This is a genomic window from Glutamicibacter sp. NPDC127525, assembly GCF_042672105.1.
In the GTDB taxonomy this organism is placed as follows: Bacteria; Actinomycetota; Actinomycetes; order Actinomycetales; family Micrococcaceae; genus Glutamicibacter.
The window spans coordinates 1-230,686 of record NZ_JBHXVN010000001.1 but is presented as its reverse complement, the minus strand read 5'-3'; the positions used below and the strand labels follow the sequence as shown (position 1 = coordinate 230,686).

The 230,686-nt window shown below is 58.8% G+C and carries 193 protein-coding genes, 6 tRNA genes, 1 other RNA gene and 3 pseudogenes (1 of these 203 cut by a window edge); 71 read left to right on the top strand and 132 right to left on the bottom strand.

Features of this window, described 5'->3' with window-relative positions:
* The 3 genes from ACFVHU_RS01015 to ACFVHU_RS01005 all read right to left on the bottom strand — a co-directional run.
* A protein-coding gene (locus ACFVHU_RS01015; protein WP_332731074.1) for a dipeptide/oligopeptide/nickel ABC transporter permease/ATP-binding protein crosses the window boundary here: on the bottom strand, nucleotides 1–615 show its beginning. Its footprint begins 1,398 nt before the window's first position; 615 of the gene's 2,013 nt are visible here — the first part of the coding sequence; it begins with the start codon at nucleotides 613–615; its stop codon lies beyond the left edge, outside the window.
* 11 nt (nucleotides 616–626) lie between these two features.
* Nucleotides 627–1,583, bottom strand: coding sequence for an ABC transporter permease (locus ACFVHU_RS01010; RefSeq protein ID WP_332488901.1), 957 nt, complete (start codon nucleotides 1,581–1,583; stop codon nucleotides 627–629).
* Nucleotides 1,584–1,691: 108 nt separating this feature from the next.
* Nucleotides 1,692–3,302 carry an ABC transporter substrate-binding protein gene (locus tag ACFVHU_RS01005; RefSeq protein ID WP_388021982.1) on the bottom strand — a complete coding sequence of 537 codons (1,611 nt, stop codon included), beginning with the start codon at nucleotides 3,300–3,302 and terminating at the stop codon, nucleotides 1,692–1,694.
* Between the two features lie 103 nt (nucleotides 3,303–3,405).
* Between ACFVHU_RS01005 and ACFVHU_RS01000 the strand changes: the two genes are divergently transcribed.
* Nucleotides 3,406–4,164, top strand: coding sequence for a FadR/GntR family transcriptional regulator (locus ACFVHU_RS01000; RefSeq protein ID WP_286172099.1), 759 nt, complete (start codon nucleotides 3,406–3,408; stop codon nucleotides 4,162–4,164).
* Nucleotides 4,165–4,208: 44 nt separating this feature from the next.
* On the top strand, nucleotides 4,209–6,854 hold the full coding sequence (gene pepN, locus ACFVHU_RS00995; RefSeq protein WP_388021980.1) for an aminopeptidase N: 2,646 nt from the start codon (nucleotides 4,209–4,211) through the stop codon (nucleotides 6,852–6,854).
* Between the two features lie 213 nt (nucleotides 6,855–7,067).
* On the opposite strand, the gene ACFVHU_RS00990 is transcribed toward pepN, so the two are convergent.
* Nucleotides 7,068–8,123 carry a biotin/lipoate A/B protein ligase family protein gene (locus tag ACFVHU_RS00990; protein ID WP_388021978.1) on the bottom strand — a complete coding sequence of 352 codons (1,056 nt, stop codon included), beginning with the start codon at nucleotides 8,121–8,123 and terminating at the stop codon, nucleotides 7,068–7,070.
* A 171-nt stretch (nucleotides 8,124–8,294) separates the two neighbouring features.
* On the opposite strand from ACFVHU_RS00990, the gene ACFVHU_RS00985 reads away from it, so the two are divergent.
* A complete protein-coding gene (locus ACFVHU_RS00985) occupies nucleotides 8,295–9,893 on the top strand; it encodes an HNH endonuclease signature motif containing protein (protein WP_105661244.1) in 1,599 nt (532 codons plus the stop codon).
* Nucleotides 9,894–10,644: 751 nt separating this feature from the next.
* Here the strand turns inward: ACFVHU_RS00985 and ACFVHU_RS00980 are convergent.
* From ACFVHU_RS00980 to ACFVHU_RS00965, 4 genes are all read right to left on the bottom strand, one after another.
* A complete protein-coding gene (locus ACFVHU_RS00980; RefSeq protein WP_013348950.1) occupies nucleotides 10,645–10,902 on the bottom strand; it encodes a type B 50S ribosomal protein L31 in 258 nt (85 codons plus the stop codon).
* A gap of 146 nt (nucleotides 10,903–11,048) precedes the next feature.
* Nucleotides 11,049–11,882, bottom strand: a complete 834-nt coding sequence (locus ACFVHU_RS00975) for a TrmH family RNA methyltransferase (protein ID WP_388021975.1) — start codon at nucleotides 11,880–11,882, stop codon at nucleotides 11,049–11,051.
* Between the two features lie 3 nt (nucleotides 11,883–11,885).
* Entirely contained in the window at nucleotides 11,886–12,683 is a 798-nt protein-coding gene (locus ACFVHU_RS00970; protein WP_133833401.1) for a sulfite exporter TauE/SafE family protein, read from the bottom strand.
* Nucleotides 12,684–12,711: 28 nt separating this feature from the next.
* Nucleotides 12,712–13,497 carry an ABC transporter ATP-binding protein gene (locus tag ACFVHU_RS00965; protein WP_105657799.1) on the bottom strand — a complete coding sequence of 262 codons (786 nt, stop codon included), beginning with the start codon at nucleotides 13,495–13,497 and terminating at the stop codon, nucleotides 12,712–12,714.
* A gap of 187 nt (nucleotides 13,498–13,684) precedes the next feature.
* On the opposite strand from ACFVHU_RS00965, the gene serB reads away from it, so the two are divergent.
* On the top strand, nucleotides 13,685–14,605 hold the full coding sequence (serB, locus tag ACFVHU_RS00960; protein WP_332728408.1) for a phosphoserine phosphatase SerB: 921 nt from the start codon (nucleotides 13,685–13,687) through the stop codon (nucleotides 14,603–14,605).
* 161 nt (nucleotides 14,606–14,766) lie between these two features.
* Nucleotides 14,767–16,515: a VanW family protein gene (locus tag ACFVHU_RS00955; protein WP_388021972.1), complete on the top strand. Its 1,749-nt coding sequence runs from the start codon at nucleotides 14,767–14,769 to the stop codon at nucleotides 16,513–16,515.
* A gap of 148 nt (nucleotides 16,516–16,663) precedes the next feature.
* On the opposite strand, the gene ACFVHU_RS00950 is transcribed toward ACFVHU_RS00955, so the two are convergent.
* Nucleotides 16,664–17,413 carry an SDR family oxidoreductase gene (locus ACFVHU_RS00950; RefSeq protein ID WP_105661240.1) on the bottom strand — a complete coding sequence of 250 codons (750 nt, stop codon included), beginning with the start codon at nucleotides 17,411–17,413 and terminating at the stop codon, nucleotides 16,664–16,666.
* Between the two features lie 34 nt (nucleotides 17,414–17,447).
* A complete protein-coding gene (locus ACFVHU_RS00945; RefSeq protein WP_181148862.1) occupies nucleotides 17,448–18,206 on the bottom strand; it encodes a beta-ketoacyl-ACP reductase in 759 nt (252 codons plus the stop codon).
* A 181-nt stretch (nucleotides 18,207–18,387) separates the two neighbouring features.
* Between ACFVHU_RS00945 and ACFVHU_RS00940 the strand changes: the two genes are divergently transcribed.
* Genes ACFVHU_RS00940 through ACFVHU_RS00930 form a run of 3 tightly spaced genes read left to right on the top strand, consistent with a single transcriptional unit; the run spans nucleotide 18,388 to nucleotide 19,964 of the window.
* A complete protein-coding gene (locus ACFVHU_RS00940) occupies nucleotides 18,388–18,810 on the top strand; it encodes a DUF3099 domain-containing protein (RefSeq protein ID WP_388021969.1) in 423 nt (140 codons plus the stop codon).
* Nucleotides 18,810–19,055 (top strand): acetone carboxylase, encoded by a 246-nt coding sequence (locus tag ACFVHU_RS00935; protein WP_105657794.1) that lies wholly within the window; start codon nucleotides 18,810–18,812, stop codon nucleotides 19,053–19,055. Before ACFVHU_RS00940 ends, ACFVHU_RS00935 begins: the two co-directional genes overlap by 1 nt.
* Nucleotides 19,056–19,964: an SURF1 family protein gene (locus tag ACFVHU_RS00930; RefSeq protein ID WP_388021967.1), complete on the top strand. Its 909-nt coding sequence runs from the start codon at nucleotides 19,056–19,058 to the stop codon at nucleotides 19,962–19,964.
* Between the two features lie 78 nt (nucleotides 19,965–20,042).
* On the opposite strand, the gene ACFVHU_RS00925 is transcribed toward ACFVHU_RS00930, so the two are convergent.
* From ACFVHU_RS00925 to mptB (ACFVHU_RS00895), 7 genes are all read right to left on the bottom strand, one after another.
* Nucleotides 20,043–20,489 carry a hypothetical protein gene (locus ACFVHU_RS00925; protein ID WP_388021965.1) on the bottom strand — a complete coding sequence of 149 codons (447 nt, stop codon included), beginning with the start codon at nucleotides 20,487–20,489 and terminating at the stop codon, nucleotides 20,043–20,045.
* Between the two features lie 68 nt (nucleotides 20,490–20,557).
* Complete coding sequence (locus tag ACFVHU_RS00920; RefSeq protein WP_105657791.1) at nucleotides 20,558–22,159, bottom strand: ABC-F family ATP-binding cassette domain-containing protein; 1,602 nt, start codon at nucleotides 22,157–22,159, stop codon at nucleotides 20,558–20,560.
* Nucleotides 22,160–22,345: 186 nt separating this feature from the next.
* Nucleotides 22,346–23,449, bottom strand: a complete 1,104-nt coding sequence (locus tag ACFVHU_RS00915) for a GTP pyrophosphokinase family protein (RefSeq protein WP_105657790.1) — start codon at nucleotides 23,447–23,449, stop codon at nucleotides 22,346–22,348.
* An 84-nt stretch (nucleotides 23,450–23,533) separates the two neighbouring features.
* Complete coding sequence (locus ACFVHU_RS00910) at nucleotides 23,534–24,304, bottom strand: DUF2637 domain-containing protein (protein WP_133833406.1); 771 nt, start codon at nucleotides 24,302–24,304, stop codon at nucleotides 23,534–23,536.
* Nucleotides 24,305–24,434: 130 nt separating this feature from the next.
* Nucleotides 24,435–25,529, bottom strand: coding sequence for a VanZ family protein (locus ACFVHU_RS00905; RefSeq protein WP_388021962.1), 1,095 nt, complete (start codon nucleotides 25,527–25,529; stop codon nucleotides 24,435–24,437).
* A 66-nt stretch (nucleotides 25,530–25,595) separates the two neighbouring features.
* Complete coding sequence (gene mptB / locus ACFVHU_RS00900) at nucleotides 25,596–27,071, bottom strand: polyprenol phosphomannose-dependent alpha 1,6 mannosyltransferase MptB (RefSeq protein WP_332595152.1); 1,476 nt, start codon at nucleotides 27,069–27,071, stop codon at nucleotides 25,596–25,598.
* Nucleotides 27,072–27,076: 5 nt separating this feature from the next.
* Nucleotides 27,077–28,576, bottom strand: a complete 1,500-nt coding sequence (gene mptB, locus ACFVHU_RS00895) for a polyprenol phosphomannose-dependent alpha 1,6 mannosyltransferase MptB (RefSeq protein ID WP_286134545.1) — start codon at nucleotides 28,574–28,576, stop codon at nucleotides 27,077–27,079.
* Nucleotides 28,577–28,811: 235 nt separating this feature from the next.
* Here mptB (ACFVHU_RS00895) and orn point away from each other — a divergent pair, with 235 nt between their 5' ends.
* The gene (gene orn, locus ACFVHU_RS00890; protein ID WP_388021959.1) at nucleotides 28,812–29,423 is read left to right on the top strand and encodes an oligoribonuclease; all 612 of its coding nucleotides are present in this window, start codon (nucleotides 28,812–28,814) and stop codon (nucleotides 29,421–29,423) included.
* A gap of 158 nt (nucleotides 29,424–29,581) precedes the next feature.
* A tRNA-His gene (locus ACFVHU_RS00885) sits at nucleotides 29,582–29,657 on the top strand.
* A gap of 97 nt (nucleotides 29,658–29,754) precedes the next feature.
* Here the strand turns inward: ACFVHU_RS00885 and ACFVHU_RS00880 are convergent.
* Nucleotides 29,755–30,318: a DapH/DapD/GlmU-related protein gene (locus tag ACFVHU_RS00880; RefSeq protein ID WP_105657784.1), complete on the bottom strand. Its 564-nt coding sequence runs from the start codon at nucleotides 30,316–30,318 to the stop codon at nucleotides 29,755–29,757.
* Nucleotides 30,308–30,649: a hypothetical protein gene (locus ACFVHU_RS00875; RefSeq protein ID WP_388021957.1), complete on the bottom strand. Its 342-nt coding sequence runs from the start codon at nucleotides 30,647–30,649 to the stop codon at nucleotides 30,308–30,310. Before ACFVHU_RS00875 ends, ACFVHU_RS00880 begins: the two co-directional genes overlap by 11 nt.
* Before the next feature lies 1 nt (nucleotide 30,650).
* Between ACFVHU_RS00875 and ACFVHU_RS00870 the strand changes: the two genes are divergently transcribed.
* The 3 genes from ACFVHU_RS00870 to def all read left to right on the top strand — a co-directional run bounded on the left by ACFVHU_RS00870 (nucleotide 30,651) and on the right by def (nucleotide 33,305).
* Nucleotides 30,651–30,726: transfer RNA gene (locus ACFVHU_RS00870), tRNA-His, on the top strand.
* Between the two features lie 833 nt (nucleotides 30,727–31,559).
* Nucleotides 31,560–32,708, top strand: a complete 1,149-nt coding sequence (locus ACFVHU_RS00865) for an acyl-CoA dehydrogenase family protein (RefSeq protein WP_332489259.1) — start codon at nucleotides 31,560–31,562, stop codon at nucleotides 32,706–32,708.
* Between the two features lie 24 nt (nucleotides 32,709–32,732).
* On the top strand, nucleotides 32,733–33,305 hold the full coding sequence (gene def / locus ACFVHU_RS00860; RefSeq protein WP_105657783.1) for a peptide deformylase: 573 nt from the start codon (nucleotides 32,733–32,735) through the stop codon (nucleotides 33,303–33,305).
* 12 nt (nucleotides 33,306–33,317) lie between these two features.
* Here def and ACFVHU_RS00855 read toward each other — a convergent pair whose 3' ends face one another.
* From ACFVHU_RS00855 to ACFVHU_RS00840, 4 genes are all read right to left on the bottom strand, one after another.
* The gene (locus tag ACFVHU_RS00855) at nucleotides 33,318–34,364 is read right to left on the bottom strand and encodes a winged helix DNA-binding domain-containing protein (RefSeq protein ID WP_388021954.1); all 1,047 of its coding nucleotides are present in this window, start codon (nucleotides 34,362–34,364) and stop codon (nucleotides 33,318–33,320) included.
* Nucleotides 34,365–34,686: 322 nt separating this feature from the next.
* Entirely contained in the window at nucleotides 34,687–36,144 is a 1,458-nt protein-coding gene (locus tag ACFVHU_RS00850; protein ID WP_105657779.1) for a glyceraldehyde-3-phosphate dehydrogenase, read from the bottom strand.
* 219 nt (nucleotides 36,145–36,363) lie between these two features.
* Nucleotides 36,364–36,719: RNase P RNA component class A (gene rnpB / locus ACFVHU_RS00845), an RNA gene on the bottom strand.
* 72 nt (nucleotides 36,720–36,791) lie between these two features.
* Nucleotides 36,792–38,234 (bottom strand): dihydrolipoyl dehydrogenase family protein, encoded by a 1,443-nt coding sequence (locus tag ACFVHU_RS00840; protein ID WP_388021952.1) that lies wholly within the window; start codon nucleotides 38,232–38,234, stop codon nucleotides 36,792–36,794.
* Between the two features lie 117 nt (nucleotides 38,235–38,351).
* On the opposite strand from ACFVHU_RS00840, the gene ACFVHU_RS00835 reads away from it, so the two are divergent.
* On the top strand, nucleotides 38,352–39,131 hold the full coding sequence (locus ACFVHU_RS00835) for a YaaA family protein (RefSeq protein ID WP_388021950.1): 780 nt from the start codon (nucleotides 38,352–38,354) through the stop codon (nucleotides 39,129–39,131).
* Nucleotides 39,132–39,341: 210 nt separating this feature from the next.
* Nucleotides 39,342–41,621 carry an exo-alpha-sialidase gene (locus tag ACFVHU_RS00830; protein WP_388021948.1) on the top strand — a complete coding sequence of 760 codons (2,280 nt, stop codon included), beginning with the start codon at nucleotides 39,342–39,344 and terminating at the stop codon, nucleotides 41,619–41,621.
* Nucleotides 41,622–41,741: 120 nt separating this feature from the next.
* Here the strand turns inward: ACFVHU_RS00830 and ACFVHU_RS00825 are convergent, their stop codons facing one another.
* Nucleotides 41,742–42,140 carry a VOC family protein gene (locus tag ACFVHU_RS00825; protein ID WP_105657776.1) on the bottom strand — a complete coding sequence of 133 codons (399 nt, stop codon included), beginning with the start codon at nucleotides 42,138–42,140 and terminating at the stop codon, nucleotides 41,742–41,744.
* Nucleotides 42,141–42,152: 12 nt separating this feature from the next.
* Nucleotides 42,153–43,106, bottom strand: coding sequence for a Nif3-like dinuclear metal center hexameric protein (locus tag ACFVHU_RS00820; RefSeq protein WP_105657775.1), 954 nt, complete (start codon nucleotides 43,104–43,106; stop codon nucleotides 42,153–42,155).
* Nucleotides 43,107–43,238: 132 nt separating this feature from the next.
* Between ACFVHU_RS00820 and msrA the strand changes: the two genes are divergently transcribed.
* From msrA to epsC, 3 genes are all read left to right on the top strand, one after another.
* On the top strand, nucleotides 43,239–43,766 hold the full coding sequence (gene msrA, locus ACFVHU_RS00815) for a peptide-methionine (S)-S-oxide reductase MsrA (protein WP_332489255.1): 528 nt from the start codon (nucleotides 43,239–43,241) through the stop codon (nucleotides 43,764–43,766).
* 127 nt (nucleotides 43,767–43,893) lie between these two features.
* Nucleotides 43,894–44,829 carry a cysteine synthase A gene (cysK, locus tag ACFVHU_RS00810; protein WP_388021945.1) on the top strand — a complete coding sequence of 312 codons (936 nt, stop codon included), beginning with the start codon at nucleotides 43,894–43,896 and terminating at the stop codon, nucleotides 44,827–44,829.
* 142 nt (nucleotides 44,830–44,971) lie between these two features.
* Nucleotides 44,972–45,556 (top strand): serine O-acetyltransferase EpsC, encoded by a 585-nt coding sequence (epsC, locus tag ACFVHU_RS00805; protein WP_105657773.1) that lies wholly within the window; start codon nucleotides 44,972–44,974, stop codon nucleotides 45,554–45,556.
* A 182-nt stretch (nucleotides 45,557–45,738) separates the two neighbouring features.
* Here the strand turns inward: epsC and ACFVHU_RS00800 are convergent, their stop codons facing one another.
* Nucleotides 45,739–47,019 carry a dicarboxylate/amino acid:cation symporter gene (locus ACFVHU_RS00800; protein WP_133833413.1) on the bottom strand — a complete coding sequence of 427 codons (1,281 nt, stop codon included), beginning with the start codon at nucleotides 47,017–47,019 and terminating at the stop codon, nucleotides 45,739–45,741.
* Between the two features lie 298 nt (nucleotides 47,020–47,317).
* Nucleotides 47,318–47,830, bottom strand: a complete 513-nt coding sequence (locus ACFVHU_RS00795) for a hypothetical protein (RefSeq protein WP_388021943.1) — start codon at nucleotides 47,828–47,830, stop codon at nucleotides 47,318–47,320.
* 130 nt (nucleotides 47,831–47,960) lie between these two features.
* On the opposite strand from ACFVHU_RS00795, the gene ACFVHU_RS00790 reads away from it, so the two are divergent.
* Entirely contained in the window at nucleotides 47,961–50,222 is a 2,262-nt protein-coding gene (locus ACFVHU_RS00790; protein WP_388021941.1) for an ATP-binding cassette domain-containing protein, read from the top strand.
* 2 nt (nucleotides 50,223–50,224) lie between these two features.
* Entirely contained in the window at nucleotides 50,225–50,725 is a 501-nt protein-coding gene (locus tag ACFVHU_RS00785) for a GNAT family N-acetyltransferase (RefSeq protein WP_388021939.1), read from the top strand.
* Here ACFVHU_RS00785 and ACFVHU_RS00780 read toward each other — a convergent pair whose 3' ends face one another.
* From ACFVHU_RS00780 to ACFVHU_RS00770, 3 genes are read right to left on the bottom strand one after another with little or no spacing between them, the layout of a single operon-like run.
* On the bottom strand, nucleotides 50,726–51,259 hold the full coding sequence (locus ACFVHU_RS00780; protein WP_388021937.1) for a hypothetical protein: 534 nt from the start codon (nucleotides 51,257–51,259) through the stop codon (nucleotides 50,726–50,728).
* Nucleotides 51,260–51,318: 59 nt separating this feature from the next.
* Entirely contained in the window at nucleotides 51,319–52,329 is a 1,011-nt protein-coding gene (locus tag ACFVHU_RS00775; protein ID WP_388021935.1) for an NADP-dependent oxidoreductase, read from the bottom strand.
* Nucleotides 52,330–52,380: 51 nt separating this feature from the next.
* Nucleotides 52,381–52,773 carry a DUF1304 domain-containing protein gene (locus ACFVHU_RS00770; RefSeq protein WP_388021933.1) on the bottom strand — a complete coding sequence of 131 codons (393 nt, stop codon included), beginning with the start codon at nucleotides 52,771–52,773 and terminating at the stop codon, nucleotides 52,381–52,383.
* A gap of 92 nt (nucleotides 52,774–52,865) precedes the next feature.
* On the opposite strand from ACFVHU_RS00770, the gene ACFVHU_RS00765 reads away from it, so the two are divergent.
* From ACFVHU_RS00765 to ACFVHU_RS00755, 3 genes are all read left to right on the top strand, one after another.
* On the top strand, nucleotides 52,866–53,444 hold the full coding sequence (locus ACFVHU_RS00765) for a TetR/AcrR family transcriptional regulator (protein ID WP_388021931.1): 579 nt from the start codon (nucleotides 52,866–52,868) through the stop codon (nucleotides 53,442–53,444).
* Nucleotides 53,445–53,694: 250 nt separating this feature from the next.
* Nucleotides 53,695–55,275: a hypothetical protein gene (locus tag ACFVHU_RS00760; RefSeq protein ID WP_388021929.1), complete on the top strand. Its 1,581-nt coding sequence runs from the start codon at nucleotides 53,695–53,697 to the stop codon at nucleotides 55,273–55,275.
* The gene (locus ACFVHU_RS00755) at nucleotides 55,272–55,793 is read left to right on the top strand and encodes an NUDIX hydrolase (RefSeq protein WP_388021927.1); all 522 of its coding nucleotides are present in this window, start codon (nucleotides 55,272–55,274) and stop codon (nucleotides 55,791–55,793) included. Before ACFVHU_RS00760 ends, ACFVHU_RS00755 begins: the two co-directional genes overlap by 4 nt.
* A 94-nt stretch (nucleotides 55,794–55,887) precedes the next feature.
* Here the strand turns inward: ACFVHU_RS00755 and gndA are convergent, their stop codons facing one another.
* Complete coding sequence (gene gndA, locus ACFVHU_RS00750; protein ID WP_105657765.1) at nucleotides 55,888–57,327, bottom strand: NADP-dependent phosphogluconate dehydrogenase; 1,440 nt, start codon at nucleotides 57,325–57,327, stop codon at nucleotides 55,888–55,890.
* Nucleotides 57,328–57,535: 208 nt separating this feature from the next.
* Between gndA and ACFVHU_RS00745 the strand changes: the two genes are divergently transcribed.
* Nucleotides 57,536–58,270: a FadR/GntR family transcriptional regulator gene (locus ACFVHU_RS00745; RefSeq protein WP_133833421.1), complete on the top strand. Its 735-nt coding sequence runs from the start codon at nucleotides 57,536–57,538 to the stop codon at nucleotides 58,268–58,270.
* A 90-nt stretch (nucleotides 58,271–58,360) separates the two neighbouring features.
* Here ACFVHU_RS00745 and ACFVHU_RS00740 read toward each other — a convergent pair whose 3' ends face one another.
* Nucleotides 58,361–59,776, bottom strand: a complete 1,416-nt coding sequence (locus ACFVHU_RS00740; protein WP_332504551.1) for a GntP family permease — start codon at nucleotides 59,774–59,776, stop codon at nucleotides 58,361–58,363.
* A gap of 67 nt (nucleotides 59,777–59,843) precedes the next feature.
* The gene (locus tag ACFVHU_RS00735) at nucleotides 59,844–60,350 is read right to left on the bottom strand and encodes a gluconokinase (protein ID WP_105661221.1); all 507 of its coding nucleotides are present in this window, start codon (nucleotides 60,348–60,350) and stop codon (nucleotides 59,844–59,846) included.
* 322 nt (nucleotides 60,351–60,672) lie between these two features.
* Between ACFVHU_RS00735 and ACFVHU_RS00730 the strand changes: the two genes are divergently transcribed.
* A complete protein-coding gene (locus ACFVHU_RS00730) occupies nucleotides 60,673–60,933 on the top strand; it encodes a GlsB/YeaQ/YmgE family stress response membrane protein (protein WP_105657761.1) in 261 nt (86 codons plus the stop codon).
* A gap of 93 nt (nucleotides 60,934–61,026) precedes the next feature.
* Here ACFVHU_RS00730 and ACFVHU_RS00725 read toward each other — a convergent pair whose 3' ends face one another.
* A complete protein-coding gene (locus tag ACFVHU_RS00725; RefSeq protein ID WP_388021923.1) occupies nucleotides 61,027–61,959 on the bottom strand; it encodes a zeta toxin family protein in 933 nt (310 codons plus the stop codon).
* Nucleotides 61,960–62,070: 111 nt separating this feature from the next.
* Between ACFVHU_RS00725 and ACFVHU_RS00720 the strand changes: the two genes are divergently transcribed.
* Nucleotides 62,071–62,760, top strand: coding sequence for a hemolysin III family protein (locus ACFVHU_RS00720; RefSeq protein ID WP_181148856.1), 690 nt, complete (start codon nucleotides 62,071–62,073; stop codon nucleotides 62,758–62,760).
* 81 nt (nucleotides 62,761–62,841) lie between these two features.
* On the opposite strand, the gene ACFVHU_RS00715 is transcribed toward ACFVHU_RS00720, so the two are convergent.
* From ACFVHU_RS00715 to ACFVHU_RS00705, 3 genes are all read right to left on the bottom strand, one after another.
* Complete coding sequence (locus ACFVHU_RS00715) at nucleotides 62,842–64,116, bottom strand: MFS transporter (protein ID WP_388021921.1); 1,275 nt, start codon at nucleotides 64,114–64,116, stop codon at nucleotides 62,842–62,844.
* The gene (gene argE / locus ACFVHU_RS00710) at nucleotides 64,113–65,282 is read right to left on the bottom strand and encodes an acetylornithine deacetylase (protein ID WP_388021919.1); all 1,170 of its coding nucleotides are present in this window, start codon (nucleotides 65,280–65,282) and stop codon (nucleotides 64,113–64,115) included. The genes ACFVHU_RS00715 and argE overlap by 4 nt, the downstream gene beginning before the upstream one ends.
* 91 nt (nucleotides 65,283–65,373) lie before the next feature.
* Nucleotides 65,374–66,015 (bottom strand): TetR/AcrR family transcriptional regulator, encoded by a 642-nt coding sequence (locus tag ACFVHU_RS00705; protein ID WP_388021917.1) that lies wholly within the window; start codon nucleotides 66,013–66,015, stop codon nucleotides 65,374–65,376.
* A gap of 94 nt (nucleotides 66,016–66,109) precedes the next feature.
* Here ACFVHU_RS00705 and ACFVHU_RS00700 point away from each other — a divergent pair, with 94 nt between their 5' ends.
* The gene (locus ACFVHU_RS00700; protein ID WP_388021915.1) at nucleotides 66,110–67,342 is read left to right on the top strand and encodes a glycosyltransferase; all 1,233 of its coding nucleotides are present in this window, start codon (nucleotides 66,110–66,112) and stop codon (nucleotides 67,340–67,342) included.
* Between the two features lie 66 nt (nucleotides 67,343–67,408).
* Entirely contained in the window at nucleotides 67,409–68,635 is a 1,227-nt protein-coding gene (locus ACFVHU_RS00695) for a methyltransferase (protein ID WP_388021913.1), read from the top strand.
* A gap of 86 nt (nucleotides 68,636–68,721) precedes the next feature.
* On the opposite strand, the gene ACFVHU_RS00690 is transcribed toward ACFVHU_RS00695, so the two are convergent.
* From ACFVHU_RS00690 to ACFVHU_RS00655, 8 genes are all read right to left on the bottom strand, one after another.
* The gene (locus tag ACFVHU_RS00690; RefSeq protein ID WP_105657755.1) at nucleotides 68,722–68,916 is read right to left on the bottom strand and encodes a CsbD family protein; all 195 of its coding nucleotides are present in this window, start codon (nucleotides 68,914–68,916) and stop codon (nucleotides 68,722–68,724) included.
* Nucleotides 68,917–69,077: 161 nt separating this feature from the next.
* Nucleotides 69,078–69,371: a transcriptional regulator gene (locus tag ACFVHU_RS00685; RefSeq protein WP_388021910.1), complete on the bottom strand. Its 294-nt coding sequence runs from the start codon at nucleotides 69,369–69,371 to the stop codon at nucleotides 69,078–69,080.
* Complete coding sequence (locus ACFVHU_RS00680; protein WP_388021908.1) at nucleotides 69,358–69,858, bottom strand: hypothetical protein; 501 nt, start codon at nucleotides 69,856–69,858, stop codon at nucleotides 69,358–69,360. The genes ACFVHU_RS00685 and ACFVHU_RS00680 overlap by 14 nt, the downstream gene beginning before the upstream one ends.
* A gap of 108 nt (nucleotides 69,859–69,966) precedes the next feature.
* Nucleotides 69,967–70,575 (bottom strand): class I SAM-dependent methyltransferase, encoded by a 609-nt coding sequence (locus tag ACFVHU_RS00675; protein ID WP_388021906.1) that lies wholly within the window; start codon nucleotides 70,573–70,575, stop codon nucleotides 69,967–69,969.
* A 112-nt stretch (nucleotides 70,576–70,687) separates the two neighbouring features.
* Nucleotides 70,688–70,763: transfer RNA gene (locus ACFVHU_RS00670), tRNA-Val, on the bottom strand.
* 662 nt (nucleotides 70,764–71,425) lie between these two features.
* Nucleotides 71,426–71,501 (bottom strand) — tRNA-Val (locus ACFVHU_RS00665).
* A gap of 115 nt (nucleotides 71,502–71,616) precedes the next feature.
* Nucleotides 71,617–72,069: a redoxin domain-containing protein gene (locus ACFVHU_RS00660; RefSeq protein ID WP_388021904.1), complete on the bottom strand. Its 453-nt coding sequence runs from the start codon at nucleotides 72,067–72,069 to the stop codon at nucleotides 71,617–71,619.
* Nucleotides 72,069–72,485: a DUF3052 domain-containing protein gene (locus tag ACFVHU_RS00655; RefSeq protein ID WP_105657750.1), complete on the bottom strand. Its 417-nt coding sequence runs from the start codon at nucleotides 72,483–72,485 to the stop codon at nucleotides 72,069–72,071. The genes ACFVHU_RS00660 and ACFVHU_RS00655 overlap by 1 nt, the downstream gene beginning before the upstream one ends.
* A gap of 362 nt (nucleotides 72,486–72,847) precedes the next feature.
* Between ACFVHU_RS00655 and aceE the strand changes: the two genes are divergently transcribed.
* The 6 genes from aceE (at nucleotide 72,848) to ACFVHU_RS00625 (ending at nucleotide 80,662) form a co-directional block, all read left to right on the top strand.
* On the top strand, nucleotides 72,848–75,592 hold the full coding sequence (gene aceE / locus ACFVHU_RS00650) for a pyruvate dehydrogenase (acetyl-transferring), homodimeric type (protein ID WP_388021902.1): 2,745 nt from the start codon (nucleotides 72,848–72,850) through the stop codon (nucleotides 75,590–75,592).
* A gap of 156 nt (nucleotides 75,593–75,748) precedes the next feature.
* Nucleotides 75,749–76,960, top strand: coding sequence for a PucR family transcriptional regulator (locus ACFVHU_RS00645; RefSeq protein ID WP_388021900.1), 1,212 nt, complete (start codon nucleotides 75,749–75,751; stop codon nucleotides 76,958–76,960).
* Between the two features lie 176 nt (nucleotides 76,961–77,136).
* Nucleotides 77,137–78,060 carry an ACP S-malonyltransferase gene (locus tag ACFVHU_RS00640; protein WP_388021898.1) on the top strand — a complete coding sequence of 308 codons (924 nt, stop codon included), beginning with the start codon at nucleotides 77,137–77,139 and terminating at the stop codon, nucleotides 78,058–78,060.
* A gap of 219 nt (nucleotides 78,061–78,279) precedes the next feature.
* Complete coding sequence (locus ACFVHU_RS00635) at nucleotides 78,280–78,525, top strand: acyl carrier protein (RefSeq protein WP_105657746.1); 246 nt, start codon at nucleotides 78,280–78,282, stop codon at nucleotides 78,523–78,525.
* Between the two features lie 120 nt (nucleotides 78,526–78,645).
* Entirely contained in the window at nucleotides 78,646–79,893 is a 1,248-nt protein-coding gene (gene fabF, locus ACFVHU_RS00630) for a beta-ketoacyl-ACP synthase II (RefSeq protein WP_388021895.1), read from the top strand.
* A 193-nt stretch (nucleotides 79,894–80,086) separates the two neighbouring features.
* A complete protein-coding gene (locus ACFVHU_RS00625) occupies nucleotides 80,087–80,662 on the top strand; it encodes a dihydrofolate reductase family protein (RefSeq protein WP_105657744.1) in 576 nt (191 codons plus the stop codon).
* A gap of 6 nt (nucleotides 80,663–80,668) precedes the next feature.
* Here the strand turns inward: ACFVHU_RS00625 and ACFVHU_RS00620 are convergent, their stop codons facing one another.
* The 17 genes from ACFVHU_RS00620 to rpsP all read right to left on the bottom strand — a co-directional run bounded on the left by ACFVHU_RS00620 (nucleotide 80,669) and on the right by rpsP (nucleotide 95,131).
* A complete protein-coding gene (locus tag ACFVHU_RS00620; protein WP_388021893.1) occupies nucleotides 80,669–81,055 on the bottom strand; it encodes a VOC family protein in 387 nt (128 codons plus the stop codon).
* Nucleotides 81,056–81,353: 298 nt separating this feature from the next.
* Complete coding sequence (locus tag ACFVHU_RS00615; protein WP_105657742.1) at nucleotides 81,354–81,857, bottom strand: DUF3145 domain-containing protein; 504 nt, start codon at nucleotides 81,855–81,857, stop codon at nucleotides 81,354–81,356.
* Nucleotides 81,858–81,998: 141 nt separating this feature from the next.
* Nucleotides 81,999–82,994 (bottom strand): tyrosine recombinase XerC, encoded by a 996-nt coding sequence (locus ACFVHU_RS00610; RefSeq protein ID WP_133833433.1) that lies wholly within the window; start codon nucleotides 82,992–82,994, stop codon nucleotides 81,999–82,001.
* Nucleotides 82,995–83,027: 33 nt separating this feature from the next.
* Nucleotides 83,028–84,272 carry a DNA-processing protein DprA gene (dprA, locus tag ACFVHU_RS00605; protein WP_286172105.1) on the bottom strand — a complete coding sequence of 415 codons (1,245 nt, stop codon included), beginning with the start codon at nucleotides 84,270–84,272 and terminating at the stop codon, nucleotides 83,028–83,030.
* An 8-nt stretch (nucleotides 84,273–84,280) separates the two neighbouring features.
* Nucleotides 84,281–85,840, bottom strand: coding sequence for a YifB family Mg chelatase-like AAA ATPase (locus ACFVHU_RS00600; protein ID WP_133833434.1), 1,560 nt, complete (start codon nucleotides 85,838–85,840; stop codon nucleotides 84,281–84,283).
* Complete coding sequence (locus tag ACFVHU_RS00595) at nucleotides 85,837–86,199, bottom strand: YraN family protein (RefSeq protein WP_332504277.1); 363 nt, start codon at nucleotides 86,197–86,199, stop codon at nucleotides 85,837–85,839. Before ACFVHU_RS00595 ends, ACFVHU_RS00600 begins: the two co-directional genes overlap by 4 nt.
* 161 nt (nucleotides 86,200–86,360) lie before the next feature.
* On the bottom strand, nucleotides 86,361–86,681 hold the full coding sequence (locus ACFVHU_RS00590; protein WP_105657739.1) for a DUF2469 domain-containing protein: 321 nt from the start codon (nucleotides 86,679–86,681) through the stop codon (nucleotides 86,361–86,363).
* The gene (locus ACFVHU_RS00585; protein ID WP_133833436.1) at nucleotides 86,681–87,406 is read right to left on the bottom strand and encodes a ribonuclease HII; all 726 of its coding nucleotides are present in this window, start codon (nucleotides 87,404–87,406) and stop codon (nucleotides 86,681–86,683) included. The genes ACFVHU_RS00590 and ACFVHU_RS00585 overlap by 1 nt, the downstream gene beginning before the upstream one ends.
* Nucleotides 87,407–87,417: 11 nt before the next feature.
* Entirely contained in the window at nucleotides 87,418–88,122 is a 705-nt protein-coding gene (gene lepB / locus ACFVHU_RS00580; protein WP_286134539.1) for a signal peptidase I, read from the bottom strand.
* 164 nt (nucleotides 88,123–88,286) lie between these two features.
* Nucleotides 88,287–88,874: a hypothetical protein gene (locus ACFVHU_RS00575; protein ID WP_133833437.1), complete on the bottom strand. Its 588-nt coding sequence runs from the start codon at nucleotides 88,872–88,874 to the stop codon at nucleotides 88,287–88,289.
* A gap of 173 nt (nucleotides 88,875–89,047) precedes the next feature.
* Nucleotides 89,048–91,255, bottom strand: coding sequence for a S1 family peptidase (locus ACFVHU_RS00570; protein ID WP_388021888.1), 2,208 nt, complete (start codon nucleotides 91,253–91,255; stop codon nucleotides 89,048–89,050).
* Nucleotides 91,256–91,679: 424 nt separating this feature from the next.
* Nucleotides 91,680–92,327 (bottom strand): signal peptidase I, encoded by a 648-nt coding sequence (gene lepB / locus ACFVHU_RS00565; RefSeq protein WP_332727385.1) that lies wholly within the window; start codon nucleotides 92,325–92,327, stop codon nucleotides 91,680–91,682.
* 13 nt (nucleotides 92,328–92,340) lie between these two features.
* Nucleotides 92,341–92,700, bottom strand: a complete 360-nt coding sequence (gene rplS, locus ACFVHU_RS00560) for a 50S ribosomal protein L19 (RefSeq protein ID WP_105657733.1) — start codon at nucleotides 92,698–92,700, stop codon at nucleotides 92,341–92,343.
* 250 nt (nucleotides 92,701–92,950) lie between these two features.
* Complete coding sequence (trmD, locus tag ACFVHU_RS00555) at nucleotides 92,951–93,775, bottom strand: tRNA (guanosine(37)-N1)-methyltransferase TrmD (RefSeq protein WP_105661210.1); 825 nt, start codon at nucleotides 93,773–93,775, stop codon at nucleotides 92,951–92,953.
* A gap of 3 nt (nucleotides 93,776–93,778) precedes the next feature.
* A complete protein-coding gene (gene rimM, locus ACFVHU_RS00550) occupies nucleotides 93,779–94,321 on the bottom strand; it encodes a ribosome maturation factor RimM (RefSeq protein ID WP_133833441.1) in 543 nt (180 codons plus the stop codon).
* 154 nt (nucleotides 94,322–94,475) lie between these two features.
* Entirely contained in the window at nucleotides 94,476–94,718 is a 243-nt protein-coding gene (locus tag ACFVHU_RS00545; RefSeq protein ID WP_038991490.1) for an RNA-binding protein, read from the bottom strand.
* A 2-nt stretch (nucleotides 94,719–94,720) separates the two neighbouring features.
* A complete protein-coding gene (gene rpsP, locus ACFVHU_RS00540; RefSeq protein WP_105657730.1) occupies nucleotides 94,721–95,131 on the bottom strand; it encodes a 30S ribosomal protein S16 in 411 nt (136 codons plus the stop codon).
* Between the two features lie 250 nt (nucleotides 95,132–95,381).
* Here rpsP and ACFVHU_RS00535 point away from each other — a divergent pair, with 250 nt between their 5' ends.
* Complete coding sequence (locus ACFVHU_RS00535) at nucleotides 95,382–96,011, top strand: LysE family translocator (RefSeq protein WP_388021884.1); 630 nt, start codon at nucleotides 95,382–95,384, stop codon at nucleotides 96,009–96,011.
* 46 nt (nucleotides 96,012–96,057) lie between these two features.
* Here ACFVHU_RS00535 and ACFVHU_RS00530 read toward each other — a convergent pair whose 3' ends face one another.
* From ACFVHU_RS00530 to ACFVHU_RS00520, 3 genes are all read right to left on the bottom strand, one after another.
* Nucleotides 96,058–97,794 (bottom strand): hypothetical protein, encoded by a 1,737-nt coding sequence (locus ACFVHU_RS00530; protein ID WP_388021882.1) that lies wholly within the window; start codon nucleotides 97,792–97,794, stop codon nucleotides 96,058–96,060.
* 63 nt (nucleotides 97,795–97,857) lie between these two features.
* A complete protein-coding gene (locus ACFVHU_RS00525) occupies nucleotides 97,858–98,913 on the bottom strand; it encodes a FecCD family ABC transporter permease (RefSeq protein ID WP_388021880.1) in 1,056 nt (351 codons plus the stop codon).
* A complete protein-coding gene (locus tag ACFVHU_RS00520; RefSeq protein WP_286134219.1) occupies nucleotides 98,910–99,857 on the bottom strand; it encodes an iron ABC transporter permease in 948 nt (315 codons plus the stop codon). Before ACFVHU_RS00520 ends, ACFVHU_RS00525 begins: the two co-directional genes overlap by 4 nt.
* 253 nt (nucleotides 99,858–100,110) lie before the next feature.
* On the opposite strand from ACFVHU_RS00520, the gene ACFVHU_RS00515 reads away from it, so the two are divergent.
* The gene (locus ACFVHU_RS00515) at nucleotides 100,111–101,118 is read left to right on the top strand and encodes an ABC transporter substrate-binding protein (RefSeq protein ID WP_388021878.1); all 1,008 of its coding nucleotides are present in this window, start codon (nucleotides 100,111–100,113) and stop codon (nucleotides 101,116–101,118) included.
* A gap of 118 nt (nucleotides 101,119–101,236) precedes the next feature.
* On the opposite strand, the gene ACFVHU_RS00510 is transcribed toward ACFVHU_RS00515, so the two are convergent.
* On the bottom strand, nucleotides 101,237–101,365 hold the full coding sequence (locus ACFVHU_RS00510) for a hypothetical protein (protein ID WP_286134218.1): 129 nt from the start codon (nucleotides 101,363–101,365) through the stop codon (nucleotides 101,237–101,239).
* Nucleotides 101,366–101,723: 358 nt separating this feature from the next.
* Between ACFVHU_RS00510 and ACFVHU_RS00505 the strand changes: the two genes are divergently transcribed.
* The 4 genes and pseudogenes from ACFVHU_RS00505 (at nucleotide 101,724) to ACFVHU_RS00490 (ending at nucleotide 104,402) form a co-directional block, all read left to right on the top strand.
* The gene (locus ACFVHU_RS00505; protein ID WP_388021875.1) at nucleotides 101,724–103,532 is read left to right on the top strand and encodes a glycosyltransferase; all 1,809 of its coding nucleotides are present in this window, start codon (nucleotides 101,724–101,726) and stop codon (nucleotides 103,530–103,532) included.
* A 78-nt stretch (nucleotides 103,533–103,610) separates the two neighbouring features.
* Entirely contained in the window at nucleotides 103,611–103,967 is a 357-nt protein-coding gene (locus tag ACFVHU_RS00500) for a hypothetical protein (protein WP_388021873.1), read from the top strand.
* Between the two features lie 51 nt (nucleotides 103,968–104,018).
* Nucleotides 104,019–104,169: pseudogene (locus ACFVHU_RS00495) on the top strand (DapH/DapD/GlmU-related protein); the annotation flags it as partial.
* On the top strand, nucleotides 104,148–104,402 hold the full coding sequence (locus ACFVHU_RS00490) for a hypothetical protein (protein ID WP_388021871.1): 255 nt from the start codon (nucleotides 104,148–104,150) through the stop codon (nucleotides 104,400–104,402). The pseudogene ACFVHU_RS00495 and the gene ACFVHU_RS00490, both read left to right, overlap by 22 nt.
* 78 nt (nucleotides 104,403–104,480) lie before the next feature.
* On the opposite strand, the gene ACFVHU_RS00485 is transcribed toward ACFVHU_RS00490, so the two are convergent.
* Complete coding sequence (locus ACFVHU_RS00485; RefSeq protein ID WP_388021869.1) at nucleotides 104,481–105,350, bottom strand: VOC family protein; 870 nt, start codon at nucleotides 105,348–105,350, stop codon at nucleotides 104,481–104,483.
* A 694-nt stretch (nucleotides 105,351–106,044) separates the two neighbouring features.
* Between ACFVHU_RS00485 and ACFVHU_RS00480 the strand changes: the two genes are divergently transcribed.
* The 5 genes from ACFVHU_RS00480 to ACFVHU_RS00460 all read left to right on the top strand — a co-directional run bounded on the left by ACFVHU_RS00480 (nucleotide 106,045) and on the right by ACFVHU_RS00460 (nucleotide 112,909).
* The gene (locus ACFVHU_RS00480) at nucleotides 106,045–107,091 is read left to right on the top strand and encodes a thermonuclease family protein (RefSeq protein WP_388021867.1); all 1,047 of its coding nucleotides are present in this window, start codon (nucleotides 106,045–106,047) and stop codon (nucleotides 107,089–107,091) included.
* A 204-nt stretch (nucleotides 107,092–107,295) separates the two neighbouring features.
* Nucleotides 107,296–109,002 carry an AMP-binding protein gene (locus tag ACFVHU_RS00475; protein WP_388021865.1) on the top strand — a complete coding sequence of 569 codons (1,707 nt, stop codon included), beginning with the start codon at nucleotides 107,296–107,298 and terminating at the stop codon, nucleotides 109,000–109,002.
* Between the two features lie 259 nt (nucleotides 109,003–109,261).
* Complete coding sequence (locus tag ACFVHU_RS00470) at nucleotides 109,262–110,683, top strand: GntP family permease (protein ID WP_388021863.1); 1,422 nt, start codon at nucleotides 109,262–109,264, stop codon at nucleotides 110,681–110,683.
* Between the two features lie 25 nt (nucleotides 110,684–110,708).
* Nucleotides 110,709–111,950 (top strand): CaiB/BaiF CoA transferase family protein, encoded by a 1,242-nt coding sequence (locus tag ACFVHU_RS00465; RefSeq protein WP_388021861.1) that lies wholly within the window; start codon nucleotides 110,709–110,711, stop codon nucleotides 111,948–111,950.
* Nucleotides 111,947–112,909 (top strand): hydroxymethylglutaryl-CoA lyase, encoded by a 963-nt coding sequence (locus ACFVHU_RS00460; RefSeq protein ID WP_388021859.1) that lies wholly within the window; start codon nucleotides 111,947–111,949, stop codon nucleotides 112,907–112,909. Before ACFVHU_RS00465 ends, ACFVHU_RS00460 begins: the two co-directional genes overlap by 4 nt.
* A gap of 49 nt (nucleotides 112,910–112,958) precedes the next feature.
* On the opposite strand, the gene ACFVHU_RS00455 is transcribed toward ACFVHU_RS00460, so the two are convergent.
* Nucleotides 112,959–113,762 (bottom strand): IclR family transcriptional regulator, encoded by an 804-nt coding sequence (locus ACFVHU_RS00455; RefSeq protein WP_332595301.1) that lies wholly within the window; start codon nucleotides 113,760–113,762, stop codon nucleotides 112,959–112,961.
* A 295-nt stretch (nucleotides 113,763–114,057) separates the two neighbouring features.
* Between ACFVHU_RS00455 and ACFVHU_RS00450 the strand changes: the two genes are divergently transcribed.
* Nucleotides 114,058–115,770, top strand: coding sequence for an AMP-binding protein (locus tag ACFVHU_RS00450; protein ID WP_388021857.1), 1,713 nt, complete (start codon nucleotides 114,058–114,060; stop codon nucleotides 115,768–115,770).
* A 79-nt stretch (nucleotides 115,771–115,849) separates the two neighbouring features.
* Here ACFVHU_RS00450 and ACFVHU_RS00445 read toward each other — a convergent pair whose 3' ends face one another.
* From ACFVHU_RS00445 to ACFVHU_RS00430, 4 genes are all read right to left on the bottom strand, one after another.
* Entirely contained in the window at nucleotides 115,850–117,043 is a 1,194-nt protein-coding gene (locus tag ACFVHU_RS00445; RefSeq protein WP_388021855.1) for a hypothetical protein, read from the bottom strand.
* A 99-nt stretch (nucleotides 117,044–117,142) separates the two neighbouring features.
* Nucleotides 117,143–118,369: a hypothetical protein gene (locus ACFVHU_RS00440; RefSeq protein ID WP_388021853.1), complete on the bottom strand. Its 1,227-nt coding sequence runs from the start codon at nucleotides 118,367–118,369 to the stop codon at nucleotides 117,143–117,145.
* Complete coding sequence (ffh, locus tag ACFVHU_RS00435; protein ID WP_388021851.1) at nucleotides 118,356–119,921, bottom strand: signal recognition particle protein; 1,566 nt, start codon at nucleotides 119,919–119,921, stop codon at nucleotides 118,356–118,358. Before ffh ends, ACFVHU_RS00440 begins: the two co-directional genes overlap by 14 nt.
* A gap of 194 nt (nucleotides 119,922–120,115) precedes the next feature.
* A complete protein-coding gene (locus ACFVHU_RS00430; protein ID WP_388022949.1) occupies nucleotides 120,116–121,741 on the bottom strand; it encodes a peptidoglycan DD-metalloendopeptidase family protein in 1,626 nt (541 codons plus the stop codon).
* A gap of 841 nt (nucleotides 121,742–122,582) precedes the next feature.
* On the opposite strand from ACFVHU_RS00430, the gene ACFVHU_RS00425 reads away from it, so the two are divergent.
* The 7 genes from ACFVHU_RS00425 (at nucleotide 122,583) to ACFVHU_RS00395 (ending at nucleotide 127,694) form a co-directional block, all read left to right on the top strand.
* Nucleotides 122,583–123,308 carry an alpha/beta hydrolase gene (locus tag ACFVHU_RS00425; protein ID WP_388021849.1) on the top strand — a complete coding sequence of 242 codons (726 nt, stop codon included), beginning with the start codon at nucleotides 122,583–122,585 and terminating at the stop codon, nucleotides 123,306–123,308.
* Nucleotides 123,309–123,449: 141 nt separating this feature from the next.
* Complete coding sequence (locus ACFVHU_RS00420) at nucleotides 123,450–123,653, top strand: DUF6480 family protein (RefSeq protein WP_332488975.1); 204 nt, start codon at nucleotides 123,450–123,452, stop codon at nucleotides 123,651–123,653.
* Nucleotides 123,643–124,278 (top strand): cyclodeaminase/cyclohydrolase family protein, encoded by a 636-nt coding sequence (locus ACFVHU_RS00415; protein ID WP_388021847.1) that lies wholly within the window; start codon nucleotides 123,643–123,645, stop codon nucleotides 124,276–124,278. Before ACFVHU_RS00420 ends, ACFVHU_RS00415 begins: the two co-directional genes overlap by 11 nt.
* Nucleotides 124,279–124,321: 43 nt before the next feature.
* Nucleotides 124,322–124,936 carry a flavodoxin family protein gene (locus ACFVHU_RS00410; protein WP_388021845.1) on the top strand — a complete coding sequence of 205 codons (615 nt, stop codon included), beginning with the start codon at nucleotides 124,322–124,324 and terminating at the stop codon, nucleotides 124,934–124,936.
* A gap of 120 nt (nucleotides 124,937–125,056) precedes the next feature.
* Nucleotides 125,057–125,587, top strand: coding sequence for a hypothetical protein (locus tag ACFVHU_RS00405; protein WP_388021843.1), 531 nt, complete (start codon nucleotides 125,057–125,059; stop codon nucleotides 125,585–125,587).
* Nucleotides 125,584–127,008 carry a phytoene desaturase family protein gene (locus tag ACFVHU_RS00400; protein WP_388021841.1) on the top strand — a complete coding sequence of 475 codons (1,425 nt, stop codon included), beginning with the start codon at nucleotides 125,584–125,586 and terminating at the stop codon, nucleotides 127,006–127,008. The genes ACFVHU_RS00405 and ACFVHU_RS00400 overlap by 4 nt, the downstream gene beginning before the upstream one ends.
* A gap of 359 nt (nucleotides 127,009–127,367) precedes the next feature.
* Nucleotides 127,368–127,694, top strand: coding sequence for a hypothetical protein (locus tag ACFVHU_RS00395; RefSeq protein WP_286134535.1), 327 nt, complete (start codon nucleotides 127,368–127,370; stop codon nucleotides 127,692–127,694).
* 105 nt (nucleotides 127,695–127,799) lie between these two features.
* Here ACFVHU_RS00395 and ACFVHU_RS00390 read toward each other — a convergent pair whose 3' ends face one another.
* Genes ACFVHU_RS00390 through ACFVHU_RS00380 form a run of 3 tightly spaced genes read right to left on the bottom strand, consistent with a single transcriptional unit; the run spans nucleotide 127,800 to nucleotide 130,952 of the window.
* Nucleotides 127,800–128,534, bottom strand: a complete 735-nt coding sequence (locus ACFVHU_RS00390) for a glycosyltransferase (RefSeq protein WP_388021839.1) — start codon at nucleotides 128,532–128,534, stop codon at nucleotides 127,800–127,802.
* Entirely contained in the window at nucleotides 128,527–129,897 is a 1,371-nt protein-coding gene (locus ACFVHU_RS00385; protein WP_388021837.1) for a PIG-L family deacetylase, read from the bottom strand. Before ACFVHU_RS00385 ends, ACFVHU_RS00390 begins: the two co-directional genes overlap by 8 nt.
* Nucleotides 129,891–130,952 (bottom strand): acyl-CoA dehydrogenase family protein, encoded by a 1,062-nt coding sequence (locus ACFVHU_RS00380; protein WP_133833467.1) that lies wholly within the window; start codon nucleotides 130,950–130,952, stop codon nucleotides 129,891–129,893. The genes ACFVHU_RS00385 and ACFVHU_RS00380 overlap by 7 nt, the downstream gene beginning before the upstream one ends.
* 260 nt (nucleotides 130,953–131,212) lie before the next feature.
* Between ACFVHU_RS00380 and ACFVHU_RS00375 the strand changes: the two genes are divergently transcribed.
* Nucleotides 131,213–131,404 carry a CsbD family protein gene (locus tag ACFVHU_RS00375; RefSeq protein WP_105657701.1) on the top strand — a complete coding sequence of 64 codons (192 nt, stop codon included), beginning with the start codon at nucleotides 131,213–131,215 and terminating at the stop codon, nucleotides 131,402–131,404.
* Nucleotides 131,405–131,532: 128 nt separating this feature from the next.
* Here ACFVHU_RS00375 and ACFVHU_RS00370 read toward each other — a convergent pair whose 3' ends face one another.
* From ACFVHU_RS00370 to ACFVHU_RS00350, 5 genes are all read right to left on the bottom strand, one after another.
* A complete protein-coding gene (locus ACFVHU_RS00370; RefSeq protein ID WP_133833468.1) occupies nucleotides 131,533–132,009 on the bottom strand; it encodes a pyridoxamine 5'-phosphate oxidase family protein in 477 nt (158 codons plus the stop codon).
* A 101-nt stretch (nucleotides 132,010–132,110) separates the two neighbouring features.
* Complete coding sequence (locus tag ACFVHU_RS00365) at nucleotides 132,111–133,241, bottom strand: YihY/virulence factor BrkB family protein (RefSeq protein WP_388021834.1); 1,131 nt, start codon at nucleotides 133,239–133,241, stop codon at nucleotides 132,111–132,113.
* 132 nt (nucleotides 133,242–133,373) lie between these two features.
* Nucleotides 133,374–135,476 carry a catalase gene (locus ACFVHU_RS00360; protein ID WP_388021832.1) on the bottom strand — a complete coding sequence of 701 codons (2,103 nt, stop codon included), beginning with the start codon at nucleotides 135,474–135,476 and terminating at the stop codon, nucleotides 133,374–133,376.
* Between the two features lie 234 nt (nucleotides 135,477–135,710).
* Nucleotides 135,711–136,931 (bottom strand): ammonium transporter, encoded by a 1,221-nt coding sequence (locus tag ACFVHU_RS00355; protein WP_332728541.1) that lies wholly within the window; start codon nucleotides 136,929–136,931, stop codon nucleotides 135,711–135,713.
* 260 nt (nucleotides 136,932–137,191) lie between these two features.
* Complete coding sequence (locus tag ACFVHU_RS00350) at nucleotides 137,192–137,851, bottom strand: hypothetical protein (protein WP_388021829.1); 660 nt, start codon at nucleotides 137,849–137,851, stop codon at nucleotides 137,192–137,194.
* A 109-nt stretch (nucleotides 137,852–137,960) separates the two neighbouring features.
* On the opposite strand from ACFVHU_RS00350, the gene ACFVHU_RS00345 reads away from it, so the two are divergent.
* Nucleotides 137,961–138,635: a DNA-3-methyladenine glycosylase gene (locus ACFVHU_RS00345; RefSeq protein ID WP_388021827.1), complete on the top strand. Its 675-nt coding sequence runs from the start codon at nucleotides 137,961–137,963 to the stop codon at nucleotides 138,633–138,635.
* 64 nt (nucleotides 138,636–138,699) lie between these two features.
* Here the strand turns inward: ACFVHU_RS00345 and ACFVHU_RS00340 are convergent, their stop codons facing one another.
* Nucleotides 138,700–140,832 carry an acyltransferase family protein gene (locus tag ACFVHU_RS00340; RefSeq protein ID WP_388021825.1) on the bottom strand — a complete coding sequence of 711 codons (2,133 nt, stop codon included), beginning with the start codon at nucleotides 140,830–140,832 and terminating at the stop codon, nucleotides 138,700–138,702.
* 440 nt (nucleotides 140,833–141,272) lie between these two features.
* Nucleotides 141,273–142,454, bottom strand: a complete 1,182-nt coding sequence (gene ftsY, locus ACFVHU_RS00335) for a signal recognition particle-docking protein FtsY (RefSeq protein ID WP_105657694.1) — start codon at nucleotides 142,452–142,454, stop codon at nucleotides 141,273–141,275.
* Between the two features lie 176 nt (nucleotides 142,455–142,630).
* Here ftsY and ACFVHU_RS00330 point away from each other — a divergent pair, with 176 nt between their 5' ends.
* Together ACFVHU_RS00330 and ACFVHU_RS00325 are read left to right on the top strand one after the other, a co-directional pair.
* Nucleotides 142,631–143,866 (top strand): MFS transporter, encoded by a 1,236-nt coding sequence (locus tag ACFVHU_RS00330; RefSeq protein WP_388021822.1) that lies wholly within the window; start codon nucleotides 142,631–142,633, stop codon nucleotides 143,864–143,866.
* 285 nt (nucleotides 143,867–144,151) lie between these two features.
* Entirely contained in the window at nucleotides 144,152–146,221 is a 2,070-nt protein-coding gene (locus ACFVHU_RS00325; RefSeq protein WP_388021820.1) for a cell wall-binding repeat-containing protein, read from the top strand.
* A gap of 136 nt (nucleotides 146,222–146,357) precedes the next feature.
* Here the strand turns inward: ACFVHU_RS00325 and ACFVHU_RS00320 are convergent, their stop codons facing one another.
* Nucleotides 146,358–147,803 carry a glycosyltransferase family 2 protein gene (locus ACFVHU_RS00320; RefSeq protein WP_388021818.1) on the bottom strand — a complete coding sequence of 482 codons (1,446 nt, stop codon included), beginning with the start codon at nucleotides 147,801–147,803 and terminating at the stop codon, nucleotides 146,358–146,360.
* Between the two features lie 74 nt (nucleotides 147,804–147,877).
* The gene (gene smc / locus ACFVHU_RS00315; protein WP_388021816.1) at nucleotides 147,878–151,450 is read right to left on the bottom strand and encodes a chromosome segregation protein SMC; all 3,573 of its coding nucleotides are present in this window, start codon (nucleotides 151,448–151,450) and stop codon (nucleotides 147,878–147,880) included.
* Nucleotides 151,451–151,554: 104 nt separating this feature from the next.
* Between smc and ACFVHU_RS00310 the strand changes: the two genes are divergently transcribed.
* The 4 genes from ACFVHU_RS00310 (at nucleotide 151,555) to ACFVHU_RS00295 (ending at nucleotide 155,452) form a co-directional block, all read left to right on the top strand.
* Nucleotides 151,555–152,412: a serine hydrolase domain-containing protein gene (locus ACFVHU_RS00310; RefSeq protein WP_388021814.1), complete on the top strand. Its 858-nt coding sequence runs from the start codon at nucleotides 151,555–151,557 to the stop codon at nucleotides 152,410–152,412.
* 229 nt (nucleotides 152,413–152,641) lie between these two features.
* On the top strand, nucleotides 152,642–153,358 hold the full coding sequence (locus tag ACFVHU_RS00305; RefSeq protein WP_388021812.1) for a DUF6270 domain-containing protein: 717 nt from the start codon (nucleotides 152,642–152,644) through the stop codon (nucleotides 153,356–153,358).
* Between the two features lie 8 nt (nucleotides 153,359–153,366).
* Nucleotides 153,367–154,491, top strand: coding sequence for an ATP-grasp fold amidoligase family protein (locus tag ACFVHU_RS00300; RefSeq protein ID WP_388021810.1), 1,125 nt, complete (start codon nucleotides 153,367–153,369; stop codon nucleotides 154,489–154,491).
* 31 nt (nucleotides 154,492–154,522) lie between these two features.
* Nucleotides 154,523–155,452: a hypothetical protein gene (locus tag ACFVHU_RS00295; RefSeq protein ID WP_388021808.1), complete on the top strand. Its 930-nt coding sequence runs from the start codon at nucleotides 154,523–154,525 to the stop codon at nucleotides 155,450–155,452.
* A gap of 98 nt (nucleotides 155,453–155,550) precedes the next feature.
* On the opposite strand, the gene ACFVHU_RS00290 is transcribed toward ACFVHU_RS00295, so the two are convergent.
* A complete protein-coding gene (locus tag ACFVHU_RS00290; protein WP_388021806.1) occupies nucleotides 155,551–157,398 on the bottom strand; it encodes a hypothetical protein in 1,848 nt (615 codons plus the stop codon).
* 2,434 nt (nucleotides 157,399–159,832) lie between these two features.
* Here ACFVHU_RS00290 and ACFVHU_RS00285 point away from each other — a divergent pair.
* Both ACFVHU_RS00285 and ACFVHU_RS00280 read left to right on the top strand, forming a co-directional pair.
* Entirely contained in the window at nucleotides 159,833–161,884 is a 2,052-nt protein-coding gene (locus ACFVHU_RS00285; protein WP_388021804.1) for a heparinase II/III family protein, read from the top strand.
* A 284-nt stretch (nucleotides 161,885–162,168) separates the two neighbouring features.
* Nucleotides 162,169–163,581, top strand: a complete 1,413-nt coding sequence (locus tag ACFVHU_RS00280) for a hypothetical protein (protein ID WP_388021802.1) — start codon at nucleotides 162,169–162,171, stop codon at nucleotides 163,579–163,581.
* Between the two features lie 116 nt (nucleotides 163,582–163,697).
* Here ACFVHU_RS00280 and mutM read toward each other — a convergent pair whose 3' ends face one another.
* The 4 genes from mutM to ACFVHU_RS00260 are packed head-to-tail and all read right to left on the bottom strand — an operon-like array spanning nucleotide 163,698 to nucleotide 166,067.
* Nucleotides 163,698–164,627, bottom strand: a complete 930-nt coding sequence (gene mutM, locus ACFVHU_RS00275) for a bifunctional DNA-formamidopyrimidine glycosylase/DNA-(apurinic or apyrimidinic site) lyase (protein ID WP_388021800.1) — start codon at nucleotides 164,625–164,627, stop codon at nucleotides 163,698–163,700.
* A gap of 10 nt (nucleotides 164,628–164,637) precedes the next feature.
* Entirely contained in the window at nucleotides 164,638–165,336 is a 699-nt protein-coding gene (gene rnc, locus ACFVHU_RS00270) for a ribonuclease III (protein ID WP_388021798.1), read from the bottom strand.
* Nucleotides 165,337–165,339: 3 nt separating this feature from the next.
* Entirely contained in the window at nucleotides 165,340–165,543 is a 204-nt protein-coding gene (rpmF, locus tag ACFVHU_RS00265; RefSeq protein ID WP_013348816.1) for a 50S ribosomal protein L32, read from the bottom strand.
* Nucleotides 165,544–165,545: 2 nt separating this feature from the next.
* On the bottom strand, nucleotides 165,546–166,067 hold the full coding sequence (locus ACFVHU_RS00260) for a DUF177 domain-containing protein (RefSeq protein ID WP_181148963.1): 522 nt from the start codon (nucleotides 166,065–166,067) through the stop codon (nucleotides 165,546–165,548).
* 427 nt (nucleotides 166,068–166,494) lie between these two features.
* Here ACFVHU_RS00260 and ACFVHU_RS00255 point away from each other — a divergent pair, with 427 nt between their 5' ends.
* Nucleotides 166,495–167,703: a CDP-glycerol glycerophosphotransferase family protein gene (locus tag ACFVHU_RS00255; RefSeq protein ID WP_388021795.1), complete on the top strand. Its 1,209-nt coding sequence runs from the start codon at nucleotides 166,495–166,497 to the stop codon at nucleotides 167,701–167,703.
* A gap of 76 nt (nucleotides 167,704–167,779) precedes the next feature.
* Here ACFVHU_RS00255 and ACFVHU_RS00250 read toward each other — a convergent pair whose 3' ends face one another.
* From ACFVHU_RS00250 to coaD, 11 genes are all read right to left on the bottom strand, one after another.
* Nucleotides 167,780–171,292: a CDP-glycerol glycerophosphotransferase family protein gene (locus tag ACFVHU_RS00250; RefSeq protein ID WP_388021793.1), complete on the bottom strand. Its 3,513-nt coding sequence runs from the start codon at nucleotides 171,290–171,292 to the stop codon at nucleotides 167,780–167,782.
* A gap of 302 nt (nucleotides 171,293–171,594) precedes the next feature.
* The gene (locus tag ACFVHU_RS00245; protein ID WP_388021791.1) at nucleotides 171,595–172,872 is read right to left on the bottom strand and encodes a CDP-glycerol glycerophosphotransferase family protein; all 1,278 of its coding nucleotides are present in this window, start codon (nucleotides 172,870–172,872) and stop codon (nucleotides 171,595–171,597) included.
* Nucleotides 172,873–172,920: 48 nt separating this feature from the next.
* Entirely contained in the window at nucleotides 172,921–173,382 is a 462-nt protein-coding gene (locus ACFVHU_RS00240) for an adenylyltransferase/cytidyltransferase family protein (RefSeq protein WP_134780344.1), read from the bottom strand.
* A 66-nt stretch (nucleotides 173,383–173,448) separates the two neighbouring features.
* A complete protein-coding gene (locus ACFVHU_RS00235) occupies nucleotides 173,449–174,339 on the bottom strand; it encodes a glycosyltransferase family 2 protein (protein WP_388021788.1) in 891 nt (296 codons plus the stop codon).
* 40 nt (nucleotides 174,340–174,379) lie between these two features.
* On the bottom strand, nucleotides 174,380–175,198 hold the full coding sequence (locus ACFVHU_RS00230; RefSeq protein ID WP_388021786.1) for a CDP-alcohol phosphatidyltransferase family protein: 819 nt from the start codon (nucleotides 175,196–175,198) through the stop codon (nucleotides 174,380–174,382).
* A 2-nt stretch (nucleotides 175,199–175,200) separates the two neighbouring features.
* Nucleotides 175,201–176,238, bottom strand: coding sequence for a glycosyltransferase family 2 protein (locus ACFVHU_RS00225; protein ID WP_388021784.1), 1,038 nt, complete (start codon nucleotides 176,236–176,238; stop codon nucleotides 175,201–175,203).
* Nucleotides 176,239–176,245: 7 nt separating this feature from the next.
* The gene (locus tag ACFVHU_RS00220; RefSeq protein WP_388022946.1) at nucleotides 176,246–177,037 is read right to left on the bottom strand and encodes an ABC transporter ATP-binding protein; all 792 of its coding nucleotides are present in this window, start codon (nucleotides 177,035–177,037) and stop codon (nucleotides 176,246–176,248) included.
* A gap of 85 nt (nucleotides 177,038–177,122) precedes the next feature.
* A complete protein-coding gene (locus ACFVHU_RS00215; protein WP_133833488.1) occupies nucleotides 177,123–177,971 on the bottom strand; it encodes an ABC transporter permease in 849 nt (282 codons plus the stop codon).
* 136 nt (nucleotides 177,972–178,107) lie between these two features.
* A complete protein-coding gene (locus ACFVHU_RS00210; protein WP_388021781.1) occupies nucleotides 178,108–179,082 on the bottom strand; it encodes an LCP family protein in 975 nt (324 codons plus the stop codon).
* 210 nt (nucleotides 179,083–179,292) lie between these two features.
* The gene (galU, locus tag ACFVHU_RS00205) at nucleotides 179,293–180,195 is read right to left on the bottom strand and encodes a UTP--glucose-1-phosphate uridylyltransferase GalU (protein ID WP_133833489.1); all 903 of its coding nucleotides are present in this window, start codon (nucleotides 180,193–180,195) and stop codon (nucleotides 179,293–179,295) included.
* 55 nt (nucleotides 180,196–180,250) lie between these two features.
* Nucleotides 180,251–180,721 carry a pantetheine-phosphate adenylyltransferase gene (gene coaD, locus ACFVHU_RS00200; protein ID WP_105661166.1) on the bottom strand — a complete coding sequence of 157 codons (471 nt, stop codon included), beginning with the start codon at nucleotides 180,719–180,721 and terminating at the stop codon, nucleotides 180,251–180,253.
* 110 nt (nucleotides 180,722–180,831) lie between these two features.
* Here coaD and ACFVHU_RS00195 point away from each other — a divergent pair, with 110 nt between their 5' ends.
* Together ACFVHU_RS00195 and ACFVHU_RS00190 are read left to right on the top strand one after the other, a co-directional pair.
* Nucleotides 180,832–182,043 (top strand): aminotransferase class I/II-fold pyridoxal phosphate-dependent enzyme, encoded by a 1,212-nt coding sequence (locus ACFVHU_RS00195; RefSeq protein ID WP_388021778.1) that lies wholly within the window; start codon nucleotides 180,832–180,834, stop codon nucleotides 182,041–182,043.
* Complete coding sequence (locus ACFVHU_RS00190; RefSeq protein WP_388021776.1) at nucleotides 182,040–182,822, top strand: spermidine synthase; 783 nt, start codon at nucleotides 182,040–182,042, stop codon at nucleotides 182,820–182,822. Before ACFVHU_RS00195 ends, ACFVHU_RS00190 begins: the two co-directional genes overlap by 4 nt.
* On the opposite strand, the gene rsmD is transcribed toward ACFVHU_RS00190, so the two are convergent.
* From rsmD to ACFVHU_RS00170, 4 genes are read right to left on the bottom strand one after another with little or no spacing between them, the layout of a single operon-like run.
* Complete coding sequence (rsmD, locus tag ACFVHU_RS00185; RefSeq protein WP_105661164.1) at nucleotides 182,799–183,383, bottom strand: 16S rRNA (guanine(966)-N(2))-methyltransferase RsmD; 585 nt, start codon at nucleotides 183,381–183,383, stop codon at nucleotides 182,799–182,801. The two genes, ACFVHU_RS00190 and rsmD, sit on opposite strands and share 24 nt — an antisense overlap.
* 19 nt (nucleotides 183,384–183,402) lie before the next feature.
* Nucleotides 183,403–185,589 carry an ATP-dependent DNA helicase RecG gene (locus ACFVHU_RS00180; protein ID WP_388021774.1) on the bottom strand — a complete coding sequence of 729 codons (2,187 nt, stop codon included), beginning with the start codon at nucleotides 185,587–185,589 and terminating at the stop codon, nucleotides 183,403–183,405.
* Nucleotides 185,582–186,550, bottom strand: a complete 969-nt coding sequence (locus tag ACFVHU_RS00175; RefSeq protein ID WP_105659158.1) for a DAK2 domain-containing protein — start codon at nucleotides 186,548–186,550, stop codon at nucleotides 185,582–185,584. The genes ACFVHU_RS00180 and ACFVHU_RS00175 overlap by 8 nt, the downstream gene beginning before the upstream one ends.
* A gap of 23 nt (nucleotides 186,551–186,573) precedes the next feature.
* Nucleotides 186,574–187,620 carry an LCP family protein gene (locus tag ACFVHU_RS00170; RefSeq protein ID WP_388021772.1) on the bottom strand — a complete coding sequence of 349 codons (1,047 nt, stop codon included), beginning with the start codon at nucleotides 187,618–187,620 and terminating at the stop codon, nucleotides 186,574–186,576.
* A 141-nt stretch (nucleotides 187,621–187,761) separates the two neighbouring features.
* Between ACFVHU_RS00170 and ACFVHU_RS00165 the strand changes: the two genes are divergently transcribed.
* Complete coding sequence (locus tag ACFVHU_RS00165) at nucleotides 187,762–188,211, top strand: DUF3515 domain-containing protein (RefSeq protein WP_105659156.1); 450 nt, start codon at nucleotides 187,762–187,764, stop codon at nucleotides 188,209–188,211.
* A gap of 77 nt (nucleotides 188,212–188,288) precedes the next feature.
* Here ACFVHU_RS00165 and ACFVHU_RS00160 read toward each other — a convergent pair whose 3' ends face one another.
* Nucleotides 188,289–189,401 (bottom strand): D-alanine--D-alanine ligase family protein, encoded by a 1,113-nt coding sequence (locus tag ACFVHU_RS00160; protein ID WP_388021770.1) that lies wholly within the window; start codon nucleotides 189,399–189,401, stop codon nucleotides 188,289–188,291.
* Nucleotides 189,401–190,435 carry an NAD(P)H-dependent glycerol-3-phosphate dehydrogenase gene (locus ACFVHU_RS00155; protein WP_388021768.1) on the bottom strand — a complete coding sequence of 345 codons (1,035 nt, stop codon included), beginning with the start codon at nucleotides 190,433–190,435 and terminating at the stop codon, nucleotides 189,401–189,403. The genes ACFVHU_RS00160 and ACFVHU_RS00155 overlap by 1 nt, the downstream gene beginning before the upstream one ends.
* 78 nt (nucleotides 190,436–190,513) lie before the next feature.
* On the opposite strand from ACFVHU_RS00155, the gene ACFVHU_RS00150 reads away from it, so the two are divergent.
* A complete protein-coding gene (locus ACFVHU_RS00150; RefSeq protein ID WP_388022943.1) occupies nucleotides 190,514–190,675 on the top strand; it encodes an NADH pyrophosphatase zinc ribbon domain-containing protein in 162 nt (53 codons plus the stop codon).
* 84 nt (nucleotides 190,676–190,759) lie between these two features.
* On the opposite strand, the pseudogene ACFVHU_RS00145 reads toward ACFVHU_RS00150, so the two are convergent.
* The 4 genes and pseudogenes from ACFVHU_RS00145 to leuC form a co-directional block, all read right to left on the bottom strand.
* Nucleotides 190,760–191,140 (bottom strand): annotated as a pseudogene (locus ACFVHU_RS00145) (lysophospholipid acyltransferase family protein); the annotation flags it as partial.
* Between the two features lie 107 nt (nucleotides 191,141–191,247).
* Nucleotides 191,248–192,567: a UDP-N-acetylglucosamine 1-carboxyvinyltransferase gene (gene murA / locus ACFVHU_RS00140; RefSeq protein ID WP_332503888.1), complete on the bottom strand. Its 1,320-nt coding sequence runs from the start codon at nucleotides 192,565–192,567 to the stop codon at nucleotides 191,248–191,250.
* Nucleotides 192,568–192,824: 257 nt separating this feature from the next.
* Entirely contained in the window at nucleotides 192,825–193,430 is a 606-nt protein-coding gene (gene leuD, locus ACFVHU_RS00135; protein WP_332503887.1) for a 3-isopropylmalate dehydratase small subunit, read from the bottom strand.
* A gap of 14 nt (nucleotides 193,431–193,444) precedes the next feature.
* A complete protein-coding gene (gene leuC, locus ACFVHU_RS00130; protein ID WP_388022940.1) occupies nucleotides 193,445–194,884 on the bottom strand; it encodes a 3-isopropylmalate dehydratase large subunit in 1,440 nt (479 codons plus the stop codon).
* Between the two features lie 122 nt (nucleotides 194,885–195,006).
* Between leuC and ACFVHU_RS00125 the strand changes: the two genes are divergently transcribed.
* Entirely contained in the window at nucleotides 195,007–195,732 is a 726-nt protein-coding gene (locus ACFVHU_RS00125; protein ID WP_105659150.1) for an IclR family transcriptional regulator, read from the top strand.
* Nucleotides 195,733–195,759: 27 nt separating this feature from the next.
* Here ACFVHU_RS00125 and thiL read toward each other — a convergent pair whose 3' ends face one another.
* The 10 genes from thiL to ACFVHU_RS00075 form a co-directional block, all read right to left on the bottom strand.
* Entirely contained in the window at nucleotides 195,760–196,776 is a 1,017-nt protein-coding gene (gene thiL, locus ACFVHU_RS00120) for a thiamine-phosphate kinase (RefSeq protein WP_388021764.1), read from the bottom strand.
* Nucleotides 196,777–196,782: 6 nt separating this feature from the next.
* Nucleotides 196,783–198,426, bottom strand: coding sequence for a GTPase (locus ACFVHU_RS00115; protein WP_388021762.1), 1,644 nt, complete (start codon nucleotides 198,424–198,426; stop codon nucleotides 196,783–196,785).
* Complete coding sequence (locus ACFVHU_RS00110; RefSeq protein WP_388021760.1) at nucleotides 198,426–200,192, bottom strand: dynamin family protein; 1,767 nt, start codon at nucleotides 200,190–200,192, stop codon at nucleotides 198,426–198,428. Before ACFVHU_RS00110 ends, ACFVHU_RS00115 begins: the two co-directional genes overlap by 1 nt.
* 99 nt (nucleotides 200,193–200,291) lie before the next feature.
* A tRNA-Glu gene (locus ACFVHU_RS00105) sits at nucleotides 200,292–200,367 on the bottom strand.
* Between the two features lie 48 nt (nucleotides 200,368–200,415).
* Nucleotides 200,416–200,487: transfer RNA gene (locus ACFVHU_RS00100), tRNA-Gln, on the bottom strand.
* Nucleotides 200,488–201,173: 686 nt separating this feature from the next.
* Entirely contained in the window at nucleotides 201,174–202,679 is a 1,506-nt protein-coding gene (gene gltX, locus ACFVHU_RS00095) for a glutamate--tRNA ligase (protein WP_388021758.1), read from the bottom strand.
* A gap of 101 nt (nucleotides 202,680–202,780) precedes the next feature.
* Nucleotides 202,781–203,545: a fumarylacetoacetate hydrolase family protein gene (locus ACFVHU_RS00090; protein ID WP_105661153.1), complete on the bottom strand. Its 765-nt coding sequence runs from the start codon at nucleotides 203,543–203,545 to the stop codon at nucleotides 202,781–202,783.
* Nucleotides 203,546–203,674: 129 nt separating this feature from the next.
* Nucleotides 203,675–205,846, bottom strand: a complete 2,172-nt coding sequence (locus tag ACFVHU_RS00085; RefSeq protein WP_388021756.1) for a hypothetical protein — start codon at nucleotides 205,844–205,846, stop codon at nucleotides 203,675–203,677.
* 155 nt (nucleotides 205,847–206,001) lie between these two features.
* Nucleotides 206,002–207,096 carry a branched-chain amino acid aminotransferase gene (locus tag ACFVHU_RS00080; RefSeq protein ID WP_388021754.1) on the bottom strand — a complete coding sequence of 365 codons (1,095 nt, stop codon included), beginning with the start codon at nucleotides 207,094–207,096 and terminating at the stop codon, nucleotides 206,002–206,004.
* Nucleotides 207,097–207,211: 115 nt separating this feature from the next.
* Nucleotides 207,212–208,270 (bottom strand): 3-isopropylmalate dehydrogenase, encoded by a 1,059-nt coding sequence (locus tag ACFVHU_RS00075; protein WP_105659143.1) that lies wholly within the window; start codon nucleotides 208,268–208,270, stop codon nucleotides 207,212–207,214.
* Between the two features lie 183 nt (nucleotides 208,271–208,453).
* On the opposite strand from ACFVHU_RS00075, the gene ACFVHU_RS00070 reads away from it, so the two are divergent.
* The gene (locus ACFVHU_RS00070) at nucleotides 208,454–209,686 is read left to right on the top strand and encodes a sensor histidine kinase (protein WP_105659142.1); all 1,233 of its coding nucleotides are present in this window, start codon (nucleotides 208,454–208,456) and stop codon (nucleotides 209,684–209,686) included.
* Between the two features lie 7 nt (nucleotides 209,687–209,693).
* Nucleotides 209,694–210,386 (top strand): response regulator transcription factor, encoded by a 693-nt coding sequence (locus ACFVHU_RS00065; protein WP_105659141.1) that lies wholly within the window; start codon nucleotides 209,694–209,696, stop codon nucleotides 210,384–210,386.
* A 77-nt stretch (nucleotides 210,387–210,463) separates the two neighbouring features.
* On the opposite strand, the gene metG is transcribed toward ACFVHU_RS00065, so the two are convergent.
* The 12 genes and pseudogenes from metG to ACFVHU_RS00005 form a co-directional block, all read right to left on the bottom strand.
* Nucleotides 210,464–212,014, bottom strand: coding sequence for a methionine--tRNA ligase (gene metG / locus ACFVHU_RS00060; protein ID WP_388021751.1), 1,551 nt, complete (start codon nucleotides 212,012–212,014; stop codon nucleotides 210,464–210,466).
* Nucleotides 212,015–212,071: 57 nt separating this feature from the next.
* Complete coding sequence (locus ACFVHU_RS00055) at nucleotides 212,072–213,079, bottom strand: NYN domain-containing protein (RefSeq protein WP_105659140.1); 1,008 nt, start codon at nucleotides 213,077–213,079, stop codon at nucleotides 212,072–212,074.
* Nucleotides 213,080–213,201: 122 nt separating this feature from the next.
* On the bottom strand, nucleotides 213,202–214,386 hold the full coding sequence (gene wecB / locus ACFVHU_RS00050; RefSeq protein WP_388021748.1) for a non-hydrolyzing UDP-N-acetylglucosamine 2-epimerase: 1,185 nt from the start codon (nucleotides 214,384–214,386) through the stop codon (nucleotides 213,202–213,204).
* Between the two features lie 27 nt (nucleotides 214,387–214,413).
* Nucleotides 214,414–215,646: a UDP-N-acetyl-D-mannosamine dehydrogenase gene (gene wecC / locus ACFVHU_RS00045; RefSeq protein WP_133834664.1), complete on the bottom strand. Its 1,233-nt coding sequence runs from the start codon at nucleotides 215,644–215,646 to the stop codon at nucleotides 214,414–214,416.
* 132 nt (nucleotides 215,647–215,778) lie between these two features.
* A complete protein-coding gene (locus ACFVHU_RS00040) occupies nucleotides 215,779–217,554 on the bottom strand; it encodes a glycosyltransferase family 4 protein (protein WP_388021746.1) in 1,776 nt (591 codons plus the stop codon).
* A complete protein-coding gene (locus ACFVHU_RS00035; protein WP_388022936.1) occupies nucleotides 217,535–218,710 on the bottom strand; it encodes a glycosyltransferase family 4 protein in 1,176 nt (391 codons plus the stop codon). Before ACFVHU_RS00035 ends, ACFVHU_RS00040 begins: the two co-directional genes overlap by 20 nt.
* 50 nt (nucleotides 218,711–218,760) lie before the next feature.
* Complete coding sequence (locus ACFVHU_RS00030; protein ID WP_388021744.1) at nucleotides 218,761–220,674, bottom strand: glycosyltransferase; 1,914 nt, start codon at nucleotides 220,672–220,674, stop codon at nucleotides 218,761–218,763.
* 109 nt (nucleotides 220,675–220,783) lie between these two features.
* On the bottom strand, nucleotides 220,784–225,217 hold the full coding sequence (locus tag ACFVHU_RS00025) for a glycosyltransferase (protein WP_388021742.1): 4,434 nt from the start codon (nucleotides 225,215–225,217) through the stop codon (nucleotides 220,784–220,786).
* Between the two features lie 575 nt (nucleotides 225,218–225,792).
* Nucleotides 225,793–226,962, bottom strand: a complete 1,170-nt coding sequence (locus ACFVHU_RS00020) for a glycosyltransferase (RefSeq protein WP_388021740.1) — start codon at nucleotides 226,960–226,962, stop codon at nucleotides 225,793–225,795.
* A gap of 1 nt (nucleotide 226,963) precedes the next feature.
* Entirely contained in the window at nucleotides 226,964–228,676 is a 1,713-nt protein-coding gene (locus ACFVHU_RS00015) for a glycosyltransferase family 4 protein (RefSeq protein WP_388021738.1), read from the bottom strand.
* The gene (locus tag ACFVHU_RS00010; protein WP_388021736.1) at nucleotides 228,663–230,120 is read right to left on the bottom strand and encodes a phosphomannomutase/phosphoglucomutase; all 1,458 of its coding nucleotides are present in this window, start codon (nucleotides 230,118–230,120) and stop codon (nucleotides 228,663–228,665) included. The genes ACFVHU_RS00015 and ACFVHU_RS00010 overlap by 14 nt, the downstream gene beginning before the upstream one ends.
* Before the next feature lie 176 nt (nucleotides 230,121–230,296).
* Nucleotides 230,297–230,686 (bottom strand): annotated as a pseudogene (locus tag ACFVHU_RS00005) (mannose-1-phosphate guanylyltransferase); the annotation flags it as partial.

The following is a 230,686-nucleotide window of genomic DNA, read 5'->3' as shown; positions in this document are numbered from 1 at the left end:
CATCACCGGGGCCGCGCAGTTGCGCAGCACGTGGGTGCCCAGGATGTAGAAGCGCCCGGCGCCGATCACGCGTTCGGCGCGCACATAGTCCTCGCCCCATTGGGCCAGCACGTTGGCACGGACCACCCGGGCGATCTGCGGGGTGTAGATGATCGCGATGGACAAGATGATCACCGGCAAGGTGTTGCCCAGCGAAGCCAGCAGCGCGGCGGCCAGGGCGATGCCCGGGAAGGCCATCACCATGTCCATGATGCGCATGATCGTCTCATTGGCCCATTTGGCGCTGGTGGCGGCCAACGCACCGAGCAGCCCGCCCATGACCAGTGCCAGCGCCACCGACCCCAGGCCGACCAGCAGCGAGGCTTGGGCGCCGAAGAGCAGGCGCGAGTAGATGTCGCGGCCCAGCCGGTCGGTGCCGAAGAAGTGCTCGGCGCTCGGCTTCTGCGCCGGGATTCCGGTGGCCAGCGGGTCGTGCGGGGCGATCAGCGGGGCGAAGAGGGCCACCGCGGCAATGGCCAGCAGGAAGGCCAAGGCGATTTTGGAGCCTGCCGGCAGCGCCTTGAAGCGGGCGCCGGAATCGGAAAGGCGGTTCACGAGGTTGTTACGTGGGGCCATGATGCTCATCCCTACACCGTCCTAATTCGCGGGTTGATCAGCAGGTAGAGCAAGTCGACGATGATGTTCACGAGCACGAAGGTGATCGCGATGGTCAGCGTGACGCCCTGGACCAGGTTGGTGTCCTTGTTGGTAATGCCGTTCATGATCAGCTGTCCCATGCCGGGCAGGGAGAAGATCATCTCGATGACCACCGCACCGCCCAGCAGGTAGCCGATGCGCAGCCCGAGCACGGTCACCGGGGTGACCAGGGCGTTGCGCAGCACGTTCTTGGAGATCACTTCGCCGCGCGGCACGCCGTTGCCGATGGCGGTGCGCACGTAGTCGCGGTCCAGTTCCTCGACCATCGAGGTGCGCACCACGCGGGTGAGCGAGGCGGAGACCGGGATGGCCAGGGCCAGGGCCGGCAGCGCCATATGCAGCAGCCAGGTGCCCGGGCCCGATCCTTCGGGGGCCGCTCCCCCGGAGGGGAACAGCGGGCTGGAACCCAGGGCGAACCACTGGATGAGCAGGATGCCCAGCCAGAAGGACGGGGTGGCGATCGCCGCGATGGAGAAGATGCGGACCAGCTGGTCCGGCCAGCCATCGCGGTACAGCGCACCGAGCAGGCCGAAGGCCAGCGAGATGACCACGGCGATGACCACGCCCAGGAAGGTCAGCTGCAAGGTCAGCGGGAACGCGCCGGCGATCATCTGGGAGACCGATTGGGCCGGCGGGGTGGTCAGGCCGAAGTCCAGGCGGATGAGCCGGCCGATGAAGCTGATGTACTGGACCACCAGCGCGTCGTTCAGGCCGCGTTCCTCGCGGTAGGCCTCTTTGGCGGCCTCGGAGGCGCCCTCGCCCAGCGCGGAGGTGGCTTCATCGCCCGGGGCCAGCTTCATGATGATGAAGACCATGGCGGAGATGCCAAGGACCATCACCGGCAGCGCGGCCAGGCGGCGTAAGAGCAGGTTGAGGAAATTCCCCATGGAGTAGCTCCGTCGAGTATCGAAGTGTGCAGGTCATTGCGCTGTGCGGGCCGGGCGGCACGGCGTGGGTGCCGTGTCTCCCGGCCTGCTGCGCGGGGCCGGGGCCAGCTAGGCCTTGCGGTTCACGCCGACAAAGGAGATGCCGGTGGTTGGCAGCGGTTCGAAGCCTTCCAGCGCGTTTTCGTCCCAGGCCGATGGCAGCTGGCGGTGCAGCACCGGGTAGAGCGGGGCCTGGTCGGCGACGATGTTGATCGCCTTGCCCCACGCCGCCATGGCCTTGTTCGAATCATCGGTCTGGATGGCCGCGTCCAGCTGCTTCTGCAGCTCCTTGTATTCGGGTGCATCGTTCCAGCGGAAGCGGTTCTTCGGCCAGACATCGCCTCGGTAGAACCAACTCATCAGCAGGTCCAGGTCGTTGCCGAAGACCGATGGGTCGCCCGGGGCGGCCACCACCGAGAAGGTGCCGCTGTCCACGTTGTCGGTGTACAGCGCGCCGGACTGCAGGTTCTTCATGGTGACCTTCACGCCCGGGATCTTGTTCCAGGATTCGAGGATCAGCGGGGCGATGTCCTTGACCCACGAGGTGTCGGTGGTCAGCAGCTCGAATTCCAGCTTGTCCACGCCGGCTTCGGCCAGCAGCGCCGCGGCCTTCGCCGCGTCGTAGCCGTAGACCGTATCCGCCTTGATGTACTGCGGGTGGCTTTCTTGCACATAGGAGCTGGCAGCCTTGGCGTTGCCCAGCAGCGCGGTGCTGATGATCGACTCGGTGTCCAGGCCGTAGTGCAGTGCCTGGCGGACCAGCGCGTTGTCGAATGGCTTCTTGGCGCAGTTGAACATCAGGAACAGCAGGCCGAAGGAATCGGCGCTCTTCACCGTGGCCTTCGAAGCCAGGCGGTCCATATCCAGGTACGGAACGTCCTCGATGGCCTGCACGCGGCCCGATTCCATGGCGGTCACGCGGGCCGCCGCATCGGAGAGCAGGAACCAGGTCATGCCGCTGGCGGTCGCCGGGTACTTGCCGTTGTAGTCCTCGAACTTCTCGAAGACGATCTTGTCGTCCTTGGTGGCCGAGACCAGCTTGTACGGGCCGGTGCCGATCGGTGCGGCGTCGAAGGCGGCCTGGTCCTTGGAAGCCACGGCCTTCGGCACGATCTTGACCACCGAGATGCGGGTCGGGAACAGCGGGAAGGCATAGTTCAGCGTGAACGCCACGGTCTTCTCGTCCTTGGCCTTCACCGATTTGATGAAGGGGATGAACTGGGCGAACAACGAGGCGTTGCCGGTGTCCAGCACCCGCTCGAAGGAGTAGACGACGTCCTGGATGGTGACCGCTTCCCCGTTGTGGAAGGTGGCCCCGTCGCGCAGGGTGATTTCCCAGCTGGTGTCGTCAATCTGCTTCGGCTCCGCCGCTGCCAGCGCCAGGTAGGGTTCACGGGTGGCCGGGTGCAGGTCCACCAGGCCCTCGAAGATGTGCATGTTGGCGGCGAACGGCGTCGCGCCGGAGGAGGTCATCGGGTCGAAGCCGGTGGACAGGGCGTAGGAAATGCCTGCCTCGATGGTGCCCGTGCCGGCAGCTGCGGTGCTGCCCGCGCCGCCGCTGGCTCCTGGGGAGCAGGCGGCCAGGCTGGCCGAGAATGCCGCAGCAGCGCCAACCATGCCGGTGATCTTCAGGAAATCTCGTCGTGCAAAGGGCTTGTTGGCTACTTCGTTCAAAGCCATTCTTGCCACCTCCAGGAAAATGAGTGAGTGTTGTAGGACGTAGGATGTCCGATCTATGGTCTAGACTGTAGTGGACGTCACGCCGCAAGGTCAACTGCGTCACATGAACTTCTCCGCCCGCCGAGGAAAGCAGGATCCGTTGAGCACGATGCCAGCCCGCCGATCAGATGCCCGTGCCCGCCTGCGCGCGCTGACCAATGACATCACCGCGCTGATCCTGGAACGCGGACTGCTGCCCGGGGACCCGCTGCCCACCGAGCAGGAACTCATGGCCGAGCTGGGCGTGGGGCGCAACTCCCTGCGCGAGGCGATCAAGGTGCTCCAGGCCCTGGGCATCATCGACACCCGCCACGGTTTCGGCATGTTCGTGGCCCAGGAAAACCTCAACGCCCTGCATGATTCCCTCGCCTTCCGCGGGCAGATGTCGCTGCGCCACCATGGCCATGAGGCCAGCGAGCTGGTCGATGTCCGCCAGGCACTGGAAACCGGCCTGATCGGCCTGGCCATCCGCGCGGTCACCGACGAGCACCTGGAGGCCTTGGAGCAGTGCGTAAGCCAGATGGAGCAGCACGCGGCGCGCGAGGAGACCTTCGTCGAGCAGGACAAGGCCTTCCACCGCATCCTCTTCGAGCCGCTGGGCAACCAGCTGCTGACCAACCTGCTCGGAGTGTTCTGGGATGTCTACCGCACCATCTACGATGCGATCGACTCCGATCTGGAAATCACCCAGCCGGCCAAGACCGCCCAGGACCACCGCGATATCCTCGACGCGGTACGCGCCAAGGACGTGGAAACCGCCCGGCAGCTGATCTCCGAGCACTTCCACGGCATTCGCGCCCTGCTGGCGAGCCGGGAAGTTTAGCAAAAAGAACCCTAAAGCATTCCTTTCACAGCTAAGCTGGGGTGGTGGACACACTTCAACGCTATGCACCCAATGAAAACCTCAGGCGCGACGAAGCGGCCTGGCGCGCACGGAATATCGAATGGCACTTCGCCGAGGTCCAGCTCGATCTTTCCAATGCCACCGATCGCACAGCCACCAGCTTCAGCTCGATCACCACGCTGAACTTCAGCTCCAAGGATCCGGCAGCCTTCATCGACTTCATCCACGAATCCGTGGACGAGGTACTGGTCAACGGCACCGCGATCGACCTGGAATCCGCAGTGCTCGATGCACGCATCTACCTCGGTCAGCTGCGCACCGACGTGCCGAACACCGTGAAGATCACCGGACGGGCGATCTACTCGCGCTCCGGCGAGGGCCTGCACCGCTTCGTGGATCCGCAGGATGGCCAAACCTACCTCTACACCCAGTTCGAGCCTTCCGAGGCGCGCCGGGTCTTCGCCTGCTTCGAGCAGCCCGACCTGAAGACCAGCTACCGCTTCACCCTCACCGGCCCGGCAGCCTGGCATCTGGCCAGCAACCAGCCGATCGTCGATGAGGTACTGCACGATGACGGCACCAAGACCGTGGCCTGCGCCCCGACTCCCCCGATCTCCAGCTACATCACCGCGGTGCTGGCCGGACCGTACCACGTGGTGCGCGGCGAGCATCTCCAGCGGCTGGATGACGGCGAAGAGCTGAGCATCGAGATGGCCGCCACCTGCCGCGCCTCGCTGGCCGGGCACTTCGACGGCGACGAGATCATCAAGCTGACCAGCCAGGGCCTGGACTACTACCACCAGCTGTTCGACTACCCCTACCCGTGGGGCAAGTACGACTCGGCGTTCGTGCCGGAGTACAACCTCGGCGCCATGGAAAACCCGGGCCTGGTCACCTTCACCGAACGCTACGTCTTCACCTCGCACGCCACCGAAGGCCAGTACGAGCAGCGCGGCAACACCCTGATGCACGAAATGGCGCACATGTGGTTCGGCGACCTGGTCACCATGAAGTGGTGGGATGACCTGTGGCTCAAGGAATCCTTCGCCGACTACATCGGCACCCTGGCCAACGACGAAGCCACCGATTTCACCACCGCGTGGACCACCTTCGCGGCGCGCCGCAAGGCCTGGGCCTACGTGGCCGACCAGATGCCCACCACCCACCCCATCGTGGCCGACATCCCGGACCTGCTGGCCGCGGACCAGAATTTCGATGGCATCACCTATGCCAAGGGCGCCAGCGTGCTCAAGCAGCTGGCCGCCTTTGTCGGCGCCGAGGCCTTCCGCGACGCCGCCCGCGCCTACTTCCGCAAGCACGCCTACGGCAATACCTCGCTGGATGACTTCCTCGAAGCGCTCGAAGCGGCCAGCGGCCGCGATATGGGCCAGTGGGCGGATGCCTGGCTGAAGACCAGCGGCGTGCCGAAGCTGCACGTCGAGTACACCACCGACGCCGGCGGCACCATCACCGCGGCATCGCTGATCCAGTCGGGCACCGATCCGGTCACCGGGCAGAAAATCGCCCGCCCGCATGTGCTTTCGGTCGGCGCCTACCAGCTGGACGGGAGCCAGCTGGTGCGCACCGACTCGGTGGACGTGGAGCTCTCCGGCGAATCGGCGGCCCTGGACTTCCTGGTTGGACGCCGGATCCCGGATCTGCTGCTGCCCAACGACGGCGATGAGACCTATGCGCTGATCGAATTCGACCCGGTTTCGCGTGCCACCTTGCTCGGCCACCTCTCGGGCCTGGGCGACTCGCTGCCCCGCGCCACCTGCTGGGCGTCGCTGTGGGATGCGGTGCGTTCGGCCACCTTGGATGCGCAAAGCTACGTGCAGGCGATCCTCGATCACGCGCACGCCGTCACCGACGCGGGCGTCTTCGGGGTGCTTACCGACCAGTTGGCCACCTCGATTTCCAAGTACGTTGCCCCCGAGCTGCGCGCGGAGCTGCGCCAGAAGGCCGCCGCAACCCTCACCGGGTGGCTCACCCGGTTCGAGGCCGGCGGAGACCAGCAGACCACCACCGCGCGCACCCTGGTTCGCCTGGCCCGTGCCGGCGTGGCTCCGGAGGTGCTCGACGCCTTCCTGGGCGAGCAGCCCAATGCCTACCAGGTCACCGTCGATGAGCAGCTGCTGTGGGGTTCCTACATCGCGCTGGCCGCTTCCGGCCGGCTCGACGAGGCCGCCGAGGCATCCATGCACGAAGCGGCCAAGGCCAACCCCACCAGCGTGGCGCAGAATTCGGTTCGCACCGCGCTGGCGGCGCGCCCGGATCCGCAGGCCAAGGACACCGCTTTCGACACCGTGCTGATGGCGCGCGATGAACACGGGGAGCTGTCCAACGATGCCCTCTCGGCCACCGCGCTGGGCTTCACCATGGGTTCCTCCGCCCTGCTGGCACCGTTCGAGGAACGCTACTGGGCCGCGATCCTGCCGGTCTTCGAGACCATGGGCATGGAATTCGCCACGCGCGTGATCGAGGGGCTGTATCCAGGGCACCAGGATCTCCAGGGCGCCATCGAGCAGAACCATGCACTGGCTACCGCTACCGCATGGCTGGAACGCCATGAGAGCGCACCGGCCGCCCTCAAGCGCATCCTGCTTGAGGAACGCGCAGAACTGGAACGCTCGCTGAAGGCCCAGGCCTACAGCCGCACCAGCCGCTAGCCCTCCGAAGCCGGCCCGCTGCTTATCCACGCAGCGGGCCGGCCAAGAGCCGCAGGCCGTTGCCGGTGGCGCAACTGGTTCCAGTGCGGGTCTGCCCTGCGTCCGAACCCGGCCGGCGCAGCGGAGATGGCAGGGCCACAGCACCATGGCCTCAAGCAAAACAAGGGCCTGGCCTCGAACTTGATCGAGAACAGGCCCTTGGATCTTGGCTCGCTACGGAACCCGCGCGGTCCACTGCGCGGTAGCGAATTTGGCCTCGGCCAATTCCTTCGCCGCCAGACGGGATTCGGCATCCAGCTGCGCCGGCTTGGCCCCGGTGCGCTTGGCGAAGGTGTCCATCATGACGTTGATGATCTCCATGCGATCCAGCTTTGTCTGCGACTTCAGCGGATCCACACGCTTGACCGCTGAGGTGATGCCCTTGTCGGAGATCTTCTCCCGGCCAATGCGCAGCACCTGGGTCATCTTCTCCGCGTCGATGTCGTAGCTCATCGTGACGTGGTGCAGCATCGCACCGTTGGCCAGGCGCTTTTGCGCTGCGCCGCCGATCTTGCCGGCAGGGGTCGCGATGTCGTTCAGCGGCTTGTAGTACGCTTCCAGGCCGATGCTTTCCAGCGCTTCCATCACCCAGGCGTCCAGGTACGGGTAGGAATCGGCAAAGCTCATGCCGTCCACCAGGGATTCAGGAGCGTAGAGCGAGTAGGTAATGCAGTTGCCAGCTTCCATGAACATCGCGCCGCCTCCGGAAATGCGGCGAACCACCTGGATGCCGTGCTTTTCGGCTTGCTCCATGTCCACTTCGTTCTTCAGCGACTGGAAGGATCCGATCACGACGGCACTTTCGCTCCAGTCCCAGAAACGGATGGTCGGCTTGCGGGTCCCCTTGGCGATTTGCCGGGTCAGCACCTCATCCAGCGCCACTTGCTCGGTGATTGGAATGATCTCCGGGCTCAGGACTTCCCACTCGTGGTCTTCCCACTTGGTGGCGTGTCCCAGCGCGCGGCGGACGACGCGCGCGATGGCGTCTTCGTCAAAACCGAACATCACTGCGCCTTCACGCAGATTGTCGGTTACCGCATTGCGTATGGTGCTGTGGCTGGCGTCCGCTGGCAAACCGCGTAGCGCATCATTCAAGTCATCGAGTGCATCATCTGGTTCCAGGAAGAAGTCGCCATTCAATGACACTTCGGTGATCACGCCATCGGAAGTATCCAGATCTACAACGACTAATTTGCCACCGACTACCTTGTATTCACCATGATGCTTCATGGTTTCATTCTATCCCCGGCTGCCCACTAGTCGAATCCACGCGCCCCCGGATTCGGTGGTTCGCAGTGGCAACATTCGACGCCGGATAACAATCGAATAAATATTCGATAATACTTCCACATTCCGCGGATTTCCGGGCCAAACTGTCTGTTGCCGGCAGGATAATTAACTATGGCTATACCCGATTTCATCCATGACGACGATGATGAACATCGTCTACCGTTGCCCCCAGCTGGCACTCGCACAGAATCCCACAAGGATTCGTTATTCAGCGACCATCTCGAACATCACCTGTTCCATGGTCCGCTGAAGCAATTGGCAGATGAGCTCTACGACGCGGGCCCGCTCAATGGCCCCGACGACGCCCTCGAACGGCTGAAGAAGATCCAACGCATTCAGAGCACCCTCGATGCAATGACATCTGTGCTGCTGGCCGATTCAGTAGAACAAGTCAGTGAATCATTTGCCGATATGATCGCCACCGCGGGGACCACTACCGAGGAGGAGGAACGCGAGGCTCGGAAAAGTGCTCAATACTATGGCGTTGACCGCGGCAGTGACCAGGTCATCAACTCCAACTTCATCGCAGAAGCGGCTGTCGCGCTGCGTGAGACCCCTCGCATGGTAGGCAAGCGGATGTTCTATGCCAAGGGTCTTCGCTACGCCTGCAAGGAAACCCTCACGGCTCTGGCTGCAGGAGAGATCACGTCCAAGGCAGCGCATGGCATCGTGAAGTATTCGCAGGACTTGCTCCCCGAACAAATCATGCAGATGCAACGCGTGCTGTTGCCCATGGCGAAGACTGCGTCTGATGACGCGATATACCAACGCGCACGCCGGTTCCATGACAGGATGTGCCCGGAGGCCGCCGAACAAAGGCACAAGAAGTCTGAAAAGAATCGCAAGCTCACGCTATGGGATAACGAAAATGGCATGTCCACCCTCAAGTACTACAACAGTGCCGCAGTGATTCATTCCATCAAGAACTCCGTGAAGTGGCTAGCTGATCAGCATAACGATCCGCAGGATCCCCGCACCCGGGAGCAAATAGAAGCGGACGCCTTTGCAGACATCATCCTCAACGGCTGGCCGGACCGGGAAGGCACGCCCCTCAAGCCACGGGTATCCATCACGATTCCCGCGGTGGAAATGCTGGCGGATCCTACAAGGACCGTGGCTGACCTGGAAGGCTACGGCCCCATCCCACTGGGGGTCGCATTGGTGTTGGCAAAGGATGCGCCTTCGTTCCAGCGCGTGCTGACCGACCCATGGACTGGCGCCGCGATAGATGTCGAGCGAAGGCGCTACCGGCCCTCGCAGAGCCTCAAGGATCTGTTACGGCACCGCGATGAGCATTGCTGCTTCCCCGGCTGTCGCCGTCCAGCTGACCGCTCCGAGATTGACCATATAAATGGCTGGGCTCACGGAGGGCATACGACCAGGGACAATACGCATCTGCTGTGCAAGCAGCATCAAATGTTCAAGCATGCATTGGGTTGGAAAGTCGTTCCGCGTCCTGACGGATCCAAGATGTGGGTGACTCCACACGGGCTGAGCGCACTCGTTATTCCGGAAAGCGTCAAGCGTGTGGACCAATTCGATCATGTAAATGATCATTGCCCAGAGCGCCCTAAGGTCATTCCTTTGCCGCATATTCGACTCACGGCAGAAGTACGCAGGGTACTTGGGCTCAAGCCTCGCGTCGACATTCCAGACGAGGATCCCGGTCCTGAATCGCCGCCAGATGACGGCCAGAAGGAAACAGGCTGAGGACGCTATCCCGATTGACCGGTTTTTGGGTGACAGAATTTTTCAGTCACCAGCACCTCCACACCACCAATAACACCATTCACGCAACGGCGATGGAGCCAGTTGCTCGGAGCAGTGCGGCCAAGACGTCTGCTTCGACGAGTCAGCGAATCCTTATTCAGCCGCCACTGGAAACCCCGACGGCTATAGCACCGAAAAGCTCTGGGCAAACGCTCCTGACAATATTTTTCAGTCAATGGCGCCTCCAGGCAACTGCCAAAATGCCCGATGCGCACCGCTGTGCCAAAAACGGGACCTCTACGACAGTTCCGTGAAAATATTTTTCAGTCATCCCCGGCTGCCCCGACGGCTATTGCGCCGAACGACTCTGGGGCGAACGCTGCTGACAATATTTTTCAGTCACTGGCGCATCGAGACGACTACCAAAATGCCACTAGCGCATCACGGCGCGAAAAAGGAATCCTCCTAGTCAGTTAAGTGAGAGCATTTTTCAGTCATCTCCTGCCGCCCCGACGGCTATTGAGCCGGAAGACGCTGGGGCGGACGCTGCTGACAATATTTTTCAGTCACTGGCGCATCCAGGAAACTGCCAAGATGCCGCGATGCGTATCGTGGCGCGAAAAACGAATCCTCTTAGACGGTTCCGTGAAAACATTTTTCAGTCACTGATGGACAGGTGTGCTGTTAAAGCAGCAGCGGCGTGTTTCCAAATACTGGAAACACGCCGCGAAAGCTTGCTAGGGGCGAAGTATTACTTCTTGCCGCCGAAGCCCTTGAAGCGGGCGTTGAAACGCTCGACACGACCAGCGGTGTCCATGATGCGCTGCTTGCCGGTGTAGAACGGGTGCGAAGCTGCCGAGATTTCGACGTCGATTACTGGGTAGGTGTTGCCATCTTCCCATTCGATGGTCTTGTCCGACTTAGCGGTCGAACGGGTCAGGATCTTCTCGCCGGATGCCAGGTCGTTGAAGACAACTGGGCCGTACTGTGGATGGATATCAGCCTTCATAGCTATACACCTTTTTGTTTATGGCCACTGGATTTTGCCAGTAGCTACTTACTCGGAAATTGTGTCCCGCATTCAGGGCTCCATGAAGAGACCTCAATGCACAGACAGTCCATCCTATCGCAAAAGCGGCGGCGGCAGAAACCTTCTTAGCGTGGCGCGGAGCACAAATGCCAGAATGCAATTGCGCTAGCGGCACCAACATTCAGGGAATCCACTTCGCGGTACATAGGGATGATCACGGTCCGGTCAACGGCGGCCAGAGCTTCATCGGTAACTCCCCTGCCTTCGTTGCCCAAGATCATGGCGACCTTCTGGCCAGACTTGATCTCTACTTCGTTTAGCGGGATCGCGTCCTCGGTCAGTTCCATGGCGAGCATCTCGTAGCCATGCTTCTTCAAGGTCTGGATGTCCTCTGGCCACGACAGCATGCGTACCCAAGGAAGGTCGAAGACCGTCCCCATTGAGACGCGGGCGCTGCGACGGTACCAGGGGTCCACGCATTTGGGGGTGAGCAGCACGGCGTCAACGCCGAGCCCTGAAGCCGAACGGATAATTGCGCCGAGGTTAGTATGGTCGGCGATGTCTTCCAAGATGGCGACGCGCGAACTGGCTTCAAGCACTTCGTCCAGATCCAGCGGTTCGGGACGATTCATCGCCGCCATGGCGCCGCGGTGCAAGTGGAAGCCGACCAGATCCTGGAGCTGCCGATCATCCCCAATGAAAATCGGCGCGTCTGGGAAACGGTTGAACTCCTCGGTTAGCTGGTCCAGATGCTTTTCGGCGAGCAAGAAGCTGCGCGGCACGTGGCCCGCGTTGATCGCACGCTGCACCACTTTGGTGCTCTCGGCAATGTAGAGCCCGTTTTCCACGTCAGTGCGCATACGCAGGTTCGCTTCGGAGAGCCGGAGGTACTCGTCGAGGCGGGAATCAGCCAGATCCGCGACCGGCAGGATCCGTTCAGGGTTGAGAATTTCAACCACGAGCTACACCAACTTGTAGAGCATGTTGCCCAGGGCAACCAGGCCCAGGATGACGATGACCAGGCGCAGCAGCCCAGGCGAGAGCTTGCGGCCAATCTTGGCGCCGGCAAATCCGCCGATCAGCGAGCCGACAGCGATAAGCAGGACGACGAGCCAATTGATGCGTTCCGGCGCAATGATCAGGTACATCGCGGCCGCCACGAGATTCACGATCAGGGAGAGGATGACCTTGATTGCATTGGACTGCTGCAGGGATGCTTGCAAGAACACGCCGAATACCGCCATCAGCAGGACTCCCTGCGCGGCGGTGAAGTAGCCGCCGTAGACACCGATGATGAACACCAGGATGTAGAGGACCATTGGAATCTGGGCGCGATCTGCATCATCCGGGTCGGTGCCGCCGGAAGCGGCCTGCCGGGTCTTCGCCCACTTCGCAAGACGGGGCTGGAAGATCACCAGCACCAGCGCGCAAACCAGCAGCACCGGCGCAACGATGCCGAAGACGGACTCCGGCAGGTTCAGGAGGAGCAAGGAACCGATCAACCCGCCGACCAGTGAAACCGGCACGAGTTTGAGCAGCGTCTTCTTGACGCTGGCAGCTTCTCGACGGTACCCCCAGGCACCGGAGAAGCCACCAGCAACCAGACCCATGGCGTTGGAGACGACGGCATTCACCGGAGCCATGCCCAACGCCACGAGAATGGGGAAAGTGACCAACGTGCCCGAACCGACGACGGTGTTGATAGTTCCGGCCCACAGTCCGCCAATGAAGACCAGGGCTTCGCGCCAAAATTCGATCACGTGGAAGTTTCCCCTTTAGTTATTGCTGTTAGCTGCGTGCAAAAGCAGAGTAGCGTCCACCTTCACGGCGCAGGCTCAGCGGCATGCCGTAGGTTGCTTCCAGGTTCGCTTCGTTCAGCGTGGATTCGATCTCGCCGGCAGCGACAACTTCGCCGTCGCGCATCATCAAGATGTGGGTGAATCCCGCTGGCACCTCTTCAAGGTGGTGGGTTACCAGAACCAGCGCCGGGGCATCCTCGTCGGCTGCCAGTTCCGCCAGCTTGCCAACCAGGTCTTCGCGCCCGGCAAGGTCCAAGCCTGCTGCAGGCTCATCGAGGATCAGCAGTTCGGGATCGGTCATCAAGGCACGGGCGATCAGCACGCGCTTGCGCTCGCCTTCGGAAAGCTTGCCGAAAGGCTGGTTCATGAAGGTGGACATGCCCCAGTTGTGCAGCAGATGGAAAGCACGGCGCTCATCGAGCTTCTCGTACTTCTCGCGCCAGCGACCGGTCATGCCGTAAGCCGCGGTGAGTACTACGTTAAGCGCGGTTTCGTTGGCTGGAATGGAGTTGGCAACCAGGGCTGAGCTCAGGCCGATCAACGGACGCAGATCGAAGACCGACACCTTGCCCAAACGTTCGCCAAGGATATCCGCGGTACCGCGGGTTGGGTGCAGCCGGGTGGCCGCAATGTTCATCAAGGTCGACTTGCCGGCGCCATTGGGGCCGATCACAATCCACCGCTGTCCTTCTTTGACTTCCCAGGACACGTCCTTGAGCAGGTCTTTTCGCCCGCGTACAACGCTGACATCTTTGAAAGTTAGCACTTCGCTCATGGTATTCAAGATTAGACTTTTCGCCCCTGTTTCACTAATTGGAAATGCCGGACGGGGCCTGAGATCGCCGGATTGACCTGTATTGCGTCCAACGGCAATACTAGTTCGCTCCCCTGGGCCTGGTCAGCAGCTTTGCGCCAACACGTCATGTTTGGTCGTAAACACCGAAGCAATGAAAAATGGTTGCATGGCTTCATCATTGGTTTTCGCATCCCGCCCCGCTTTCTCCCGCACAGACTTCAACGCTGTATTGCAGCAAGCGGCCGCCGCCGGGCTCATTCCCGCCGCGGACGAGAGCCAGATCAAAGCCAGCGAAGAGCGGCTGGTCGCCAAGTTCCGCCTTGAACAGGCCGATCAGGCGAAGCTGCAGCAGGCCGCTGCGGCATTCGTCGATGCGCAGGTCGCCGACGGCGCACTGGAATACGCGGACATGTGCGTAGCGGTGGTACCGGCCGAACTCGTCGATGCTCCGCAGCTGCTCTTGCTGATGGATGTCGATTCCACCTTGATCAAGCAGGAAGTCATCGAACTGCTCGCCGCTCACGCTGGACGGGAAGAAGAAGTGGCTGCGGTGACCGAAGCCGCGATGCGCGGTGAACTGGATTTCGCCCAGTCCTTGATCCAGCGCGTAGCTACCTTGAAGGATCTGCCAGATACTGTCCTTGCCGAGGTAGGCCAGCGCATTGTCCTCTCGGACGGCGCCGAAGCCCTGGTCAAGCGGTTCCACGCTGCTGGGCACAAGGTCGGGGTAGTTTCCGGCGGGTTCCAGCAGATCCTGGATCCGTTGGCTGCCCATCTGGGCCTGGACCATGCGCTGGCTAACACCTTGGGCATTTCCGAGGGAATTCTTGACGGAACCGTTCACGGCCAGATCGTCGATCGCGGCATAAAGGAAACGATGCTGCGCGCCTGGGCCGAGGAACATCACATCCCGATGACGGCAACCGTCGCCGCCGGTGATGGCGCCAATGATCTGGCCATGGTTGCTGCCGCGGGTTTGGGCGTGGCTTTCAATGCGAAGCCTGCCCTGCGCGATGAGGCGGACGTGCGCCTGGACTTCTCGCGCCTGGACGTCATCGCCGACCTAGTACTCAATGATTTGGCTTAGCGGAATCCAACAACTGCATAACAATTCTGCCGATAGCGGCTTTCGGTAACTTGATCGGTTGTTCCAGCGGTTAGTATTTCTATTGACGCGTTTAACGGCTGGCGGAATAAGTCCTAGCCGCGCGCGTAGCCCCTATCGCTTTCGAAAGAGCTACCAGACCAGTGCAGACCCCCTCCCCGGACAGTTCCTCAACTACGCCTACGCACTCCGCACAAGACAAGAAGAAGCCGAAGAGCAAGGCCAAGCCTTGGATCATTACCGGTTCTTGTGTTGCAGCCGTAGCCGCAGCATATTTCGGCGGAGCCGCCTATGTCAGTTCCCAGGTTCCAGCCAACGCGTCAATTGCGGGCGTGAACATCGGATCCATGAACAAGGACCAGGCTCGCGCCGAATTGGAACGCGAGGTACTCCCCTTGGCTGAAAAGCCAATGGATGTCACCGTCAACGGTGAAAAGTACACCCTGGATCCGGCCAAGGCCGGCCTGGAACTGAACGTTGATGACACCATCAACGAACTGACTTCCTACGAAATCAACCCGGCCAAGCTCTACGAGCGGCTCACCGGCGAATTCCACGTCACCCCAGCGGTCGACGTAGATCAGGAAAAACTGGGCGCGCAGCTTGAAGCGCTGGCCAAGAAGGCCAATGCCGAGGTCGCCGAAGGAACTATCGACTTCAAGGATGGCACCTCGAAGCTGACCAAGCCCGTTGACGGCGTAGCGCTGAAGACCGAAGAAGCCGCCACACTGATCAGCGAGGAATGGGAAATTGCCGGCGCGGCGATCGACCTTCCTGCCGAAGTCAGCAAGCCGGCGATCTCTGCCGACGCCCTGCAGGCGTTCTACGACAAGGACGTCAAGGCGCTGCTGAAGGACGAGGTCATCCTGGCATCGGATGACAAGAAGGCGTCCATCTCGGCCGCGTCTATTGCCGCGGCGGCAAAGTACGCGCCCAAGGATGGCGCCCCAGCGATCGCATTGGATGACGAGAAGCTCTACAAGGCTGCGACGAAGAATTCAGATCTTTCCAGCACTGCCAAGGATGCGCAGATCGTCTTGAAGGACGGCAAGCCGTCCATCATCAAGTCCTCCAAGGGCATCTCGCTGGAGACCAAGGGCCTGGGCGCCAAGGTCCTGGCCGCCACCGCTGCCAAGAACCGCACTGCCGAAGTTGAGATGACCGAGAAGGAAGCCGACTTCACCACCGCAGATGCGAAGAAGCTCGGCATCAAGGAACCGATCGTCACCTTCTCCACTCCCTACCCGGCTTCCGATACCGTACGCACCAAGAACCTGCATGCCGGTTCGGCGCGCGTCAATGGCGATATCATCAAGCCCGGCGAACGCTTCTCGCTGCTGCAGGCCTTGGGCCCGATCACCGTGGCCAACGGCTATTACAGCTCCGGGGTCGTGGAAAGCGGCTTCAGCACCGAAGCCGTAGGCGGCGGACTCTCGCAGATCTCCACCCAGATGTACAACGTCGGCTTCCTGGCCGGATACGACGACATCACCCACAAGCCGCATTCGCGCTGGTTCGAGCGCTACCCCGCGGGACGCGAAGCCACCTTGTGGGAAGGCCAGATCGACATGATCTGGGAGAACAACACCCCCTACGGCGTGATGATCCAGGCCTGGGTTTCGGGCGACAAGGTCAATACCCGCCTGTGGTCCACCAAGTACTGGGATGTCTCGCAGAAGAGCTCGGGCAAGTACAACCAGACCAACCCCGAAACCAAGTACAACCCGGCCGAAAAGTGCGTCTCGGAATCTGGTGGCAAGAAGGGCTTCAGCATCGATATCACCCGCTACCGGGAAGCCTTCGATGGATCCAAGAAGCTGCCAGCTGAAACCAAGAGCTGGACCTACAGCCCATGGCACAAGATCGTCTGCGGCGACAAGCCCAAGGACTGATCCAAGCGAAATCGCCGGGCGCCTCCCTTTCGGAGGTGCCCGGCGATTTCGCTTAACCCTGCGCATTTTGCCCCAGGCACGGAAAAGCTGGCGGTCGGAACCCCTGCACGGGGTAACTGCCGCCAGCTGATGCGCGCTGCTGCGGGGCTTACTTGCCCGACTGCTCCAGGAAGTCGCCTGCGCCGCCAACCAGCTCGGTGTGGCCGGTCTCGACGTCGGCGAAGACCATCTTGGCTACCTCGGCGCCGAACTCCTCGACGGAGTACAGCTTGCCGGCAGCTTCGCGGCGGGCGTCGATAGCACCTGGCTCCATGCGGTTGAGCAGGGTTGCGGTGATGGTGCCTTCGATCATGTCACCGGAGACCACCACGAAGGTGATGTTCTTCTCGGCCAGCTTCGGGATCATTTCACGCAGTGCATCTTCGCCGGCGCGCTTGGACTTGGCCACAGCGTCGTAGGCATCCATGGTGGTTACTTCGTTGATGAAGTGCGCCTGGTGGCTGGTAACGAAGACCACGCGGCCGCCCTCGCTCAGCTGGGGCAGCGCGGCTTCCAGCATGGCCACCTGCGCGTCGCGGTTCAGGCGCAGCGCATAGTTTTCGCCCATGGAGGTTTCCATGCCGCCCGAAGCGTTGAGCACGACGACATCCAGCGAGCCGAAGTTCTCAACAGCCGCGTCAACCAGAGCCTGCGGACCCTCAACGGTGGTCAGGTCGGCGCCCACGGCAACGGCCTTGCCGCCCTTTTCTTCAATAGCGGCAACAATCTTGTTGGCGCGCGGGGCCTTGGCGCGGTAGTTGACCACTACGCCAACGCCCTGCTCGGCCAGCAGCTGCGCGGTCACCGCACCGATGCCGCGCGAGGAACCGGTTACAACGGCACCTTTGAATTCACTCATGGTGGTACTCCTTTGGATTTCTTGCTTAAATCTTCTAGTGGCCCATGCCCAGGCCGCCATCAACCGGGATCACGGCACCGGAGATGTAGCCTGCTTCGTCGCTGGCGATCCAGCGGACCACGTTGGCAACCTCTTCAGGCTCAGCAAAGCGGTTGGCCGGGATGCTGGAGAGGTATTCCTTCTGGGTGTCCTCTGGCAGAACAGCGGTCATCTCGGTGTTGATGAAGCCCGGAGCCACAACGTTGGCGGTGATGCCGCGTGAGCCCAGTTCACGGGTCAGCGAGCGGGCGATGCCCACCAGGCCGGCCTTGGACGCCGCGTAGTTGATCTGCCCTGGCGAGCCGTAAAGGCCGACGACCGAGGAAATCAGCACGACACGGCCGCGCTTGAGCCGGATCATGCCCTTGGACGCGCGCTTGATCACGCGGAAGGCGCCGGTGAGGTTGGTGTCGATCACCGAGGTGAAGTCGTCTTCGCTCATGCGCAGCAGCAGGGTGTCCTTGGTGACCCCCGCATTGGCGACGAGGACTTCTACCGGACCGTGGGCCGCTTCAACTTCCTTGAAGGCCGCGTCGATCGATTCGCCGTCGGTGACATCGGCCTTGACGCCGAGCAGTCCGGCGGGAACCTCGCCGCTGCGGTAGGTAATGGCCACTTTGTCGCCGTTGGCTTCGAATGCGCGCGCAATAGCAAGTCCGATGCCGCGGTTGCCGCCGGTCACGAGGACACTGCGGCCAGTGGTTGGTTCCGTAGTCAATGTATTTCTCCGTTCATGCGCTCGCTGTCCTGGCATGGTAAATCTCTCCAAGGGCCAGCCGAAAAGCGCACTTTGCCTAGTTAAGTAGCTACTCCGTGAACAATCCTATTAGTTACTACCCAGTTTTACCGCTTCGACAGCGCGTAGAAATTACACTCTTCGTGCCGCAGGTGAGACAATGGGAGCAGATCCCGTACTGCGAAGCGAAGTCTTTTACATGTCCCCACAGCCCACGAATCACGGTTCCAGCCAACCGGAAGTTCACCGCATTACCGAAGCGCGCGAGTCCCATACCACCGAGCGCGATTCACGTGTGCGCAAATACACGATTTCCATGACCGTGCGCCTGATCTGCTTCGTTCTCGCTTTCTTCTTCGATGGCTGGCTGCGCTGGGTCTTGCTCGCGGGCGCAATTATCCTTCCCTATATCGCAGTGGTGATCGCCAACGGCGGTGCGGATCTGACCAAACGCGAACCGCCCGCCGAGTTCTACAAGGCTCCCGGCGCCCAGGCTATCGCCGCACCGGACGAAACCGCGCCGGCCGCGCAGCAGGCACCGGAACCAGAAGTGATCGACGGAAGCTTCGCCGAAGAAGCTGCTCCGGTGCAACAGCCAACAACTGCTCCCAAGGAGGACTAGTGGATCTGCTAGGTTCGCTCGGCGGCTCCCCTGCCGCCGCCGAAATCCAGTGCTCGCGAAAGGGCTGCCGCAACGCCGCCAGCCACCAGCTGCTGTGGAATAATCCGAAGATCCACACCCCGGACCGGCGCAAAATCTGGCTGGCCTGCGAAGAGCACCGCGACTGGCTCGAAACGTATCTGAAGGAACGCCTGCTCTACAAGGAAACGCTGCCGATGCCGGGCAATGAAGGAGAAAGCAAGTAGATGTATCGTTTTCTGGCCAGTACCCGGTGGGTCGGCTGGCTCATTCTGGTGGCGATCTTCGCCGCCGCCTGCATTGGCTTGGGCAATTGGCAAGCCGACCGCCGTGCCGAAGTCCTCGAGGGCATCGAACGGGTCAACCGCAACTACTTCGCAGAGCCGGTCACCGGCACGCAGGCCCTGGAGAATTTCCAGGACCTGGACGAGGACAAGACCTGGATGACCGCGCAGCTCACCGGCCGATATCTGCCCGCGGATACCATGATCGTGCGCAACCGCATCAAGGCCGGCAGCCCCGGCTACGAGGTGCTGGTGCCGTTCAGGACCAACGAGGGCGGAACTGTCGTCGTGAACCGCGGCTACCTGCCGATCGGCAACCAGGAAGACGGCCACCCGGATGCTGTTCCAGCGCCACCTGCCGGAGAAGTCACTGTGGATGTGCGTTTGAAACCATCGGAAATCCGCTTGGACCGCGGCGCCCCGGAGGGCCAATTGGCTTCGATCCAGCTCGAAGACTACGCCAAGCTCCTGGACTACGAGATCGCCCAGGGTGCCTACGGCCTGATGTATGAAGAGGATCCGGCCCCGGCCACTGCGCCACTGCAGCTGGACGCTCCGGATATGGATGAAGGTCCGCATCTTTCCTACGAGATCCAGTGGTACATCTTTGGCGTGCTGGCCTTCATCGGCTTCTGGTATGCCGCTCGCCAGCAGAAGAAGCTGAACGCCGAGGATGCCGCCGAGCAAGCCGAAGCCGAGGCGCTGGGCCTGGACGAGCCGCTGCACAAGGTGCGCAAGATTCGCGCCAAGCCGGATAAGAAGTTCCGCCGTGACGGCACGCCGACCGATGAAGCCATCGAGGATGCGCTGCTCGACCAGGCCGACCACACGCCAGGGGGCCTCCCGAAGTAGCTGCGGGAAACAAGGGAACCGCGCGGTAGCTGGAATATTCCAGTTGCCGCGCGGTTCTCTGCTTAATGCAGTTTTCATTCAGCTGCCGTTGGCCGGCGGAGTCCAGCGGATCCCGCTGTCGCTGCACCCAGGAGTCTTGTGCCCCTCGCCTTCGAGGCAGGATGCATCGATGAGGGTGCGGTCCCCCACCGGCTCCTGCAGTTCCAGCGTGTAGGGCGCGGTCTCGTTGCCCTGGCAGGCATGCGCTTCGCCTTCCAGCGGTTCAACCACGATCCCGATGGCGATCTGGTCTTTGGACAGCTCCACCTGGGTGGCGGTCACCTCGCCGGTCACCCCGGAGGAACAGGCAAGCCGCATGACCCCGAGGTCGAGGCTGGTGCTCGACGCGTTCACCCCGGCAGGGTCCAGCAGCGTCCACTGGGCGTTGACCTCATCGGAAACCTGTGCGGCGCAGCCGGCCAGCGCGCTGGCAAGCAGCAGCCCAGCGCCTGCGATCCGCGGTAATTTGCGTCCAAAAACACTCATGGCTTGGCAGCTCCCTTTGAAGATGGTGATCTGCCAAGCCTACGAGAGCTATTACGGGTTGTCAGGAGTTAAGTCAGCGAAACCAATTCCAGGTAATCCTCGTTGAAGAGGTCCTCATCGCCATCAGGCAGGATGACCACGCGCTCAGGCTGCAACGACATCACTGCGCCCTCATCGTGGGACACCATGACCACGGCACCCGGGAAGGTGGACAGCGCGCCCAGCACCTCGGCGCGCGAGGCAGGGTCGAGGTTGTTGGTCGGCTCATCAAGCAGCAGCACATTGGCGCTGGAAGCCACGATGGTGGCCAGGGCCAGACGGGTCTTCTCGCCGCCGGAGAGCACGCCGGCCGGCTTGGTCACGTCGTCGCCGACGAACAGGAACGAGCCGAGGATCGAGCGGACGTCGGCATCGTTCAGGTGGTCAGGCGCGTTGCGGCGCATGTTCTCCAGCACGCTGGCTTCCGGATCCAAGGTGTCATGCTCCTGGGCGAAGTAGCCGATCTTCAGGCCGTGGCCCGGAATGATCTTTCCGGTATCGGGTTCGGAGACACCGGCGAGCATGCGCAGCAAGGTGGTCTTGCCGGCACCGTTCAGGCCCAGGATGACAACCTTCGAGCCGCGGTCGATGGCCAGCGAGACATCGTTGAAGATCTCCAGCGAGCCATAGGCCTTGGACAGGCCTTCGGCCATGAGCGGGGTCTTGCCGCAGGGAGCCGGATCCGGGAAGCGCAGGGCTGCGACCTTGTCGGAGGCACGCTCTTCCTGCAGCCCGGAAAGCATGCGATCCACGCGCTTGAGCATGGACTGCGCCGCCGAGGCGCCGGAGGCGCGGGCCTTCATCTTGTTCGCCTGGGTCAGCAGGACCGAAGCCTTCTTCTCGATGTTGGCGCGCTCGCGCTTGCGGGCACGCTCATCGGTTTCGCGCTGGATCTTGTAGCGCTTCCAGTTCATGTTGTAGACATCCACCACGCCGCGGTTCGCGTCGAGATTCAGCACCTTGTTCACGGTGGATTCCATCAGGCCGGTATCGTGGCTGATCATCAGCACGCCGCCGGGGTAGTTCTTGATGAAGTCGCGCAGCCACATGATCGAATCGACGTCCAGGTGGTTGGTCGGCTCATCGAGCAGCAGGGTCTCGGCGTCCGAGTAGAGGATGCGGGCCAGCTCGACGCGGCGGCGCTGTCCACCGGACAGGGTGCGCAGCGGCTGGTCCAGGATGCGGTCCGGCAGATCCAGGTTGGCGCAGATGGCGGCCGCTTCGGATTCGGCAGCGTAGCCACCGGCAGCGATGAATTCTGCTTCCAACCGGTCATACTGGCGCATGGCCTTGGCGGAGACGGCAGCGTCCTCGCTGGCCATGTCCTCGCGGTTCTGGGCCAGCTTGGTGACCACCACGTCCAGGCCGCGGGCGCCAAGGATGCGATTGCGCGCCAGCTGCTCCATGTCAGGGGTCTTGGGGTCCTGCGGCAGGTAGCCGATGGAGCCCTTGAAGGTGACCTCACCCGAGGCTGGCTGGGTCTCGCCGGCGAGGACCTTGGTCATCGTCGTCTTGCCGGCACCGTTGCGTCCCACCAGTCCGATCTTGTCGCCCTTGTCGATGCGGAAGTTCACTTCGTCCATCAGCAAGCGGGCGCCGACGCGTAGCTCAAGGTTGGCTACGGAAATCATATGGTGTGGCCCTTTCATGCGGGTACAAGAATTGTGCGGCCCACAAATTGGGCAACTTGACTATTCTACCGGCCAACCACGCCGTGGCCTGCGGAACGTGCACAAACTAACAGTTTGGGGTTGAGCTGGCTAAAGAATCGAAGCCCGCACTTCCACCGCAGTGGAAATCCGGGCTTCGAATCGAAATTATTCCTTGTCGCTGGGTTGCGATCGGTAATCCATCATCTGGATCAGGCGGCGGCGCAAGGAGGCTTCGCGGCGCAGGTCCCCGCCGCTGGTCTTGTCGATGTGGTCCTTGCCGAAGCGCCAGAGCAGCACGTCGTCAAGCAAGCGGTCCGGGCCCGGCGAGTACCGGTGGTCCAGCGCCGCACGCACATCGGTGACCACATTCGCATCCAGCAGCTGCGCCAGCTGCCAGGTCTGGTCGATGCCGTGGGAGCCGAGCAGCTCGGCGGCCCAGGACCAATCGTCATCGCGCTTGCGGTCCACGTGCGGCAACAGCGTCTGCCATATTTCGCCGATCTTCTCGCCGGTCAACGGCTCGGATCCGGCGCCCTGCTGGTCGTGGTAGCCGTTCAGGCGGTGGTACAGCTCGTCGATGTCCGTGAAGTAGTCCTCCACGGTTTCCAGCATCGCCGCGGTGGCGGTGAAGTGGCGGTCGATCTGCGGATTCCAGGCGGCCTCGCCGGGATGCTTGAAGCGGATGTCGTGCTCCATTTCGGACCAGGCATGCTGCAGCACGGTGCGGATCTGCACTTCGAAGACGAAGTTGCCGCTGGCTACCACCGGCTTGCCCAAGGCCTCCTGGAATTTGCGCACGATCGGCTCGCTGCGGGTCTTGAGCAGCAGGTGGCGCGAGGAGTAGCCGTAGGTGCCGGACTCCACCGAGCCGATGTCCTTCTCCCGGTCGCTGCGGCAGTCGAAGGAGTCGCGGTGCGACTTGATCAGGCTGGCCACCTGCTGGATTTCATGGGGCAGCATCACGATGATGCGGATGCCCACCATGTCGTGGATTTCGCGCAGCGGGTTGGGGAATTCCAGCACCGGGGCGGTCTCGGAACTTTCCTGCAGCCGGCGCGAGGCCTTGGCCGCGAAGGACTGCGGCGATTTCACCCGGCCGGTAATGAACAGCGGTTGCACCTCGGAATTCGCGAACAACCGGCGGATCTTCGCCTTCATGGCCGACATGACGGTATTGAGTTCGCCGGTCACAGACTTGTACTGCTCAACGGCGGCCGCAATCTGTTCGGAGAACTCGTCGTTCGCCTGGCCCTGCGCCGGATCCATCATTGATGCCTCCTGGATGCTAAAGCGTTCCTGAAAATGCTGTCCTCATGCTCATGCCCTGGCGCCAGCCGGGTGCGGCGACGGCCCTTATGGGCGGGAAAGGCGCTTAGCCATGTCGTCGAACAATGGCGCCTTGTCCTCGGTCTTCTTCTGCGCTGCAGGCTTGGTTTCCTTGGCTGGCTGCGCGTTCTGCTTGATCGGGGTGACCTTCGAGTCCGATCGGCCGGCCGCGATGCCTTCGGCGCGGGCTCGGGCCAGCGCGTCCTGGTGATCCTGTTCCAGGACCGAAAGGCGTTCTTCCTCGGCGGTCTTGGTGTCGGTCAGCGCAGCGTTGTAGCCATCATCATAAGCGACGCCGTACTTCTCGGCGTTTTCCCGCTCTTCGTTGTATTCCAGCTCAGCGCGCAGCTTCGCGGCTTCGGACTTCTTCTGGTACATGTGCACGGTCAGGTGGGTGATGGCCAGCAAGACGATTGGCGGCATGGCGGCAACCAGCGCGGAAACCAGCGGCGGCACTCCGTTTTCGATCGAGTCCACGGTCAAGATTGCGTGGGTGGAGTTCGCCGCAGTGGAAACGATCGCACCGAAGAACAGCAGCGACCACGGGTAGATCATGGCCTTGCGATGGAAGCCGTTCAGGGCCACGATGGCCACGGTGGCGGCCACGATCATGCCGTCGATGATGATTGGCCAGATCCAGGCCAGGCGCGGGCTGATGCCCGAGCGCTCGGCCAGGTCGGTCAATGCAGCGAACGAGAGCACGAATGCGCCGATGGCAATGAGGACCGTCGCGCCTACGGCCGTGCCTAGGACGGCGCGGTGCGGTTCGGCCGGGACCTCTGGTTTGTTATCTTCCATGCTGCTGAGCAGACCTAACTTTTGGGAATTATCGGTATGTCTTCAAACGCGAGTTTGCTGGACCGCACCCCAGGCGCAGACCACCGCGTTCCATTTTAGCGTGCGCCTTGCGGTGCTGGGGTGCCTTGGATCAAAGGGCGCGACGGTCGATGAAACCGGTACCGCTGATTTTTCCGGCCAGCCCCCGGTGATTCGCCTCGAAGATGAAGTAGAAGGCGCTGATCGCGATATAGATCACAACGAGCATGTTCAGCAGCGGGTAGGGCGTGAAGTCGACCATGCTGGTGGAAATCTGGAAGAGGAAGTTAATCCCGCCAAATCCGAGCAGGCTGCGCAACAAGGCCCGGCCCGCCGGAGCCGGTTGCCCCTGCCCGTCGGTGAGCATCAGCCAGGCGCAGCGCTGGCCGAGGGTGGCCCGCCCCGGCGCCAGGCTCGGCAGCCAGAAGACGCAGAAGACCACGAGCAGCGGAAGCCAGAAGTTCATCCACTGTTGGCCGAACTCCGGGGCGCCCAAGCGCTCCAGCAGTTCCAGTGCAGCGCCGATGACGAAGAGCACGGCCGAGGTGAAGCCTGCATCGAAGATGTTGGCCAGTGCGCGGCGGGCGCGGGTGACCGGCCGCGCCGGCGCGTTGGCCGCGTCCGCTTCCACCGGACCGGACAGGAAGCGGAACATCGGAAGGTAGGCGATCATCGCACCCAGCAGCGCGCCGGCAGTGTTAGTGATCAGGTCATCGACGTCGGCCACACGGTAGGCGCAGGTGTACAACCCCCAAATAGCGGTGTACTGGGTCAGCTCGATGGCCAACGAGGCCGCGAAGCCCAGCAAGACGCCGGTGAAAATGTTGCCGCGCAGCCAGCGCACGGCCAAGATGCCCAGGGGCATGAACAAGATGATGTTGAACAGCACCTGCCACAGCGTGAAGCTGGTGGCGAAGCCGCTCAGCCCGCGCTCCACGATGGCCACCCTGAAGTCGTCGACGAAACGGCCGGGCACCAGTTGCGGGATGGCCACTCCGGGACGGCAGAATTCGTCGCGCGTGGCCGGCAGCGGAAGCATGGTGTAGCTGAAGAGGCCGAATCCGTAGACCGCTGCGGTTGCGGTGGTAATGGTGCGGCGCCAGGACAACCGTCCATGCCGGCGGTATTGCACGGCCAGCAGGAAAACGCCGGCGGACGCCAAGAAGAGGGCGCCGCCGAGAATGGCGATTGCCGCTGGCCAGAACATTGTTTGCATATTTCTATCTAAGCGGAATTTTCCGGGAGAAAGCTGGGCTGCAGAATGTGACCTTGGCTATGCTTTCGGCCCGCGCAGCACTTGCCTGGTTCTGGCATCGGCAGTGAAGAGGCCGATGAACAAGCCCGCTACGAGCACGCCAGCCAGGGTCTTCATCAGCCAGGCCGAGTGCCACTGCTCGATGGAGAGCTGGTCGACGAAAACCGCCACCAGGATCAGGCTGGATACATAGATCATCAGCTTTTCCGATCCCCAGGACACCTTGTGCGAAATGGCGAACAGCGCCATCAGCCACAGGATGTACCACGGCTGGATAATCGGAGCCAGCAGCACCACCGCCGAGAGCGCCCACGCCGCTAGGCGCACCGGGCTGGAGGTGTCCTTGGCCAGCGCCAGGCGCGCCACAATGGCCAGCGCGATGACCTGGAAGACGCCCACCACGATGGCATTCACCAAGGAGATATCGGCGCCGAATATGCCAGCGAGATTGCTCAGGGACCAGCCGATCAGTCCCACGGGAGCGTACGGGAACGCCGCATCTCCCGCGGTGAACATGGCAAGCAGCCAGCCGAACCAGAGGTTGGTGACCGCACCGATCAAAAGCAGCCAGGTCAGGGAGAGTGCTGAGACCTTGGCCCAGATTTTCCACCTCTCGCGCATCGACGGGCTCCTGCCCAGCAGGACCAAGCCGATAAAAGGCAGCGCCAGCAGCACGATCGGCTTGACCGACACGGCTATGGCCAGCGCCATCGTGGCGGCCATGGGACGGCGGTCGTAGGCATAGGCGAAGGCGCTGAAGACACCGGCGATCATCAGCGCGTCGTTGTGGACGCCGCCGATCATGGTCAGCAGGAACAGCGGATTGCCCACGATGGCCCAGTTGGCCCAGTTGGCGCTCTGCCCCATTTTCTGCGCCAGCTTCGCAGTGAAGTGATAGCAGCCCCAGACACCGAGCACGGCAATGATGCGCAGCAGGCCCACGCCGATTTCGGGAATGCCGTTGGAGGCGAAGTAGATGATGCGGGCGAGCACGAGGAAGAACGGGCCATAGGGCGAGGGCGATTGCGCCCACAGGCTGTCGGATCCGCCATCGAACCAGCCCGGAAGCGCGGACACGCCTTCGGCATACGGGGATTTGCCGGCGTGCAGCATGCGGCCCTGGGCCAGGTAGGAGTAGACGTCGCGGCTGAGGATCGGGAAGCTGAGCATCAGCGGAGCAGACCACATGGCCAGCACGCGGGCCAGTTCCCGCCCGGTAATCTCACCGGCAGCCTGGACCCATGGCCGGGCCAGGATCCAGGTTCGGGTCAACCAGACAATTCCCACGGCCATCAGCACGATGCAGCTGATGACACCTGGCACTTCGGTTCGGAATTCTATGAAGAAGCCGCTGCGTGCCAGCGGGGACAGCTGGTTGCGCGGGAACCAGCCGATCCCCCAGGAGGCGACGGTAATCATGGCCGAGGCGGTGAACCCTTGCCATGATAGTGACCGCAGGCTTGCGCGCTGCGGTGCCAGCTTCGGCTGCTCCACTGCCACTAGGCTTTCTTGCTCTTCTTCAGCCAGTTGGTCGAGCTGAGCAGATCAGCGCAGATGTTCTTGGTCTTCGGATCGAAGAAGACAAGGTACAGGGCGCAGGCGATGGAGATGCCCCAGGAAATCAATTGGACGCGTGGAACCAGGGAATCCTGCAGGAACTGCCAAACGAAGATCTGGTCAGCGGCCTGGTAGGCCAGGAAGAAGATGGTGGTCAGGTGCAGCCAGAGCATCTGCCAGTCATCGCGCAGGCCGGTCGCGGCGAAGAACGGCAGCAGCCACAGGAGGTACCACGGCTGGATCACCGGGGAGAGCACGACAATCGCCGCGAAGGCGATGGCCATGCGCTGCACCAGGTGCGAGTGCTTTCCGCGGAAGATCAAGACAAAGGCGATGGCTACGCCGACCAGGCGGCCGAAGAGCTTGGCCGCGGGCAGGATCCACTCGGTGGACAGCCCGATGGCGGAGACCAGCCCGCTCAGCGCGATGACCGCAATGCCTACCGGGGAGAAGATGGAGTATCCGGTACCGGTGAAGAGCATGACCTTCAGCCAACCGAACCAGTAGCCATTGAGCCACCCAACCACGGTCATCAGGGCCAGGAAGATCATGCCGGTGTAGAACCAGTAGAGGATGCGGCGCGGCCAGGCCGCGTTAGGCCCTGCCCAGAGCAGGCCGATAAACGGCAGCAGTACCAGGGTAATCGGTTTGACCCCCACCGAGGCCGCCAGCACCACGATGGCCCAGAAGCCGTAGCGCTTGCATGCCAGGTAGACAGCCCAGACCGACAGGCCGGTCATCAGGGCATCGTTGTGCGCACTGGCCACGAAGTTCACCAGGAACAGCGGGTTCGCCACGGTCATCCAGGCGGCTTTGGCCCCGGAGACACCGTGCAGTTCGGCAAGCTTGGGCACGTAGCGCAGGCAGAGCAGCACGCCGATGAATGCAATGGCGCGGAAGGCCAGGACCGCCGCGTCGGTCGAAGGGCCAGTCAGCTTGACCACGAGGAATTCGATGCTCAGGTAGAGCGGGCCGTAAGGGGTGCCGTCCTGCGCCCACATGGTGTCGGCACCGAGCTGGAACCAGTTATTCAGCGAGGATATTCCGTCAACATAAGGATCCTGCCCGGCATCCACCAGCCGGCCTTGGCCGATGTAGGCGAACACGTCCCTGCTCATGATCGGCAACGTGACGAACATCGGGATGCTCCACAGCCAGACCGCACGGCGGACCACCTTCAGCGAACCCTCGCCCCAGCCCTTGAGCTTCTGGCCCAGGCGCCACCAGGAACGGAAGAGGACCCAGCAACCCAGGGCCAGCAGGATCACGCAGGTGATCACGCCGGCGGGTTCGGTGCGCAGCATGATGAAGAACGGGTCGCGGTTCAGCGGGGATACGCTGGCCAGCCACCCGGTACCGAAGGATCCGAAAAGGATCAGGGAGGAACCGATGACGCCGCTGAGAAGGGTCCTATTCACTCCAGCGTAGGGCGGGGAGCTCACTGCTGCTGGCTTGCTGGCTGACACACTGACACCTCGGGCTGTAACGGACATGAGTTCGAGAGTAATTAAGCCAGCGTCGCATGTGCCGCACCCTTGCAAGCAGGCAATTCAACAGCCGGAAATCTCAGATGATTTTAGCATCGAGCACGCGTCCAGGCCGGTTGAAACACTGTCCTTCCGCCGTGCGACGAGGGTGCGCTCCCCCACAGCGCTGCTTGAAGTGTAGATTGGTTACGTGGCTAGTAACTCAGAAAAAATTGTATGGATCGATTGCGAAATGACCGGCTTGGATCTGGTTAACGACGCATTGATCGAAGTAGCAGTGCTCATTACCGACTCCGATCTGGAGATCGTCGACGAGGGCATCCAGGTAGTCATCAAGCCCGAGCCGGCAGCTCTGGCGCAGATGGATGTTTTCGTTCGCAATATGCATGTGGTTAGCGGCCTGCTGCCCGAGCTGGAGAACGGCATTTCCATGGAGGAAGCCCAGCGCCTGGTGGTCGACTACATCAAGAAGCACGTTCCGGAGCCGAACAAGGCGTTGCTGGGCGGCAACTCGGTGGGCACCGACAAGAACTTCTTGGCACGCGATATGCCCGAGGTCATTGAGCACCTGCACTACCGCATTATCGACGTGTCGACCTTGAAGGAGCTGAGCCGCCGCTGGTTCCCCAAGGCGCACTACGGCGCTCCAGCCAAGACCGGCAACCATCGCGCACTGGGCGACATCCAGGATTCGATCAACGAGCTTCGCTACTACCGCGACGCCATCATGGTGCCGGCGCCGGGACCAACCTCCGTTGAGGCCAGGAAGATCGCCGCCGGGATCACCGAAAGCGCCGGCTAACCGCTAAACGAAGGCCCCGGCGCATTGGTGATGCACTGCACAGTGCCCCAGGGGCCTTCCGATTGGCATCAAGCGCGGAATTGTGTGTATAGTATTTCTCGTTGCCAGATACGGAATTGGTTCGCAAAAGCGTTCTGACTAGTAACGAAGCAAACATGGTGGGTATAGCTCAGTCGGTAGAGCGTCTGGTTGTGGTCCAGAAGGTCGCGGGTTCAAACCCCGTTACTCACCCCAGAGACAAAGACTCGATCCAGAACGAAAGTTCCGGATCGAGTCTTTTGCTTTACCCGCACGCCTGGCAACGCCGCCGCTCAGCTGACGAGCCGCAGAATTAGACCGTGCGCACCACCCTGGCTGGCGAGCCAACCACAACAGCGCCGGCAGGTACGTCTTTCGTTACGACCGCGGCGGCAGCGACAACTGCGTTCTCGCCGATCGTGACACCGGAAAGTATGGTCGCGTTCGCGCCAATCCAGACGTTGCGCCCAATGATCACTGGAGCCGGAATCATATCCGCCCGCCGAGCAGGTTCAAGATCGTGATTAAGTGTTGCCACAACGACGTTGTGCCCAATCAAGCACTCATCCCCGATACTGATGCCGCCTTGGTCCTGGAATTTGCAGCCAGCATTGATGAAGACGTTTTTCCCCAGTTCGATATTGCGGCCAAACTCCGAGTTGAACGGCGGGAATAGCACCACCGAGTCGTCAACGTTCGTTCCGGTCAGCTGCCGCAGCAAATCCCGCACTTGCCCTGGGCTGCGGTAGCCGTCGTTCAGCTCCGCGCAAATGCGCAGCGCGTCCTGGCTTGTGCTATGCATGAGCGCATGCAGCGGCGAACCGGCGGTAATTCTCTGGCCAGCATTCAAGGCTTCCAGAAGATCGTCAATGCCCAAGAATTCCCCCCATCATCAATTCTTCACGGTGGCTCAAACTATATCGGCTTCCACCGTCGATGCCTAGCATCGTCGGGCCCTGCACCTGCAGCAAAGCATTTCCCGCAAGTACTGCTGGCAAAGGCGTGATCACGGCACGGGGATCCATCTCATGAGGCAGTTCAGCGGCGAGCAACAGCCCCACGGCCATGAATAATGAGCATCCCGTCACAATCCCGGAAATGGCTCCATGCGAATTGGTATTTCCGGCCTGGATACGTGTATAGTATTTCTCGTTGCCCGGTACGAGATCATGAGCACTACAGCTTCTGACTAGTAACGAAGTAGACATGGTGGGTATAGCTCAGTCGGTAGAGCGTCTGGTTGTGGTCCAGAAGGTCGCGGGTTCAAACCCCGTTACTCACCCCAGATCGAAAGACCTGGTTCGGAATGGAAATTCCGAACCAGGTCTTTTCTCGTTTCCGACGCCTTGAAGCGCAATCAGCAAGGCACCGGGCCTCGTTGATTCCAGACCGAACATCTGGAATCCAGAGGCACTCGCCACCAGTCCCCGCCAGCGAATCCGACACGGCGTTCAGCATCGCGCCGCTAGCCGCCAACCCGCCTTCACACCGCCGGCAATGGCCACCGCATGGAACCACCAGATGCCCAGGCACCCTGCCGACGCCGAAAAGATCGCTTCCATGGCACAGGTCGGGCGCCTCGACGCGATCGCACGCAACCCTGCCAGCAGTCTCGAAACAAACAGATTCCATCAAGCGGCAACCGGGTCGATTTCGCGTGGAGTGATCCGCAACCCGCGGGACAGTCCAGAGTTGCATCATTGGCACTGCGCGCCCCTGCATAACGAGCCACTTGCCTCCCCTAGGCCCCTATTCGAAGTATCACTGTCTCCGGTGAAGCCAACGCCATCACGCACGGATGCCGGTTGCAGATTCGTCGCCGACAGGACCGATTGAACAGGCAGTTCGAACCTGCCGGCGAGCGCAGTGCTGCCCGGATGCGGTGTTAAGTCATATTTCGGTGGCTAGGAACACGGATTCGAAACTATGTTCGAATGCGTTGTGTTTTGGGGTCTACCCCCGTGTTTTTCGAGACTTTTTGCGTTATCTAGTGACTTGAATCGTTGTTTGCCCTGGCGAATAGGCACGCATTGGCCTGAGCGACCATAATGGATGATGTACTTCGGCAAGCCAGTGAGCTTTATGCCTTCGTTCCATCCACCGAAAGGTACTCCCCCTGTGAAACGCGCGCTCTTTGAAGAGGACCACGAGCAGTTCCGTGAACTGGCTACGGAATTCAACGCCCGGGAGATTTCCGGTAAATACGCTCAGTGGGAAAAGGATCATCAGATCCCCCGCGAGGTGTGGCAGTCTGCCGGTGAAAACGGCCTGCTGGGTCTTGCAGTGCCTGAGCAGTTCGGTGGCATGGGCATCGATGATTACCGCTTCCGTGTAGTGCTTGATGAGCAGCTCGTGCGTTCGGGGCATCTGTCCGTAGCCTTGGCCTTCCACCTGCACGACGACCTGGTGCTGCCGTACCTGCTCTCCTACGGCTCTGCCGAGCTCAAGGCCAAGTGGCTTCCACGCATGGTCGATGGCTCCACCATTACCTCCTGCGCGTTTACCGAGCCTGGCGCTGGGTCTGACCTGCGCGCGGTGCGCACCAAGGCAGTCCGCGATGGCGATGACTGGCTGATTAGCGGCCAGAAGACTTTCATCGGCAATGCTGCGTTTGGCGATGCCGCTCTGGTGCTTGCGCGCACCGATGGCGAAAGCGGACGGGCGGGCGAGCAGTCATTCTCGCTGTTCATGGTCGAGCGTTCCGAGGGGTACACCAACGGCAGCCCCTTCGACAAGATTGGGCTGCGGGCTTCTGATACCGCTGAGCTGTTCTTCGACGATGTCCGCGTCTCAGCTGCAGATCTTGTTGGCGAGGCTGGACAGGGCCTGGCCCATGTCAAGGCGCAGCTTCCCCAGGCCCGTCTGGCTATTGCCGTGGCTGCCTCGGCGATCTGCACCGCGTCCTTCGAGCAGGCGCTGGAGCATGCGAAGAACCGCTCGACCTTTGGCCAGGCGCTGACCGAGTACCAGAACACCCGTTTCGAACTGGCTAACCTGAAGACTGAGGCGCATGTCACCCAGAGCTTCGTGGACCGGGCCGTCCTGGCATTCAACGACGGCGAGCTGGATCCTTCCGAGGCTGCCGAGGTCAAGCTTTGGGCTAGTGAGAGCGCTAAAAAGCTTTCCGATCAGGCATTGCAGCTGCATGGCGGCTATGGCTACATCATGGAGTACCCGATTGCCCAGTCCTTCACTGCCTCCCGCTTGCTGACCATCTTTGGTGGCACAAGCGAGATCATGCGTGAAACTATTGGACGAGCACTCTAAGCACTTTTGAAAGGAACCGATCACGTGCCTATTCGGCAGATCACTGTTTACGGAGAACCTGTACTTCACAAGCGTGCGGTGGAGGTCACCGAGTTTGATGGCGCCTTGCGCGAGCTCGTTGCCGATATGCACCTCACCATGGATGAAGCGCATGGCGTGGGCCTGGCGGCTCCGCAGATCGGTTTGGGCCTGCGCATGTTCACCTACGTCTTCGCGGACCAGGACGATGCTCCCGAGCGGGGCGTAGTGATCAACCCCAAGCTGACGCTTTCAAAGGTGTCGCAGGCTCCCGCAGATGCTGATGACGACTCCGAGGGCTGCTTGTCCGTGCCCGGGTTGAACTACCCGCTGCAGCGTGCCGACTATGCGAAGGTGGAGGGTTTCGACGAGTTCGGCAATCCGATCTCTTTCGAAGCGCACGGCTGGTTCGCGCGCATCATGCAGCACGAGTACGACCACCTTGATGGCTACCTCTACGTGGACAAGTTGCAGCCACGCTGGGAGAAGAAGTGGAAGAAGGCCAAGAAGGCTCTGGGTTGGGGCGTGCCTGGCAACACCTGGTTGCCGGGTACCGATGAGGATCCATTCGGCCACTAGGCCTCCCGCCGCCTACCGGGCAGTCTTGAAGTCCAGATACCGCTGATGCAGCGCCGCACCGATTTTGCCGGTGGGCGCTGTTTCTGCGTTCCAGAGCTTCGAAGCCCTGCCTTGTTCTAGCCAGAAGGGCAGGAACATGCCGTTCTTGCCGGGCAGGATCTGCGCAGCCATCTGCTCGTCGGCTACCAGCGTGCGATTCGCGTAGCCCAGGTAGTACTCGTCAAAGGGACCGAGCAGGCGCAGTGGCAGCCCGGTGGGCTCCATCGCTTCAAGCTCCCGGTGGGCGCGGCTGCCGGCGATGACCCAGTAGCCCTCCCCGCGCTCATCGCTTCCTGCGCTGGACAGCAAGCCGCCGAGTGCTTCTGCGGCGGTTCTCATGGTGGTCAGCGTCTGTCCCGTGTACCAGGCTGCGTCGCGAAGGGTAGCTGGCCCATGCGAGTGCAGGTACCGGCGCAAGAGTTGCGCCAACGGATCTCCTGGTTCCCGGTGACTTGCAATCCATTCATCCACGAGCACGAAGTCCTGCGCGATGAGTTTCGCGTCTTGTGGAATGGGCCCCTGGCAGATCAACCCGTCCAGGACGAGGACCTGCAGGATAACCAGTCCTCGCTGCTGGCCGGTCTCCATTCCATTCTGGTTCAGTGCCTTGAAGAGCGCGGAGCGGCTGGCTTGCCCGTGCTCCTGCAGATGCGCGCTGATGATGCCAGCTGCCTGGTCAATGTCCTGGGTGCCGATCTGCAGTCCCCGCATCCGTGTGGCCGAGGAGCGCAAGGTGCGTTCACGTGTTGCGCGAGTCATCCAGCGCGCATCTTCGGCCAAGCAGATATGCAGCGTGCCCCGCATGGTCCATGACCGCACGAGCCGGCCTTCGCTGAAGAGCGCATCGACTTGCTGGCGGGATTCTTGCGCTGCGGAGCGCTGAGCCAGCGCGTAGCGTCCTGCAGCGAAGTCCTGGGACTGGAACGCGAGCATGTGTTCTGCGGCCTGCAGTACGGATTCTGCCGGCTCCAGTAGCAGCTGGCTCGCCATGCGCGCCGCCAGCGTCCGGGTACTGTCCATTAACCAACCTCGATCCAATGCTTGATGGCCTAAAGCCTAGCAGTGCGGGGGTCCAGAGATGCCCGCGAAGCGGCGCACCTGCAGCCGCCGTTGACGCAGGGACGGCGCAGGCTCAAGCGGACCTCCACGCCCGGATGCGCGCAAAGGTCGAGACCTGCCTGGACTTTGCTGGAGAGGTGCTGGCCAGGTACTGGTTCTCGTTGGCCCCCTGGACCCGGAAGGTCCTTTGGAGGGCTTCGTGCCACCCGGATGGAATAGCAAAAGGGACCATCCCAGCGCGCAATGCGTTGGGATGGTCCCTTCAGCTGCAAGCAGCGAGGTCCTAGGCGGTGACGGCTTCAGCCTTCACTGCAGGCACTGCAGCCGGGTGGGTGCCGGCCATCGATTCGATGACGCGCACAACCTGGCAGGAGTAGCCGAACTCGTTGTCGTACCAAACGTAGACGACAGCGTTCTTGCCGGACACGATAGTGGCCAGGCCGTCAACGATGCCGGCGCGGCGCGAGCCGACGAAGTCGGTGGAGACAACCTCAGGCGAATCGATGTAGTCGATCTGCTTGTGCAGGCTGGAGGTCAGCGAGGTTTCACGCAGGTAGGCGTTGAGCTCTTCCTTGGTGGTCCCGTTCTCCAGATTCAGGTTCAAGATCGCCATGGAGACATCCGGGGTCGGTACGCGGATGGCGTTGCCGGTCAGCTTGCCTTCGAACTCCGGCAGGGCCTTGGCCACTGCCTTGGCGGCACCGGTTTCGGTGATCACCATGTTCAGCGCTGCCGAACGGCCGCGGCGCTCGCCCTTGTGGAAGTTGTCGATCAGGTTCTGGTCGTTGGTGAACGAGTGAACGGTCTCGACGTGCCCGTGGGTGACACCGAACTTGTCGTTCAGGGCCTTGAGCACTGGGGTGATGGCGTTGGTGGTGCACGAGGCAGCGGTGACGATCTTGTCTTCTGCGGTGATCCACGAATCGTTGATGCCGTGGACGATGTTCTTCAGATCGCCCTTGCCCGGTGCGGTCAGCAGGACGCGGGAAACGCCCTTGGCGGCCAGGTGCTGGGACAGGCCGGCCTCATCGCGCCAGCGGCCGGTGTTGTCCACCACGATGGCGTTGTCGATGCCGTGCTCGGTGTAGTCGACGGTGGTCGGGTCATTCGAGTAGATGACCTTGATCAGGGTGCCGTTGGCGAGGATGGTGCTGTTTTCCTCGTCGACCGTGATCGAGCCTTCGAAGCGGCCGTGCACCGAGTCGCGGCGCAGCAGCGAAGCGCGCTTGACGATGTCGTCATCCGAGCCCTTGCGGACCACGATGGCGCGCAGGCGCAGGCCGTAGCCGCCACGCTCGATCAGGATGCGGGCCAGCAGGCGTCCGATGCGGCCGAAGCCGTAGAGGACAACGTCCTGGGGTTCAGCGTCGGTTGCGCCGGCCTGGCCAACCTTCTCGCCCAATTCATCGGCCAGGAAGGCGTTCAGATCAGCGGAACCGGATTCCTTGAACTTCTTGTTCACGCGGCCGAGGTCAACTGCTACCGAACCGACGTTCAGGGCCTCGATGGCATCCAGGATGGCCTTGGTGTCGTTCAGGTCGAGCTCTTCGCCATCGATGCGGCGCACTACGCGGTGGGCCTTGATGATGTCGATGGCGGACTGGTTGATCAGCTTGCGGCCGTAGACGGAGGTCACCACATTATTCTTGCGGTACAGACGTCCGATCAGTGGGATCATGGCCTCGGCGAGCTCTTCGCGCCCGCTCCATTCTTGCTGGGCAACGACAGACTGCTGGGTCACAGAAAATCCTTCCAATTCAGCCGACTCGCAGATCCATAAAGTCGGTTGGCACCGTGGGAAGCACCATTGCTTTTGCGGTGGCACGAGGTAACAGGATCATCCTCGTAAGTACATGATCCATTCTAGACCGTGCGCAGAAAAACTGAGGATCGGGGACTGTGAATCATCTCACCAGCGCACTAAGGGCTGATGCCGGCGCAATCGCAGGAAGGAAGAGTGTGAATGGGATGGCCGATACGCCGGGTTTTGTCGCGCCGAAGCGGGACGGTCATCTATCTACGACTGCCGTTGCCGGCAGCCTCTAGCGGTCCACCCGACTGCATGGGGCGAACAGCCCTCATAACGCAGTCTGTCTGACCTTGCTCCGAGTGGGGTTTACCTAGCCACCCCAATCACTTGGGGTGCTGGTGGTCTCTTACACCACCGTTTCACCCTTACCAGGAAAACCTGGCGGTCTATTTTCTGTGGCACTAGCCTGCGGGTTACCCCGAGTGGGCGTTACCCACCACCCTGTTCTGCGGAGCCCGGACGTTCCTCGGGGCAATTGCTTGCCACGCAACCGTCTGGCCATCCCATTCACTACCAGTCTAATGCGTTGGGCGCGGCCTGCGGACCACTTCCGAACGCTGATTCGATCACAGCCGGCTTCACCCGAACCGCTGCGCCTCAAGCAACCGCAACCAGATTTCGCTGATCGTCGGATAGGCGGGGACCGCATGCCACAGCCGGTCCAGGCTGACCTCGCCGACAATCGCAATGGTGGCCGCATGCAGCAGTTCCGCGGCATCCTGGCCGGCGAAAGTGGCGCCGACGATCACCGAACGCGCCTGGTCTATCACCAGCTTGGCCCGCCCGGAATACCCGTCGGCGTGCAGGCTCGCCCCGGCCACCGCACCCAGATCGTGCTCGAGAACCGAGATCTGCAAACCCGCGTCGCGGGCCTGGCGTTCGGTGAGTCCGACCGCGGCGATCTGCGGATCGCTGAAGACCACGCGCGGCACCGCATGGTGGTCCGCCGTGGCCGCATGCCTGCCCCAAGGCGCATCGAGAACCCCGGTTCCATTGATCCTCGCGGCAATGGCCTCGCCCGCGGCCCTGGCCTGGTACTTGCCCTGGTGGGTCAGCGGGCTGCGCCCGCTGGCATCCCCCACGGCGTAGAGCCAGTCGGTGCCCGCCACGAGCATCGTGTCATCGACCTGCAGCCGCCGGGACGGATCCACCCCGAGTGCTTCGAGTCCCAGGTTCCCGATCTCCGGCCGCCGCCCGGTGGAGACCAGCACTTCCTCGGCTTCCAGGAGGGATCCTCCGGGCAGCTGGAGGCCGGCTATCCCGCGCTCATCGCGGTGGACCTGCAACGGCGTGGTGTCCTGGTGCACCACTACCCCGGCCTCGGCCAGCGACTGGGCCACCAGCTCGCCGGCGAACGGCTCTTCGCGGCCCAGCAGCTGACCGCGGGCAAGGATGGTGACCTTGGATCCGAGGGAGGCGAAGGCGAATGCCAGCTCCACCCCGGCAACTCCGCCACCGATGATGGCCAGCCTCGGCGGGATCGCCTTGGCCGCAGTGGCTTCCCGGGTGCCCCACGGCCTGGCTTCAGCCAAACCCTCGATCCCAGGCAGAACCGGAGTGGAGCCGGTGGCCAGGACTACGGCCCGGGCGCAGTACTCCCGGCCCTCCACCTGCACCAGGCCGCGCCCGGAAAGCCGCGCCCGCCCGCGGATCAACTCGATGCCGGCCGAGCGCAGCCACTGTTCCTGCCCGGCGTCATCCCAGTTGCTGGTGAAGGCATCACGCCGCGCGAGCACCGCCTCGGGATCCAGCGCACCAGTCACCGCTTCGCGGGCACCGGGAACCCGGCGTGCCGCGCGCAGCGCATCGCCGCTGCGCAACAGGGCCTTGGAAGGCATGCATGCCCAGTACGAGCATTCCCCGCCCACCAGCTCGGATTCGACGATGGCCGCCTTCAGGCCCTGCCGGGTGGCATAGTCGGCAGCGTTCTCCCCGGCCGGCCCGGCGCCGATCACGATCACGTCGAAATCGCAGTGCTGCCCGGAGGCAGTTTGGCTAGCTCTTGAGATCTGCTGGGGCATGTTTTGTCCTTGCTCTGCGTGAAGCGCTGCTGGGTCGTGGGTTCAGCCTAGCCAGATCTGCGCTGCGGGTACATGCCCTGGGCAGAAGATCAGGTGAACTCCGATAAGCTGGAAAGCGTGCTTATTTTGTTGCCGCCTTCCGAAGGCAAGACCGCCCACGCCGAAGGTTCTCCATTCGAAATCGAGGATCTGTCTTTTCCGGAGCTTTCCGGGGAACGCCGCCTGGTGCTTGACGCCCTTGCTGAAGTCTCAGCACGCGAAGATGCCATGGACCTGCTGGGAGTCGGAGCGTCGCTGGCCAAGGAAGTAGCGCGGAATATCAATCTGCACACCGAGCCCGCAGCCAAGGCGCACGATATCTACTCGGGCGTGCTCTTCGAGGCCCTGGACTACGCGAGCCTGGGCGAAGCGGCGCAGCGGCGCGCCGATGAATCCATCATCGTGATCTCCGCCCTGTGGGGTGCCGTGCGTTTTGGCGATCGCATTCCGCCCTACCGCCTATCCATGTCGGTCAAGCTCGAGCCGCTGGGCAAGCTGGCCACCTGGTGGAAGAAGCGCCTGGCTCCGGTGCTGGATGCGGTGGCCGGCGACCAGCTGATCGTTGACGCGCGGTCGAGCACCTATGCGGCCGCCTACAAGCCGGCCAATGGCAACACCGTTGCGGTCAACGTCTTCCAGATGCGCAATGGGACCCCGAAGGTGGTCTCGCACTTTGCCAAGCACACCCGTGGCGAGGTCGCCGGTTTCCTGGTCCAGCAACCGGTCGCACCGGAAAACCCTGGAGAATTGCTCGAACTGGTCCAGACCAAGTGGGAAGCGTCCCTCATCGAAGACAAGAAGGGCTTGGCGCTGAACATCCTGCTGCCGGAAGACCACCAGTTCACCACCGCCAAATAGCCCAATCAGGATTTGCAGTCCACTACCCCTCCGGCGTTGCCACGCGAAGAATCCTGACTGCAACCGCCGGCCTCGCAGCACCCCGGGCTTCGTTATTCCATGCAGACCCCTTCCAAATGTGATGCAGTTCACTTAGGCTTCACGTATGACATCCTACGTCATACGTCCTTCCTGATTACAGGATCCCACTCACCTGCGAGGAACTGGCCCATGCGAATTCGCTCTAGGCTTCATCATGGAAAAACCCTGGCGGCTGCCATCGCCATCTCCCTAGCCATCCCCGTCATCAGCGCCCACGGGGCGCTGGCGGCAAGCACGTTGGACGAAGCTGATCCCGGTGCACCTCCCGGAAACTTCTCCGAGATCAATCTGGGTTCCGACCGCACTGCCCAGAACTTCTTCTACCGCATTCCGGCGATGGCCCATCTGGGCAATGGCGTTATCATCGCTGCCTGGGATGCCCGCCCCGGCAGCGCCGCCGACGCTCCGAATCCAAACAGCATCGTGCAACGCAAGAGCACCGACAACGGTGCCACATGGGGCGCGATGACCACCATCGCCGCCGGCTTCCCCGGCTCCGCTGACGAAGGAAAATACGGCTATTCCGACCCAAGCTACGTGGTGGATGAAGAGGTGGGGAAGGTATTCGCCTTCTTCGTCTATTCAAAGGATCAAGGTTTCCATGGCAGCACCTGGGGTCACGATGACGGGAACCGCCAGGTCATCAGCGCCGCGGTGGTCGAGTCCACTGATGACGGTGCTACCTGGAGCAAGCCACGGTTGATCACCGATGTGGTCAAGCCCGGCGACCACGCAGTACCCGGAGCGGTCCGCTCCACCTTTGCCACCTCTGGCCAAGGAATCCAGCTCACTCGCGGTGAATACGCCGGCCGCTTGGTACAGCAATATGCCGGTGATGTCATGCAAGCCGATGGATCGCGGGCTATCCAAGCCTATTCGGTGTACTCGGATGACCACGGGGCTACCTGGCAGCGTGGCGAATTCACCGGGAAAGCCATGGACGAGAACAAGGTCGTTGAGCTTTCCGATGGACGCTTGCTGCTCAACTCCCGCGATAACAGCGGCGGCGGCTACCGCAAGGTCGCAATTTCGTCCGATGGCGGCCACAGCTATTCATCGGTCACTCAGGACAGGAACCTGCCTGACCCCACCAATAATGCCCACATCACGCAGATGTTCCCCGATGCCGAAATCAACAGCAGCCAGGCCAAGAAGCTGCTATACACCGGAGCCAACTCGCAAGCCTCCCGCTCCAACGTCTCGGCGAGGATCTCCTGCGATGACGGCAAGACCTGGCCGGGGCTTCGCACGATCCGCCGAGGGTTGTCTGCCTATTCGGTGGCAGGTGCGCTCGATGGGGGCAAGTTCGGTGTGTTCTACGAGGCCGGCTATACCGACAGCATGCAATTCGCATCCTTTGATGAAGAGTGGCTGAATTACGTTTGCGCCCCAATGCAAGCCAGCACATTCAAAGCCGATGCTGGAACGACCGTGGACGTGCCGGTCACCATCACCAACCAGGAAGCCCAAACCATTTCGGGAACCATAGACATCGGTGCATCGAACCTGTTCAATGCGGCAGCTACCCAGGTCACCGATCTTGCATCGGGCCAGAGCACCACCGTTAACGTGCCCATAACCATTGCGGCGACAGCTCTCGGCGTCCAATCATTGCAGCTGCAGTTCACGAGTGCGTCCGGAAGCACTTCGCAGGCCACCATCGCAGCTCAGGTGGCCGGCCAAGAAGTCACCGGCATCGAGGTAGTCGGCCAGCGCGGCGATGCGAGCCGCGACCTGGCAGCAGATCCCTACGCGGTGGGTGAAAAGGTGCCATACAGTTTCCGCGTGAGCAACATCGGCAATATCAATCAATGGGTAGTTCCCGCAGAAGGCAATTTCTCACCGTTTGCTGCCAAGCCGGTAGGCGAATCCAGTCCAGCAGGGAATTGCCGCTACTCAAACCTCGGTGCTGACAAGTCCTACACCTGCGCAACTCCGCGCCACGAGGTGACGGATCAGGAAATAGCGGACGGTTATTTCGTTCCTCAGACCCGCTGGACTTCAGGCCGCATCGGCGAATACACCAGCGTTGTGGATGAATACACCGTTACCGGCGAGGAAGTAGATCTGCTGGATCGCCAACCGGCCTTCAGCGTTGAAGTATCCCAGCCGGCAGTAGCGGACCGTCCGGGGAACTCCTCTTCGAGGGCCGGCGCTTGGGTCAACTTCGAGGTGACTGTCACCAATACAGGCAACGTGCGATTGACCGATCTAGAAGGACCGGGGTTCAGCGTCGTCGAATTGGCGGCCGGGCAGTCAAGGACTGCAACCATCAGCAGATTGCTAACCAGCCTGGAAATCTCAGAAGGAAAACTGACCAAGGGTTCGTTGCTTGCAACTGCCAGCAACGGGCACAGAGAAGTTGAAGCCGAGTATTCGCTGGCCGAGGTGAAGCTGGCGGAGCGCTAGGGCCTCGTAAAAGTGCGCGAGGAGGCCGCGGCAGATCTATCCGGCTGCTGCCAGCACCCTGAAGAAAGCAACCGGTGCGATCCGGGATTGGGTATTTCCTGGATCGCACCGGTTGCTGGTTCACACTTCAGCTTGTGTCAGGGCCGCTACTAGCTCAATCTCGAAACCGGCAGCATCTTCCAAATACGCCGCGTAGTGCTTTGGTCCCCCGGCGTACGGGTGCAGCTCCGGGAACATCAGGGTGAACCCGTGATCCAGCGCCTGGGCAGCCAACGTTTCCACCGCCTGCCTGGTTCCAGCATGGAAAGCCAAATGGTTCAGCCCGGGAGCCAGGCGGTCATGCCGTTGCCTTTTGGCATCCGGTCCGGATTCCAGGACTATATAGAATCCATCGCGGGCATAGCTGATGCCATCAGCCCATTGGGAATCCACTACATAGCCAAGGCGAGTGAGCAGCCAGCCCAGGGAAGCTGTACTGGCTGCCAAATCCTCAACCCATATTTCCAGATGATGCAGCATGGAACTCACTGACTACGGAGTCAGCACGAAGTCCCATGGATCGGAATTCACTTGGGAAACCTCGATCTCCACGGTGTGGCCAAGATCGTTGAGCACATTGCCCAGGGCGCGGGCACCAGCCGACAGCCAGACCCATTCCGAAGCGAAGTGGGAGACATCGATCAGGTAAGGGAACCCGCCGTTGGCAGCTTCGCGTGCTTCGCTTGCCGGGTGGTGACGCAGATCAGCAGTCACGTAGACATCGGCCTGGTGCGAGCGCACCGCGTCAAACAGGGAATCGCCGGCACCGCCGCAAAGGGCGACCTTCCGGATGATGCCTGTACGGTCTCCGGCGACACGAACACCGCCAGCCACCGCTGGGAGCACGGTGTAAACGCGTTCAGCGAAATCCTCGAGCTTCATCGGCTTCTCCAAGAAGCCCACCCGCCCCAAGCCTTCTTCTGGCAGTCCATCCTTGGACTCGATCAACGGCACGCAGTCCTTCAGCCCGAAGGCATCGGCGAGGGCGTCGTTGACTCCCCCGATGGCGCTGTCGGCATTGGTGTGCGCCGTAAGCAATGCGGTTCCGGATTCGATCAGGCGGTGAATGGCTTCGCCCTTGAAATTGGTGGCGGCAACCTGGGTGACTCCGCGCAGGAGCAATGGGTGGTGAGTGATCAGCAGATCGGCCCCACGCTCGATTGCATCCTCGATCACCTCCAGCGTTGGATCAACAGCCATCACGATCTTGGAAATCTGCTGGCTGGTACGTCCGGTCACCAAGCCAACGGCATCCCAATCTTCGGCCAATGATTTTGGCCAAAGTTCCTCAGCTGCTTCAAGGACGTTACCCAAGGTGGTCTGCGGAACCGAGGTGTCTTCCACCGGTTGCTCAGGCGTTTCTCCGGTAACGGGCTTGAGCGTCGAGGCATCCAGGGAATCGCTGCTCTTCCCCAGGTCTTGCGAGTTATCTGCCTTGCTCTGCATACCCACCACCCTACGCGGTGGGTATGGGGATGGAACAGAATGCAACGCCGCAACGTTGTGAACTGTGTGAGTATTCCCAGCCTTCAGTCCCCTCATCAATTCAGCCCGTTCCTGGAAGTCCAGGACACCAAGTTGAGCACCTTCGTACTAGCCGGCGGTTGCTTCTGGTGCTTGGATGCCGTGTACCAGCGAACGCGTGGCGTCCACGCCGTGATTTCCGGATACATCGGTGGCCACACCAAGGATCCGGCCTACCGCGAAGTCTGCAGCGGCACCACCGGCCATGCCGAAGGTGTCGCCGTGATCTTTGATCCGCAAGTGGTTCCGGCCGAAGTCATCTTGGACATGTTCTTTACCGTGCACGACCCGACCACGCTGAACCGCCAGGGCTACGATGTGGGCACGCAGTACCGCTCGGCGATGTTCCCGCTCGATGACCAGCAGCGTGGCCTCTTCCAGGACGCCATCGAGAAGTTCTCGCGCGTATACCCCAATCCGATCGTCACTACGCTCGAAGAGTCCAAAGATTTCTATCCTGCCGAGCAAATCCACCAGGATTATTACTCCGAAAACCAGGAAGTCGGCTATTGCCGCGTGATTATCGATCCAAAGATCGCAAAAGTCAGGAAATATTACGCTCAATGGCTAAACGAAGCCTAGTCGCGCTTTTGGCCTACTAGGGTTAGTTGTGAACCTCATAGGTGTCCGGCGGTTACGCCAGATTCCGGCAATTATTTCGCCGCAACCAACTGCGGCCGCATAGACTCACGTAAGGATTGCATACAAGATGGGCAAGATCTACAACAACGTCACCGAAGTCGTCGGCAACACCCCGCTGGTGAAGCTGAACCGCGTCGGCGAGGGCCTGCCAGGGAACATCGCTGTGAAGCTGGAATTCTACAACCCGGCGAACTCCGTCAAGGACCGCATCGGCGTGGCCATCGTTGATGCAGCCGAGGCCTCTGGTGCGTTGAAGCCAGGCGGCACCATCGTTGAGGGCACTTCGGGCAACACCGGCATCGCACTGGCGATGGTCGGTGCGGCCCGCGGCTACAAGGTCATCTTGACCATGCCTGAAACCATGTCCACCGAGCGCCGTGTGATGCTGCGCGCTTTCGGCGCCGAGATCGTGCTGACCCCGGGCGCCGACGGCATGCGCGGGGCTGTGGAGAAGGCCAAGGAAATTGTTGCGACTTCCGAGAACGCTATCTGGGCGCAGCAGTTCGCCAACACCGCGAACCCGCAGGTCCACGCGGAGACCACCGGTCCGGAGATCTGGTCTGATACCGAGGGCACGATCGATGTCCTGGTTGCCGGCATCGGTACCGGTGGCACTATCACCGGTGCAGGCCGCTACCTGAAGGAAAAGAACCCAAACCTGAAGATCGTGGCCGTTGAGCCCAAGGATTCCCCGATCCTCAATGGCGGAAAGCCCGGCCCGCACAAGATCCAGGGATTGGGAGCGAACTTCATCCCCGAGGTGCTCGACACCGAGCTGTACGACGAAGTCCTGGATGCCAGCATCGAGGATTCGGTATCGACCGCTCGCGCGCTGGGCGTCAAGGAAGGCATCCTCGGCGGCATCTCCGCTGGCGCAGCCGTTTGGGGTGCGGTACAGATCGCCGCGCGTGAAGAGAACGCCGGCAAGCAGATCGTTGCGATCATCCCGGACTTCGGTGAGCGCTACATCTCCACCCTGCTCTTCGACGACATCCGCGGCTAAGTCAATTTGCAGAAGCAGAATAAATCGGCGCGAGCCACTGTTGGGTCTATAGAGAGACCTGTATCGGTGCAGCTCGCGCCGATTTGCTGTGTGACATCTGCGGATTGTCCCCGAGCGAACCGCAACCCCTAAGGTAGTATTCATGAGTTTTTTCTCCCGCCTGCGTGAGGATTTGGCCAACGCACGCCAGCACGATCCGGCAGCGCGAAGCGATCCGGAAAACTTCTTCGTGTATTCCGGACTGCACGCGATCTGGCTGCACCGGTTGGCTCACAAGATGTGGCAGAACCCCTCGCTGAAGTGGCCAGCGCGTTTGCTATCCCAGGCGAACCGCGCCCTGACCGGGATCGAGATCCATCCCGGCGCCACCATTGGCCGCCGCTTCTTCATCGACCACGGCATGGGCATCGTCATTGGCGAGACTGCCGAAATCGGCGATGACGTCATGCTGTACCACGGGGTGACCCTTGGCGGCCGTTCACTGGCCAAGGTCAAGCGCCACCCGACCATCGGTGACCGCGTGGTCATCGGTGCCGGAGCCAAGGTGCTCGGCCCGATCGTCATCGGCGCCGATTCCGCCATCGGTGCGAACGCCGTGGTCGTCAAGGATGCCCCCGAAGGCTCGATTGTCACCGGAATCCCCGCACAGAACCGTCCGCGCAGGCCTGAAGAACGCAAGCCTGCTGTAGACCCGGCCGAGTACATCGACCCGGCCATGTGGATCTAGTTCTATTCCTCCTGCCACTGCGGCAGAGCAAACCCGCCCAGCGCACGGACCGGCCACGGTCCGCCTGCTGGGCGGGTTTTCGCTTTCGCCCCGATCCTTGCGGGCAAAGCAAAACATCGATGCCCGGTGCCACTGCGAGTCTGGTACCGGGCATCGATGCCTCTGCGAGTGATGGAAGCCGCTTAGGCCAGCTTGTGCTCACCTGATTCGCTGCCATCGGCCAACTCAACGATCTCAGCCTCGGGATCCTGGGGCTGGGCGCCGAGCTTGCCACGGGTCAGCTTGTGCATGATCATGGCCAGCGCGCCGTCACCGGTCACGTTGGTTGCGGTGCCGAAGCTATCCAGGGCAATGTAGGCTGCGAACATCAGGCCGACTTCGACCTCGCCGAAGCCCAGCATCTGTGCGAGCAGTCCGGCAGCGGCGGCGATAGCGCCACCTGGCACGCCTGGTGCTGCAATCATCATGACGCCGAGCATCAGGATGAATGGGAAGTAGGTGCCGAAGGAAACGTCGCCACCGGTCAGCAGGAGCACTGCGATGGAGAAGCAGGTGATCTTGACCATCGAGCCTGAAAGGTGGATGGTGGCGCACAGCGGGACGACGAAGCCGGCTACCGTGTCGGAAACACCATTTTTCTTGGCTGATTCCAGCGTCACCGGAATGGTTGCAGCCGAGGATGAGGTACCCAAGGCGGTGAAGTAGGCATTGCGCATGCCCCACAGTGCGGCCAGCGGGTTGCGCTTGTTCATCGCCCCAGCGATGGAGTACTGCACCAGCAGGACAACCAGGGTCAGTGCGAAGGAGACCACGGCGACGAAGAGGAACTTCTGCACTACGGTGACGGCGTCCCCGGCAGCGGACAGATCCAGGAAGATTCCGAAGATGAACAGCGGCAACGCGGGAACAATCACACGGCGGATCACCATCTCGATAATGCTGCGGAACTCCACTGTCCCACGGAAGATCACGGTGGATCGGAAGGCCGTCAGGCCCAGGCCCAGCATGAATGCCAGAACCAGTGCAGTCATGACGCCCATCAGCGGAGTCAGCACGATTTCGGTTGCCGCTTCGCCCGCACTGCCGACCAGGGAAATATACGGTTCGAAACCTGATCCTTCGCCTGCGCCAACTTCCTCGACGCCGCCGCCGGAAAGCGACTTGGTGAATAGCCAACGGCTCACGAAGTACGCGAGCAGTCCCGCGCACAGGGTGGAGGTGTAGGCGATAACCGCGGTGATGCCCAACCACTTTCCTGCGCCCTTGCCGAGTTCAGCGATAGCCGGTGCCACCAAGCCGAAGATGATCAACGGCACGATGAACCCAAGGAATCCGGAGAAGATCGAGTTGTAGGTCAGGAATACGCTTCCTAGCCACACCGGCATAACCGGGCCAAGCAGAATACCCAGCAGGATGGCAACGAGCACCCAGCCAAGCAGTGGGATAGATTTCAGCAGCTTCATGAATGTCCTTTAAACGGTTAGGGATCGGAGCGCACTGTTGGACGGGCCACAAGTGTGTCGTGGCGCACGCCTCAATCATGATAGACGTAATTTTTGTTACACCGAAATCCTGTGAATGGATTGAGTGTTACGAGAATACGCCCTTCTGCCGAATATTCTCTACCGTAAATCGCAACACGCTCAATCAGGTTCGATCCCTGGTGCAGCAGGGGTTCGTGAGTTGAATATTCGGCGATTTTAACGGCAGCAAGGCGGGTCTGCCCCATTAAGCAGTCTCGCCCTGGCTTGGATTCATTGACTATTCGAAGTTCGCTTCGACCACGCCTTGTTCTTGGCCCTGGCCCACCACCTGGCTTTGCACGCGCAGGTTGAGCACGGATCCGTCATCGGCATTTTCATAACTCACGAAGACCGAACCGGCTCCGGCATCGCTGCCCGTTTGCGACCAGTTCGGTCCGCCCGCCGCCGAATGCCCGGTGAGCAAGGCGACCACCTGATCGGTGGCCAGCTGTTGCATCTGCGCTTCATTTCCATTGCCCCAAGCGACGACCAGGGCATCTGCATACTCGGTAGCGCTCGATGGGAGCTTGCCCAGCTCTTGGCCTCCGACAGTTCCAGATTGCTCCGACTCCCCGGCATCCCCGGGAGAGGATGCCGTTGGCGATGCGGACTGCGTTGGGCTGGCTTCAGGAGTTGACGGCTCCTGGCTTGCGGTGCCACCTGCAGTGCTGCCGCAACCGGCGAGCGCGAGGCAGCCGGCCAGTGCCGCCACCGAGCTGAGCTTGAGTAGTTTCCTAGTTCTATCCGGCATGGATTTCTCCGCTCTCGCAGGGGGTCGCTGATTCCTTGTGGGTTCGATACTCCACCGGAATCGGCAGCGTTTGCAAGTCCGCCGCCCTCCAGCAGGTGTCGGTTGGGGCATTTCTCAGTAGGCTTGGGGCATGAGCCAGCACCCTGCCGATAGCCATGACACCATTCGAGTACGCCAAGCCCGGGAAAACAACTTGCGAGGTGTTGACGTCGATATTCCAAAACGGCGCATTACCGCGTTTACCGGTGTTTCCGGTTCCGGCAAGTCCTCCCTGGTGTTCGGCACGATTGCTGCAGAGTCCCAGCGCCTGATCAATGAAACGTATACGACCTTCATCCAGAGCTTCATGCCCTCGATGCCCCGGCCTGATGTAGAAGTGCTGGAAAACCTCTCCACGGCCATCGTGGTCGACCAGGAACGCATGGGCGCGAATTCGCGTTCTACCGTGGGCACGGCGACCGACGCCTACTCGCTCTTGCGCGTTCTGTATTCGCGTTATTCCACTCCGAGCGCCGGCGGCGCTGGCGCGTACTCGTTTAATCTCGGCCAGGGCGCGTGCCCGGTCTGCGAGGGTTTCGGCACCGAGGCGAGCATCGACCTTGATGAGCTGCTGGATTGGGACAAGTCGCTGAACGAGGGAGCCATCAAGGCGCCGAACTTTGCCCCGGATTCCTGGCTGTGGCAGACGCTGACTGCCGGCACGCAGGCAGATCTGGACATGAAGCTCAGGGACATGCCCAGTGCCATGCTTGACCGCTTGCTCCACGAGGAAGCAGGCAAGGTCAAGCTCAATGGTGCCAACATGAGCTACTCCGGGTTGGTCACGCGCATCAAGTCCAACTACATCCATTCGGGCAGGGAGATCAAGCAAGCCCATATTCGTGCCTGGATCGAACGCATCTCCACCACCGCACCGTGCTCTGCCTGCGCCGGATCACGGCTCGGCCAGGCCGCTCGCGCTTCGAAGATCAATTCCTTGGGAATCGCGGACATGACGGCACTGCAGGTTTCCGAGCTGCTCGAAACCCTGGAGAAGATCCAGATTCCGGATGCAGCGCCGTTGACCACCAATTTGAAGGCCGTGCTCAAATCCATGGTGGATTTGGGGTTGGGCTACCTGTCCCTTGACCGTCCGGCGGGGACCCTTTCGGGCGGCGAAGCCCAGCGCGTGAAGATGATCCGGCATCTTGGATCAGCGCTCAGTGATGTCACGTTTGTCTTCGACGAGCCCACCGTTGGATTGCATCCACATGACATCCAGCGGATGAACGGGTTGCTGGCTAGCCTTCGGGACAAGGGCAATACCGTGCTGGTGGTGGAGCACAAGCCAGAGGTCATTGGCATCGCGGACCACGTGATCGACTTGGGCCCGGGCGCTGGTACCCATGGCGGCACCATTTGCTACAGCGGTCCAGTGGACGGCCTGCTGTCCAGCGATACGCTGACCGGAAAGCACTTCACCACGCGTGCTGCGCTCAATGCGAACCCGCGCGAGGCACAGGGGTCCATGCAAGTGCGCAGTGCCTCCTTGCACAACCTGAAGAATGTTTCCGTGGATATCCCTACCGGCATGATGTGCGCAATCACCGGTGTCGCCGGTTCCGGGAAATCCACGCTGATCCATTCGACAATCGCCAAACGTGATGACGTGGCGGTGGTGGACCAAACCGCCATCCGAGGCTCCCGGCGTTCGAACCCGGCCACCTATACCGGGATCATGGATCCGATCCGTGCGGCATTTGCTAAAGCCAACGGCGTGAAGCCTGCCCTGTTCAGCGCCAATTCGGCCGGAGCGTGCCCGGGGTGCAGCGGTGTCGGATACACCTATACGGATTTGGCTTCCATGGCTGGAGTGGCCTTGCCTTGCGAGCAGTGCGGCGGCAAGCGATTCACCGCTGATGTGCTGGAATACACCCTGGATGGGTTGAACATTGCCGAAGTCCTGGACTTGAGCATGGAAGAAGCATTGGAGCAGCTCAAAGTGCCCAAGGCGAAGGCCGTGCTCGAACGCCTGAACCAGGTGGGGCTGGGATACCTGAAACTGGGACAGCGGCTGAACACGCTTTCTGGCGGCGAACGGCAGCGAATCAAGCTGGCTATCCATTTAGGCCAGGGCGCCGGTACCTACATCCTGGACGAGCCAACCACAGGATTGCACATGGCTGACGTGCAGAACCTGCTGCGCCTGCTGGACGAGATGGTTGATGAAGGCAATACCGTCGTGGTCATCGAGCATCATCTGGCGGTGGTTGCCCACTGCGATTGGGTCATTGACTTGGGTCCCGGGGCAGGGCACGAGGGAGGAAGCATTGTCTTCGAAGGGACCCCGGCTGACCTTGCCGCCTCCGGCACGCTGACCGGAGTTCATCTGTCCGACTACATCAAGGGATAGGAATGGCCCAGAAGCTCAGGAAACCGCTGCCTGCCGACGCGCAGGAGCTTGCCAAGCTGCATGTCGAATGCTGGAAAGAAACCTACACGCAGCTGCTGCCGGATGGATTCTTCGACCCTGCCCACAGTCAGCAGCGGCTGCGCATGTGGGACAGGGTTCTGGAGGACCCGAATCCGCTCTTCAGGATTTCGGTGGCGGAAAGTGAGGACGGGAAGCTTGTCGGATTCGCGTTCTCTGCATCACCCATGGGGAATATCGACGGGATACCGGAGAACGTCTCTCGCCAGCTGTACAACCTGTATGTGCTGGAAGACTCCCATGGCGACGGAACAGGGCAGGCGCTGCTGGATGCAGTCCTTGGCGATGAGCCGGCCGTGCTGTGGGTGGCGGCCCAGAATCCGCGTGCCATCCGATTCTACGAACGCAACGGATTCGCCTTCGACGGCGTGAGCGAGGTCGACCCGGCTGCTCCGAAAATTACCGACGCAAGAATGATCCGGTAGCTAGCAAGCGGAGAGAATCCCGACGATCTCCGGGTCGCTCCCACGACCCAGTTTCGCGTCGATTTCCAGCACCAGCTGAGCCTGGCGAATCAGTGTGCCGTATTCAGGGCCAGGATCGGGGGTCGCGCGGATTCCAGTGGCGCTGAGTTGGCGCGATTTGTCCATGGCCAGCTCCTTGAGCACATCACGGATCAAGGCCAAATCCTCTGGCTGCACCGCCCAGCTATCCCTATGGCCACGAAGCCAGGATTTGCGCCGCGCCCCCTCCAAGCCTTCGGGCAGCTCGCCGACGCCTTGCAGGTGGTCGAGCATCGAGGTACCGACATTCTGCTCGGTGATGTCTTGGGACAGGCACCGGTCGATGGCGTACTGGACACGCAGCAACCATTGCCCGGCGGTATCCAGTTTCGAGCGCAGCCGCAGTGTCCGCAAGGCGAGAACAACGCCTGCGGTCGCGATGAGTACTGTCAAAAGCGGGACGAGCGAGAGCAGGATCCCCAGCCCCGCGCCCCAGCTACCACCATAACCGTTCATGCTCCGATCCTAGCCCTTGAATCGGGGGGCGGACCGGAGCAATCCTCGGGTTGGCAGAACTAGATGCGTACCAGCATCTTGCCGGTGTTCGCACCGCGCATCATGCCAAGGAAGGCGTCCACGGTATTCTCAATGCCGTCAACGATCGTCTCGTCGTAGGCGATCTTGCCTTCGGAGAACCACTTGCCCATGCGCTCGCCGAACTCCGGGGCGAGGTCAAGGTAGCTGGAGAGGGTGAATCCCTGCAGTTTCAGGCCGCGGGTGATCAAGTTGGCCATGTTCTGCGGGCCCGGAGTCGACTCAGTGGTGTTGTAGCTGGCGATAGCGCCGCACAGGGCAGCACGACCGCCATCGTTGAACGCTGCCAGGGCGGCTTCGAGGTGGTCCCCGCCCACGTTGTCGAAGAAGACATCGATGCCTTCCGGGGCTGCGGCGGCCAGCTGCCCGCGGACATCGCCATCCTTGTAGTTGAAGGCGGCATCGTAGCCGTACTTGCTGGTCAGCAGTTCAACCTTCTCCGCACTGCCAGCCGAGCCGATGACGCGCTTGGCACCCATGAGCTTGGCGATCTGCCCGGCAGCCGTACCCACGGCACCTGCAGCGCCGGAGACGAAGACGGTCTCGCCCTCGGCAAGATTGGCGACTGCGCTCAGGCCTACATAGGCGGTCAAGCCGGTCATTCCCAAGATGTGCAGGCGCAGCGACGAGGAAACGCCGGGCAGATCAGGTGCGGACTTGAAATTGGCAGAGTCGGCTTGCACGGTGTCAGACCAGCCCAGCTGATGCTGGACCAGGGTACCTGCCGGGAACGCTTCGTCCGCGGTCTCGATGACACGGCCAATGGCGCCGCCGAGGATCTGCTCGCCAATCTTGAATGGCGGGATGTAGGAACGGGTGTCATTCATGCGTCCGCGCATGTACGGGTCCACGGAAATGAACTCGTTGCGCACCCGGGTTTCACCGGTCTTCAGCTCCGGCAGCTCAACGGTCTGGACGGTGAAGTTCTCCTGCGTTGGCCAACCGGACGGACGGGAGGCGAGCAGGATCTGCGTGCTGGTTGCTTCAGTCATGGTTACCAGTTCTTTCAATTCTCGGTGATATTGGAAACTCTCGGTGTCGTTCTAGTTGCCCAGCGCCAGGCCGAGGACCAGCAGCGCAACTGACAGCAGCGGGAAAATCCCCTGCTTGACGGCCAGCTTGGATTTGCCCGGGCTCCCCAGTGCCAGCACCAACGCAGCGGCCAGCATGGAGCCGGCTCCGGTGAAGACCAAGGTGGCACCCACAGCCAAGTGGCCCATGCCCAAGGCAATCACCCCGGCAAGTGCGGCAACCGCCAGGAAGAGGTTGTAGAACCCCTGATTGAAGGCCATTTCGCGCGTTGCTTCTGCTTCAGCCTCGCTGGTCTTGAACAAAGCGCGGGTTTTTCCAGTGGTCCAGGTGATGGACTCCATCCAGAAGATGTAGACGTGGAGCAGGGCAGCGGCGGTTGCGAAGATCTGCGCGGCGATGATCATGGCTTGTCCTTGGTGTTGGGAAGGCAACTATTCTGTAACGACCATTTCAATATATACTGGAATGGTCGTTACGAAAAGAGGAGGTGGGTGTGATGGCGCGTACATCTGCATTCGACAAGGAAACGGCTATCCAGAACGCCCGCTCGGTGTTCTGGTCCAAGGGCTTCGAGGCCACGTCCATTCCCGAACTTGAAAATGCCACCGGCCTGAGCCGTTCAAGCATCTACAACTCCTTTGGTTCCAAGCGCGGCCTGTTCGACGCAGTGGTAGACAGCTACTTGAACGAAATTGTGCGCCCACGACTGAAACCTCTGCTTACTGAAGATGTCTCCTCAAGCGCATTAGAAAATTACCTGAGCTCTTTGGCGGAGGTTTTTTCCAAGCCAGAATCCCTGCCGGCAACCCACGGGTGCTTGCTCATCAACACCGCCAGCGCTCCCCTAGCAGCGGAATCGGAAGTCGCTTCCGTGATCAGCAGCTACCGCAACGAACTTCATAATGGGCTCAGTGCAGGCCTTGGCGCAGCCCACCCGGAATTGAGCCCCAGCCGACACCTGCTTTTGGCCGATACCATCACCGGATTAGTCATTGCCGCCTTCACTCTTGTGCGCATCGCACCTGCCGAAGCTATTCGCCTTCTGGTCTGCGCTGAGAAACTGATCGCCGAATAACTAGGCTTACCCGCGAGACAATATAAGTTTTCTTGCCACCGCCTAAAATATGATCCGTTAGGGCAATTTCGCGCTATCCGACAACTGTGTCCTCGATAGCAGAATTCACGAAAGACCATCCGCCAGACCTCGCAAATTACAGCACTAACCCTTCTTCGCCTCGATATTATTCTCTCAAATAGTGATTTTCCGTGCGACAGCGATAATCTTTCTTAGGTCAGCTTCTATGACTTAAGAATGAGGTTCCCAGATGGCATCTTTGAATGATCAGAATCAAAAGATCAGCATTTTCAATTTTGATCCTGTCGAACAGAATAAGTTGTGGCTCCAGCTTGGTCCTGCACGCGCTCGAAAACTATTGGTCGGAGTTCTCCGAACTGCACTATTGCTTGGTAAATCCGTTGAGCTTGATCGCAATCAGGTTTTCGAAGGTGTCTTTTTTACCAGCATGACCCCCGATAAACTTCGCTGGCACCTTGGCCTAGAACCTGATTCCGCCATCCCCCTCAGCATTCGACTACTACCCACGAAAGTTATTGCGCCTCTTACACCTGGTCCGTGGCAGCTTTCTAAAGACGGTATGGCTTGGGGCGTAGACCTCGAAGTCGAAAAATGTATTCGCGCCAACCTGTTAGCTGTACAAAACACTGACAGGGCTTCGTCGCCCCTAATTGCCCTGACCGACGGTAAATACGATGGCAGTTCAATACACGAGTCCGCCTCTGAGCACTCATCATCAGGAGCTACCAGCACCGATAAATACAAACTGTCTGACGTAACGGTCATGCCCCAGCACATTTGGAAACAGTATGACCTTGAAGTCGCCCGCGATCTACGTGACAAGGCGCGCGAATCCTGGATGCTTGAAATGTTAAGCGGTCGCATCGCTGTACGCACGCCGGAAGAATTTGAAGAAGATATACGAGGCATTGGCCCTGCCCTAGAGTTGAACCCCAAGCCCAACACTGACAATCGAACTGTCAAGCAACTGGTTGAATTGCTGATGAAACTTGAGTATACCGATGAGGCTAAACGCAAGGCATCGATACAATGCACCACAACTCACAGCGGCTTAGACTGCAAGCTGCATCATGTAACGACGAGATCTCTAATTACGAGATGGCTCGACGGTGAGACTATCAAAGAGTTCTCGATCGAACACCTCCCAGTAAATCTACGAGGAGCCGAATTTGTCGCCCATCGAAGTGCGGCCCTCGCTTGGTGGACCAAGGCGTACTATTCATGGATTACTAGCAGAGACAAGACAACATTACTGACCTTGTCAGGGGTTTTGCAGTCGCCAACTGGATTCCCCGAAGGTCAGGCACAAGAAGAGGAACGTGCATGGCAATTAATCCCTACCAAGGTCGGCTTCTGGAAACGAATCGGCAAGGTAATGTCTTCACGCTACAAGTCCTCTGCTTCGAAGAACTTGACCCTCGGTGGTCAAGTCGTTGACGAGCTTGCAAGCTTTACACCTGAGCAATATTCTCGCGTGCGCGCCGCCTTCGAAAGCAGAACTGAAAGACAACGAACGACTAAGTGGAATAACTCGCTCAACGAACTATCGCTAGCCGTAATTGAGCACGGACATGACGAAACTCCAAGAAAGACAAAAATCAATCGTGCTATTTTCAGAACACTGTTGCTGACATCACTGGCTGCGCTAATTTTCCTTATTGAAGAGGGAATTATTAGGCTTCCTGGATCAGGATGGTTCGTCGTCGCCCTAGTTTTATCGGGTCTCACCGCCATACCTTGGGGCGAGTTCGCCGCTCTTACCCGCATGTACGATTCATCTAAGCTCCTACAAATTGAGAAGGCACAGTGACCAATCAAGACGCATGGAGAACCGTCTGGACTTCGCCAAACGAACGACTCATCGTGCAGGCACGCGATGAAAAACAATGGGTCCGGCATCGCTTCGTTTCTAATGGCGAAGGCAACGGTGCGGTGGTAGTGGCAATCAATGACGGAAAGATACTTTTCGTGCAAGCCCCGCGTCCAGTTATTAGCAAAACGCTATGGGAACTTCCCCGTGGCCAAGCAGATAACATCGATAAATCGCCTGAAGAAACTGCTCGTCGAGAATTTGAGGAAGAAACGGGTTTGCTCGTCAGCGCCCTGAATGCGTTAGGCCTGGTTTATCCGGATAGTGGCCTATGCGGCGATGCGGTCAACGTAGTGATGGCCAGCGTCGATTCACCCGACGATGCCGTCGAAAGTGAATACGAAACGCTTGCTTGGTTATCGCCAGCAGAAATCCATCAAGAAATATCAGCGGGCCACATCCGCGACGGCATCTCTCTTTCCGCATTGATGTTGGCGCAGTCGAAAAAGCTAATCTGAAAGTTCTGGCCACCGAAATAACTGAAGCCTGCAAGCACTCTTGTACTTGCAGGCTTCAGCTTTAACTGGAGCTAACCACTTCTAACCCAAATTCTTAGTGGGTGTCCTCGGCAGCGATTTCGGTACGGTCACCGCTCCACTGCGTGTGGAAGGTGCCTTCCTTGTCGGTGCGGCGGTAGGTGTGCGCACCGAAGTAGTCGCGCAGGCCCTGGGTCAGGGCTGCTGGCAGACGGTCGCGGCGCAGGCCATCGTAGTAGGCCAGCGACGAGGAGAACACTGGTGCAGGGATGCCCAGCTGGACAGCAACGGAAACCACGCGGCGCCATGCTGGAACTGCCTTGTTGATGGCTTCAGCGAAAGCCGGAGCGAACAGCAGGTTCGAAGGCTTCTCGCCTGCCGAGTAGGCAGCGGTGATGTCCTTGAGCAGGGCTGCACGGATGATGCAGCCTTCACGCCACAGGCCAGCGATCTCGTCGAGCTTCAGGTCCCAGTTGTATTCGCCGGCAGCCGAAGTGAGCATGTCGAGGCCCTGCGCGTAGGAGACGAGCTTCGAAGCGAACAGCGCCTGGCGCACGTCCTCGACGAAGTTCTCCGGCAAGGTGACCTCGGCGGTTTCGCCGGTCAGCACCTTCTGGCCCACGGCGCGGATATCGCGCTGCGAGGAAAGGGAGCGGGCGAAGACCGACTCGGCGATGGCCGAAACAGGCGAGCCCATATCCAGGCCGGACTGCACGGTCCAACGGCCGGTGCCCTTCTGGCCTGCGGAGTCCTGGATGACGTCGACCAGCGGCTTGCCGGTGGAAGCATCGACGTGGCCGAGCACTTCAGCGGTGATCTCGATCAGGAAGCTGGACAGTTCGCCCTGGTTCCATTCGTTGAAGATCTCCGACTGCTTGGCTGGCTCGATGCCGGCGGCGCTGCGCATCAGATCGTAGGCTTCGCCGATGACCTGCATGTCGGCATATTCGATGCCGTTGTGGACCATCTTCACGAAGTGGCCGGCACCGTCGGTGGAGATCCAAGCGCAGCACGGTGCGCCGTCGTCGGCCTTGGCCGAGATCTTCTCCAGCATCGGGCCCAGCGACTTGTAGGATTCAGCGGAACCGCCGGGCATGATCGATGGGCCGAGCAGTGCGCCCTCTTCGCCACCGGAAACGCCGATGCCCACGAAGTGCAGGCCCTTTTCAGCCAGGGCAGCTTCGCGGCGGCGGGTGTCGGTGTAGTGCGAGTTGCCGGCGTCGATGACCACGTCGCCCTCTTCGAGCAGCGGCACCAGCTGGTCGATGACCGAGTCCACTGGACCACCGGCCTTGACCATGATCAGCACGCGGCGCGGGGTTTCGAGGTTTGCTACCAGCTCTTCCAGGCTTTCGGTGCGAATGAAATCGCCCTCATCGCCATGTGCTTCAAGCAGCGCATCGGTCTTGCCGACCGAGCGGTTGTGCAGGGCGACGGTGTATCCGTTGCGAGCGAAGTTACGGGCAAGGTTTGCGCCCATGACGGCCAGACCTGTGACACCAATCTGTGCAGGCATAAAAATAAGTCTCCATCGATTACGGGGAGTTGAACCGCCAAGCAGAGACCGGATGAGTCACGATCCCTGTTCACGGCCACGTGACCTTTCCATCCTACAAGGGCGACGCCCGTGTTTTACAGAGGATCGCGTAAATTAAAGCATATTTATTTCGCGGATCGACTCGCCATAGTCTGATTTGGCGCAAGTCATTGGCTAAACTGACCCCATGGCAACTAGTCTGCACGCTCATGTGGTTGAGCACCTCGGCTCTCGCATTATCAGCGGGCAAATTCCGCGCGGCTCCATTATCCTCGCCGCCGACCTCGAGCAGAAGCTCCAGGTCTCGCGTTCGGTGATCCGTGAAGCGATCCGCGTTCTGGCCCAATGCGGCTTAGTCACCAGCACCAAGCGCGTGGGCATCCGCGTGCTGGGAGCGGAGCGCTGGAACCCCTACGACGATCATGTCATCCGCTGGCGGCTGGCCAGCGACCAGAAGGGCGCACAGCTGCGCTCGCTGACCGAGCTGCGCATTTCCGTAGAGCCGATGGCCGCGGAACTGGCGGCCGAGTTCGCCCCCGAAGCGATGCGCAAGGAGCTGATGATGCTCTCGGCGCAGATGAACCATTACGGGCGCCAAGGCGATTTGCGACGTTTCCTGGAACTGGATGTCCGATTCCACGCTGTGGTGCTGGCCGCCTCCGGCAATGAGATGTTTGCGAACCTCTCCACCCCGATCGGTGCGATTTTGCGCGGTCGTACCGAATTGGGCCTGATGCCTGAACGCCCGCACGAGGAAGCGTTGCTCTGGCACCAGTCGGTCGCCGATGCCATCTCCAATTCGGACTCCGCCAGCGCGCGGAAGAACATGGAAAGCATCATGCGCCGGACGCACAACGAGATCTGCAGCCTCTGGGACGGCGCGCCGCGCTTGTTCGTGGACCCGGCCAAGAGCTCCCAGTAACCCGGCGTTCCCTTCTTAAATGCGAATCCGCCGGGGCAGCGATCTGCATCGCTGCCCCGGCGGATTTTTTGTCCTTCTAGCTGCCCTTGGTTAGGCCAGCGCGGTCGCCAGGCCGTAGAGCACCATGACGCAGGCGAAGCCGACCACCGATACCAGCGCCTGGCCAACGGTCCAGACCTTCAAGGTGGTTGGCACATCGATGTCCAGGAAGCGCGAGATCAGCCAGAAGCCGGAGTCGTTGACGTGGCCGGCGAAGACCGAGCCTGCTGCCAGCGCCAGCACCATGGCGGCGACCTGGAATGCGGTCAGCGAGGCATCCGCCAGCACAGCCGGCTGGACGATGGCGGCCGCGGTGGTCAGCGCTACTGTTGCCGAGCCCTGGGCCAGTCGGACGATGGCCGCGATCAGGAAGCCGGCGACAATCAGCGGCATGCCCACCGATTCAAGCGAGGTGGCAATGGCGTTGCCGATGCCGCTGGCACGCAGCACTCCGCCGAACATGCCACCAGCACCGGTGATCAGGATGATCGAGCAGACCGGGCCCAGCGCGGAGTCCACGATGGTCTCGGTCAGGGTCTTGTCCTTGCCCTTGCGGAAGCCCAGAAGGAACATTCCCAGCAGCACGGTGATCAGCAGGGCCACCGGAGTTTCACCCAGCAGGCGCAGCCAGCGCACCCAGGAGGTCTCCGGGTCCACGACGCCGGCGGAGCCGAGCATGTTCAGACCCGTGTTCATGAAGATCAGCAGCAGCGGGAGCAGCAGCAGGCTGAACACCGTGCCCACGGAAGGAGAGGACTTGAACTCGTCCTTCGATGCGCCGTTGCCCAGTGCGGCATCCAGGATATTCGGTACCGGGATGTTGAACTTCTTGCCGACAAACTTTCCAAAGAGATGGCCCGCAACGAACCACGTTGGAATCGCGACGACCAGGCCGAGCACCAGCACGAGCCCGACATTGGCTTCCAGCAGGCCGGAGGCGGCCACTGGGCCCGGGTGCGGCGGAACGAAGACGTGCATCACCGAGAATGCGGTGGCCGATGGGATGGCGTAGAGCAGCAGCGAGCCGCCCAAGCGGCGGGCCACGGTGAAGATGATCGGCAGCATGACTACCAGCCCGGCATCGAAGAAGATCGGGAAGCCGAAGAGCAGCGACGCAACCGACAACGCCAGCGGTGCGCGCTTCTCGCCGAACTTGGAGATCAGCCAGCTGGTCATCACATCGGCGCCGCCACTGGTTTCCAGCATGCGTCCGAGCATTGCGCCAAGGCCGACCAGCAAGGCCACACTGGCCAAGGTGGATCCGAAGCCGCTGGTCAGCGTGGTAATGACCGATTCAGCAGGGATGCCGGAGGCGACCGCGGTCAGCAAGCTGGTGAGCACCAGTGCGAGGAACGCGTGGACGCGGAAGCGGATAATCAGCACCAGCAGCAGCGCTACCGCACCGACCGCCAGCATCAGGAGCCCGGGCGTACTTAACGTCCAGTTCAGTTCAAGCTCAGTTGTCATTGTCTTCCTTGATCAATGGGGGGCTTCATGCCATGGGTGGTCTGTGGATTGCTGCCAGCGCACTGCGCTAGGACAGTTTAGCGATCAGCTGTCGAACGATGTCCTCGGGGCTATCGGCAATATCGGCGCTGAGCACTGGCTCGTCCGCATCTGGGGCCTCCAGCGTGGCCAGCTGGCTGTCGAGCAGGCTGGTGGGCATGTACTCGTGCGAGCGCGCGTTCATCCGATCGCGAATCAGGGTCGGAACACCGGTGAGGTGGATGAAGATCGTTGCTGGCTCCAAGCTGAGGATGAGATCCCGGTAGCTGCGCTTGAGTGCGGAACAGGCGATAACCAGCGGCGCTTGGTGCCGATTGCTTTCGGCCAGTTTGGCGCCGATCAGCTGCAGCCACGGCTCGCGGTCAGCGTCATCCAGAGACTGTCCGCCGGCCATTTTTTCCTTGTTGGCCTTGGGGTGCAGGTTGTCGCCATCAATGAATTCATGATGCAGCTGATCAGCCAGCATCTTTCCGATGGTGGTCTTGCCGCTGCCCGAGACACCCATTACAACAAGGGGCGGGACCTGTTCACTCATCCATTTACTCCGTCGTACGTGAACCTAATATATGACTTATCTTGTAGCCAAAGTCATAAAGTATGATTTAACTAGAGTAGGAGCGGCAGCGGACGCTGTCAACAGGTTGCACCTGGTTCACCAGGAGGATTCTGCAAAACATGTGGCCAGATGGGGAATTCCCGGATCAATTGGCCCGAGGTTCAAGCATGGCTTGAACCTAGCCTTTGAAAATGCTGAATTTCTTCGAGGTCGTTGTAGAACCCCAGCTCAATGCCATGTACTCTCGGTTTTTAAGTGGATCGAACCCGACCACTGCACAGTCTGACCATTGGAGCGAATCATGGGATTCATTGGATGGATAGTTTTGGGCTTGATTGCCGGAGCGATCGCAAAGGCCATTCTGCCCGGCAAGCAAGGTGGCGGCTGGATCGCTACCCTGATTCTCGGCGTCGTAGGCGCCCTTCTCGGAGGCTGGATCGGAAGTGCTATCTTCGGTGAGGGCGTGGATGAGTTCTTCTCGATCTCAAGTTGGCTTCTTGCCATCGGTGGCGCCCTGATCGTCTTGGTCATTTGGGGCTTCATCACCAAACGACGGGCATAACGCACCTCCCGAGGGACCATTGTCCTGCGGATCTTGAATTCCCGCCGAGCAACAGTACCAACTGCTGCTCGGCGGGTTCTTCTCTTGCCTTGGCTACTTCACCCGCAGCAGCTCAGAGCCCACGGATTCCCTGCGCAATTCGAAAAGCAGAAGGCTCCCCTCAGTGTCCGCGGCTTCCCCAAGCGCGGTATGGAACACCTTGAAGCTGAGTACCGCGGGGCAGTTGCGTGCGAACATCTGGGCCACGGCGGCTGGCCGGGACCGCTGGCCCGGGGCGTCGAAGACCATATCGGTAAATCCTTCGGGAACCCAGCGTGCACCAAGGTTGTCGTCGCCATCCAGGGAAGCTTCCTGCTGCTTTTCCCAGCGTTCAACGATCCGTTCTTCCGAGACATCCTGCGGCGCATACGCCTCCACGATCTGAATCTCGTATCCGGCCTCCTGCAGTTGAGCTGCCAGCTTCTGCGCTGAATCCTCGGACGCAAGGACCTTGTCGATGACGACATTCAGTCCTTGCTCGAAGCATGCGGCACGCAGGTTCTCGCTGAGCATGGAAGATTCCTCATGCACCAGGCTCGCCATGTCCATCGGGAAGAACTGCTCACCGCGCTTCTCGCGCTCTTTGACTTCCCGAGGCTTGAAGAATCCTTCGTAGGTTCCGTCTTCTTGCGCTTCGCGCATCAGGTTCGCCTTGAATTCATCGGCATCGATCACCACATAGTGATCCTCATGACCGCCAAGCAGTTCGCGCAGCAGGCTGCTCTTGCCGGCTCCCGGAGCTCCGGCAAGCACAACAGCTTGGCGCTGCGCTTTGGCGCTGCCCGATGCCCGCAGTTCCTGGTCGATCAGCCGCCGATGCAACTGATCACGTTCCCCGATCGCCTTCCACGAACCCGGGCCCACTTCTTCGAACCAGTCAGGGTTGCGCACGGAGATGAACGGTGAATCATTGGCCAGCACTTCTCCGGGCTCATTGAGTTGAGCAATAGTCTTCAGGTGGTCGGTGATTTCTTGGTCATCTGCCATATTCGAATCCTAATCGGGAATTATCGCGATGCCCCCCACAGCGCGCTGACAGCCGGTTATCGTATAGTTCGATGTTGGGCCCAGCGCCCGCGCACGACATTAAGGAGACCCATGGCTACCGCACCGCTACCATCTGCAGGCAAAGGCCGAGCGGGGCGAACCTTTGCGCACATCGGCACCGAGCGCACTCGCTGGCGCGGGCTGATCCACGCCTGGTCCACCCCGGGCATCATCATCATGAGCCTGGTGCTGGTCGTGCTGGCTAACGGACGCTTGGCGGAATGGACCACCGCGGTCTTCGCGCTCTGCTCGATCCTGCTCTTTGGCACCTCGGCGCTTTACCATCGTGGCAACTGGACCGACAAGGTGATGGGCCTCTTCCGCAGGGCCGACCATGCGAACATCTTCCTGCTCATTGCCGGCACCTACACTCCGGTAGCGGCATTGACCTTGCCCGGTCCGCAGGCGATCATCGTGCTGTCCGTCATCTGGGCCGGTGCACTGGCCGGAATTGCCATCAAGTCATTCTGGCCCGCGGCACCCCGCTGGGTTGGAGTCAGCCTCTACATCCTGCTCGGGTGGGGCGCTTTGATGCAGTTGCCAGCGTTCTGGGCCGCGAACCCCGCGGTGATGATCCTGATTCTCGCTGGTGGCCTGGCCTATACGATCGGCGCGGTTTTCTACGCCACCAAACGGCCAAATCCGTTGCCGAGCATTTTCGGATTCCACGAGCTCTTCCATGCCTGCACCGTCATGGCCTTCCTGTGCCACTGGACGGCTGTGCTTCTGGTGGCTCTGTAAGCGCGCACCCGCTGGAAAAAGCGATCGCCGCAAGCTCCACGAGGAAGCTTGCGGCGATCTTTGGCTGAATCCCAGGCTGGACTAGCGCTGGCCGTAGCGCTTTCGCACGACCACGAGGCCGATCAGCGAAATCACGGCAATTGCCATGTAGTACAGGCTCGGTGCATCCAGCGACCCGGTCAGGTCCAGCAGCCAAGTCAGTACCAGCGGGGCAATTCCGCCCAAAAGGGTCACGCCCACGTTGTAGGCCACCGACAGGCCCGAACCCCGGATGGCAGCCGGGAAGAGGTTGGAGAGCAACGCCGGCAGCGGACCGAAGTAGAAGGACATGATCACGCCGAGAACCGCGATCACGATCACCATCACGATCACGCTCGGGTTCGAGGTCATCAGCTTGAACAGCGGATAGGCCAGCACGAACGCCGCGACCGCGGCGTAGGTCATCACCCGGGCCGGGCCAATGCGGTCAGCCAGATGGCCCACCAGCGGGACGCCGCACAATGTGATGATGCCCGCCGAGATGCCGCCCAGGAAAGCCGCTTCGGCAGGGATCTTCAGGTTCGTGACGGCGAAGGTCGGCATGTACAGGATCATGTACACCGAAATCGTGGCCACGCCAATGGTAGCCGCCGCGGCCAGCAGGCGGCCGTAGTGCTGGGTGAACAGCGTGCCCAGTGGCGATTTCTCCTTGGCGGCGGAAACGAACTCGTCGGTCTCATCCAGCTTGGCGCGGATATACAGGCCCACCGGCCCGATCAGCAGGCCAACGAAGAACGGCACGCGCCAGCCCCAGCTCTCCAGGGCTTCCTGGCTCAGGCCGGTGGTCAGGAAGTAGCCGAAGGCAGAAGCCAGCAGCATGGATGCACCCTGGCTGGCGACCTGCCACGAAGAGTAGAACGCCTTCTTGTGCGGTGCGGTTTCAATCAGGAATGCGGTGGCCGTGCCGAACTCGCCACCGGCAGAGAAGCCCTGGATCATGCGCGAGAGCAGGATGATCAAGGCACCGGCTACGCCCGCGACCTCGTAGGGCGGCGCCACGGCCATGATCAGCGTACCGAGCATCATCAGGCCCAGCGTGAGCGTCAGCGCGTTCTTGCGTCCCTTGCGGTCGGCGTAGCTGCCCAGCACCATGCCGCCCAGGGGGCGGATCAGGTAGGAAATCGCGAAGGTGGCGAAGGTGAGAATCAGCGCGAACGTGCCGTCCGATTCCGGATAGAACACCTTGGCAATGGTGGTCGCGAAGGTGGCATAGACAATGATGTCGAACCATTCCAGCGCCGCGCCAATGGAACTGGAAATGACCGCCTTGCGGGCTTTGACGATCTGCTCGGGTGTCGCCTTCACCTCTGCGCTCACGAGCTGACCTGCGCAATCAGCGAATCGATGAAGTTCTCGCACGCCACGATCTGCTCCAGCTCGATGTATTCGTCCGGAGCGTGGGCCTGGGCGATATCGCCAGGACCGCACACCACGGTGGGGATGCCGGCCGCGGCGAACAGCCCGGCCTCCGTGCCATAGGTGACCTTTTCATCGGTGGCAATGGCGCCGCAGGCGGCCGCGAAGGACACGATCTCTTCCTCCGCAGCGGTATCCAGTCCCGGAGCGCCCGCCTGCTGGGAGAACTCCACGGAGCAGCTCGGGTTCTGCTCGCGCATCTGGGCTTCCAGCTTGGCCGCTTCATCGCGCAAGCGCGCGGTCAGCGCCTCGCGGTCCACCACCGCGAGCGAGCGGTACTCGAAGAACACCACCGCCTGCGAGGGAATGGTGTTCACCGCGATGCCGCCGTCGAACTTGTTCACGTTCATGGTGGTGGTCGGTTCGATGAATGCTTCATCGCGCGGGCCATGGTTGCGCAGCTCGGCCGAAACCTCCTCGACGAAATTCGCGAAGCGCAGCGCATAGGAAATGGCGTTGACTCCCTCGGATGGCAGCGAGGAGTGCGCTGCGACGCCGTTGAATTCGGCGCGGAAAACGTTCATCGACTTGTGGCCGCGGATCGCCCGCATGCTCGATGGCTCCCCCACGAAGCATCCGCGAGGCGCCAGCTTCTCGTCAACAATTCTCTGCACCAGCGACACCGCGCCGACGCAGCCGACTTCTTCGTCGTAGGACAGCGCCAGGTGGATTGGTTCGGCAAGTTCTGCGGCGGTGAACTGGTCCAGCTTGGCCAGGATCACTCCGAGGAAGCCCTTCATGTCGCAGGTGCCGCGGCCATAGAGCTTGTCTGCGCGCACCTGGGCGTCGAATGGATCGCTGCTCCATTTCTGCCCGTCCACTGGCACCACGTCGGTGTGCCCGGAAAGCACAATGCCGCCGGTGCGGGTTCCATCGGCGGCGGGGATGGTGGCCAGCAGGTTGGCCTTGGTGCCCTCTTCGTTGTGGATCAGCTGGGAGCTGATGCCATAGGCGTCCAGCTTCTTCACGACATTCCCGATCAGCGCAAGGTTGCTGTCGCGGCTGGTGGTGTCCACGGCGATGAGCTCGTGGATTTCTTTCATGCTTGCTTCGCTGGGCGCGGGCATTTCAGCTCCTGGATCTAGGCGATGATGCTATGGATTCATGCTTCCACATTGCTCCCGCACCACCTAGAAGATGTCAAAGAATGGCCTCTGGCTAGTTGGGAATAACGCCGGCACCACGCAGATAGTGCATGATCGCGTTCACGAAGGCCTCTTGCTGGTCCACGGGCCTTGCCGCTTGGCCCAGCGCGGCCGACAGGTGGGGGTAGCGGCCTGTTTCCAGCTGGGCGAACAGCGCCGCCGGGTCATCGGGCCGCTGCTGGCTTTGCTCATTGAGCGCAAATGCTGCGGTGATGGCGTTGAGCATCGCCAGGCAATGCAGCTTGGCCCCTGCCTCCAGCCCGCTGCCTTCCAGGGCCGCTAATCCGCGTTCCAGGTAGGCCAAGGCGTTCGGCCCCATGGACGACTTGCCCATGGCCAGCGAGGGCACCCAGGGATGCCTGCGCATGATCTGTAGGCCCTGGGCGGCCAGGCCGAGAAGCTGCTGGGCAGCCGAACCTGCCAGCGATTCCAGTTCATATTCCGCGCTGATCTGCTCAACCATAAGGCCGGTGAGCTCCTCATGGGACTCAACGTAACGGTACAGGGAGGCGGCTCCTGCTCCGATCTTTGCAGCTACGGCTCTGATGGATACCGCTCCCATGCCTTCTTCATCGGCCAGCGCGATCGCCGCCTGGGCAATCTTGTCCCGGGAGTGCCGGGGCCTGGGCCCGGTGCGAGGCTGGTTGCCGGTCATCGCTCGTCCTTTCCCGCAGGGCGCATCGCGCGCCGTGCTCTGGCTGTATAGTTAACCGCGAACACTGTTCGCATTTAACTCTACAGGAGGAACCATGCGCTTGCTGATGATCGCACCGGGAACACGAGGCGATGTCGCGCCGATGGCCGGCCTCGGCCAGAAGCTGGCGCTCCATGGTTTCGATGTATCCATTGCGGCAAACCCGGCATACAAGGACCTTGCGGTTTCCGCAGGCTGCCGATTCCGGGAGCTCCCCGGCGACATGGGCGCCTTGGTCAAGCCGGCAGCTCCGGGCGCTAAGGCCAGCCCCAAGGATCTGCGCCGGTACCTCCGGGAGCTCCGGGACTATTTCGAACTGGCAGCTACCGGAACGATGGCCGCAGCCGAGCGAGGTGCCGATATCATCATGACCAATGCGGTAGCACCCTATGCCTACGACGTGGCCGAGGCCATGGGCATCCCCGCGATCGGCGCGCACCTGCAACCCATTGAACCCAGTGCAGCGTACTCGCCCATGGCTTTGGGTGCATCGCGCAGCTTCGGGCCACTGGGCAACAAGCTGCTCGGCCAGCTCTTCGCCGCTTCCAAGGCGCCCTACGACCTCCCAGCAAAGCGGGTACGCGAATCCCTGGGATTGCCCGCACGCAGCCGTGCCGCCTCCGAACGCCTTCGCCGCCAGCACCGGAGCCCCATTCTCCACGGCTTCAGTTCAGTTATCGTTCCACGGTCCGCTGATTGGCATGAGGGGATCGTCAATTGCGGGTACTGGGGGCCGCCAGCCGATCCGGCATGGACACCGTCGCAGAGGCTGCTCGACTTCATCGACGAGGGGCCGGCGCCAGTCTTCATTGGCTTCGGCAGCACGCAGGCGCTGGAACCGGACTTCATCACGGATGTTGCCCGGCGCACCGGAAGACGGACTATCGTGCAAGGGGAACCGGAAATCGACGAACCTGGCATCCTGGGCATCGGCGCGGTACCGCACCACTGGCTGTTTCCGCAGATGGCAGCCGTCGTGCACCATGCCGGGGCCGGCATCACGGCCGCTGGCCTGCGGGCAGGCGTCCCCGCAGTTCCGGTTCCAGTCTTCACCGACCAGCCGTTCTGGGCCCAGCGCATCCACCGGCTCGGCGCGGCTGCCGAGCCCATTGCCTACAAGCACTTGACTGCGCAGCGGCTCGCGTCCTCGATTACCGGAGTCCTGGCCAATGAGGACCTGGCCGATGGCGCCCGGCGAATTGCCCGGCAGCTGGCAGCCGAAACGGACAGCTCGATTCCAGTGATAAGGATCCTCGAACAGCTGGGCGCCAGGCACCGGCCCAGCTAGCCTGGCCGGGACCGGTAGAATTGGAACTCCAGCCCCTCGCAACAGAACAGCTCATGCGCGGTTGCCATGCGCTTGAGCAACGCTGATCGACAGGGCCATCCCATCGCTTCCCATTCCGCCACCGCCCCTGTGACCGTTTCCTGGGACCACGAAGGAACCAGCACCACAGCCATCTGGCTGTCCGCCAATTCCCGCCGGGCACCAGCACACATCGTGGTGGCCGATGACCGCTTGAGCGCGGATGCGGCCATGCGCCACGCGGCCCGCGGCACGGCCATGCTGTGGACCGGCGACTTCCACAACGCCAAGCAGCTGCTTGCCGCCATGGACCGGCGCATGGCGGCCGCCAACGCGGCCAAGGCCAGCAGCGCGAAGGCCAAGAAAAAGGTCCTGGATGATGCGCAGAAGTTCTACGCCATCCGGCAGGCCCGGGCCCAGCGTTCACGAATGCTGTCGCTGATCCTGGTTCCCTTGGATTTCCACGCCGAGGACGGCCTGGCCGTCCTGGACTTGCCCCGGGCGCCGATCGTCGGTCCGGCGGTGGCATTCGGCTACGAGCAGGCCGCGGACCTGGCAGGTCACCGGGCTGTGGCCAGCCTGCAGGAACTAGCTGGCATGCTCAGTGCCCACCAGTGGTTCCTGAAGGGTGTGGACGTTCCGGTACTGGGAGCGAAAATCCACCCGGCCTACGGGACGTTCATGCCCACCCGTCAGGAATATGTGGATCTGGTGGCGGTGGCTCCGCTGGAGGACCTCTCGCTGGCTTTCGACATCGGCACCGGAACCGGAGTGCTCTCGGCAGTGCTGGCCCGCCGCGGAGTCAAGCAGGTCATCGGCACCGACATCCACCAGCGCGCGGTGGACTGCGCCAACGACAACTTCGCGCGCTTGGGTATTTCCGGCGCCGCCCGTGCGCAACTGACCAGCATGTTCCCCGAAGGCCGGGCCCCGCTGGTCGTGTGCAATCCCCCGTGGCTTCCGGGCAGCGCGCCGAGCACCCTGGATGCGGCTATTTACGATCCCGAGAGCAAGATGCTGATGCAGTTCCTGCGCGGATTGCCCGGTCACCTGACCGAGAACGGCGAAGGATGGCTGATCATCTCGGATCTCGCCGAGCTGCTGGGCTTGCGTACCCGCGCGCTGCTGCTGGAGGCCATCGAGGCGGCAGGCCTTGAAGTCATCGACAAGATCGACACCGCGCCAAGGCACCACCGCGCACAGGATGCCCAGGACGTGCTGCATGCGGCCCGTTCGAAGGAAGTCACTTCATTGTGGAGGCTCAAGGCCAAGTAGCCCCGAGTGCGTTCCATGCAGAAACGGCAAAGGTGCCCGCGGTATTCGCGGGCACCTTTGCCGTTTAAGCTCCTGCGTGCCTGTTGCTACTTGTCCAGGCCGTCGCGTACGTCCTTGGCCGCATCCTTGACTGACTCGCCGGCCTGTTTGGCTTTCGCAGCGGCTTGGTCCTTTACGCCTTCAGCCTGCAGGCGTTCATTGCCGGTCGCATCGCCTACGGATTTCTTGGCCTTGCCCGAAACTTCTTGCGCCTTATTCTGGATCTTATCGCCTAGGCCCATTGGAAAATCTCCTTCTGCAGTTGATTCGTCAGCGTACCTTCTCCAGCCTAATGGGCCGCCCAGATGATTCACCTGTCCCGGGCCTCTGCATTAGCTGGCAGATTTTCCCGGTTCCTCCCCGGCTGCGCAATTGCGTGTATCCTTGCACGTTCGTCCGGCGATCACACCGCATCCAGCAGTGCGCGAAGCTGTTCCCTGTACTCTTCGAAGGCGGTTCGCCCAGCGCGGGTCAAGGCAATGTAGGTCACTGGGCTGCGCCCCTCCAGGATCTTGTCCACCTTCACGTAGTCACCGTCTTCCAGCGTGCGCAAATGCGTTGCCAGATTACCCGAGGTCATCGACAGCAGGCCCTGCAGCTTGGGAAACGAGATGCTGTCCCCGGCCCGCAAGGTGTCCAGGACCGTGACGGTCCTCAGCCGTGCCTGGGCGTGGATCAGCGGGTCAAGCTCCTGCATGCCCACCCCGGATCAACGCTCCTGAGACCAGTTCCGGCTTGCTGCCGTGCAGCAGGCCCAGCACGATGAATCCCAGCCCGCCAACGGCACCGGCCAAGAGGTTCAGCGGTGCCGTCGAGGCCAGTGAGAGCAGGGCAATAGCCAGGATCCAAGCCCCGAAGAACAGCTGGACCCGATCGTTGAAGAGCACCGAGCCGGCGACCACGAGCACACCGATGACCAGGCACAGGCCGGTGATGGCTAAAGCCGCCATGCCTATTGAGCTCAGCCCCTGGGCATGCAGCCGCCATCCGAGCAGGGCGGTGATGATCAGGCCCAGGCAGAAGGTGTTGCCGTAAATCGCCCCTTGCGCCATCGAGGGACCGTTGGTCCCCGACCTGCGCTTGGCCGAATGCTCGGCGGAAATCACGATCGCGATGAGGAATGAGGCAACTGCGGTGCCGATGCCAACCGCTGCCGGCAGCAACCGCGCAGACTCGTGCCCCACCGTTTCCTGACCACGGCAGAAGCCGCAGGCCAGGGCCCTTCAAGAGCGATTGCACGTCGCATGGAAGCGAAGTGGATTTTTCCTGCAGCGCTCGGTTTGCGCATGGCGCTATTTGCGCCCGAGCACGGCCACCAGGAAATCGGCGGCAGGCAAATGGAAGTTCCAGGTCGAATAGCGTTGCTGCAGTGCCAGGCCCGCCTCCAAAGCGTCGGCCTCGAAGTCATCGAACCCGTAGCCGCGTCCCGAGCCGAAGCCGATGATCATGCGCCCGTCTGCCGCCAGATGCCCGCGCAGTTGCTGCAGCGCCGGGCGGCGTTCGGACTCGGAGAGGAAGGTGACGACATTGCCGGCAGAAACTATCAGGTCGAATTCCTGGTTCTCCCCCGCTGCGTCAGCGATGGTGAAGTCAGCCAGATTGCCGACCCGCCATTGGGCTTTGGGGTAATCTGCCCGGGCAACATCGATTAAATGCGGGTCGAGGTCCACGCCAACCACTTGGTGCCCTTGCTCGGAAAGCCAGCCGCCGATCCGCCCGGTCCCGCATCCGGCATCCAGAATTCTGCTGCCCCGGGCAACCATCGCGTCAACGGCGCGAGCTTCCCCGAAAATATCCTGGCCTTCGGCGGCAAGCGTGCGCCAGCGCTGGGCAAAATTCTGCGAGTGGTCCGGGTTCTTGCGAACGGTGGCGAGCCAAAGGTTTTCTTCTGGTGCAGTCATGCATCCAGTTTCGCACTTTCGCTGGCATTCGGCGATTGGCTGGCGCCGGCCGGGAATACGAAGAAGACCGCTTCAATCACTCTTTCCAGAGTGATTGAAGCGGTCTTCGTTTTGGTGGGCCCTACCGGGATCGAACCGATGACATTCACGGTGTAAACGTGACGCTCTACCAGCTGAGCTAAAGGCCCTCCTGCAGTGTGTGAAATCGGGAAGTTTCTTTCCTTCAGTCCTTCGCTGCAACAAGTAATAATCTAATGCATCCCGAACTGACTTGGCAAATTGAAATGGAGGTTTTCATAAAAGAGTGCCGAGCGTCACCACATCGCCTGATCTTGGAACCTACTCTCCAGTGGCGTTGCCGGCAAGTTCGAGGCTGTTCGCATGCACGGGTAATCCGCAATCGCCAGCATCGCCCCCACACCTGCTTATTCCACGCTGCACCACTGGGACCAGCGCCACCGAGGCGCGAGCTCAGTCCAGCGCGGAAGAACACGAGGCGCCTGGATCTGCGGACTTGCCCCGCAGGTGGAAGCGAAGCAGCTCGATGAGCGATAGCACGTACCAGGAAGCGGTGATCGAAGACGACGCCGCCACCCTCCACGGGGCATTGGAAAACAGCGATGCCAGATCGCTGTACCGGGTTCGCAGATTCGAAGCACCCTCCGGTGCCGCGCAAGGGCCACCGGCTCAGCCACGCTGGCTTCGGACGACAATGCCAGGAGTCCAGCGTCATCGAGGATCAAATATTCCATGAAGCCGGCACTATGGGCACCGCAGGACTTGCCCGAGTGGAAAAATCGCCTCAAGGAGACAAAAAATCCCCGATCCGAATGGATCGAGGATTCTTATTTGGTGGGCCCTACCGGGATCGAACCGATGACATTCACGGTGTAAACGTGACGCTCTACCAGCTGAGCTAAAGGCCCTTACCATGTTCGCTTTTGCAAGCCAACGAGGAATAACTCTACACAGGTTTCTGCGTCCGGGCAAATCGGTGAGCCGACTTTTTTCGTGAACTGGAGCACAGCCCATATCGGCACGCTAAACGGCGCGTTCCACTGCCGCCTTGTAATCATCAATGCTTCTTGGCTGCGTCATCTCGCTGCGGAAAATATCGCGCACTTCACCGTCAACCAGGTACAGCGTCAATCTGGCCGCGACCCCACGCTCAGGGTCAAAGGCGTCGGCCTGTTGCGCCACCGCCCCATGAGGCCAAAAATCGGCCAGCAGCTCGAAGTCCAAGCCAAGCGACTGCGCATAGTTGCGCAGGGTGAATTTATGGTCCACCGAAATGGCCACGATGCGCACCCGGTGCTGCGTGAAGAATTCGTAGTGCTCTTGGAGTGTTGCCAGTTCCGACCCGCATACCCGCGAAAATGCCCAGGGATAAAAGACAACCAGCACCCGGCCGCCAGACAGCCCGGTACTGGTTATCGTTTCGCCGTACTGATTTTCCAGCGAGAAGTCGAACAGGCGTGAACCTGTTTGAATCATTAGTTCTTCTTACGCGGGGCGAGGCGGATTGCGGACCAATCCTCCGAAACGCCTTCACTAGTAGTTACATGCAGGCCAGCGGTTGGCGCCTCCTGCTGGATAAGTGCTGGGGATACATGTCCCTCGCGGCCCTGCTTAGGAGTAAGCAACCAAACGATGCCACTCTCGTCCAGGCAGTTCAGCGCGTCCATCAATGCGTCAACTAGATCTCCATCGCCGTCGCGCCACCAGAAAATGACTGCGTCGACAACGTCATGGTCCTCTTCGGTGAGCAGCTCTGAACCAATCAGGTCCTCGATCGATTCGCGCAGATCGTAATCCACGTCATCGTCGTAACCCAGTTCCTGAATAAGGTCTTCATTAGCGAAGCCCAATTTTTTGGCGGGCTCCAAGTTTGCCGATACGGCGTCGCTCACTTCATTCCTCCTGCTGGTGCAAAGCGTTACTACCAACGAAACACGGTTTTGCCGCTCCGTTCAAGCGCTACAGCGATAACACGCCGAACAAATATAACCCACATTTCAGTGACCCGCATCATATTGACATGGCCATGAGGAAGTTAGCTCCCGTACCTAGTTGCGCAAGTCACTTCAAATGTCTGATTTAAACCGGTTTTTGCTGGAAAACGCGCCACAAAACTGGATCGTTTAACACTAGAGTTGCATATGAACCGGCAGTGCACATCATTCCAGTGCTACTGCACCCGTTGTCCCAATACCGATGCACCGCAGCGCAAAACTGCACAGCGTCGGAGCCGCAATTCAATCAAGGAGCTTCCGTGGCTGTAGAGGAACACATCTCCCAGATCCGTAGCGGGTTGACTTACCAGCTGTCCGATCGGGATCCTGAGGAAACTCAGGAATGGATGGACTCGTTTGACTCCCTCGTAGAGACCCAGGGCACCGAGCGTGCCCAGTTCATTATCCGCTCGCTGCTGCAGCGTGCAGGTGCCAAGTCCGTGGGCGTGCCTCACGTGACCACCACCGACTACGTGAACACCATTCCTGTGGACCAGGAACCAGAATTCCCGGGCGACGAGGCCATCGAGCGCCGCTACCGCGCTTTCATGCGCTGGAATGCCGCCATCATGGTGCACCGCGCCCAGAACCCTCATATCGGCGTTGGCGGGCACATCTCCACCTACGCCGGTGCAGCGACCCTGTATGAAGTAGGTTTCAACCACTTCTTCCGCGGCAAGAACCACCCAGGCGGCGGCGACCAGGTCTTCTTCCAGGGCCACGCCTCGCCAGGCATGTACGCCCGCGCGTTCCTCGAAGGCCGCCTGTCCGAAGAGGACATGGACGGCTTCCGCCAGGAAAAGTCGAAGGAAGGCCACGCGCTTCCTTCCTACCCTCACCCGCGTTCCCTGCCAGACTTCTGGGAATTCCCAACCGTCTCGATGGGCATCGGCCCAGCTAACGCCATCTACCAGGCGCAGCTGAACCGCTACCTGCAGAACCGCGGCATCAAGGACACCTCGGACCAGCAGGTCTGGGCCTTCCTGGGCGACGGCGAAATGGACGAGCCGGAGTCGCGCGGCTTCCTGCAGCTGGCCGCCAACGAAAAGCTGGACAACCTGAACTTCGTCATCAACTGCAACCTGCAGCGCCTTGACGGCCCGGTTCGCGGCAATGGCAAGATCATGCAGGAACTGGAAGCCTTCTTCCGCGGTGCCGGCTGGAATGTCATCAAGGTTGCTTGGGGCCGCGAGTGGGATGCCCTGCTCGAAGCAGACAAGACCAACGCGCTGGTTGACATCATGAACCAGACCCCGGATGGCGACTACCAGACCTACAAGGCCGAGTCCGGCGCATTCGTTCGCGAGCACTTCTTCGGCCAGCGTCCGGAAACCAAGGAATTGGTTGCCGACATGAGCGACGACGAGATCTGGAACCTGAAGCGTGGCGGCCACGATTACCACAAGGTCTACGCCGCCTACAAGGCTGCTGCGGAGTTCAAGGGCAAGCCGACCGTCATCTTGGCCAAGACCGTCAAGGGCTACGGCCTGGGTTCGCACTTCGAGGCTCGCAACGCGACCCACCAGATGAAGAAGCTGACCATGGAGGACTTGAAGAAGTTCCGTGATCACCTGCGCATCCCCATCACCGACGAGCAGCTCGAAGCGGACCTCTACACTCCTCCGTACTACCGCCCAACCGAGGATTCGGCTGAGTACAAGTACATGATGGAGCGCCGCGAGGCCCTGGGCGGTTCGGTGCCTACCCGCCGCCAGGAAGCTTCGAAGAAGCTGGCCCTGCCAGGCGAGAAGACCTACGCGATCGCCAAGCGCGGTTCGGGCAAGCAGCAGGCGGCCACCACCATGGCCTTCGTGCGCCTGCTCAAGGACCTGATGCGGGACAAGGAATTCGGCCACCGCATCGTGCCGATCGTGCCAGATGAGTCCCGTACCTTCGGCATGGACTCGTTCTTCCCGACTGCGAAGATCTACAACCCGGGCGGCCAGAACTACCTGTCCGTGGACCGCGACCTGGTCCTGGCCTACAAGGAATCCCCTCAGGGCCAGCTGATCCACCCGGGCATCAACGAGGCCGGCGCCGTCGCAGCCTTCACCGCTGCCGGCACCAGCTACTCGACCCACGATGAACCGCTGATCCCGATCTACGTGTTCTACTCGATGTTCGGCTTCCAGCGCACCGGCGACCAGTTCTGGGCAGCCGGGGACCAGATGACCCGTGGCTTCATCATCGGCGCTACCGCCGGCCGCACCACCCTGACCGGTGAAGGCCTGCAGCACGCAGATGGCCACTCGCCAATCCTGGCCTCGACCAACCCTGCTGTGATCACCTACGATCCGGCCTACGGCTACGAAATCGGCCACATCATGCGCTCCGGCCTGGAACGCATGTACGGCGGAACCCACGCCGATCCGAACGTGATGTACTACCTGACCGTGTACAACGAGCCGATCAGCCAGCCAGCTGAGCCGGAGAACGTTGACATCGAAGGCATCATCAAGGGCATCCACCTGCTCAAGGAAGCTACCACCGACGGCCCGCGCGCACAGCTGCTGGCCTCGGGCGTGGCCGTGCCATGGGCGCTGGAAGCCCAGGCCATCCTGGCCGAGGAGTGGGGCGTTTCGGCTGATGTCTGGTCGGTCACCTCGTGGAACGAACTGGCCCGCGACGGCCAGCGCGCCGACGCCGAGGTGCTCGTGGATCCATCGAAGCCGCGCCGCACCCCGTACGTGACCTCGAAGCTGGAGTCCACCCCGGGCCCAGTCATCGCGACCACCGACTACATGCGCGCCGTGCCCGAGCAGCTGCGCCCGTACGTGCCAGGTGAGTTCCACACCCTGGGCGCGGACGGCTTCGGCTTCTCGGATACCCGTGCCGCAGCCCGCCGCTTCTTCAAGATCGATGCGCACTCGCTGGTAGTGCAGACCTTGCAGTCGCTGGTTGAGCGCGGCGAAATCCCTGCGGACACCGCAGTGAAGGCGCACGCCAAGTACGACCTGAACAACGCCAACGCCGGCCAGTCCGGCAACGCTGGCGGCGACGCCTAGGCCCCAGGGTCCAGGTGCCCGGAGCTTGCTCCGGCGCCGCATTGAGCAGCTGCCCGATGACGAGGTTTTCCTCGTTGCCGGGCAGCTGGCTCATTTAATCTCACCATTACCTGCTGTGCCGGGCGCGGGGGAAGAAAAGAAACTAAGCTGGAACCCATGAGTCCTGAAATGGATGCCGCCGCAGCTCCGAAGAACCGTCCCAGCCGATCCCAGGCACCCAGCAGTGAAACGCTCAAGCGACTCAAAAGCCATATTGGCGTCCTGTCCACCACCGCGCTGAAATACCTGGACCAGCAACTGCCCTGGTACCGATCGCTGGCGCCCAATGAGCGCGCCGCCCTGGGGCTGATCGCCCAGAAGGGCATCTCCACCTTCGTTACCTGGTACGAGGATCCCTCCTCCACCCCGTCCTGGGTGGTGACCGACGTCTTCGGCGCCGCTCCCACGGAGCTGACCCGATCCATCTCCCTGCAGAAGGCCTTGGGCCTGTTGCGCACCATCGTGGAAGTGGTCGAATCCCAGGTGCCCGACATCGCCGCCGAGCATGAGCAGGCAGCCCTGCGCGAAGCGGTGCTGCGCTATTCGCGCGAAGTAGCTTTTGCCGCCGCCGATGTCTATGCCCGCGCCGCCGAAACCCGCGGCGCCTGGGACTCGCGCTTGGAGGCCCATGTGGTCGACGCGGTGCTGCACGGCGAGGCCCACGACTCGCTCTCCTCGCGCATTGCGGCCATTGGCTGGAAGTCGCAGAAGAATATCCGCATCCTGGTGGGCACCACCCCTTCGTCCAACCCGGCCACCTTCGTCTCGGCCCTGCGCCGTATTGCCATCCGCTACTCGCGCGATTCGCTGGTGGGCGTGCTCGGCGACCGCTCGGTGCTGATGCTTTCGGACACCAAATTCGAAGAAGCGGATCTGAGCCGGCTGACCCGGTTCTTCGGGCCCGGCCCGCTGGTCTACTCCCCCATGGCTCCGACGGTGAAGGAGATGCACCACGCCGCGGTGGCAGCCGTGGCGGGATTCAGCGCCGCCAAGGCCTGGCCGCAAGCGCCGAATCCGGTCGGTGCCGATGACCTGTGGCCAGAGCGTGCCTGCAACGGCGATGAACTGGCCCGCACGGCGCTGGTGGACCAGGTCTACATGCCGCTGCAGCAGGCCTCCAATGGCCTGGCTGAAACGCTCTCCAGCTACTTGGCGCTCGGCCACTCGCTCGAAGGCACCGCCCGGGAACTGTTTGTCCATGCCAACACGGTGCGCTACCGGCTCAAGCGGGTCAGCGAAGTCACCGGTTGGGATCCACTGGTTCCCCGGGATGCGTTCGTACTGCAAACCGCGCTACTTTTCGGACGGCTTCACGAATCGAACTTGTAGGCTTCAACCAAAGAGCATCGAGCTCCCGACACCGATAATTCCGAGTTGATCGCGCATTACAGCGGAATTCAGCTTCTGGATACGCTAGGCTTTTGTAGAGATCCTACAAACAGTCACCACGAGCTTGGTACTCAAATGAAGCGCCAAAAGCTCCCAACATTTGGAAAGCTGTAAGAGTGTTAGCAATCGTTTGCCCCGGACAGGGCTCCCAGACCCCAGGTTTCCTCACCGAATGGCTCGACGTCGATGGTGTGGCCGAGCATTTGCAGGCGCTCAGCTCGATCACCGAGCGCGACCTCACCGCCCACGGCACCACCTCCGATGAAGAGACCATCAAGGACACCGCCGTCGCCCAGCCGCTGATCGTCGCCGCCGGCCTGGTTACAGCCCGTGCGCTCTTTGGCAGCTCACTGCCGGCAGGTGCCATGGTGGCCGGCCACTCGGTTGGCGAGATCACCGCGTCGGCGCTGGCCGGTGCGCTGGACGAAGCTGACGCCATGAATTTCGTGAAGGTCCGCGCCAACGCCATGGCCGAAGCCGCTGCGGCGACTCCGACCGGCATGGCAGCAGTGCTCGGCGGCGACCCGGATGAGGTGCTGGTCAAGCTCGACGAGCTGGGCCTGACCCCGGCCAACGCCAATGGCGGCGGCCAGATTGTGGCCGCAGGAACCATGGAGCAGCTCGCGGCCCTGGGCGAGAACCCGCCGGCCAAGGCTCGCGTGATCCCCCTGAAGGTTGCCGGCGCATTCCATACCGCGCACATGCAGCCAGCAGTTGGCATCCTGGAGGAACTGGCCGGAACCATCACCCCGAAGGAACCAGCGGCAACCCTGCTCTCGAACTTCGACGGCAAGGCCGTAGCCGATGGCCAGGCGAACCTCGATTCGCTGGTCGCCCAGGTATCGCGCCCGGTCCGCTGGGACCTGTGCATGCAGACGCTGGCCGAAGCTGGCGTGACCGGTGTGCTGGAACTGGCACCGGCCGGAACCCTGGTGGGATTGGCCCGCCGTGGTCTCAAGGGCGTGAAGACCCTGGCGGTGAAGAGTCCAGCGGATCTGGAAGCTGCCAAGGCGTTCATCGCCGAGCACACCGCCAACTAGGCTTTTGCGCCGTTCACAGATTGTGCACGCCGGGAACGTCATGTTGCGTCCGCCGAGCGCGTCTCTGGCCTAAGCTTTAAACCGACGAAACGTGCCGCGCATTCTTGATGCGCCACCAAAGTTTCATTAAGCCGGCTGGAACCGGTTCCTGGAAACAGGATCCGCGCCCAGCCACAAAAATGACCGGAGTCCTCCGGCTAAGAAGAAAAGGAGCCATCCATGGCTAGCAACGAAGAAATCCTGGCGGGCCTCGCCGAAATCGTCAACTCCGAGACCGGCCTGGACGAAGCAGACGTGCAGATGGACAAGTCCTTCACCGAGGACCTGGACATCGACTCGATCTCGATGATGACCATCGTCGTTGAGGCTGAGGAAAAGTTCGAGGTCAAGATCCCTGACGAAGAGGTCAAGAACCTGAAGACCGTCGGCGACGCCGTCAACTTCATCGCTGCGGCACAGGCCTAAGCTTCCCGGCGTTTTTCGCCACACCGTTGTGCGGGCAAGCCGCGCACACCGGCCGGTACGTCAAGCCGGCCCCCTGAATTTCCAAGCACAGTTCTTATTCGCACAGTAGAGAGTTTGATGATGGCGCGCAAAGTAGTGATCACCGGTCTCGGAGCCACCACCCCAATCGGCGGGGATGTCCCCACCCTATGGGCAAACGCCCTCAAGGGCGTCTCCGGCGCCGTAACCCTGGAAGATGACTGGGTTAAGGAATACGACCTGCCGGTCACCTTCGCCGCCCGCGCTGCTGTGCAGCCGACCGAGGTACTCTCCCGCCCGGAGACCAAGCGCATGGACCCATCGACCCAGTTCGCTGTGGTTGCGGCCCGTGAAGCCTGGGCCGACTCAGGCCTGGACAAGGAAGAGATGGACCAGAACAAGCTGGCCGTTGCCTTCGCTACCGGCATCGGCGGCGTCTGGACCCTGCTCAACGCCTGGGACACCCTGCGTGAAAAGGGCCCACGCCGCGTCCTGCCCATGACCGTGCCAATGCTGATGCCTAACGGCCCAGCAGCTGCCGTGTCGCTGGACCTGGGTGCCGCCGGTGGCGCGCATACCCCGGTTTCGGCTTGCGCTTCGGGTACCGAAGCGATGCACGTTGGCCTGGAACTGATCCGTTCGGGCAAGGCCGATGTGGTCATGGTCGGTGGCGCAGAAGCCGCGATCCACCCCATGCCGATGGCCGCCTTCGCGTCCATGCATGCACTCTCCCGCCGCAACGATGATCCGACCAAGGCTTCGCGTCCCTACGACACCGACCGTGATGGCTTTGTCATGGGCGAGGGCGCTGGCGCGCTGGTACTGGAAGCCGAAGAGCATGCAATCGCCCGCGGCGCACGCATCTACGCCGAGCTGGCAGGCTCCTCGGTCACCTCCGATGCGCACCACATCACCGCACCGGATCCAGAAGGCATGGGTGCAACCCGTGCGCTGAAGGCTGCCATGTTCGATGGCCGCATCCAGCCAGAGGACGTGGTCCATGTGAACGCCCACGCAACCTCCACCCCAGTTGGCGACAAGCCGGAATACGCTGCGCTGAAGAACGCCCTGGGCGATCACCTCGAGAACGTGTGGGTATCCGCGACCAAGTCACAGATGGGCCACCTGCTGGGCGCTTCCGGTGCCGTGGAGTCCGTGCTGTGCGCACTGGCCATCTACAACCGCAAGGCCCCGGTGACCATTAACCTGGACAATCAGGATCCAGAGATCCCGTTGAAGGTCGTCACCGGCCAGCCTGCGCAGCTGCCTGCAGAGGGCTCCATCGTTGCGCTGAATAACTCCTTCGGCTTCGGCGGCCATAACGCCGTGGTCGCCATCCGCAGCGTCTAGCCGTTCCGGCAGCTGCAGGCGAGCGCGCCACTGGGCTAGTTGAAGATTACTCTTCAACCAGCCCAGTGGTCTTTAACCCCGAAAGAATTGGCTCAGAGCCATTGCTTCGGTCCTGACATGTTCGTTAAGCTCAAGTACCGCCTCATGTCGGAGGCAACTGACGGTACTTGCCACGAGCAAAGGATCCCTTCCCATGCGCACCCTGATCGCCACTTCCTTCGTCTCCTTGGACGGTGTCGTCCAAGCCCCGGGCGGCGAACCCGGCTACCGCAATTCAGGCTGGACGATGAACTCGGTCGAGTTCGACCCCGCCGCCTACGAACTGAAGGGCGCCGAGCAAGAAGAAGCCAGCGCCATGCTCTTGGGCCGGCACAGCTACGAGGCCTTCTGCGCGGTGTGGCCCTCGATGACCGAGCAGTTCCCGCAGTACAACGCGATGCCCAAGTACGTGCTCTCCACTACCTTGCGGGAGAAGGACTTGGCCGGGAACTGGGGCGAGACTGCGATCTTGCGCTCGGTCGCCGATGTGGCGCGGCTTCGAGCCGGCGACGGCGGCCCTATCAGCATCCATGGTTCGGCAACGATGGTCCACTCGCTGCAAGAACATCAGCTCATCGACCAGTACAACCTGCTGGTCTTCCCGGTTTTGCTTGGTGCAGGCAAACGCCTTTTCAGCGACGCGAGCCTGGACGCGCAGAAGCTGGCCCTTATTGATTCGCAGGTCTACTCCAACGGCATCCAGAAGAACGTGTTCAAGGTTCAGCGCTAGCTGGTCCTAGCTGGCTGCGGGCAGGTAAGGCCGGGTGATCAATTCCAGGTAGTGCCCGGAAGGATCAAGCAGGTAGACTCCCCGGCCGCCGTGTTCATGATTAATCTGCCCTGGCAGCTGCCGTTGGGGATCGGCCCAGTGCTCCATTTTCCCCTCGCGGATAGTCGCGTAGGCGCGGTCGAAATGCTCGTCATCGAGCAGGTAGGCATAGTGCTGCGCTGGGAAGTCCATCGGTGGTGCAGCGAATTGAAGCAGCACCCCGTGGGCCAGGCTGATGTTGGTAAATGGTCCCCAGCTTGATTCCGTGCGGGCTTCGAGCAGCTCAAGATAGAACTTTGCCATGCGTTGCGGGTCGAGTGAAGCGATGATGGTGTGGTTGAACTGTGCGGTCATGTCTCCCTTTCGTGGTTCAGATGTGCTGTTCTTTGGTGGAATGCATCTGGCACGGGAGGCCCGCGGATCAGGGAACGACCAGTTTGCCGTTCCGGGAGTGGCCGCATGCGGCCTGACTGGTCATCATCGCCATCGAGCATAGCACTGCGCTTCGACACTTCTCCACAACCGCAGTTCTTAGAGCAAGAAGTGGGATCCCCGGCATGGGATCCCACTTCTTTTGGGTAACAACCCCGCACCATCGGGGTTGTATCTGAGTGTCTGTTGATAAGTCACTCAGGGACTAGATAACCAGTTGCTAAACCACCTGGTTGAGCCATCGAACAGGCGCGTCTTCGCCTGCGTGACGGAAGGGTTCAAGTTCTTCATCCCAAGGCTCGCCGAGAGCGATGGACATCTCCTGGTAGAAGACCGAGGGATTGCCGTCGCCCTTTTCATAGGCCCACCGGATGCGTTCTTCGCTGACCATGACGTTGCCAGCGCAATCAACCGTGGCGTGGAAGATGCCAAGATCAGGGGTCACGGACCAACGGCTGCCGTCGGCACCCGGGCTTGGGTCTTCGGTGATTTCGAAACGAAGATGCTGCCAACCATGCATCTCACTGGTCAGCAAAGCGCCGGTACCTTGCGTACCTACCCACTCGATTTCGGCGCGACAAAATCCGGGTGCGACGTGCTGTTCGGTCCACTCCATTTTTACTGGAGTGCCGAGCACGGACCCGATTGCCCATTCCAGATGTGGGCATAGCGCTGCAGGGGCGGAATGAATATAAATCACGCCTCTGGACATCGGTGCAGACATGCCATCCTCCGTTGCGGTGTTGATCGTCTTCCCCTACGTCAACATCGTTCCGGTGCCATCGCCGCCGATACTTCCATTTTGCCCGATGAAGAGGCCTTTCGCCACCCAGAAAGGCTATTTTTGCAGATTGGTACCAAATAGTCAGGCTCGCGGATGGGCTTGGCGGTAGCTTTGCCTCAATCGGTCAACCGAAACGTGAGTATATAGCTGGGTTGTTGCCAGCGAAGCATGCCCGAGGAATTCCTGGACGGCACGCAAATCTGCGCCGCCATCCAGCAGATGCGTGGCTACGGTGTGCCTTAACGCGTGCGGGCCGCTGGCAGCGGTATCCCCCAGCGATTGCAAGGCCTTGGAAATGACCTCGCGTGCCTGGCGTACATTCAAACGCGCACCGCGCACCCCTACGAGCAAAGCGCCTTGAGCTTCCTGGCGGGCCAGGACCTTGCGATGCGACCGAATCCACCCGATGATCACGCGCTCTGCGGGCTTGCCAAACGGAACAACCCGTTCCTTGTTGCCCTTGCCGAGAACCTTGACGGTGCGTCGTTCGAAGTCGATGTCGTCAACGTCCAAGGCCACGAGCTCGCTGATACGCAGGCCGGATGCGTACAGCAACTCGGCGATGACTTTATCGCGTGCCGCTACGGCCTGGCTCTTGGCATCGGGGGCAGGTTCCGGCTTGCTCTCGCTGACTTCTTTTCCAGCAGGCGGCTGGGCTGTTTCGGAGAGCAAGCGGTCGATCTGGCTTGGTTGCAAAACATGCGGAAGACGCCGTTCCTTCCTGGGCGCGGCCAGCCGCAGGGCAGGGTCCGCGTCGATCAGCTGATGCTTCAGCGCCCACGCGAAGAAGCTCTTCACCGCAGAGATCCTGCGGGCCAAGGTGGTGCGGGAAATCTGCGATTCATGAAGCTGCGCCAACCAATCGCGGAGCGTATCAACTGAAATCTGCTTGAGGCTCGGATCCTGCGCATGGTGGAGCAAGAACTGGCCGAGGTTCCGCAAATCCACTTCGTAGGCTCGCAGGGTATTAGTGCTGCGGCCGCGTTCGCGTTGCAGGTACTCCAGGTAGTCTGCCACCGGCTCAGCGAATTTTGCTGACATCGCATTGCTGGCGTGCGTCGTTGATTCTTGCTTCATCACTATTGAGGATACCCTCAGCTGCGTCACCGGTCAGTTTTGGCGCACCAACTTCCATGCCAGGCCATCGGTGGCAGCCATTTGCAGTGTCTCCAATCGATTGATGGCGCGTAGCGTCTGGATCAGCGGCACCCCGCTGCGGGCAGAGATCTCATCGACCAGCAATCCTTTGGTGAAGGACATGATGTCGTACACCATTGCTTCGTCCCTACCCAGGACGTCCGTCGGGCGTTGCTGAACTTTGGCACTCCGCGGCTCTGCTTGGCAGTGGTGGCCAACCAGGCCCAGCGCATCTTGCGGGCTGGCGAGCAGGGCCGCACTGCCCTCTGCAATCAATCGGTGGCACCCTGCGGAGTTGGGCGCGAAAACACTTCCGGGAACGGCCGCTACATCGCGTCCCAGCTCGACTGCATGGCTGGCGGTGTTCAGTGCTCCTGAGCGGTGGCGCGCTTCGCTGACGATGACCAGCCTGCTCAATGCCGCGATCAGCCGGTTGCGGTTCAGGAAGCGAAAGCGTGCTGATGTGGTTCCGGGAGGCACCTCTGAGATCAGCACGCCGCGAGCAATAATCTGGTTGAGCAGGTTGCTGTTGCCCGAAGGGTAGAGCCGATCGATGCCGCCAGCCATAACCGTGATCGTTGGCGGGTTCGGATGCTGCCAATCGTCCACGCTCAGAGCGGCCCGGTGCGCGCTGGCGTCAATGCCGTAAGCGCCACCCGAGACAATGGTGTACCCGTTCAGGGCCAGGGTCCGGCCAAGATCGAAGGTGACTTGATCACCGTAGTCACTGGCATCGCGGGAGCCGACGATGGACACGCTGCGCGCCAGCTCTTGGCCTTCGAGCAATTGCGGGTTCGCTGAACGCCACCACAGGCACAGGGGACGTCCCAGTTCCAGGTCGGCTAGCTGTCGCGGCCACGAAGCATCGTCCGGGATCAGCAATCCGCCACCCGCGCGCGCAGCGGCATCCAAGGCTCCCGCCGGGTTGCTCAGCGACAGGCGCTTTCTCCATCGGGCCAAGGCTACCCTCAAGTCTTGTGCGCCATCCCCGGGCGGGTGGAATCCGAGGATTCCGTCGACCGGCGCTTTGAGCGCGGCCGGGTAGAAATCCTCCCGCTGGATCAGGCGCAGCAGTTCCTGTGGGCTCATCAGTTCCAGCAAGGCCGTGGCCACATAGTCGTTGGGCTCGATAAGTTGGTTCAGATGGGCGTAGACCCGGCGCTCCTGGCTGGTTGGAGCCGAGGCTTTTCCGGCAGTGTTCACATCGTTGAAAGTCATGGCCTTACCTAGCTATTTTCCAAGTTCTGGCGAAGGTGAGCGGCGATGGCCAGATCATCCTCGGTTGGTGCTGCATGCCCTTGCTGGTCTGCAACCGTCCACGCGACCCGCAGGAGGCGGTGGATGGCACGCGCAGAGAGCCCGCGTCGTGTGGCGAGTTGTTCAAGCGCCGCCCGGGTCTTGGCCGAGTATTCCAGTTCATTCCTGAGGATCTGAGTTGGTATTTGCGCGTTGCAAGCAATAGAGAACTTTCCCAGCCGCTCCTTGCTGCGTGCCCGGGTGGCCAAGACGCGTTCACGCACCTGTGCACTGGATTCATTTGGTACTCCGCTAAGAAGCTGTGCCTGCGCTACCGGATTGACTCTGACTTGCAGATCCACACGGTCGAGGATGGGTCCTGAAAGCCGGGCGAAATAGCGCCGGCGGGCCATGGGCGTACAGGTGCACCCGGTACCGGTGCCGAAGTTTTTTCCGCAGGGACACGGATTGGCGGCCATGATGAGTTGGAAACGGGCCGGTAGCCGCTGGTGGCCGCGTATCCGCGCGAGGTTGATATAGCCTTCCTCGATCGGTTGGCGAAGCGCATCAAGTACACCGGTTTGGAATTGCGCTGCTTCATCGAGGAATAGAATGCCCTGGTGCGCGCGGGTAATGGCCCCGGGAATGAGTTGTGCGGTTCCGCCGCCAATCAGGGCTGAGCGGGACGCGGTGTGGTGCGGCGCCACGAAAGGCGGGGTGCGTTGCAGCTGGTCCAATTCCCCGGATCCGCCCCGAGTAATGGAATGGACCGCGGTGGCTTCAAGTGCTTGCAAGTCATCAAGTGGCGGCAGAATCGATGGCAGGCACTTGGCCAGCATGGTTTTGCCGGCGCCGGCCGGTCCGACCATGATCAGGTGGTGCCCGCCGGCTGCGGCCAGTTCCAAGGCGAGCCGAGCTTCCTGCTGCCCGTTGACCAGGCCCAGGTCCGCATCGCCCGAGGCAGCAGTTCCTTCGGAAGGGCCGGCAGATTCGGTGGGCGCCTGCGGCTGCCGGTGGCGCAGGTAAGTGGTGACCTGTTCGGCTGGGGCTCCGCAGCAGGTGAGGACCTGTCCCAGATGGCGTAGCGCCATGACCTCGATTCCATGCACCAGCCTCGCTTCTGCCCCGTTAGCCTCGGCCACGATCACCCGGTCAAGACCATGGACCTTGGCCAGCTGCACCGCTGGCAGCACCCCGGGTACTGGCCGCAAGGTGCCATCCAAGCCGAGTTCCGCCATGTACAGCGTGCTCGGTGACGCGAACAGCTGTTGATCAGCGGCCAAGGCGGCGATGACGATGGCCAGATCGAAAGCTGATCCATACTTGGGCAGTGTGGCTGGCGAAAGATTGACCGTCAGTTTCCGGTTTGCCAGAGGAATCCCTGAGTTCCTAGCCGCGGCTTTGATTCGTTCGCGGGCCTCGCTCAAAGATGCATCGGGCAAGCCCAGCAGGACGAATCCGGGAATGCCGTTGCCGAGGTCGGCCTCGACTTCCACCAGTGAGGCGCTGACCCCGTGCAGGGCCACTGCGCTGGTCCGGGCGGTGCTCATGAGCGCACGTTCTCATGCAGCCGGCATTCGAACCCTGTTGTTGTCAGATAGACCTCGACGATGTCCACGCGAAGTTCGGCGAGAAACATGCGATGGCATTGGGCCCAGGAAATCAGCAGCCTGTTGAGCCGGCAGAATTTTGCCGCGCTGATCGCCTCGAAGCCCGATCCATAGCGTTGCGAGGACCTCGTTTTGACTTCGACGGCGGTGATCTGGCCGTTGCCGGCTCTTGCCACCAGGTCCAGCTCCCCTGCTGGGCATCTCCAATTGCGATCGAGAATTTCGTAGTGCTGCCCGGTGAGAAATGCGGCGGCAGCTTGTTCGCCATCGGTCCCTAGGCGTTGCTTCGCGGTCTGCATGTTTGCTCCTCGATGTCTGCGATCCGTAATGGAAACATCGTCGGAGAATTATGGTCCACAGCGGCGGCGCCCGCCGCGGAATGTGGACAATTCGCTTTAAGCGAGATCGCCGGCTCTGTTCCACGAACAGAGCCGGCGATCGAATGCCGCAGTGCCTCGCGCTAGGAGCCCAGCCCATCCTTCGGGATCTGGAACTCGTCAGGGTTCAGTTCTTCGACGTTGACGTCCTTGAAGGTCAGCACTTTGACGGACTTCACGAAGCGCCCTTGCCGGTAGATGTCCCAGACCCACGCGTCGGTGAGGTTCAACTCGAAGTACACTTCCCCGGCGTTGGACAGGGTCTTCACGTCCACTTGGTTGGCCAGGTAGAAGCGGCGCTCGGTCTCGACCACGTAATTGAACAGCCCCACCACGGTCTTGTACTCGCGGTATAGCTGCAGTTCCATGTCGGACTCGTAGTTTTCCAGGTCGTCGGCAGCCATCACTTTGCTTTCCTTGTCGTGGCTTCACCTTGGGCCTGATCAGCACCCGAAGTCAAGTTCCAGCTCTTGCGGTGGTAGTCGCAGGGACCCTGCGCAACGATCGCGGCACGATGCGCAGCGGTGGCATACCCCTTGTTGATCTCCCAGCCGAAGGCCGGATGCTCGGTGGCCAGATCAACCATGATTCCATCGCGTTCGACCTTGGCCAGGATGGACGCTCCAGCGATCGCCTGGCAGGTCATGTCGCCTTTGATGATGGTCGTCACCGGGATGTGCAGGCCCACGGGTTCGCGGTCATCGGCCAGGATGTCGAAGAGATCCGGTTCCGGTGCGGTCAGCCAGTCGTAGCTGCCATCCAGAAGCGCCGCCTCGGGCTGTACCGCGCACAGCTCCATGGCCCGCGATCCGGCCAGGCGCAGGGCGCCAGTAACTCCCAGCTCATCGATTTCAGCCGCAGAGGCATGCCCGACGCCATAGCCCACGGCCCACTGGCGAACGGGATCGACCAGTTCCGTACGGGTTTCCGGGCTCAGCAGCTTGGAGTCGCGCAGCGCTGGGAACTCCGTGACCTGCTCAATATCTATTACCGTCATGCCGACGGTAATCGGACCAGCCAAGGCGCCGCGTCCCACCTCATCGACCGCTGCGATATAGCGGAACCCATGCTTGGTTGCCAAGGCGCGCTCATGTTCTAGCGTGGTTGCCTTGCTCTTCAAAACGGCCATGGGCGGTGCCCCTACTTCGCCACTGCGTGCGGGACGTTGGCGAAGACTTCTTCGTGCGAGTCGACGATGCCCCAGCGCGAGGTTGGCCAAGAGATCACCGAAGCGCGGCCCTGGACGGATTCGAGGTCGACGAAACCGCCCTGGCGATCGGCGTGGAAGCGGGAATCCGCGCTGGCACCTCGGTGATCACCCATCACCCAGATTTTTCCTTCTGGGACGGTCGCCTTGAATTCCATGTCTGACGGGCTGTCGCCGTCAAAGATGTACGGCTCGTCAATGGGCTCGCCGTTGATCGTGATGGCACCTTCCGCGGTGCAGCACTCCACGGTGTCACCGGGCATGCCGATGATGCGCTTGACCAGGTACTGCTCATCAGCCGCTGGCAGCACGCCGACAAAGGAGAGCGCATTCTGGAACGCGGTGGGGTACTCGGTCAGCGGTGGCAGCCATTCCTGGTCATCGCGGAAGACGACGACGTCGCCACGTTCCAACTCGAACGGCCCGGGAACCATGAGGTTGGCGAAAATCCGGTCGTTGACCTCGAGGGTATGCTCCATGGAGCCTGATGGGATGTAGTAGGCACGGAAGAAGAAGGTCTTGATCACGAACGAGAGCAACAGCGCGATCGCGATGATGATGACAATCTCGCGGACGAAGCGCCATATTTTGTATAGGGGTCCCCTGCTTGGAGGAGTCTCTGCTGATGCTGCGCTCACGATTCGATTAGTACCTTCCATTGTCGCGTGTAATCCCCATCTTACGTGTCTTGCCAGGCGCAGCGGATCATTGCATAGCCACGGCCAGTTGCCCAGAAACGCACCAATGGCCAGGTCCGTCGCCGGGCCTGGCCATTGGTGCGTCCGTTCAAGCGGACTGCGGGCTACTGGGTGGCAGCAGGCGACATGATGCCACCGCTCTGCTTGTAGTCCACGGGGATTTCGCCGATGGGCTTCTCAGCTTCAATCAGCTTTTGGACTTCGTCCAGCTGGCTCTTATCCACCGACAGGGTGATGCCGCCCGTTTCAGGATTCAGCGTGTATGCATGGATGGCAGTGCGCACGGGGTTTTCCTGCTTGCCCTGCCACTTCATGATTTCGGAAATCGCCGAACGAAGCTCCTCGCTGCTGAATTGGACTAGGTGCCCGATAGCCCCGGCTTCTTCAATAACGGATAGCTGCTCTTCGCTGGTCGTCGAAACGTTCAGCTGCCCGTCCTTGATCCAACCCTGGACGTATTCATCGCCCAAGGCTTCGGAGAGCTGGTCATTAGTCTGGAGCAATGCGTCTTGGTCCACGGTGTTCCCGCTCGAGTTTTCTGTTTGCTGCGAGGGTTCCGATGCCGTGGCGCTGGCCGTAGCCTGCGCACCTGGATCAGTTCCCTGACCACAGCCGGTTAGCAATAGGGCAGCCATGGCGGCAGTAGAGGCCAGCATGATTGGCGTGCGTGAAGTTCTAGCGTTGAAATTCATAATTTACACCTCGGTGATATTCACGTTGCCGCAACGATCTTAGCTTTGAGACTAGTGCCGAAATCGTAGAGCAACCAAGGAACTACATGTGTGCCAAGTAAAAATGCCCCGCTACTTGTTCTCAAGTAGCGGGGCATTTTCAGCAGGACCCAGTCCCGCCGGATCAGAATCCCTTAGCCGTGGCGACGTGCGTTGCGGCGGAACAGCAGGAATGCCGCACCGGCCAGGGCCATTGCGCCACCGGCGGCGATCAGCGGAACGCTGTTCGAACCGGTATCCGCCAAAGGATCGTCCTTCTTAGGAGTTTCCTTTGGAGTTGCAGACTTGCTTGGCTCGTCGTCCTTCTGGTCCTTCGGAGCTTCCGACTTGTCGTCGTCCTCCGAAGCGGAAGGAGAGGTGCTCTCCGATGGCTTGTCGCTTTCGTCCTCGGAAGGCGATGGCGAGGTGCTCTCGGAAGGCTTGTCGCTTTCTTCTTCGGAAGGCGATGGCGAGGTGCTCTCGGAAGGCTCAGTAGTTGGTTCCTCGGAAGGCTCCACAGTAGGTTCCTCGGTCGGTTCCTCGGTTGGCTCCTCGGTCGGTTCCTCGGTTGGTTCCTCGGTTGGCTCCTCAGTCGGTTCCTCGGTTGGTTCCTCGGTTGGAGTTGGAGTCGGCGCAGCAACGATCAAGACGTTGGCGTTGACCCGCTCAGAGGTGTTGAAGCCGTTCTTGGCCACAACGCTGAACGCAAACTTTCCTGGTTCTTCCGGGGCTGGGAACGAGAAGTTTCCTTTAGCGTCCAGCTCAACCTTCTTGTAGAGCTTGCCGTCAACGACCACACGGATGATGGTGCCAGCCGGAGCATTGGCAAGGGTACCGGTGATTGCTTCACCAGGTTCAACTTCAGTACCGTTTTCCACCGTGATGGCAGGGGTATTGATATGGAATTTCAGCGTGTAGCCATCAATGTAGCCCTTGTCGAAGACATCATCGAGCGAGGTGTACATGGCGATGTCATCAGCGGTGTTTTCCTCCAGGTCTTCACCTGCGGCGTTGGCCGAGTTGATGCCTGCAGCCTTGCTGCCAACGAGCATTGGGCCACCGGAGTCACCCTGGTCGAGCACGCGCTGGCCAGGATTTTCAGCGACATAGCCAGCAGCTGAACGGTAGGTCTGGTCCGAGCCACCGACGAAGAAGACACCTTCGCCGACGATCGGGGAGCAGCTCCAACCGGTAGTACGGCCCGAAGAGCAAGCTTCCGACCCGACGAGAGCCTTGGTCGTGCCAGTCACGTTGATAACGTCGTCGCGAGGTTCCTTGCCGTCAACCCATTCGGACACAGCAGCATGCAGGTTCAGCGCAGGATTGATGTTATCGATCACCGAGATATCCGTGCCTGGTTCCAGGTTATTGAACTCTTCCTCGGTCAAGGAGTTCAGTTCGTCGGCAGATAGGCCCGAATTACCCGGACCACCGAACTGGTTGAATCCAAAGGTACCCAGCTCGGCACCCAGCGTTGGCGATTGGCCTGGTACCGACTGTTCGGCAAGGCCCAAAATCTTGGTGGCGCCATCTTCCGAGCAGTGCCCAGCCGAGATGATGGCATCTTCACCCTCTGCGGTCCACGCAGTGAATCCGAGCGAGCAGACCGTCGACGTGCTAGTAGGTGCGCCGGACTTGTCCATTGCGTAACCCAGAGCACCGTAAATATCCTCTGCGGCGGTGGTCTTGGCAACACCCGAGCTTTCTACACCGTCAACGTGCGTAGCTTCGCTGACGAACTGCTCAACGGTCAGCTTCTCAGGCAGGGAGCCAGCGGACTTGGACTTCAGTTCGTCCGCAGCTTCCTTCTCGTCGAAGCCCTTTGCGTAGATCTTCAAGCCATCGTTGGTCTGAAGGATAGCGGTGATGCGCTTCAGTTCCTTCGGCTCGATGTTGGCCAAAAGCTCGGTGTAGACCTTGTCTACGGTCTTGACCTGCGAGTCAACTTCGGTCACCACGATAGGAGCCGGAGCTGCACTGGCCTTGACGATCTCCTTGGCCTTGGCAGCGTCCTTCTTGCTTACGGTGATCTCGGCTTTGCCGTCCTTCACCGAGGCAGTGGCGTCAATGCCTTTCGCATTCAGTTCGTCGCGGACTTTGGAAGCAGCGTCGCTGGTCTCCCCGTCCTTGACGTACTCTTCAACGGACTTATTGAGGTCCTTCTCAATAGCCTTGTCGAGCCCCTCGGTGTCCAGAGCGGTTTCGCTGGCCAAAGGCTTCTCGCTTGCCGTAGCGGACGCAGACGGCGATTCGGAGGCCGTTGGCGCCGCTGCGGCAGGCATGAAGCTAGAGCCGACCACCAAGGCGGTCGCGGCTGCTGCAACGATGCCGCGTTGCGCAGTCTTCTTTTTTGGATGTGGCATTAATGCTTCTCCCAGATTTATGGTGCGAGTGCCCGCGCGTCCCCTTACCTAAGGGCGCGCGCGTAAGCACAGGTGTTGTTACCAAAATGAAACAATACTTGGTTCCGACACAGCTTTTCAACCATCGAATCCAACAAAAATATAAATTCCAGAACCCGTTTCACCTAGTCAAATAGCTCTACCCTCATCGAGCTTGGTTACAACTTACGTGCCAGTAGTATTGGTTTAAGATTGGACTTCTCTTTCTAATCCCTAGTCAGCTTGGTGGATCCTGAGTGTTGTCGCGAAATTTACACACCAATTGCACAGCAAATCGGGTGGGATGGAAATCCATCCGAATTAATTCCATTAACCTAGAAAAATAGCGCCAGATGGGTAGTTCTACCCATCTGGCGCTATCAAAATCGCCGGTTGCTACGGCGTGTCATCTGATTACTGAACGCTGATCGAGCGGCCAAATCACCTCGGTCGCTTTGCCCGTGACGCGCTCGACGCTGATCATTCCGCCGCCGCTTGCGCCCAGCAATGCCCGCGAATCCTTGGAAGTGGAGCGGTGATCGCCCATGACCCACAAGCGGCCAACCGGCACTTCTACGGAAAACTTCTGTTCGCTCGGAGCATCCCCGGCGAAGATGTACTGCTCGTCTGCAGGCTCGCCGTTGACGAGCAGTCGCCCATCGGCGCTGCAGCATTCCACGGTGTCTCCCCCAACGCCAATGACGCGCTTGACGTACTTATTGCTGCTCCCGGTGAGGCTGAACGCCCCCAGCAGATCATCAGCGAAGCTGGCCTTGGCGTAGGGCAGGAACGAGCCGCGGCCATCGAAGACGATGATGTCTCCGCGTTGCGGTTCGGCATCCGAGTAAGCGCGGCGGTCTACGGCGATGCTCTGGCCAGGGTTGAGCGTGGATTCCATGGAGTTGGACTCGATATGGAAGACGTCGATCAGGGTGGCGCGAATGACGATGGTGGCCAGCAGACCAAGAATGATGGCGAGTACAGCGAAGCGCCAGACCCATGAAAAGGCCCGGCGCTTCATTGTTGCCCGCTCAGTGCGTGCAATCCGGTTCATTGAAGAACGCAGATTACTTCTTTGCGCTGAAGTCGCGCTTCTCGCGGATGCGAGCAGCCTTGCCGTGACGATCGCGCATGTAGTACAGCTTTGCACGACGAACGTCACCCTTGGTCACAACCTCAATCTTGTCGATGATTGGGGAGTGAACTGGGAAGGTACGCTCAACACCGGTGCCGAAGGAAACCTTGCGAACGGTGAAGGTCTCGCCAACACCCTGGCCCTGGCGACCAAGGACGTAGCCCTGGAAGACCTGAACACGGGAGTTCTTGCCTTCGATGATGTTGACGTGAACCTTCAGGGTGTCGCCTGGGCCGAAGGCTGGAACGTCGGAGCGCAGCGAGGCTGCGTTAACAGAGTCAAGAATATGCATAGTGCATCTCCTAGGATCAATGCCGCAGGTCACCGAATCCTCGTAGCGGGGCCCGACACCGGTCGAAACCAGTGAAATCCCCGGAACGTTGTACCACCGATTGCCTCTAGCAAACGGTGCGGCGGTCTTCTGTGGCTCGAGCTTCCCCCTGCGGCAGGAGTCGAACAAAAACACACCAAGAAACAATTATGCCGTATCAGCGAAGCCGATGCGAGTTTGCCCGAAATGGCTTTCGAGTGATTTTGGCCTCTTAGTCGCTCTCGGTGCCGGCGCCGGTAGCCCAGTCCAATTCGGACTTGGGGGTTATGGCACCGTCAACGAGCGCGAATCCGCTGTGCCATAGGGCATCGCGGTCCCTGCGGTTCAGGCTCTCGGCATCCAGCTGCGTGATCAGGTCGGGGCGACGCGCTGCGGTGCGCTTGATCTGCTCGTCGCGGCGGAACCGTCCCACCCGCTGGTGGTTGCCACCGAGCAGCACCTCGGGGACATCGCGGCCGCGCCAGGAGGCCGGCTTGGTGTACACCGGGTATTCCAGCAGAACATCCGAGTGGGATTCTTCTACCAGCGATTCCGGGTTGCCGATGACTCCTGGGATCAGCCGGGCGATGGCTTCCACCATCACCATCACGGCCACTTCTCCCCCGTTGAGCACGTAATCGCCGATGGATACGGGGATGACGTTGAAGTTCTCGTGCGCGTATTCGATGACGCGCTCATCGATGCCTTCGTAGCGGCCGCAGGCGAAGACCAGATGCTCTTCCTCGGCAAGGTCGTAAGCCATCTGCTGGTTGAAGACGGCGCCTGCAGGCGAAGGGACAATCAGGGTTGGCTTGGGGCCGCCAGCATCGGCTGGGCGCACCGCGTCCAGTGCCTGTCCCCATGGTTCCGGCATCATCACCATGCCGGCGCCGCCACCGTACGGGGTGTCGTCGACCTTGCGGTGCTTGTCGGCAGTGAAGTCGCGCAGGTTGGTGACGTTCAGATCCAGGATGCCGTCTTCGGCGGCGCGGCCAATCAGCGAAAGCGAGAGCGGCTGGAGGTACTCAGGGAAAATCGAGATGACGTCAAGACGCATGGCTTACTTTTGTCCCTCTTCGTCGCTGCCGTCTTCATCGCTGTTCAAGGTCAGCAGGCCTGCCGGCGGGGTGATGACCACGATGCCGGCTTCCGGATCGATCTCTGGGACGAATTCGTCGACGAACGGGAGGTAGATCTCCTGGCCGTCAGCGTCTTCGAAGACCAGCAGGTCCTGGGCGGGGTTGGTGCGCAGTGCGGTGATGGTACCGACCTGCTCGCCATCGAGCATGACCTTCAGGTCCAGCAGTTCATGCTCGTACCATTCGTCCGAGTCGTCTTCCGGCTGGTCGGAAACTTCAATCTCAAGGCGCGCGCCGCGCAGGGTTTCAGCCTGGTTGCGGTCGGCGATTTCCTTGAAGGAGAGCAGCAGGATGGTCTTGTTCCAGCGCGCATTGGCGATGGTCAGCGTCTTGACCGGGCCGTCGACGACGATGAGTTCTTCGCCAGCGGTGAAGCGCTCTTCCGGGGTGTCGGTCATGACCTGGGCGGTGACTTCGCCACGGATGCCGTGGGGCTTGCCGATGCGGGCAACCTGCAATCGCATAGTCTGCTGCTCTTTCTGCACTGTGTTCCGTGGCGTGTGCCGGGAGACTGGAATGGAAATTCTAGGGGTAAACACGAAAGGAGTTTCCGTCACTAGTTAGGACGGAAACTCCTTTCGTTTCGAAGCCAACTTAAAAGCCAGACCTCTAAGTTGCTTAGCCTCGGCGACGGTCGGTGTCGATTACATCGACACGTACCGGCTCCTTGGCCAACGCTGCCATTACGGTGCGCAGTGCTCGTGCGGTGCGTCCCTGGCGTCCGATCACACGACCGAGATCCTCAGGGTTCACACGTACTTCGAGCAGGTCGCCGCGGCGGGTGGACTTCAAGGCGACCTTGACGTCTTCCGGTTCCTCGACAACCCCGCGTACCAGGTGGTCTAGCGCGTCAACGAGCACTGTTACTCAGCCTCGGTAGCTTCGGCCTCTGCCTCTTCAGCAGCTGGCTTTTCAGCCTTCTTGGTGATTGCCTCTGGGAGGATCACCGAACCCTTGTCAGGAGCAACGAATGCTGGCTTAGGCTCGGCAACCTTGTAGGTGCCTTCCTGGCCATCGATGCCCTTGAACTTCTGCCAGTCACCGGTGATCTTCAGCAGTGCGTGTACCTGCTCGGTTGGCTGAGCGCCAACGGACAGCCAGTACTGTGCACGATCCGAATCGATCTCGATAACCGATGGGTTCTCGGTTGGGTGGTACTTGCCGATCTCCTCGATGGCACGGCCATCGCGCTTAGCGCGCGAGTCCATGACGACAACGCGGTAGAAAGGTGCGCGCATCTTACCGAAGCGCTTCAGACGAATCTTTACGGCCACTTTTGTGGTCTCCTGTTTCTCAACATGGTCGAATCCAATTTTTAGCACCTGTGGGGCAGGCCTTACTGGTCGGATTCTAAAAGGACAGGACTCATAGCGGAGAGAGGGGCCACTGCGAATCGAGTACCCTGCAATTATGCCAGAGAGCGTGCGCGGTGGCCAACTCTAATTGGCCCCGCGCGTCGGGCGAAGATCATGAGCTTGCTCACCCTGGGGCCTGCGCCCAGCTGCAACTTCTAACATTGAGTGCATGACCGTTGCTTCCGCCTTGCTGGGTTTCAGTATAGTTGCCGCCCTGATGACGTTGATTCCGGGTGTCGATACCGCGCTGATCCTGCGATCGGCCATTGCCCGGGGACGCGGTGGAGCGCTGCTGGCGGCGCTGGGGATCTGCACGGGAGTATTCGCTTGGGGTGTGGCCGCGGCCGCGGGAGCTTCGGCAATTCTGGCCGCCTCATCTCTGGCCTACCAGGTGCTGGTCTATGCCGGCGCAGCCTATCTGGTGTTCCTGGGCGGGCAGATGATCCATCGGAGCCTGCGGGGCAAGCAGTTGGCCACGATCCATGTCCCGGTATCGCACAGCAGGTATCGAACCTACCTGACCGGGCTGGTGACCAACGTGCTGAACCCGAAGATCGGCGTCTTCTATATCGCTGCGATCCCGCAGTTCACCCCGGCGGGCACCAACGCCCTATTCATGGGCATGGGGCTATCCGCGGTGCATGTTGCACTGACCCTGGTGTGGGCAGTGGCCTTGGTATACGGGGTTCGGATCGCTGGCCGCTGGCTGGGCTCAGCGAAGTCGGTGTCCTGGATGGACCGGATCACCGGGACGGTGCTGATCGGTTTCGGACTGAAGGTCGCGCTCTCGCGCCCATAGCATCTTGGCCACGCCGGCAGGTGCAGCAGTTCGCGGCTCCGGGTGCTCAGGCGGCCACCGGAACACTGTTTCTTCGCGGTACCTGCATCGGGTCCAGGTGCTTGGGCAGCAGGATGTGAGCCAGTCCCCCAACGGTAACCAGGGTCAGCAATCCTGCATGAATGGCATGGTGGTGCCTCCGGCACAGGCAGCTGCCATTGCGCGATGAAGTGCACCCGCCACGTTCCCACCAGTTGTCGTGATGGTATTCGAGCATTTCAGGCGGTGCGGTGCATCCCGGGACGATGCATCCGCGGTCGCGGGCGAAAATTGCGCGCTTCATTGCATCCGTGAAGAAGCGTTCCTTGCGTCCTACATCCAGCGGTTGCCCATCGGGTCCGAAGACCACCCGGTAGATCTCGCCTTGGCAGATCAGCTGTGCGGTGTCCACGGAATCGAGTTTCACCCCGTGGTCGGAGGTGGCGCGAAGCTTGGCCGGATCTCCAAGATCCTGCGGATCGCGCAACTGGATATGGATGCCGATCCTTGGAATGATTCCATTGGGCGCGGCACCTGCCGTGCGCCCTCTCAGCGCGGCCAATAGTGCGTTGAGCCGGCGCTGGGCCACCGGAACCTCCCCATCGCCAAGCAGCAGGGACGCTTGGAGGCCTTCGCCTGCTCCGCCTGCGCCGCGCGTTTCCTGCTCATCAACAAGCTTGTCAGGTTGTTGCTGCGCTCCGGACAAGGATTCTTCCTCCCCGTGCCCGTCCTGGGCCCATGGCGGTGGTGGTTCCTTGCTGCTGAACAGGTCGTCGGTGGCTGATTGCCCGGCATTTGCCCCGGGATCCGCTTCCTGCTGGTCCTCTGAGGCGTTCTGGCCATCATCAGGGGCAGCGCCTGAACCGGATTTGGCGGCACGGGCGGCTTTGCCTGCTTTGGTACGCGGGTTATCGGCCTGGGCCAGGGTGGAGCGGAATTCCTCGCGCTGGGTCCCGGCGATGTAGAGCTCGTACTTGTCGCAGTCGCCCACGGTGCCTCGCGGATAGATTCCGGGTGCCGGGTTCCTGGTTTGCTTGCGGGCCCTGCGCTCGGCGGAAAGCATCGCCGCGAGCTGGGTCTCGCGGGTGGCACGGTCAGGTTCCTGCAGCAGGGCCGCGGCTTGGTGATCGAGCAGTTGGCCCTGTTCATTGCGGGCGGCCGGTTCCAGCGGCCGGCCTTGGAAGCTCGTGTCAGCCGGCTCGAATTTGTCCAGTGCGCGGGCCGTGCGGGCAATCAGCCGCGGGTCCAGATCCGGCGCTTCGGCGTAGAGCCTGGCCAGCTGGGACAAGCGCGGGGCGGCGGTGCTGCCATCCATGAGGCGCCGGGCGATGAGCAGGTGCGCGTCGTTCACCCAGTGCTGCCCCTCATGGGCGTTGATCCCCAGCCAGCTGGCCAGGAAGTCGCCGGTGTTCTGGTAGTGGGCGCGGCCTGAATGCTGTCGGGCGGGGCGGTCGTAGCTGGTCCGCGATGCGGAAACGGCCGCCAGCTCATCGTCTTCCAGCAGGTGGGCGCCGGTTGATTCGAGATGGATAGCGCAGTGCAATTGCTCCCGCAGGGTGTAGCGGTAGAGCGTTTCAATCAGCCGTGCATGCCCCGCCGCCACCCGCGGGTCATCGGACTCGCGCAGGGTGCAGGAGAGCTTGGCCAGCAGCGCGCAGCAGGAAGCCATCAGCTCAAGGAGCACTTGGATCGCTCCGCGCGGGAGCGACCCGGTGATGGATTCGCGCAGGATCTGGATCGCTGCGGCTAGCTGGTGGATGCCCATGGACCCATCATGGGCGCGGCCAGAGGCCCGAGCTGGCAGCCATCGCCAACTGTGGATAAACCGCTAGCCGCGTTGGCGGACCTTGGATTGGCGGATGACCAGGAAGATCAGGTACGGGGCGCCAATCACCGCGGTGGCCACCCCGGCGGGCAGGATCACCGGGAAAGCCCGGGCCGCAACCAGGTCGGCCAGCAGCACGAAGATCGCCCCGATCAGCGCGGCATGGGGCACCGGCGGGATGGTGCCGCGGGCCACCAGCCGCGCGGCATGCCCGCTGGCCAGCGCAACGAAGGCCAGCGGCCCGGCGATCACGGTCGCGGCAATGGCCAGCAGCGAGGCGATGCCGAGCATCAGGACCCGGTCGCGCCCCAGGTTCATGCCCAGCGCGCGGGAGGTATCCGAATCCAGCGCCAGCACCTCGCGCTGGTTGCGCAGCAGCGCGGCCGCGGCCAGTCCCAGCACGATGACCACCGGCGCGAAGGCCAGGTCGGCCCAGGAGATCGCGTTGATGGTCCCGGCCAGCCAGGTCAGCGCCTGCTGGGCGTTGTAGATTTCTCCCAGGGTCAGCATCCAGGAGGTCAGTGCGGCGCACAGCCCGGAGAAGCCCAGGCCCACCAGCACCAGCCGGTTGCTTTCCAGGGACCTGTGCCAGACCAGCGCGAAGACCAGGGTCGAGACCAGCAAGCCGCCCAAGGTGGCGGCAATGGGCAGCCCGTAGTGCACCAGCAGTTCCGAACGCCCGCCGGCGTGCACGCTCAGGGCCAGCACGGCCACTGCGCCCAGGGCCGCGCCGTTGGTCACCCCGAGGATGTCGGGGCTGGCCAGCGGGTTGCGCGCCACGTTCTGGGTCAGCGCCCCGGCCACTCCGAAGCCGGCCCCGGCCAGCACCGCAGCCACGCTGCGCGGCAGCCGGAACTCGATGATCGTCAGCTCGGTGCGCGGATCCGGGGCCGCGCCGAAGAGCGTGGCCACCACATCGCCCAGCGCGATCGGGGTGCCCCCGATGGCCAGGTGCAGGCAGAAGGCCGCGAGGGCCACGGCCAGCAGGATCAGGCCGGTAGCCACAGCGCGCCGGGCGCGCACCGCGGAAGCGGGGGTGCGGATCGCCGGGGCGCTCATACGGTGACCGCCTTGCGGCGCCGGGCCACGTAGATGAAGAAGGGCGCGCCGAGCAGCGCGATGACCACGCCCACGGGCAGTTCCCCGGGGCGGGCCAGCATGCGGCCGAGCACATCGGCCACGCACAGCAGCAGCGCGCCGCACAGGGCCGAGCCGGGAATCACCCAGCGGTAGTCGGCGCCGAAGATGCGCCGGGAAATATGCGGTACCAGCAGGCCCAGGAAGGCGATCGGCCCGGCCAAGGTGACCGCCAGCCCGGACAGTGCCACGATCGCCGCCAGCCCCAGCCCGCGGGCATGCAGGGCGGTGACCCCGAGGCTGCGGGCGGAATCCTCGCCCAGGGTCAGCGCGTTCAGCCCGCGGGCATTGGCCAGCGCCAGCACGGTGCCGGCCACCAGCAGCGGCCACAGCGACAAGAAGGATTCGTAGCCTTGGACCACGGAGCCGACCTGCCAGAAGCGCAGGGTTTCCAGGGCGGCCTCGCTCAGCAGCACGATGGCCGAGACCACTCCGGCGCAGAGCGCGGTGACCGCCGCGCCCACCAGCAGCAAGGTGATGGGCGACCCCCCGCGTCCGTCGATGCGCCCGATGCCGAAGACCACCAGGGCCGCCAGCAGCGCTCCGCCCAGGGCCAGCAGCGCCTGGGTCCACGCCGGCAGCGGACCGGTGAAAGCGGCGACCGAGACGATGGCCAGGGCCGCGCCCTGGTTGATGCCCAGCAGGCCGGGTTCGGCGATCGGGTTGCGGGTGTGGCCCTGGATCAGCGTGCCGGCCATCCCCAAAGCGGCGCCGGCGGCCAGCGCGGTGACGGTGCGCGGCCAGCGGATCTCGCGGATGGCGATGTCGCTGACCTGGCCGTCGGGGGCCAGCAGCGCGTGGCGCAGCTCGGCGAAGCTGGAGGTGGTGCTGCCGATCCACAGGCTGAGCCCGATGGCGGCGCCCACGCCGGCGGCCAGGGCCAGCAGCGAGCTGATGCGCGGTGTGGTGCGGTCGATGGTCGGTGGCCTTTCTCGGGCCGCGCGGTGCGCGGCGGGTGCGTGCAGGATATGCGAAGCAATGATGTCGCAGGACCTTGACCGGGACGGCCGGATCCATGCTACTGTTCTTCTCGCGCGCTAAGCTTACCCTTGCCTAAGTGGGGCAAGCAAAAATACATCATGCGCTAATTAGTCAATCACCTTCATGGAAAGCACTCGCATGCACACTCCCCGCATTCTCGCCCTGAGCGCCGCACTGGCCGCGGCCGCACTGGCCCTGTCCTCCTGCGCCAGCTCCTCCCCGAGCACCGAGCCGGCAGAAACCGCCGCCACCGCGGAAGCCGATTCCAGCTTCCCGGCGGCCATCAAGCACTTCCGCGGCACCACCGAGCTGGCCGAACGCCCGCTGCGCGTCGCCGCACTGGACCCTTCCTACGTGGATGCCGCCATGCTGCTGGGAGCCGAGCTGGTGGCCTACACCGAATACCGCAAGGGCAACAACCCTTTCCCCGAGTACCTCGGGGACATCACCGAGCTGACCGATGAGGCCGTGAACGTCGGCACCATCACCGAACCGGATCTGGAAAAGCTGCTGGCCACCGAGCCGGACGTGATCATCTCCGCCGACGTGCGCCAGGGCGCCATGTACGACCAGCTGAACAAGATCGCCCCGACCATCTTCTCCGAGTCCACCGGACCAACTTGGAAGGAAAACGTGGTGCTGCTGGGCGAGGCCCTGGGCAAGAAGGAGCAGGCGGTAACGGCCGTGGCTGACTACGAGGCCCGCGCCGCCGCGGTGGGCAAGGAAATCCTGGCGAAGAAGCCCGAGACCACTTACTCGCTGGTGCGTTTCGCCGGCGAGGACACCGCGCGCCTGTACGCCACCGATTCGTTCATCGGCGAGATCATGGTGGACATGGGCATTCCGCGCCCGGAGGATGCCCCGGATACCACCGAGTCGATCTTCGTTCCGCTGTCGCCGGAGGAAATCCTGAAGGCCGACGCCGAAGTGATCTTCCAGTCCACCTGGGCCCCGGAAGGCGCCGAGGGCGACGCGTCGCGCGCCCAGGAAGACAAGTTCACCTCCAACCCGTTGTGGGAGAAGCTGGAAGGCGAGGTCATGCAGGTCGACGACTCGATCTTCCTCTCCTCGGTGTCGTTGCAGGGCGCCCACGAGGTCATCACCCAGGTGGCCGAGCACTTCGAGGTCGACCCGCAGCTGCCGTAAGCGGCGCCCGGAAAACCGGCAATTAAAATACTCGAGTCCCTGCCCGGCGTCGTTCGCCATAGGCAGGGACTCGATTCATTTACCGGCTCCGCGCGCGGGAGCCGGTGCCAATCAGTGGTTATCTGGCAGCTTTGCGCACCGGATCGACAGCGACCTCCGCGTGCTTCAGCCGCTTCTCAGCGCGCTTTTCCTTGATGCTCTTGCCTGGTTTTTTCGCTTCGCCCTTGCGTGGGGATTTGCTCGACATGACGTGCCGTCCTTTACCGGAGACGCGCTGCGCCTCCAACAAGTGTGGGGAGAGTACCCCATAACCTGAACCATAGGAAGTTTCGCGCCGAAGAGCAAGGGCTGGAGCCTTCCCGGCGATTCTCCCACGGCGTTCGGCGAGCGCCATGGCGTTCTCGAAGATACGTTCGAATCCGCGTTGGCGGCCTCTGCGGCCACTGGGCCCGCCTTGAGGTGCAGCTCAGGGAAATCGAGGCCGACACGACGGTGTCTTCCCAGCGCCCGCCTAGCTTCACCGCGTAGTCTGGAGTTTGGCGCGAGGAACTGCATATCCTCGCGCGAAATTAACTTTGCCGTGGTCAAACTAAGGATCATTCTCCGTGGATATCAGGGAACAGCAGTTGGACGCCTACATGGTCACGTGGAAGCTCGAGCGCGAATTCGGCGGGATGACCACCGTCTGCACCCAGCGCGCGGCCGCTTTCGCCCAGCGGCACGGTTCTGCCGCGGTGGTGACCTTCGGCCCCAACGAACAGCTCCCGCAGATCGTTGAGGAACTCGCCGCGCGCGGCAAGCTTTCGCCCAAGGTCCGGGTGCTCAATCCCTACCTCCATCTGGCGGACCATGACCTGCAGCCGCAGGGCAGCATCCCCGAGCGGAAGGCCGAACCGGGCTGCCTGGACTTCACGGTAAGCGAGTCCGTCCACCACCCTGGCCAGGACGCCGCCTTGTTCTGCGAGCACAGCGTCGCAGGCCCCGAAGACGGGATCAAGAAGACCACGTATTACCGCGCCGATGGCACCGCCTTCTTGTCCGATATGAAGTTCCATGACGGGAAGGCCCGTCGTATCGTTGAGGCTTTTGACCGCAGCGGAACCCTGGTGGCCCGCTTCCCCAGCGCGGCGTCGTTCTACCGCCATTGGCTGTCGCAGATCGTCGACCACCCGAACTCCTTGGTGGTCATCGACAGCAAGTACACCGCGGCCATGCTCGCTTCCTGGAAACCGGTGCACGTGCCCAAGGTATTCGCGTTCCACAGCATCCATGTGGCCAAGGGGCAGGACCTTGCCAGCGGCCAGCTCTCCAAGGGCCACGAACCCATCATCGAAGAACGATCCAACTGGGATGCTTTTGTCTTCCTGACCCACGCCCAGCGCCAGGCCTATGTCGACCGCTTCGGCGAAGCAGACTCGGCATTCGTCATTCCCAACCCGCTGAAGCCCGCAATGGTGCAGCCACCTATGCCGGCACGCAGCTCGACCGACCTCATTGTTGCCGGCTCGCTGACCCCCAACAAGAACGTAGCCGCCGCCCTGGATGTCCTCCACGAGCTGGCCCTTCGCGGCAAGCGGCCGACACTGCACGTTGTGGGCGAGGGCAGCGAACACGCCGCACTGGCGGAAAGGGCCGCCGAGCTGGGCCTGCGCGAGTCGGTAATCTTCCACGGCTACTCCGACCAGCTCCCCCGCCACTTCGCTTCCTGCACGGCCCAATTATTCACCTCGACCAACGAGGGCCAGGCGCTGGTCATCCTCGAGGCCCAAGCCCAGGGATGCATCCCGGTGTCCTTCGACATCAACTTCGGCCCTGCCGACAGCATCACCGATGGGCATAACGGCTTCCTGGTCCGCCATGGCGATATCCAGGCCATGGCCGACCGGGTGCAGCAGCTCATGGACGATCCCGCCCTGGCCGCCCGGATGTCGCAGCAGGCCCGCACTTTTGCCAGCGAGTACCAAGCTCGCGATCTAGTCTCACTTTGGGAGGACACCATGTCCATAGCCAAGATGCTCAAGAAGCTGGGCGCGAAGAACCGCGTCCCGCATTTCGAAGCAAAACTGCGGGGCGTCGACTTCCCTGACGGCCAGGGATTGCAGGTGCGGGTGGAGCATCGGGCCCACGTCGAAGACCTACCCGAACCGGCAACCTTCGAACTGGTCTTCGTCAATCGGGACAGCAAGGAAGAAATTGCGGCCGTGGCCAGCAGCAGCGTGGACGAGCAGCTGGCGGTCTTCGATGTGGAACCGCAGCTCTTGGGCGAGACCCAGGAACAGGATGCAGCGGTGGACGTGAACCTGCGCCTGCGCGTGGGCAGGGCCATGGAAATGAAGCGCTTGGGTCTGCCCGAATCAATGATCCTGCCGTACTTCACCACGCAGAAGAACCTCTCCTTCCGCCCTAAGCAGTAGCCGGGCAGCAGGTCGCATCCAGCGCGCGTTCGGGACTTGCTGACAATTCTCCAAATCCGGTCCCATAAAGTCGATCGCATGCGAATTCAGATGTCCCAACTGCGGCCGCTGCTCAAAAGCCACCGGATCCTCATGACGGTTCCGGGCATGAAGGATTTCGAGAACACCGGAAGCACCTACAATCCCGAGGCGTGGATCAGCTACCAGGAAGACCTCGCGCTGGATCCCTACACCACCTTCTGGGGAACCAGCGGAACAGCCCTTCCGCGCATGGGCGCGTTCTCCTACACCCATTCAAAGCTCAACAAGGCCATCAGCGTCGGGCGGTTCACCTCGATCGCCAAGGGCGTGACGGTCATGGGAGCCAAGCACCCCCTGGAGTGGGCATCGACCAGCCCGGTGTTCTACAACCAGCGGCTGCTGATGCACACCTAGGCGGCTGATCACGGCGCGGAACTGGGGACGACGAAGTACGGCTACACGCCGGGGAAGATCTCCATCGGCAACGATGTATGGATCGGCGAAAAGGTCACGCTGGGCCATGGGGTCGCCATCGGCGACGGCGCGGTCATCGCCTCGAATTCCGTAGTCACCAGCGACGTCGAGCCGTACACCGTGGTCGGCGGCCTGCCGGCCAAGAAGATCCGCGACCGCTTCGATGCGCCGACCGTCCAGGCCCTCCAGGCATCGCAGTGGTGGCAGTACGCCCCGGAGAACCTGACCCACCTGGACGTGGCCAACCCGGCCGCCTTCGCCCAGCAGGTGCTAGAGCAGGCCGAGGCAGGGAATGTACGGCCATTCCAGACGAGGCCCTTGACCGCCAAGACCATTGCCGAGCACCTGCAGGGCCTGGGCACCGGAACCGGGTGAAGACAGGAAGTGCCCCCGGGCGCTCGCCGCTTCAGCGAGCGCCCGGGGGCAATGAAGCCTCGGTGCGTTGTCTCCGCGTTAGCCTACGGCGACGCGCAGTTCGTTGTTCCAAGGGTCCCGGAAGCGAAGTTCGGCTCCGGTGTGGTGGTTTGCCACCTTGGCGTAGGCCAGCCGCTCGGCGAGCTTGCCCACTTCTTCTTCGGTCGGGACGTTGATCAGCACTTCGCCCAGCCCCAGCGTGTCCTTGCGCGGGCCGGCTCCGCGCGAGTTCCAGACGTTCATGGCCATGTGGTGGTGGTACCCGTCGGCCGAGACGAACAGTGCCTGCTCGCCCAGGGTGGTGGTTTCGTCAAAGCCCAGGGTGCTGACGTAGAACTGGCGGGCGGTTGCGACATCGCCCACCTGCAGGTGCACGTGGCCTACATCCGCGGCGGCCTTGCGCTGTTCGGCAATGGCCTGCTCGGTCAGGTGCTCATTGAGGAACTTGTTCGGATCCAGGTAGATGGTGTCCATGGCCACCTCGCCGCCGCTCCAGCTCCAGGTATCGCGCGGGCGGTCCCAGTACAGCTCGATGCCGTTGCCCTCCGGGTCGGTGAAGTAGAACGCTTCGGATACCAGGTGATCGGAGCTGCCCACGAAGCGGCTCTGGTCGAACTGGGCTGCCGACAGGACGGTCGCAGCCAGATCAGCCTTGGTGTCGAAGAGCAGCGCGGTATGGAACAGGCCCGCTTCGTTGCGCGACGGGAGCTGCAGTCCTGGCGCGTTCTGCAAGTTGACCAGTTCCTGGGTACCGCGGCCCAGGCGGGTGCCTTCGGCTGATTCGGCCAGCACTTCAAGGCCCAGGGCCTTCTGGTAGTACTCGCTCATGATTTTCATGTCGCCGACCTTGAGCTGGACTGCGTTCATGTGGGTGGTGGCCGCTAGTTTGTCTTGCTGGAGTACTGACATGGCAAGCTCCTTTTCCAAGTGCATCGATTCCTTATTGATTAACAGCCTATCGCAAATTACTTGATGCTTCAATGAAATTGGGATGTTCAGCCGATCACAGCGAATTCTGTTCCGGAACCCCGGCTGCACGGAATCCATCCGCGAGGATTGATGAAACCGCGACCCTAGAAGTCCAGCACAAACAGCGACTGACTTCCCTGGCCAAAGAACTCAAAACCAAAAAGGAAGTAGCCCGCGAGCTGCCCGAGGATTCTGGAGGCGGGAATCCGATGGCCGAGCTCCCGCGCATGAACCATCCGCGGGGCAACTTTGCCCGCGAGTCCTAGCCATGCAACCCCAACAAGGAGAAGCCTGGCCCCTAGCAGCGGGACGCGCAGAAGAACGAAGGGCCAAACCGCTAGGCGCACCCTGGTTACCCCCTAGCAAACGACCGGATTCAGATTCGGGCCGGCCTTGCCCCTCAATCTAGGCCAATCAAATCCATGCTGGCAGACACCTGCGAAGCGAAAACACTTGCGGTCATAATAAAAGCTGGTTGCCAATCCAATTGCCAGTTCTTGCAACCAGCATCCGAAAGTCATATGCGTCAAAGAATTTGAATATTCAATAAAAATGCATAACTTGAGAACATCACTAGACTGCCCTGCAAAGCCTTCAGGGCATCCTCACTCGCACAACAAGGAACCAATAAGAATTGAAGAAAACAACTGCATGGATATCCATTGCGCTCACCGGGTCGCTGGTCACTGCAGGAGCCGTCGTCGCGGCCACGCACAATTCAGACAATCACGGAATCGTCACGCGCGTAATTGACGGTGACACCGTAGATATGACCATCGCCGGCAACGAGACGCGGGTGCGCTTGCTGAACATCGACACTCCGGAAACCGTAGACCCAAATAAGGCCGTAGAGTGCTTGGGCCCCGAAGCTTCAGAGCATTTGGAATCATTGCTTCAGCCTGGGGACAAAGTCGACCTGGAGTACGACATCGAACGAGAAGATCGCTACGGCCGCACACTGGCCGCCGTCTACAAGGACGATGAGTTCATCAACAGGTCCATCGCCGCTGCTGGCCTAGGCATCGCCGTGAAGTACGAGCCGAACACCAAATTCTACAACGAGGTGCTCGAAGGGCAGAACGAAGCCGAAAAACGCACCTCTGGCCTATTCAGTCCGGAAGTATCTTGCACAATCGCCTCGCAAGCCAGTAATGCAATCTACGCGCTCAATCAGGTTCCAGACGAAGCCGCCACGGCCATCGACGAAGCCGAGTCCTTGGCGGGAGAAGCTGCAGCCGCCGTGGCAGCAGGTCTCGCGACCAGCAAGGCACTCAAGTCCATAACTCCCAGCTCCCACCCAGTTACGGCGGCCCTGCTCGCAAGTTCATTCAAGGACGCGGTTGGCACCCTCGAGCACTCAATCAAAGAAACCCAGAAGCTAGAAGACAAGCATTCTGAGCGCCGCAATGAGCTCATCAAGGAAGAAAAAGAACGCAAGAAAAAAGAGGCCGCAGCTAAAGCCAAACGCGAGGCCGAAGCCAAGCGCAAAGCTGAAGAAATTGCGGAACGTCAGGCCGCGCAACGCGCGGCCGAACGTCAAGCCGCAGAGCGACAGGCCACATCGCAACCAAGGGCCACTACGCCACGACGCAGTACGCCAATACAGCCTTCGGTACCTAAAAATTACAATGGCCCACGCTGCTACGCACCAGGGGGAAAAACATGGAAGCCCTGTGGTTAGCTCATCAGGACTGCTAAGCGACAGCTAGTAATTCAAAGCCGGCCGAGCCTCGCGCATTCCAGTATTGCGCGGGGCTCGTCCATTTATTCAGGTCAAGTACCAGCACGCTTCCTCTTCCACTCGCTAGGACTTCCAAGTATATTGACTGGTGATCCACCTCACCTTGGGTTTTGGTGGTTTACCCAGAGCTACGGAAGGTTAGTTGTGAGCGTTACCGAAGAATTCAGAGCAGCCCGTGACCGTCTCCTGGAGCTAAGGGAGGATTACCACCAGGCTCGCGCCGAGTTCGCATGGCCGGAATTCACCCATTTCAATTTCGGCTTCGACTGGTTCGACCACGTCGCCCGGGATCCGCAGCGCTCCGAGCGCCCAGCACTGGTCATCGCCGAATCCGACGGCCGCTGCACCCAGCGGACCTGGGCAGAACTATCAACCCGGTCCACCCAACTTGCGCGCTGGCTCAGCGACCAGGGCATCAAGCGCGGGGATTCAATCGCCATCATGCTGGGCAACCAGGTCGAGCTTTGGGAATCGATGCTGGCAGGCATCAAGCTGGGTGCGGTCATGGTCCCCTGCACCACGCAGCTGACGCCCACCGACCTGGCCGACCGCATTGCCCGCGGCCATATCCAATGGGTCATCACCAACGAGGGCGAAATCCCCAAGTTCGAATCGGTGCCGGGCGATTACACGCTAATCCAGATCGGCGGGCAGCCGCCGGCTGGCATCCTCGACCATTCCCAGTCGTGCTCGGCAGAAGCGGCCTTCGCACTGGAGCACCCGACCCGCGCCGATGAAACGCTGCTGCGCTATTTCACCTCCGGCACCACCTCGAAGGCCAAGCTGGTCGAGCATACGCATACCTCGTATCCGGTCGGGCACTTGAGCACGATGTTCTGGATCGGCCTCGAACCAGGCGATGTCCACCTGAACGTCGCCTCGCCGGGCTGGGCAAAGCACGCGTGGTCCAACTTCTTCACCCCGTGGATCGCCGAAGCGACGGTCTTCATCTACAACTACGACCGCTTCGACCCAGTGGCCCTGATGAACCAGATGGACGCCCAGCAGGTCACCAGCTTCTGCGCGCCACCGACCGTCTGGCGCCTGCTCATCCAGGCCGACCTCGGTGCGCTGGAGCATCCGCCGCAGAAACTGGTCTCGGCCGGCGAGCCGCTGAATGCAGAGGTCATCGACCAGGTCCACAAGGCCTGGGGGCAGGTGATCCGCGACGGGTTCGGGCAGACCGAAACCACGGTGCAGATCGCCAATCCCCCGGCGGAGCCCATCACCATCGGCGCCATGGGACGCCCGATGCCCGGCTACGAGATCGTGCTGCGCGATCCGGCCACCGGGGAAGAAGGAGATGTGGGCGAGATCTGCCTGGTCACCGCCCAGCGCCCGCTGGGGCTGATGAAGGGCTACTTCGAGAACGAGGAAAAGACCAATGAGGTCTTCCGGGACGGGGTCTACCACACCGGGGATATCGCCGAGCGGGACGAACGCGGCGTCCTGACCTATGTGGGGCGCGCCGATGACGTCTTCAAATCCAGCGACTACAAGATCAGCCCTTTCGAGCTCGAATCGGTTCTGATTGAGCATCCGGGCGTGGCCGAAGCGGCCGTCGTTCCAGCACCGGATGAGCTGCGGCTGACGGTGCCCAAGGCCTACATCGTCGCTTCCGGCGGGCATGAGCCCGGACCGGAATTGGCCGAATCGATCCTGGCCTACTGCCGCGAGCACCTTTCGGCTTTCAAGCGCATCCGCCGGCTGGAATTCGCGGACCTGCCCAAGACGATCTCGGGCAAGATCCGCCGGGTGGAGCTGCGCCAGGCTGAAGAGGACCGGCACCGCGCTGGCGCCCCGGCGGGCACCGAATACAGGGACACCGACTTCCCGAATCTCAAGGGGTAGAGACCTCGAGCATCCAGGGCGCATTCCGGACATGGCTTCGGCAGGCGCCCTGGATTTTTCTCTTCCCTCGAAACGTCCACCAGCCCATCACCGCTCCCCTTCCTCGCGTCAAGCCGCCAGGGTTCGCATCGGGTTTATTTCCAGAGGTTTCCCGCTTAAGAAGCAAATAGTTTACATCGTGAGCTGACACTCATACTATGAGTTCTCATGCCGTGGCTTATGTCACACTGCTCCCCGATTCCTCTAGAACGGATCCAACATGTCCGATATCGCGATTCTGATAAATACCGCGGTGGCCGTGCTTGCCGCCGTGGTGCTTATCGTGAAATTCAAGGTCAGCCCAGTCATCGCCTTGGTCATTGGCTCGCTCTACCTGGGCCTATCCACCGGCTTGGGAGTCACCAAGACCATCGAGACCATCACCCAGGGTTTCGGCGACATCATGGTGGAAGTCGGACTGCTGGTGGCTTTCGGCGTGCTGATGGGTTCCATCCTCAATGAGACCGGCGCCATCCGCCGCCTGGTCGAGCACCTGCTGAACACCTTCGGCCCCAAACGGCTGCCATACACCATGGCGTTGGCTGTCAGTACCGCGCTGCAGACCATTTTCCTCGATGTGCTGCTGGTCATCGCGGCCCCCTTGGCCCGGCGCATGGCGCCGAAAATCGGCAAGCACGGAACCGCGCGCATTGCCACGGCCATGGCCATCGCCGGCGAGGTCGGCATCGTCCTCATGGTCCCTGGCGTCGGCGCCGTCGCCTTGGCCGGTATGCTTGAAGTTCCCCTGGGCAAGATGCTGATCTTCGGCCTGCTGGTCGTCGTGCCCACGGTCTTGATTTCCGTCGCCATCATGTCCTTCTTCTTCGACCGGGGCTTCTGGAAAGCCGAGAGCGATGAGCAGCTGCTGGCGCAAGAGGAGCCGACACCGGGAACCCGCAAGCTGGAGCACGGCGAAGGAACCGGCCAGGATGCGGCACGCACCGGTAAGGCCGGAACGGCCGCCGCGGCCACCGCGGTGCAGACCGGGCAGCGCCGCGAGGCGCCCCTGTTCCTGCTCTTCCTGCCGTTGCTCGCATCCTTGCTGCTCATCGCCAGCGGCGCGCTGGCCGAAATCCTGGGCTATGAGGCCAGCTGGATCCAGCTGGTCGGCAATCCGGTAGTTGCCCTGCTCATCGGCCTGGTCGGAACGATTGCCGTGGCACGCTACACCATCGGCCAGAAGGCGATTGACCGCGGCGTGGCCAGCGGGTTCAGGGAGAGCGGGCAGATCCTGCTGCTGACCGGTGTCGGCGGCTCCTTGGCAGCCACGGTTTCCACGGCTGGATTGGGCGACATCATGGGCCAGTTCTTCTCGGCCAGCACCGTTGCACCACTGGTAGTGGTCTGGGGCATCGCGGCCCTGCTTCACATTGCCGTTGGCTCGGTGACCCTTTCCGGGATTACTGCCGCAAGCCTCTTGGCACCGATCGCCCCGAGCCTGGGCATCGACCCGGTGCTCATCGCGTTGGCGGCAGGTTCCGGAGCGCTGTTCATGGTCCACGTCACCTCGAACACCTTCTGGCTCCTGCAGTCGTTGTTCGGGCAGACCGTGCGCGGTGCCCTGAAGACCGTCAGCGTAGGCGTCTCGGTCGCATCCATCGTGGCCCTTGGAATGGTCATGATCCTCAACATCTTCATTTAGCGCGACAGCAAAGGAACGGCAGAACATGTCAGAGCACATCACCCCATTGAAGGGTGTCCGCGTTCTCGAATTGGGCAATTACATTGCCGCCCCCACTGCAGGCCGGCTCCTGGCGGACTTCGGCGCCGAGGTCATCAAGGTGGAACGCCCGGGAACCGGGGACGAGCTGCGAAATTGGCGGCTCAAGAAGGGCAGCGTCTCGATGCTGTACCGGACGATCAACCGCAACAAGAAGTCCATCGTCTTGGACCTGCGCAGCGATGCCGGCCGGGAGGCCGTGCTGGAACTGGCCAAGCACTGCGATGTGCTGCTGGAAAACTTCCGACCGGGCACCCTGGAGAAGTGGGGCCTGGGTCCAGAGGAACTCAGCGCCGTGAATCCGGACCTGGTGATCACCCGCATCTCGGCCTTCGGCCAGACCGGGCCGCTCTCCGAGCGCCCGGGCTTTGCCGCCGTGGCCGAAGCTTTCAGCGGCTTCCGCAATCTGGTGGGCGATCCGGATCGCGCGCCGGTTCGTGTCGGCGTATCGATTGGCGATTCCATTGCCGGACTGTACGCCGCGTTCGGCGCGGTGATGGCGCTCTACCAGCGGGAGATGGCGCGCGGGGAAAAGGCCTCCCTCGGGTTGGACCATCGCGTGATCGATGTGGCGTTGCACGAGGCGATGTTCTCCATGATGGAATCTTTGCTCCCGGACCACGGTGCCTACGGCGAAACCCGAACCCGCACCGGTGGACGCATGGAAGGCATCGCGCCATCCAATGCCTATGTCTGCGCCGATGGGGCCAGCATTGTCGTCGCCGGAAACGGTGACGGAATCTACCGCCGCTACATGGAAGCCATCGGCAGGCCGGAGCTCGGGGCCGATCCGCGGCTGCAGGGCAATGCCCAGCGTTGGGAGGCCAGGGAAATGCTGGATGCCGCCATTGGCCAGTGGGCCGCAAGCGTGGATTCGAGCACGGCCCTGGCCATCCTCGATGCGGCAGGAGTTCCTGCCGGTCCGATCTACACCGCAAAGGACATTGCCAACGAGCCGCAATACATCTCCCGGAACATGATCCAGCATCTGGATGTCTCCACCGGAGAGGAAACCTTGCAAGGTGTCGGCTTCCCCGGCATCGTGCCGGTCATGGGAGGCACCTCGCTGCCCATTCGGAACCTCGGCCCCGACCTCGGGGAGCATACCGAACAGGTACTGGGCGGATTGCTGGGAATGACCGATGCGCAAATCGCGCAAGCCTCGGCTGGCGAAAGGAATATCGCGTGAGCTACTCATTCACCCCCGCAGCCGCGTTGCGCGACGTCACGCTGCGTGACGGGCTGCAGCTGACCGGGAAGCTGCTGAGCACCCCGGAGAAAATCAGGACTGTGCGCGAGTTGATCCGGCTCGGAGTACAGGAAATCGAGCTCGGCTCCATGGCGCGTGCCGACCTGGTGCCGCCCATGGCCAATACCCTCGATGTTGCCCGGGGGCTGCGCCCCGACGAGCTGGAACGCTGCTGGATCTGGGTGGCGACCCCGGGGCATGTGGCCAAGGCGGCCAAGGCGGGTATCCGGAACTTCCAGTATTGCCTCTCTGTTTCTGATGCGCACAACCAGGCGAACATCGGGCGCAGCACGGAGGCGAGCCTCGCCGCCCTGCCAGAAGCCGTGCGCTATGCCCAGGAAGCCGGCGGGCGCATCCAGCTGTGCCTGGCCACCTCGTTCACCTGCCCTTTCGAGGGGCAGGTCCCCGCCGAGCGCGTGCTGGAGATCGCCAATGATCCACGGGCAGAGGGCACCTGCGACATCGTCATCTGCGACACCCTGGGCCAAGCAGTTCCGGCACAGGTCGCCTCGCTCATTTCCAGGGTGCGCGGCGAAACCCCGCAACGGCGCATCGTGTTCCACGGCCACGATACCTGGGGGCTGGGTGTTGCCAATACGCTGGCAGCCATTTCGGCAGGAGCCACCCTGGTTGATGGAGCGCTCGGCGGCTTGGGAGGCTGTCCCTTCGCCCCCGGGGCCAGCGGGAACACGTCCAGCGAGGACATCCTGTTCGCCACCCAGCCGCCATGGCTCACGCCGCAGCGCTTTGCCGGGCTCGTCGGGCTCTCCGAATCCTTGCTGCAGGAGCTGGGCGAGCCGAACCGTTCCAAGTCGGCCCAGGGGGCGCGTTCCAAGGCAGAAGCCTTTGCCTGGGTGATCCCCTCTGATGCCACCCCGGATTGCGGCACCAGCCTCTAGTGCCGCTGCTGCCTGGTGCCGCCGCAGCCCTCGGACCGGGCGGGCGGCGCTAGGCGGAAGGCCGGTGGGTTTCGCCCGGGAAGCGTCCGCCGATCAGCCGGGTCATCCGTTCAGCAGTGTCCAGCAACGGCTCGATCCAGCTCTGGCAGGTCTCCCGCGGCATGCGCAGGGTGGGTCCGCTGATGGTCACCGCCGCCACCAGGCCCGCCGCGGAATCGAACACCGGTGCGGACAGTCCCGAGGCCCCGCTTTCACGCTCCCCCGTGGTGATCGCGAAGCCATCGGCGCGGGTCTGCTGAACCGCTTTCTCCAGGCTGGCCATGCCGGTAATCGTGGCATCGGTCAACGGCTGCAGCTGTGATTCCTGCAACCGCTGCATGAGCTCGGGCTTCCAGGCCAGCAGCACGCGGCCGGCAGATCCGGCATGCAACGGGGCGAGCTCACCCAGGTGCATTTCCCTGCGCAGCGCGTGGCGCGTTTCGGCAATGCCCACGCACACGCGGAATTGCTGCTCGGCACGGAAAAGGCAGGCTGTTTCGCCGGTGAAGTCGCGCAGTTCGCGCAGCGACGGGCTGATGACGTCCAGCACTTCCCGCCCCCGGGTCGCCGGCGCGGCCCAGTAGGCCATCTTCATCCCGATGCGGAAGCCGTCATCCTCGCGGTCCAAGAAACCCTGCCCCACCAAATTCGCGACAAGACGCTGCACCGTGGAGGCAGGCAAATCCGTTGCTTCACGGATATCGGCCAAGTTCATCACCGGCTGGCGCAGTGAAAAGGAATCGAGGATGGAACTGATTTTTCCCAAGACCAACAGGGGGTTGTGCTTCTTGGCGGGGGTCTCTTCCTTTGGCATATTCCAGACGCTAGACCATCGGCATCTGCGAGTCCAGTTGCCTGCCCGGCACTGCTCTCAGGATCCATGGCCAGCCCGCCACCGTCAGCGTCCCCGCCAACGGGTTCAGCCGGATCGGGCATTCGGTCACTATGCATGCCCGCACAGGAAGCTAGTGGACAAAATTCGTGAACTTCAGCACCTGCACCACGCATGGTGACGCAACAATTCGCCAGAACTGTGCACTGAAGTATATTGAATCCTGAAGACCGAAGAATTCTGTCGGGCGCAGGCGCCCATCACGCAAAGGACCCCCATGGGCAATACCGAGAAGTTCCGGGCAGCACGCGATCTGCTGCTGGCAGCACGCGATGACTACGACCGGGCTCGGGCAGAGTTCACGTGGCCGGAATTCACCGATTTCAACTTCGCCTACGACTGGTTCGACGAGGTAGCCAAGGACCCGGCGCGGGCCAATGAGCCGGCACTGATCCTCACTGAACCCGATGGCAGCTCGGCACGCTACAGCTGGGCCGAACTTTCGCGCCGCTCCACCCAGGTAGCCCGCTGGCTTTCCGACGAAGGCCTGCAGCGCGGCGATACCATCATCGTCATGCTGGGCAACGAGGTGGCCCTCTGGGAAGTGATGCTGGCCGGCATGAAGCTCGGCGCGGTCATCATCCCGACCACCACGCAGCTGGTCAGCGCGGACCTCGCCGACCGCATCGAGCGCGGCAACGCGAACTGGGTGATCACCAGCCATGACCAGGTCGCCAAATTCGAAGCAGTCCCCGGGGACTACCGGATCGTGCAGGTCCGCGGGCAGGCCGCCGAAGGGACCTTGCACTATGCCAAGTCCCACGACGCACCGGCTGAATTCCGCCTGGACTCCCCGACCCTGGCCGATGAGAACATGCTGCTCTACTTCACCTCGGGCACCACCTCGTTGGCGAAGCTGGTCCAGCACACCCATACCTCGTACACCATCGGCCACCTGGCAACGATGTTCTGGATCGGCCTGGAACCAGGCGATGTCCATCTGAATGTGGCGTCCCCCGGGTGGGGCAAGCACGCCTGGTCGAATTTCTTCGGCCCGTGGATCGCCGAAGCGACGGTCTTCGTCTACAACTACGAGCGCTTTGATCCGCTGGCGCTGATGAACCAGATGGATACGGAGAAGGTCACCAGCTTCTGCGCGCCGCCCACCGTTTGGCGCTACCTGATCCAGGCGGATCTGGGCACCCTGCAGACTCCCCCGCGCAAGCTGGTCTCTGCCGGCGAGCCGTTGAACGCCGAGGTCATCGACCAGGTGCGCACCGCATGGGGGCAGGTGATCCGTGATGGCTACGGGCAGACCGAGACCACGGTGCAGATTGCCAATTCGCCGGGTACCGAGGTGAAGGTCGGCGCGATGGGCCGCCCGATGCCGGGCTATGCGGTGGAGCTGCGCAATCCGACCACCGGGCAACTGGCCGAAATCGGGGAAATCTGCCTGCGCCTGGATCCCCGGCCTGCCGGCTTGATGAAGGGCTATTTCGCCGATCCGGAGAAAACCGCCGAGGCGCTGCGTGGCGGCGTGTACCACACGGGAGACATCGCCGAACGCGATGATGAGGGCGTCTTGACCTATGTGGGGCGTGCCGATGACATCTTCAAATCCAGCGACTACAAGCTCAGCCCCTTCGAACTGGAGTCAGTGGTCCTGGAGCATCCCGCGGTGGCCGAGGTGGCGGTGGTGCCTTCGCCGGACACGCTGAAGCTCTCGGTGCCCAAGGCCTTTGTGGTGCTGGCATCGCACGTCGAGCCCGGCGCGGAGATCGCCAAGGACATCCTCGGCTTCTGCCGCGAGCACCTGGCGCCGTACAAGCGGATCCGGCGGCTCGAATTCTCCGCGCTGCCCAAAACTATTTCAGGCAAGATCCGCCGCGTGGAGCTGCGCCTGGCCGAGGAAGAGCAGCATGCGGCTGGCACGACCCCGAGCGGCGAGTACCGCGATACCGACTTCCCTGAGCTGAGGGAACGCGGCTAGGAACAAAAAAGCAGAAGACAGCCCGGCGGGAAGCGGATTCAGCTTCCCGCCGGGCTGTCCTTTTGACTGCGGCGAGCGCCTAGCGCTTGTTCCTGGCCTTCAGCGCATCGACGATGCCCTTGCCCAGATAGAAGGCGCCATCTGCGTACCAGGCCAGCATCAGCAGCTGGCGCGCCGGCTTGGGCAACCAGGCGAACCTGCCGCTCTTGGCCAGGACCAGGTGCGCTGCCGCGCCGGAGGCCAGTACGGCGGCACCCGAACCCATCAGCGCTTTCGGATTCCAGTTGTGCCGGTACAGCAGCCGTTCCAGGCCCTTGGCCTCGCGCTCCTGCTCAGCCAGTGCGGACTTCAAGGTCTTGAACGGGCCGCCGGTGGCAATGACCCTGCGGTCTTCGGGCAGCGGGCGGCCGGTGAGGTAATCGATGCTGCGCGGATCGAAGCCGAAGAGCGAGACCAGGCGCTTCATGTCCTTCAGATCCCCGCTGCTGCACAGCAGCTGCTGGGCCTCGGCGCGGTCGGCCGGATCCGGAATCAGCTGCTCGATGATCTGCATTTCTTCTTCGTCCCAGCCAAAGAGCAAGCTGCTGAGCTCATCGAGGCGCACCGCTGCCGGCGAGCCGGCTTCCGGTTCCAGGATTGCCGTGCGTTCCAGGTCCACCACCATGGACACCGACGAACCGAACATGGTCCGGCGCGGGCCCTTGGCCTCGATGGTTGCGGTAATGACATTGCCGGTACGGTCCAAGCACAGGTACGGGCGGTTCGAGCGCGAGATGCTCGGGGCGTAGACCGGTTCCTTGGGCATGGCCATCAGCCCGGATGCATTTTCCCAAACGGTGATCTCGTTCTCGGCAAAGCCCGCTGCCAGCACCAGCTCGGAACCCTTGAGCTTCGGCCCGTGCAGCAGCTCGTTGGTGCCGCCGTACTCGCCGAGCTGCTCGTCATCCGGGTTGGGGCCGTCAATCTCGTCCCCGTCCACCAGCACGTAGCTGGCCCCGGTGGAGTTCTTCAGTTCGTGGACCAATTTGGTCACGCGCGAGCCTTCGCGCAGCTTGCCCTTGGCATCGATGCGGTAGAGCACCGCATCGCGGGCTTCGCTCACCGTGGCCACCTCGGCGGCTGCTTCAGTGGAGTTCTCGCGCTCAACAGCTCCGCCAATGAAACCCAGCAGGCGGCGATCGGCCAGCGCGGTGCGTACCAGTTGTGCAGATTCAGGCTTGTCGCCCATGAAAATGAACTCTAGGTTGAGGTAGTTGAACCCGGTTGAATCCACGAAAAGTAACCCCTTTGGTTATTTGGATATGGCGATAAGTCAATCATAGGCGGTAACCCGTGCCGTCCTGGCAGGCAGCGCCCGGGTGGTTGCCTGGCTCTAGCGCCGGCGCCGGGCGCGGAACCAGCGGACCGCGCCGAGGACGGTATTCCCGGTGGCATCAACATAGCCGAGCACCAGCAGCAGCACGATCACCCAGGGCGGCGCCCAGGGCTGCTGCCAATGGGTGGCCGCAAGCACCAGCGAGAACACCAGGGCCTCGATGAGCCCCAGCGCCAGCTGCGCGGCGGGTTTCCACGACAACGAGTTGTACCATCGCGGCCGGGCACCGGAGGTGCGGGATTCGGCGATCAGTGCACGGCCCACTGCCCTGGCCATTGACACCGGTTCGATCCGCCGCGCGTCCTCCGGAAGATCGGCGTCTTCCAGATAGCGGGCCAGGACCGGTGGATGCCCGAAGGTCTCCAGCACCCGCTGGGCCGACTGCAGGCTGCCGGTGCCCACCAGCGCCTGCTTGAGCCGCTCGATGTGCTCGGCGCCGACCAGAAGCCCGGCCAGCTCGTCGAGTTCCTGGCCATCCACGCTGTCCTGGTTGGCGAGCAGCCAGTCCAGTTCGCGCCGGGCGGGTGTTGAGGCCTGCGGCCAGAAGGCGGGGCTGGCCGCGACCGGCCAGATGTGCACCCAGGCCGGGTGCCCGCCGAGCTTGGCCGACTGCTTGCGGAACCAGAAGCTCGCGGTGAAGCGCGCGCCGGTGCGGCTGATCATGATCGCCGGATGCTGGCTCGCTGCCAGCACGCCGCCCACCAGGAAGCCCTCGTGCACGGCCACGGCCGCGCCGCCGGATTCCAGCGGCGGCAGGAGATGCCAGCTGGTTTTGCTCGCGGCGGCCAGCAGCCCCATGTCCTGCTCGTTCAGCGCGCCGATGGCCACGGTCCACCCCGGCGGCATGGCATCGAGCCGCGGATCCTCGATGGGCTCCCCGGTTTGCACCTCGGCGTCGTCCTGGTCGATGTACAGCGCACCGGTGCCCAGCTTCAGCGCCAGCGCGAAGTCCTCGACCTGCTGGCCCAGCCTGATGGCGCCCGCGGCGCCAGCGAGCAGCAAGAGCCCCTCGTGGTTCACCGCAAGGCTGGCTTCGATCATCGCCAGCCCGTTCCAGGGCACCGGCACGGAGACCAGCGAGATCACTTCGCGTGCGGCCAGCAGTGCGCGGACCGTGGCTTCGGCCTGCTGCGCCTGGGGTTCTTCGAAGAAAAGAGTCAGGGCGGCGACCAGCGTGTGCTCCTGGTCGCCGCCCTGCAAGGACTGGTTGCTACTTGTTGCCAAGGTACTTTTCGAAGCCCGCCGGCAGGTTCAGGCTCGAAGGATCGAAGTCCTGGTTGGCGCCCTGCCCGAAGGCGGCACCGCTCGGGGCGGCGGCCTTCTTGTTCTTGGCCTCCAGCTCGGCCTGCGCGGCCCTGGCCGGGTTGCCGAACTTCTGCTGCTTCTTGCCCTTGCCCTTGGCCTTCGCCTTGCGGGCAGCGCCCTTGCCGGCCCCCGGCATGCCCGGGATGCCGCCGCCGGCAGCCATCTTCTTCATCATCTTCTGCGCTTCGGCGAAACGCTCCAGCATCTGGTTCACCTCGGAGACCGAAACACCCGAGCCCTTGGCGATACGCGCGCGGCGCGAGCCGTTGATGATCTTCGGAGCCACGCGCTCGTGCTGGGTCATCGAACGGACGATGGCCTCAACGCGGTCGATCTGGCGTTCGTCGAACTGCTCGAGCTGCTGGCGGGAGATCTGCGCGCCGGGCATCATGCCCAGCAGCTTCTTCATCGAGCCCATCTTCTTGATCTGGGCCATCTGGGCCAGGAAGTCGTCCAGGGTGAAGTCTTCCTGGTCGGCGAATTTCTTCGCCATGCGCTCGGCTTCGGTCTTGTCCCAGTTCTTCTCGGCCTGCTCGATGAGCGTCATCACATCGCCCATGTCCAGGATGCGCGAAGCCATGCGGTCCGGGTGGAAGATCTCGAAGTCGTCCAGGTTCTCGCCGGTGGAGGCGAACATGACCGGCTTGCCGGTGACCGAGGCGACCGACAGCGCGGCACCGCCTCGGGCATCGCCATCGAGCTTGGAGAGCACGACACCGGTGAAGTCGACGCCCTCGTGGAAGGCCTGGGCGGTGTTGACCGCGTCCTGGCCGATCATCGCGTCGATGACGAAGAGGACTTCATCCGGGTTGATGGCGGCGCGGATGTTCGCGGCCTGGGCCATCATCTCGGTGTCCACGCCCAAGCGGCCGGCGGTATCGACAATCACGATGTCGTGCAGCTTGGCCTTGGCCTCGGCTACGCCGTCGCGGGCTACCGCTACCGGGTCGCCGGTGGCGGTGTCGAATTCCGAGGAGACGCCCGGGTGCGGTGCGTAGACCGGCACCCCGGCACGCTCGCCGTTGATCTGCAGCTGCTTGACGGCGTTGGGGCGCTGGAGGTCGCAGGCCACCAGCAACGGGGTGTGGCCCTCGGACTTCAGGTGCTTGGCCAGCTTGCCGGCCAGGGTGGTCTTGCCGGCACCCTGCAGGCCGGCGAGCATGATCACCGTCGGCGGGTTCTTGGCCAGGTTCAGGCGGCGGGTTTCCCCGCCCAGGATGCCAACGAGTTCCTCGTTGACGATCTTGACGACCTGCTGGCCCGGGTTCAGCGACTCGGAGACCTCGGCACCCAGAGCGCGTTCCTTCACCTGGGCCACGAAGCCGCGGACCACCGGTACGGCAACGTCGGCGTCAAGCAGGGCGCGGCGGATCTCGCGTGCGGTACCGTCGATATCCGCTTCAGTCAGGCGGCCCTTGCCGCGCAGGTTCTTGAAGGTTGCTGTCAGGCGATCGGAAAGTGAATTAAACACGTGCCGGGCACTTCTTTCGATAGGTCTTGTGGTGCGCATTGGAAAATCGCACAGGACTCAACTCCCAAGAATATCAATAATCGGGCGCTGGACTAACCAGCTGTGCAGCGTTTCACCAGTTGTCTCTTCCCCAGCGCCACGCTGCTCCCGCCCAAAGGGACGGGAGCAGCGCCAGGGAACCGGGCAGCCAAGGACTACGGTTTGGCCTCGCTGGCAGGTGGTGCGGCCGCTGCCGGCGCCTGCGGGGGCTTCGCCGGGGCAGCCGTCTTGGGCTTCACCGCCGCCGTCGCCTTCGGCTTCGGCTTGGCCGGTGCCTGGGCAGTTTTCTGCACAGCCGGCGCTGCAATAACAGGCTTGGGCTTGGGCAGGGTTGCGACCGGCGCCTTGGCGACCAGCTTCACGGGCGCTGCAACTTTAGGCTTGGCCGGGGCCGCGGCCTTGGGCTTCGCTGGCGGCTTGGCCTGCTTTTTCGCAGCCGGCACCGCGACCTCGGGCTTGGACTTTTCAGCCGGTACTTCCTTCGCGGCCGGCTTTTTCGCAGTTGTGGACTTGGCCGGTGGCAGGGCCTTGGCCACTGGCGGTTTCTTCTCCGGCTCTTGTGCTTGCAAGTCCACGGTCTTGGGTTGGGCTGCACCTATTTGGCGCTCGACGCGGGCAGCAGGGTCCGTGGGATCCTCGCTGGCTGGAGCATCCTTACCGCCTGGATCCGGGTCCTCCCGGGGCTCGACACCTGTTTCTTCGCTGGGTCCAGGCACTTGGGTCGGTTCAGAAGTTGGCGTGGCGTTAGTCGATTCCGTTGCCTCCGGAACGCTATCCGGAGCTGATGGCGACACGCTGGAAGGTGATGCCGAAGGACTTGGCGACGCGGTCGGAGCCGCCGACGGGCTCGGCTCACCAAATGGTCCATTACTCGGCGTCGGCGCTGCGCTCGACGCGCTCGGCTTGGCCGAAACGGGTGCCGGTGACGCTGATGCAGATGGCGTGGCCTTCGGGCTTTCGGTATTCAACTTTTGTGGCGGCTCGGGTTTCTTGCTCGGCTCTGGTGCCGCTTGCGCCGGACGCGGGGTCGGGCGGAGCTTGCCGGTTTCCTTTTTCGGCTGGGCCTTCGGCTTGGCTGGAGCGGCTTGCTTCTTCTTGCTCGCCGCTGGCGGCTGGAGCGGATCCGCGTGGGTGTGCCTCGTGGTCTTCGGCGGCGCTGGATGCTCCGTTCGGGTCGATCCGTAATGCCTGGCCGCCCCGGCGTACTGCCCGCTTCTTCCTGTTGCCGGTTGATGGCGCATCGCGCTGCCGGCATCGACTGCAAATTGCGTCGAAGCGAACAATGCCTGGCGCTGCCCTCCGCCTGAAGGAAGGTAGTTGCGCGGATTATGCCATTGGCCATTGACGATGACCTCGAAGTGCACATGGCACCCCGTGGAATTGCCGGTGGTCCCGGCCAGGGCGATGATCTGGCCTTGGACGACAAGCTCGCCCACTCTGACGAGCAAGAGCGAATTGTGGCTGTACCCGGTTAGCACCTCATGCCCGTGGTCAATGGTGACGCGCTGGCCCGAATGCCCGGCCCAGCCCGCAACGACCACCCGGCCCGACTCGCTGGCGCGCACGGGCGAACCGCAGGAAATTGGATAGTCCTGGCCGATATGGATTTGGCGGCCGAACCCGGTCGGGTTGAACCTCCAACCGTACGGGCTGGAAATCCGGCGGGTGGCCACTGGATGCTCCAATAGCAGACCAGGGCTCAGCATTGCCGGACGAATGCCCTGGTCGGCAGCTAGCGGCGCGGGCTGTGCCAGCGCTCCAGGGCTTGTCTTTGCTGTCATCGCTGCCCGATTGGCGGCCACGTGGGCCAGCGGGTCGGGCGCGGGCCCTCCGGCCCTTCCGCCAAGTGAACTCAGTCCGAGGACTTGGATAGCGGATGCTCCGCCCAGATCCGGTGCGGTGACAGCCTCGCTCCCGAGCGCCAGCGCTGGCGCGGCGGGAAAGGCCAGTGTGCTTGATTGGGCTCTGGCTGGCACTGCACCGGCCGCCCCGGGCCAAGCCAATGCACTGCTTAAAGCGAAGGCCGCTGCAATGGCCAGCGCCCCATACGGAAGCCGCCGGCCATTCCCCAAAACGCCGCGCGGCACAGAGCTGCTTAAACCATGATGTTGTCGTTTCATAACTTGCCAGTCCCCCAAAAACTGCAACTACTCAACAGAACCTCAGAATAGCCCCGGCACGATGATTAATCCATGGCTAGTTGAAGCCTTCTTCAGCAGCGTGAGGATTCCATGCACCACCGCTTTCCCCTCTGCGCCATCGCGGCCACGCCACGCGCGTGGAAATCCAGCACCGGCTCGATGCGGTTTCGGCACCTGCGCGAGGCCCGAAGCACCCTGGAATCCGCCAAAACACTATCCATCGCCAGGCCAGCCAGCACCCGCTGTAACCGAATTCGGGCTGAACTTTTCAAAGCCCCACATGGCACGTGGGCTGGCACAGGCTATGAAGAGGGCCTCGGCTCGCCGCCGCAGCAGAATGGCGGGCGGCCCCACGCCTGGAATTCCCCAGGCCGGGCAATGTCGCTGCCGGACTCAGCCCTACTCATGTGGTGATAATGCTCTTGGGACCGCGCCGCGGCGCAACCGGTCCCACAGCGCAACACGCAGCAAAGGAGCACCGGTGGAGACCAGCACCCTGTCCAGCAGGCTATCGCGGTGGGCGGTATTGTCCCGCGCCTGGCTGCAGGATTATCTCTATGCCGGTGCCTGGCAGCTGCGTTCGCTGATGCCAAGTGCCGAGGCCGGGCGCCTGCGCTCCGGCAGCCATCCGGCAGCCGAACCGGTGGTGCTGATCCCGGGAATCTGGGAATCCTGGAAATTCCTGCTCCCGCTGGCCAACGCACTGCACCAGGCCGGCCACCCGGTGCACGTGATCCCGCAGCTCGGCTTCAACCGCGGCACGGTGCCGGAGATGTCCCAGGTGGTCTCCAGCTACCTGGACCGGGAGCAGCTCGACGATGCGGTGCTGGTGGCGCACAGCAAGGGCGGACTGATCGGCAAGTACCTGATGTCCGCCTCGCCGCAGGGCTACCGGATCAATCGGATGATCGCCATTGGCACCCCCTTCTCCGGTTCGCGCTATGCACGCTATGCGCCGGTCCGCTCCCTGCGCTCGCTGTCCCCCAACGACCAGGGCCTGCTCAAGCTCTCGGCCAACCTGAGCGTGAATTCCCGGATCATCTCCATCTACAGCAGCTTCGACCCGCACATCCCCGGCGGCTGCGACCTGGCCGGAGCCACCAACATCAAGCTGCCCACGCTGGGGCATTTCCGCTTGCTGGCCGATGCGCGCCTGCACGCCGCCGTGCTCAAGCACCTGGCACCTGGACTGCCTCCGGCCAGCTGAATTCCGGCAGGCAGCGCACCGCAATCCGTGCGTTCCGTGTGAATCGCCCGGTGCTGTTGAGCCCGCCGGGGCCCTGGCCTAGCGTGAGCGGACAAGGGCTGGATCCCCAGCCCGCAGCCCAGAAGCAGACAGGAGCAGCCAATGGACCCGCAGGAATCCTCCGCGTCGCAGCCCGACGCACAGCAGGATGAAGCCCAAGAGGCCAACCGCGACGCCGCAGCCACCTCCAACCCCGACCCGGAGCAGCAGCTGATTACCGGACTGGAACCGGGCGGTTCGGTGCCGCCGGGCGAAACCCCGCCCGGCGAAGGCTCGATGAGCCAAGACCAGGGGCATGGCGAATAGCGGCCCGCAGCGTCCGATCAGCGAGGCACGCATAGGACGCTGGCTTGAAGAACTGGCCGAATCGGACGGGAACCCGGGCGGCGGAGCCGCGGCGGCACTGATGCTCGGTGCCGCCGCCGCGCTGATGTCCATGTCCGCCGGCTACGTCTCGGCATCCGGACCCGCCCACGCAGAGCTCGCCGGCCTGCAGGCCCGGGCCAAGCAACTGCGGATCGACGCGCTGGGCATGGCCGACCGGGACGCCAAGGCCTCCGCGGATTTCGGGGAAGCCTCCGCGCAACCGCCCTCGGAGCAGCGCGACCGCCAGCTCGCCGCGGCCTGCTTGCAGGCCGCGAAATCCTCGGCCACACTTGGTGCGCTGGCCATGACCGCCGTGAACGACCTGCGCTGGCTTGACCAGCACGCCAAACCGCAATTGGTGGCCGATGTCGCCGCCGCGCTGGGCATGGTCCGCGCAGTGCTGCAAGCCGCCAGCAGCAACCTGCGCTACGACCTGTCCCAGCTGCCCTCCGGCCCGGCGCACGCGCAGCACTCCGGATTACGGGATACCGCAGCATCGCTGGAGCGCGCGATGCAGACCGCCGCGCAGCTGGCCGCACGCGTTGATGCACGTATCAAGCGCTGATCCGGCTGCCCGGGAGCACCCTCGATGACAAGGAATGATAGCCATGGCCCAGACACCGATTAATGCACTGATCCTGGTCTGCACCCTCTCCCCATCGCCCAAAGCCTCCAGCAGCGACCTGCTGGCCCGGCAGGTGGCGGCGGAATTCACGGAGCACCAGGTCCACTCCGAGATCCTGCGCATTGCCGATTTCGACGTAAAGCCCGGAGTGCTCAAGGACATGGGAGGCGGCGACCAGTGGCCGGGGATCCGGCAGAAGCTGCTGGCCGCGGACATCCTGGTGCTGGCCACCCCGATCTGGGTAGGCCACCCCGCGAGCCTGGCCCAGCGGGTGCTGGAGCGGCTGGATGCCGAGTTGTCCCAGACCGACGAGCAGGGCCGCCCGATCCTCTTTGGCAAGGTGGGCGTGGTGGCCGTGGTGGGCAATGAAGACGGCGCGCACCACGTGATTGCGGATCTGGGCCAGGGCCTGGCCGATGTCGGGTTCACCCTGCCGGCCCAGGGCTCCACCTATTGGGTGGGACAGGCCATGCACACCACCGACTACCAGGATCTGGACCAGACCCCGCAGGTCACGGCCAACGCCACGCAGATCGCCACGCGCAACGCGGCGCATCTGGCGCGGCTGCTCAAGGCCCGGCCGTTCCCGGCCCCCTAGCCGCCGGATGCTGGGTGCTGCCTGCGGATCAGCGTCCGGCCATTGGCCAGTGGCGGCCGGTGCCCTAGCGTTTCAGCCAGCAGAAGACTGCAATCCCAGGCGAGAACTAAGGACGGGCCCATGCCGCACAACACCATCGACCAGACGACCTTGCACCGGTACCTGAGCGAACACCTGCTGGGTTCCGAATCGGGGCTGAACCACTTCAAGGCCGCCCACGGCACCTGGGCGGACACCGCCTATGCCCAGCGTTTCGAATCGCTGCACCAGCAGGTCAAAGCAGATCAGGATGACTTGAAACGGATCATGGACCGGCTGGGCTGCACCAAGCGTCCGCTGGCCCGCCTGCTCGCTCCGGCGGCCAAGCTCGCCGGGCACGTCAACCCGTTCAATCCGCTGCGTATGCGCAAGCTGGCCGCCGCGCAGGTGCAGCTCGATGTGCTCACCGGGCTGCTCAATGCCAAGCTGCGCATGTGGCAGACGCTGTTGCTGATGCTGCCCCATGATCCGCGCCTGGACCAGGCGCTGCTGCAGGACCTGTCGCACCGCGCAGAGTCGCAGATCAGCCAGCTCAAGGCGCTCAGCGACGAGACCTGGCCCGAGCGCTTCGCCCCGCCAGTGCACGATGAGCAGGGGGAACACCGCCCATGACCCCAAAGAAAGCGAACATTGTCGGCGCCGGCCCCAATGGGCTGGTCGCCGCGGCGGTTTTGGCCGAGCAGGGATTCGATGTCCAGGTCTTCGAGCGCAATGCCCATCCCGGCGGGGCCGCGGCCTCCGGCAGCACGTTGGGCGAGGGCACCATCGTGGACCTGGGAGCTGCCGCCCACCCCTTCGCCTATGGCAGCCGGGCCTTCGCGCATTTCGATCTGGCCGGCCATGGGCTGCAGTGGGATTTCCACGGCTATCCGCTGGCCCACCCGCTGGACGACGCCGAGTCGGTCTTCCTGCACCAGGACCTGGAAGCCACCATGGCGCAGTTCCCCGCCGACCGGAAGATCTGGCAGCTGTTGCACGGGCCGCTCGTGCGCCATCCGCAGGAGATCCTGGACAATGCCACCAGCCCGCTGCTGGGCATCCCGCCGCATCCGGTGCTCATGGCACGCTTCGGGCTGCGCGCGCTGCCGCCGGCGAAGCTGCTGGCCGCCGCGTTCCGGACCCGGCAGGCCGCGGCGCTCTTTGCCGGATCCAGCGCGCATTCCATGCTGCCGCTCTCCCACCCGTTCACCTCGGGATTCGGCGTGCTCTTCGGGGCCTTGGGCCAGTCCTGGGGCTGGCCGGTGGCGCACGGGGGCACCGGCAGCATCATCGACGCGCTACTGCGGGTGCTCGACGGGCTGGGGGTGCAGATCCATACCGGGCACCAGATCACCCACCTCGCGCAGCTTCCCGATGCGGACCTCACCTTCCTGGATGCAACGCCCCGCCAGGTAGTGCAGCTCGCCGGCGACCAGCTCCCGGCACGCCTGCGCCGGCGGTTCGAGCGCTGGCGCTATGGCACCGCGGCCTACAAGGTGGACTACCTGCTCGATGGGCCGATTCCCTGGAAGGATGCGCGCACCGCGCAGGCCGGCACCGTGCATGTGATCGGCGATGCCGCCGAGCTGGCCCGGGCCGAGCGCCGGGTCGCCGCCGGGTCAATGCCCGAACGCCCGTTCGTGATGGTGGTCCAGCCTTCGAGCGCCGATGCCTCGCGCGCCCCGGCCGGCCGCCAAGTCATCTGGTCCTACGCTCACGTGCCCCAAGGCTACAGCGGGGATGCCGGTGCGCTCATCGATGCGCAGATCCAGCGGTTCGCGCCGGATTTCAAGGACCGGATCGTGCAGCGGGTAGTCACCGGACCGGCGCAGCTGCAGGCCTGGAATCCGAATCTGGTCGGCGGGGATATCGGCGGCGGATCACTGGCCGGCACCCAGCAGTTCTTCCGCCCCTCGCCCTCGCTGAATCCCTATTCGCTGGGCGTGCCGGGACTGTACCTGTGCTCCTCCTCCACCCCTCCGGGCGGTGGGGTGCATGGCATGGCCGGCTGGCATGCGGCGCACCGGGCGCTGCGTGATCTTGGGCGGGACTGAACCGCGCAATCACGGTAGCTGAATAGGGATACTGACTAGTAGAGAATAAAGTCTGGGAATTTCCTCAGAATCGCGGCCTGTTCGCAACAACTTGGTGGGCCAATGATAATTTTTTATCGAGTCCCCCACCGCTGGCCGCATGGTCCACAGCGTATTTCAAGGGCCACGCTGCCCAGTCCGGAGGGACAGATAACTGCATTGTTGAAGTGAGAAGTATCGTCTAGAAGTGGAGGGTAGTTCACATGCCAGGAAGGCTAGTCAGGTCCCAGACCGCGTTGCGCGTAGCAGAGCTGCTGGGATCACGCGAGGGAAGAAGGCATCTGAGCAGCTATGGCTGGACCCAAGGAATGCCAGTGGTCATGACACAGCCTTTGGAAGCGCTCGATGATGTGATGGGCCTGGTCTCGGTGCACAAGCGGCCGGTGCTGGTCGCGATGGTTGAACCGCAGACCGAGGAACTGAAGTTCTTGCACATTTCCGAGCCGTCTCCAGTCTTGGAAGTGGTTCAGGCCAGCGCGCCGCGCAGCAAGATCAAGGATCTGTTCGGCCAGGCCGAGCACAGCGGAATGGCTGCATTCCGTGTGAAGTACTGGCAATACACTGCGCTCGCCCACGCGGTTCCGGCTTTCGACGCCAGCAAGCTGGGACACAGGTACGCCACGCAGGAGTCCGGCAGCAGCGTGTAACCGCAAGCACCGCCGCAACGGGCACAGCCCCCGGGAAATCGCGCATCCGCGCAGATTCGCCGGGGGCTGTTCCTATGCCAGGGACCGGGACCGCTTACTTGGGCACTACCGGGCGTGGAGCATCTGGTGATCCAGCGCGGCAAGATAGTCCGCGAAGCCCTCGCACAACCGCCCGCGCAAGCGCCCCGAGGTGATCGCCTGCAGGCGGGCCGTGGCCTGGACCCGGTAGCCGGCGCGGCGCAGCGCCTCGACCAAGGCCACATCCTCCCGGGCCGCCAAGGGCTCGAAGCCTCCAACATCCAGGTAGGCAGCAGCGCACACTCCGAAGTTCGCGCCGTGGATATGGCCATGCCCCTCGATCGGCTGGTAGGCCTGCTCCCATAAGGCGAAGATATGCTCATCGAGTTCGCCGCGGTCCGGTTCCACGGTTCCGGCCACCGCATCGGCCCCGCCGGCGTGCAGGCAGGCAAAGCCCTCCAGCCAATGCTCGGCGACGCAGGTATCCGCGTCGGTGCTGGCCAGCCAGATGGCGCTCGGGTCCGCGTCCGCGCCGAAGCTGGCCAGGGCGTGGCGTGCCCCGGCAGCCCGGCTGGCTCCGACATTACCGAAGCTGGCCTGCAGCAAGCTGATCCGCTGATCTGCGCTAATCTGCCGCTGGGCAACCTGTACCGTGCCGTCGGTGCAGCTATCGGCAACCACGATGGCCCGGACCTGCAGCTGCGGGCGGGCACGCGCCAACCGGTCCATGGCCGCGCGCACCGAATCCAGGCAGCGGCCCAGGCGTTCTTCCTCGTCATGGGCCGGGATGATGACCGCCATGGCCGCCAGCTGCCTACCCATGGGCACCAGCGGGCTTGCGCAGTATTTCAAGCAGGAAATCGGCCTCGCGATGCTCCACGATGCGCTCCCACCCCAGTTCTCCCGCCATCCGGTGCACATCCTCCCCGTCCAGCGGCCAGCCTTCAATGGGATGCAGCCAATGGCAGAGCACCAGCTCTCCGCCGGCTTCCAGTGCGGCAGCACTGGCGGCGAGCACCTGCGCCAATTCGTCGGCGGCCAGGAAATAGCCGATCTCGCTGAGCACTACCAGCTGCACGCTCCCCGGCTCCAGCTGCGGAAATTGTTGGGGCACCGTGGCCTGCAGCAAGCTGACATGCTCCATTCCGGCCACGGCACGCCGGGCCTGGACTAGCGCTGTAGCGCTGGCATCCACCGCCAGCAGGCTGGTGCTGCGGCGGCCCAGTTCGGCGCTCTGCACCCCGATGGAGCATCCCAGCTCCAAAACCGCCGCATACTGTTCCCGGGGCAGGGAGGCGAGCAGGATCTGCTGCTTGCGCTGCTCGTAGCGGCTGCTGCGGTATTCCCACGGATCTTCGCGTTGCCCGTAGAGCTCGTCGAAGACCACCGGAGCCGACGCGGCGTCCTTGTGGCCAGGCCAGGTGGCGCGGAAGATCTCGGCGCCGCGGGAAAAATGCTGCAGGAAGCCTTCGCTAAGGAGGACTTCGTCTCCTGGCAGGGCGGACAGCGGCCGGGTTTGGGAACGGTGGGCCTCCAGGGCGCGGGCCTTGGCATCCGCGCTGGATGCATCCAGGGCCAGCCGGCGCCAATGCCTGAAGCTGGGCTGCCGGTCCGGTTGCGCCCAGTGCCAGAACCAAATGGGGAATTCCAGATGGCAGGCATTGTGCGCCAGGGCGCAGTCCGCGGCGAGCAGGCCCAGGATTTCGTGGTCCGGGTGCCCGTCGCTGCGGTAGGTGCTGGCGATCAGGCAGCGCTCGCCGGCGTGCTGCTCAAGGGCTGCGCGGATCGGCTCCTGCTGCGCTTCGAGTTTCCCGTCGCCCAGGCCCAAGCAGTGCAGATGCAGCGTTCCGCTGCGCGGTCCTTGTACGCGCAGCGTGTCCATGGCCTCGGCCAGCTCGGCCTGGCGCAGCGCGGCCAACTGGGCCGGGGAGTGTGTGGTGGAGTCCGGATGCGAGGCTTCCCCGAAGCTGCAGACGATCACGTGGACATCGATCCCCCGGCCAAGGGCCATGCGGATCAGCCCTCCGGCTCCCAGCGTCTCGTCATCCGGGTGGGCGGCCAGGACAACCACCGATGCGATTGCGTGGAAGAGCTTCTCCGGATCCAGTGCGGCGATCCGCTCAAGCCCAGCCTGCTGCCAGCAGCTTGCAGATGTTCCCTGGTCCTGATGCGTGAAGTTCACCATGCGCTGCCACTTTCCGTTCCGGCGCGGTCCGCAATCAACTGGCCCAGCGCCGCGTCGTCGCGGGCCGCGTGGTGCTGGCGCAGATAGATGCCCAGGTCAGCTGCACGCCGCGCATGCTCCTCATCGGCGGTCAGCGGGCCCGGACCGGTGGACTGGCCGCTGAGCTGCAACACCCGCTCGCAGGCCCCGGCCACCTGGCCGCGGACCCGATGGGCCGAAATGGCATCCAGCGCTCCGGCATCGGCCAGCCCGGCGGCCTGTTCCAGCAGCGCGGCGCAGCTGGCCAGCAAGCGGTCTGCTTCGCCGAGCCAAGCAAGGGCCAGCTGATCCGGGGTGCGCGCTTGGGCGCTGCGCAGCAGATGGCGGTAGATTCCCACCGCTGCCCCGAACCAGCAGGCGGCCACGCCAACGCCCCCGACAGCGAACCCGGGACGGGACAGGTACCAGCCGGCGTCCTGCACCGGTTGTGCCGGCACGCCGGTGAAGTTCACGCTGCCGCTGGGCAGCTGCGCCATGCCGCGGCTGACCCAGGCATCCGATGCCGGTTCAACGCCCGGATGCCGCAAGGAAACCATGAACAGCCGGCCACCATCGGGCGTGGGGGCGGTGACCAGGGCATGCGTCAGCTGCGCGGCCAACGAGCACCAGGGCTTGGTGCCGTTCAGCTCCCATCCCCCGCCGGACTGGCGAACCGCTTCCAGGGTGGCGTTGGGCGGCTGCGCGGCGAAAACGCCCCATGCAGTGCCGGCCGGCCACGACATGCCCGCCTGGTTCAGGATTCCCGCGGCATCCAAATGCGGTTCCAGCGTCCTGGCCGCGACCAGGTCGGTGGCGGCCACGGAGGCCAGCAGTTCCCACAGGCGCTGGGTCTGTCCGGCCGCTGGCACCGGAGGTTCCTCCCCCGAACTTTCCAGCGTACGCAGCATCGCTTCCGGGTTGCCCTCGCAGCGCACGGCGGCCGCACGCACCGCGACTTCGGCGCCCCACCATAACTCGCTGTTGCGGGGGCGGGATCCTGGTTCGGCTGCACTAAACGACACCGGCCGCTGGTCCATCGATTCTCCTTCTCTGCGCGGAACTTTTGGCCAGTCTAGGTCACGGCCCATTCGTGCCCGGCCCAGCTGAATGACTCCTGATAACCGCAAAGAACAGCGCAACGCAGCGAGGCAGTTTATGGGATTGGCCGCCGCGACGGCGGCACTGTGATGATCTGCAAAGTTGGCCGCAAGCAAACTTTCAGCTTCGGGACCCCAATTTGCAATCTGCCCTATAGTTCAAGTTGTCAGTAACCAGATCCACACAGGAGGTAAGAATCATGGGAATTGGAGACAAGATCCAGAACAAGGCCCAGGAAGCATCTGGCAAGGCCAAGGAGGCCTACGGCGATGCCACTGATAATGAGCGCCTGCAAGCCGAAGGCGTGAAGGACCAGGCCGCCGCCAAGGCAAAGCAAGCAGGAGAACACGTCAAGGACGCCGCCAAGGATGTCAAGGACGACCTGTCCTAAACCGCACCACCAGCTATGCCCCATGGATACGAATCCATGGGGCATAGCTCTGCGCCAGGCAATGTGCACAGCAATACGGCCGCTGCTCCAGGAATTTGGAGCAGCGGCCGTTGGCGGTTTTCGGCGTCCTAGAGTTCGACGCTATTCGAGTCCCCGGGCTCGGCAGGTTTGCCGGTGAGCTTCTGCTTCACCCAGCCGGCCACCAGGCTCGCTGCCCCACCGGGGTTCTCCCAGTATTCAGCGGAGTCGGCATCGACGCGCAGCAGCACAGTCTGCGCAGATTCCGGGCCTTCGCTGGCGAAGGTCTCCACCGCGGCGTTCCACAGTTCCTTCTTCTTGGCGACATCGAGCACCACCTCGGCGTGGCCGCTGACCGACACCCACGCCTTGGATCCGCTGAACGCGGCATTGACCAGTCCCTGGGCCCGGATTTCCTGGACAATCCCGGCGTCGGCGGTAGAGAAGAACCAGAGTTCTCCTTCGTCGGTGGCTTCAATCAGCGTCAGGGGGCGGCTGGCCAGCCGTCCAGCGCTGAGGGTTGAGACCATGGCGATCCGCAGGTCCTGGATGATGCTGATGACTTTGCTTGCCTCGTCGTTGGCCATGAAGAGCTCCTTTGTCTTGGAATGATCTGGTCGTTTCACACGCTACCGAGGTGCTGGCCCGCGCCAAGGGGCGTCAGGCGATGGCCAGCTTCGGCTCCTGCTCAGCTTTCCGGGTTCCGCCTGGAATCCGGATCCGCTTGCTCTTCGGCGTCCAGCTCGCTGGCGAAACGCAGCTGCCGCCCGTCGCTGATGTCCTGCTCTTCTTTTTCCTCCTGCTTCATGCTGGCCTTGGTATCCCGCGGCGGAAGCTGGACCGAGCGCTCGGCGGCAATCCCCGCCTGCAGCTGGCGCCCGCGCTCGGCTTCCGCGTCGAAGACCGCGCCGAACAGCAGCGACAGGTTGGCGATCCACAGCCACAGCAGCAGCACGATGACCCCGCCGATGGCGCCGTAGGTCTTGTTGTAGTTGCCGAAGTTCGAAACGTAGAAGAAGATGCCCACGGTCGCCAGCGCCAGCACGAGCAGCGCGATGGCCGAACCGAGGCTGATCCAGCGGAACTTCGGTTGCTTCACATTGGGAGCCCCGTAGTAGAGCACGGCCACCAGCACAATCGCGCACAGCACGATCACCGGCCATTTGGCGATGTTCCATATCGCCACCGCGCCCTCGCCCAGCCCCATGGCGTTGCCCAGCGCCTGGGCCAGCGGACCGGAGACGATCAGCAGCATCCCCAGCACGGACACGGCCACAAGAAGCACCAGTGTCAGCAGCAGCATCAGTGGGCGCAGCTTGTAGAACGGGCGGCCTTCGGCCACCTCGTAGATCTGGTTCATGGCCCGTCCAAACGCCCCGACATACCCCGAGGCGCTCCATAGCGCACCGACCAGACCGGCAATCAGGGCCAGGCCTGCCGACGGGGCCGATGCCAGCTGCTCGATGGGCTGGCGCAGGGTTTCGACCACTTCCTTGCTGGCCAGTTCCTCGATCAGCGAGAGGATGTTGCGGGTCATGTTCTCCGCCTGGCCGGCAACTCCGAGCAGGGAGACTACCGCCAGCAGGGCCGGGAAGATGGAGAGCATCGCGAAATAGGTCAGCGCGGCCGCCATATCCGTGCATTTCTTCCGGGAGAATTCCCTGATGGAGCGCTTGCCCGCGTATTTCCATGACCTGGAGTGCATATCCGGCGGGGAATCGGGTTTGGATTCGGCATCGGGTCCAGGAGCGTGCCGGGCCTTGGCAGCGGTTTCGGCCGAGTTCCCGTTCCCGGCATGGCTATCGGTTCCTGAAGGCATCTTGCACCTCTTTTCATCAGCTATCTGTGCCAGTTGATTGCCGCCGGCCCTGCTGCTGGGCCAGGCCGGCGCGGCAGGCAAATCGAATCATGCACCTGCCGCGCCGCCCGCTAGGCCAGCTGGGCCGCGCTGCTACTCGGCGACCGGGAAACGCTCCCACGCGCGGTGGGTGGACAGCAGCTGCTCCGCGCTTTCGGCAACCGCCGAAAGCTCGACCAGCGCGATGCCCGGCGCGTCATCCTCCAGGCCCACCGCTTGCAGCAGGCCATCGGAGAGCCCGTCCAGGGTGATGATGGCCTTGTTGTGCCGGTAGGCCTCCGCGACCAGCAACGCCACGCGCGGGTCGACGGGAACCCCGCCTGCCCCCAAGGCGCCGGCCTTGGCATCCAGCGCAACCGCGGCGTCCGGGGCCGGCGGCAGCGGGCCGATGAGCACCAGCGCATCGAATTCGATGGAGCGCGCCGTCAGGTAGGTGCGATCAATGGGCAGGTCCGGGGCCACCTCGCCACCGGAGGCCGAGACCAGCAGCGGGGACATTCCGCGTTCGGTCAACGCTTGGGCGATTCCCGGCACGTGCTCGTGGTTGCCGGTATTGAACACCACCCCGACCTTGCGCCCGTCCACCGGCCAGGACTTCCCGATCTGCGACAGCGCGGGACTGGCCACCGGGTCAGCCAGCTCCATGGCTGCCGGCTGAGGCAAGCCCAGTGCCTTGGCGACCCCGGCGGCCAGCTGGCTATCGATCTTGGCCAGGCATTCCACCTGCCGCTGGCGGATCGCGGTATCGGTGCACTTGCCCAGCTCAAAGGAGTAGGCCTGCTGCACATGGGCGCGCTCCACGGCCGAGAGGCTGATGTAGAACAAGCGGGCCTGGCTGTAGTGGTCCGAGAAGCTGGCCGGTTCGGAACGCACCTTCTTGCTTTCAGGCACCGGCTGCGGGAAGTCCAGCGGAGGCTGCTGCCCGGAAAGAACCTCCGACATGTACGGGCAGCCGCCATCCAGCGAGTTCGGCTTGTACGGCGCGATGCCCTTGGGCACCCGGTGCTGGTGGAAGCCGTCGCGGAACATGTCGTTGACCGGCGAGTCCGGCGAGTTGATCGGGATCTGCGCGAAGTTCGGCCCGCCCAAGCGGGTCAGCTGGGTGTCCAGGTAGGAGAAGAGCCGCGCCTGCAGCAGCGGGTCGTCGCTGATATCGATGCCCGGAACCAGATGCCCGGGGTGGAAGGCGACCTGCTCGGTCTGCGCGAAGTAGTTCTCCGGGTTGCGGTCCAGCACCATCTTGCCCAGCGGCTGGACCGGAGCCAGCTCTTCTGGGACGAATTTCGTCGGATCCAGCAGGTCGATGCCCTCGAAGACCCCCGAGCCGTCGTCGGGGAAAATCTGCACGCCCAGTTCCCATTCGGGGTAGGCGCCGGCATCAATGGCTTCGGCCAGATCGCGGCGGTGGAAGTCCGGATCCGCGCCGGCTGCCAGCTGGGATTCTTCCCAGGCCAGCGAGTGCACGCCGAGCTTTGGCTTCCAATGGAACTTCACCAACGAAGATTTGCCCGCCTCGTTGACCATGCGGAAGGTGTGCACGCCGAAGCCTTCCATCATGCGCAGCGAGCGAGGAATCGCACGGTCGCTCATCTGCCACATCACGTGGGCCTGGGCGGGGGTATGCAGGGAGACGAAATCCCAGAAGGTATCGTGGGCCGATTGCGCCTGCGGGATCTCGGTATCCGGGTGCGGCTTCGCGGCATGGACCAGATCCGGGAACTTGATGCCATCCTGGATGAAGAACACCGGGATGTTGTTGCCCACCAGGTCGAAAATGCCCTCTTCGGTATAGAACTTCGTGGCGAAGCCGCGGGTATCGCGGGCTGTGTCCATCGAGCCGCGGGAACCGACCACGGTGGAGAACCGCACGAAGACCCGGGTCTGCTTGCCCGGCTTGAGGAAATCGGCCCGGCACAGCTCGGAGGCGTTGCCGTAGCTGATGAAGGACCCGTGGGCGCCAGCGCCACGGGCGTGGACCACGCGCTCCGGAATCCGCTCGTGGTCGAAGTGCATGATCTTCTCGCGCAGGTGGTGATCCTGCAGCAAGGTGGGCCCGCGCTCTCCGGCTTTCAGCGAGTGGTCGGTATCGCTGACGGGAGCTCCCTGGTTGGTGGTCAGGAATTCGCTGTCCTGGCCGGGGCCGGACAACACCGGTTCCCCTCCCGGGCTTGCTTGCTGTTGTGGTTCGCTGGCCATGGCACTCTCCTAGCTGCTTGGGAATAATCGGCTGGTGAATGCCACGCTAGGGGCCGGTGCACGCCTGATGCCAGCGCGCTAGGCGATTCCCATGATTTACACATGTGCCCGCCACCGGGCGTGAACACGCCAGGACCGCCGGTGGCTGCATGGCCCACCGGCGGTCCTGGTAGGACGTTTCAGAAACGTCCTGCCCCTCGTGCTTGTGTTGCGTTACTTTCCAGATTCCGCTCCTTACTTGGAAACCAGCTGGTATCCATTTTCGTTGTGTTCCGCCTCGTCGATCCCGGCAATTTCGATATCTGCCGTGACACGCCATGGGCTGAACTTTCCAATGACCGTGGCGATGACCCAGGTCATCACCGCGGAGAAGACCATGACCACAATCAGGGTGGCTGCCTGGGCGATCAGCTGGGCGACGCCTCCGCCGTAGAACAGTCCGCCAGCGCTCTCCTCGGTTGGCAGGGCGAAGAAGCCAAGGAACAGGGTTCCGATCAAGCCGGCGACCAGGTGCACGCCGACAACATCCAGCGAGTCGTCGTAGCCCAGCTTCCATTTCAGGTTCACTGCCCAGGCTGCACCGGCGCCAGCCAGGACGCCCAGCAGCATCGCGGCCCACGGGGCCACGTCTGCACAGGAAGGGGTGATGGCGACCAGGCCGGCCACCAGGCCGGAGGCGACGCCCAGCGAGCTGGGGCGGGAACCGCGAAGCTTCTCAACCAGGATCCAGCCAAGGACGGCCGCACCCGGAGCTGCCAGGGTGTTGACCCAGATGAGGCCGGCCTGCTCGACGGTGGTCGCCGCCCCGGCGTTGAAACCGAACCAGCCGAACCACAGCAGGCCGGCACCGAGCATGACCAGCGGGGTGTTGTGCGGCTGCGGACGGTCGTGGAAGTTATGGCGCTGGCCCAGCTTCAGGGCCAGGACCAGGGCTGCGATACCCGCGTTGGTGTGGACCACTGCGCCGCCGGCGAAGTCAATGGCTTCGCCGAAGATGCTGCCCAGGAATCCGTCTGCTGAGAGCAACCCTCCACCCCAGACCCAGAAGGCCACAGGTGCGTACACCAGGGTGACCCACAGCGGGACGAAGAACAGCCATGGCGCAAAGCGGGCACGGTCGGCGATGGCTCCGGAGATGATGGCTACCGAGATCATGGCGAAGGTACCGGCGAAACCGGCGGCGAGCAACTCGGACTGCTCGGTGTTGTGCATGGCGAAGTCGCTGATTGGATTGCCGACGATTCCGGCGATGGCTGGTTCCCCGGCGGAGAACGAGTAGCCCCAGAGCACCCAGACAACGGCGGTGATCGCCGCGGCGGAGAAACTCATCAGCATCATGTTCACCACGCCGGTGGCGCGAGTCATGCCGCCGTAGAAAAGTCCCAGTGCCGGTGTCATCAGCAATACGAGTGCGGCAGCTATCAGGATCCATAAGCTGGCTACATCCAACTCCATCTGGATCACTTCCCCTCAAGGTATTCGGTGTATCGGTGGTGTTATGACTATCTAACGCGCTCGATGTTTCCGAACACTCGCTGCTTCGTTTCCGCTGTGTATCAAGTTCCTGCCGGGGGTAACGTTTGCTTCTCGGCAATGTTTCGCCGCCGTTTCGAACAGTTCACGGTACTGCTGGCCGACGGTCAAAAGAACAGCCCGGCATCAGCAGAAAGTGCTTTCTGCTGATGCCGGGCTGGCAAGGTGGACGCCGGCAGCGGCTATAGCCGCTTGATCTTCACGACCTGGAACTTCGGCACCGTAGTGGATCCGCCGATGGTCGTGTCGTAGCTCAGGGATCCGGTCACCGTAGCGGTGATTTGGACAATGTCCTCGGCCACGATGTCATCCAGCGCCTCGCAGTCCTCCAGGCCGTCACCGGCAGTGAACATCGAATTGTGCTCGTAGTCGTATTTGCCCACCTGCGCGTGGCTCAGCTCGGCACGGAAGGTGCAGGGACCGGTCGCGGAGTCGAACTGGGTGACCAGGCCGTAGAGAATCACGTTCTCATCAATGTGCGAGTCCGGTTGCTTCACGATTTGCGCCAGAGCCCGCTTAGTGACCTTCTTGGCCTTGTTGGCCTTGGTTTTTTCCGCCGCGGCCTCAGCTTCCCTGTCTTCCTTTTCCTTCGCCTTGCGTGCCTTCTGGGCTTCTGCGGCTGCTGCGCGTTCTTCCTCGGCTGCGCGAAGCTCTGCTGCTTCTTCCTCGGCCAGGGCCAATTGCGTTTCGGTTTCTGCCAGCTGGGCTTGCAGTGCGTCCTTTTCAGCAGATATTGCTGCGCTCGAAGCTTGCGCAGCCTCGAACTCTTCTGCCGATACCCCGCAGGCAGCCAGCGTTAGCATTCCGGCCAGTGCGGTTGCAGTTGCTAAGAACCTTTCCATGCTCATTCCCCATTTCTCGAGTGCGAGTTGCTTGAACCCCCAAGTTTCAAGTACCCATGATCCTTACAGGGGCCGGGGACAATTTAGCTGGAGCAGGCACACTGGAAGCATGGACCGATCTTTCTTCTTGCCCGATGCCCTGGACGTTGCGCCCCGGGTGCTCGGGGCCACGCTCACCGTGGATTCGATTGACGGACCGGTCAGCGTGCGCATCACCGAAACCGAAGCGTACATGGGCCTGGGAACCGCAGGGCCCTACGATCCGGGCAGCCACTCGAAGGACAGGAAAACCGAACGCAACGCGTCCATGTTCCTGGAACCCGGGCACGCGTACGTGTACTTCACCTATGGAATGCACTACGCCCTGAATTTCGTCTGCTCACCACCAGGAGCTGCGTCCGGGGTGCTGTTACGTTCTGGCGAAATTATTTCCGGCGCCGACCTGGCCCACGCACGAAGACTGGAGAAGCGGCCCATCCGCTACGCCCGCAATCCCATCCCGGAAATCCAGCTGGCCCGTGGACCGGGGAACTTGGCCACCGCATTGGGCCTCACAAGACTGGAACATGACGGGCTGGATCTGTTCGCTGCCCCCTTTACCCTCCATGCTGCCCCTGGTCTCCCGGAAGCTTTGCGCACTGGACCCCGCGTTGGCGTCGCGGGGATAGCCGGCGGTCCGCAGTTCCCCTGGCGATTCTGGCTGCCCGATGAGCCAAGCGTTTCCGCATTTCGCCCGGGCCGCGATGCTCCCGGGGCAGTCACGGGCATTAGGAAACAAAAATAGGCTCTGGCCCCAACGCAATTAATGCGTTGAAGCCAGAGCCTATCGAGCAAGGTGCCGCAAAGCCCTATGCTGCCGGGAACAGTTCCTTCGAATCCAGTTCCTTCTTCAGTCGGGATTCCAGGGTCTGGGACAGGGACTCGGCAAAGGTTTCGGTCAAGTGCGAGTGGTCCCAATAGGCCACAATGCCACCGACTACCGCAAAGCAGCGTCCGTCCTCGCACAGTTGGTCATTCATGTCCACATCAATAATATTCGGCTTGTCCAGGGCCTTCACCGCATCTACCTGCGGATCCATCGGGATCCATTGCTTCGCCTCGCCACTGCATTCGCTGAATTCGCCATCGCTGGAGGCCACGCAGTCAGGCACATTCTCCACGGTCTCCCCCGGGAAGGACGTATCCCGGATGACCGCTACAGCGGCGCCGGTGCCGGCCCAGTCCTGGAGAATCTTTTCGTAGGCCTGCTGGGCAGGTTCAGCGGTGTTTTCCATTTCGTATCCGGAAACCGGAAGGGACTGGCGGTTGGAGCTGATCACCAGATCATAGTCTTCCTTTTCGATCTGCTTGGTCACCCAGCTGCCATAATCAGCGCAGCCCTTTTCCCGTGCCTCGGAGTCAAAGACCTGGGGTTCGCCCATGACGGCGCAACGGCTGGCCAAATAGGTATCAATACTCCAGCCATTCTTCTTCGCCATCGGTTCCAAGGCAGGAATCCACTGGCCTGCATGCGAGTTTCCAACCAGTGCTACCTTGATCTTGCCATCACCGTAGTTGCATACCGGGCGGTCCTTGTAGTCGGCGTCCTGGCTGGCGAAGCAATCATCCTTGTAGACGACCGGCTTGTCGGTCTTCGCGACTACCGGGGCGGGAGCCACCGGCTGGTAGGCCGTCTCGATATTCACTGCTTCGCCGCATGATTCACTGAGCGACGCGGCACCGAAGCAGTCTTCGCCCAGCTCCTTTTCGACCTGGGCCAAGGCCTTGTCGACGTCTTGGGCGTCATTGATGATGCGTTCGGTGTTGAGGTAGAAAGCTCCGGCAACCAAAGCCAAGACGAGGCTGCCCGTGGCAAGGAAGCGTGGCGCCGTGAGCAGTACCGAAGCGTCAATGAACTTACGGAATCGAACCTCGACAAGCTTCTGCGTCAAAACAGCCAAGACCAGCGTCAAGGCCAGGGCAATGATCTTCTGGGGCCATTTGAAGTCATCCACCATGAACGGCATCAGGATCAATAGCGGCCAATGCCAGAGATAGATGGCATAGGAATTGTCACCGAAGAACTGGAACGGCTTGCTGCTCAAGAACATGTTCGGCGAGTACTTGTGCGTGGAATGGCAGAGCAGGATCAGTGCGGTGCCGAATACGGGAATCGCTGCAATGTATCCGGGGAATGGCATCTGCCCGGTAAAGGCCACCGCGCTGAATGCGATGGCAAGGACTCCGCCCCACGACCCGATCAAGCTCATCGCATCCTTCTTGGCCGCATGCGCACGCGTTCCCAAGGCCGCCACCAGGGCGCCTGCCGAGAATTCCCAGACTCGGGTAAAGGTCGAGAAGTATGCGCTGCCCGGTTCAGTCGCGGTTGCGTATAGCGAGTATCCGAAGGAAATCAAGAAGACGGCGCTGATCCCGGCCAACGCGGCGGTTGCCGGCTTGATTCCGGACTTGATGGCAGCAAAGATCAGCAGGCCGATCAGAATTGGCCATACGAAATAGAACTGCTCTTCTGCAGACAGGGACCAGAAATGCTGGAAGGGGCTTGGAGCTTCGCCTTCGGCAAGGTAATCGACCTTGGTCAGTGCCAGGTACCAGTTCTGGAAGTAGAACGTCGCGGCCATCGCTTGCAGTCCCCAGTCCTGCCACACCGTGGACGGTGCGAAGAACCAGATACCCAAGACGCTGGCCAGGATCACCAAGAAGGAGGCGGGGATCAGCCGCTTGACTCGCCTCATCCAGAAATTGACGACATCGCCAATGTTTTTCGTCGGCTTGGCGAGCAGATGCGAAGTGATCAGGAATCCTGAGATCACGAAGAACACGTCGACTCCGACGAAGCCGCCGGGCAGATAGTGCCCCCAGAAGTGGTACAGCACAACAACACCTACGGCGATGGCGCGCAGGCCCTGGATGTCCATGCGGAAAGCTCTGGGCTGAGGGTCCTGCTTGACTGGTATGGGCAGGTCTTGGTTCGACGACACTTCTGGATGGATCCTTTACCGGCTGGTCTGGCCGCACGGGGGCATCCAGAATCAACCGGAGTATCCCTCATGCAGTGCGTACAGATTGAAGGGACACACTTCCCCACAAAACATCTTTACCCAAGTAATCTGGACGTTTTCTGTAGCGCTGGTCACTGCTTCCTTGGGTGACCTGCTGCCAGAAGGCGCCGGAAAAGTTCCATTCACTCACTGACTAGATCTTTTCCGTGGAGGCCCCAAGGAGAGTTTCGGACCCGGGATCGAGTGGTGTGACTGACCTCACTGCAAGATTTCCTTGATTCCAACCCCTGTGTGCGCCCCATGGCCCAACAGGAACAAAACCGCTCTGTGCAGGAATTGCAGATGCGCAGCGCCCGCTTAAACAAGATCTCCCCGCCGCAGGAGACGACGGGGAGATCAAGAAAATATGGAATTATCGATTAGCCTTCGAGCAGTGCGTCCACGAAGTCTTCCGGGTTGAATGGCGCGAGATCATCCGGGCCCTCGCCCAATCCCACCAGCTTCACCGGAACACCGAGCTGACGCTGGATAGCCACGACGATACCGCCCTTGGCAGTGCCATCGAGCTTGGTCAGCACGATGCCCGAAACATTGACAACCTCGGAGAAGACCTTGGCCTGCTGCAGGCCGTTCTGCCCGGTGGTCGCATCGAGGACCAGCAGGACTTCGTCAATGGTGGCCTTCTTCTCGACCACCCGCTTGATCTTGCCCAGCTCGTCCATCAGGCCGACCTTGTTCTGCAGGCGGCCAGCGGTGTCGATCATGACAATGTCGACTTCCTGCTCGATGCCCGCGGAAACGGCTTCAAAGGCAACGGAAGCCGGGTCGGCGCCGTCGATTTCGGAACGCACGGTAGGCACACCCACGCGGTCGCCCCAGGTAGCCAGCTGCTCGGCGGCGGCCGCACGGAAGGTATCGGCAGCGCCCAGCAGGACGTCCTTGTCTTCAGCAACGAGAACTCGCGCCAGCTTGCCGATGGTGGTGGTCTTGCCAACCCCGTTGACCCCGACCACCATGATGATGCTTGGGCGGTCCGGATGCGGTTCAGGCAGGTAGCTGCGGTCCAGGCTAGGATCCACCAGCTTGAGCAGTTCCTCGCGGAGCATTGCCTTGACGCGAGCCGGGTCCTTGCTGCCTTCAATCTTCACTCGTTCACGCAGTGCGTCAACAAGCTCAAGCGCAGGCTCGGTACCCAGGTCTGCCATCAGCAGGTTTTCTTCAATCTCTTCCCAGACATCCTCGTCAATCGAGTCTTGGCTGAGCAGGGCCAGCAGGCCCTTGGAGAACATGCTGTTGGATTTGGTCAGTCGCGCACGCAGCCGGGCCAGGCGGCCCTGCACTGGTTCTGGAACATCGAGCTGTGGCGCAGCAGGTGCGGCAGGCTCTTGGACCGCGACAGGCGCATCGCTTGCACCGGCAGTGTCCGCTGCGGCATCAGTATCGCCCTCAGCGCTCTGGCCAGCTGGCAAGTCGTCTGCATCGCGCTCTGACGTATACGGAGTCTTGGGCTTGCGGCCCTTGGTGACGAAGGCAATGACGCCAATGGCCACCACGGCAACAACCGCGACAATGATGATGGTTAATATAAGCGAATCAGACACGCTCTAAATCGTCTCATATCTCCAACGATTTAGGGATCATATGGCAGGCAGCACCAGCATCAGCATATTTTGCATTCAAGGCTAGACTGGCAGGTGGGTTGCTTAGCCCCGCTCGTCGTTCCAGAAAGGCTGAGGGTTACTGCTCGCTGAGCGGCAGAACCATCTGTTCAATTGATATGGCATTGAAAACCACCCGTGCTGCCAAGGCGCCCATCCCCCAAGAGATCAGCGTATTGCTGGTTGCGGCATTCATCATCGCATTGGGTTTCGGGCTCATCGCCCCCATCTTGCCCCAGTATGCAGTGAGCTTTGATGTCGGCAATGCGGCCGCCACGATTATCGTCAGCATTTTCGCCTTTACCCGATTGATTTTCGCACCGGTAGCAGGCGTTCTGGTAGGCAAGCTCGGCGAGCCCAAGATCTACGTCACCGGCGTTCTGCTGGTTGCGGTATCGACTTTGCTTTGCGCTGTGGTCCAGGACTATACGCAGCTATTGATTGCTCGTGGACTGGGCGGGTTCGGGTCGACCATGTTCACCATTTCAGCCATGGCATTAATTGCGCGCCTGGCTCCGGAGAAATCCCGTGGACGCATCTCGGGCTTGTACGCCGGCTCGTTCCTCTTGGGCAACGTCTTCGGCCCGGTTCTTGGAACCTTGCTTGCCCCGCTTGGCATGCGTATTCCGTTCTTGATTTACGGCACCGCCCTGGTGATTGCCGCAGGCGTGGTCTACATGGCCTTGGGCCGTCGCCGCGATCTGGATGCAGATTCGGCAAACCCGCGATCAAGGCATTCCGATATTGAAGTGGTGACCACCCGCGAGGCGCTGGTCTCCCCCGCCTACCGGGCGGCATTGTTCTCCGGGTTCAGCTACGGCTGGCTGGCGTTCGGCGTGCGCAACAGCATGATCCCGCTTTTCGCCTTGGCCGTGTTCGGCCAAACCATGGGTGCCACGGCCGCCGGACTCTCCATGACGGTGTTTGCCATCGGCAATGGTTGCGCGCTGGTGTTCTCCGGTCGCCTGACAGACAGCATTGGACGCAAGATCCCTGTGGTCCTTGGCATGAGTGTCCTGCTCGTGTCCATTGGCGCGATGGGGTATTCGACGTCCCTGGTTGGCTTCATCGTCTTCTCGGTCCTGGCCGGCATTGGCGGCGGGCTGCTGGGCCCAGCTCAGCAAGCGTCCGTGGCTGACGTGATTGGTTCCGGCCGCAACGGCGGCAAGGCACTGGCCGGATTCCAGATGTGCACCGATCTAGGCTCCATCATTGGCCCGCTGCTGGCCGGGGCCATGGCCGACATGATCAGCTTCCAATTGGCCTTCAACATTTCGGCTGTCGTGGGCTTAGTCGGTGTGATTGCCTGGCTGTTGGTTCCAAAGACCATAAAACCGGTGGAATTGGCCGATTAAGCAATTCCGCAGTTTTGGATTTCCCTTGGCATCGGCGGCGATATTAATTCGCGGAATCTTGCCGGGAAACATCGGGTAGATATACTAGCAATGGCTTTCGCCATTTCACTTGCACTCGATTATTCAGGGGAATCCATGCCGGCTATCCGGACGCGACGATCCAAAGCTCTATCAATTGCGGTTATAGCCGCACTTTCCATCCCGCTTTCTGCTGGTCCGGGGTTCGCCGCGCCAACAGAAAAGCCCTCCGCTCAAACTGTTCAGTCTCCCTCGCCCACTGCTACCGTGGATGATGCGCCGGAACCATCGTCTGCGCCGTCTCCCGAGGCCGAGGCCACCGGGACCAGCACCAGCGAAGTTGAGTCCGAGGCGCCAGCACCAAGTGCGCCGGCTGCTATTGCCACTCCAGCAGCTGAAGAAATTTCCAAGGCACTGTCCAAAGACGATGATCTTTCCAAGAAAGAACGCGTACAGCTAGCCGACAAGGCGCTGGCCGAAATGGAGCTCGAGCACCTCGATGCCCAGCTGGGCCAGGGTGCCAAGCGAATTGCCGAAACCGGTGACGCGACGATCCCTACCATGGATGAGCTAGCGGATCTCGCGAAGCTGTCTTCAAATGATTCTGCGACTTCAGTTCCGTTCCAGGTGGGCGCGCCGGCTTCCCTTGATGAGTTGCGGACCTGGCGTCCACCGGGCACCCTTGGGATCGATGTTTCCCGCCATCAAGGCGACGTGAACTGGTCCACTGCCAAGGCAAATGGGGCACGTTTCGCCTACATCAAGGCCACCCAGTCGTGGCCTTCTTCCTTGTACAAGGACCCTAAGTTCAGCCAGAACTACACCAAGTCGCGCAATGCCGGCCTGATTCGCGGTGCGTACCATTTCGCCATGCCTGCCCATTCTTCCGGTGCTGTTCAGGCCAGGGAATTCATGGCCAACGGTGGTGGTTGGACCAATGACGGGTACACCATGCCCCCACTGCTGGATATCGAGTGGAACCCGTACAACAAGACCGCTTATCCGCAGGGCAAGGGCGATATGTGCTACGGCATGACGCCCTCCCAATTGGTTACCTGGCTCAAGGACTTCGGCAATACTGTCAAGGCCAAGACCGGTCGCCTGCCGATGATCTACACGGCCCAGTCGTGGTGGGATGAGTGCACGGGCGATTCTGTAGCGTTCAAGTCCTGGCCACTGCACGTCTCGATCTTCCCCACCGCTGACGTTGCGAAGAATCCCCGCGAACTTCCTGAAGGCTGGACCACGTTCAATGTCTGGCAGTATTCTTCCAACTCCAATTTGTTGGGGTCAACGAAGAATGTGGATGCCAACGTGTGGAACGGCGATCTGACGTCGCTGCGCGACTTTGCGAAGAACCGCCGCAGCACGCAGTACAAGCTGACTACCAGCTACTTTGGCAATATGGATGTCTGGCCGACCCGCTTGGGCCCATCACGCATGTCTGGCGCCAACCGCTATGGAACGCCTGTTGCGATCTCCAAGCGCACCTTCCCCTACGGGGCCAAAACTGTTGTCGTGGCTTCCGGCGAGCACTTCGCTGACGCACTATCAGTTACCTCGCTGGCCAACCGCCACAATGCACCCCTGTTGCTGACCAAGCAGGCCTATCTGCCGAGCTCAGTGGCTGCGGAAATCAAGCGGCTCAATCCGTCCCGCATCATCATTGCAGGTGGCCCAACCGCAGTCAGCAGCAAGACGTTCACGCAGCTGAAGAAGTATGCACCGGTATCCCGAGAAGCAGGAAACACGCGCTATGGAACCAGCGCAGAGATTGCTACGAATTGGTCTTCTGCCAAGAACGTGTTTGTGGCATCTGGACGCTCGTTCCCTGATGCCCTGTCCATGGCAGCTGTCGCGGCAGACCGCAAGGCTCCATTGCTGCTGAGCAGTAAGAAATACGTGCCAAGCACCATCTTGAAGCAGCTCAAGCGCCTGAATCCCTCCACCGTGTACTTGGCTGGTGGGCCACTGGCAATATCCAGAAATGCGGAAAACGAGATCCGAAAAGCGCTTCCGAATGCCAGGATCGCTCGTTACGGCGGAGAAACACGTTATGACACCAGCGCTGTCATCGCGAAGGCCTTCTGGCCAAATGGTGCGCAGCGCCAGTTCATTGCCAACGGCAAGAGCTTCCCCGACGGACTGAGCGGTGCCGTTGCTGCAGGCTACAATGGCGCGCCCATGCTGCTGGCTAAAAAATCCTGCCTGCCCAAGTCCATAGGTTCAGCGCTGACCGGCATGGAAGGTTGGACTAATGTGCTGATTGGCGGTCCACTGGTTCTCGACGAGACTGTGGCCTACCGAAATGACGGCTCCCTAAATACGTGTTCGTAGGCGTTGCGAGTTAGGGTTCGCCTAGCTGCACAGAGGCTCGTAGTTGCTGTTTGGGGCAACTACGAGCCTCTCTGTGTTCTGCAGGAGGGTGCCTGTCCCGGGGAAGGCGGACAGCCCGGCTCCCTATAGCTCCGTGCTACTTAGCTTGGCGAGCATCTATGCTCATATATCCATTGGCCGTTGCGTAGACCAGCAAGCCCGAGAATTCCTGGCTCTCAGCGCTTTTCCCCATCTTGATCCGCTTTGCAGGAACGCCCTGATACTCGATGAAGATGTTGCCCAAGCGAGAAATCGATTCAAGCACGGTGGCACGCGGGAAAGATGCAGTGAGCCGCGATCCGCTTTCGTCAACTGCAAGCTCTCCCCTTGCCACGGTTTCAGTGTCCCGATCCCTTATATGAATGCCGATTGGCGACGGTCCCGAGGCTGGAAAATCGACAACCAAAGAAATGCGTTCAGCAGTATTTTCGACCGAAACAACTGCAGGCGCTTTCTCGGAATCCATTTTATTCTGGGCAAGCTGCTCCAGGTATTCCAAGTCGCCGGCGAGGATGGCGTCGACCAGCTTTGCCTCTTGCGGCTTGAAGAGCGCTGCAGAATTATCCAGTTGGAAGGTTTCCAAGAAACTCTTGTGGCTCGACACCCATGCTGCGCGCTGTTCTGCGGTATAACGCAGGAAACGTTGTCCGTCATAGAAACGCAAACCCTTGCGAACGAACAATCCGGCAATGCGCTTCCTTGCCACTTCCAGATCCGGCCCCGTGTACGTCGCGATAGTCTGCGCGATCTTGGTCAAGGAACCTACATAACCGGCAGGATCGATTTGCTGCGTACTAATATTCTGGCCGTCCGACCTTAGCCGGATCTCGTAGTAGTTGTAGTCGCCCAGGATGCTGATTCGCCGAGCAGCGGAATATGCTTCGACCATGGCGATGCCATCTTCAAGCCTGACTTTTTCTTCGACAAAGCGGATGCCATGCGAATTGAGAAGCCGTCGCCGGATCATCTTTTGCGGCGAAAGGGTCCGCAGAATAAAGTCGTAGTCCACATCGAGAATTGTTTTTTCAAACAGCTTCGCTTGAACTCTCCGGCCGTCCAAACCGACCATTTTCGGAACGAGGACATCCACGTCATGCTCCAGCGCAAATGAAGTCATGCGCCTGAGCGCTTGGGGACCGAGCCGGTCATCACTGTCGATGAAGAAAACATATTCTCCACGCGCATTCTCAATGCCTACATTGCGCGGCTTGCCCGGCCAACCACTGTTCTCTTGATGCAAGGCGATGAAGTTCGAATTTCGCTTCGCATAGACATCCAAAATCTCTCCGCCAAAATCCGTCGAGCCATCATCCACTGCAATGACTTCAAATTCTTCTGGCTTCAGGTCCTGGGCTTCCAGAGAATTAAGCAGTTCCGTAAGGAACGGCATGGCGTTATAAACGGGAATAACCACACTCACCAATGGAGAAGATCCCTGGAGCACCGACCCGCTCGGGAGGACATCCTCCTCCCCTGTTTCCCGATGTGCAGGACTCTTCGAAACAGCAGGGTTATCATTGATACGTTTACGGAAAAATGCCATGTCATCCTCAGTAGAGACAGTGAATTACGGAGCATGCAAGTTCGCCCCTGCAAATCCCTACTTTACCGCAATAGCTACGTCGTCACAGCTCGTTCCATTTTCTGGCTAATCACTGTAGAAACCCCGTCGCCGCGCATAGTGACGCCGTACAGGGCATCAGCTACTTCCATGGTCTTCTTCTGGTGGGTAATCACAATCAGCTGCGAGGACTCGCGCAGCTCTTCGAAGATCGTGATCAGGCGTCCCAAATTCATATCGTCCAAGGCCGCCTCCACCTCGTCCATCACGTAGAACGGCGATGGGCGAGCCTTGAAGATGGCGACCAGCAACGCGACAGCAGTCAGCGAACGCTCGCCACCGGAGAGCAGCGAGAGCCGCTTGATCTTCTTGCCGGCCGGACGCGCTTCCACCTCGATGCCTGTGGTGAGCATATTTTCGGGATCGGTGAGCACCAGCTGGCCCTCGCCGCCTGGGAAGAGGCGATCGAAGATCCGCCTGAACTGCACGGCGGTGTCGTTGTAGGCCTCGGTGAACACCCGCTCGACGTGGGAATCAACGTCGGCAATGATCTGCTGCAAATCCCCTCGGGACTTTTTCAAATCCTCGAGCTGGCCGGAGAGGAACTTATGGCGTTCCTCCAAGGCAGCGAACTCTTCAAGTGCCAACGGATTGACTTTGCCCAAGGCCGCCAGGTCGCGTTCGGCCTTCTTCAGCCGCTTTTCCTGCTCGACGCGATCATATGCCCGGGTGCCGACAGGATTGCCTTCTTCATCAACGTTTTGCCGCAGCGCGCCCCACTTGTCATCTTCGTCGAGGGCCTCCGGAATCAGCTGGTCTGGACCGTAGTTGGCGATGAGGTGATCAGGGGTGTATCCCAGTTCTTCCAGGGCCTTGGACTCAAGATTTTCGATGCGCATCCGCAGTTCCGCACGGGCCATCTCGTCACGATGCACAGCATCAGCAAGACGGGCCAGCTCGGCGGAGAGCTGCTCCGCTTCCTTGCGTTGGCTGCCCAGCATGGATTCCAGTTCGGATTTCTTGCCGGCCAGCTCTTCGCGTTCTTGGCCTGCCATCGATACCGATACTTCAATGAAACGCAGGACGCGCTCAGCGGCTTGCTCAATACGGATCGCATTGGCCGCTTGCGCCTTGCGCTGCTCAGCGCGACGAGCTGCAACTTCACGGTGATTGCGCTCAGCTGCCGCAGTGCGGCGCAGTCCCTCAACGCGCGAACGCAACGCAGAAACGCGCTCTTCACTACTGCGCAAGGCAAGCCGGGCTTCTAGCTCCTGCTGTCGTGCCGCGGCTGCAGCATCTGCAAGAGCTGCTCGTGCCGCGTCATCAACGGTTTCTTCATCTTGATCCGTTGAAGCTAGCTCCATGCGCTCGGTAATCTCTTCCAGAGATTCCTGCTCGATTTCCAGCTTCTCCAGCGTTGCTTCGAGCTTTTCTTCCAGCTTGGTTTTGTCCGATCGCGCGCTGCGAAGTTTCTGTCCAAGACGTGCCAGGTACGAGGATAATTCATCAATGGTGGCGTCAGATTCAGCCAGCGCCGACAGGGCTTCATCTCGCTGTTGCTGAGCGATGGAAAGCTCTGGTCCCCGCTGAGCCAATCTGTGCTCGACTGTGGAAAGTTCTTCCTGGCACTGGGAGAGTTCAGTTTCCGTCTGCTCCACTAAGGCCTGCTGCGCGATCAGGGAAGCGCCTGCTGAGTCGCCCACGGAACTGCGGACTGCCGAAACAGTGATGCCATCCAAGGTGGTGAGCAGCGCAGATGGGTTCTGCACCAAGGCCGCAGGTGCTTGGCTCATTTCCTCAATGATGTAATGGCCAACAAGAAGCTGATCAAGCAAGCTGTCCAGCGGGCCATCGGCAGCTACAACTTCACGAGCGCTGACGGCATTAGGCATTGCAGTAGCCTTTGCACCACTTGGCAGAACTTCGGCGTGCAGGAATACCTGGCTGGCCTGCTGCTGTTGGAGGTCCTCGATGAGATCCAACGCATCACCGAGGTTCTTGGCTACCAAAGCTTCGGCACTGTCACGCAAAATCGCGGCGATGGCCTGTTCATATCCCGGATTAACCGTAATCAGCTCCCCCAAACGGCCCAGGAGCAGTCCGGATGTTGATCCAAGAAGCTGTGACGACTGATCATCTGGTTTGGAGTTCAGCTTCAGGGCTTCAAGGCGAGCACGCAATCCGGAAACACGCACCGATAGCTCGCGTTCACGCTGGCTATCGGCATTGTGCTCTTCTGACAATGCTGCGTGTTCCCGATCTGAACTCTCAAAATCGATATTCAGTTGGGCTTCGCCAGCCAATTGTTTTTCAAGATCACTGGCAACTTCTGCGTGAGAGCGCAAATCCAGTTCAAGGTCCGAGTCGAAGGACTGGACGCTTTCCTGGAGTCGGGATATTTCGGCCCTGGTCACGTCGACACGGCTGCGTGCGGAAGCCACCTGCGAGGCGAGCCGTGACATGCCTTCTCGACGGTCCGCTGCGGCACGGAGCATGGCAGCCATTCGCTGCTGTTCGGCGCGTGATGCTTCCTCGGCCTGCTCTTTAGCCTCTACAGCTTCGGCAAGAATCTCGTGGCGGTCTTCAAGAGCTTCTTCAAGTTCCTCAAGTTCTTCGCTCATTCGCTCAGCTTGAGCTTCCAAACGCTCGGGATCTCGGCTGGAATCGAAATGGGTTTCATTGCTTTCCAGCAATTTCCCGCGTTCACGAGCCAACGCGGCCAGCGATCGATAACGCTCTGCCTGCGTGCTCAACGAAACCCACGTTTCCTGGATCTGAACCAGTCGCGGGGTAATGGTTTCCATCTGGGCAGTCAGTTCAGCGATGTGCTTCTTGATGCGTTCCAGGCGTGCCGCAGCGTCTTCTTGCTGAGCTTGGATCTTGGATTCGTCATCAATATCCTGGGCAAGCTTGTTGTTCAGTGTGACCAAATCATCTGCCAGCAGGCGGGACTTTGCATCCCTGACATCGAGCTGCACCGTCTGCGCACGGCGAGCGATTTTCGCTTGCCGTCCCAACGGAGCCAATTGGCGGCCAACCTCGGCGCTCAAATCTTCAAGGCGATCCAGATTTCCTTGCATCGCTTGAAGCTTGCGCAGGGTTTTCTCCTTGCGCCGGCGGTGCTTGAGCACGCCGGCCGCTTCCTCGATGAAGCCACGCCGATCTTCAGCAGTAGCGTGCAGGATGCGGTCCAGCTGCCCCTGTCCGACAATGACATGCATTTCTCGACCCAGACCGGAATCCGAAAGCAGCTCTTGAATGTCCAGAAGACGGCACGAACTTCCATTAATGGCGTATTCGGAGCCACCAGTACGGAACAGCGTGCGGGAGATAGTGACTTCTGCATAGTCGATAGGCAGCTGGCCATCAGAGTTATCGATTGTCAGGGACACATGGGCACGGCCCAGTGGTGGGCGGCCAGAAGTGCCAGCAAAGATCACGTCTTCCATCTTGCCGCCGCGAAGCGTCTTGGCACCCTGTTCACCCATGACCCAGGACAGCGCGTCAACCACATTGGACTTGCCGGAACCGTTAGGTCCTACAACAGCCGTGACACCCGGTTCAAACTCAAAAGTGGTCGCCGATGCGAAAGACTTGAATCCGCGAACGGTGAGAGTCTTGAGATGCACGGCGTGAAGTTCCTATGTTTGGGCCAAATCGCTAAAGTTGGGTTGGGCAATCAAACCCAATCCTTGTGGCAATTCTAGCGAAGCGCACTGGGGATTATTTGGTTGTGCTCGCAAAATCCGAGGAAGAAAATCGAGGGATAGATCATTCTATGAGCATTCTGACGCAGATTGACCAGTGGCCAAGTGACAACGCGGTATCCGTGGTGGTGAACGGCAATGGTGCAATCGTTGACCAGCACGGCGATACTGCACGTGTTTACCCCTTGGCTTCGGTGACCAAGTTGCTCAGTGCCTACACGTTCTTGGTTGCTCTGGAAGAAGAAGCCATCACCCTCGAAGACCCTGCAGGGCCAGAGGGTTCAACCGTGCACCACCTGTTGGCGCACACCGCAGGCTACGATTTTGATTCGGAAACCATCCGCTTTGCTGTAGGAACTAAACGCGGATACTCCAACTACGGCTTTGAAAAGCTCGCAGAGCATCTGGAACAACAGACCGGAATCAGCATGGCCCAGTATGCCCAGGAAGCGGTCTTCGCTCCCCTGGGCATGGTTGATACGGAAATTGCCGGCAGCTGCGCAAAGGATGGCCGCTCCACCGCTACGGACCTAGCAAAATTCGCTGCCGAACTTTTGCACCCAACTATCGTGGCGCAAGAAACATTGAGCGAAGCAACGCGTGTGCATTTCGAGAACCTGGCTGGAATTCTGCCCGGCTATGGCCGGCAGAACCCGAATGATTGGGGACTCGGGTTTGAAATCCGTTCATCCAAAGCGCCGCACTGGACAGGTGCAAACCATCCCGGTACCACTTTCGGGCATTTTGGCCAGTCCGGCACATTCCTCTGGGTGGACCCGGAACATCGTCTGGCCTGTGTGACGCTCACCGACAAAGGCTTTGGCCAGTGGGCTGTAGACGCTTGGGCGCCGTTCAATGAGCAAATCTTGTCTGAGCTAACGTAGTTTTCCGTACTTCCTGCGGTTCTGAATCCGATGTACTTCCAACACCCTAAGGTGAAGTGACATTCGAATTTCTCAAGTCCGACTGGATCCCTCCAAGAGGTCCAAGCCTGACACTGAGTCTCCCCTTCGCGACCGCACATCAGAATACCGGTATTATAGCAACAAGAATACATGCCAATACAGACGAGATATGAATGTTTACGATATCTAAACGACTTTCCAGGACGAAATGAAGAAATTTTTCGTATACGGCGGTTGCGTTTCGCGCGACACATACGAGCTAATAAAAAATGAAAACTCCTTAACGCACTATGTCGCGAGGCAATCGCTAATTAGTGCGGCATCTAAGCCCGAAAAACGAATTCCAGTTCAGTCATTGCCGCTAAACTTTAACTCTCGAATGGTTAGAGGAGACATCCAGTCCTCCCTTTTCCCTAAAATCATCCAAAACAGTGACGAAATTGATATCTTCCTGTTCGATATATTGAGTGAGCGCCTAGGCGCATACCGCATACACGGCGGAACTTATATAACGAATTCCACTGAACTTGTTAGCTCAAATCTACTGTCAACGTTTAAGATTCCACGAACGCTAATTCGATTTGGTAGCGATAGGCATTTTGATATTTGGTCAAAATCCGCGGATCAACTAAAGATCCTATTGCAGGCTAAGGGGCTCTTGGAAAAATCGCGCTTAATCAAGGCAAATTGGACAGACATAACGATACAGGGAACTCCAACTCCGCAATTCAGGGGCATGGACTCAGCAACGGCGAACACCCTATACCAACGATACTACGATTACCTTTCTGGATTAGGTTTCGCAACCATAGAACCAGGACCTGAGATTTCTCTATCTGACAAAAATCACAAATGGGGCCCTTCTCAATACCACTACCAAAACGACTTCTACAATAAAATAATTGAAGAACTCGCTAAAGACTAGGACACTAAATGACTAATTATAGATTATTGACAAGAGGTTTGGGCCTAAAAGTCAACGCGCGGCTGACGGGCGGACCTGACGACGCCGAATACACGTTCAAACTGCACCGTGGCAACGAGGTCACCGCGACGTCCAAAGCAGGCAGTTCGAACACATGGGAAACGCCACCATCTCTAGCTCCTGGCAAATACCATTTTACGTGCATGATTCGAAGCAATTCTTCCATGGAAGTAGTTTCGAGCCTACCTTTTGACTTCGGACTTAACAAACAGATGATAAGGCCGCGGACTTTAAAACCACACCCTGCCCATCAGCCTCCTGCTTCTTTTCATTCATTACTCTATTGGGAGAGCAGAAAAGCTTTCGGCCACCGAGAGAATAGTGCGTGGCTATTGGACGAGAAACTAAATGCCTATGCCTTCGCTGAAAGTCTTGGACTGTCTAGCCCTGCACTAGAATTGAGGAGTTTTAACCACGATCAAATACCCCTTGAGCGAAATACTGTCGTAAAGCCACTCACAGGAGTCATGTCGCAGGGCGTATTTCTCATAACCGCTGATTCCATCATAGACCTTGTTAATAATCATATAATTTCTAATTTCACTGACTTACGCCAGTGTATGAAGAATCTTATAACGAGCGGTAAGATCAAGGAAGATCAGTGGATCCGCGAACGTTTGATTCTTGATGATAAAGTCGTAGACCAGCCTGCTCGCGACATTAAATTCTACACCTTTTACGGTCAGCCGCTCCTTGCGCTGGAGACCGTTCGCATTCCTAAAGTACAACGTTGCTGGTATGACAACTATTCAAACCTAGTTAACACAGGTAAATACTCGAAGGAACTTTTTGTTGGGCACGGGATTCCTCCAGAATTCTACGAAATCGCTGAGCGAATAGGTCATAGCATTCCAGCACCATTTGTCAGAGTTGATTTGTTGGCCTCACCAAGCGGTGCCGTCGTTAATGAAATTACTCCCAAGCCTGGGGGTGCACATCTATTCGCTGCATCGATCGACAATTCTTTAGGCAACCACTGGGTGAGCGCAGATGCCCGATTGAGAACGGACCTCATTTCGGGTAAGAAATTTGAGCATTTTAAATCGATCCAAAAACATCGCACTGATATTTAATCAAAAAATTTAGGTATGGTGAGATTTTAATATGAACTATTCGAACTACGCACAATGGAAACAGTTTCACTATTTGTGGGATTCTTTAGAGCATTTCAGGAATACGTGGAATCGCATTCCGGGAATTCACACTATCCAGTTTGCAGCTGGGCAGAAAAACATTGACCTCTACGTCAACGAAAATATTAAAGAGACTACTCATAAGGCTACTCCGATATTTTTCAGTGGAGCGATATCGAATCGAACCACTCAATTAGGACCATTTTTTTCCGGTCTCGGCATGACTAAGAGGCTTGGGCTACCATTGATTGCGATTGCGGATCCAGCTCTCGATGCTGATCGCGATCTCAAGCTGGCCTGGTACTTAGGGGACGCAACCGACAATTTCGGAGAAAACCTGTCCGCAACTCTCGATGCCTTGCATCAGATTTTAGAGACTGAACTGATTCTGGTTGGTGGATCCGGTGGTGGATATGCTGCTTTGAACGCCGGGCTAGACACTTCGAGCCGAACTACGACATTGGTTTGGAACCCACAAACAGATATATTCGAATACTCCCCCAGATTCGTCAAGGACTATCTTCGTAGTCAATACAATTTTTCGCACGACACTCTGCGCCGCGATGATTGGAAAGAATACTGCCGAATCCGTACTGATCGTGCGTCACGAACGTCAGTGGTCACTGAATCAACTCTACATAGACCGCGCAGATTGGTTTACCTTCAAAATCTAGGTGATTCACACCGTATAGAACATTTGCAGCCGCTTTGGTTCAAGACGACAACGCGTGAGTTGGTACAAGGGAAAAATCTATTGGGAGATGACCATGGTGTCTACCTAGCAGAGTTCGCATTGGGCCATGCTCCGCCATCCGGGACGCTCATTGGGTCTGTCCTACGGGAGTTGATGAATACAACCCTCGCGGTTAAGGATTTGACCTCTCTAGATGAATTTATCTAGCTACCCTAAATCTTAAATATTTTGGGTTGATATGCCATGGACCGTTCTTTACCCCACGATTTATACGAGAAAAGGGTAAAGAACGGTGCCCAGTTTTGTTATGATGCATGCCAGGAGATTAAGGCGACTACCGAATATATATCCCTGATTCGTCCACGAGTTAAGGGTTTGTCTTTCAATAGGTCGTTTACGTACGCCCAGTTTAAGTCCGGTGCCGCTCCACGAATTTGTTTATCCGCTAACATCCTGGTCAAAACAGATTGAGCATCAGTATAACTAGCGGACTGCCAAAAATTAACGCCAAGACGGTTTGCCTGCTCGACGAATTTTGCTCTCTCCGCGGCAGTGGGATTCTTATCGTCCAAAATAAATGGATCCAACGTGTTAGGAATGACACGATTCTTGGTATGAGGCGTGCTGGGAGCATTTTCATAAGAACTCGGTCTGCCCAAAGGCAACGAACGCACACCATTGAATCGTCTCAAGTTCTGGAATTCGTCAGATTCAAAGCGCGGTTTATCAAACTCGAAGCTAACCAGATCCGGATCGAATGATTGCATGAGATCGTAGCCTAGGGCATTACCCGAACGTAGGAGAATTGGTGTTGACATTGCGAGCCTGAATCCATGGAGGGAATAAGCCGGATCGATTCGGGTCCCTACGCGGCTCCAGGCCATCGAACCTTGTCCAAAGTGAAACCTAGCGCGACGATGTATCCAAAGGGCATCACCCCGGAAATCCTTTTCTTCGTACTGATCGGCGACCGACTGCCATTTTGCGTTGATCGACCGTGATAAGGAGGCCCAGGCTTCCTCTGAAATATACGTAGAATCTTTGTTAGACCATGGAAGCATCGACCGCATAGCTGCATTCGGATCATTCCTGTCAATTTCGGCGAATCGGTCTGCATAGACGGTTCGGTACATTTCGCCGTATCCACCACCGACAGCAACAACGTCGACTGGGATCTCTCTACCATTAGGACCTGTGGTAAGAATTCCCCCACTGTGAAATAGCGGACCTAAAAGTCGCTCAGTGATGGAATGCGCTGGTCCAGGGACAAGTCCTGGACCAGTTGTCCTTTTTAATCCGTATTGCTCGGTCAAGCCATCCGCGATGATTCGATCCCGAGTTTTCTCGGGACCGGAACAGAAAAATCTGAACTTATCCTTTACTCCTGCGTGGGTGATTGCTCCTAGCACCAGACGCGAATCAAACCCGCCGGTAATGTGAGCGGTTTTCATCTGAGAACGAGACCCTGCGACAGCAACAACGTTCTCGACAATGTCTTGCCGCGTCTTCCTGAGCAGCTCGAAATAAGATTCTGAGTTGCTTTCCAAAAGTTCATTTCTCATATTAACTATTTGGAATGTTCCAGATTTGATCTGGATGAATTCAAATGAATCTAGTGTCTGAATCTCGTCATAGCTAGAATCACTAGTACCACAATTACCAATTAAAAGTCGTTCGACTTGGAAATTGTATGACTTAGTCGTTCGAACACCGTCAGCTTGCAATGCGCTATTCAATGAAGCTATATCTGTTGACGCATAGTATTTCCCTTCTACATTGTAGTAGTAGACTATCGCGCCGCCGAGCGGGTCTGGCACCACTACGGCTTCTTGGTTCGTCTCGTCCACCACAAATAGAGCATTGGGGTTGCGGGTCCGAGATATCCAGCTTGCTCCGGTGCTCCGAAGCGTATCACTACCAGCGATCAACGGGACGAGAGAATCTAGATTCTCACGAGCCGAAATGACGCGGCCGTCGAATATAGCCGCTCCGTCTATCGTGTATCTTCTATCTCCGACAACGTTTGTGGATTGCCCGTTCAGGAGAGCCATTTTAGCGCCGTCTTGTCGCAATGGGTCATATCTGATGACGGGCGCAACGGTGCGAGTTATCGTTTTGGAATCCGCAGCTTCTGGGACAGAAATATTATCCATTCGCCCAATATAACACCTTGATAACTTATCTTTCGAAATGCACCTGAAGTTCATAGCAGCAGCAGCAGCTTATACAAATTAGTCATCATCCGGCCATCTGCGATCCATAGAACATCTCCACTTCGAGCAGAATTTTACTTTATCGAAAGTTAGAAACACTTTCAGCAATGCAGGTTTCGATAGGCACCAGGAAATTTCCAGAGAACAACGAAGTATTCTCAGACGTTTCCGGTATCTTGCATACTTCCTGAAGGAGGGGACATTTCTACTCTCGGCTATCCATCCGTGTCACGACGTCTAGCCTTTATCTATCCATAGGATCATAGAAGCGAATACTGCTGGTGCGCCAGCAGAATACGAGTTTATTAGCGGTAAGCCCTCTTCGACTTATAGCGAGGTGAACCTGAAAGAAAAGTAGGGCTCGCAATCCCTTCTGAACCGTCTGTAACTGTTTGTAGGGGCTGGCCTGGGACTAGCTGGCAGGGTGATATTGGTTCCTTGGACCCGATGTGACTCATGAACCAATTGCCTCCTAAAGGGTGTCATTTCCGGTATCTGTCCGTCTGGCTGGACGGACAGGCATCGACCCCGCCTACCGCGACGGCCTGACTAGAAGCCAACCCCAATCTTCGTGGATTGTGGCCCCATACAGGCCTGCCTCGTAGTGAACTTCTCCCGGGCCGATATCGGACACGACACGGCTCACAAGAAGGCGGCATCTTATGCCAATTACGGCTGATCACTAGCAATTTAATTTCTGCGTGGACACTCACGCAGCAACGCATGCATACGCGATTTTCGAATCGGCTTCAGGTCGGGTTCTGGCTCAAGAAACCTTCTCGACCAGTTCCACCGGCCTCACCCATGTAGCAACCTGGATCAGGCGCCGAACCGAGGACAATATCGACACTGTTCTTATCTTGGGCGAGTCCACCGGTTCTTACGGAGCCGACATGTCCGAACGACTAACGCCGGAAAGATATGTGGTGTGGTTGAAGCGCCCACTCCTTCAGCCAAATGGCTCCGAGGCAAGGGAAAACAGACAATCTGGACGAAAATACAGCAACTAGATCGGCACTAGTAATGGATCTTGAAAAGCTGTGTGACCGTCGAGCAGGCGATGTGCAGACCGCGCTTAGAGTACATAGCGTCAGGCGCGACCAGATGATTACTGATCGGCTTCGAGTCAATAACGCACTGGCGAGGCTGATACGGGCGAATGATTCAAATATGAATGCCCGCAAGCCGCTGAGCGCAATGCAGAGCAAGAGTATGACAACATGGCGCGAACGAGATGAGCCACTTGGCACTGGTATCGCCCTCGGTGAAGCTGTACGTCCAGCGCACAACAGATCAACGGGCTGGATTGCGACCTGAAAATTAACCAGATAAAGCTCACCGAGCTGACTTTTGAACATACACCGTCACGGGTGGCGATGCAGGGCGTGTCTTCTGACCAGGCCGTTCGTGCCCGTGTCCCGCATTAGCCGGTCAACCGTGTGTTTGGAGAGCACGGGGAAGCCGCTGCGGCGCAGCTATGCGGCAATCTTCTGACGACTGTAGAGGATTTCCGGCCCAAGCCGCTCCCCTAGCATCTGGATCGCGGCGCCCGCGCCACGAGTCGATGATCTAGGCGTCCTCGATGGCGCGCAGTGCCCGCTGTCTTGTTTTCCAGACCCGCTGGTTCGTGCATCGACCCGCACGCCTGCTGGCGGAGGACGGCGCAGATCAACTCGACCACATGACCTTCGGCCCTGAACTGTTCAATGCCCCGGCAGATCAGCGTCGGCGAGGGTCCAGCTTCATCGCGAAGAGAATCGATGTAATCCTCAGGGTTTCATTGACTTGCTTCAGATCCCGGTTTTGGGCAGGTTGGCGCTTGCGCTAATCCTGATAATCGGTGGTTGACCGATCTTTCACTCCGGTGTCAACCTGGGTCTGGAACACCCAACGACGCAAGGACTCGGGACCGGCATCCAGTATCGGAGAAAAGACCTTGCAAGCCGCGTGCACGCATGGGTGTTCGGGGAGCCGATCCAGGACCAGCTGTACGGCACGGTCACGATCTTCGGAAGGCTACTTCTTGGGTATGGTGTCATCTTTCTCTCGAAAGACAGTGGCATCAAACCGCGTACGGTAAACAGTGGTCGACTTTTCGTGATCTTGCGTGGATCTTGACGCCCGAGTCTGCTATCAACCCTTCAAGCACCTCTCGATTTTTGTGAGCTTCGAGAAGTTCTTTCGCCCAAATTAATCCTTAGTGTTTCCGCGCGGGTACTTTTTACTGAATGGAAATAGTACTCCATCGCTTTCAGAAAAATATGTCTGCTGGTGACTCAATGATAAAATTTATTGAAGTGTCAATATCTTGCATTTGACTCTACATTCACTAGATAGCACTCCTCTCTGAACTTCCAGAGGATCACGTAGAAAGTTGTTTTCATTGGAGAGAAATATCAACGATCCTGACGTCTTCGATTCTCTGGACCAAATCCGCATTCGTCAGTACATCGTGAATCGTTTTAAATCAAGTTCAACCGTGAGCACACTCAGGAATCTCCAGAATTTTACTCTGTCCGGCTCGCTCTCACATCCCAACTGGGGATCTGTGGAGATATTAGTGAATGGAATTATTCAACTATCGAATAACAATAGCGTGAATCGTTTTGTACAGGGGTGGATATTTCTTTCTGGGTGGTACGCAGCTTTGGAGTCCTCCGCCGAAGACTTCGACCATGTTGAAAATTTCGTTCTAATCTGGATTGAACAATATGGCTCATTGCAGGAATCCGATTTAAGCTACAAGACTGTTTATCATGATGAAACCACCGCGCAAAGATTAGCTGCAGCTATCCATTTACATCACCTTTGTATGAGGCATAAAAGAACCCGTTTGATCAGTGAACTACAACGTTTAATGGACCAAACCGCGGCACTCCTGTACACAGACGATTTCTATGCTGGAAAAAACAATCACGGTATGTTCCAGGCAAAGTCTCTGCGAGACTATGCAGTTTATGCTGACTGGGCAGAGCATGCCACTCGATCCAACTTCTTAGCCCGCTCCCTGACGCGTATTTCTGAGTATTTTGCATATTCCTTCACGTCCGAAGGAGTGCATATCGAACACAGTCCGTCCTATCACCTAATGATAGCTAGACATATTCACGAACACTCATTGTTCATGGAGGCTGCTTTCGGTGTTATTCCCCCTGAGCTAAGCAAGATACTCGCGAGTGCCGAATCGCATACGATTCATTGTGTTCAACCAGACGGGAAATTTCTCCCCCTAAGTGATACTGCGCAAGTTGCTCTTTCAGGAGCACGGAACAACGTTTTCAATAGCGAGGAGTTTGCTTACGTGTCTGCTTGCGGTTCGCGAGGTAGTGAACCCGGTACCCGCACATTGTCGGAACCGGTCTCTGGATACTTTTTTCATCGCACGTCTTGGAGCGATAGTTCGGCTGGATATCTGGCGTTTATAGCTGCATACAACGGGGCCTACCACAAACATTCGGATGATCTCCACGTGTACCTTTGGAAATATGGCTACGAAATACTGACTGAAGCTGGACCTTTCGGCTATCAAATGCAAGATGCCATGACAAAGTATGCTTTCAGTCAATTTGCACACAATTCAATTGTGCTGGACCATAAATCTTTACCCCGGCATGACAGAAAATATGACCATGTGTCGATGACTCGCAGCCGAGTCGGAGAACTCGGGGAAATTTATGTAAGAGCATCAAACTCCAGGTTCACCGGCACTATCCATAATCGATCATTATTCATGTCCGATGATCTGCAACGCATCCGAGTGGTAGACAAACTAATTTCAGAATCTAACCATATCTACTCATTAATTTGGAATTTTGGTCCGTTTCTCAGAGTTGAAATCTTTGAGAATTATGTCATAGGTTGTATCGATTCCTTACCTGTCATCAGGCTCGATTTTTCTGGCGTCGATATCCAGAAGATCGTTCGCTTTACCGGGCGGAGTGGATCTCGTCCGCGAGGATGGCGCTTTCCGAGTTTTGGTCACAAAGTCCCTGGCTCACAGATTCAAGTTATATTCGAGGGCCGGTCGGAAAGTGTAACTACCCTCATCACAACCTTCGACTTTGAAGCGAAGAAGCTTGGAAACTCCACCCCAAAGCAAATAACTAGCCTGCAGGAGACTCCAAAGGTTTCTAGTGCCCTCCCTTCCATTCCACAGGAAGGAGTCGAAGTGAAGGATCGTCAAAGATCACAGTTTGGTACTCTGCTTTGCCTTAACCATGTTCTTCGACTTGATCGTTGCAGCAAAGACACACGAGCAGTGATCCGTATTTACTACGAAAACGAACTAGTACACGAGCACCGAGGGTTGGTTAAAAGTATGGCCTTCACTGTAACGCGGAAAGGTAGATACCGAGCCAGAATTTTTCCTAAGGGTGCAAACCATGCCATGAAGGCTTTCACGTCCGACTGGGTTCTTGTCCCCTAGGTTAGCAACATTGTTGAATGCGGGTTCTCCACCGCGCAAGTGGTGGCGTAGAACTATTGATTATATGCGATGCGTGTCCCCAGCTGCTAGCTTAAGATTCGCACTTCTACAATCAAAAATATAGGCAGAATAAATCGCGCAGCTGTGTCACTTACGAATAGAATAACTTCAGCCAAACTCGGGGGAGACGAACGCGTTGGGTCACGATTCAGTTGACGACCATCCGTGAAACAATGATTACGAGAACATAGATTAGTTGGGTGCCCCCTTCGAAGGAGATAAGCATGGTAGTAGTTTGGCCCGTTCACTTCTCATCTCGATTGATGGGCCGGCGCTTGGGGAGTAGTGGCCTTTCAAGTTTCGCGATCGCTTTAGAAGCATGGCGACGAGGACTAGAAGTGACATTCACGGCGCCCGAGCTACACCTCTACTCCATTTCAGATGGCACCACTAAGATCGACTTCAATTTCGCTAGGCCCGACTCACTTACCCCACGAGCAGACTATCTTCGCCTCGATAGAAAGGGAGAAACCAACCAGATACTCGCAAGACACGCAATACCGTCGCCACGGAGTATTCTGCTAGAGACATCGAACACAACATACGAACAGCTGCGTGAACTCGGTTTAATAATGGGATATCCTCTCGTTTTGAAGCCGAATCAAGGTTCAATGGGCCGTGGTGTCTTCTCGAACCTCAACGATTGGAACGAACTTCGGGATGCTTTCCATGAACTGACTGTCATGCTTAAACAAGATACTATCCTTTTAGAGCGTCATCATGGAGGAGACGACTACCGTCTACTTGTGATAGGAAATCGTGTTGTCGGCGCGGTCAAGCGGATACCCGCCAATATTGTTGGTGATGGAAGATCCACCATTGAAGAACTAATCGCCATCAAAAACAACCGTCGGACCAGAAATCCATTTTTGGGTTCTGGGTTAATCAAAGTTGATTACGAGGTCCGCAAGTGTCTGACGGACCAAGGACTGACCATTGACACTATTCCACGGAAAAATCAACAAGTGACATTACGCAGGGTTGCAAATGCATCTGCCGGTGGCGATGTCCAGGACGTAACAGAGACTATTCCTGATGCTATCAAGGAAGCCGCGATACGAGCAGTGCGCGTTCTCCCAAATATCCATATAGCTGGAGTAGACGTGCTCTACGACGGATCTGAAGAGACAAACTACGTGATAATTGAAATCAATTCGCGGCCACAGATTGGCGTGAATATGTATCCATCGATCGGCACTGGTCGCGACGTTCCAAAAGCCATACTTGACTCGTTCTTCCCTAGCTCTTCCAGGCCCACCGGTGACTCGTTCAAAACGATCCGCTTTGATCCCTCTGCGGTGCGTAATCTGTTCGCAGAAGGTTTGGCTTCGAAACTAACGTTACCCGCACTGCCTAAGCACGGTTTTCCGTTTCGCCAAAGGTACCTTTTCGACTCTGAGAGCGGTTCTGTTCAGTTACGTCCATATTCAGGTAGAACCATCAAGAAATTAGCACGAATTGGAGGCATTTCAGGTAAAATTACAAGCCGCCCGGATGGTGCACTTGAATTATTTGTTGCCGCTAGTTCAGAGTCTGCGGCACAACCACTTGTCGATAAAGTTTCGGACTTTTGCGGACAATCCGCACAGCCTTCAGCCTGGGACGGAATCGTCACTGTGGGGTTCAGGATCACGTAGTCGTTGTTCATCGAACATGTGAATTGACTTCCCATGGCTAGCACGAATCGCGTGTTGCCTCTTGATCGGAGCCCCGGGAGTGCCAGCCACGAGTAAACGATACTTTGGAATCGCAGCTAACGTCTTGTTCGGCGTGGTCGCGGCTGGCACACGGGACAGCTGTAGGAAGAACGGCCCATGAAGGGATCACGACGAATCAGAGATTCACGGCCGTTTTCTCTGCAACGCAAACAGGCTTTGCCTTCGCGCCCGTAGGCGTTCAAGGACCTGGCGAAATAACCGCTAGCGCCGTTAACATTCACGTACAGAGAATCGAAGCTCGTACCACCAGCGGCGAGGGCGCGTGTCATCACATCAACCAAAGCATCGTTGAGGCGTTGCACTTCTGGACGCCTGATAGTGCCAGTGTTGCGCAAACCTGAAAGGCCTGCTTGCCAGAGTGCTTCATCCGCATAGATGTTGCCGACTCCGGAAATGATCCCCTGGTCCAGAATGGCTCTCTTGAGTTCTGTCGTCTTTTTGCGAAGCGCGACGTACAGGTCTTCGGGCTTGCGGTGAGGATCCATCACGTCTCTGGCAATGTGAGCGGCCGCCTGTGGGATCAATGCTTTTAGCGACCCGGCTCCGGCAGGCAACCCATCGGTTGTTGCAACCAGTGGGGAGACGAACATTCCCCCAAAGATACGCTGGTCTACGAAACGCAGTTCGCTGGGGAAATCGGATCTTTCGCTGAGTGAGAGCCTGACTTTCAGATGTTTCTCATCGGGAGCATCAGGTTCTTCGATAAGTAGTTGGCCGCTCATGCCGAGGTGGGCAACCAATGCTGCTGGAGTTGAAAGGCCTTCGAGGTCCATCCAGAGGAACTTGCCCCGGCGAACCACGGAAGCGATAGAGCAACCGCTCAATGTCTGTTCAAAATCTTCAACGCCGTCGGTATGACGGCGGACGGACCGCGGGTCCAGCACTTGAGCGGTTAGTACCGTTCGAGTGCGAACCCACTTATCCAGTCCTTCTCGGACCACTTCAACTTCTGGCAGTTCTGGCATGAACTAAATGCTATCCCTTAGGTAGCTGCTCACCTGGATGCAGCAACAGCCAAGTCTTGTGTGCCGCTTCCTGCTCAGCTTCCTTCTTGGATGGCCCATGCCCCTGGCCGTATCCCTCGTTTCCGATGCGGAGTTCGGCAAGGTAAGTGCGTGCGTGGTCAGGACCGGAACCACTGACCTGGTAGTGCATCTCGCCTAGCTTTTGGGAGGCTACTTCTTCCTGGATTACAGTTTTCCAGTCAGTCGTCGCGCCCAGCAGCCGATGATCTTCCAGCAGTGGAGTGACGAAGCGAAGCACAAACGAGCGCGCAGCTTCCATGCCTTGAACCAAGTAGGTGGCCCCAAGAATTGCTTCCATGGTGTCTGCCAGAATGGAGGATTTATTGGCTCCGTTGGACTGGGCTTCCCCACGTCCTAGGAGCAGGTGCTCCCCCACTTCCAAATCACGGGCAATGATCGCCAAGGCGCGGGTACTGACAATAGCCGCTCGCCGCTTCGCGAGATCGCCTTCTGGCAAATTCGGGAAAGTTGCGTATAGGTATTCTGCAACGCAGAAGCCAAGAATTGAATCACCTAAGAATTCAAGGCGTTCATTCGTTGGAATGCCACCGTTCTCATAGGAATATGAGCGGTGGGTAAATGCAAGACGAAACGTCTCGGAATCAATATTGATTCCGAGACGCTTCATAAGTTCTTCTTTTGAAGACATGTCTTAGACGTCTGCGACCTTGCGACCCTTGTACTCAAGGAACAATTCGGTACCAGCCGAGTCGGTGACAACCTTAGCCTGGTGAGGCAGGCTGTAGGTTACGCGACCGTTTTCAACGGTCTTCACCAGGTTCGGTGCGGTAGCCTTCCACTGAGAACGGCGGGCACGAGTATTCGCACGGGACATCTTCCGCTTTGGAACAGCCACGACTACTTCTCTTCTCTCTTGTCTGACGTTTTATCATTTGTCGCATCCTCTGCGACAATGTCGGACAGCTGCGCTAGCGCTGCCCAACGTGGATCCAGGATCTCATGATCATGCTGAGGGTCATCGTTGAGACTGATTCCGCATTCACTGCAGAGCCCCAAGCAATCTTCCCGGCAAACCGGCTGGAACGGCAGGGCGGTAACCACTGCGCTCCGTACTACCGGATCGATGTCAATCAAGTCACCGACCACCCAATACTGATCCACATCATCATCGTCTTCGAATTCTTCGCTCTCTTCATAATAGAAGAGCTCTTGAATATCAGCCTCGAAGTCGTACTCGATGGGCTCCAAGCATCGTCCACATTCCCCAGCGATTTGCGCTGTAGCGGTACCCGATACCAGAATTCCTTCATGCACGGCTTCAAAGCGAAGATCTAAGTCAAGCTCAGATCCTCCACGAATACCGATGAGTGCATTTCCCACATCTGCGGGTGCCGAAACCTGCTCATTGAGAGTTTTCATTGAGCCAGGCGAACGGCCGAGCTCCCTGGTTGAAAAAACCAGAGGCGAGTTGCGATCGAGTTCGCCGTGTGACGATCGATCAGAACGCTTTTCGCTAATGATGACTCCTATAGAAACATAGTCCGACATTTCATCTTAGCTTGCCGTAGGCCAAGTTCCCAAACTGAAACCAGTTTTCAGAGCTCGATGCCGGTGTTGCACTCACCACAGCATATCGTAGACGACCTGCCAATCCCTACTTGCACGCGTTGCTAATCCAACATTCCCGACCTTGCAATCCGGGCCGCGGACTTCGAAGAAGAATCGGAGTAACGCCACGGGCGAGCGCGACGCAAAACGGCTTATAGCAAACGTCCCGAAGAAAGCCTGCCCAGCGAATTATGCTTGGTCATGCTTCGAATTAAGTGGTGAGGGATTCTCTGTGAAAGTGTTACGAACCGTCAATAGCGTCGTCAAGAAAGTGCAATCGCGCTTTGAGACACGGCGACACCTGAAGTTCATTCAGAACCACGCAACAGAACTACGTCACCTGCCCGTGGACGCTGACCGGTACAAGGTAGCGCTGCACTTTCCCGATGAGATGGCCAACGCCTACCAGATCAGGCAATGGTACGAACCGCTTTTAGCCTTGGCAGAATTCGTGCCGGTGGTAATCATCGTACGAAGTCCTGATACTGCACTGTCGCTGCGCAAGGAATGCCCGCTACCGATTCACTTCGCCCCCGCCGTTGTAGATGTTGAGCGATTCATGCAATCCCAGGATCTACGTGTGGTGTTCTACGTGAATCAAAATATCCGGAACTTTCAAATCATGCGGTTCAATGCGCCTAATCATGTCTTCATCTGCCATGGCGAAAGCGAAAAAGCCTACATGTGGTCCAACCAGCTCAAGGCCTACGATTATGTATTTTCAGCCGGTGAAGCAGCTAAAGATCGCCTGGTAAATCACTTGCGCAATTTCGACGCTTCGTTGCGATGCCGGTTAATTGGGCGTCCGCAAATAGATGTGGATTATGCGTCGCCGGTGAACCTGAATAAGGAACTACCAACACTTCTCTATGCCCCAACGTGGGAAGGCGACCGGCCTTCCATGAATTATGGCTCAGTACTATCCCATGGTGAACAATTAATTGACGCCCTGATCAAGGACGGCGGATTCAACGTTATTTTTCGTCCCCATCCACGTTCTGGAATGGGTGCGAAACCCTATGGGCAAGGCGTAGAAAGAATCCGAAAACAGCTGAGGGCGCACAGCGAAACTTCAAAAGCCCAATTCATTTTCGATGACTCGGCCCACTGGGGCTGGCAGTGGTCAGCTGCCGACCTTTGCGTGACTGACATTTCCGCAGTTGCTTATGACTTTTTGGCGACAGGGAAACCAATGTTCGTGACGCAACCAGTGTCCACCGAGCCTACCGTTGATGAAACTCCAGCGCTGCAACAGGTGCCTGCCCTTACAGCTGCGTCGGCAACGGAAATCAGCCGGCTAGCGCGAGAGGCCTTGGCCGGCAGCAACCCGCAGCTACGAGGACTGGTCAATTACTACTTTGGCGACGTTTCCCCCGGTGCCAGCATGCAACGTTTCATTGCAGAAACGCTGGCGCTAGTGCAAGAAGACAGCGTCACTGATCACTAGCCAGCTTCAGTAGCATAGTGGTGCCGGGCCTGCAAGAGGCCCGGCAACACAATTTCAATAAGCTGCGGAGTCTTCCTTATTTGAAGAAGCGCTCAACAACGCGTCGCGCAGCATGTCCGTCATCGTTTGGGGCAAACTTTTCAATGAATTCGTCTCGATTCACCCCTGGCAGATCAGCCCCCGCCAAGGCTGACGATAGTGCATCCCAAAGGTCGCTCTCTTCTTCAACAATTGGGCCAGGCAACGCACTCTCGTAGTCCAAATAGAAACCACGCAGATTGTCCCGGTAGTTCTCCAGATCGTATGCATAGAAGATAATTGGTCGTCGCAACAGCGAGTAGTCGAAGAACACCGACGAATAATCAGTAATCAATACATCAGAAGCAAGGTACAGTTCTTGAATATCTGGATGACTCGAGACATCGATAATGCGGTGCCGCAGGCTCTCCGGAATCGACACGGCATTTGATACCAGCACATGCATGCGCAACATCAAGATGGTATCTTCGCCAAAACGACGGTCGAACTCCTCCAGATCCATTGGCAGGTCGAATCTGAATTTACCGCGGCTTGAAGCCGCATCGTCACGGAATGTCGGCGCGTAAAGTACGGTCTTGATTCCTGGGGGTATCGCAAGCTCATCACGAACACGCTTTTCTTGCTCAGCAACGTCGGTACCGGTCAAGATGTCGTTTCGGGGATAGCCAAGCTCCACGGCTTCGCCTGAGAATGCATAGGCGGATCGCATGATCTCGCTCGTGTAGCGAGAAGGCGAAATGAGGTGCGTCCATTGGCGCGTTGCTCGTGTAACACGCTCAAGATACCCCTCATCGCGGCCTTGAACTTCGCGAACATCGAGTGCCATCTGCTTGAGTGGTGTTCCGTGCCAGGTCTGCAGGAACACTCCCTTCGCGCGACGCTTCACATAGTGCGGGAAGCTCTGGTTATTCACCCAGTATTTTGCCCGTGCGAGGTGCCAGAAATATTCCGGTGACAATCGCTTAACGGTAGTCGTCAAAGGATCGGAGAAGCGGTGCTTTCCCGAGTAAACCCATACCTTGCGACGTGTGTCACCTTGTCGCAGCAATTCCTCGTAAATATACCGAGGAGAGTCGCCGTACTGATTCCCGAGACCTGATTCGAAGACGATGAGGTCTTCTTCCATGGGAGCAAGCTTGTACAACTTGTATAGCTTGCGCATGACGTCAAAGTACCGCTTGTTCCTACGGAACTTGTTCTTCAACTTAACCGGCAATTCGGCACGCCAGCCAACGTTGGGTCTGCCGCGCAGCTCGGCTCGCTCGATTTCTTCCGTTATGCGTTGCGAATTGTTTTGGTCCCGATGGGTCATGAACACGTCAGCACGTTGGCGGTACTTGTCTTCCATGGCTTTCCCTCGTTGCAGGGTACGTGAAAGATCATGCAGCAATGTTTCTGCGTCAAAGGCAATGCGGCCTGGCAATTCGTCGTCCAAGTTCAAATGCGATCCGCTCGGTCCCAAGAAGCGAGAGCGATCGAACTGGTAGTAGTGAACAGGCTTGTGCAGGAAGCTGAAGTCAAAGTTCACTGAGGAGTAATCCGTGACCATGATTGCCGCGGTCTTGATTAGTTCCTGGACGTCAATTTCACCTTGGACAATTAGTCGAGCGGGCGCGCCAGCAAAATGATCCCTGAATTGCATCATGTTGGGATGGAGGCAGAAAACAACTTCCAGGCCATACCTCTGGACTAATTCTGCAAGTTCCGCCGAATTAAGCAGGTTTTTCCATTGCTCGAGGTAGTCCGATTCTAGGAAAACTTCCTCATTCTGCAACCAATCACGCCAGGTTGGGATGATCAGGAGCATGTTCTCGTTAACACTCAAATCCGTCGCCAGCAAGGAATCGAACCGCGATAGCCCGGTGACCTTGACTTCGCCAGGCGAGTAGAGGAAGTCCTTAACGATGTACTGCTTCTCGCGCTCAGAGGAAACCATGAAAAGGTCCGTCGCAAAGCCAGGTGAATTCTTGCCGTAGTTGGGAACCATCCATTTGGTTCCCATGACGCCATGCTGCAAGAACACCCGAGTAGCGCGGCAACGCGACGAGAAGCTATGGTGCCTTGTTGGGTACAAGTAATCGGCATGGTGCGTGCCGATGACTCGTTGCGCACGAATAGCCAATTCAAAATGTTCTTTGCTGCCATGGAAAACGACGTGATCCATGGAATCGAAATTCCGCAAATCGGGAGCTTTCTCATCGATGACGTAGTATGCATCAATATCTGGGCGTTCTTTGCGCAGGTATTTGAACAGATGCAGCCCGTTGTCCTGAGCCTTGTAGGATAGTTCGCCGACGATCCAAATCGGCTTCGAATCCGATGGCTGGCTGATTGGGAAACTGCGCTGTTTAGCGTTAGCAAGTACGGCAAAGGCTTCTTTGTCGAACACTTCCAGAATCACCGATGTTGATTTTGCTTTGAAGGTGAAATACGGAGAAATCGCTAGAGTCTTTTCACCGATTGTCACCGCATCTGCACGCGTCGTGCTGCGCACGGCAAACGGGGTACGAGTCACTCGAATGCGTGCAAGCTCACCGCTGGAATTCGAAGTCGCCAGCAGATAGAGATCGTAGTTATCGCCACGATCGATCGCCTCCCAGTCAGCAGATTTGAAATCCAGGGTTGCAGACCAGCTGTAGATAGCACGTCCAAAGCGCTTTGCTGCATGCTTTTCGTCGAAAACCAGCTCCGCTGGAACTTCAACTGCAAATTCCGATTTACGTCCAACCAGTTGCAAAGTGACTGAGGACAACCGGTCGCTCTGCGTTTCCAGAACTCCGCCCAACGACAGCATGCCGTCGTGGATCCGGGTGATGTCAGTACGAATTCGATATTTGAAGCGTAGAGGGCGGTTCAGGGCCAAAGCCACTTCGGCCTTCTTATTGATATAAAGTCCTACGCTGCGTTCGCCTGAATTATAGACCGTGTCATGGCTAAAAGTAGTCGACGAGAACCGCCCCAGAATACGGTGGGCGATAACAGGGCCGTTGAGGATTAGTTCCCCGGCGTCGATCCGTTCCCGGACCTCTTTGCGCCTGAGCAGTTCACCGTCTTCAGTTAGCTGCAACCATGCGATTCCCGGAGGCAATTGATCGAATTCGGAGCTGAAGGTCAGTGCAAGACGAACCGTACCGGCGTACAGGTCATTTTCTAGAGTCACTTGGTTGTCATCTGCGTCATCCGAATCAGGAACGCTGGATTCCGGCTCTTCGTCACTGGAAGCGAGTTCGCGATAGCCTTGCCACCGATCAAGAAGGGGATCCAGAGAGATCTCAGCATGGATTCGATGGGATTCATCGTGACCATTCTTGACTAGATCAACCGGAAGTGGCGCAACAGAAAGAACGATGTGGCTACCGTGTAATACCGAAACTGATTGCACGGGGTGGGCAACGGTAGCGTCCAGATGCAGAACTTCATCACGAATTGCAAGGTTCAGCTCTTGGTAGCCGCTGTAGTAGCGATACTTCTTACGCTTCAACCGCTGGGTACGCAAAGTCTGCATCGCTGACTGCGCCAAGTCTTGCATAGCTCGAATTTCAACTGCCACGAATAGTGTCCTTCAATGTTTTAGCTGCTATCCCCCGCGTAAGTCGTTCAGCGGAACAGCTTGGAAATCACGCGTGTACAACATGAATAGGCCGCTAGCACCACACGGCAGTGGCCGTCATTTCATGTGATCCACAGTCTAAGATTACCGCCCGTGGGCTCTCGAATCAGTTTGAAACCGCCACGGACACCTGCAAATGACCATAGAGTCTGCTTCGACTGGAGCGTTGTCATTATCTGGCGCTTAAAGCAATTGGTCCCAATTCGTATGGTACGAATCGGGACCAAGGAGTCAGCGGACCTCTAGCTGTGCCAACCCCGGAAGTTCTCCAGCTTTCCTTGACGTTCAACAATCAGCTTCTGAATGACGTCCTGGAATCGCTTAGTTGAATCGCCTCGGTTCAGGTCGCCAAAGTAGAACTGGCGCATTTCAATGCGCTGATCCTTGTGTCCGTCACGAGTCAGTGCATCGGCGAGCAGGTCTCCAACGTTCTTCACGCTATCTTGGTCTACCACGTGGCAGGCCTGCGCAACGGGTGCATCGCGGTGAAGAATTTCGCGGTTACTACGTCGGTCGGAAATGACTAACGGATTGCCCGGGTGGAGGTACAGGTAGTCCAGGCCTACGCTGGAAACATCGGTAATCAGCGCATCGGTCGACTCGAACATGGCCAAGATATTGCCCTGTTCGGATATCGCGTGCTCTCCGCCGGCTTCATTGGCAGCTTCGATCATTTCCAGAATGCGTGCGTGTGCCTGAGCAACGCCAGGAGTATTGCTTTCCTGAATTCGTGGGTGCGGCTTGTAGACGACGCGCCAAGAAGGGTTCTCCAACAATGACTCGACAATGGCAACACCGTATTTGTCCAACGAGGTGTAGTTGTTGTCTTCGTTTTCCCCTTCCCACGTCGGCGCATACATGACATCGAACTTCTCGCTTGGTTCCAATTCAAGTTCGAAGTTGATATCCAGCTGCGGACGACCGGTGACTTCCAATTTGTTGAACTCGAAGTCAATCAACATTGCCTCGTGGCGCTTGATGGCTGCAGGGCCTGCGACAAAAACCTTGTCGTAGGCCTTGGCCTTATTCGAAACCATCGAGAGTTTGTCGCTCTCACCATGGTTTACATGCACGTGAACAAGCCTTGGGTGATCCAGGGACTGGAAATTCGTGCGCGAATTGTTGGTGTATATGACCAGCTTCAGGTCATTGTCATCATAAAGATCCATGAGATCGGTCAATCGGCGAACATAGATCCGTGGCAGGTCTGTAAATTTCTCCGCCGCTTTGAAAGCACTCAAAGTACGGAAGACCAGCAGAACTTCTTCTTTCTCATGCAGTTCTTCAAGCACCGGAAGCCACTGAGTCACCTGATAGATCTTGTCAGCGCCATCGCCGAAGTAAACCGCTACAGATCCTGGTACCGGAATATTGGATACACCAACATTCACATTGGCCGACGGACGACCGGTTAGCCCCATCAGACGGGATATCCGTTTTGCTTCCGGACGTCGCCCCACTTTTTGCAGGGCGCCCTTTACGCTGGACTTGATGGAGTCTGTGATGTGCTCGCTAGCCATGAGTACTTTCAAATCTCGAAAACAACAACTTACAACTAAACGAGTTTACTAGCTCAGTTCCTTCACGATCTGGCTCAAAGTGTCCAATGTGTTCTTTAACGACGTGACATGCCGCTCATCGAACTCGCTCAGGACACGTTTCATTTCAGTTGTCGAGATACCGGAGGTACGTGGAAGGTAGACAACTTCAACCTCATCACCGAGGTCGTCAAACTTGCCCATCCAGTCTTCGCCGATGCCGAAGACCTTTGCATCGTACTTCTTGATGTCCGTACGTTTCTGTTCCCAGTTCTCTTCGGGAATGGCGAGGTCTACGTATTTGATGGCCTGGACGATCTCAAGACGCTGTTCGAAAGGAACTACAGGCTTCTTGCCCTTGATGGCGTTGAATTCGTCAGTGGATACGCCAACAACCAGGCGGTCGCCCTTCTCCTTAAGACGCTTCAGGATATTCAGGTGGCCGATATGGAACAGGTCAAAAGTTCCGTACGTCAAAACAGTTTTAGTCATGGGTCCCTTTCGAAGTAAGGTAATAGCTTCGCTTGCTCAGCTAGTGGCGCTCACTTGTATTCGTCGTTAGATAATAGGCAGACGACCCGCGAGGGTCATGCGAACTATTGTTTTCCATCTAAGTTTAGGCCGTGGTTCACGGTACCAGGGGCTGCCGGACCAACCTGCCCGCCATCCGGCTAAGTACTGGGCCACAGCGCTTTTGTTGTGTCGCAGCCGCAAGCACTCAATGAGCATCCAGGTTGTTGGATAGATCCAACGCAGCGGCACGGGCAAGTTACGGCGGGCCAGCCACACCCGGTTTCGGGCATTCAAACGATAAAACTCGTCGTGGCGTCGTGGATCCACGATCGGATGGCCAATCTGCATGTCGCCGGCATACCAGACGTAAGTGCCGGTGTCCCATACACGCCAGGCAAGTTCGATGCCTTCATGCGCGTACCAAAATCCCCCTGCCCAGCCACCCGTGGAATCAAAAATTCTACGGGTAGTCACTAGGCAAGTTTCCCCCACGTGGAAAACTTTGCTTGGTTCCACTGCCGTTCGTTTTTTCAATCGCGGGATCCAACGTCGTGGATTCTGTTCCTCGTTTTCCGGATCAGTGATGCGCGGCTGCAACAGCCCCATGCGAGGGTAATGCTTGAACCGTTCGACAGCCGTAATCAAGAAATCTTCATCGATGAACCATGAATCGTCATCGAGGAAGCACAAGTATTCGCCATTTACCTGGTTCACTCCAGCATTGCGGCCGGCCGGAATGCCCAAATTCTCTGGAAGAAAATGAGTCTTGATCCCTTCAGGGATATCCGTAGGATCCCATCCGTTGCCTACAACTACAGCGTCAATCAGCACTGAACGTTGGGCCAGCAAAGATTCCAGGGCGCGTCGGAGCTCAACCGGGCGGTTACCCATGGTCAACACAACTACGCCGATGGTCGGCTTGATCTCTGCAGGCATTTGTCCTCTAAGGCGGTGGGATATACGGAATTAGGTCAAACTATGCTTTGAGCCGGGACGAGGCCATATTGGAAAGGAAATGCCCAAAGTTCACCAAGACGCATGCAGGCAACAGGATCCAGACCATCCACTTTTCAGCGACTCCTGGAATACCAACGATTACGGAGACAATCGAGCAACCAAGAATGATCAGCGATAGTTCCACTGCGTGCAGCAACTTATGGAATGGCAAGAAGCGAGCCAAGGAACGCAGCTTTCCAACGAATGAAATTGTTGGAACAGATCTGGCGGCGGCAGTATCCGGCAATTTCCCGAGACCCGCCATGCCTCTGGCCGCATGAACCATGAGTGACTGCGAACGGTTCAGGACCAGAAGAACCGACAGGCAAGCGGCCATGAACAGTGTAGGCCAGGCCTGCTCAACTGAGGAATCATCCGCAGATAGTTCTCTGAAGACTCGGTAGCCCAAAGCAATTGGGATCAGCGCCTCTGTTGTGTGGTGCCCAACCATGTCAATGAAAATACCGCGAGGAGATTGAGTTCCCCTCCAACGTGCGACTTCTCCGTCAGAACAGTCAAAATACAGCTGGAGCTGCGACAAGATTACTGCCAGCAACGGTCCCCAGATGCCAGGGATCAACAGCGCTAGAGACATGAACCAACCCGCAAGAATCATCAAGCCGGTAACGCCATTGGCACTGATACGCGTGCGCACCAGTATTGCGGTGAGGTAAATGGAGATATGGCGCAGGTACAGCTCAGCTGTCCAGTGCTCGGCATTCTTACGCGCACGGACTTCCGGAGGTTGGCAGACCGCACGCAGCTGTTCGAGCGTTGGATTCTTTGGACGTTCAACCATGATTACCTAACGCGCCCTTTGTCGACAGTGCCGGCTGCCCCGCAAAAACGACCCTTGATGTATCCAAAAGCCCAAGGCAAATGGATTGCGGGGAAAGCACATGCTGCCAGCAACTTGTCTTTCAATCCTTTTGCGTTGCTAGTCAGCCCCGCAGCCAACGCGATCGCTGCATAGACCGCAGGTACGGCCTTGGCCAAGTTCAGAACTACGCTCACACCGGTTGGGGCTGCTTCGCGAACTAGCGGCTCAATTACAGTTGCCGCTAGTCCCGTTGCAACCCCCAAAAGCAATAGTGGTGGAACATCGTGGCGCAACGACTTACCTTCAGGGAAGCGCCGCGCAATTTCTGCTCGCCAAGTCCCCGAGGCCTTGGACTGGCTAATCAAGGATTTGAAGCTATCACGCGGATAGTAGCCGACCTTTAGTTCTGGATCGAACCAAACGGTGTGGCCCGCCTGGCGAATACGCAAGCAGAGTTCCCAATCCTGGGCTCGCCATAGTTCCTCGTTGTAGTAACCGACTTCTTCAAATACTTCGCGACGAAAGATACCGAGGTACGCAGATTCAGCAGGGCCTTCTGGGGCACCCGAATGATATGCCGGTCCGCCAAAACCAAACTTCGAATGATAAGCCGCCGCGATTCCTCGCTGGACAGGTGTACGCCCTTTTGCGTCCATCAGTCCCCCAACGTCGTGCGCATTCACGCGAAAAAGAGTTTCGATTCCACGTTGTGTGTAGTGCGACGGCAGCTCGCTATGGGCGTCGACGCGAATAACTATCGGCAAAGTAGACGCCCGAATAGCCAAGTTGAGACCAATGGGTGTTCTGCCAAGAGGATTATGGACTAATACGATTCTTGCGTCGGCATCAGCCAGGCGTCGGGCAACGTTGTTTGTTGTATCAGTACTGGGCCCTAATGCCAGTACAAGTTCCTTCTCGCCAGAATAGTCCTGCCCCAAGATCGAACTTACCGCTTCTTCAAGGTAGTCCGCTTCGTTCAGCACGGGCATGACATAGGAAACGCCAGGAAGTTGAGTCATGCGGGCCTTACTTCTTCGCTTTCAAGAATTTCTGATATTCCTTTATCACTGAAGCAGTGTCACCATCCATCATTTGCACACCCTTTTCAATCCAGATGCAACGATCACAGGTTTCCTTGATGGAATTCATAGAGTGGGAAACATTGAAAATGGTACCCGCGCTATCCCGGATTTCGCGGATTTTGGCCTCACTGCGCTTTCGGAATTTCGCATCGCCTACAGCAAGAGCCTCATCAACAATGAGGATGTCATGTTTTTTAGAAGCTGCAATCGCGAACTTTAGCCTTGCGCCCATGCCCGAAGAATATGTACGCATTGGGAGGTCGATAAACTCTTCGAGCTCGGCAAATTTCGTAATCTCTTCCCGCATCTTCTCGACTTCAGCGCGGCTATATCCAAGCGCCAACCCACCTAGGGTAATGTTCTTGTCGCCTGAAAGATCGGGGATTAAAGCTGCGCCTACGCCAAGTAGGCTGGGGCGTGAACGAGCGAATACTGCGCCATCCGATGGCGGAGTCAGTCCAGTGATGGCCCTAAGCAACGTGGATTTGCCCGAGCCGTTCGAACCAATTACACCGATTGATTCATTTTCATAGGCGACAAAGGAAATTCCCTTGAGCGCATGAACTGTTCGAACACCTCTGAGCTTTGGTTGGAGAAGGCGGCGGGCGCCTGCGTTTCCAATTGCCTTGCCACTTGCAAACACCTCATACTTCACATGCAGATTATCGACGATGACGACAGGCTGCCTTGACGAATCCACAGTAATCGACTGCGACTCGACTTGGTCAGGCGTCACAACATCGATGAAGGAGGTGTCATCTGAGAATATAGGCGCTGGCTCGTACTCCGGATGCAGCTGCGGGTTAATCAGATCATCGAAACTAATTCGCACGTCCGTACCTTTCTTCGGCCTTCCAGAAGAAGATCAACCCAGCGATAAGCATGAAAATTGCCCAAACGGATATAACCCACCATGCCTGCGGGTCATACTCAGCATGATCCATGATGAATCCACGAGCCAATTGCAGGGTCTGATATATCGGATGTATGTCGAAGATTGCAATCATCCAGGGCCAATGATTCAGAAGTCGTTCTGCGCTGAAAAGCACTCCTGAGGTGTAAAACAGAACGCGGCCAATCATGGGTAACACGTTCGAGAAGTCACGGACGTGCACAGTGATGCGAGCACAAATTAACGCGACTCCGAGGTTGAAAACAGTAAAGATTGCAAGGATCGGTATAATCCCAAACCAAGTCCACTTAGGGCTGGTACCAAGAATCAGAGCGTAAATGAACATCACTGCGATCATTGGCATGAGAGTCAGCAAGTTCTGGGTAACCTGAGCGACAGGCAGAGATAATCGTGGGAAGGCAAGAGATTGCACCAAAGCCGCATTCCCCGTGATCGACTTGGCTCCGCCGTTCATCGAGGTTGAGAAGAACTCGAAAAGGAAAACGCCGATCACGACATAAACGGGGAAATCGACACCTCGTGCGCCGCCCTGCAAGATACCGAAGACAAATCCGTACACCAAAGCATTGAATGTCGGCTTGATTACGATCCATACCATCCCCAGGCGATTTCGCTGGTTCTGCGATTGGACGCGTGCTTTAGCCAGCTCATAAATGAACTCGCGGCGTTGCCATGTCTGCTTCAGATAGTTGACCAATGTTGGTCTTGCACCAACACGGTGCAAGCCGTATTTTTCGGCCTCATCTGCAACTGTCATGCGAATTATGTCCTCTTGTTCGAATGCTTCTTGATGCATTATCGGCTAAGCATAGATGTACAAAGTCTAGTAGATGGAGAGCTGTTCTTCTGGCTTTCGCTCTTCAGCTTGGTGTAGTACATCCCACATCTACTACTTACGGTGTTTCAGGCGGGTTTTCGCGAAGGTAGTCAGCCATGGCATCGCCTTGCAAAGCTTCGCTAATTTGAGCAATAGCGAGTTCGCTTGCCAATTCTATTGATTGCCCGTCTGCACTAGTCGATGTTCCAGCAGTTGGCATGGTGAACATCTCCATATTCTCCGTGTCCACGTTTTTGAGTTGCAAACCCAGTCCGACCAAGGTTGCGGCATCAAAGTTGTCGTCAAAGGTGAGATAGGGAGAAACCTTGTCGACGATTTCGTACAGCTTGACAGGGTTAGTTAATGTTCCTGATGAGAGCACCTGATTTGCTGCTGCAGCGATGAACTTGCGTTGATTCGCGACACGTTGGTAATCACCATTGGTAAACGACTTTCGCTCGCGCACAAACCGAAGTGCGCGGTCGCCTTCCAGCGTGATGTCGCCGGCTGGGTAGAAGTAGTCCGTGTCGTTTGCCGTGAATGGGATCTCATTATTTACAGTCACACCACCGAGAGCAGTCGATAATTCACGGAACCCTTCGAAATCAACCATGGCTACATGATCAAGCTTGGTGCTGAAGAGTCCTTCAATCGTTTGCATCACCAGAGGAACCCCGCCAAGCGATATCGCGGCATTGAGCTTGTTCATTCCATGCCCCGGAATCTCCACATACATGTCTCGAACCATCGACATAACGTAGACCTGTGAGCGGTCTTCCGGGATATGAACAAGCATCATTGAATCGCTACGTTGTGAAACTGCCCCATCAAGAGCTTGAGCATCGGCAGTACCTTCATCTGCATGATCGACGCCCAGTAATAAGACATTCATGGACTTATCTTCAGGATCTTTGATCGGACGAGCTTGCTCCTCGGCGTCTGAAAATCCTAAATCCACGGTATTAGATTTCGTGTTGAACTGGCGCTGCAAATCGAAAAGAACATAGCCGGTGCTGAGCACTGCCACCAGGAGCACTACAACTACAGACACGACGACGCCTTGTGTTCTCTTCTTTTTCCGACGTTCAGATCGAGTCCGCGCGCTCCGCGACAAAAAGACTGAATCTTGGTCTTGCACTATTCTCATTCCTACTCCACCGGGCAACGATCCCCCAAGGTCAACGGCAGCCTGGGTGACTTCGCGCAATGAAAAAGACTACCCAAGATAAATGTGATTATCCTGAGTAGCCTAGGTCAAGAACTAGTCTTCTAGAGTTCTAACGAAATTCTTCAGCCAAGTCTTCAAGTTGGCCCCGAGTTCTTCGTTCTCCACAGCAAGGGCAATGTTCGCTTGCAGATAACTTAGTTTGTCGCCTGTGTCGTAACGCCGACCTCGGAAAACTACAGCGTGCACACCAGCTCCCTCCCCGTCGGCAGTCGCCAACTCTTGTAGAGCATCCGTTAACTGAATTTCATTGCCCCTACCGGGAGCCGTGTGCTTCAGAATCTCGAATACACGGGGATGCAGTAAATAACGTCCAATGACAGCTAGATTACTCGGTGCTTCTTCAACGCTCGGTTTCTCAACCAATCCATTAACTTTGACGTAGTCGGCATCCTCTACCGGGGACACATCTGCACATCCATAAGCACTGATTTGTTTCGGATCAACTTCCATCAGAGCAATAACTGAACCGCCAGTCGACTTTTGAATGTCAATCATGGAAGAAAGCAAGTCATCATCTTCATGGATCAAGTCATCACCGAGAAGAACCGCAAATGGTTCATCCCCTACATGTTGCTTGGCACATAAGACTGCATGACCCAGCCCGCGAGGATCGCGTTGCCGTACATAATGGATATCCCCCAACGCTGTGGCATCTTGCACCAACGCGAGCTTCTTCGTATCACCCTTCGCTTCCAAAGACGCTTCCAGTGACGGAACACGATCAAAATGGTCTTCAAGAGCGCGCTTGTTTCGTCCGGTAATCATCAGGACATCATTAAGCCCAGCACGAGCAGCTTCGGCGACAACGTATTGAATCGCTGGCTTGTCGACGACTGGGAGCATTTCCTTTGGCATTGCCTTCGTTGCAGGAAGGAAACGTGTCCCTAAACCGGCTGCCGGAATGACCGCTTTGGTAATAGCGCGAGGTGCAGACATAGTGTTGAATCCCCTATCTTCGGATTAGTTAATGGCGACAGTATTGCGCAACTACCTACGGATGAGTAAGCCTCTTGATTACAGCGCGCGGGAAGTACTCATCAACGTCCCCGCCAAGAGCCTGTACTTCCTTGAGCAGAGATGAGGAAAGATGCGTGTATCGCGTATCAGCCTGAAGGAAGACCGTTTCAACACCTGTCAGATGCCGATTCATCGTGGCCATGGGAATCTCATAGGCGTAGTCAACAGTGCTACGCAATCCCTTGACGATTGCTTCCGCTCCCTGCTCCTTGCAGAAATCAGCTAGCAGCCCCTGGCCCATCGGCACAGCGGAAACCCCACGCAGTCCACCGACAGTTTCTTCTACCATGGCGACTCGTTCGTCTTCGCTGAAGCGATACTTCTTGGAGTAATTCGTGGACACTGCCACGATCACCTCATCAAAAAGGCTCGCCGCACGCGCAATGATTTCGACGTGTCCATTATGAATTGGGTCAAAAGAACCCGGGCATACCGCTCTTCGCATGAACTGAATCTATCAAGAACTCATGTCAAATTAGCGATCTGGTGTGAATGTCTCGTAAAGATTCCATGACTTAATACCCTCGTTCCTCTGTACGAGACGATAATGGACTCATGAGCATTGAATTCACTCCATGGCAGCGAACCGCATATGGTGCCAACCTACTAGATTCCAATGGACAGCCCGGAGTGACGATCTTTGAAGAAATCACCGCATTAGCGAATCACCACAAGGCCATCAATCTAGGCCAGGGGTTTCCCGATTCCGAGGGTCCACCAGAAATCAAGCAAATTGCCATCGACGCAATTCAAAATGGCGCTAACCAATACGCACCCGGTTCAGGGACCCTGAACCTCCGCGAAGCTATCGCTGCGCATCAGGAACGGTTCTATTCGTTGAAGCTTGACCCGGAGACTGAGATTGTCGTTTCCACAGGCGCAACTGAAGCCATCGCCGCTTCTCTGCTGGCATTCCTGGAACCTGGCGATGAAGTTGTGACCTTTGAGCCTTACTACGACTCCTATGCAGCCATGATTGGGTTGACCAACGCTGTGCATAAGGTCGTTCAGCTCAAGGCTCCGAATTTCGAACCAGATTTGGATGACCTTCGACGTGCAGTCACTGACCAGACGCGGGTAATCCTCGTGAATAATCCCCATAATCCAACTGGCACCGTATTAGATGCTTCAGTGCTCCAAGAAATCATTGCCCTGGCGCATCAGCACAACTGCATCATCATCGCCGATGAGGTCTATGAACATCTGACTTTCGGTGTGCGACATGTTCCCATCGCGAGCTTGCCCGGTGGACCAGAGCGAACCATCACCATTTCTTCAGCGGGCAAGTCCTTCTCCTTTACTGGCTGGAAAGTAGGCTGGGCAACCGGTCCTCGCCAACTGATCACTGCTGTCCGTACAGTGAAACAGTTCCTGACCTACTCCTCGGGCCCAGCGTTCCAACCGGCAGTAGCGCAAGCCCTGCAACTTCCAGACGCCTTCTTCGAGCGCTTCGCCGCCGATCTCGGACAGTCGGGAGAAATTCTCGCATCAGGCCTGGAAACAGCTGGCATCCCGGTGATTCGCCCAAAGGGTACCTACTTCTTGGTTGCTGATGTACGTGGCTTTGAATTGAATGATGCTGCTGAAGTAGCACGAATGATGCCCGAGCACCTCGGAGTTGCGGCGATACCGATGTCGGCCTTTGTCCATCCCGAAAACCGAAATGACTACCAGGGCCTGCTGCGCTTCGCCTTCTGCAAAAAGCCTGACGTGATTTCCGATGCAGTTCAGCGATTGCAGCGCCTGCCAGAGGTGCTCTCCAATTGACACGAAAGCTGGCTAAACGGTGGCTTGGTTTCGTCCAGGAACACGCCACGATTTACGACGATGACTTGGTCCCCGGGTCAAAAATACTCGCCATCGGCGACGCGCCCCAGTCGCATGTCAATCTTTCGCATCCGGAAGAAGTCTTCTACGAATATCTCGCGCGCATTGCCAATCATCTGAAGGTCCTGCGCCCAGAGGAGCGTCCAATGAAGATGCTGCATCTCGGCGCAGGCGCTTTGACTCTGGCTCGCTGGGCGAGTGTGGTTTATCCGTCGAGTACTCACGTAGCGGTAGACATTGAGCGGGAACTTCTTGATTTCGTTCTCACGCATCTGCCTTTGCCTCAAGGCTGCGATCTATCCCCAATTGTTGCCGATGCAAGGAGCGTGCTTGCCGAACAACTGGTCGATGAAAAGTTTGACGTCATCGTACTGGATATCTTCTCTGGGCCGGACGCACCAGAACACCTCACCACCGACGGCTACTACGCAGAACTCAAGAATTCATTGGCCAACGACGGATTGCTGTTCGTGAACATTGGCGATGACCCTCCCTTGGATTTCACCTGTTCTCAAGTTGAGGCAGCAGGTTCCAGCTTTGAATTCGTGATGCTGAGTTCAAGTCCGGAAATGTTTACCAAGCGCTTCCCCGGGAACTTGATATTGACAGCGTCCCGCCAACGATTCCGGGACGATCTAATACTCCAAGGCCAGGCAGCGGGACCACACCCGTCAGAGGTTCGCCATTCGATGGATCTAGATGGGTTCTGCAAACCATAGGTGCGTTTCGCCGTATTTCTTGTCGGCGAACTTCTCCATGGCGCTCGGCCATGTTGGTTCTGGTGAACGACCGGAACGCTCGACGATCACGGTGGCATCTTCAGCTAGGATTCTGGATATCTTCTCGAGCGTGACAGCTAGTTCTTCTTCAGTCAGCGGGTAAGGAGGATCCAGCAAGACCACGTCAAAGGTCTTGCTGGGCACTCCCGAAACCGCGTTGTAATACCCATCGAGGACGCTATCAACACTCCCGCGCTGAACCGTCACTGTATCGGTCTTCAGAACCTTATTCACCAGTGCCGCATTTTGCTGGCAAACAGAGACCGCTTTGGGCGCCTTTTCTACCAGAACAACCTGCCGCGCCCCGCGGCTGGCTGTCTCGACGCCTAGCGACCCTGATCCTGCAAAGAGATCCAGTACTCGTGCGCCAGAGAGGATATCCCAGCTTTCCAAACGGGAGAAGAGAGCCTCTTTGACCCGGTCCGTTGTAGGGCGTGTTGCATCACCAGGTACGGACTTCAGTGGACGCCCGCCAGCGGCTCCAGCGATTATTCGGCTCATTGCCTAGATCTACCTTCAATCAGTTCTTATTCAAATATTCTTTGGTGGATTCATCAAGCCAATTCCCGGCAACCGCCAGGAGTCCGGGGTGTTGACGTCCCCAGTTGCCATCGGCAAGGAGGAGACCCGCATCGGTTCTCGCCCGCTCAATCAGCGAGCGGTCCTTGATGATGCTCAGTTCCCGCAACGACGATCGGCTACCCGATTGCTGAACGCCAAGGATATTTCCTTCCTTGCGTTCCGCCAAGTCTGCCTCGGCTAGCTCAAAGCCATCGAGTGTTGACTCGATCGTCTTCAAACGTCCTACCGACGGATGGTCCGCGTCCAACCATGTGGTCATGAGGCACGTCCCGGGAAATCCGCCACGGCCTACGCGGCCACGCAGCTGGTGGAGCTGCGAGATGCCAAAGCGCTCAGCGTCCATGATCACCATCAACGTCGCATTATGAACGTCAACACCGACTTCAATGACAGTCGTAGAAATCAGCACGTCAATTTCGCCACGTGCAAAGGAATCCATGGTTTCTTGCTTGTCTGCTGCATCCAGTTGCGAGTGCAGCGCTTCGGTACGTATCCCAACAAATTCAGGCATCCCACCCAGCAACTCCTGCATGGCTTCGACGCTCATGGTTTGTCCGGCAGAATCTTCATAGGTCGCTAGGAGAACGCCTTGTTCCGCTGCCGTGTCCGAAATTCTTGGACACACCACATAGACTTGGTGGCCTTTCTCCACTTCCTCAATGATCCTTGAGAACAACCTGTCCCGGAAACCGGTCAGCTGCATGGGCACAATATGCGTTTGGATCGGTGCGCGCCCCGCGGGCAGGCGCTTGATTGTCGACGTGTCCAAATCGCCGAACACGGTCATAGCGACGGTTCTCGGGATCGGCGTAGCAGTCATGACCAGGGTATGCGGAACAGAGCCGGCCGCCTTAGCCCGCAAGGCATCGCGCTGTTCAACGCCAAAACGATGTTGCTCATCCACAACGACTAGGCCAAGTTGAGCAAATTGCACCTGATCGCCCAGCAGGGCATGCGTCCCAATCACCAGTCCTGTTTCACCGCTGGCAATACCTAATAGGGCTTCACGACGCTGTGCAGTTTTTGCCGAACCTGTCAGGAGCGCGACTCCAGTTCCCTCGCCTTCGCCGAACAATCCGGGTTCTGCAAGGTTGCCAAGCATCTTCTTGATAGACGCATAGTGCTGCGCGGCCAGGACTTCTGTCGGCGCTAGGAGCGCCGCCTGTCCTCCGGCATCGATCACCTGCAAGATGGCGCGAAGCGCGACAATGGTCTTGCCGGAACCTACCTCTCCCTGCAGCAATCGATGCATCGGATGTGGCTGTGCCAGATCGGCAGAGATTTGTTCTCCGACAAGGAGCTGGTCTTCGGTCAGGGTAAACGGCAGGATGGCATCAAATTTATCGGCCAGTCGTCCTGGCACCTGTGGACGCGCGATAGCTTTCTGCGCTCCCAGCTGGCGACCGCGTTCCCCTAATGCCAGCTGCAGCATGAAGGCTTCTTCAAAGGCAAAGCGCTGTCGAGCCACGTAAGCCTGCTTGATTTCTTTGGGAAAATGTCGATCCAAGAACGCTTGATGGCGTACTGGGTAATGATGGGTGCGTAGCAGTTCTGCTGGAAGAAATTCAGGAAGATTCTGATCTGTGAATTGTTCCATCAACAACGCCATCAAATCCCTGATGCGCTTATTCGGCATCTTCGCCGAAGCCGGATAGATCGGGATAGGGCGCGGATCCGCCTGTGATGCCTCATCCAGGATCGCGTATTCGGGCTGGCTCAGCTGCAGATGGTCTTGGTACCAGCCAACCTTGCCGCTGAACATTGCAATAGTTCCAATATCCAAGTCCGTTCGGGCTTGGTAACCATTGAAGAAGGTCATCTTCAGCTCTTGGCCGCCTACACTGAGCTCATCGCTAACGGTCACTTCAAAAATGAAACCGCGACGCGAGTGCATCTGCCGCTGGCTAACGTTGACCACCTGGGCTACAACGGTGACGTGCTCGTCAAAGGGAAGCTCTGAAATTGGCGTAAGTTCGCCTACTTCGACATAGCGCCGAGGAAAATGCCAGAGGAACTCCCCCACTGTGCTGTAGCCGAATGCCTTTTCCAGCGCGGTGGCGTTCTTATTACCGAGGAATGTTGAGAGTTCTGCATTCTCAAACGTGGTCAGCGTTGTTTCAGCCATCGTGGGTGCACAGATCGGTGACGCTGATATTCACTGGGTCACCGTATTTCTTGATCAGGTCCAAGGCTTTTTCAGACTCCGGGACATGCACATGTACGCGCCAACGGTAGGTGTCTTCTTCAAGCTGGTTTACCGGGGACATGATCACGGAATTGCCCATGGCATCTAGCTGACCGCGCAGAGTAGCGGCGCCTAATGCATCCAGAGAGACAGTGCACATGACTTCGACGCCGGTTTCAGTGTCATTGTTCAGATGGACATGCGGATCCTGGACCTGATAGCCATGGAATTTCTCGTAGGACTCAAAATCAGTGGCGTCGCTTCGAATAGCAGCGCAAAGTTCATCGATGATGATCAGCATGCCCACCGCGCCCGCATCTACTACACCGGCTTCAACGAGGGACGGGAGCTCTGTTTCAGTTCCCTTCACTGCCAATCGAGCCGCTTGGCTCATCTGGGTCAATACCGTGTCCAACGCTGCACGGCTCTCTAAATCACACTTCAAGTGAGCAAGGGTCGATCCTGCGGCCAACGCGATGGCGTTGATCACGGAGAGCATGGTGCCTTCGACTGGTTCACTCAGTGCTGACCAGGAGCGCACCTTGGCACGTTCAAGCCCAAGGGCTAGCAGCGGCGCGGTAAGCCGCTCGTAACCGACCCACGGTTCACTCAGGCCGCTGAGGAATACAGCCAACAGGGTTCCAGAGTTGCCGCGCGCCGATTCCATTGACGCGCGCGCGGCAACTTCTAAGAAGCCACCGATGTCGTCGCTTTCCAGTTTACTCACTGCATCGTGACCTGCCCGTGCAGTCAGATACAGGTTACTGCCCGTATCTCCGTCTGCTACCGGGAAAACGTTGATGGCATTGAGCCGGTCAGAATGGTTCCCGAGACTCTTGACACTCCGTGCGAGCCATTCTCTGATGGCACGCACCGAGGTATCGAGTTTTTGGGGAGTCATGGAAAGTTGGTCCTTCAGTGGAGTTATCGTGACAGGTCAGTAGTTTCTACGAACTCTGCCATCTTGTCTTCTTGCAGTGCCTTGCCAAACTTCTCAATCACTTCCATATCCGGAATGACAATTGACTGTCCGTCGGCCGAACGTCCCGGGCCCTTGTTTGGAAGGGTGAAGAATTCCATATCGCTCGAACGCAGGTTCAGCATGGAGGAAGCGTAAGAGGCAACCTTGCCAGAATCCAGAGTTTCATCAACTGCAATAAACGGTGCAATTTGAGAAACAACTTCAGAGACCTTACCCGGGTTGGTCAGGGTTTCCTTGGACATCAACTGACCAAGCAAAGCCTTGACGAAAAGCTGCTGGTTCTTGACGCGCTCGTAGTCGCTGCCTGGGAAGGACTTGCGTTCACGGACAAATGCCAGTGCCTGTTCACCGTCCAGGGTTTGAACACCCTCTGGGAAGTACATGCCATTAACAATTGACTGCTTGAAGCCTCGCGGGTTATTAACGGTAACTCCGCCCACTGCGTCGGTTAGACCCTTGAATCCTTCGAAATCGACGGACGCGACGTGGTTAATGCGAACGCCAAAGAGCCCCTCAAGGGTTTCGACTGCTTTGGGCACTCCACCGCTGGCAAAAGCACGATTGATCTTGGCAGTTCCTACGCCCGGAATATCAAGCCAGGTGTCGCGCATGACGGAGGTGACAAACACATTCTCGCGGTCTGCAGGAATATGAACCAGCATCATGGTGTCTGAGCGGCCACCGTTAGGCAGGGTACCAAAGTCTTCGCTGTCCTCATCCGCCTCACGAGTTGCGCGAGTATCGCTTCCGAGCAGCAGGATGTTGACGGCGTCCTTGGACTCGTCATTGACTTCAGGACGAGTTTCTTCCGCGGGGAAGGCATCCGTAATCGTCTGGCTTTCAGAGTCGAAAGTTCTGCCAAGGTTCCAAAGGTAACCGGCGGCAACAAGCGCCGCGACCATGACGAGGGCAAGCACGCTTAAGACGATGGCTCGCCCGGTGCGCTTTTTCTTTTTGCGCGGTCGCGCTGGGTGCTCTTCAAAGGACATTTGCTACCTTTCACAGTTTCAACTCTGTACATCCTATCTTTCAGAGTGCCGATGTAGTCTTATAACGTGTCTAAAATCAGCTTGAAAGCCCGACTGTCACCAAAACTTAACCGAAAACTTGCTCAAACTTCGGCATTGGTGATGAGCGGTACTTTATTACTACCAGTACTTGCAGGCTGCGCATCAGTCGCTTCCGTGGATGCTGCCCCGGACGCAGCCAACCCGCTTTGTGCGGAAATGATGGTTGTCCTGCCCGAAGCCATCGATGATGCCGAGCGCCGTTCAACGACCTCGCAGGCAACCTCGGCCTGGGGCGACCCGTCAAAAGTTGTCTTGCGTTGCGGTGTCGAAGTTCCCGGACCCACTACTGACCCCTGCGTATCCGTGAATGACGTCGACTGGGTAGCGAATGAGGATGAAGAATCAGGTATCTGGACCTTGACTACTTACGGCCGGACGCCGGCGACCGAAGTCGTCTTGGATCCTAACGTCATCCCGTCAAGTACCGTGCTGGCCACGCTGTCGGATGCAGCCCAGAAGATCCCGGCTTCCAAAAAGTGCGTTAGTGTTGACAAGTCAGTGAGCTTGTAAGCGGATCGCCTACAAGCAAAACGTGAGGGTGTGTTGATTCTTCAACACACCCTCAAGCTTTAACGGCTATTCCCGGATTAGCGCAAACCGATATTCCGGTCGGTAGCCAGCCCAATCAGCTCATCAATAAGTTCACGGTACTCAATTCCCGTTTTGGCCCACATTTGCGGGTACATGCTTGAAGGCGTGAAGCCGGGCATGGTGTTGATTTCATTGATGATCCACTCCCCCTCGGGAGTGTAGAAGAAATCAACTCTAGATAAGCCTTCTGCATCCATAGCGTCGAAGGCCTTGACTGCAAGTTCGCGGATCTCGCGAGTGGCTTCTTCGCTCAGATCTGCTGGGCAGCTGAGCTCGGCCGCGGCGCCATCAACATATTTCGCTTCGAAATCGTAGAAGGTGTGCTCGTTATCTGCCACCGCGATTTCGCCTGGCAATGACGCACGCGAAGGTTCGCAGCCGCGGCCTTCAAGAACACCGCATTCGATTTCACGGCCAACGATCCCCTGCTCGATGATCACCTTGGGATCTTCAGCACGGGCAATTTCAATAGCGGCACGAAGCCCCGAAGACTCGTCTACCTTGGTGATGCCTACCGAAGATCCTGCACGGGCCGGCTTGACGAACAACGGGTACTGCAGGTCTTCGCAACGCTTCATGGCAGCTTCGCTGTTGCGCAGCCACTGCTTGTTGGTGATGACTTCGTACGGGCCTACTTTGAAGCCTGCCCCTTCGAAGACTACCTTCATGAAATGCTTGTCCATGCCCATCGCGCTGGCTGCGATACCCGAGCCAACGTAGGAAACGCCAGCCATTTCCAGCATGCCCTGAATTGATCCATCCTCGCCGAACGGACCATGAAGCAACGGGAAGACCACGTCGATCTCGCCCAGATCTGCCACCGTGGAGTCCGAGTAGGACAGCAATGATGTCTTCTGCGCGTCGGTGGAAAGATGCACCGGATGATCCACCGAGGAAATTTCTGGCAGCTTGCCAGTATTCAGTGCCCAGCCTTCTGGATCCTCGTCCAGCAGGGTCCAACCGCCGTCGCGGGTGATGCCCACCGGAACAATTTCGAAACGCTCGCGGTCGATAGCGTGCATGACGCCGGCCGCAGTAACGCAGGAAACGGAGTGCTCTGAGGAACGGCCACCGAAGAGCAAGAGGACGCGGAGCTTGCGTTCAGTCATTAGTGACGTTCTCCTTCAGATTTCAATTCACGCGACAACAGGCGTGCAGCCATATTTTCAACGCTCAAGGTGCCCTCCAGGACCATGACCACCGCTTCGGTGATTGGCATTTCCACGTGATGGGCCTGGGACAGGTCGAATACGGCACGTGCTGATTTGATGCCTTCCGCAGTCTGAGACATGCGGTCATTGACCTCTTCCAAGAAGAGCCCCTGGCCAAGCAGGCGTCCTGCAGTGTTGTTGCGGGAGAGCGAGGAAGAACAGGTAGCCACAAGGTCGCCTAGGCCAGAAAGACCTGCCAAGGTGTCCAAACGGCCGCCCAAGGCGAGGACCAAGCGAGTGGTTTCAGCCAAGCCGCGCGTGATGACGGTGGACTTGGTGTTATCGCCCATTCCCATGCCATCGCACATGCCAACGGCAAGGGCGATGATGTTCTTGACGATTCCGCCAAGCTCAACACCCAAGACATCGTCATTAGTGTAGGGACGGAAGTATGCAGCGGAGCACAGTTCAGCAATCCACTGCGCAATATCAGAATCGGTGCAGGCCACGACCGAAGCCGTTGGCTGCTCGCGTGCGATTTCCATTGCCAGGTTTGGTCCTGACAGCACAGCGATCTGCTTTGCAGGCAGCCCGGTGACTTCGGCGATGACCTGGCTCATGCGCAGATCGGTCCCGCGTTCAAGACCCTTCATCAGTGAAAGCAATACCGCACCGGGTTCAAAGAATTCTTTGAACTTCGCCAATTCCTGGCGCAACGACTGAGCCGGAATCGCCAAGACGACAAGGTCAGCGTCGGTGAGAACGGTCTTCGGATCCGATGATGCCGTGATGTTGGCCGGAAGCTTGGTTTCGCGCAGGTAGCGTGAATTGGTGTGGCGTTCATTGATTTCATCGGCGGCGTCTTCGCGACGGGCCCAAATCTGAACGTCGATGCCCTTGTCTGCAACGGAATCAGCAAGCACCTTGGCGAAGGTTGTCCCCCAGCTGCCAGCGCCCATGACGGCGATTTTGCGTGGTAGCGGCTTAGTCAATGTCAGTCCTCTGGAAGGTGTTGATCAAGGTAATTAGTTATCCGGGGTATCGAAATTGCGGCCAGTCTTCGACTGGCCATGCTTGCTGGGATCCCAACGCGCAGCTGGTGCTTCTTCTTGGCGCAGTTCTGCGGTCAGTGCGGTGATCGCGTCCATGATGCGATCAGTGGCTTCTTGCAGCACTGCCCGAGTACGCGGGCCATCACGCAAGTCATCGAGATCCACTGGCTGCCCAACTGACACGGTGACATGCTTTCGCGGGAACGGATACATTTTCTTGGAATAGCGCGGCAGCAGTTCCTGGTCGCCCCAGTGAGCCATCGGTACCACTGGTGCGCCAGTCTGCAGGGCCAAACGTGCGGCACCGGTTCGCCCTACCATTGGCCACAGACCAGGGTCGCGGGTCAGCGTCCCTTCCGGGTAAATGACTATGACCCCGCCGGCGTCCAGGACTTTTCGGGCCGCGGCCAGCGATTCGCCAGCATTGGATGCGCTGCGTGACACCGGGACCTGTCCGGTCTCGCGCAGCATCCATCCGAGCACTGGAATCTTGAACAAGGATTCCTTGGCCAGCCAGCGTGGCAGCCGGCCATTGCTGTAAATAGCATGGCCGACAACCAGCGGATCAATCTCGGTCAGGTGATTGGGGCAGAGGATGTACCCGCCCGGAGGGAGGGTTTCGAAGCCCTTCCACGTTTTGCCCATCAAACCGTTCATGGCAGAACGGACAATGCCCGCCAATAGCGAGAAAACCCGTTTAGTCTTAGCAGATTCGCCAGGGGCCAGAATCTTTACCACGAATCGGATCCCCTTTAGTTGCTCAGCTCGACATTTGCGCCCAGGGCCTGCAGCTTCTCCATGAAGTGCTCGTAGCCTCGGTTGATGATCTCAATGCCGGTGACCTTGCTGGTGCCTTCTGCAGCCAGAGCAGCGATCAAATGGGAGAAACCGCCACGTAGATCAGGAACATCGATGTCGGCACCGGTCAGCTTCGCTGGGCCTACGACAACAGCAGAATGCTTGAAGTTGCGCTGTCCGAAGCGACAAGGTGTGGACCCGAGGCAGTCGGTGTGAACCTGGACGGTGGAGCCCATGCGAACCAGCGCATCGGTGAATCCGAAGCGGTTCTCATACACGGTCTCGTGAATGACCGATACGCCCTTGGCCTGGGTCAGGGCCACTACCAGCGGCTGCTGCCAGTCAGTCATGAAGCCCGGGTGGACGTCGGTTTCCAGGATCAGTGGATTAAGGTCTCCACCTGGGTGATAGAAGCGAATGCCGTCGGACTTGACGTCGAATTCACCACCGATCTGGCGGTAGACGTGCAGGAAAGCAGTCAAATCACGCTGGGTCGCGTCCTGGACGAAAATGTCGCCCTTGGTGACCAGCGCGGCAGAGGCCCATGACGCGGCTTCGTTGCGGTCAGGCAAAGCGGAGTGATCGAAGCCCGTAAGCTTCTCAACACCCTGGATGCGGATCACGCGGTCGCGGTGCACCGAGATGATGGCGCCCATCTTCTGCAGCAGCGAGATCAGGTCTAGGATTTCTGGCTCAATGGCCGCGTTGCTGACTTCGGTGACACCCTTGGCTCGAACGGCCGAGAGCAGGACCTGTTCGGTGGTGCCGACACTTGGGTATTGGAGTTCAACCTTGGCGCCGGTTAGCCCATTAGGGGCCGAGATGCGGATGCCATCGGCTGCCTTGTCAACGATCGCTCCAAAGTCGCGCAGCACTTCCAGGTGGAAGTCAATCGGGCGGTCGCCGATGCGGCAGCCACCCAGATCCGGGATGAACGCTTCGCCCAGGGCGTGGATCAATGGTCCGCAGAAAAGAATAGGGATACGCGAGTCACCGGCATGGGCATCGATCGCCTGGTTCGAGGCGGTCTTGACCTGGGTAGGGTCCATGGTGAGATCGCCGGTTTCAGGGTCCTGGTCAACCTTGACACCGTGGATTTCAAGAAGGCTGCGCACGACAGCTACATCTTTGATCTCCGGTACGTTGCGCAATACCGAAGGGGTATCGCCAAGCAGAGCCGCGACCATGGCTTTTGGCACTAGGTTCTTTGCTCCGCCGACTCGTACGGTGCCCTTGAGCGGGACACCACCATGGATCGTCAGGATCTTACCCATGTATGAATTACCTCATCGCGTAGTCGTTATCGCCCGCCGAAGCCTCTAGGCTTTCGAACTGGCAGGACTAAGTAAGCATACCGCCTCTGTACCTGCCAGTATGCCCAGATCATCTCGTGGCGCACACATTGTGAGCATGCTTTCAGACAGACCTATTATGCTCTGCCGAAATTCATTCCATTAGGAATGCAATAATCCGCTCACCCCTAACAACGTCAGGGAGGAGCGGACCATTCCAATTACTTTGAACTCGTTGCTTAGCCTGCGGTTCGTGCCGGCAAAGTTTGCGGCTTATGCGCAGGACGCTTGGCTTCGTATGCGGTGATATCTTCCTCATGCTGCAAGGTCAGGCCGATATCGTCCAGGCCTTCCGTCAAGCGCCAGCGGGTGTAGTCGTCAATCTGGAACGGTGCCGAGATGGAACCGCACTGGACCGTACGCGATTCCAGGTCAACGGTGACCGTGGTGCCTGGATTGTTCTCCAGTTCCTTCCAGATCAATTCAATGTCGCTCTGGGCCACTTCAGCAGCAACCAGTCCCTGCTTGCCCGAGTTGCCACGGAAAATATCGGCAAAACGAGCGGAGATCACAGCCTTGAATCCGTAGTCCTTCAACGCCCAGACAGCGTGCTCGCGCGAAGAACCGGTGCCGAAGTCGGGACCTGCCACCAGCACGGAGCCGGTATTGAAAGGTTCCTGGTTCAGGATGAAGTTCTCATCCCGTCGCCAACCCGCGAACAACGCATCCTCGAATCCGGTGCGGGTGATGCGCTTGAGGTAAACGGCAGGAATAATCTGGTCCGTGTCCACATTGCTCTGGCGCAGTGGAACACCAATACCGGTGTGGCTGACAATCTTTTCCATGACGGTGATCCTTCCTAGGCCGAAGCCGGTGCGTTGACGAGGTCGCTGGGCGACGAGAGGGTTCCACGGATAGCGGTAGCCGCGGCCACCAGCGGCGACACCAGGTGGGTACGTCCGCCCTTGCCCTGTCGTCCTTCGAAGTTGCGGTTGGAGGTGGACGCGCAGCGCTCCCCCTCGGCCAGCTGGTCCGGGTTCATGCCCAGGCACATGGAGCAACCTGCAAAGCGCCATTCAGCACCGAAATCCTTGAAAATCTGGTCCAGGCCTTCAGCTTCGGCTTCCAGCCGAACACGCGCCGAGCCGGGTACCACGATCATGCGGACATCAGGATCCTTTTCCTTGCCCTTGATGACCTGGGCAGCTGCACGCAGGTCCTCCATGCGGGAGTTGGTGCAGGACCCCAGGAAGACGGTATCCACGCGGATGTCCTTCAGCGGAGTGCCGCCGGTCAGACCCATGTAGTTCAAGGCACGCTCGCAGGCCTTGCGGTCATTCTCGTCTTCGAAGTCTTCCGGAGAAGGCACATTCTCGGACAGCGAGACACCCTGGCCGGGGTTGGTACCCCAGGTGACAAATGGTTCGAGTTCGTCTGCATTCAAGAAGACTTCAGCGTCGAAGCGCGCGCCTTCATCGGTGTGCAGCTGCTTCCAGTCCTCGAGGGCGGCGTCCCAGTCTTCGCCTGCCGGTGCATGCGGGCGTCCCTTGACGTATTCGAAGGTGGTCTCGTCCGGAGCGATCATGCCGGCACGGGCGCCAGCCTCGATGGACATGTTGCAGATGGTCATGCGGGCATCCATGGACAGCGAGCGAATCGCAGAACCACGGTACTCCAGCACGTACCCCTGGCCGCCACCGGTACCGATCTTGGCGATGACCGCCAAGATAATGTCCTTGGAGGTAACACCAGGCTTCAAGGTGCCTTCGACGTTAATCGCCATGGTCTTGAATGGCTTCAAGCTCAGCGACTGGGTGGCCATGACATGCTCGACTTCCGAGGTGCCGATACCCAAAGCCAGGGCTCCGAAGGCGCCATGGGTCGAAGTATGCGAATCACCGCAGACAACAGTCATGCCCGGCTGGGTCAGACCCAGCTGTGGACCCACCACGTGAACGATGCCCTGCTCCTTGTCGCCCAAGGAGTGCAGGCGAACACCGAATTCCTTGCAGTTATCCCGCAGGGTGTGGATCTGGGTGCGGCTGGTCAGGTCGGCAATGGGCTTGTCAATATCCAGCGTGGGAGTGTTGTGGTCTTCGGTCGCAATCGTCAGGTCCGGACGACGCAGCGGACGGCCAGCCAGGCGCAGGCCCTCGAAGGCCTGCGGCGAGGTCACCTCGTGCAGCAAGTGGAGATCAATGTAGATCAAATCCGGCTGGCGGGCTTCGCCTTCGCCTTCTCCTCGGCGCACAACATGTGCATTCCAGACTTTTTCTGCCAATGTCTGGGGCGACTGCATGGCGGACATGCGACACACTCCTCAAGCTACGAACATTTGATACTCCAACTTTGACACTTCATAGATCGTCTTTTCCAGTATGCGGACTTGAATCTCAAATACTGAGACATGATACTGGAACCATGACAACAGGCAGCGGCGTAGGCGTACTGGACAAGGCAGCAGCCATTCTCAACGCATTGGAGAATGGTCCCACTTCCCTGTCCCAGCTGGTAGAACTCACCGAAATCTCGCGTCCTACGGTGCACCGTATTGCCCAATCGCTGGTTCACCATGGATTGGTGGGACGCGACATGCACGGCCGCTTTGAACTGGGGAACCGTCTGGTGGAACTCGCCAGCGCCGCTGGCGAAGACCGATTGGTCAGCGCCGCTGGCCCCGTGCTCATCAAGCTTCGCGACCTCACCGGTGAAAGCACGCAGATTTTCCGAAAGCAGGGCGATTATCGTGTGTGCATCGCCAGTGCTGAGCGTCCAATCGGCCTGCGTGACACCATTCCTGTTGGAACCCAGTTGTCCATGAAAGCCGGCTCGGCAGCCCAGATTCTGCTCGCCTGGGAAGACAATGAACGCATGGTGGATGGATTGCATCACGCGCGTTTCACGCCGACAATTCTGGCCGGGGTCCGTCGGCGTGGTTGGGCCCAGTCGCTGGGAGAACGCGAGCCAGGTGTTGCTTCCGTATCCGCACCAGTTCGCGGGCAGTCCGGACGAGTCATCGCGGCACTGTCCTTGTCCGGCCCGATTGAACGGCTCACGCGCCAGCCAGGGAAGATTCACCACGAAGCCGTGACTAGCGCCGCCCACGAGCTTTCCGAACTGCTGCGCATCCAGAATGACCGCGCGTAGCCAGCTGATGAAGAACGTTCGGAGCAGCTAGCCGAAGTGGTCAAAGCCTGTCTCAGGCTTTGCGACCTTGCCATCAAGTTTCACCACTGCGCGGCGACCATTAGCCGGCTTGGCAGCACCAATTACGGTGAATTCCTCTGGGATTTCAATTCCCTCTGGGAAGGCAGCAAGGAGTCCAAAATCTTCGCCGCCGTACAATACCCACGACATCGGATCGGTGCCGGTCAGTTCTGACGCGGCTTCCAAGCGAACAGCATAATCCTGCAGCGCGGAAGACTCTAACTCGAGATTCACATGGCTGGCTTTGGCCAAGCGACCAGCGTCACGGATCAGCCCATCAGATATGTCCATCATGGCTGTAGCACCCGATTCCGCGGCACGCGGGCCGGATTCCAACGGTGGCACGGGACGGCACTGCGCCTGGACCAGCCGGCGCACCGCCCGGCTCCAGCCTTGTTCGTTGCGATCATGTTCCAGGACGGAAAGCCCTGCCCCAGCAGCACCGACACGTCCCGCCACGGCAATGCGGTCGCCAACTTGGACTCCGCTCCTCAGGACCTTGCCATGCTCGCATTCGCCCAGAACGGTAGTGGTAACGGAAATTTCTTGGGACTTCCCGAGGTCTCCCCCGAGAATGGTAAGTTCCTGTGCGCCAAGTCCCTGTATAGCCTCGGCAACGCCGCGGCTGAAGTCCCTGACCCATTCCAAGGAAGTGTCCTTCGGCAGGGACAAAGAAATCACGGCGCCAGTAGCGTGACCGCCCATTGCATTAATGTCCGAAACATTCTGTGCAATGGATTTCCACCCGATGTCATAGGCTCTATGCTCTAGCCCGCTGGGCCAGATCAACCGAAAATCTTGATTCTCAACCAGGGTATCCACGGAGACGAGAACTTCCGTTCCGCGCACGCGCAGCGCACCTGCGTCGTCGCCGGGCCCGAGACTTGCTTGTTCTGAATCAAGCAGCGGCAACATCGCGTCCAGGATGCCTTGTTCCCCAAGGTCACCTACCGTTGCATCGACGTTTGGTTGGTTTGTAGTCACAGAGTTCTAATCGGCTTTCTTGGCTGCTGAGGTGATCAATGCTGAATAACTATTGAAGGTGTCCAAATGCTGGTCAACAGGATCAATCACGGCCTGCCTGACCAAGTGGGATACCGAGCGTTCAATGTTCTTCAACGCTTTCCTACGCTTAACTTTAGCGACTATTCGGTTGACAAACGAGCAAGCCAAGCCAAGGACAATACCCAGCAGTATTCCTATGAAAACCAGCAGCGTCGGGACAGCGATTCCTTCAACCCGGGGAGCCTGCGGCAGGTCGAATTGGAAGTATCCAGCCACCGGATAGCCCGCGAGCCACAAGGCGCCGCCCAAGGCCGCAAGAAGTGCCACCCATTGGATGACTTTAACTACCGGCCACCACCAGGATGACCGTTCAACACCCAGCGGTGTCCCGGCTATAGCCGCATCGATGCCGTCATCTAGGACCTCCGTATTCGCGTGCACCTTTTCACGCAGTGGCTCTTTCCAGCTTTCCGGAAGATCATTGGAAGCCTCGGAAACATACTGGTCGATGCCATGTTCGATAGCCGCAGTCTCCGCTACAGAAAGCTCTGGCCGCGAAGTCAAGGACAATTCAGGGTCTTCATGCCGGCGCCCAAGATTCATCCGCTTCAGCGGATCGTTGCGCAGCTTCACCAGCCACGTGGTCAAAGGCCATCCTGTTCGCGAAGCACCCCGAAGCAGGTAGGAGGTCTCCACTGCATCAGCAATGTACTGGGCGCCGTGCGCTTTTGCGATCACACGCTCCAGCTCCGCTTGGTGCAGCTGGCTAGGCAGGCGCACCTTCTCCACCTGGAGTTCCTCACTCAATCGGTGGATGACTTGATCAACATCTGCGCGGAGCCGACGCGTGGAAAGTGCCTTGTTTTTCGCCGCGGCCGCAATCTTGGCCTGCACATCTGCGACCCCTTCACCCGTGGCAGCAGAGGCGCAAACGATGGGAAGGTTCTCCAAGCCGGACGTTGCCAAGATGCCGCGCAAGGAATCGACAACTTGCTTGCGTTCTTGTTCTGCAATCTTGTCAATCTGGTTCAGGACGATCAGCAGGTTCCCCTGCTGGCTGCGCAAGGAATTGAGATATCCATGGTGGATTGACGCGTCGGCGTATTTCTGCGGATCAAGCACCCATACCAGATAATCCACCTGGCCCACCAAACGAGCAGCAATCTTGTGGTGATCCACTGCCGTGGAATCCATGTCGGGTAGGTCCAACAGCAAGAGACCGGATTCGAACTTCTTTTTCTTTCCAGGTTGTGCCCGTCTGTCCTGATCGCCCATGACGTGACGAGTGGTCACTTCCAGCCAGTCCAGTAACTCGCTTGATCCTTCTGGTTCCCAGATTGCAGCGACAGTATCAGTAGTAGTCGGGCGGATGACACCCGTGGCCGCCAACTCATGCCCTACCAAAGCGTTGAACATCGTTGATTTTCCGCTGCCCGTGGCACCGAAAAGTCCTACAACCACATGTTCGGATGAAAGCTGGCGCCGAGATTCAGCACGCGTGATAACGTCCGCGGCTAGATCGATGGTTTCTGGTTCCAGATATGGTTCTGCAAGCTGCATCGCTTCCACGATGCTGTTGATTTGAGAGTTGAGACCGCTGAGTGCTCTGAGAATCTTGCGCTCGGACATTAGTGAGCCCCTTTGCTACTCAAGGCTGAGGTAATCCTGCCCAAACGATCGGCAAGCTCCGGCTGCGATTTTGCGGCTAGCTCGTCCAGGTAGATCGACGAGGTCCTATCCAGTAGATCCCGTGCCCGGGTGTCAAGCATCTTGCGGGCTTTGGTGGCCATGCGACGTACCGCATCCTCGCCAAAAATTGCTTCCAGCAGTTTCTGCCCTACCAATGCGGAGCCGCCGGCAATACCGATTTCCAGACCGGTGAGGCCCGCTGTTGACGCAAAGACCACAACCATCAGGATGACCGCCACCCCGTTGACTCCAAATGCCGCCATGCGGGCCGTCTTGCGCTTCCCGGCGCCCTCCTGCCGAATCATGTCCAAGACATCTTTTTGCCAAAGCCGGATGCTTTCCGAAGCTTGCTCATTGAGATCCTGTGGCGGGCGCGGCGATTGCAGATTAGAGCGTAGCGCTTGGCCAAATGGCGTGTTCTTCCACGATCTGTCAACGTCATGGCAGGCCTTGGTTGCCTCGGCAATGAAGACCATGTGCAGGCCTGATTCGATGGCTTGTTCAACACGATGGGTCGCTGGCGGTTTTCCAGTCAGGAATGCGCCAACACGATCCCTCATCCGTCCAATGGCGCCTTCGATTCCGCGCAGCAGCTCGCCCGCTCCTACGAAGTCCTGCCACCGGGCCAGGATTTCGCCACGCAGCAATGAGCCGTCATTGAGGGAATCGCTAATTCTGGCCAACGATTGCTCAAAGCGCTCATTGGTAAGGGCGCGCAATTCACCGAGCTGTTTCTCCTGCTCTTGCAGTTCAGCGATAAGCTCACTGACATCTGCGGTGGCGCGCCGCAACGCGCCGTCAAGTGTTTGGGCCGCAATCTGCTGCCGTTTAGCGGAATCTGCTGCCAATGAGTTCAGCCATGCGAGCAAGGGTTCCACGTGCTCACTTGGAATCAATTTCTGGTCATCCAGTTGCGTCTCGTTCAGGACATGCAGCAACGACGGATCCAGGTCCTTCTCGCTTAACAGGCGTTTCAAATCCGGAACAATATCGTCTTCGGCTCCCGGTGGCACCCTGTTCAAGACGACGCAGACGGTAATTTTCCGTGCGCCGGCTTCGGTGAGCATATCCCAAGGAAGAGCATCGGCGTATCTATTGGCTGTGGTGACAAAAATCCACAGATCTGCTGCGTTCAGAAGCTGGCCCGCCAATTCCCTGTTCTCGTCGGAAACCGAGTCGATATCCGGGGCATCGAGGATGGCCAAACCTCGTGGAACCTGCTCACGAGGCGTCATCAACAGCGCATGGTTACTGGCTGCTCCGGCATGTGCATTGAAGCCACGGCCGGCTACGCGTTTAAGTTCGGGAAGAATCCGTTCAGATTCAAAGAAGGATTGGTCAACAGGGTTGAAAGCCAAGACCGGAGTCCGCGTGGTCGGACGCACAGCGCCGGAGAGACTGACGGGTTCCCCCAGGAGGGAATTGACCAGAGTCGATTTGCCCGAGCCCGTGGAGCCACCGACGACCAGCAGTAGCGGTGCGCCGAGATTCGAAACTCGTGGAATCAGGTAGTCCGAGATTTGATGCAATGCCTTGTTGCGCAGTTCTTCGAAGGCAGAGGCTTCTCGTGGCTGGCCATTTACAAAGGAAAGCTCTTCGAGCAGCTCCTGGAGCTCGCTCAAACGCGCCGCGGAATTACTGCCAATTTCGGTTTGCGAGGCAGTTTCCTGCCCTGAGCTCTTAGCCAGATCTGAATTCGACTCCATGAGAACTATCTTGCCTCATGCCAACAGGGAAACCCGCGAGCCTGATGCAGATTTTGTCCGGGAAACGCAAAAACCGCGGAATTCTCCGCGGTTTTACTGTGGTGACCCCAACGGGATTCGAACCCGTGTTGCCGCCGTGAGAGGGCGGAGTACTAGGCCGCTATACGATGGGGCCGTATGCTGAAGATAAATCTTCAGCTCACCAAATCTCTTTGGTGAAGCGCTGGGATACCAGGACTCGAACCTAGAATGACGGAACCAGAAACCGTTGTGTTGCCAATTACACCATATCCCACTGTGACTTGGCCTTTCCGGAATTCAGCTGAGCATCATTCCGGCCACTGCCGTAGCACGAGATAAAACTATACCGGCCTAATGTTCAGTACACAAATCGAGCCCCGCGACCGGTACCCCAGGCAGAATCCGCGGAAAATCAGCAAAGAACAGTTGCCAGTCATCCCAAATCCGCCACTAGCCAGCCAGGGAAATTCTTGTGAAGTGAGGCACTGTCCGTGAGAAAATACTGGAGTCCCGCGTCAACGGCACATTGATAGCCGCCAACAGGGTCATCCCCTATGCAAAGCGCCTGTGCCGACAGGCCCTCTAGTTCATCGCACCGGCCAAGGAACGGGGCACAAATGGGGTTTAGGCTTATTCGCTGGACGCGGTTAATCCTGCCGAACTGTACGCACGCGGCATCCGCACTGCTCGCTGTTCCATCAACGCGAGCCCGCCTGCCATGTACCTCTCCCGGGCATAAGCCCCGTCATCCGCAAAACCTGCCGCAATTCCGGTCAGTCATTCAGGATACAGATGCGCCAGATCCGGCTCGGACATGAACGAGCAACCGCGCATTGTGGCCGTTCGCACATCTACGAGTGTGTCAACAATCGCAAAGAAAACGCCTCGGACAGGACCAGTCATAGGACTGGAACCATCCGAGGCGTTAAAAGTGCTTTTCACCGGGCTTTCGGCGAATAGCTAGCGGGACTCACCAAATGCGCGCAAACGCTTGAGGCTCGACTCGCGTCCAAGAATTTCCATGGACTCGAAGAGCGGTGGAGACACACGCTTTCCGGAGATAGCAACGCGGGCTGGTCCGAATGCCTGACGAGGCTTCAGTTCCAGTTCGTCCACAAGCTTCATACGCAGTGCTGCCTGGATGGTTTCGGCGTTCCATTCGGTAAGGGTTTCGAGGCCCTGGACAGTAGCATCGACAACCTCAACCAGGTTTGCCGGCATTCCCTTGAGTGCTTTCTCGTCGATGACAATTTCGTCATCAGACTTGAAGAGGAATTCAAGCATGTCGGTCGCTTCACCCAACAGAGCAATACGTTCCTGTACCAGTGGCGCAGCCTGGTCCAAGATGAAATTTTCACGTTCAGTCAGTTCTTCGCCCACCAGACCAGCGGCCTTCAGGTAAGGAACCAAACGATCACGGAAATCCTGTGCTTCGAGCATGCGCACGTGGGTTCCGTTGATTGCTTCTGCCTTCTTCACATCGAAGCGGGCAGGATTGGACAGCACATCTGCTACATCAAAAGCTTCTACCAGCTGTTCACGCGAGAAGATATCTTCATCAGCACTTAGCGACCAGCCAAGCAGCGCGAGGTAGTTCAGCAGGCCTTCCGGGATGAAACCATTGTCGCGGTGCAGGAATACGCTGGATTCTGGATCACGCTTGGAGAGCTTCTTGTTGCCCTGTCCCATAACGTATGGCAGGTGGCCAAAGCGCGGCATGTACTGGGCAACGCCGATATCGTGCAGCAACGCATACAAGACGACCTGGCGTGGGGTCGAGGACAACAGATCTTCGCCACGAAGTACGTGGGTAATGCCCATCAGCGCATCATCGATTGGGTTGACCAGGGTGTACAGCGGCTTGCCGTTGGCGCGCACCACCACATAGTCGGGAACGGATCCAGCCTTGAAGGTGATCTCGCCACGTACCAGGTCGTTGAAGGTGATGTCGTGATCCGGCATGCGTACACGCAATACCGGTTCACGGCCTTCGGCCTTGAACGCAGCCTTCTGCTCATCGGTCAGTTCGCGGTCGAAGTTGTCGTAGCCCAGCTTCGGGTCACGGCCGGCTGCCTTGTGGCGTGCTTCGACTTCTTCTGGGGTCGAGTAGGACTCGTAAAGATGGCCTGCAGCGCGAAGCTTGGCAATGACGTCCTCGTAGATCTCACCACGCTGCGACTGGCGGTATGGCTCATGCGGACCGCCCGCGTTGACGCCCTCGTCCCAATCGATACCCAACCAAGCCAGAGCATCCAAAAGCTGGTTGTAGCTTTCCTCGGAGTCACGCTTGGCATCAGTGTCTTCGATGCGGAAGACCATTTTGCCGCCGGTGTGACGCGCGTAGGCCCAGTTGAAGAGGGCAGTACGGATCAAACCTACGTGAGGGGTACCAGTTGGGGATGGGCAAAAACGAACGCGTACCGGGGTATCTTCGGTAACAACGGGAATCAACGAAAGATCAGTCATGATGTTTTCATTCTATGCCTTCTGCAAAGAAACTTGCAGTTAAAGCGCGAAGCTCCCGATCACATTAGCGATCGAAAGCCTCACAACATCAGTGATGGTTCCTAGCGACGGAAGACGGTTCGCAATGAACCGATACCTTCGACTTCCACTTCTACAACGTCGCCTGCATTTACTAGGCCGACGCCTGCCGGGGTGCCGGTCATGATGACATCGCCTGGCAGCAAGGTGAAAGCTTCGGAAGCACGAGCAACCAATTCGTTGACTGGCCAGATCATGTCGTTGGTAGTTCCATCTTGGCGAACCTCGCCATTGACGCGGCTGATAATTCCCAGATCATCCGGGTCGGCAATCTCAGTCTCAATCCACGGGCCCAGCGGGCAAGAACCGTCAAAGCCCTTGGCACGAGCCCACTGCGGATCGGTGCGCTGAGCATCGCGGGCGGTCAGGTCGTTTGCTACGGTGTAGCCGAAGATCACGTCCTGCGCCTTGTCGGCTGGAACGTCCTTGCAGATACGGCCGATCACCACCGCAAGTTCACCTTCGAAGGAAACTTCATTTGAAAACGCCGGCAGGGTGACGGGGTCTCCATGGCCGACTACGGAAGTATTCGGCTTCAAGAACATCAGCGGCTCAGCAGGAACTTCATTTCCAAGTTCCTTGGCGTGCTCGCGGTACGTGCGGCCAAAGCCCACGACCTTTGAGCGAGGGATGATCGGCGCTACCAACCGAACATCATCCAAAGAGTGCGTAGCACCAGTGGTCTTGATCCCCTGGAAAAATGGATCTCCAGCCAAAACATGAATATCGTTACCGTCGACGACGCCGTACAGCGGGTCGCTATCTACTACAAATCGTGCAATGCGCATGAATACAAGCCTAAACTATGACGTCTCGGCTTTTCCTTCACTGCAGGAACTGCGACTGCGAAATACGGCTAATGAAGGGAAGGAAATCCTCGGACGGCAATCCACCTCGGCTCGTCGCCGCGAACTTGGCTAGGTCAATTCCGGCGCCAGGGCAAGCTGCACCAGTGTGGTTTGATTTAGAATCCCGTACACGTGGCCGTCGGCACCAACGGTCAATCTGGTGCCGTGCCGGTCATGGCTTCGTGTGGACACGACGGAATGAGTAGTTCCTGCAACATAATCCATCACTGTTATTCCACCCCCTGCAGCATGAACCATCTTCTGCCCATCCGGCGTTGCCCTTACGTCTGCAGCTAGCCATCCAGGACGATAGGAAGTGTTTTTAACGTTGTTGACGATATGCCGTTTCTTCAACTGTCCGCTGTCCAAGTCCAGCAAGGCTACACCTTGCAGATCGGCTACGGCCAGCCAACCGCCGATGATCACAGGTGAATACAACGCGCCAGCGGATTCCACAGGACTTGTTTCCCAGAGGATCTTGCGGGACGCTATGTGCATCTTGAAGACCTTGGCAGGACTTTTCGTATCTTCAACGCCATATCCGTTGCGTACCGAAGTGGTGCCATAGAGATACGATTCATCGGCGGCTAGCCCGATGATTGAATGGCCTGAAACGAATCCTTTGCCGTCCCCGTCAAGAACCCAAGAGACCGTATCAGTATCAGGATCAATCTTCCCCAGAACACCGCCTGAAACTCCATATTCCGGAACAGTTCCGAAAAACACGCTGGATGAATTTGCTGCCCAGCCAAAGGGCCTCGATTGCGAGTACTCAGTGAGCAGCCGTGCAATCCGGTCATAGTTTCTGTCGGCGTTGTTTTGAGGTGTCTCCATGAGGACCAGGTCAGCGCTACCGTAGGAACCGATATAGGTTTTGTTCTGGTCGTATTCGACCATTCCTTCGATCTGATTGATCACCTGCTCGTCATCGCCGGAGTTCCAACGAACGCCAGTTTCCGGATTCAACGCGGCGACACCGTTCGCCTTGTAACCTCCGATATAGATGTTTCCGTCACTGTGTCCGAGCAGCGATTGGATCTTGATGGCGCTCGGGGTCAATCTGATTTCGCGGGTAGCGCGTACGCGATTCAAACCCAAATCGAATGTTTCGCAGAGAATCCCATCGGTTGTCGTACTGATGATGAGGATGCGCCCATTCTGCGGAATGATGCACAAGATGCCACGCGCCTCGACTTTTCCGAGCTGCTTGTCGTCCATTTCCTGGAATGCAGTTGAATGAAGATGGCCGGCAGTGATGCTGAAGAATCTCCCAGAACTGGCCTTGGAAATCTCGCGCGATGCCCATACCCGGGTCACTGGCTCGTGCCATTTCATCGTCCGGGTATCGAGTATGAGTTGTTCGGAAACGGAGCTAACGGTAACAGCGAGGTAGTGCCCGATAGGGTCGATTGACCCAATGAATCCATGGGCCACATCCACTGGAAGGTTTATTTCACGTACTGCATCCGGCTTCCCCGCCTCAAAGGTGAATAACCTAGGATTCCGAGACCCCGTTCCCATCCATACCCTGCCCCGGCCATCCAATGCCAGCCGGCGGATATAGTCGGTGTCTTCGGCTACACGATCAAACACTCGAAGTTTCTTGCTTTCGACGTTGTAGTTGAAGCTTGCGCCGAGAGGATAGGTCCCTCCCCATAAATTGCCGCTCGAATCAAGCCGAAGCTCATATGCAACCGAGGCGCCTTCAACGTCCACCAGGGTATTGAATTGCTCAGGAATCGCTGGATTCCATGCGAGAACACTCCCGTCCACACTGACATATAGTCTTTGCCGGGGTTCATCCCAAACCATCGAATCAATTCCGTGCCCGCTGTCATCGGGCAAATTCAACGTGTGAATAGCGTTGCCGACGGAGGGATCGATTATTTGCAGTTCATTGATATGCCCGACAACAGACACCGCCAACCGAAGCTTCGAAGAATTGCGATAGTTTGTTAGAGGTACCGCCTCAAGAATCTTCAGCGTCGAATATGCTCTGCCGAAGACCTTTTCATGGCCATTAATCACTTTCCCGCTATCCAGAGCCGTTAGGTACCGCATATCGGGAGTCGGTTTCGGCGTGGGGCTCGGAGACGGGGTCACTGAAGGAGCGCTAATCTCAGAGGCCCGGCGGTCCGGGAAGAGGACAGAAAGCCCTGCGGCGGTTCCACCAACAACAGCCAGACCGAGCAAGCTTCGTCTTGCAATGCTTCTAGTTTCCCTGCGCTCTTCTCCAGACAAACATTACTCCGTTCGATCGGCCCCAGAACTTTTTGCAGTGGAGCAGCGTCTGCTACGTACTGACGCTAGCAACTGCGTTTGCACATGACCAATTCGGTTTAAAAACCACTGGTCCCGAGACTTCAAGTCTCGAGACCAGCAACCTTGAGGTAGCTTTACGCCAAACGCTCCAGCCAACCGTGACGGTCTTCCACGGTACCCCGCTGGATGCCCAGCAGTTCTTCGCGAATGGACATGGTCACCTCTCCGGCTGCAGCACTCTCATCACCAATGAGCTCTTCGCCGTTCTTCAGCAGGCCGATAGGGGTGATCACCGCTGCGGTACCGCAAGCAAAGACCTCGGCAATGTCGCCTGAGGCGATGCCTTCACGCCACTCATCCAGGGTGATCTTGCGTTCTTCCACCTCCATGCCGCGATCCTTCGCGAGCTGGATGACCGATGAACGGGTCACGCCTTCAAGAATGGTTCCGGTCAACGCTGGGGTCACCAGCTTGTTGTCCTTCGTTACGAAGAAGACATTCATGCCCCCGAGCTCTTCAACGGCATTGTCATTGAAGGAGTCAAGGAACAGAACCTGCTTGCAGCCGTTTTCTTCAGCTTCCAGCTGGGCTACGAGCGAGGCCGCGTAGTTGCCACCGCACTTAGCCGAACCTGTACCGCCTCGGCCTGCTCGTGCGTAGTTCTTCGATACCCAAATAGCCACTGGCTTGAGTTCGCCACCGAAGTAATTGCCTGCTGGAGAAGCGATGACGCGGTAGGAAACCTCACGCGCTGCACGCACACCAAGGAATGCTTCGGTAGCAATCATGAATGGACGCAGGTAAAGAGCTTCGCCGTCACCGGTAGGAACCCAATCGATATCCGTTGCTACCAGCTTGCGCAGCGAGTCGACGAAAACGTCTTCATCCAGTTGCGGGAGCGCTAGGCGCTGAGCCGACTTGTTCATGCGGGCCGCGTTGGCCTGCGGGCGGAAAGTCCATACCGAACCATCGGCATGGCGGTAGGCCTTGAGGCCTTCGAAGATTTCCTGGCCATAATGCAGGACCGAAGCGGCCGGATCCATGGCGATAGGGCCGTATGGCTCAATTCGAGCATCATGCCATTCACCGTTACGGCCGCTATCGTCTGCTGACCAGTCGATGACTGCGGTGTGGTCAGTGAAGAAGTCTCCGAACCCAGGATTAGCCAAGACGCCGGCTCGGTCCTGTTCGCTCTTGCGATTCGTTGAGAGATTTTCGGTGAATTCCATCTACCCTGGACTTCCTAGTTCAATAAACAAAGAACGGATGCTCCACGCCTCTGCGGAACATCCGTTCGTGGAATTTGCTACTGGTTATTAGCTAAACAGAAGCGTCACTTTCAGCTTATGCCAGTAACGCCACAATTGCATCGCCAATTTCACTTGTGGTGCGATTATCGGTCAATTCTTGACGTGAAGTGATCTCTTTTTCAACAGCTTGCTCAACTGTGCGAGCTTCTTCAGCCAGCCCGAGGTGATCAAGCATCAGTGCCACGGACAGAATCGCCGCGGTTGGGTCTGCCTTCTGCTGGCCGGCAATATCCGGAGCCGAACCATGAACCGGCTCGAACATCGATGGGTAGGTACGGTCCATATTGATGTTGCCACTGGCGGCCAAGCCAATACCACCGGTAATGGCGCCGGCCTGGTCAGTGAGGATGTCGCCAAAGAGGTTGTCAGTGACAATCACATCGAAACGCGATGGGTCCGTGGTCAGGAAGATGGTAGCCGCATCCACGTGCAGGTAATCGTGGGTAACCTCTGGGAATTCCTGTGCCACCATTTCGACAGTGCGCTTCCACAAATGCCCGGCGTGCACCAACACGTTGTGCTTGTGCACCAGGGTGACACGCTTGCGTTCACGCTCTGATGCACGGCGGAATGCGTCGCGGACAACACGTTCCACACCATAGGCGGTATTTACCGATACTTCGGTAGCGATTTCATGCGCGGTGCCCGTGCGCACCGAACCGCCGTTGCCTACATACGGGCCTTCGGTACCTTCGCGAACCACCACGAAGTCAATTTCACCGGGGTTAGCCAGGGGGCTCTCAATTCCAGGATAGAGCTTAGCCGGACGCAGATTCACGAAATGATCCAGCGAGAAGCGGAGCTTCAGAAGCATTTCGCGCTCGATAATTCCGGACGGAATGCGCGTATCTCCAGGGGCAGCGCCAACAGCGCCGAAGAGAATGGCATCGTGCTTCTTAAGAGCTTCCAGCGTCGCATCCGGAAGTGTTTCGCCAGTCGCCAGCCAATGCTCTGCACCAAGCTTGTAGTCGGTCAGCTTGATCTCGTTCTTGCCACCATTAGTGACGAACTTCAGAACCTTAACCGCTTCGGCAACAACTTCTGGGCCAATACCGTCACCCGGAATGACCGCAATATCAATTACATTTCCCATGGCACAGATTCTATCGACTAGCGTCCGCCATTTGAGAGTTCATCTCAAATAATGAGATTTGATGAGTTTCCGCCGACATATTTCCTCCCTGGGCATGAGGCATCGCCGTCTTCATTGCCGATAACCTTGGATAAACAGATCCTTTGCTTCGCTATACGGATCAACAGCTACTAAAACGTTGAATTGCAGGAACTCTTGATCTTTGCCAATCCCCACCGTCGAATTGACGGTTGGATCCGCGAGAATCCCGGACGGGTAGATTTCATCACCGGCCTGCTGTACACGCTGTTCTGCATACCGGCCGCCCTCAGCCTCGCTTCTTCGATGTCAGTTGCCGCCGTTCTCGCCGTGCTGAGCCTTTCTCTTCTCCAGTCAGCTCCGCTGATGGTGCGGCGTCGCTGCCCATGGGCAGCGACCCTCGTTGTCGCCACCGGGCATGTATTGCAACTGGGCTTTGACGGGCTAATGATGTTCTCGCAAGTATCCGTTCCAATCATGGTTTATACCATGGCTGTCTACGGGAAACGCTGGCAGTCATTCAGCACGCTGGGGCTGGGTCTGATTGGCGCGTTGTTGGCGACGTTCAGCATGTTCGGCGCCTCAAGGTACTCGCCTGATCCATCCCCCGTCTTCACCTTCGACATGATGATTTCTTTCGTGGGTCTTGCATTGGTTGTCACCCTTTCTTGGACCTTCGGTGACTTAGCGCGAACGAGGCGTCTGGCCATGAAGTCCCTGAGGGATCACGCCGAACGCCTCGAGAAAGAACGCCTCACCGAGCGCGCCCTGGCAGCTTCCGACGAGAGAAACCACATCGCCCGCGAGATGCATGACATCGTGGCCCATTCGCTCTCTGTCATCATCACCCAGGCTAACGGGGCACGATATGCGGCGGCGAAAGACCCGGAGATTGCCATCGAGACCCTGAAGACAGTTTCAGATACTGGCCGCGCTTCACTGAAAGAAATGCGCAGGCTTCTGGGAGTTCTACGCAAAGATGAGGAATTGGAGAATCGCCCTCTTCCGTCATTGGCAAACGTACCTGAACTCGTAGAAAGCGTTGCCGTGTCCGGACTGAATGTCCATCTCGAAACTTCTGGAACCCCGCGGAAAGAACTACCGGCAGGCGCGGAGCTCACAATCTATCGATGCGTTCAAGAATCGCTCACGAATGTCATTAAGCACGCTGGTCCTGATACACAGACCCAAGTCCATATTGAGTGGACTTCCCGGGGCCTGAATTTGAGCGTCAGCGACGATGGGCGAGGTGCCGGTTCCATCGTCCTGGAAGGCGTAGGACAAGGTCTGCAGGGAATGAAAGAACGCGTAGCCTTATATGAAGGTACCTGCACTGCACTCCCCCGGACCGGGGGCGGTTTCGCCGTTAATGTTTTCATCCCTTACACCGAGGACTAATATTCAAATGCCTAATACAGATGCCATCAAGGTCGGCTTGGTCGATGATCAGCTCTTGGTTCGCAGTGGCTTCAGAATGCTCATTAATTCCCAAGAGGATATGGAAGTCATTGTTGAAGCTGGCAATGGCCGTGAAGCACTAGCTGCACCACTGATGGCTCAGGCGGATGTCATCTTGATGGACGTGCGAATGCCGGAAATGGACGGCATCGAAGCTACCGAACGCCTATTGGATCCAGATAAGAAGGCCGCTGATGGTCCCAAGATCATCGTGCTGACGACTTTCGACATGGACGAATATGCGCTAAGCGCCATTCAAGCCGGCGCCAGCGGCTTTCTTTTGAAGGATGCGCCCCCAGAAGAACTCTTGGAGTCAGTACGCACCGTCAATCGAGGAGATGCCGTCATAGCGCCATCGACCACTCGACGGTTGCTGGACCACATGGCGCCAATGCTCAAGAAGAGCTCGTCACAGCACAAGGATCACCTGATTGCCGCGGTTGAATCGCTGACGCCTCGCGAGCGGGAAGTGTTTGGCCTGATTGCAGAAGGTTTTTCCAACCCGGAAATCGCAGAAAAACTATTCCTGTCAGAAGCTACAGTCAAAACCCATGTGGGTCATATTCTGGCCAAACTGGAAGCTCGTGACCGGGTCCAGGCTGTAGTCATCGCCTACCAGACCGGAGTCGTCACACCCTGACTGAATGAAAAAAATTGAGGTGTTCTGCTCGGATTCAGAATCAAGCAGAACTCCTCAATTTCCTCTCAGGAAAATTCTTACTTCTCTTCCTCGTAACGTGGGAACACAGGAGAAGGAGCTGGGAGCTCAGTGCCTGGGACCAAAGCGCTATCAAAGGACTCGAAGGTTCGCGCCGAACCTTCGCCAACTGCCAACGCATTGAGCATAGAAGTCATGGCCTGCGGCAATACTGGCTGAAGCAGCAACGCCACCTTGCGGACAATCTCAATGGTCACGTACAAGACAGTAGCCATACGCTCAGGATCGGTCTTCTTCAGCTTCCATGGCTCCTGCTCAGCGAAGTAGGCATTGGTATCGCCCAGAATGTGCCAAACGGATTCAAGTGCCTTGCTGAATTCCTGACGCGAGAAAGCATCTCGGTTGATCTCCAGCAGCTTGCCGGCTGCTTCCAGAATCTGCTGATCAGCTTCCAGCAATTCGCCCGGGGTCGGGACTACTCCCCCACAGTTCTTTGCGACCATCGAAAGTGAACGCTGTGCAAGGTTGCCGAAGTTATTGGCCAGGTCACCGTTAATACGGGCAACGATGGTCTCGTGGTTGTAGCTGCCGTCGGCACCGAACGGAACTTCACGCAAGAAGAAGTAGCGTACCTGGTCCAAGCCATAACGGTTCACAAAATCATCTGGGGAAACAGTGTTGCCCAGGGATTTGGACATCTTCACGCCGTTATTATGCAGGAATCCATGGATCATGACGCGCTTAGGCAATGGCAGTTTTGCAGACATCAAGAATGCTGGCCAGTAGATCGCGTGGAATCGCGAGATGTCTTTGCCGATCACGTGGACATCTGCCGGCCAGTATTTCTGGAAAGAAGCAGACTCAACGTCCGGGAATCCAACGCCCGTCAGGTAATTGGTCAGGGCGTCTACCCAGACGTACATTACATGCTTCTCGTTGCCCGGTACCGGGATGCCCCAATCAAAGGTCGTTCGAGAGATCGAAAGGTCCATCAGACCGCCTTCGACAAACCGTACTACTTCATTGAAGCGGGAACGTGGCGCGCCGAATTCAGGGTTGTTCTGGTAGTACTCCAGCAACTTGTCCTGGTACTTGGATAAGCGGAAGAAGTAGGACTCTTCTTCAGTCCAAGTAACTTCAGTGTCGGTTTCAACGGCATAACGAATACCGTCCTTGCGCACTTCCGTCTGGTCTTCGGTGTAGAAGGCCTCATCGCGTACCGAGTACCATCCTGCGTACTTATCCAAGTAAATGTCATCATTGGCTTCCATGCGGCGCCAGAGTTCCTGCGCAGCCGCATGATGGTCTGCATCAGTGGTACGGATGAAGCGGTCGTAGCTTGTACCCAGCTCATCATTCATGGCCTGGAATGCATCCGAGTTACGCTGGGCCAGCTGAGCCGGCGTGACCCCAAGATTCTCTGCGGTCTGCATCATCTTCTGGCCGTGCTCGTCGGTGCCGGTCAGGAAGAAGACGTCAAAACCATCCAGGCGCTTGAATCGAGCCATAACGTCGGTAGCCACTACCTCGTAGGCATGCCCAATGTGCGGGGTACCGTTCGGGTAAGAAATAGCCGTGGTGATGTAAAAAGGTTTCTGCTGAGAAGTCACGATATAAATTTACCTTAGCTAGCGTCGGAAAGCGGATTTCCAGATTGTACTGACTCGTCACATGATCTTGCCCAAATACTCCCAGAAGGCGCCACGAAGTGTGCGGCGGATGATCTGCTGATCAGTTTTCCATTCCCCAAGCACTTGAGCGCAATCCTTGAGCAAAGTCCTGTCAATTTCGGGTGGCAGCTGCGGCTTGTCAGCAATGAGTTCTACTACGTCAGACTGTGTCGTGAAGGCAAGCCAGGATTCAGCAACCTTTGCGCCGATCTCTTCTGCAACCTTCAACTCTTGTTGCTCATAAGCCGCGGAACCCTGATAGCCAGAAGCTTCACCACCACTGGAGTAGATCACCACAGGTTCGGCTTCCGGTTCAACGGCTGGCCTGATAACTGGCTTCTGAGCCATGACGGCAGGAGTAGGAACCGATGGCTTCGCTGCTGGCTTTGCTTCTGTCTCCAAAGACGCACTAGCAATTAGAGACGTCTTTTCAGAATGATTCTTGTCCCATTCAAGAACCTTGGTGAATGCGCTATCCAATAGTTGATTCGGAACGATTTCAATGTAGTCAGCGGTCAAAGCCAGGTGTTCAGCCACCGAGGCTACTCCAAGACGGCTATCGGATTTCGCTACGCCTAGTAACACTACTTTCATGCCCAAGTCTTGCGCTTCTTCGACGGCCTCGGCGAGGTCGTCATCGCCGGAGACCAAGTAAGCAATTGATGCCGAGCCATTACGGGCAACCCCTACAAGGTCCAGCGCCAGTCTCAGGTCCACACCTTTTTGCTCGCCGTTATAAGAGATACGACCTAAGCGCACTTTAACGCCGGGTATCAAGCCAATCCGCTTATGCTGCTCAGTAAATAGCCCGTCTTTCGAGGCGTCATACCAATACACGCGGAGGTTATTAAGACCCGTATTCTTCTTTACGGTTTGCACGATCCCGCGTACCAGCGCCTCGTAATGGGTTGTAAAGGCTGATCTTAAGGTCGTTCCGGCGGCACGATGACCGCCTAGTGAGAGCAGAAATCCGGCATCAATAAATATTGCAGTTTGATTCATCATGATTCGATCGTACTGATAAAACTAGGCAAACCATATTGAAAGGGCCTGCATCGCATGACTCTTTCCGGTGTAAACCAGAAAAGACCAGTTCAACTGGTGTTGAACTGGTCTTTTGAACGGAACTAGATGCTGGTTGCCCGCATCATGTCTTCTGGATCTGACAGACTGGAATCGAATTCCTCGATACGCGAACCTACGCCAAGCAATTCTGCAATTGCAGCGACGGTACGTACGGAAGCCCTGCCATCACCGTAAGGGTTTACAGAGTTAGCCATTTCGTTGTAAGCCGCTTCATCATGCAACAGCTCAGTGACCGATTCGAAGATGCGGTTTTCATCGGTGCCGATCAGGCGTACGGTACCCGCGGTTACAGCTTCAGGACGCTCGGTGTTCAGGCGCATGACCAGAACAGGCTTGCCGAGGCTTGGAGCTTCTTCCTGGACGCCACCGGAATCGGTCAAGACGACGGTCGAAGCATCAATGATGCGAGTGAATTCGCCGTAAGCCAGCGGCTCGGTCAAAGTCACGTTAGGCAGTCCATCGATTTCCGGAAGCAACGCTTCGCGAACCGCAGGGTTGCGATGCAACGGCAAGATGAATTCAACATCTGGTTCCGCCTTGGAGAGCTTTGCCAATGCACGGCCGATGCCGCGCATTGGTTCGCCTTGGTTCTCACGACGGTGCGTCGTCACCAGAACAATGCGCTTGTCAGAAGAAACCAATTCTTCCAACTTGGGATCCGAGAAAGGAACCTTCTTTTCGACAACAGTCAGCAGTGCGTCAATGACAGAGTTACCTGTGATAACGATGTCACTTCCCTTGAACGTTTCACGCTCAAGGTTACGCTTGCTCAACGACGTTGGAGCCAAATGCAGGCTGGCGATCTGGCTGGTCAGCTTGCGGTTAGCTTCCTCCGGGAATGGAGAGAAGATGTCATAGCTCCGAAGTCCAGCCTCAGCGTGAACCACTGGGATACCACGGTAGAAAGCAGCGATTGCGCCAGCCGTCGAAGTGGTGGTGTCGCCCTGGACCACTACAGCGTCAGGCTTTTCCTTTTCGAAAATCTCGTCAAGACCAGCAATGGTCTTAGTAAGCAGACCATTCAGGGTCTGGCGCGGCTGAATGACGTCCAAGTCATAGTCCGGCGTGATGCCAAAGAGCTCGTTGACCTGATCCAGCATTTCCCGGTGCTGTCCAGTTACGACAACAACGCATTCAAACTCGTCAGCTTCTTTCAAAGCCTTGACGATCGGCGCAACCTTGATGGCCTCAGGACGAGTGCCATAGATCGGCATGATCTTCTTCATAGATATATACCTTGTCAGCTTGGAGAACTAGCGCCAGAGACCGCGAGTGTCGATAACTTCCTTGCCGGCCAGCGCGGTTGCTGGTACGGACTTGAACTGGTCGTGGTCGACCAGCAAAGTAATTACACTTGCCGATTCTAGGGCTTCATCGGTTGCAACCAGCTTCAGGTTGGCGATGCCCGCAAGATTCTTAGGCAATTCTTCTACATGTGGCTCCACTGCAAGGAACTCGACGGTTGGGTTGGCTTCAGCCAACTTGCGAGCGATCGCAATCGATGGCGATTCACGCATGTCGTCAATGTTCGCTTTGAAAGCCAAACCCATGACCGCTACCTTGCCGTTGAAGGATGGGAGTTTGGTAGCTTCTACAACCTTGTCGATAACCCAGTTCGGCTTTGCATCGTTGGTGTTACGAGCCATGCGGATCAGCTTTGATTCTTCAGGAGCAGCCGAGACAATGAACCATGGATCAACTGCGATGCAGTGACCGCCAACACCTGGACCGGGCTGAAGAATGTTTACGCGTGGGTGGCGGTTGGCCAGGGAGATCAGTTCCCAAACGTCAATGCCCAGCTTGTCGGAGATGACCGACAATTCGTTAGCAAAGGCGATGTTCACGTCGCGGTACGAATTCTCGACCAGCTTTGCCATTTCAGCAGTCTTAGCATCGGTGGTGAGGATAGCTGCCTGGCAGAAGGTCTCGTAAAGAGCCTTGGCCTTCTCTGCAGCTTCTGGGGTGATACCGCCGACAATACGGTCATTGGTGACCAATTCTTCCATGACGTAGCCAGGAAGTACGCGCTCTGGGCAGTGTGCTACAAGCAGGCTGTCCTTGTTCAGGTCGGGACGCTTCTTCAGCAGGTAGTCGAAGAGGTGCTGGGTTGCACCTGGAGGCGAGGTCGACTCGAGGATAACCAGTTCGCCGCCCTTCAGCTTTGGAGCGATGCCCTCTGCTGCAGCCTCAATGTATGAAAGGTCAGCGGTGTAGTCATCGTTGAACGGCGTTGGCACAGCAACAATGTACGCTTCAGCTTCTGGAGTATCGAAGCTTGCAGACAAGGTACCTGCAGTCACCGCGGCGGAAACGAATTCGCCCAACGCCGGCTCTACGAACGGCACCTCGCCCTTGTTGACTGCCTCTACAGTTCGAGGAGTTACATCGACGCCTTTTACGGTGATGCCCTTCGAGGCAAGAATTGCAGCAGTTGGCAATCCGATGTAACCCAAACCGATTACGGCGACTTCTTTAATGTTGTTCACTAAAGTGACTTTCCTTCTGGTACGAGCGATGTTCCCTACGAAAGGGCCTGCAAGCTGATCTTGAAGCACAAGAAGTGCAAGATTAGCCCTATAAACCATATCCCATCACTGAGTTCAGCGACAGCCTCATTGTCACGGAGCTTTACTTATTACTTGCTCGTAAACTTGGACAACGCTAAGCGCGTTTTGCTCCCAAGTTCTATTGGCAAGCACGAATTCCCGCCCTGACTTGCCCATGCGTTCAGCTGCCCCTTGGTTTAAAATCAACTTTTCGATATTTTCGGCCCACTCAGCCACATCCCCCGCAGGTATCAAGTGACCGTTCTCACCGTCAGTGATCAGCTCCTGCAGGGCAGGAAGATCGGATGCCAAGACAGGTACGTTCGATGCCATTGCCTCAACTGGTTTGAGCGGAGTTACCGAGCGAGTGACAGCAGAGTCAATTCGTGGCACGACGAAAGCGTTCAACGCAGCATGATAGACATGCGACTGTTCCCGCGGAATGCGACCAGGAAAAACACAACGCGCGGCGATGCCTAGACTTTTGGCAAGACTGATCAGATTCTCGCGATCCGTACCATCGCCAACGATCAACAAACGTAACTCCTTGTGCTGCTTCGCAAGTTCAGCAACAGCACGGACAACTGTCGAAAGCCCCTCATAAGGGACCAAGCTGCTAACCGTCCCCACATAAAATGCTTCAGAATCGAGGTCCAGCTGCGCACGAGCTTGGTCCCTGGGCACGGGTTCCTCTAGGAACTTTTCCCCTATCCCGTTCGGTAATATTGAAATCTTTGATTCATCAACGCCCGCGTCAATCAGGTTGCGTTTCATGGCATCGCCCAAGGTGAAGACATGATCGGCATGCCGAGCTACAAACGCTTCGCGTTCCACGAATAGTCGGTATCGTTCTGAATCTTTCGAGCGCTCGGGACGCGTAGAAAGCCACGTGTCTGCCAGCTGTCCGCGAACTTCATAAACCCACGGTATACCGGTCGCTTCTGCAACGGACTTAACCGCTAGAGCGTTAGAAAAATCTGTCGTCGTGTGAAGTACAGAAGGGGCCTCTTGAAGGACTCTGCTCAGTAGGTCTTCAGCTTGTTGCTGGATTCTTCCGGTGAAGTCATGCTTCGCTGGAAAAGGCAGGCAGCGCTGGTATTCGATACCAGAAACCACGTCAGCTTCTGAGACGGATAGTTTGCCGATATTCAAGGGATAATTCACACGGGTAAGTCCTTTGACTCCCCATCCTGCATCCCTTAATGACGCGAGAATTGAATGAGTTCGTTGTGCGTAACCGCTACCAGTGTGTGGCAACGAATTGGTAGCAACGTAAAGAACAGAACGAGTCGCGCTAGTCGATATACCGGCGGTACGGAGCGGAGAAAGACAGGGCTCTGCCCCCTTGAAGGATGCCAATTCTGATTCATAGTGACGAAGTTGACGGCCACTGCGATTCTGCTGCAACAGCTCAATGGCATCTGTCATCCAGCCCAATGACCACAATAGACGGGCCTTGGCACGTACGTGGGCGATGGAAGGTTTGCCCCTATTGAGTAATTCTTCTGCAAGTTCCCACTCATTGGAAGCAATGCAAAGGTTAGCCAGGAATACTGACTGCCTTGGGTTGCTGTCGGAGCTTAACCATTCTCTGCAGGCAGAGAGCAGGGCACTAGTGTCATCCTTCAGCATGGCCGAGAGCGCGCGTAGCCGAATGCTGGATTTATCACTCCCAAGAGTAATAATCAACGAGCGTTGAACCGGCTTGGACTTGAAGCGGCGAGCAACTTGGAGCGCAAAATAAGTAGGATCATCAGCAATGTTGGAAAGTACCAAATTACCGGTGTTGATTGCATTCGGAATGACTTTTAGATTCAAAAGTTCTGCTCTATCTCTTGGAGTACGCATCGACGACTGTGGCTAGTAGTTCGGCATATTCCCGCCCGGCTTGACGTAGCGATCCATGTTTCCTGACCCAGTCGGTCCCGCGACGATCGGTCCGCAAAATTCCAGGGTTCGCAACCAAGTTGTTAATGTAAGCGGCCAGGGAAGGTACATCTTGTTCAATCACAGTCCCAGCCTCGGAATCACGAATAATTTCCGCTGCTTCTCCTCTGACCAAACCGCTGACGTGCTGATTCAAGTAAAGAAGTTCATAGAGTTTCGAAGGCACTGTGTGATTAAAGCTCGGCCAGTCAGGACGCAGAGAAACTAGGCATGTATCCGCCCACGAGTAATTTTCCAGTACCTCCTGGCCGTAGACAGGGTCTTGGAAGTCAATATCAAGCCCAAGATCCATCGCTAGGCTTATCAATTTACTCTTTTCAGTACCCTGGCCAACAATGCGCAGACGTACAAATTCTGGTACGTACTCCATCGCTCGGATAACGGTCTCCAGACCCTGGCTCCGACCAATGTTCCCTAGATAGAGAATATGGAATTCGCCATCGATCTCGCGTTGAGAAACTGTAAGATCTTCGCGTTCGGTTTCAACGCCGTTGGTGATTGTGGCGACGTTCTTCACGCCATTTCGCTTCATCTTCCCCGCCAGGCCGTACGTCACCGTGACGAGCATATCGCTTTTATTCACAACGAAACTGATGATCTTCGAAATAGCTGGCTCGACCCAGCGGAACTTGATAACTTGTGATTCACTGAGCAAATCTGGCCAAGCATCCCGGAGGTCGACAACTAAGGGTACACCCCGTAAACGGCTGGCCACGAAGCCAACAATTAGCGTTGGAATTGCTGGGACAGTTGCGATAATAACGTCAGGCTTTTGCCCTCGGAATGCAGCAGGGACGCTCAGAACTGCATCAACGCCATGCTTCAATACTTTTCCGAGCATCGTTTTGGAACGACGCATTGATGGATAGTGCTGCAGCTTCAAATAATGATTATCAAGAAGACGACTTTGCCGTTTAGTTGCAATCCGATTTGATTTCGGGGTCACTACAGTAACTTCGTGCCCCAATTGCCCCAGTTCGTCGGCAATAATTGACCAGCGTCGCTGAGGTGGCGAGATCTCAGGCGTGAACGAGTGAGTCAGAAGCATAACTTTCATCTTCTTCACTCCCCTGATTTACCTCGTACTATTTGCACAATAAGACTTTCCTAGAAAAAGACATGTTTATCATTGCGTCCAAACCACTGAATACTACCAGTTGCAGTCAACTCCGCATCACTCAGATCCCAGGTATGCGCTAGCCCATCATTCCCGCGCATCTGGGTAAAGTTGAAACGGTCACTCGAATAAATGGTTCCTCCACGTTCAATGACGTCATTTAGGAATCTTGTATCTTCGCCACGGTTACGTGTATCAAAGGGTGTCTCGCGGAAAACGTGCGCGCGGCCAAGCATCGTCGGACCCATCACGAGGTTTGTAAAGCGGTGCTCACGTTCGGCAAATCTCAGCAAAGTAGCATCTGAATCCGCGAGGTACATGTAATGCGCCTGCTTGCCTACTATCGAGGCGCCACTGTATCGAAGCGCTGAAACTTGATCGAAGAGATAGTACTCCCCGTATAGGTCGTCATCATCCATTTTGGTGATGAAGTCGCCGTTGGCCATGGCCACCGCGGCGTTCAGGCAGTCACCCAAAGTATTTTCTTCACCCATCTCAAGCAGTTGGTAGTTCGCTACTCCAGCTGCTGATGCCATATCGGCCAGTTGTCCAGTGGCGGCCGAGAACTTATGAGCCACGAGGACGAGCTCAACTTCAACATCCTTCTGTTTCCCTACAGTCTCGAATATATGCTGAAGCTGGTGAGGCCTTATGGTCGAAACAATCGCACTTACCTTTGGAGTGCAGGACATGGACATTGGCTGACCGTGAGCAGAACGGAGCCCAACGAATTGTTCAACCTGTTGAGCACGATGCGCATAAGTATGGTTCTTCCAGATCCTGCGCTGACCCATATGGACCATTCGCTGGCGAAGTTCTGGGCTCCGAACCAAGCTGCGAATCGAGTTAGATGCTTGTTCCCTGGTGGATACCTGAAGTACCTCTGAAGGCGTGAAGAAATTCTCTATCGCTGCGCTTGGAGCCGAAACCACAGGAGTGCCAGCGGCGGTGATCTCGAATATTCGACGGGCACACATGCTTGGCGAATCGACCACGGAGTTGACGTTCAGAAAAACGTTGTAGTTCTTGTACGCAGAAAGCATCTTGTCATAGTCGAGCGAGCCGACAACATTCTGGTCATACGGTGCCGGGAACTGGTACTTCGCGTCTCCGCCGTGCTGCCGGGAGAAAATGTCTAGCCCGCTAGTGAGCTTTGGCGAGATATCCATGGCTCCGCCAAGCACGATCTCCATCTGTTCTTGTCGTTCGGGGTACTTGTCCGCAAAATACATTCCGGCGAAAGCTACATCTCGGCGTTCTTGGCTAAGTGTCCGTACCGGATTATGGAACTTCGGCTGAGCTGCAAAGCTCAACGCTGCGACACGTTCATGGCCCAGCGCTTCATGGTATTCCGGAATTTTGCGGGAATCTGATGTGAAAACGACATCGAACAGCCTTGCAGAATCGAGGAAGTCGGCGAAGTGCGGTGGGTCTTCTTTATTCCAGAAAACTGCTGGAACAGATCGTTCTTTAAACGCTTCCACCATCTCGACAAACGCTGGTCGAGGTGCCGACGGACCGGTTAGGTGGTACTGCCAAGACTTGTTGTTTCCAGCCCAGGCCGACTCCACGAAGAGAAGATCAAATTCTCGTGTTTCAAGTTCATCCTGCCATGAGCTGGGGGTGATAAAGGTGCAGTTCCATTCAGGCGCCCAAGCTTTCGCGCTGAAATCATCAAGAATGACGGCAACGTTTAACTTTCCATCGTGGTCCTCTGAAGGTTCAAATTCTACCGGTGGGAATTGCAGTCCAAGCAATTTCTCAACATCTGTTCGCAAGTAGCGCTGCTGTCCCCCGATGCGCAAATCATAGTTGCGGCGCTGGTACCACTCCTGCAATTGCTGTGGACCACCCTGGCGAAGATGCCAAAGTGCTTTTCGGAAGTCCCCTAATGCAATTTTCACTTCTCAACTCACTTTATCTTCAATGCAGACTAGATCAATAATACAGTGAGGTGCATTCGGTGGCGATTGCCACTGAACGCACCTCACTAGAGAAAAGCACTATAGAGCGCTAGTTAGCTTCAATTTCATTCATGATTCGAGCAAGCACATCGTTGGAATCGTAGTTCTTCACAGTGAACTCGCGTGCAGCTTCAACCTGCTCTGCCAGTTTCGCTTGATCCTGTACCTGACTGATCACGTATTGAGCTGCTGACGCAGTGTCTGCATGCAACCACTCATTCGGGTACAGCCATTCCGCTCCCGGCCAGGCCAGGCCTACCGGCAACGCACGAGATGCCGCTCCATCTGCAAGAGTGAAGTGGAATGACTCGAAATCACTGGTGGATACGGCAACACCGATCTCCTGGTACCACTGGGCCATATTATCGCCTTGAGGATCGAAGACCACAGCACCGCGGAGTAGATCAGATTCTTCAATACGAGCATACTGCGCCTCGTAGAAGGCCATTTCTTCCTCGCGTGCAGCCATCCAGGGGTAATCTTCCGGTCGTTTGCCCTTGACGCGCAACGTAAAGCGGCTATCGATTGCACGCAACTTTTCCAGTAGATCAAGCACGAGATCGAATCGCTTCATCTGCGGAACCATGCCGACGAAGCCCAATACAAATTGAGAATCATCGGACTTGGGAAGATCCAGCTTCTTGGTATCCACAGAGTTAGGAATGACCATCGTTTTTTCCTCAGGAATTCCGAACTTTTGAATCGCCATTCCTCGGATCAACTCGCTGACAAAGATCACCTTGTCAACCTTCTTGAAGTTCACCGATCGAGGGTAATCCGTGAATAGTTCCTGCGAGTGGAATCTGGTCACCAGTTTCTGCCCAGGCTTCAAATGCGTTGAATACCACGCCAAATTGCCAAGTGACCATTCGCAGAACACCGTGTCAGCATCTTCTAGAAGATCCTGGCTCTCTTCAACATTGTGCTGAGCGTGGCCGTCCCACTTATCGATCTTCAGGTTGTGCCCGTGTTCGGATATCCCGGCCATGATTGACCCGGCAAACTTCAGGTCATGTCCCGCGACTAGGATGTTCTGCGAGTCCTTGGATGCAGGATTGTCAATGAGCGTGCCGTCCGCTTCTTCGACGTCAAGTGGGCGTCGAAGGCATATGGTCTCTACGGCAGAATCTGCGATGTTGCTGCTGCGCGTCAAAGTCGGCAACTGCGCATCCACATGCTCGCGCATCCAGAGCGGCAGGCCCTGCGTACCCACGTACTTGTCAGAGACCTGTACCGTTGCAGTTTGGCCATAGAACATGGCAGTTAGCATGTCTTCAAGGACCTGATGATCTTTGATAACTTCTTCAGCGTTGGAGGCAACCACCTCTGCTTCACGAACTGCGTCACTGCTCACTACTGCAATTCCTGCAGTTCGCAAAATGTTAACTGCAGCATCATCGTCGCTGAACCCGGCAACGTAAACCTGCGAAGGTCGAACGCTAGCTGCTACAAGATCCCAAGCAATTTCTTCGGTCAACGTCTGCAGTTCAATGCCAAGTGATGGCAAAGTCGGGATATCAACTGCGAGACCAGCCATGCGAAGCGCCATGGCCAAACGATGGTGCGCCAGATGCTTGCGGAAGGTCACACGCAATGGCTCCCAAGCATCGGCCACGCGATCAGCTTCGGAGTTCATCCATAGTGTTGAAATCAGTTCCGATTCCCGGCGCGAACCGACCACAGGAACCGACCCATCAAACATCCAAGTAACGCCGAAGCTCTTGCCGCTAATTACCGGAGTACCACATGCCGCAAGCTCGAAAACTCGACGAGAGAACATAGTTGGTGAGGCATTCACCGAGTTAACGTTCACGTGCACCGGATGAGACTTGTAAGCCTCTACCATTTCTTCGTAAGTCAGACCGCCCTGGACATAGTCCTGCAATGCTGGTGGGAACTTGTATGGCGATTCAGGATTATCGGCTTGGCGATCATAGATGGTCAGTCCCTGGGGACGTGCTCCTTCGAGGATTGCGCGCAATTCCTTCGAACGCTCCGCATAACGATCACCATAATAGGAGCCACCGTACGCCACAGTATGCGAGTAGGCGCGGGAAGATCCCATTGGATTGTGGATTTCCGCTTGCGCCCAGAAGGAAAGGCTGCCCAACGCCTTGAGGTTTCCACCACGGTGATCCCAGTAGTCCCGCAAGCAGTTGGCGTCAGTAGTCAAAACAACGTCGAAGTACTTTGCGGTACGGCGGAATCGATTGAAGTGAACCGGGTCTTCCTTGTTCCAGAAGATTGTTGGGATGTTCTTGCCGCGGCAGTAGCCAATTAGTGCTACTAGATCCGCGCATTGCTCATCGTCGTAGTAACCGACCTTGCGGGTCCAAGTTCCATCATTGCCTGCCCACGCCGATTCTACGAAGAGCACATCGACCGGATTCGCTGTCAATGCCTCTCGCCAGTTATTAGGAGTTGGCGACACGACATTAACTTCGCGGCTGATGGTTGAGGTCGTAAATTCGTCAGCGATAAGAGCCATACGAATCTCTTTAAGCTTCTTGCCCGTTGGCCTACGGCCCTGGACACTGGCAGCTTGGGCAACGAAAGTTTTTGCCACGATTGGCCATGTACGGTTCTCTACCGTCCACTTACGGGCACGGCGCCCCATATCCTGAGCGGTCCTCGGATCATTAGCCAGGAGGGCGATCGATTCAGCCAAGGACTGCACATGATCCGCTTCGAAGAGCAAGCCACGAGCACTATCGGTACCAAGCAACGTAGCAATTGGCGAAACGTTGGATCCGATCACCGGACGGCCTGCAGCCATTGCTTCAATAGGCTTCAATGGTGAAACGAGTTCTGTAACAATATTCGATTTTCGCGGGCAGACCACGGCGTCAAAAATTGCCAGGTAATCGTTGATTTGTTCGTTCGGTACGCGCCCGGTGAAACGAATTCGCTCGTCCAAGCCCAATTCGGTCACTTGCCGCTTGAGCGCGGGTAAGACCGAGCCGTCGCCAACGATTAGTGCGCCTACGTGCGATAGAGATTCTGGTAGCTCGGCTACCGCGTTGATTAGTAGATCCAGTCCCTCGTAGTCCACAAGGCTGCCAGCATATCCAAGAAGGAACTCGCCCTTCTTTTTCTTGTCAACGACCTTCGATCGCTCAGCTGGGAGAGGGACGTACTGGAAAATGTTCGCAGCATTCGGCAAGATTTCAATCTTGTCTCTTTCTGCGCCGCGCTTCACCAGTTCCTCACGGACTTCCTCCGTGATTGCTAAGGCACGATCCGCTTCGTTCGCCACCAAAGTCTCAATGCGGCGTGCTAGTTCGAATCGTTCCGATTTGTGCCAAGTTTCGTTGCCAGCCGCTGCGGTGATTTCCCAAAGCCCACGTACTTCGTAGATGAACGGGATTCCAAGACGACGAGCTGCGATCAATGCTGGCAACGCCGTAATGTGGTTGGACGCAGATACGATCACTGAAGGTCGATTCATCATCGCTTCGCGAACATAAATATCCGCCGCGATCTGCACAAACTTATCCAGTGGATCGCTACGTAGTGATACACCCGGGTTAAAGTACGTATCGACGCCCTGGTAATTGCGAATCAGGCGCTTTTCTTTCGGCATCTTCTTGTTGACTTTGGAGTCCCAAGGGTAGCCAGGTCGCGCTGCAATGAAGAGATCCATGCCGGCTTCGGTGACGGCAGTGGTGAGACCAGTCGTACGCGTCGAATATCCGTTGCTGTTGTATTCGCCAGTGCTGTGCGCGCAATACATCACTTTATCCGGCCGCGGCATATAAGCAGGCGTAGAGGTCTTCGGCGGAACTACCGGCAAGGAATCGAATAGTCGGGCTTGTCCCAGAATCTGATCGTGCAAGGCTCCGAAGCTTGAAGGCGATTCCTCCTTTGCAGCAAGAGCAACTAACCCTTCTGAAGGTTCAACAATCTCGCCCTGGTCGCGGTAACGGGCTATATATGCATCCGCTTCACGCTTAATAGCATCGATGAAGCTTTCTTCGATGCCGGTTCCGGCAGGACTGTCTGGCCGACTTACATTGTCGAAGTTGGAAATGCTTGGTGATGCCGCCAGGACTGGAACATTCTTTTGAACTTGGCGAGGAGCAACAGGCTTACGCGCAAAGGGGCTCTTCAAACCGCGTGCGGCTCTAACGACCGGATGGTTCTTTAGATTCTCATACGCCGTTTTGAATTTCTCGGCCCGGTCATGCTCATTCGCGAGTTGCTTCTTGAGAATCGATGCCTCACGGCTGAATTTCTGTCGTGCGTCCTTAGCGGCAGCAAGTTCTCGTTCGAGCCTCGCGATTAGGCCATCTGACTTCACCTTGCGCGATCGCAGAGACTCGTTCTCCCGCGATAATTTCGATGATTGCGCACGGTACTTAGCCAAATCATCCAGTACCCTGGTCTCAAAGTCACCTTCAAGATTCAGATATTCCTGTCTAATGCTAAAAAGTTCGGCACGCGAACTCATTGCTTGAGCGGTCTTGCGATTCGATCGTTTCAACGAGGAAACTCCCTCAACTTTGTAGTCTTATCCGCAAGTAATTCTAGCGGTTCGATTGGAAGAGCCGAGGTTTGACACAACCTAGCGATAGCAATTCAGCGAAACACTTCCTGACCCATTGGGTTGTCGGTGAAATATTCGTCCATTGTCGCCAGGCACAATCGTTCGATTCCAGCAGGGTTGGGCCCCGCCAGCAATGTGTAGGCGTTGATGATGCGGGCTCCCAGTAAAACGACTTCACACGCTCATGACTACATACTGTTGACCTTGCCCCGATCAAGCAGAACCGGCCTCGCGTACCTAGTCTTCACGTGATTGTGGTCAAGTAACGAGCGAAATCATAATGTCGATAATTCACCAACACGTAAGTTTGATTACACATGAGCCGTCTAAAGAAGTACCGAGAACGCCAGAAAGTCGACGCGACGGTCAGAAAACGACTCAGAGAAATCAATATGCTTAGTTCATAATTCCACGCCAACCAGCCCCAAAAAAAAACGGAGTGGCTGATTGGCGATAGGAATTATGTGACTATTCTTTGCCCAGTCGATTAACTGCTGATTTCAACAAGTCCGTCACTTGAGTCGTATAAGCAAATCCTGGGCAAACTGCGAGCTAACTTTATCTGCGGAAAGTCTCTTCTGTTCGGCAGAAATGGCCGCTAGAGCAGCCTTACTCCCGATTAGATCTATGGATTCCATCATGGAATCTGCTAGGGACGCTACGGTTTCATCCTCTACAAAAATCGTACTCTCTGAATTTAGTTCCGCCAGAAACGTAGGAGTCGCCGAGGCAACAATTGGGAGATCGAATGCGCCGTACAATAACGCGGCACCGCTATTCAACGATCGAGCATAATGAACAACTCCAACATCTGACGCGCGCATAAAGTACTGCACTTTATCCGTTGGTATGTTTGAGTCTTCGATCAAAACACGTGGGTGAACGTTCGCTCTGGTTATAAACTCTTGCACTTCATCTGAGTTGTCTGCTTTACCAGCAAATATTATTCTAAATCGCTGCATGGGGTTCTTGGCAACCAAATGATCAAACGCATCGAGCGTACGGCTTAGACCCTTGTAAGCCTTAAGTGCACCAAAAACAAGGAAAACAATCTCGTCGCCATGGATTCCTAACGCCGCTCGCGCGTCCTCTCGGCTCACATAATCAGGGTAGGCACCTTTATAGCTCGGATGCGGTGAAACTAGAATCTTGGAACTATCAATCTCGGTAATACCTGACATAGCATCGGCCGTGGCTCCAGACATCACATGTAAAACGTCTGCAGTGTCGGCGATCCGTTGCTGGATTTCAAGTTCAACATGTACATGCATTGCGTCATGCGGATAGACGTTATGAACAGTCCAGACAATATTGAAACCGAATTTTTGGAGACGTTGCAGCCTTCCAGCCATACCCATGCCCATCATTCTGGCACGCTCCGGGTCTTCCATCCCCTGGGTCATCCATGAGTTCCAGTGTAAATGCAGAGTCTTTGTTAGTGGCCTCAGGGATAAGTTCTGCAGATCCAAAAACTTAGCCGGCTGGAGAACGGGCGCCGCCAGAATTCCTTCATTCGGAAATTGCTTGTAACACAGGGCCTGATAGGGATTGACCCTCGCAACCGGTGTATATGCCAGTAGGTGTTGGTCTCCAATATCGGATTTAGAAGCATGCAGAGAGCCCAGAAGCTCAGAGGTTGGCGACAACTCAGTCGCACGGAATCCCAAATAAGTGGATTTCATGTTAGCTCCCTAACTTAGAAAATTCTTGTACATATCGATCACCATTGGACTTCCAAGTACGCTCCGATATCACCCACTCGTATCCGGCTTGGGCGATTCTTTCCTGTGCCTCACGATCTTCGAACAATGTCTCAAGTCGATCAGCCAATGACTCGGCGTCGCCTGCAGTATAAGACAATCCACGTTTTGGCGCGTCCGTAATTTCCAATAGCGCTGGCAGATCTGATGTAACAACAGGTTTGCGTTGTGCCATCGCTTCGAATGGTTTTAGCGGAGTAACATACGTCGCAGCACGTTCCCGAATGCGTGGAACGACGAAGAGATCAATTAGTGAGTAGTACTCGTCGATCTCGTTATGATCAACGGAACCCGTAAATATCACTCGGTCCGATACACCACGCTCAGTTGCGAGCTCCTTTAACAGATCCATGCGGGGACCGCCGCCCACTAGAATGCATTTTGCTACCCGCCCGCGACTGCCAAGAATAGCAAGCGCCTCAATCAGTGTTTCCTGCGATTCACGGTAGTGGTCCATGTTTGAGACGTATCCGAAAGTCGGAACATTCAACAATCCGTATTTTCTAGCCAACTCAATGTTTCTATCAACGGGTTTGAAGTGTTCAGAGTCGACGGCGTTGGGAATAATTCCGATCTTTTTGGGCGGAACTCCTCTTGAAACAAGTTCATCCTTCATGGATTCACAAATAGTCAAAACACGATCCGCAACTGCCATGCAGTACTCTTCAGTCGCCATCCGCTGAGTGAAGATCTCGCCAGATTGCTCAACGCGTGTATCATCAGTCCAGTTTGCTTCGAAGAACGAGCGCACTTCATATACCAGTGGAATTCCGGTCTTCGCCCGAAGAGCAATACCTGAAAGCGCGGTCTCAAATCCACGTCTTCCCGAACTGGCATGAATCACTTGTGGGCGAAGTTTCTTGATTTCTTCGTAGGCTAAGTCAGCAAACATCTGATTGAACTGGTCAGCCGGAACTTTCGAATAATCAATCGAACCCATTCCTAATCTGACGTGCAGAATGCCATCAACGAACTCGGTGCGTGTTTTAGGATTGTTATCCGGGAAGCCCGGTTCAGTGATGACGACGGGCTCCAAGCCCGAAGCTTTTTCAGCTAAGAAGTTCTTATGGCTGCGCGAGGTGAATCCATTGGAAAGATTCGGTCGGCTCTCTTTAACCAGATGTACTATACGTCCCTCGACGAGGTTATCGATTCTACGTATTGGACCCTGAATTTTAGGAACTGCGCCATGCAATTCCTTTACACGACCTTCGAGGAACTGCAATCCAGCAGTATTCTGAGATTTTTCTTTCTTGGCAATTCGATAGCTCAATTCGAGAGCATCAGAGATAGACCCCTCTTTGGTTCTCAACACACGAAGAGCCTTCATATTGGAAAGCGAGTCTCTGGTACGATCCGACGTGGCATCAGCCCAAATGTTCGCTTTAGTGAAGTCTCGATCCCGAGTATAAAAAGCTACAGCATTGCCTTCATTGAATTGGGAAGTAAGGACAGGAAATTTTTGCAGAATTTCTTTCAGCCTACGCGACTCGCCGCTATCTCCAAGTCCTGCAACCATATCTGCCAATGCTTTTCGTTGCCGACCTGCAAAATTCACTAGACGCGCGATGTCTTGGTGTGCTTTATCCAGTTCTTGCAATACTTCTTTTTTGTTGTATTTCTTAGAATCCATCATTGGCTCCATTCATCTCCAAGGCCGTGGAGTTCTCGAATCGCACAATAGATAAAACCTCATCGGCAACCTTATTAATGACACCAGGTTCACGTGATTCACCGTTGAAGCGTAAATACGGCTCAGTATTCGACGGACGTAAATTGAACCACCACGAGCCGTCCTCGGCCGTAAAAGTCGTGCCGTCCATTTCTGTTATAACCGTAGGTGAAGACTTGAAGGAAGCGACAACTCTAGCGATAGCGCCGGCCTTGTCCTCGACTATTGAATTAATCTCTCCGGTTGAAACATACGGCTCATATTCAGCGCCCAATTCTGAGAGAGATCCGCTTTGTTCGCCCAGCGCCGCCAAAACGTGCATCGCCGCAAGCATGCCTGTATCCGCATTGTAAAAGTCACGGAAATAATAGTGAGCAGAATGCTCTCCGCCAAATACAGCACCCTGCTTGGCCATTTCAGCTTTAATGAATGAGTGTCCAACTCTTGTCATTACAGGGGTGCCACCTGACTTTTCTACAAATTCGGGGACAGCCTTCGACGTGATCAGATTATGAATGACGATTGGAGTTTTCTCCCCTGCAGCTTGGGCCCGAGCAATTTCACGCGTTGCCACGAGAGCCGTGATTGCGCTTGGTGAAAGTGGCAACCCACGTTCGTCAATTACGAAGCACCGATCCGCATCGCCATCAAACGCCAGACCCAGATCTGCTTTATGCTTCAATACTGCCGATTGTAAATCTCTAAGGTTCTCAGACTCCAGCGGATTTGCAGGGTGATTCGGGAAGGTCCCATCGAGTTCAAAGTACAGTGGCACTATTTCTAGCGGTAGCTTCGAAAGTAAGCCATCGCCAAGTACAGCTGGGGTGGTTAAACCGCCCATTCCGTTACCAGCATCTACAACTAGTTTAAGCGGACGTATGTTGGATAAATCGACAAGTTCTCGCAAGTAACTGGAATAGTCGGCCAGCACATCTTGCTCACGAATCTTACCCAGCAAGTTGTTCGGTACCGTTGGTATTCCGGCAGCCAGATAGGCTTGTGCTTGATCTCGAATATCGTAAAGTCCGTTCTCTGATGAGATTGGACGTGCGCTTGATTTCGACATCTTGATGCCGTTGTACTCGGCCGGGTTATGACTCGCTGTAAATACAACTCCCGCGGCATCATATTTTCCTGAAGCAAAGTACAGTTCGTCCGTAGACACAAGCCCAAGCATGACAACGTTGGCTCCACGCTGAATAGCGCCGCGAGCAAAAGCTTCGGTAAAAGTAGGACTTGATGGACGCATATCTCCACCAACTAACACTTCATTACCTGCTAATCCCAGTACATCGACGAAAGCAGCTCCAATTGCTTCCACTGCTTCAGCGTTGATACTCTCGTCCACAATGCCCCGTACGTCATAGGCTTTAAAAGAGTCGTTGAGGTTGATATCAATACTTGACAAGATAGATTCTCACTTCTTTTTCATCATTTCATGTTGGCACATAGCAGACTGCTCCTTCAGAACTTGCTCGCCTACGACTTGTATAGCAAGTCGCGTCATGATCAAGAATCCTACATAGAACGGAGATGTTGTTTGTTGATAGCTGAGGTTAACAACTTGCGGGTGGATGGTGGATTTTAGAGCACCTCGGTAGCGCCGTCGGCCTTCAAGGCCTCCACGGTCTGCTTGACCTTCTGCGCATGCTCCTTGGTGGTCACCAGCAACGCGTCGGCGGTATCCACCACGACCACATCCTCGATCCCGACCAGGGCCACCACGCGCGGGCGGTCCGAATAGACCACGCCGGTAGCGCTGTCGGCATACACGCGCACCGACTCGCCGCCCAGGTTGATGATGCCCTCCTCGGCACTGGCCTTGTTCAAGCGGCCGATCGCGGCGAAGTCGCCCACGTCGTCCCAGTTGAAAACGCCGGGGATCACCGCGACGTCCCCGGCCGCGGCGGCCGGCTCGGCCACCGCGTAGTCAATGGCGATCTTCGGCAGATCGGCCCAGACTTCGCGCATCAC

Excerpts from the sequence above, each read along its gene's own strand:
- ACFVHU_RS00305 (WP_388021812.1), top strand. The coding sequence starts at position 152,642 with ATGAAGAAATTTTTCGTATACGGCGGTTGCGTTTCGCGCGACACATAC.
- ACFVHU_RS00320 (WP_388021818.1), bottom strand. The coding sequence starts at position 147,803 with ATGGCATTTTTCCGTAAACGTATCAATGATAACCCTGCTGTTTCGAAG.
- ACFVHU_RS00730 (WP_105657761.1), top strand. The coding sequence starts at position 60,673 with ATGGGATTCATTGGATGGATAGTTTTGGGCTTGATTGCCGGAGCGATC.
- ACFVHU_RS00215 (WP_133833488.1), bottom strand. The coding sequence starts at position 177,971 with ATGACAGTTGCAGATGAGGCCGAAAAATACGGCTTGCACCGTGTTGGT.
- ACFVHU_RS00930 (WP_388021967.1), top strand. The coding sequence starts at position 19,056 with ATGTATCGTTTTCTGGCCAGTACCCGGTGGGTCGGCTGGCTCATTCTG.
- ACFVHU_RS00515 (WP_388021878.1), top strand. The coding sequence starts at position 100,111 with ATGCACACTCCCCGCATTCTCGCCCTGAGCGCCGCACTGGCCGCGGCC.
- ACFVHU_RS00415 (WP_388021847.1), top strand. The coding sequence starts at position 123,643 with ATGGCGAATAGCGGCCCGCAGCGTCCGATCAGCGAGGCACGCATAGGA.
- ACFVHU_RS00700 (WP_388021915.1), top strand. The coding sequence starts at position 66,110 with ATGCGCTTGCTGATGATCGCACCGGGAACACGAGGCGATGTCGCGCCG.
- ACFVHU_RS00510 (WP_286134218.1), bottom strand. The coding sequence starts at position 101,365 with ATGTCGAGCAAATCCCCACGCAAGGGCGAAGCGAAAAAACCAGGCAAG.
- ACFVHU_RS00610 (WP_133833433.1), bottom strand. The coding sequence starts at position 82,994 with ATGAAGCAAGAATCAACGACGCACGCCAGCAATGCGATGTCAGCAAAA.
- ACFVHU_RS00260 (WP_181148963.1), bottom strand. The coding sequence starts at position 166,067 with ATGAAAACTCTCAATGAGCAGGTTTCGGCACCCGCAGATGTGGGAAAT.
- ACFVHU_RS00760 (WP_388021929.1), top strand. The coding sequence starts at position 53,695 with ATGGCATCTTTGAATGATCAGAATCAAAAGATCAGCATTTTCAATTTT.
- ACFVHU_RS00300 (WP_388021810.1), top strand. The coding sequence starts at position 153,367 with ATGACTAATTATAGATTATTGACAAGAGGTTTGGGCCTAAAAGTCAAC.
- ACFVHU_RS00725 (WP_388021923.1), bottom strand. The coding sequence starts at position 61,959 with ATGGCAGATGACCAAGAAATCACCGACCACCTGAAGACTATTGCTCAA.
- ACFVHU_RS00625 (WP_105657744.1), top strand. The coding sequence starts at position 80,087 with ATGCGCACCCTGATCGCCACTTCCTTCGTCTCCTTGGACGGTGTCGTC.
- lepB (WP_332727385.1), bottom strand. The coding sequence starts at position 92,327 with ATGAACCGGATTGCACGCACTGAGCGGGCAACAATGAAGCGCCGGGCC.
- ACFVHU_RS00385 (WP_388021837.1), bottom strand. The coding sequence starts at position 129,897 with ATGGTGAACTTCACGCATCAGGACCAGGGAACATCTGCAAGCTGCTGG.
- ACFVHU_RS00690 (WP_105657755.1), bottom strand. The coding sequence starts at position 68,916 with ATGGGCCTAGGCGATAAGATCCAGAATAAGGCGCAAGAAGTTTCGGGC.
- ACFVHU_RS00780 (WP_388021937.1), bottom strand. The coding sequence starts at position 51,259 with ATGAACGGTTATGGTGGTAGCTGGGGCGCGGGGCTGGGGATCCTGCTC.
- ACFVHU_RS00740 (WP_332504551.1), bottom strand. The coding sequence starts at position 59,776 with ATGACAACTGAGCTTGAACTGAACTGGACGTTAAGTACGCCCGGGCTC.
- ACFVHU_RS00280 (WP_388021802.1), top strand. The coding sequence starts at position 162,169 with ATGGTAGTAGTTTGGCCCGTTCACTTCTCATCTCGATTGATGGGCCGG.
- ACFVHU_RS00235 (WP_388021788.1), bottom strand. The coding sequence starts at position 174,339 with ATGCCTGCAGAGATCAAGCCGACCATCGGCGTAGTTGTGTTGACCATG.
- ACFVHU_RS00525 (WP_388021880.1), bottom strand. The coding sequence starts at position 98,913 with ATGAGCGCCCCGGCGATCCGCACCCCCGCTTCCGCGGTGCGCGCCCGG.
- ACFVHU_RS00945 (WP_181148862.1), bottom strand. The coding sequence starts at position 18,206 with ATGCCAGGACAGCGAGCGCATGAACGGAGAAATACATTGACTACGGAA.
- rsmD (WP_105661164.1), bottom strand. The coding sequence starts at position 183,383 with ATGAGCCGAATAATCGCTGGAGCCGCTGGCGGGCGTCCACTGAAGTCC.
- ACFVHU_RS00825 (WP_105657776.1), bottom strand. The coding sequence starts at position 42,140 with ATGCTGCATCATCTGGAAATATGGGTTGAGGATTTGGCAGCCAGTACA.
- ACFVHU_RS00925 (WP_388021965.1), bottom strand. The coding sequence starts at position 20,489 with ATGAGTGTTTTTGGACGCAAATTACCGCGGATCGCAGGCGCTGGGCTG.
- ACFVHU_RS00500 (WP_388021873.1), top strand. The coding sequence starts at position 103,611 with ATGCGAATTCAGATGTCCCAACTGCGGCCGCTGCTCAAAAGCCACCGG.
- cysK (WP_388021945.1), top strand. The coding sequence starts at position 43,894 with ATGGGCAAGATCTACAACAACGTCACCGAAGTCGTCGGCAACACCCCG.
- ACFVHU_RS00530 (WP_388021882.1), bottom strand. The coding sequence starts at position 97,794 with ATGGGCATCCACCAGCTAGCCGCAGCGATCCAGATCCTGCGCGAATCC.
- ACFVHU_RS00065 (WP_105659141.1), top strand. The coding sequence starts at position 209,694 with ATGCCTAATACAGATGCCATCAAGGTCGGCTTGGTCGATGATCAGCTC.
- ACFVHU_RS00990 (WP_388021978.1), bottom strand. The coding sequence starts at position 8,123 with ATGAAGCATCATGGTGAATACAAGGTAGTCGGTGGCAAATTAGTCGTT.
- ACFVHU_RS00465 (WP_388021861.1), top strand. The coding sequence starts at position 110,709 with ATGTCAGAGCACATCACCCCATTGAAGGGTGTCCGCGTTCTCGAATTG.
- rnc (WP_388021798.1), bottom strand. The coding sequence starts at position 165,336 with ATGTCTTCAAAAGAAGAACTTATGAAGCGTCTCGGAATCAATATTGAT.
- ACFVHU_RS00920 (WP_105657791.1), bottom strand. The coding sequence starts at position 22,159 with ATGATTTCCGTAGCCAACCTTGAGCTACGCGTCGGCGCCCGCTTGCTG.
- ACFVHU_RS00795 (WP_388021943.1), bottom strand. The coding sequence starts at position 47,830 with ATGCCGGATAGAACTAGGAAACTACTCAAGCTCAGCTCGGTGGCGGCA.
- ACFVHU_RS01010 (WP_332488901.1), bottom strand. The coding sequence starts at position 1,583 with ATGGGGAATTTCCTCAACCTGCTCTTACGCCGCCTGGCCGCGCTGCCG.
- wecB (WP_388021748.1), bottom strand. The coding sequence starts at position 214,386 with ATGAAGAAGATCATGCCGATCTATGGCACTCGTCCTGAGGCCATCAAG.
- ACFVHU_RS00110 (WP_388021760.1), bottom strand. The coding sequence starts at position 200,192 with ATGGAGTCGAATTCAGATCTGGCTAAGAGCTCAGGGCAGGAAACTGCC.
- ACFVHU_RS00910 (WP_133833406.1), bottom strand. The coding sequence starts at position 24,304 with ATGGAAGATAACAAACCAGAGGTCCCGGCCGAACCGCACCGCGCCGTC.
- ACFVHU_RS00775 (WP_388021935.1), bottom strand. The coding sequence starts at position 52,329 with ATGACTGAAGCAACCAGCACGCAGATCCTGCTCGCCTCCCGTCCGTCC.
- ACFVHU_RS00840 (WP_388021952.1), bottom strand. The coding sequence starts at position 38,234 with ATGCCCCAGCAGATCTCAAGAGCTAGCCAAACTGCCTCCGGGCAGCAC.
- ACFVHU_RS00180 (WP_388021774.1), bottom strand. The coding sequence starts at position 185,589 with ATGGCTGAAACAACGCTGACCACGTTTGAGAATGCAGAACTCTCAACA.
- ACFVHU_RS00400 (WP_388021841.1), top strand. The coding sequence starts at position 125,584 with ATGACCCCAAAGAAAGCGAACATTGTCGGCGCCGGCCCCAATGGGCTG.
- ACFVHU_RS00570 (WP_388021888.1), bottom strand. The coding sequence starts at position 91,255 with ATGCCACATCCAAAAAAGAAGACTGCGCAACGCGGCATCGTTGCAGCA.
- ACFVHU_RS00390 (WP_388021839.1), bottom strand. The coding sequence starts at position 128,534 with ATGGGTAGGCAGCTGGCGGCCATGGCGGTCATCATCCCGGCCCATGAC.
- gndA (WP_105657765.1), bottom strand. The coding sequence starts at position 57,327 with ATGCCTGCACAGATTGGTGTCACAGGTCTGGCCGTCATGGGCGCAAAC.
- trmD (WP_105661210.1), bottom strand. The coding sequence starts at position 93,775 with ATGCGTCTTGACGTCATCTCGATTTTCCCTGAGTACCTCCAGCCGCTC.
- epsC (WP_105657773.1), top strand. The coding sequence starts at position 44,972 with ATGAGTTTTTTCTCCCGCCTGCGTGAGGATTTGGCCAACGCACGCCAG.
- ACFVHU_RS00370 (WP_133833468.1), bottom strand. The coding sequence starts at position 132,009 with ATGGCCAACGACGAGGCAAGCAAAGTCATCAGCATCATCCAGGACCTG.
- ACFVHU_RS01000 (WP_286172099.1), top strand. The coding sequence starts at position 3,406 with ATGAACTTCTCCGCCCGCCGAGGAAAGCAGGATCCGTTGAGCACGATG.
- argE (WP_388021919.1), bottom strand. The coding sequence starts at position 65,282 with ATGCCCGCGCCCAGCGAAGCAAGCATGAAAGAAATCCACGAGCTCATC.
- ACFVHU_RS00675 (WP_388021906.1), bottom strand. The coding sequence starts at position 70,575 with ATGACTGCACCAGAAGAAAACCTTTGGCTCGCCACCGTTCGCAAGAAC.
- ACFVHU_RS00430 (WP_388022949.1), bottom strand. The coding sequence starts at position 121,741 with ATGACAGCAAAGACAAGCCCTGGAGCGCTGGCACAGCCCGCGCCGCTA.
- ACFVHU_RS00350 (WP_388021829.1), bottom strand. The coding sequence starts at position 137,851 with ATGGAAAGGTTCTTAGCAACTGCAACCGCACTGGCCGGAATGCTAACG.
- ACFVHU_RS00905 (WP_388021962.1), bottom strand. The coding sequence starts at position 25,529 with ATGTTCTGGCCAGCGGCAATCGCCATTCTCGGCGGCGCCCTCTTCTTG.
- serB (WP_332728408.1), top strand. The coding sequence starts at position 13,685 with ATGGCTTCATCATTGGTTTTCGCATCCCGCCCCGCTTTCTCCCGCACA.
- leuC (WP_388022940.1), bottom strand. The coding sequence starts at position 194,884 with ATGCAGTCGCCCCAGACATTGGCAGAAAAAGTCTGGAATGCACATGTT.
- ACFVHU_RS00245 (WP_388021791.1), bottom strand. The coding sequence starts at position 172,872 with ATGGCTAGCGAGCACATCACAGACTCCATCAAGTCCAGCGTAAAGGGC.
- ACFVHU_RS00590 (WP_105657739.1), bottom strand. The coding sequence starts at position 86,681 with ATGGCTGCCGACGACCTGGAAAACTACGAGTCCGACATGGAACTGCAG.
- leuD (WP_332503887.1), bottom strand. The coding sequence starts at position 193,430 with ATGGAAAAGATTGTCAGCCACACCGGTATTGGTGTTCCACTGCGCCAG.
- ACFVHU_RS00635 (WP_105657746.1), top strand. The coding sequence starts at position 78,280 with ATGGCTAGCAACGAAGAAATCCTGGCGGGCCTCGCCGAAATCGTCAAC.
- ACFVHU_RS00330 (WP_388021822.1), top strand. The coding sequence starts at position 142,631 with ATGGCATTGAAAACCACCCGTGCTGCCAAGGCGCCCATCCCCCAAGAG.
- ACFVHU_RS00395 (WP_286134535.1), top strand. The coding sequence starts at position 127,368 with ATGACACAGCCTTTGGAAGCGCTCGATGATGTGATGGGCCTGGTCTCG.
- ACFVHU_RS00940 (WP_388021969.1), top strand. The coding sequence starts at position 18,388 with ATGTCCCCACAGCCCACGAATCACGGTTCCAGCCAACCGGAAGTTCAC.
- ACFVHU_RS00240 (WP_134780344.1), bottom strand. The coding sequence starts at position 173,382 with ATGACTAAAACTGTTTTGACGTACGGAACTTTTGACCTGTTCCATATC.
- ACFVHU_RS00985 (WP_105661244.1), top strand. The coding sequence starts at position 8,295 with ATGGCTATACCCGATTTCATCCATGACGACGATGATGAACATCGTCTA.
- ACFVHU_RS00150 (WP_388022943.1), top strand. The coding sequence starts at position 190,514 with ATGCTTGCTGGGATCCCAACGCGCAGCTGGTGCTTCTTCTTGGCGCAG.
- ACFVHU_RS00165 (WP_105659156.1), top strand. The coding sequence starts at position 187,762 with ATGAGCGGTACTTTATTACTACCAGTACTTGCAGGCTGCGCATCAGTC.
- ACFVHU_RS00875 (WP_388021957.1), bottom strand. The coding sequence starts at position 30,649 with ATGTCTACTTCGTTACTAGTCAGAAGCTGTAGTGCTCATGATCTCGTA.
- ACFVHU_RS00830 (WP_388021948.1), top strand. The coding sequence starts at position 39,342 with ATGCGAATTCGCTCTAGGCTTCATCATGGAAAAACCCTGGCGGCTGCC.
- ACFVHU_RS00380 (WP_133833467.1), bottom strand. The coding sequence starts at position 130,952 with ATGGACCAGCGGCCGGTGTCGTTTAGTGCAGCCGAACCAGGATCCCGC.
- ACFVHU_RS00090 (WP_105661153.1), bottom strand. The coding sequence starts at position 203,545 with ATGCGCATTGCACGATTTGTAGTAGATAGCGACCCGCTGTACGGCGTC.
- ACFVHU_RS00575 (WP_133833437.1), bottom strand. The coding sequence starts at position 88,874 with ATGAATTTCAACGCTAGAACTTCACGCACGCCAATCATGCTGGCCTCT.
- ACFVHU_RS00615 (WP_105657742.1), bottom strand. The coding sequence starts at position 81,857 with ATGTCTGCACCGATGTCCAGAGGCGTGATTTATATTCATTCCGCCCCT.
- ACFVHU_RS00695 (WP_388021913.1), top strand. The coding sequence starts at position 67,409 with ATGCGCTTGAGCAACGCTGATCGACAGGGCCATCCCATCGCTTCCCAT.
- dprA (WP_286172105.1), bottom strand. The coding sequence starts at position 84,272 with ATGACTTTCAACGATGTGAACACTGCCGGAAAAGCCTCGGCTCCAACC.
- ACFVHU_RS00585 (WP_133833436.1), bottom strand. The coding sequence starts at position 87,406 with ATGGCCGTTTTGAAGAGCAAGGCAACCACGCTAGAACATGAGCGCGCC.
- ACFVHU_RS00175 (WP_105659158.1), bottom strand. The coding sequence starts at position 186,550 with ATGACTCCCCAAAAACTCGATACCTCGGTGCGTGCCATCAGAGAATGG.
- murA (WP_332503888.1), bottom strand. The coding sequence starts at position 192,567 with ATGGGTAAGATCCTGACGATCCATGGTGGTGTCCCGCTCAAGGGCACC.
- rplS (WP_105657733.1), bottom strand. The coding sequence starts at position 92,700 with ATGCATATTCTTGACTCTGTTAACGCAGCCTCGCTGCGCTCCGACGTT.
- ACFVHU_RS00785 (WP_388021939.1), top strand. The coding sequence starts at position 50,225 with ATGGCCCAGAAGCTCAGGAAACCGCTGCCTGCCGACGCGCAGGAGCTT.
- ACFVHU_RS00765 (WP_388021931.1), top strand. The coding sequence starts at position 52,866 with ATGGCGCGTACATCTGCATTCGACAAGGAAACGGCTATCCAGAACGCC.
- gltX (WP_388021758.1), bottom strand. The coding sequence starts at position 202,679 with ATGACTGATCTTTCGTTGATTCCCGTTGTTACCGAAGATACCCCGGTA.
- ACFVHU_RS00290 (WP_388021806.1), bottom strand. The coding sequence starts at position 157,398 with ATGGATAATATTTCTGTCCCAGAAGCTGCGGATTCCAAAACGATAACT.
- ACFVHU_RS00735 (WP_105661221.1), bottom strand. The coding sequence starts at position 60,350 with ATGAGTGAACAGGTCCCGCCCCTTGTTGTAATGGGTGTCTCGGGCAGC.
- ACFVHU_RS00420 (WP_332488975.1), top strand. The coding sequence starts at position 123,450 with ATGGACCCGCAGGAATCCTCCGCGTCGCAGCCCGACGCACAGCAGGAT.
- ACFVHU_RS00195 (WP_388021778.1), top strand. The coding sequence starts at position 180,832 with ATGAGCATTGAATTCACTCCATGGCAGCGAACCGCATATGGTGCCAAC.
- ACFVHU_RS00535 (WP_388021884.1), top strand. The coding sequence starts at position 95,382 with ATGACCGTTGCTTCCGCCTTGCTGGGTTTCAGTATAGTTGCCGCCCTG.
- ACFVHU_RS00410 (WP_388021845.1), top strand. The coding sequence starts at position 124,322 with ATGGCCCAGACACCGATTAATGCACTGATCCTGGTCTGCACCCTCTCC.
- ACFVHU_RS00485 (WP_388021869.1), bottom strand. The coding sequence starts at position 105,350 with ATGTCAGTACTCCAGCAAGACAAACTAGCGGCCACCACCCACATGAAC.
- ACFVHU_RS00345 (WP_388021827.1), top strand. The coding sequence starts at position 137,961 with ATGGACCGATCTTTCTTCTTGCCCGATGCCCTGGACGTTGCGCCCCGG.
- ACFVHU_RS00375 (WP_105657701.1), top strand. The coding sequence starts at position 131,213 with ATGGGAATTGGAGACAAGATCCAGAACAAGGCCCAGGAAGCATCTGGC.
- ACFVHU_RS00075 (WP_105659143.1), bottom strand. The coding sequence starts at position 208,270 with ATGGGAAATGTAATTGATATTGCGGTCATTCCGGGTGACGGTATTGGC.
- ACFVHU_RS00365 (WP_388021834.1), bottom strand. The coding sequence starts at position 133,241 with ATGCCTTCAGGAACCGATAGCCATGCCGGGAACGGGAACTCGGCCGAA.
- ACFVHU_RS00595 (WP_332504277.1), bottom strand. The coding sequence starts at position 86,199 with ATGCAGACCGCGAAGCAACGCCTAGGGACCGATGGCGAACAAGCTGCC.
- ACFVHU_RS00620 (WP_388021893.1), bottom strand. The coding sequence starts at position 81,055 with ATGACCGCACAGTTCAACCACACCATCATCGCTTCACTCGACCCGCAA.
- ACFVHU_RS00360 (WP_388021832.1), bottom strand. The coding sequence starts at position 135,476 with ATGGCCAGCGAACCACAACAGCAAGCAAGCCCGGGAGGGGAACCGGTG.
- ACFVHU_RS00645 (WP_388021900.1), top strand. The coding sequence starts at position 75,749 with ATGAGTCCTGAAATGGATGCCGCCGCAGCTCCGAAGAACCGTCCCAGC.
- ACFVHU_RS00745 (WP_133833421.1), top strand. The coding sequence starts at position 57,536 with ATGGCAACTAGTCTGCACGCTCATGTGGTTGAGCACCTCGGCTCTCGC.
- ACFVHU_RS00125 (WP_105659150.1), top strand. The coding sequence starts at position 195,007 with ATGACAACAGGCAGCGGCGTAGGCGTACTGGACAAGGCAGCAGCCATT.
- ACFVHU_RS00855 (WP_388021954.1), bottom strand. The coding sequence starts at position 34,364 with ATGGACAGTACCCGGACGCTGGCGGCGCGCATGGCGAGCCAGCTGCTA.
- ACFVHU_RS00160 (WP_388021770.1), bottom strand. The coding sequence starts at position 189,401 with ATGACTGAACGCAAGCTCCGCGTCCTCTTGCTCTTCGGTGGCCGTTCC.
- ACFVHU_RS00470 (WP_388021863.1), top strand. The coding sequence starts at position 109,262 with ATGTCCGATATCGCGATTCTGATAAATACCGCGGTGGCCGTGCTTGCC.
- ACFVHU_RS00820 (WP_105657775.1), bottom strand. The coding sequence starts at position 43,106 with ATGCAGAGCAAGGCAGATAACTCGCAAGACCTGGGGAAGAGCAGCGAT.
- ACFVHU_RS00055 (WP_105659140.1), bottom strand. The coding sequence starts at position 213,079 with ATGATGAATCAAACTGCAATATTTATTGATGCCGGATTTCTGCTCTCA.
- ACFVHU_RS00450 (WP_388021857.1), top strand. The coding sequence starts at position 114,058 with ATGGGCAATACCGAGAAGTTCCGGGCAGCACGCGATCTGCTGCTGGCA.
- ACFVHU_RS00035 (WP_388022936.1), bottom strand. The coding sequence starts at position 218,710 with ATGAAAGTTATGCTTCTGACTCACTCGTTCACGCCTGAGATCTCGCCA.
- ACFVHU_RS00685 (WP_388021910.1), bottom strand. The coding sequence starts at position 69,371 with ATGCAGGAGCTTGACCCGCTGATCCACGCCCAGGCACGGCTGAGGACC.
- ACFVHU_RS00295 (WP_388021808.1), top strand. The coding sequence starts at position 154,523 with ATGAACTATTCGAACTACGCACAATGGAAACAGTTTCACTATTTGTGG.
- ACFVHU_RS00660 (WP_388021904.1), bottom strand. The coding sequence starts at position 72,069 with ATGATTCAAACAGGTTCACGCCTGTTCGACTTCTCGCTGGAAAATCAG.
- ACFVHU_RS00980 (WP_013348950.1), bottom strand. The coding sequence starts at position 10,902 with ATGAAGGCTGATATCCATCCACAGTACGGCCCAGTTGTCTTCAACGAC.
- fabF (WP_388021895.1), top strand. The coding sequence starts at position 78,646 with ATGGCGCGCAAAGTAGTGATCACCGGTCTCGGAGCCACCACCCCAATC.
- coaD (WP_105661166.1), bottom strand. The coding sequence starts at position 180,721 with ATGCGAAGAGCGGTATGCCCGGGTTCTTTTGACCCAATTCATAATGGA.
- ACFVHU_RS00040 (WP_388021746.1), bottom strand. The coding sequence starts at position 217,554 with ATGCGTACTCCAAGAGATAGAGCAGAACTTTTGAATCTAAAAGTCATT.
- ACFVHU_RS00225 (WP_388021784.1), bottom strand. The coding sequence starts at position 176,238 with ATGACTCAACTTCCTGGCGTTTCCTATGTCATGCCCGTGCTGAACGAA.
- ACFVHU_RS01005 (WP_388021982.1), bottom strand. The coding sequence starts at position 3,302 with ATGGCTTTGAACGAAGTAGCCAACAAGCCCTTTGCACGACGAGATTTC.
- ACFVHU_RS00455 (WP_332595301.1), bottom strand. The coding sequence starts at position 113,762 with ATGCCAAAGGAAGAGACCCCCGCCAAGAAGCACAACCCCCTGTTGGTC.
- ACFVHU_RS00770 (WP_388021933.1), bottom strand. The coding sequence starts at position 52,773 with ATGATCATCGCCGCGCAGATCTTCGCAACCGCCGCTGCCCTGCTCCAC.
- ACFVHU_RS00020 (WP_388021740.1), bottom strand. The coding sequence starts at position 226,962 with ATGAAATCCACTTATTTGGGATTCCGTGCGACTGAGTTGTCGCCAACC.
- ACFVHU_RS00705 (WP_388021917.1), bottom strand. The coding sequence starts at position 66,015 with ATGACCGGCAACCAGCCTCGCACCGGGCCCAGGCCCCGGCACTCCCGG.
- ACFVHU_RS00080 (WP_388021754.1), bottom strand. The coding sequence starts at position 207,096 with ATGGAATTCACCGAAAATCTCTCAACGAATCGCAAGAGCGAACAGGAC.
- ACFVHU_RS00355 (WP_332728541.1), bottom strand. The coding sequence starts at position 136,931 with ATGGAGTTGGATGTAGCCAGCTTATGGATCCTGATAGCTGCCGCACTC.
- ACFVHU_RS00600 (WP_133833434.1), bottom strand. The coding sequence starts at position 85,840 with ATGAGCACCGCCCGGACCAGCGCAGTGGCCCTGCACGGGGTCAGCGCC.
- ACFVHU_RS00015 (WP_388021738.1), bottom strand. The coding sequence starts at position 228,676 with ATGATGGATTCTAAGAAATACAACAAAAAAGAAGTATTGCAAGAACTG.
- galU (WP_133833489.1), bottom strand. The coding sequence starts at position 180,195 with ATGTCTGCACCTCGCGCTATTACCAAAGCGGTCATTCCGGCAGCCGGT.
- ACFVHU_RS00405 (WP_388021843.1), top strand. The coding sequence starts at position 125,057 with ATGCCGCACAACACCATCGACCAGACGACCTTGCACCGGTACCTGAGC.
- ACFVHU_RS00720 (WP_181148856.1), top strand. The coding sequence starts at position 62,071 with ATGGCTACCGCACCGCTACCATCTGCAGGCAAAGGCCGAGCGGGGCGA.
- ACFVHU_RS00965 (WP_105657799.1), bottom strand. The coding sequence starts at position 13,497 with ATGAGCGAAGTGCTAACTTTCAAAGATGTCAGCGTTGTACGCGGGCGA.
- ACFVHU_RS00915 (WP_105657790.1), bottom strand. The coding sequence starts at position 23,449 with ATGATGGATCCGGCGCAGGGCCAGGCGAACGACGAGTTCTCCGAACAG.
- ACFVHU_RS00790 (WP_388021941.1), top strand. The coding sequence starts at position 47,961 with ATGAGCCAGCACCCTGCCGATAGCCATGACACCATTCGAGTACGCCAA.
- ACFVHU_RS00115 (WP_388021762.1), bottom strand. The coding sequence starts at position 198,426 with ATGTCCGAGCGCAAGATTCTCAGAGCACTCAGCGGTCTCAACTCTCAA.
- mutM (WP_388021800.1), bottom strand. The coding sequence starts at position 164,627 with ATGCCAGAACTGCCAGAAGTTGAAGTGGTCCGAGAAGGACTGGATAAG.
- ACFVHU_RS00800 (WP_133833413.1), bottom strand. The coding sequence starts at position 47,019 with ATGAAGCTGCTGAAATCTATCCCACTGCTTGGCTGGGTGCTCGTTGCC.
- ACFVHU_RS00230 (WP_388021786.1), bottom strand. The coding sequence starts at position 175,198 with ATGGTTGAACGTCCAAAGAATCCAACGCTCGAACAGCTGCGTGCGGTC.
- ACFVHU_RS00950 (WP_105661240.1), bottom strand. The coding sequence starts at position 17,413 with ATGAGTGAATTCAAAGGTGCCGTTGTAACCGGTTCCTCGCGCGGCATC.
- rimM (WP_133833441.1), bottom strand. The coding sequence starts at position 94,321 with ATGCGATTGCAGGTTGCCCGCATCGGCAAGCCCCACGGCATCCGTGGC.
- ACFVHU_RS00170 (WP_388021772.1), bottom strand. The coding sequence starts at position 187,620 with ATGTCCTTTGAAGAGCACCCAGCGCGACCGCGCAAAAAGAAAAAGCGC.